This window comes from Arenicella xantha (assembly GCF_003315245.1).
Classification (GTDB): domain Bacteria; phylum Pseudomonadota; class Gammaproteobacteria; order Arenicellales; family Arenicellaceae; genus Arenicella; species Arenicella xantha.
Map to the genome: position 1 here is coordinate 696,287 of NZ_QNRT01000002.1, position 230,686 is coordinate 926,972.

Annotated in this window: 189 protein-coding genes, 1 other RNA gene and 1 pseudogene (2 of these 191 cut by a window edge); 71 read left to right on the forward strand and 120 right to left on the reverse strand. The window is 47.7% G+C overall.

What is annotated here, in order from left to right; all coding sequences use genetic code 11:
- Together DFR28_RS08835 and DFR28_RS08840 are read right to left on the reverse strand one after the other, a co-directional pair.
- On the reverse strand, positions 1-725 hold the 5' portion of the coding sequence (locus DFR28_RS08835) for an NADP-dependent oxidoreductase (RefSeq protein WP_113953968.1). The gene continues 268 nt to the left of window position 1, outside the view; 725 of the gene's 993 nt are visible here — the first part of the coding sequence; it begins with the start codon at positions 723-725; its stop codon lies beyond the left edge, outside the window.
- A gap of 115 nt (positions 726-840) precedes the next feature.
- Entirely contained in the window at positions 841-1,332 is a 492-nt protein-coding gene (locus tag DFR28_RS08840) for a c-type cytochrome (protein WP_170132036.1), read from the reverse strand.
- Positions 1,333-1,731: 399 nt separating this feature from the next.
- Between DFR28_RS08840 and DFR28_RS08845 the strand changes: the two genes are divergently transcribed.
- The gene (locus DFR28_RS08845; RefSeq protein ID WP_170132037.1) at positions 1,732-3,072 is read left to right on the forward strand and encodes a DUF3300 domain-containing protein; all 1,341 of its coding nucleotides are present in this window, start codon (positions 1,732-1,734) and stop codon (positions 3,070-3,072) included.
- A 150-nt stretch (positions 3,073-3,222) separates the two neighbouring features.
- On the opposite strand, the gene DFR28_RS08850 is transcribed toward DFR28_RS08845, so the two are convergent.
- The 5 genes from DFR28_RS08850 to DFR28_RS08870 all read right to left on the reverse strand — a co-directional run bounded on the left by DFR28_RS08850 (position 3,223) and on the right by DFR28_RS08870 (position 8,240).
- A complete protein-coding gene (locus DFR28_RS08850) occupies positions 3,223-3,600 on the reverse strand; it encodes a glutaredoxin family protein (RefSeq protein ID WP_113953971.1) in 378 nt (125 codons plus the stop codon).
- A gap of 154 nt (positions 3,601-3,754) precedes the next feature.
- A complete protein-coding gene (locus DFR28_RS08855) occupies positions 3,755-4,735 on the reverse strand; it encodes a glycosyl hydrolase (protein ID WP_113953972.1) in 981 nt (326 codons plus the stop codon).
- Entirely contained in the window at positions 4,732-6,405 is a 1,674-nt protein-coding gene (locus DFR28_RS08860; RefSeq protein ID WP_113953973.1) for a glycosyltransferase family 2 protein, read from the reverse strand. The genes DFR28_RS08855 and DFR28_RS08860 overlap by 4 nt, the downstream gene beginning before the upstream one ends.
- Positions 6,405-7,607 carry an HlyD family secretion protein gene (locus DFR28_RS08865; protein ID WP_147250972.1) on the reverse strand — a complete coding sequence of 401 codons (1,203 nt, stop codon included), beginning with the start codon at positions 7,605-7,607 and terminating at the stop codon, positions 6,405-6,407. The genes DFR28_RS08860 and DFR28_RS08865 overlap by 1 nt, the downstream gene beginning before the upstream one ends.
- 105 nt (positions 7,608-7,712) lie before the next feature.
- Complete coding sequence (locus DFR28_RS08870; RefSeq protein ID WP_113953975.1) at positions 7,713-8,240, reverse strand: hypothetical protein; 528 nt, start codon at positions 8,238-8,240, stop codon at positions 7,713-7,715.
- Between the two features lie 549 nt (positions 8,241-8,789).
- Between DFR28_RS08870 and DFR28_RS08875 the strand changes: the two genes are divergently transcribed.
- The 5 genes and pseudogenes from DFR28_RS08875 to DFR28_RS20055 form a co-directional block, all read left to right on the forward strand.
- On the forward strand, positions 8,790-10,406 hold the full coding sequence (locus DFR28_RS08875) for an RNA-directed DNA polymerase (RefSeq protein ID WP_113953976.1): 1,617 nt from the start codon (positions 8,790-8,792) through the stop codon (positions 10,404-10,406).
- Positions 10,372-11,025 (forward strand): hypothetical protein, encoded by a 654-nt coding sequence (locus DFR28_RS08880; protein WP_147250973.1) that lies wholly within the window; start codon positions 10,372-10,374, stop codon positions 11,023-11,025. The genes DFR28_RS08875 and DFR28_RS08880 overlap by 35 nt, the downstream gene beginning before the upstream one ends.
- A 66-nt stretch (positions 11,026-11,091) precedes the next feature.
- Positions 11,092-11,505 (forward strand): hypothetical protein, encoded by a 414-nt coding sequence (locus DFR28_RS08885; protein ID WP_113953978.1) that lies wholly within the window; start codon positions 11,092-11,094, stop codon positions 11,503-11,505.
- A 338-nt stretch (positions 11,506-11,843) separates the two neighbouring features.
- The gene (locus tag DFR28_RS08890; protein ID WP_147250974.1) at positions 11,844-13,349 is read left to right on the forward strand and encodes a hypothetical protein; all 1,506 of its coding nucleotides are present in this window, start codon (positions 11,844-11,846) and stop codon (positions 13,347-13,349) included.
- 162 nt (positions 13,350-13,511) lie between these two features.
- Positions 13,512-13,704: pseudogene (locus DFR28_RS20055) on the forward strand (type II toxin-antitoxin system Phd/YefM family antitoxin); the annotation flags it as partial.
- Positions 13,705-13,831: 127 nt separating this feature from the next.
- Here the strand turns inward: DFR28_RS20055 and DFR28_RS08900 are convergent.
- Together DFR28_RS08900 and DFR28_RS08905 are read right to left on the reverse strand one after the other, a co-directional pair.
- Positions 13,832-15,082 carry an Hsp70 family protein gene (locus DFR28_RS08900; protein ID WP_147250975.1) on the reverse strand — a complete coding sequence of 417 codons (1,251 nt, stop codon included), beginning with the start codon at positions 15,080-15,082 and terminating at the stop codon, positions 13,832-13,834.
- 128 nt (positions 15,083-15,210) lie between these two features.
- Positions 15,211-16,701: a WS/DGAT/MGAT family O-acyltransferase gene (locus DFR28_RS08905; protein ID WP_113954548.1), complete on the reverse strand. Its 1,491-nt coding sequence runs from the start codon at positions 16,699-16,701 to the stop codon at positions 15,211-15,213.
- 443 nt (positions 16,702-17,144) lie between these two features.
- Between DFR28_RS08905 and DFR28_RS08910 the strand changes: the two genes are divergently transcribed.
- Positions 17,145-18,785 (forward strand): acetolactate synthase large subunit, encoded by a 1,641-nt coding sequence (locus tag DFR28_RS08910; protein WP_113953981.1) that lies wholly within the window; start codon positions 17,145-17,147, stop codon positions 18,783-18,785.
- A 55-nt stretch (positions 18,786-18,840) separates the two neighbouring features.
- Positions 18,841-20,247: an aldehyde dehydrogenase family protein gene (locus tag DFR28_RS08915; RefSeq protein WP_113953982.1), complete on the forward strand. Its 1,407-nt coding sequence runs from the start codon at positions 18,841-18,843 to the stop codon at positions 20,245-20,247.
- Between the two features lie 141 nt (positions 20,248-20,388).
- Here DFR28_RS08915 and DFR28_RS08920 read toward each other — a convergent pair whose 3' ends face one another.
- Positions 20,389-20,904, reverse strand: a complete 516-nt coding sequence (locus tag DFR28_RS08920) for a DUF4920 domain-containing protein (RefSeq protein WP_113953983.1) — start codon at positions 20,902-20,904, stop codon at positions 20,389-20,391.
- 174 nt (positions 20,905-21,078) lie between these two features.
- Here DFR28_RS08920 and DFR28_RS08925 point away from each other — a divergent pair, with 174 nt between their 5' ends.
- Together DFR28_RS08925 and DFR28_RS08930 are read left to right on the forward strand one after the other, a co-directional pair.
- Positions 21,079-21,756, forward strand: a complete 678-nt coding sequence (locus DFR28_RS08925; RefSeq protein ID WP_113953984.1) for an SDR family oxidoreductase — start codon at positions 21,079-21,081, stop codon at positions 21,754-21,756.
- Between the two features lie 138 nt (positions 21,757-21,894).
- The gene (locus DFR28_RS08930; RefSeq protein WP_113953985.1) at positions 21,895-22,620 is read left to right on the forward strand and encodes a cytochrome b/b6 domain-containing protein; all 726 of its coding nucleotides are present in this window, start codon (positions 21,895-21,897) and stop codon (positions 22,618-22,620) included.
- A gap of 56 nt (positions 22,621-22,676) precedes the next feature.
- Here the strand turns inward: DFR28_RS08930 and DFR28_RS08935 are convergent, their stop codons facing one another.
- On the reverse strand, positions 22,677-23,126 hold the full coding sequence (locus DFR28_RS08935) for a c-type cytochrome (RefSeq protein ID WP_113953986.1): 450 nt from the start codon (positions 23,124-23,126) through the stop codon (positions 22,677-22,679).
- Positions 23,127-23,641: 515 nt separating this feature from the next.
- On the reverse strand, positions 23,642-24,085 hold the full coding sequence (locus DFR28_RS08940) for a hypothetical protein (RefSeq protein WP_147250976.1): 444 nt from the start codon (positions 24,083-24,085) through the stop codon (positions 23,642-23,644).
- Between the two features lie 342 nt (positions 24,086-24,427).
- Here DFR28_RS08940 and DFR28_RS08945 point away from each other — a divergent pair, with 342 nt between their 5' ends.
- Positions 24,428-25,312 (forward strand): right-handed parallel beta-helix repeat-containing protein, encoded by an 885-nt coding sequence (locus DFR28_RS08945; protein WP_170132038.1) that lies wholly within the window; start codon positions 24,428-24,430, stop codon positions 25,310-25,312.
- Between the two features lie 142 nt (positions 25,313-25,454).
- On the opposite strand, the gene DFR28_RS08950 is transcribed toward DFR28_RS08945, so the two are convergent.
- From DFR28_RS08950 to DFR28_RS08975, 6 genes are all read right to left on the reverse strand, one after another.
- Complete coding sequence (locus tag DFR28_RS08950; protein WP_113953989.1) at positions 25,455-26,666, reverse strand: type III PLP-dependent enzyme domain-containing protein; 1,212 nt, start codon at positions 26,664-26,666, stop codon at positions 25,455-25,457.
- Positions 26,666-27,190 (reverse strand): SET domain-containing protein, encoded by a 525-nt coding sequence (locus DFR28_RS08955; protein ID WP_211316935.1) that lies wholly within the window; start codon positions 27,188-27,190, stop codon positions 26,666-26,668. The genes DFR28_RS08950 and DFR28_RS08955 overlap by 1 nt, the downstream gene beginning before the upstream one ends.
- Before the next feature lie 229 nt (positions 27,191-27,419).
- Positions 27,420-27,965 (reverse strand): Csu type fimbrial protein, encoded by a 546-nt coding sequence (locus DFR28_RS08960; protein ID WP_170132039.1) that lies wholly within the window; start codon positions 27,963-27,965, stop codon positions 27,420-27,422.
- On the reverse strand, positions 27,919-30,291 hold the full coding sequence (locus DFR28_RS08965) for a fimbria/pilus outer membrane usher protein (protein ID WP_113953991.1): 2,373 nt from the start codon (positions 30,289-30,291) through the stop codon (positions 27,919-27,921). The genes DFR28_RS08960 and DFR28_RS08965 overlap by 47 nt, the downstream gene beginning before the upstream one ends.
- Before the next feature lie 71 nt (positions 30,292-30,362).
- The gene (locus DFR28_RS08970) at positions 30,363-31,130 is read right to left on the reverse strand and encodes a fimbrial biogenesis chaperone (protein ID WP_113953992.1); all 768 of its coding nucleotides are present in this window, start codon (positions 31,128-31,130) and stop codon (positions 30,363-30,365) included.
- A 199-nt stretch (positions 31,131-31,329) separates the two neighbouring features.
- Positions 31,330-31,884: a Csu type fimbrial protein gene (locus DFR28_RS08975; RefSeq protein ID WP_113953993.1), complete on the reverse strand. Its 555-nt coding sequence runs from the start codon at positions 31,882-31,884 to the stop codon at positions 31,330-31,332.
- 840 nt (positions 31,885-32,724) lie between these two features.
- Here DFR28_RS08975 and DFR28_RS08980 point away from each other — a divergent pair.
- The gene (locus tag DFR28_RS08980) at positions 32,725-33,720 is read left to right on the forward strand and encodes a family 43 glycosylhydrolase (protein ID WP_113953994.1); all 996 of its coding nucleotides are present in this window, start codon (positions 32,725-32,727) and stop codon (positions 33,718-33,720) included.
- Between the two features lie 57 nt (positions 33,721-33,777).
- Here the strand turns inward: DFR28_RS08980 and DFR28_RS08985 are convergent, their stop codons facing one another.
- Positions 33,778-35,484 carry a glycoside hydrolase family 43 protein gene (locus DFR28_RS08985; RefSeq protein ID WP_113953995.1) on the reverse strand — a complete coding sequence of 569 codons (1,707 nt, stop codon included), beginning with the start codon at positions 35,482-35,484 and terminating at the stop codon, positions 33,778-33,780.
- A gap of 245 nt (positions 35,485-35,729) precedes the next feature.
- Between DFR28_RS08985 and DFR28_RS08990 the strand changes: the two genes are divergently transcribed.
- Positions 35,730-36,353, forward strand: coding sequence for a DUF6915 family protein (locus DFR28_RS08990; RefSeq protein ID WP_113953996.1), 624 nt, complete (start codon positions 35,730-35,732; stop codon positions 36,351-36,353).
- 3 nt (positions 36,354-36,356) lie between these two features.
- Positions 36,357-37,121 (forward strand): hypothetical protein, encoded by a 765-nt coding sequence (locus DFR28_RS08995; protein ID WP_113953997.1) that lies wholly within the window; start codon positions 36,357-36,359, stop codon positions 37,119-37,121.
- A 151-nt stretch (positions 37,122-37,272) separates the two neighbouring features.
- On the opposite strand, the gene DFR28_RS09000 is transcribed toward DFR28_RS08995, so the two are convergent.
- Positions 37,273-39,372, reverse strand: coding sequence for a fibronectin type III domain-containing protein (locus DFR28_RS09000; protein ID WP_113954550.1), 2,100 nt, complete (start codon positions 39,370-39,372; stop codon positions 37,273-37,275).
- A gap of 316 nt (positions 39,373-39,688) precedes the next feature.
- Here DFR28_RS09000 and DFR28_RS09005 point away from each other — a divergent pair, with 316 nt between their 5' ends.
- On the forward strand, positions 39,689-41,794 hold the full coding sequence (locus DFR28_RS09005; RefSeq protein ID WP_113953998.1) for a winged helix-turn-helix domain-containing protein: 2,106 nt from the start codon (positions 39,689-39,691) through the stop codon (positions 41,792-41,794).
- Between the two features lie 303 nt (positions 41,795-42,097).
- Here the strand turns inward: DFR28_RS09005 and DFR28_RS09010 are convergent, their stop codons facing one another.
- From DFR28_RS09010 to DFR28_RS09035, 6 genes are all read right to left on the reverse strand, one after another.
- On the reverse strand, positions 42,098-42,517 hold the full coding sequence (locus DFR28_RS09010; RefSeq protein ID WP_147250978.1) for a hypothetical protein: 420 nt from the start codon (positions 42,515-42,517) through the stop codon (positions 42,098-42,100).
- Positions 42,518-43,063: 546 nt separating this feature from the next.
- Positions 43,064-43,729: an OmpW/AlkL family protein gene (locus DFR28_RS09015; RefSeq protein WP_113954000.1), complete on the reverse strand. Its 666-nt coding sequence runs from the start codon at positions 43,727-43,729 to the stop codon at positions 43,064-43,066.
- Between the two features lie 191 nt (positions 43,730-43,920).
- Entirely contained in the window at positions 43,921-44,637 is a 717-nt protein-coding gene (locus DFR28_RS09020) for an RluA family pseudouridine synthase (protein ID WP_211316936.1), read from the reverse strand.
- A gap of 44 nt (positions 44,638-44,681) precedes the next feature.
- A complete protein-coding gene (locus DFR28_RS09025; protein WP_113954001.1) occupies positions 44,682-46,817 on the reverse strand; it encodes a DAHL domain-containing protein in 2,136 nt (711 codons plus the stop codon).
- Positions 46,814-47,872: a cytochrome-c peroxidase gene (locus DFR28_RS09030; RefSeq protein WP_211316937.1), complete on the reverse strand. Its 1,059-nt coding sequence runs from the start codon at positions 47,870-47,872 to the stop codon at positions 46,814-46,816. Before DFR28_RS09030 ends, DFR28_RS09025 begins: the two co-directional genes overlap by 4 nt.
- A 227-nt stretch (positions 47,873-48,099) precedes the next feature.
- Positions 48,100-48,870, reverse strand: a complete 771-nt coding sequence (locus DFR28_RS09035) for a lysophospholipid acyltransferase family protein (protein ID WP_113954002.1) — start codon at positions 48,868-48,870, stop codon at positions 48,100-48,102.
- A 342-nt stretch (positions 48,871-49,212) separates the two neighbouring features.
- Here DFR28_RS09035 and DFR28_RS09040 point away from each other — a divergent pair, with 342 nt between their 5' ends.
- Positions 49,213-50,982, forward strand: a complete 1,770-nt coding sequence (locus DFR28_RS09040; protein ID WP_113954003.1) for an ATP-binding response regulator — start codon at positions 49,213-49,215, stop codon at positions 50,980-50,982.
- 126 nt (positions 50,983-51,108) lie between these two features.
- On the opposite strand, the gene DFR28_RS09045 is transcribed toward DFR28_RS09040, so the two are convergent.
- From DFR28_RS09045 to DFR28_RS09055, 3 genes are read right to left on the reverse strand one after another with little or no spacing between them, the layout of a single operon-like run.
- A complete protein-coding gene (locus DFR28_RS09045) occupies positions 51,109-51,816 on the reverse strand; it encodes a response regulator transcription factor (protein ID WP_113954004.1) in 708 nt (235 codons plus the stop codon).
- Between the two features lie 27 nt (positions 51,817-51,843).
- A complete protein-coding gene (locus DFR28_RS09050; RefSeq protein WP_113954005.1) occupies positions 51,844-55,842 on the reverse strand; it encodes a GMC oxidoreductase in 3,999 nt (1,332 codons plus the stop codon).
- Entirely contained in the window at positions 55,832-57,337 is a 1,506-nt protein-coding gene (locus DFR28_RS09055) for a metallophosphoesterase (RefSeq protein ID WP_113954006.1), read from the reverse strand. Before DFR28_RS09055 ends, DFR28_RS09050 begins: the two co-directional genes overlap by 11 nt.
- 636 nt (positions 57,338-57,973) lie before the next feature.
- Between DFR28_RS09055 and DFR28_RS09060 the strand changes: the two genes are divergently transcribed.
- The 4 genes from DFR28_RS09060 (at position 57,974) to DFR28_RS09075 (ending at position 61,807) form a co-directional block, all read left to right on the forward strand.
- Positions 57,974-59,389, forward strand: a complete 1,416-nt coding sequence (locus DFR28_RS09060) for a beta strand repeat-containing protein (protein WP_113954007.1) — start codon at positions 57,974-57,976, stop codon at positions 59,387-59,389.
- 102 nt (positions 59,390-59,491) lie between these two features.
- The gene (locus tag DFR28_RS09065) at positions 59,492-59,923 is read left to right on the forward strand and encodes a hypothetical protein (protein ID WP_113954008.1); all 432 of its coding nucleotides are present in this window, start codon (positions 59,492-59,494) and stop codon (positions 59,921-59,923) included.
- A 25-nt stretch (positions 59,924-59,948) separates the two neighbouring features.
- Entirely contained in the window at positions 59,949-61,076 is a 1,128-nt protein-coding gene (locus DFR28_RS09070) for a hypothetical protein (protein WP_113954009.1), read from the forward strand.
- Between the two features lie 17 nt (positions 61,077-61,093).
- Positions 61,094-61,807, forward strand: a complete 714-nt coding sequence (locus DFR28_RS09075) for a hypothetical protein (protein WP_147250979.1) — start codon at positions 61,094-61,096, stop codon at positions 61,805-61,807.
- A gap of 41 nt (positions 61,808-61,848) precedes the next feature.
- Here DFR28_RS09075 and DFR28_RS09080 read toward each other — a convergent pair whose 3' ends face one another.
- Complete coding sequence (locus DFR28_RS09080; RefSeq protein ID WP_113954011.1) at positions 61,849-63,249, reverse strand: glycoside hydrolase family 140 protein; 1,401 nt, start codon at positions 63,247-63,249, stop codon at positions 61,849-61,851.
- Between the two features lie 686 nt (positions 63,250-63,935).
- Here DFR28_RS09080 and DFR28_RS09090 point away from each other — a divergent pair.
- The 10 genes from DFR28_RS09090 to DFR28_RS09135 are packed head-to-tail and all read left to right on the forward strand — an operon-like array spanning position 63,936 to position 71,880.
- Positions 63,936-64,412 (forward strand): Rap1a/Tai family immunity protein, encoded by a 477-nt coding sequence (locus DFR28_RS09090; RefSeq protein ID WP_113954013.1) that lies wholly within the window; start codon positions 63,936-63,938, stop codon positions 64,410-64,412.
- A gap of 2 nt (positions 64,413-64,414) precedes the next feature.
- Positions 64,415-64,927, forward strand: coding sequence for a Na+/H+ antiporter subunit E (locus DFR28_RS09095; RefSeq protein WP_113954014.1), 513 nt, complete (start codon positions 64,415-64,417; stop codon positions 64,925-64,927).
- Between the two features lie 2 nt (positions 64,928-64,929).
- Complete coding sequence (locus DFR28_RS09100; protein WP_211316938.1) at positions 64,930-65,211, forward strand: MrpF/PhaF family protein; 282 nt, start codon at positions 64,930-64,932, stop codon at positions 65,209-65,211.
- 4 nt (positions 65,212-65,215) lie between these two features.
- Complete coding sequence (gene mnhG, locus DFR28_RS09105) at positions 65,216-65,545, forward strand: monovalent cation/H(+) antiporter subunit G (protein WP_113954015.1); 330 nt, start codon at positions 65,216-65,218, stop codon at positions 65,543-65,545.
- The gene (locus DFR28_RS09110; RefSeq protein ID WP_113954016.1) at positions 65,542-66,588 is read left to right on the forward strand and encodes a DUF4040 domain-containing protein; all 1,047 of its coding nucleotides are present in this window, start codon (positions 65,542-65,544) and stop codon (positions 66,586-66,588) included. Before mnhG ends, DFR28_RS09110 begins: the two co-directional genes overlap by 4 nt.
- Positions 66,588-66,950 (forward strand): cation:proton antiporter subunit C, encoded by a 363-nt coding sequence (locus tag DFR28_RS09115; RefSeq protein ID WP_113954017.1) that lies wholly within the window; start codon positions 66,588-66,590, stop codon positions 66,948-66,950. Before DFR28_RS09110 ends, DFR28_RS09115 begins: the two co-directional genes overlap by 1 nt.
- Positions 66,947-68,455, forward strand: a complete 1,509-nt coding sequence (locus tag DFR28_RS09120; protein WP_211316939.1) for a monovalent cation/H+ antiporter subunit D family protein — start codon at positions 66,947-66,949, stop codon at positions 68,453-68,455. Before DFR28_RS09115 ends, DFR28_RS09120 begins: the two co-directional genes overlap by 4 nt.
- Positions 68,452-69,921 (forward strand): proton-conducting transporter transmembrane domain-containing protein, encoded by a 1,470-nt coding sequence (locus DFR28_RS09125; RefSeq protein ID WP_113954018.1) that lies wholly within the window; start codon positions 68,452-68,454, stop codon positions 69,919-69,921. Before DFR28_RS09120 ends, DFR28_RS09125 begins: the two co-directional genes overlap by 4 nt.
- Positions 69,918-70,187: a hypothetical protein gene (locus DFR28_RS09130; RefSeq protein WP_113954019.1), complete on the forward strand. Its 270-nt coding sequence runs from the start codon at positions 69,918-69,920 to the stop codon at positions 70,185-70,187. The genes DFR28_RS09125 and DFR28_RS09130 overlap by 4 nt, the downstream gene beginning before the upstream one ends.
- On the forward strand, positions 70,180-71,880 hold the full coding sequence (locus tag DFR28_RS09135) for a Na(+)/H(+) antiporter subunit D (RefSeq protein ID WP_113954020.1): 1,701 nt from the start codon (positions 70,180-70,182) through the stop codon (positions 71,878-71,880). The genes DFR28_RS09130 and DFR28_RS09135 overlap by 8 nt, the downstream gene beginning before the upstream one ends.
- Before the next feature lie 101 nt (positions 71,881-71,981).
- On the opposite strand, the gene DFR28_RS09140 is transcribed toward DFR28_RS09135, so the two are convergent.
- Positions 71,982-72,368, reverse strand: coding sequence for a YchJ family protein (locus DFR28_RS09140; protein WP_113954021.1), 387 nt, complete (start codon positions 72,366-72,368; stop codon positions 71,982-71,984).
- 290 nt (positions 72,369-72,658) lie between these two features.
- Between DFR28_RS09140 and katG the strand changes: the two genes are divergently transcribed.
- Positions 72,659-74,860, forward strand: coding sequence for a catalase/peroxidase HPI (gene katG, locus DFR28_RS09145; protein WP_113954022.1), 2,202 nt, complete (start codon positions 72,659-72,661; stop codon positions 74,858-74,860).
- A gap of 123 nt (positions 74,861-74,983) precedes the next feature.
- Here katG and DFR28_RS09150 read toward each other — a convergent pair whose 3' ends face one another.
- The 3 genes from DFR28_RS09150 to DFR28_RS09160 all read right to left on the reverse strand — a co-directional run bounded on the left by DFR28_RS09150 (position 74,984) and on the right by DFR28_RS09160 (position 77,476).
- Positions 74,984-76,144 carry an alpha/beta hydrolase family protein gene (locus tag DFR28_RS09150; protein WP_113954023.1) on the reverse strand — a complete coding sequence of 387 codons (1,161 nt, stop codon included), beginning with the start codon at positions 76,142-76,144 and terminating at the stop codon, positions 74,984-74,986.
- Positions 76,145-76,208: 64 nt separating this feature from the next.
- Positions 76,209-76,526 (reverse strand): chaperone modulator CbpM, encoded by a 318-nt coding sequence (locus DFR28_RS09155; protein WP_113954024.1) that lies wholly within the window; start codon positions 76,524-76,526, stop codon positions 76,209-76,211.
- Between the two features lie 2 nt (positions 76,527-76,528).
- On the reverse strand, positions 76,529-77,476 hold the full coding sequence (locus DFR28_RS09160) for a DnaJ C-terminal domain-containing protein (RefSeq protein ID WP_113954025.1): 948 nt from the start codon (positions 77,474-77,476) through the stop codon (positions 76,529-76,531).
- A 589-nt stretch (positions 77,477-78,065) separates the two neighbouring features.
- Here DFR28_RS09160 and DFR28_RS09165 point away from each other — a divergent pair.
- A complete protein-coding gene (locus tag DFR28_RS09165; protein WP_113954026.1) occupies positions 78,066-78,395 on the forward strand; it encodes a helix-turn-helix domain-containing protein in 330 nt (109 codons plus the stop codon).
- Positions 78,392-79,690 carry a type II toxin-antitoxin system HipA family toxin gene (locus DFR28_RS09170; protein WP_113954027.1) on the forward strand — a complete coding sequence of 433 codons (1,299 nt, stop codon included), beginning with the start codon at positions 78,392-78,394 and terminating at the stop codon, positions 79,688-79,690. Before DFR28_RS09165 ends, DFR28_RS09170 begins: the two co-directional genes overlap by 4 nt.
- A gap of 38 nt (positions 79,691-79,728) precedes the next feature.
- Here DFR28_RS09170 and DFR28_RS09175 read toward each other — a convergent pair whose 3' ends face one another.
- The 4 genes from DFR28_RS09175 to DFR28_RS09190 all read right to left on the reverse strand — a co-directional run bounded on the left by DFR28_RS09175 (position 79,729) and on the right by DFR28_RS09190 (position 84,700).
- Positions 79,729-82,266 carry a cation:proton antiporter gene (locus tag DFR28_RS09175; protein ID WP_170132043.1) on the reverse strand — a complete coding sequence of 846 codons (2,538 nt, stop codon included), beginning with the start codon at positions 82,264-82,266 and terminating at the stop codon, positions 79,729-79,731.
- Positions 82,267-82,540: 274 nt separating this feature from the next.
- Positions 82,541-83,023: a hypothetical protein gene (locus DFR28_RS09180; RefSeq protein ID WP_113954029.1), complete on the reverse strand. Its 483-nt coding sequence runs from the start codon at positions 83,021-83,023 to the stop codon at positions 82,541-82,543.
- A gap of 183 nt (positions 83,024-83,206) precedes the next feature.
- The gene (locus tag DFR28_RS09185; RefSeq protein ID WP_113954030.1) at positions 83,207-83,881 is read right to left on the reverse strand and encodes a glutathione S-transferase family protein; all 675 of its coding nucleotides are present in this window, start codon (positions 83,879-83,881) and stop codon (positions 83,207-83,209) included.
- Positions 83,882-84,013: 132 nt separating this feature from the next.
- A complete protein-coding gene (locus tag DFR28_RS09190) occupies positions 84,014-84,700 on the reverse strand; it encodes a spermine/spermidine synthase domain-containing protein (protein ID WP_113954031.1) in 687 nt (228 codons plus the stop codon).
- Positions 84,701-85,057: 357 nt separating this feature from the next.
- Here DFR28_RS09190 and DFR28_RS09195 point away from each other — a divergent pair, with 357 nt between their 5' ends.
- Positions 85,058-88,051: a M36 family metallopeptidase gene (locus tag DFR28_RS09195; RefSeq protein WP_113954032.1), complete on the forward strand. Its 2,994-nt coding sequence runs from the start codon at positions 85,058-85,060 to the stop codon at positions 88,049-88,051.
- An 87-nt stretch (positions 88,052-88,138) separates the two neighbouring features.
- Here the strand turns inward: DFR28_RS09195 and DFR28_RS09200 are convergent, their stop codons facing one another.
- Positions 88,139-89,053, reverse strand: coding sequence for a hypothetical protein (locus DFR28_RS09200; protein WP_147250980.1), 915 nt, complete (start codon positions 89,051-89,053; stop codon positions 88,139-88,141).
- Positions 89,054-89,307: 254 nt separating this feature from the next.
- The gene (locus tag DFR28_RS09205) at positions 89,308-89,778 is read right to left on the reverse strand and encodes a hypothetical protein (RefSeq protein WP_113954034.1); all 471 of its coding nucleotides are present in this window, start codon (positions 89,776-89,778) and stop codon (positions 89,308-89,310) included.
- A gap of 1,079 nt (positions 89,779-90,857) precedes the next feature.
- Between DFR28_RS09205 and DFR28_RS09210 the strand changes: the two genes are divergently transcribed.
- Entirely contained in the window at positions 90,858-95,144 is a 4,287-nt protein-coding gene (locus tag DFR28_RS09210; protein WP_113954035.1) for a polysaccharide lyase family 7 protein, read from the forward strand.
- Between the two features lie 135 nt (positions 95,145-95,279).
- On the opposite strand, the gene DFR28_RS09215 is transcribed toward DFR28_RS09210, so the two are convergent.
- The 3 genes from DFR28_RS09215 to DFR28_RS19695 form a co-directional block, all read right to left on the reverse strand.
- Positions 95,280-97,202: a DUF2207 domain-containing protein gene (locus DFR28_RS09215; protein ID WP_113954036.1), complete on the reverse strand. Its 1,923-nt coding sequence runs from the start codon at positions 97,200-97,202 to the stop codon at positions 95,280-95,282.
- A 12-nt stretch (positions 97,203-97,214) separates the two neighbouring features.
- Positions 97,215-97,760: a LemA family protein gene (locus DFR28_RS09220; protein ID WP_113954037.1), complete on the reverse strand. Its 546-nt coding sequence runs from the start codon at positions 97,758-97,760 to the stop codon at positions 97,215-97,217.
- A 125-nt stretch (positions 97,761-97,885) separates the two neighbouring features.
- Entirely contained in the window at positions 97,886-98,044 is a 159-nt protein-coding gene (locus tag DFR28_RS19695; RefSeq protein WP_170132044.1) for a hypothetical protein, read from the reverse strand.
- On the opposite strand from DFR28_RS19695, the gene DFR28_RS09225 reads away from it, so the two are divergent.
- Positions 98,039-98,968, forward strand: a complete 930-nt coding sequence (locus DFR28_RS09225; protein WP_113954038.1) for a DUF2608 domain-containing protein — start codon at positions 98,039-98,041, stop codon at positions 98,966-98,968. The genes DFR28_RS19695 and DFR28_RS09225 overlap by 6 nt on opposite strands.
- A gap of 135 nt (positions 98,969-99,103) precedes the next feature.
- On the opposite strand, the gene DFR28_RS09230 is transcribed toward DFR28_RS09225, so the two are convergent.
- Positions 99,104-100,930 (reverse strand): choice-of-anchor Q domain-containing protein, encoded by a 1,827-nt coding sequence (locus DFR28_RS09230; protein ID WP_113954039.1) that lies wholly within the window; start codon positions 100,928-100,930, stop codon positions 99,104-99,106.
- A gap of 479 nt (positions 100,931-101,409) precedes the next feature.
- Between DFR28_RS09230 and DFR28_RS09235 the strand changes: the two genes are divergently transcribed.
- The 5 genes from DFR28_RS09235 to DFR28_RS09255 all read left to right on the forward strand — a co-directional run bounded on the left by DFR28_RS09235 (position 101,410) and on the right by DFR28_RS09255 (position 104,206).
- On the forward strand, positions 101,410-101,763 hold the full coding sequence (locus DFR28_RS09235) for a DUF4870 family protein (protein WP_113954040.1): 354 nt from the start codon (positions 101,410-101,412) through the stop codon (positions 101,761-101,763).
- A gap of 240 nt (positions 101,764-102,003) precedes the next feature.
- Positions 102,004-102,516 carry an RNA polymerase sigma factor gene (locus tag DFR28_RS09240; protein ID WP_113954041.1) on the forward strand — a complete coding sequence of 171 codons (513 nt, stop codon included), beginning with the start codon at positions 102,004-102,006 and terminating at the stop codon, positions 102,514-102,516.
- Positions 102,513-103,043, forward strand: a complete 531-nt coding sequence (locus DFR28_RS09245; protein ID WP_113954042.1) for a hypothetical protein — start codon at positions 102,513-102,515, stop codon at positions 103,041-103,043. The genes DFR28_RS09240 and DFR28_RS09245 overlap by 4 nt, the downstream gene beginning before the upstream one ends.
- 33 nt (positions 103,044-103,076) lie before the next feature.
- The gene (locus tag DFR28_RS09250) at positions 103,077-103,607 is read left to right on the forward strand and encodes a DUF4252 domain-containing protein (RefSeq protein WP_113954043.1); all 531 of its coding nucleotides are present in this window, start codon (positions 103,077-103,079) and stop codon (positions 103,605-103,607) included.
- A 35-nt stretch (positions 103,608-103,642) separates the two neighbouring features.
- Positions 103,643-104,206, forward strand: a complete 564-nt coding sequence (locus DFR28_RS09255) for a DUF4252 domain-containing protein (protein WP_113954044.1) — start codon at positions 103,643-103,645, stop codon at positions 104,204-104,206.
- 110 nt (positions 104,207-104,316) lie between these two features.
- Here the strand turns inward: DFR28_RS09255 and rdgC are convergent, their stop codons facing one another.
- On the reverse strand, positions 104,317-105,225 hold the full coding sequence (rdgC, locus tag DFR28_RS09260) for a recombination-associated protein RdgC (RefSeq protein WP_113954045.1): 909 nt from the start codon (positions 105,223-105,225) through the stop codon (positions 104,317-104,319).
- A gap of 465 nt (positions 105,226-105,690) precedes the next feature.
- On the opposite strand from rdgC, the gene DFR28_RS09265 reads away from it, so the two are divergent.
- Together DFR28_RS09265 and DFR28_RS09270 are read left to right on the forward strand one after the other, a co-directional pair.
- Entirely contained in the window at positions 105,691-106,359 is a 669-nt protein-coding gene (locus tag DFR28_RS09265) for an HAD family hydrolase (RefSeq protein WP_113954046.1), read from the forward strand.
- Between the two features lie 77 nt (positions 106,360-106,436).
- Positions 106,437-106,703, forward strand: coding sequence for a DUF4404 family protein (locus tag DFR28_RS09270; protein WP_113954047.1), 267 nt, complete (start codon positions 106,437-106,439; stop codon positions 106,701-106,703).
- A 35-nt stretch (positions 106,704-106,738) separates the two neighbouring features.
- On the opposite strand, the gene DFR28_RS09275 is transcribed toward DFR28_RS09270, so the two are convergent.
- The 8 genes from DFR28_RS09275 to DFR28_RS09310 all read right to left on the reverse strand — a co-directional run bounded on the left by DFR28_RS09275 (position 106,739) and on the right by DFR28_RS09310 (position 117,919).
- The gene (locus DFR28_RS09275) at positions 106,739-107,617 is read right to left on the reverse strand and encodes a transglutaminase family protein (RefSeq protein WP_113954048.1); all 879 of its coding nucleotides are present in this window, start codon (positions 107,615-107,617) and stop codon (positions 106,739-106,741) included.
- Positions 107,617-110,151, reverse strand: coding sequence for a circularly permuted type 2 ATP-grasp protein (locus tag DFR28_RS09280; protein WP_113954049.1), 2,535 nt, complete (start codon positions 110,149-110,151; stop codon positions 107,617-107,619). Before DFR28_RS09280 ends, DFR28_RS09275 begins: the two co-directional genes overlap by 1 nt.
- 38 nt (positions 110,152-110,189) lie before the next feature.
- The gene (locus DFR28_RS09285; protein ID WP_113954050.1) at positions 110,190-113,588 is read right to left on the reverse strand and encodes a transglutaminase family protein; all 3,399 of its coding nucleotides are present in this window, start codon (positions 113,586-113,588) and stop codon (positions 110,190-110,192) included.
- Positions 113,589-113,841: 253 nt separating this feature from the next.
- Positions 113,842-114,642 carry a transglutaminase domain-containing protein gene (locus DFR28_RS09290; protein ID WP_113954051.1) on the reverse strand — a complete coding sequence of 267 codons (801 nt, stop codon included), beginning with the start codon at positions 114,640-114,642 and terminating at the stop codon, positions 113,842-113,844.
- Between the two features lie 255 nt (positions 114,643-114,897).
- Entirely contained in the window at positions 114,898-115,752 is an 855-nt protein-coding gene (locus DFR28_RS09295; protein ID WP_113954052.1) for a PA4780 family RIO1-like protein kinase, read from the reverse strand.
- A 33-nt stretch (positions 115,753-115,785) separates the two neighbouring features.
- The gene (locus tag DFR28_RS09300; RefSeq protein WP_211316940.1) at positions 115,786-116,790 is read right to left on the reverse strand and encodes an alpha/beta fold hydrolase; all 1,005 of its coding nucleotides are present in this window, start codon (positions 116,788-116,790) and stop codon (positions 115,786-115,788) included.
- 190 nt (positions 116,791-116,980) lie between these two features.
- Positions 116,981-117,487 carry a hypothetical protein gene (locus DFR28_RS09305; RefSeq protein WP_147250981.1) on the reverse strand — a complete coding sequence of 169 codons (507 nt, stop codon included), beginning with the start codon at positions 117,485-117,487 and terminating at the stop codon, positions 116,981-116,983.
- A 48-nt stretch (positions 117,488-117,535) separates the two neighbouring features.
- Complete coding sequence (locus tag DFR28_RS09310) at positions 117,536-117,919, reverse strand: MBL fold metallo-hydrolase (RefSeq protein ID WP_147250982.1); 384 nt, start codon at positions 117,917-117,919, stop codon at positions 117,536-117,538.
- Positions 117,920-118,228: 309 nt separating this feature from the next.
- On the opposite strand from DFR28_RS09310, the gene DFR28_RS09315 reads away from it, so the two are divergent.
- Entirely contained in the window at positions 118,229-119,149 is a 921-nt protein-coding gene (locus DFR28_RS09315) for a DUF3667 domain-containing protein (RefSeq protein WP_170132045.1), read from the forward strand.
- A gap of 55 nt (positions 119,150-119,204) precedes the next feature.
- On the opposite strand, the gene DFR28_RS09320 is transcribed toward DFR28_RS09315, so the two are convergent.
- A complete protein-coding gene (locus DFR28_RS09320) occupies positions 119,205-119,669 on the reverse strand; it encodes a VapA/VapB family virulence-associated protein (protein WP_113954056.1) in 465 nt (154 codons plus the stop codon).
- A 314-nt stretch (positions 119,670-119,983) separates the two neighbouring features.
- On the opposite strand from DFR28_RS09320, the gene DFR28_RS09325 reads away from it, so the two are divergent.
- On the forward strand, positions 119,984-120,943 hold the full coding sequence (locus DFR28_RS09325; protein WP_113954057.1) for an FHA domain-containing protein: 960 nt from the start codon (positions 119,984-119,986) through the stop codon (positions 120,941-120,943).
- 23 nt (positions 120,944-120,966) lie between these two features.
- A complete protein-coding gene (locus DFR28_RS09330; RefSeq protein ID WP_113954058.1) occupies positions 120,967-123,531 on the forward strand; it encodes a serine/threonine-protein kinase in 2,565 nt (854 codons plus the stop codon).
- Here the strand turns inward: DFR28_RS09330 and DFR28_RS09335 are convergent.
- On the reverse strand, positions 123,528-124,073 hold the full coding sequence (locus DFR28_RS09335; protein WP_113954059.1) for a hypothetical protein: 546 nt from the start codon (positions 124,071-124,073) through the stop codon (positions 123,528-123,530). The genes DFR28_RS09330 and DFR28_RS09335 overlap by 4 nt on opposite strands.
- Positions 124,074-124,675: 602 nt before the next feature.
- Between DFR28_RS09335 and DFR28_RS09340 the strand changes: the two genes are divergently transcribed.
- Genes DFR28_RS09340 through DFR28_RS09350 form a run of 3 tightly spaced genes read left to right on the forward strand, consistent with a single transcriptional unit; the run spans position 124,676 to position 128,001 of the window.
- Entirely contained in the window at positions 124,676-125,158 is a 483-nt protein-coding gene (locus DFR28_RS09340; protein WP_113954060.1) for a (2Fe-2S)-binding protein, read from the forward strand.
- Entirely contained in the window at positions 125,155-127,452 is a 2,298-nt protein-coding gene (locus DFR28_RS09345; protein WP_113954061.1) for a xanthine dehydrogenase family protein molybdopterin-binding subunit, read from the forward strand. Before DFR28_RS09340 ends, DFR28_RS09345 begins: the two co-directional genes overlap by 4 nt.
- 33 nt (positions 127,453-127,485) lie before the next feature.
- Entirely contained in the window at positions 127,486-128,001 is a 516-nt protein-coding gene (locus DFR28_RS09350) for a YaiI/YqxD family protein (protein WP_113954062.1), read from the forward strand.
- Positions 128,002-128,075: 74 nt separating this feature from the next.
- Here the strand turns inward: DFR28_RS09350 and DFR28_RS09355 are convergent, their stop codons facing one another.
- Positions 128,076-128,714, reverse strand: a complete 639-nt coding sequence (locus DFR28_RS09355) for a DsbA family oxidoreductase (RefSeq protein ID WP_113954063.1) — start codon at positions 128,712-128,714, stop codon at positions 128,076-128,078.
- 269 nt (positions 128,715-128,983) lie between these two features.
- Between DFR28_RS09355 and DFR28_RS09360 the strand changes: the two genes are divergently transcribed.
- Positions 128,984-130,177: a multidrug effflux MFS transporter gene (locus DFR28_RS09360; RefSeq protein ID WP_113954064.1), complete on the forward strand. Its 1,194-nt coding sequence runs from the start codon at positions 128,984-128,986 to the stop codon at positions 130,175-130,177.
- A 67-nt stretch (positions 130,178-130,244) separates the two neighbouring features.
- On the opposite strand, the gene DFR28_RS09365 is transcribed toward DFR28_RS09360, so the two are convergent.
- The 11 genes from DFR28_RS09365 to DFR28_RS09415 form a co-directional block, all read right to left on the reverse strand.
- Positions 130,245-132,695, reverse strand: coding sequence for a zinc-dependent metalloprotease (locus DFR28_RS09365; RefSeq protein WP_170132046.1), 2,451 nt, complete (start codon positions 132,693-132,695; stop codon positions 130,245-130,247).
- Positions 132,696-132,867: 172 nt separating this feature from the next.
- Positions 132,868-134,607: a BatD family protein gene (locus DFR28_RS09370; RefSeq protein ID WP_113954066.1), complete on the reverse strand. Its 1,740-nt coding sequence runs from the start codon at positions 134,605-134,607 to the stop codon at positions 132,868-132,870.
- The gene (locus DFR28_RS09375) at positions 134,608-136,620 is read right to left on the reverse strand and encodes a vWA domain-containing protein (RefSeq protein WP_113954067.1); all 2,013 of its coding nucleotides are present in this window, start codon (positions 136,618-136,620) and stop codon (positions 134,608-134,610) included. It abuts the gene before it with no gap.
- Positions 136,617-137,624: a vWA domain-containing protein gene (locus DFR28_RS09380; RefSeq protein ID WP_113954068.1), complete on the reverse strand. Its 1,008-nt coding sequence runs from the start codon at positions 137,622-137,624 to the stop codon at positions 136,617-136,619. The genes DFR28_RS09375 and DFR28_RS09380 overlap by 4 nt, the downstream gene beginning before the upstream one ends.
- Positions 137,617-138,153 carry a DUF4381 domain-containing protein gene (locus DFR28_RS09385; protein ID WP_113954069.1) on the reverse strand — a complete coding sequence of 179 codons (537 nt, stop codon included), beginning with the start codon at positions 138,151-138,153 and terminating at the stop codon, positions 137,617-137,619. The genes DFR28_RS09380 and DFR28_RS09385 overlap by 8 nt, the downstream gene beginning before the upstream one ends.
- 12 nt (positions 138,154-138,165) lie before the next feature.
- Positions 138,166-139,149 (reverse strand): DUF58 domain-containing protein, encoded by a 984-nt coding sequence (locus DFR28_RS09390; RefSeq protein WP_113954070.1) that lies wholly within the window; start codon positions 139,147-139,149, stop codon positions 138,166-138,168.
- Between the two features lie 34 nt (positions 139,150-139,183).
- Positions 139,184-140,143: an AAA family ATPase gene (locus DFR28_RS09395; RefSeq protein ID WP_113954071.1), complete on the reverse strand. Its 960-nt coding sequence runs from the start codon at positions 140,141-140,143 to the stop codon at positions 139,184-139,186.
- Between the two features lie 220 nt (positions 140,144-140,363).
- The gene (locus DFR28_RS09400) at positions 140,364-140,561 is read right to left on the reverse strand and encodes a hypothetical protein (protein WP_113954072.1); all 198 of its coding nucleotides are present in this window, start codon (positions 140,559-140,561) and stop codon (positions 140,364-140,366) included.
- 49 nt (positions 140,562-140,610) lie between these two features.
- On the reverse strand, positions 140,611-141,498 hold the full coding sequence (locus DFR28_RS09405; RefSeq protein WP_113954073.1) for an SPFH domain-containing protein: 888 nt from the start codon (positions 141,496-141,498) through the stop codon (positions 140,611-140,613).
- Positions 141,499-141,662: 164 nt separating this feature from the next.
- Positions 141,663-142,739: an AI-2E family transporter gene (locus DFR28_RS09410; protein WP_113954074.1), complete on the reverse strand. Its 1,077-nt coding sequence runs from the start codon at positions 142,737-142,739 to the stop codon at positions 141,663-141,665.
- 154 nt (positions 142,740-142,893) lie between these two features.
- Positions 142,894-143,187, reverse strand: a complete 294-nt coding sequence (locus DFR28_RS09415) for a DUF1330 domain-containing protein (RefSeq protein ID WP_113954075.1) — start codon at positions 143,185-143,187, stop codon at positions 142,894-142,896.
- A 154-nt stretch (positions 143,188-143,341) separates the two neighbouring features.
- On the opposite strand from DFR28_RS09415, the gene DFR28_RS09420 reads away from it, so the two are divergent.
- On the forward strand, positions 143,342-143,593 hold the full coding sequence (locus tag DFR28_RS09420) for a hypothetical protein (RefSeq protein WP_113954076.1): 252 nt from the start codon (positions 143,342-143,344) through the stop codon (positions 143,591-143,593).
- Here the strand turns inward: DFR28_RS09420 and DFR28_RS09425 are convergent.
- The gene (locus tag DFR28_RS09425) at positions 143,590-144,864 is read right to left on the reverse strand and encodes an NADH:flavin oxidoreductase/NADH oxidase family protein (RefSeq protein ID WP_211316941.1); all 1,275 of its coding nucleotides are present in this window, start codon (positions 144,862-144,864) and stop codon (positions 143,590-143,592) included. The genes DFR28_RS09420 and DFR28_RS09425 overlap by 4 nt on opposite strands.
- Entirely contained in the window at positions 144,861-145,997 is a 1,137-nt protein-coding gene (locus tag DFR28_RS09430; RefSeq protein ID WP_113954077.1) for an alkaline phosphatase, read from the reverse strand. The genes DFR28_RS09425 and DFR28_RS09430 overlap by 4 nt, the downstream gene beginning before the upstream one ends.
- A gap of 134 nt (positions 145,998-146,131) precedes the next feature.
- Between DFR28_RS09430 and DFR28_RS09435 the strand changes: the two genes are divergently transcribed.
- Positions 146,132-147,475 carry a M20/M25/M40 family metallo-hydrolase gene (locus tag DFR28_RS09435; protein ID WP_113954556.1) on the forward strand — a complete coding sequence of 448 codons (1,344 nt, stop codon included), beginning with the start codon at positions 146,132-146,134 and terminating at the stop codon, positions 147,473-147,475.
- Positions 147,476-147,525: 50 nt separating this feature from the next.
- Complete coding sequence (locus DFR28_RS09440; protein ID WP_113954078.1) at positions 147,526-147,918, forward strand: DoxX family protein; 393 nt, start codon at positions 147,526-147,528, stop codon at positions 147,916-147,918.
- A gap of 97 nt (positions 147,919-148,015) precedes the next feature.
- Here DFR28_RS09440 and DFR28_RS09445 read toward each other — a convergent pair whose 3' ends face one another.
- The 6 genes from DFR28_RS09445 to DFR28_RS09470 all read right to left on the reverse strand — a co-directional run bounded on the left by DFR28_RS09445 (position 148,016) and on the right by DFR28_RS09470 (position 152,789).
- On the reverse strand, positions 148,016-148,234 hold the full coding sequence (locus tag DFR28_RS09445) for a TIGR02450 family Trp-rich protein (protein WP_113954079.1): 219 nt from the start codon (positions 148,232-148,234) through the stop codon (positions 148,016-148,018).
- Between the two features lie 34 nt (positions 148,235-148,268).
- Positions 148,269-148,622: a TfoX/Sxy family protein gene (locus tag DFR28_RS09450; RefSeq protein WP_113954080.1), complete on the reverse strand. Its 354-nt coding sequence runs from the start codon at positions 148,620-148,622 to the stop codon at positions 148,269-148,271.
- 29 nt (positions 148,623-148,651) lie between these two features.
- Positions 148,652-149,608: an SDR family oxidoreductase gene (locus tag DFR28_RS09455; protein WP_211316943.1), complete on the reverse strand. Its 957-nt coding sequence runs from the start codon at positions 149,606-149,608 to the stop codon at positions 148,652-148,654.
- 134 nt (positions 149,609-149,742) lie between these two features.
- Positions 149,743-151,833 carry a M13 family metallopeptidase gene (locus tag DFR28_RS09460; protein WP_113954082.1) on the reverse strand — a complete coding sequence of 697 codons (2,091 nt, stop codon included), beginning with the start codon at positions 151,831-151,833 and terminating at the stop codon, positions 149,743-149,745.
- Between the two features lie 193 nt (positions 151,834-152,026).
- Complete coding sequence (locus DFR28_RS09465; RefSeq protein ID WP_113954083.1) at positions 152,027-152,347, reverse strand: MGMT family protein; 321 nt, start codon at positions 152,345-152,347, stop codon at positions 152,027-152,029.
- 28 nt (positions 152,348-152,375) lie between these two features.
- Positions 152,376-152,789, reverse strand: coding sequence for a DUF1761 domain-containing protein (locus tag DFR28_RS09470; RefSeq protein WP_113954084.1), 414 nt, complete (start codon positions 152,787-152,789; stop codon positions 152,376-152,378).
- 196 nt (positions 152,790-152,985) lie between these two features.
- On the opposite strand from DFR28_RS09470, the gene DFR28_RS09475 reads away from it, so the two are divergent.
- On the forward strand, positions 152,986-154,110 hold the full coding sequence (locus DFR28_RS09475; RefSeq protein ID WP_113954557.1) for a M14-type cytosolic carboxypeptidase: 1,125 nt from the start codon (positions 152,986-152,988) through the stop codon (positions 154,108-154,110).
- Between the two features lie 8 nt (positions 154,111-154,118).
- On the opposite strand, the gene trxC is transcribed toward DFR28_RS09475, so the two are convergent.
- The 10 genes from trxC to DFR28_RS09525 all read right to left on the reverse strand — a co-directional run bounded on the left by trxC (position 154,119) and on the right by DFR28_RS09525 (position 162,852).
- Entirely contained in the window at positions 154,119-154,565 is a 447-nt protein-coding gene (gene trxC, locus DFR28_RS09480) for a thioredoxin TrxC (protein WP_113954085.1), read from the reverse strand.
- A gap of 171 nt (positions 154,566-154,736) precedes the next feature.
- A complete protein-coding gene (locus tag DFR28_RS09485) occupies positions 154,737-155,021 on the reverse strand; it encodes a hypothetical protein (RefSeq protein ID WP_113954086.1) in 285 nt (94 codons plus the stop codon).
- Between the two features lie 243 nt (positions 155,022-155,264).
- Complete coding sequence (locus DFR28_RS09490) at positions 155,265-156,353, reverse strand: SMP-30/gluconolactonase/LRE family protein (protein ID WP_211316945.1); 1,089 nt, start codon at positions 156,351-156,353, stop codon at positions 155,265-155,267.
- An 8-nt stretch (positions 156,354-156,361) separates the two neighbouring features.
- Entirely contained in the window at positions 156,362-157,126 is a 765-nt protein-coding gene (locus DFR28_RS09495; protein ID WP_113954088.1) for an SDR family oxidoreductase, read from the reverse strand.
- Between the two features lie 107 nt (positions 157,127-157,233).
- Positions 157,234-157,755 carry a DUF1993 domain-containing protein gene (locus DFR28_RS09500; protein WP_113954089.1) on the reverse strand — a complete coding sequence of 174 codons (522 nt, stop codon included), beginning with the start codon at positions 157,753-157,755 and terminating at the stop codon, positions 157,234-157,236.
- Between the two features lie 60 nt (positions 157,756-157,815).
- Positions 157,816-158,157: a zinc ribbon domain-containing protein YjdM gene (locus DFR28_RS09505; protein ID WP_113954090.1), complete on the reverse strand. Its 342-nt coding sequence runs from the start codon at positions 158,155-158,157 to the stop codon at positions 157,816-157,818.
- A gap of 127 nt (positions 158,158-158,284) precedes the next feature.
- A complete protein-coding gene (acs, locus tag DFR28_RS09510; protein WP_113954091.1) occupies positions 158,285-160,213 on the reverse strand; it encodes an acetate--CoA ligase in 1,929 nt (642 codons plus the stop codon).
- 15 nt (positions 160,214-160,228) lie between these two features.
- Positions 160,229-160,807, reverse strand: a complete 579-nt coding sequence (locus DFR28_RS09515) for a hypothetical protein (RefSeq protein WP_147250983.1) — start codon at positions 160,805-160,807, stop codon at positions 160,229-160,231.
- A gap of 51 nt (positions 160,808-160,858) precedes the next feature.
- On the reverse strand, positions 160,859-162,595 hold the full coding sequence (locus DFR28_RS09520) for a sodium:solute symporter family protein (RefSeq protein ID WP_113954093.1): 1,737 nt from the start codon (positions 162,593-162,595) through the stop codon (positions 160,859-160,861).
- A 2-nt stretch (positions 162,596-162,597) separates the two neighbouring features.
- A complete protein-coding gene (locus DFR28_RS09525; RefSeq protein WP_113954558.1) occupies positions 162,598-162,852 on the reverse strand; it encodes a DUF4212 domain-containing protein in 255 nt (84 codons plus the stop codon).
- A 73-nt stretch (positions 162,853-162,925) separates the two neighbouring features.
- Here DFR28_RS09525 and DFR28_RS09530 point away from each other — a divergent pair, with 73 nt between their 5' ends.
- On the forward strand, positions 162,926-163,624 hold the full coding sequence (locus DFR28_RS09530) for a response regulator transcription factor (RefSeq protein WP_211316946.1): 699 nt from the start codon (positions 162,926-162,928) through the stop codon (positions 163,622-163,624).
- A gap of 40 nt (positions 163,625-163,664) precedes the next feature.
- On the opposite strand, the gene acuI is transcribed toward DFR28_RS09530, so the two are convergent.
- The 3 genes from acuI to DFR28_RS09545 form a co-directional block, all read right to left on the reverse strand.
- Positions 163,665-164,657, reverse strand: coding sequence for an acrylyl-CoA reductase (NADPH) (gene acuI / locus DFR28_RS09535; protein WP_113954095.1), 993 nt, complete (start codon positions 164,655-164,657; stop codon positions 163,665-163,667).
- A 36-nt stretch (positions 164,658-164,693) separates the two neighbouring features.
- Positions 164,694-168,203, reverse strand: coding sequence for a PAS domain-containing hybrid sensor histidine kinase/response regulator (locus DFR28_RS09540; protein ID WP_113954096.1), 3,510 nt, complete (start codon positions 168,201-168,203; stop codon positions 164,694-164,696).
- Between the two features lie 284 nt (positions 168,204-168,487).
- Positions 168,488-169,822: a DcaP family trimeric outer membrane transporter gene (locus DFR28_RS09545; protein WP_147250984.1), complete on the reverse strand. Its 1,335-nt coding sequence runs from the start codon at positions 169,820-169,822 to the stop codon at positions 168,488-168,490.
- Between the two features lie 166 nt (positions 169,823-169,988).
- Here DFR28_RS09545 and DFR28_RS09550 point away from each other — a divergent pair, with 166 nt between their 5' ends.
- The 6 genes from DFR28_RS09550 to DFR28_RS09580 all read left to right on the forward strand — a co-directional run bounded on the left by DFR28_RS09550 (position 169,989) and on the right by DFR28_RS09580 (position 175,974).
- Positions 169,989-171,857, forward strand: coding sequence for a DUF294 nucleotidyltransferase-like domain-containing protein (locus tag DFR28_RS09550; protein WP_113954098.1), 1,869 nt, complete (start codon positions 169,989-169,991; stop codon positions 171,855-171,857).
- 9 nt (positions 171,858-171,866) lie between these two features.
- The gene (locus DFR28_RS09555) at positions 171,867-172,571 is read left to right on the forward strand and encodes an exonuclease domain-containing protein (RefSeq protein ID WP_113954099.1); all 705 of its coding nucleotides are present in this window, start codon (positions 171,867-171,869) and stop codon (positions 172,569-172,571) included.
- Between the two features lie 61 nt (positions 172,572-172,632).
- A complete protein-coding gene (locus tag DFR28_RS09560) occupies positions 172,633-173,124 on the forward strand; it encodes a CAP domain-containing protein (RefSeq protein ID WP_113954100.1) in 492 nt (163 codons plus the stop codon).
- Positions 173,125-173,253: 129 nt separating this feature from the next.
- Positions 173,254-173,610, forward strand: a transfer-messenger RNA (tmRNA) gene (ssrA, locus tag DFR28_RS09565).
- A gap of 653 nt (positions 173,611-174,263) precedes the next feature.
- On the forward strand, positions 174,264-175,079 hold the full coding sequence (locus tag DFR28_RS09575) for a type IV toxin-antitoxin system AbiEi family antitoxin domain-containing protein (protein ID WP_113954102.1): 816 nt from the start codon (positions 174,264-174,266) through the stop codon (positions 175,077-175,079).
- Positions 175,069-175,974, forward strand: coding sequence for a nucleotidyl transferase AbiEii/AbiGii toxin family protein (locus tag DFR28_RS09580; RefSeq protein ID WP_113954103.1), 906 nt, complete (start codon positions 175,069-175,071; stop codon positions 175,972-175,974). The genes DFR28_RS09575 and DFR28_RS09580 overlap by 11 nt, the downstream gene beginning before the upstream one ends.
- A 213-nt stretch (positions 175,975-176,187) precedes the next feature.
- Here the strand turns inward: DFR28_RS09580 and DFR28_RS09585 are convergent, their stop codons facing one another.
- Both DFR28_RS09585 and DFR28_RS09590 read right to left on the reverse strand, forming a co-directional pair.
- Positions 176,188-177,465, reverse strand: a complete 1,278-nt coding sequence (locus DFR28_RS09585) for a type II toxin-antitoxin system HipA family toxin (protein ID WP_113954104.1) — start codon at positions 177,463-177,465, stop codon at positions 176,188-176,190.
- A complete protein-coding gene (locus DFR28_RS09590; protein ID WP_113954559.1) occupies positions 177,462-177,773 on the reverse strand; it encodes a helix-turn-helix transcriptional regulator in 312 nt (103 codons plus the stop codon). The genes DFR28_RS09585 and DFR28_RS09590 overlap by 4 nt, the downstream gene beginning before the upstream one ends.
- A gap of 615 nt (positions 177,774-178,388) precedes the next feature.
- On the opposite strand from DFR28_RS09590, the gene DFR28_RS09595 reads away from it, so the two are divergent.
- From DFR28_RS09595 to DFR28_RS09610, 4 genes are all read left to right on the forward strand, one after another.
- Positions 178,389-180,563, forward strand: a complete 2,175-nt coding sequence (locus DFR28_RS09595; RefSeq protein ID WP_113954105.1) for a GNAT family N-acetyltransferase — start codon at positions 178,389-178,391, stop codon at positions 180,561-180,563.
- A 2-nt stretch (positions 180,564-180,565) separates the two neighbouring features.
- Entirely contained in the window at positions 180,566-180,988 is a 423-nt protein-coding gene (locus DFR28_RS09600; RefSeq protein ID WP_113954106.1) for an ASCH domain-containing protein, read from the forward strand.
- A gap of 445 nt (positions 180,989-181,433) precedes the next feature.
- Positions 181,434-181,955 (forward strand): hypothetical protein, encoded by a 522-nt coding sequence (locus DFR28_RS09605; protein WP_211316947.1) that lies wholly within the window; start codon positions 181,434-181,436, stop codon positions 181,953-181,955.
- A 5-nt stretch (positions 181,956-181,960) separates the two neighbouring features.
- Positions 181,961-182,644, forward strand: a complete 684-nt coding sequence (locus DFR28_RS09610; protein WP_113954108.1) for a hypothetical protein — start codon at positions 181,961-181,963, stop codon at positions 182,642-182,644.
- A gap of 207 nt (positions 182,645-182,851) precedes the next feature.
- On the opposite strand, the gene DFR28_RS09615 is transcribed toward DFR28_RS09610, so the two are convergent.
- Together DFR28_RS09615 and DFR28_RS09620 are read right to left on the reverse strand one after the other, a co-directional pair.
- A complete protein-coding gene (locus DFR28_RS09615; protein ID WP_113954109.1) occupies positions 182,852-184,591 on the reverse strand; it encodes a hypothetical protein in 1,740 nt (579 codons plus the stop codon).
- A 12-nt stretch (positions 184,592-184,603) separates the two neighbouring features.
- Positions 184,604-186,916, reverse strand: a complete 2,313-nt coding sequence (locus DFR28_RS09620; protein WP_113954110.1) for a hypothetical protein — start codon at positions 186,914-186,916, stop codon at positions 184,604-184,606.
- A gap of 281 nt (positions 186,917-187,197) precedes the next feature.
- On the opposite strand from DFR28_RS09620, the gene DFR28_RS09625 reads away from it, so the two are divergent.
- Complete coding sequence (locus DFR28_RS09625) at positions 187,198-187,803, forward strand: hypothetical protein (RefSeq protein WP_113954111.1); 606 nt, start codon at positions 187,198-187,200, stop codon at positions 187,801-187,803.
- Between the two features lie 90 nt (positions 187,804-187,893).
- On the opposite strand, the gene DFR28_RS09630 is transcribed toward DFR28_RS09625, so the two are convergent.
- A complete protein-coding gene (locus DFR28_RS09630) occupies positions 187,894-188,484 on the reverse strand; it encodes an outer membrane beta-barrel protein (protein ID WP_113954112.1) in 591 nt (196 codons plus the stop codon).
- A 302-nt stretch (positions 188,485-188,786) separates the two neighbouring features.
- On the opposite strand from DFR28_RS09630, the gene DFR28_RS09635 reads away from it, so the two are divergent.
- The 3 genes from DFR28_RS09635 (at position 188,787) to DFR28_RS09645 (ending at position 192,188) form a co-directional block, all read left to right on the forward strand.
- Positions 188,787-190,118 carry an aminotransferase class V-fold PLP-dependent enzyme gene (locus DFR28_RS09635; RefSeq protein ID WP_113954113.1) on the forward strand — a complete coding sequence of 444 codons (1,332 nt, stop codon included), beginning with the start codon at positions 188,787-188,789 and terminating at the stop codon, positions 190,116-190,118.
- 345 nt (positions 190,119-190,463) lie between these two features.
- Positions 190,464-191,621, forward strand: coding sequence for an OmpA family protein (locus DFR28_RS09640; RefSeq protein WP_113954114.1), 1,158 nt, complete (start codon positions 190,464-190,466; stop codon positions 191,619-191,621).
- A gap of 24 nt (positions 191,622-191,645) precedes the next feature.
- Positions 191,646-192,188: a hypothetical protein gene (locus tag DFR28_RS09645; protein ID WP_113954115.1), complete on the forward strand. Its 543-nt coding sequence runs from the start codon at positions 191,646-191,648 to the stop codon at positions 192,186-192,188.
- A gap of 115 nt (positions 192,189-192,303) precedes the next feature.
- Here DFR28_RS09645 and DFR28_RS09650 read toward each other — a convergent pair whose 3' ends face one another.
- The 11 genes from DFR28_RS09650 to DFR28_RS09700 all read right to left on the reverse strand — a co-directional run bounded on the left by DFR28_RS09650 (position 192,304) and on the right by DFR28_RS09700 (position 207,303).
- Positions 192,304-194,046 carry an alkaline phosphatase D family protein gene (locus tag DFR28_RS09650; RefSeq protein ID WP_170132048.1) on the reverse strand — a complete coding sequence of 581 codons (1,743 nt, stop codon included), beginning with the start codon at positions 194,044-194,046 and terminating at the stop codon, positions 192,304-192,306.
- 129 nt (positions 194,047-194,175) lie between these two features.
- Positions 194,176-196,560 (reverse strand): TonB-dependent receptor domain-containing protein, encoded by a 2,385-nt coding sequence (locus tag DFR28_RS09655; protein WP_211316948.1) that lies wholly within the window; start codon positions 196,558-196,560, stop codon positions 194,176-194,178.
- Positions 196,561-196,866: 306 nt separating this feature from the next.
- Positions 196,867-197,898, reverse strand: coding sequence for a transporter family protein (locus DFR28_RS09660; RefSeq protein ID WP_113954118.1), 1,032 nt, complete (start codon positions 197,896-197,898; stop codon positions 196,867-196,869).
- A gap of 104 nt (positions 197,899-198,002) precedes the next feature.
- Positions 198,003-198,377: a hypothetical protein gene (locus DFR28_RS09665; RefSeq protein ID WP_147250985.1), complete on the reverse strand. Its 375-nt coding sequence runs from the start codon at positions 198,375-198,377 to the stop codon at positions 198,003-198,005.
- A gap of 170 nt (positions 198,378-198,547) precedes the next feature.
- Positions 198,548-200,638 carry an alpha/beta hydrolase family protein gene (locus DFR28_RS09670; RefSeq protein WP_113954120.1) on the reverse strand — a complete coding sequence of 697 codons (2,091 nt, stop codon included), beginning with the start codon at positions 200,636-200,638 and terminating at the stop codon, positions 198,548-198,550.
- A 148-nt stretch (positions 200,639-200,786) separates the two neighbouring features.
- Complete coding sequence (locus DFR28_RS09675) at positions 200,787-201,245, reverse strand: EVE domain-containing protein (RefSeq protein WP_113954121.1); 459 nt, start codon at positions 201,243-201,245, stop codon at positions 200,787-200,789.
- A gap of 39 nt (positions 201,246-201,284) precedes the next feature.
- Positions 201,285-202,286, reverse strand: a complete 1,002-nt coding sequence (ahr, locus tag DFR28_RS09680) for an NADPH-dependent aldehyde reductase Ahr (RefSeq protein WP_113954122.1) — start codon at positions 202,284-202,286, stop codon at positions 201,285-201,287.
- Between the two features lie 136 nt (positions 202,287-202,422).
- Entirely contained in the window at positions 202,423-202,986 is a 564-nt protein-coding gene (locus tag DFR28_RS09685; protein WP_113954560.1) for a Tll0287-like domain-containing protein, read from the reverse strand.
- A gap of 57 nt (positions 202,987-203,043) precedes the next feature.
- Complete coding sequence (locus DFR28_RS09690) at positions 203,044-204,477, reverse strand: ammonia-forming cytochrome c nitrite reductase subunit c552 (RefSeq protein ID WP_113954123.1); 1,434 nt, start codon at positions 204,475-204,477, stop codon at positions 203,044-203,046.
- A 27-nt stretch (positions 204,478-204,504) separates the two neighbouring features.
- Positions 204,505-206,427 (reverse strand): FAD-dependent oxidoreductase, encoded by a 1,923-nt coding sequence (locus tag DFR28_RS09695; RefSeq protein ID WP_113954124.1) that lies wholly within the window; start codon positions 206,425-206,427, stop codon positions 204,505-204,507.
- 333 nt (positions 206,428-206,760) lie between these two features.
- A complete protein-coding gene (locus tag DFR28_RS09700; RefSeq protein WP_113954125.1) occupies positions 206,761-207,303 on the reverse strand; it encodes a hemerythrin domain-containing protein in 543 nt (180 codons plus the stop codon).
- Positions 207,304-207,680: 377 nt separating this feature from the next.
- Between DFR28_RS09700 and DFR28_RS09705 the strand changes: the two genes are divergently transcribed.
- Positions 207,681-209,930, forward strand: a complete 2,250-nt coding sequence (locus tag DFR28_RS09705) for a TonB-dependent receptor (protein WP_113954126.1) — start codon at positions 207,681-207,683, stop codon at positions 209,928-209,930.
- Between the two features lie 154 nt (positions 209,931-210,084).
- On the opposite strand, the gene DFR28_RS09710 is transcribed toward DFR28_RS09705, so the two are convergent.
- From DFR28_RS09710 to DFR28_RS09730, 5 genes are all read right to left on the reverse strand, one after another.
- Positions 210,085-211,350, reverse strand: a complete 1,266-nt coding sequence (locus DFR28_RS09710) for an amidohydrolase family protein (protein ID WP_113954127.1) — start codon at positions 211,348-211,350, stop codon at positions 210,085-210,087.
- Positions 211,347-212,729 (reverse strand): amidohydrolase, encoded by a 1,383-nt coding sequence (locus DFR28_RS09715; RefSeq protein ID WP_113954561.1) that lies wholly within the window; start codon positions 212,727-212,729, stop codon positions 211,347-211,349. Before DFR28_RS09715 ends, DFR28_RS09710 begins: the two co-directional genes overlap by 4 nt.
- A gap of 100 nt (positions 212,730-212,829) precedes the next feature.
- The gene (locus DFR28_RS09720; protein ID WP_113954128.1) at positions 212,830-213,240 is read right to left on the reverse strand and encodes a hypothetical protein; all 411 of its coding nucleotides are present in this window, start codon (positions 213,238-213,240) and stop codon (positions 212,830-212,832) included.
- Positions 213,241-213,272: 32 nt separating this feature from the next.
- Complete coding sequence (locus tag DFR28_RS09725) at positions 213,273-214,631, reverse strand: DEAD/DEAH box helicase (protein WP_113954129.1); 1,359 nt, start codon at positions 214,629-214,631, stop codon at positions 213,273-213,275.
- 220 nt (positions 214,632-214,851) lie between these two features.
- Positions 214,852-216,927: a glycoside hydrolase family 97 protein gene (locus tag DFR28_RS09730; protein WP_425455479.1), complete on the reverse strand. Its 2,076-nt coding sequence runs from the start codon at positions 216,925-216,927 to the stop codon at positions 214,852-214,854.
- A 160-nt stretch (positions 216,928-217,087) separates the two neighbouring features.
- On the opposite strand from DFR28_RS09730, the gene mobA reads away from it, so the two are divergent.
- Positions 217,088-217,693 carry a molybdenum cofactor guanylyltransferase MobA gene (mobA, locus tag DFR28_RS09735; RefSeq protein ID WP_113954130.1) on the forward strand — a complete coding sequence of 202 codons (606 nt, stop codon included), beginning with the start codon at positions 217,088-217,090 and terminating at the stop codon, positions 217,691-217,693.
- 1 nt (position 217,694) lies between these two features.
- On the opposite strand, the gene gspG is transcribed toward mobA, so the two are convergent.
- The 11 genes from gspG to DFR28_RS09790 form a co-directional block, all read right to left on the reverse strand.
- Positions 217,695-218,147: a type II secretion system major pseudopilin GspG gene (gene gspG, locus DFR28_RS09740; RefSeq protein ID WP_245941748.1), complete on the reverse strand. Its 453-nt coding sequence runs from the start codon at positions 218,145-218,147 to the stop codon at positions 217,695-217,697.
- 34 nt (positions 218,148-218,181) lie between these two features.
- A complete protein-coding gene (gspF, locus tag DFR28_RS09745; protein ID WP_113954132.1) occupies positions 218,182-219,408 on the reverse strand; it encodes a type II secretion system inner membrane protein GspF in 1,227 nt (408 codons plus the stop codon).
- A gap of 12 nt (positions 219,409-219,420) precedes the next feature.
- The gene (gene gspE, locus DFR28_RS09750; RefSeq protein WP_113954133.1) at positions 219,421-220,950 is read right to left on the reverse strand and encodes a type II secretion system ATPase GspE; all 1,530 of its coding nucleotides are present in this window, start codon (positions 220,948-220,950) and stop codon (positions 219,421-219,423) included.
- A 12-nt stretch (positions 220,951-220,962) separates the two neighbouring features.
- Positions 220,963-223,272 (reverse strand): secretin N-terminal domain-containing protein, encoded by a 2,310-nt coding sequence (locus DFR28_RS09755; RefSeq protein ID WP_113954134.1) that lies wholly within the window; start codon positions 223,270-223,272, stop codon positions 220,963-220,965.
- 188 nt (positions 223,273-223,460) lie between these two features.
- Positions 223,461-224,873 carry a threonine synthase gene (gene thrC, locus DFR28_RS09760; protein WP_113954135.1) on the reverse strand — a complete coding sequence of 471 codons (1,413 nt, stop codon included), beginning with the start codon at positions 224,871-224,873 and terminating at the stop codon, positions 223,461-223,463.
- A gap of 6 nt (positions 224,874-224,879) precedes the next feature.
- A complete protein-coding gene (locus tag DFR28_RS09765) occupies positions 224,880-226,190 on the reverse strand; it encodes a homoserine dehydrogenase (RefSeq protein ID WP_113954136.1) in 1,311 nt (436 codons plus the stop codon).
- Between the two features lie 24 nt (positions 226,191-226,214).
- Positions 226,215-227,417 (reverse strand): alanine transaminase, encoded by a 1,203-nt coding sequence (alaC, locus tag DFR28_RS09770; protein ID WP_113954137.1) that lies wholly within the window; start codon positions 227,415-227,417, stop codon positions 226,215-226,217.
- A gap of 96 nt (positions 227,418-227,513) precedes the next feature.
- Complete coding sequence (locus DFR28_RS09775) at positions 227,514-228,494, reverse strand: sigma-70 family RNA polymerase sigma factor (protein WP_147250986.1); 981 nt, start codon at positions 228,492-228,494, stop codon at positions 227,514-227,516.
- 58 nt (positions 228,495-228,552) lie between these two features.
- On the reverse strand, positions 228,553-229,326 hold the full coding sequence (locus DFR28_RS09780; protein WP_211316950.1) for a peptidoglycan DD-metalloendopeptidase family protein: 774 nt from the start codon (positions 229,324-229,326) through the stop codon (positions 228,553-228,555).
- Between the two features lie 99 nt (positions 229,327-229,425).
- Complete coding sequence (locus tag DFR28_RS09785; protein ID WP_113954140.1) at positions 229,426-230,019, reverse strand: YqaA family protein; 594 nt, start codon at positions 230,017-230,019, stop codon at positions 229,426-229,428.
- A 2-nt stretch (positions 230,020-230,021) separates the two neighbouring features.
- Positions 230,022-230,686: the 3' portion of a protein-L-isoaspartate(D-aspartate) O-methyltransferase gene (locus DFR28_RS09790; RefSeq protein WP_113954141.1), read on the reverse strand. It continues 13 nt past the right edge of the window; only the last 665 of its 678 coding nucleotides appear in the window; its start codon lies off the right edge, out of view; it ends in the stop codon at positions 230,022-230,024.

Here is a 230,686-nt window from a genome sequence, read left to right on the forward strand (position 1 = left end):
CACACCATAATTCGACCATGTGCGTTCATCAAATTAAACACCGCATGTTGCACGGCGCCACCAGTGTTCTCAAAATAGAGATCAACACCATTCGGTGCCGCGGCCGCCAACTGCTTGGCTAAATCATCTGACTTGTAGTTAATAGCTGCGTCGAAGCCGAGCTCTTCGGTTAACCATTGGCACTTGTCGTCAGACCCTGCGGTTCCAATCACCGTTAGTCCTTCGGCTTTTGCAATTTGTCCAACCATTGAGCCAACCGACCCAGCCGCGCCGGACACCACCAAGGTTTCACCAGCTTTAGGTTTGCCAATATTCATCAAGCCCTGATACGCCGTCATACCCGGCAAAGCGAGTACACATAAGACCGCTTCGGTTGGAATGCCTTCTGGAAGAAGGTTCATGCCCTGCCCGTTGCTAACAATATACTCGGCCCAACCGGTCATACCTTGCACACGTGCTCCGACTGGGAATCGATCATTCTTAGACTCCACGATTTCGCCAACACCGCTGGAACGCATAACATCACCAAGTTCCACTGGCGGAATGTAGCTATCACGATCGGGCATCATCCAACCTTTCATAGCTGGGTCTAGAGACATATGTGTTTGCTTAATCAGAATTTGGCCATCTTGCAACTCAGGAGTCTGCAGGCGGACAACTTCGAACAAGTCCGGAGTAATAGCCAGTTCTGGGCGTTTAACTAATTTGATCGCGGTATATTCCATGGTTTTTCCTATATCTGGATTATCGATAGCAGCAAAGTCTACGCCCTTAATCTGAACTTTAGATGATTTTCACTCACGCTCCAAAATGAATGCAATTCAACTTAAGCGACTCGATTCACCAGCCAGGTTGCGAGTAATATCCTGAAACCGTGTTGTAGCGAGAATCTAAGAACGCAATTAAATCCACCAACTGGGTAACTGTCATGCCTTTAGTCATCGCATGCATCGGCGACTGTTGGCTAGCCGATTGCCGTACTTCGCGCCGCTGCTCAGACGTTAACTGATCTAAATAACGTTCTGACAGACGATGATCGGGGTTCATTATTGACGTAGCAAGGTCAGCGCGGGTCTTCGCATTTAGAATGACACCACCTAACTCAACGGTGAACGGCCGCTCTCCCGCATAACTAGGCAGAGGATAGTCGCGCACCGTATGACAGCGAATACACTGTAAATCAACAAAAGCTTGCTCACCATTTGCCACGCTTTGATCAGTGACCGGAAAACGAACTTCATAGCGGTTATAAGCAGGCGCAACACAGGCACCGAGTAGGACACTCAAAAATAACAATATTAGTGAGGTCGACCATTGGCGTTTAACATTCATTTTGTACAGACTCCAAGTCATTATTAATGTGCCATGATACCGCAGACCCGCAATCATGCATTGATTCACGTCAATTACTAAAAAATATCCACCACATCACCGAAATTCACCTTACGTTTAACGAAAACCCACCAAAATCAATGCGTAACTAGTCAACTAAAATTAAATTTACCGCGTTGATTCACACAACGACCACACGAAACAGTATGCTTGAAGGGCGCTATGTAACGGCACGCTGCTGATTGTTCGCCAACAAACGGACAATATAGGGTAATCGTTCAGCTTTGGTTCAGGTCTATTAATGAACAATAAACAGAGTAAAACAGTAAGACCGACATACACTTATTAAAGTAGGTATCGACCATGACTTTGCACAAGCTCTTCCAAAACTTTAGCCTCATGACAGCATTTATCTTGCTAATGTGTGGATCCGTCATGAGTCATGCGCAAGATTCCGAGCTCTCAGATGAGCTGCTAAGCGAAGCTGAAATGGAACAGTTATTAGCGCCAATTGCGCTTTATCCAGACACCATTTTGTCGCACATATTGATCGCGTCCACCTACCCACTCGAAGTGATACAGGCTGAACGGTGGACTAGCGCAAACCCCAATTTAGACGCCACCGCCGCGGTTAATGCAGTCGAAGATCAAGACTGGGACCCCAGCGTTCGAGCACTCGTGGCGTTTCCTCAAATTCTGCAACGTATGAGTCAAGACGTAGACTGGACTCAATCACTTGGAGAGGCCTTTCTGGCCGACGAATCACGTGTGCTTGCTAGTGTGCAAACCTTACGTAGATTGGCCCAAGAACATGGTTCTTTGGCAGAAATGGACAAGGTCACAGTGTCACAAGACGAAGACTCTATTGTGATCGAATCGAGAGAACGAGAAATAGTTTACGTGCCCTACTACGACACACGCTCGGTATATGGTGCGTGGCGCTGGGCCCATTACGACCCAGTCTTCTGGGATTACCCGTTCCATGACGCATACTACGCACGCCGACACCCGAGCTCATTTTATTGGGGCCCCCGCGTATCGGTATCATTCGGGTTCTTTTTTAACACACTGCATTGGCATAACCGCAACGTTGTGAGGATTCCAGATCGCTACTACCGAAATCGTCAGTATTATGGTTACCGAGAACTAGTTAACCATCGCAACGGCATACGCTGGACCCATAGCCCACAACATCGTCGCGGCGTGGTTTATCGCAATCGTCATCTGCGTGATGCCTACCGTGATGGCAATAAGCACAGACAGTATCGAGAGAACCGACCTCGCCAACAGCAAGTTCGAACTCGTTTGAATCAACATCAAGGCGATGGCTTGGAGCGTCATCGTGCGCAAACCCAAGCCGCACGAAATGCAGCGAACCGTCGTTCAGAACTAAACACTCAGCCTCAACAGCGGCGCAGCAACACGGTTAACCGACCTCGCCAACAAGTGATTTCAGAACGGGATCAACGACGCATACAAACTCCGAGTAACCGTAACTATCGTTCGATTCCGGACAAACAAACTCGCTCAGCTAGGCCCACGCCAACAGTGACCGCCTCTCCACGTTCAGTGGTAGTACCACAAAGAACCAACACTGCGCCGCGCAAGCCTCAGGCGCAACCACAAACCCAGTCAAAACCGCCCAGCAACACGGTTAAGCGACAAGTCCAGCAACGACGAACCTCAAGCCAGCATCGCCAGCGACAAGTCGACCGTTCGCAGCGCGCCAACCCCAGATAAATAAGCTAAAGAGAAAAGTGAGTAAGACAGCCTCAAGGCATATGAATACTCTATGGGGGCTGTACGAATTCATCAGCCCCTAAAACCGCCAGTGTAGCCAGAAGTCAACGATTCTAAATCGGCATTTAATATGCTTTTAGCAGCAGGCTTTTAGCCCGCTACTTGGCCTACGCGTTGCTCTAAATAGGCAATAATGTCATTCGATTCATACATCCAACGAACCTCTTCACCTTGCGCAATTCGTAAGCATGGCACTTTCACGCGCCCTCCTTCACTTTCCAGCTCAGCTCTAAACTGCGGTGTTTTATTGATGTCACGCAACTCAACGTCAACACCTAAGCGATGAATCGCGCGCCGAGTTTTCACACAAAACGGGCAGGCAAAGAATTGATACAGGGAATGCCCTTGCAAAGCGGCTTGCACGTTGGCCTGCTCTGCCTCTGACCGTTTAATCGGGCGTGGCCGAGACAGCCAATCAAAAAATACAATGATGAGCCCAAGCGCGTTACGAACAAATTTAACAATCATAAAAGTTGCGTCCCAGTAGAAGTTGGCAAGTAGAAGTTGGCAATCAGAAATAGCAGCGTGCCGCATCCTAGCCTTGAACCTTCGCAGTGTAAAGGCTTCAACTGTTAGCGTGCGATAAAACTCCAAGTCTGAGCTAATAAACGCCAAAGACGACTTAATCGCGGCTGAAATCCCAGTATTTCTCTCGCATTTTCGCGCGCCAGTTCATTAACACAATAGGGTCAGAATCAATCTGTGAATCGCCCCAGCTCAATATTGCGTGTTGTCGCTGAGAATCCCAATTCACATTAATGATAGAAGCAGCCTTAATTTCGTCGTGTGACTCAATTAGGTCAAAAAATGGTTTATACCAATAATCCCAATACGCCTGGCCACGCAAGGTTTTTTGTCGGGCCGTGTAACGAATCGCGCTGGCCTCGCCAATCATCACTGGCTTATTCTTCTGCCTCGCCACTTCCAACACACGCTCACGATTTGGCCCGGTATGAAAGCCCTCGTCGGTAACCTGAAAAAAACTCAACCCAATCCAATCAACATACTCATCACCAGGGTACCAAGCAAGAATGTCTTGCCCTTGAAAAGTGGGCAACATTGCATAGGAATGCCAAACCAAATGAACATTACTCTCTTGCCGCATACGCTTAGCAATTTCGATATACGCTTTGATAAACAATTCGGGTTGATAGTTATTATGCGGACCATCAAACTCATAGCCAACTCGAAGATAAATAGGTCGTTTTAACGCGCCAAGCTTGCTGGCCAGCAGATCGATCTTAGTGCGTGTTTGGCCGGCGCCGATCGCAGCAAGTTGATCTGCGCCTAACCATAGGCCTATTTGCACCGACAGCCCGTCTGCCACTTGCGTCAAAAACCACATATCTTGATGGTTATCACCTTGCGCATTAGCATGCGGAGAATCAAAGCCTTGCGCATCAAGCGATGTATAAAATGCCGCGCCAGCCGGAACCGGACATTCCGCGCCGTTAACACAGACCCGGAACAGATAATTAGCAAACTCTTCGCGACTTTGACCGGCAAACATCATCACCGAACCATCCTCACGTGCTTCGACGCGGTCGGCTAGCCACCCTGAAACAATCAATAAGCTAAGCAAGATTAAGCGACTAAATTTCATGCAAACATCCTCTTTATCAAGGTTTTGGCAGTTTTGCGGACGCTGCCGACATAGACCGCATCGTCAGAGCTGGTGATTTTTCGTTGCACACAAACCAAGCATGATAGATACAACAACCATAGAACGTAAATAGTTAGCGTAACCATCAGACCAAAATCTGTGCGCCATAAAATATCGTTATCCAGCAGATTCAAATACCGCGCGATCACGCCCAACACGGTAAGCAACGCAAGCCCCAACAGCGGCAACAGAATCTGCCAATAAATAATATTATCAGCACCTTCGGTATGCTTAATGGTAGATCGAAACGTCTGCTTATACGGGTTAAGCAGTGCTTTAATAATGGAACTGGTTAAATGAAACACCCCGACCACACGCCCGACCTCAGACACAATGGGTATAGTTTTCTTCTGACTCAACCAATAAAAACCAAAAGTAACCAGCAACATTCGCGGCGCGAGCACAATCAATAAATGCCCGAAATCAGAATGAAATGGCGCAATACCAAACCACCAATACATCATCGGAGACACCAACAACAGCAAGGTCCAGATAGTGCCAAAGTGATACACAATCGGATCAAGCAAAAACAAACGATCGACCAATGACAAAGACCGACTTCGCAGTAGACCACGGTCAGCAAACAAGCACTGAATGGTACCGATGCACCACCGGCCGCGCTGTCGAATGTATTCAGCAATATCCTGCGTGGCATTTCCTTTGCTCAGAGGCTCATTTAAAAATCGCGTCTTATACCCTGCCCCATGCAACACATACGACGTAAGCAAATCCTCGGTGACTGAGTCTTTAGCAAAACCACCGATAGCGTCTAAACACTCACGCTTGACCACAAAACTGGTGCCGTAGCAGAAAGCGTTGTCCCAGCGGTCGCGGCCAGATTGGATCACGTCGGAGAACGCACATTGCGACTCCGGCCAAGCGTGGCTGCCGCCCAAATTATGTTGAATCGCATCAGGGTTAGAGAACACTTGAGGGGTTTGCACCAAACCGATACCAGCGTCATTTAATAGCCCCACCGTGCGCCAAAGAAAGTTGGGCTCCAGCACGAAATCAGCGTCAACTACGCAGATAATCGGCGCTTGCGTGAGTGTTAAAGCATTATTGAGGTTACCCGCTTTGTAATGGATGTTTTCCTCACGCGCAATGTAATTCACGCCAATGCCGTTGCAGTAGTCTTTTAGAAACTCTCGATTTCCGTCATCCAAAACCCAAACGTTAACCTTCGGATAATCCAGATTTAACGCACCTTGTATGGTTTTTTCGAGCATAGCAAGTGGCTCGTTGACAGTTGGAATCATCACGTCAACCGCGTCTAAATTATCACTACTCTTAAGAATCTTCTCCCACTGATCGGCCTCAGGACTGCGATTAGTCGGCGCCACCATAATAAAGAAATGCCAATTCAAGGCAATTGCCGCGAGCGCTTCGGTAACAAAGAAAAACCACATCCACATGGACTGAAAACTCAGCTCATAGGCCGGCAATGTTTCGTCCAACCGCCATTGTAAGTACTTAACATTGACGAACGCGAAAAGACACGCAATCACCAGTTTGCTAGCTTTGGATTTTCCAATATCAGACGATGCCAATAACAATAGCCCGACCAACATTAAGAGGTTAGCTAGCACACCTGGGTATAGTTCTAGCATTAGTAGTTCGCTCTCAAGTTGACACTCAACCACACCATTATTTTTTCAGCGAACGATGGGTTAGCACTGGTAATAATGACTTTAGCGAGATGCCCAAGTTGACCGACGTCTACTTGATCACGGTCTAACCCTATAATTAATTTCAGGGATAACGGGCTCGGAGAAATTGACGGCACAGCAAACCCTGCAACACTACCCTGCTCTTGCGATTGAATTTCTCGCACGCGCCCAGTTAAAAAACGTTTGTCGTTATTAAGGTAAACACTGGCTTTATCACCGATTTCAATACTGTCCAAAAACTGGCGCGATATATAAGCCTCTACGAACATGGATTCAACATTAGCAACTTCGAACAAAACATCACCCTGTTCAACCGTCTGCCCCGCCAATATTCGCTTCTTCCAAATCAGCCCAGTTGCGGGGCTAAACACCGGATAAGCTTGACCATCTTCAACAAATTGCAAAGCATTCTGCATTTTTTGTTCGGTAGCCACCATCTCAGCTTGTAAGGTCACACTCTGCATTTCAAGAGACCGTATTTCTTGAGCCATGAGCGCACTATCCGTCAGTTGAAAGCCCGACCCGATATCAGCACCAGTAGAATTTTGATCATTCAATGAAGCTAGTTCAGTCTTTAGGCTTAGCACCTTACGCCGCGCAGCAAGTAACTCACGCTCGGTACTTATGGCAGCTAATTTGGTCTTTTGGAACTGCGCTTGAGTGATAATGCCCTCTTGATAAAGCTCGGCTATTTGATCTTTATCTTCAGAGCGCAAGCTGATTTCGGCTTCAAGCAATGCTACTTCTTTCTGCGCTTCGCGGTAGTCAGCGGTTAAAAACACCAGTTTGTCCTGCTTAGCACCATCAAACTTATTAAGTTGTTTAGTAAGCGCTGCAACCACCGCCTCATAGTTGGTCTTAGTCTTTTGCAAGAACACCTTGTCTTGATCAATTTCTTGGCGAATCTGTTCTTGATTTCGACGTATTTTGGCGACCGTAGTACCCGCTTTAACAAGTTGCTTCTCAGCAACGTTGTCGTCACTGACAACCCCAGCGATAGGCGCATTGACCTCGTAGGTAGTGGCATTTAGTAGCGCCCTAGTGCTCGACGGAAACAAGGGTGGCAAATACAAAGCCCAAATCGATATAATGATTAAGGTAACCGCGGTAGCAATACGAGAAAAACGAATCAACCTAGGCATAAATAACTCCTCGCGGGCTAACTCGCCACGCCGCACCACTAAATACAAAACAAACGATCTGCGATAATTGGCAGCTTTGAGATAATCGATAGCTAAGCAACATACTTAGGATTGCCTCCACGACTCGAACAACGCAACGGTATTGCGCGTAGGCCACTGCCCATCTTCTATTGCTTGTTCAGGCAGAGATAAAACAGCAGGCAAACTTACAAGCCCTATATCTGGACTCTTGCAAAGCGAAGCTACGGTGTGTTCTTGAAGGAAGAATTCAGGCTCATCCAATGACTGAATATTCGACTCAACACTAATGCTGTATTGTTGAGTTTTAGCAACCGCGGGTTTATCAGCCAACGCTGAGTCAAAACAAGACAGACTCGCATATAGCTCACTGCAACGCGCACCTAATCCGGCATCCATTGCCTGATGCAGCAACACCGAACTAGAGGTAGCGTCGCTATCTTTAGTTCGGACATAGTCATAAAACCCTAAAAGCTCACCTGCACAAGCATTGCTGTGTGCAAACAAACCACTACCCAACATCAACAAGCACACGCCAACGAAGCGTGTGCGAGTACCCACGTACTTAAATAAGACCACTTTTTCCCCACCCCACTTGAGTAATGCGCGAGACATCGTGCAAGTGTTTAACACAAATTCATTATCGACACACCAACCCTACTTGACCTGTCGAACTACGGCTAATCAAATCATAGCTCTAATGTTAAACAAAGATCACTCGACCTTAGTCTGAACCTAAGCAGTATATAGGGTCACTAATCGCTAAGCTACAAATCTAACAATGGCCATAAAATATCAATCGCGCAAGCGCAGTCGAGTAGTAAGTGGTAACACGCAAAACAATTTGCTGTGTAGCAACGGGAGTTAATCAATCCTTGAATTCTTGCGTGGTTAACGGTAGCTTGGCATATAGCAAATATCCATGCAGACTGGATATTTACTCTTTAAAGTTATATTTTTCAACAACTTAGATAAAATAGCGCAAATAAAATATCACGTCACAATGACTGGATATTTATTATTAAAAATTCTAACTCATTGATTTTAAAGGATTAACCGTGACCATAGAAAAAATATCCAGGCAAAAAATATCCAGTCATCGTGACGGATAATAAAACTGTTAGAAGGCCTGATCAGGTTAATCGCAAAGGATATAATTTATAAATGCTAAAAGAACTGCTCGAAAAAGGATATTTCCCAAGCGAATTACCTGCGCCATTTACCACGCGGGACTATGCTGCCGCCATATGTGCCCCATCGTTACCGTCGAGCCACCCATATACATTTGGAAAAAAAGGACCGAAGTACAATTCTAAGTGCGCCGTTTTCAATTTGGCTAGAAGGGGTAAACTTAGAAGGACACTATCAATTCCAAATCCGATAAATTATTACCATTCGGCTAAGTCCATTGCGGATAATTGGGTAGATATTGAAGCTCACTATTTGAAATCGAACCAATCCTTAAGCAGGCCTGTAGTTGATACGCATCGTGCATTGGGCTGGGAAAAGGGCTTTGCTAAGCTTTCTGACTCTAAGCTAAGAACTAGATCCGCATCGAAGTATATCCTCCAAGCCGATATTAGTAATTTTTACCCGTCAATTTATACGCATAGCATCCCTTGGGCGCTACATACAAAGTCTGTTGCCAAAAAGAATTTTGCTTTTTCAGCAAATATCGGTAATCAGATTGACGCACATATCAGAAATTGCCAAGAGATGCAGACCAAGGGTGTGCCAATTGGGCCAGATTCTTCATTCGCAATTGCAGAAATTGTGATGACATCAATTGATGAAATGTTGGTTCCAATTGTAGGTGACAAGTACCATCGCTATATAGATGACTTTGAGTTTGGTTGTAGCTCTTATCAGCAGGCTGAAACAACACTGGGTAGGCTACAAGAAATACTAGAACAGTTTGAATTAACACTTAATTCGTCAAAAACTAAAATCATTGACTCGCCATGTTCACTAGACCCTATTTGGCTACATGAGCTAAAGAACTACAGGTTTCGTAACGGGCAAACGCAACAGAGAAATGATTTCCTTCATTACTTCGATTTAGTAATGGACTATCTTGCAAAGTATCCAGACGATCCTATAGTAAAGTACGCCATCCTTAAGTCTTCCTCCCGATTAATTTATTCTGCGAACTGGCCTGCTTACCAAAGTATCATATTACAGTGGGCAATTGCTGAACCAGGAATTCTGCCAATCGCATTAGATTTCATTAAATTCTATGAAAATACCGGCTTTGCTATAGATAAAGATGAATTACAAGAAACTTTAGAATTCCTAATAACCGAGCACGCTCCGATGGGGCATACCAGCGAAGTCTCATATGCCATATTTGGCATGATCTTATTCGGAGTTAATTTTTCTACAAACATAGTTGGCATCATTGAATCAGTAGAGAATCCTATTGTTGCCTTACTTACACTGGATGCTCAGCAGCAGGGCCTTATTTCTAGTTCGCATACATTCGGCTTGTGGCAGTCCTTGATGAATCCGGCAGAGCTAAAAACCTCAAATTGGTTGCTCGCATATGAGGCGTTGATTAAAGGTTGGCTACCATCTGCAACTGGCTCTGATTACATCAAAACTGATGATGGCTTTAAGTACTTGCAAAGTAAAAACGTACAGTTTTACGACCATTTACTTATATCGTCTTATTTGCCTTCGGATAAATATTGGGCACTGAAAGATATTACACCTGAGCAGCTAAAGTACGTGCTAGAGCCTTCTAACAATGCGCTCCAGCCGACTTCGTACCTCGGCGGCTGAGCTTGGCGTTAGATTTACAATGATTCGCATACTCCAGTTTATTATTCTTACTTGTTTTAACACTTCAGTTTTTGGCCATGAAAATAAAAGCTTGTCTTCAGCTCTAGATGTCCATAATTATTGCTTTATCTCTATTTCTGAAATGGCAGATAAAAGCTATATAGATGCTCAGACTATTTTAGAGCGATGTATGACTGAAAAAGTCTTAGATGAATATATAGCTCTTTTAGCACTTCAATTTGTTTTCGCTACTAGCTTTAATGAGGAGATTTCGAAAGAATCTATAGATAGACATTTTAAAGAAATTTTTAGCCATCCGATTGAATCACTCTCCGATAAAAACACTGATAGATTTTCACCAGAAAACCTTGGAGAAATTTCTGTCAAGCTCGGCAAATTCTTAAGGAAAACCGAAAACGCAAAAAAGGGCGGTTCTAGTATTGATAGACTCAATAAAGAAAGTGAATCTAAACCCTACCTCCCTCCAGATTTAGATGATGTCATGATCATTGATCAAACTAAGACAATGATTAATTATGGCGGTTTCGTATATGAATATAAATCAATCAATAATCAATGGAAAATAAATGGGTTTGAACAAGAGAAATCTAACAAGTAACCAAAGTTCACTGCGCAGCAAGTTGCTCCGCCCCTTGGCTTGGCGTTATTGTGATCTCGGAGTAATATGAATAGGCTATTTTATCTTTTAATTCTCATGGTTTCTTTTAGTAATAACCTTCTTGCTGCTGGTGAAAGTGTTTTGGGGGAATGGGAAACGACTGATCAATATGGCTATGGGTATATGATAATTGAGTCTGAAAAAAAGGGGAAAATAGTCTTTTATGGTACTTTTTCGGCGAATGAATTTATTGAAGTTGAGCTAACTGACTTCGAGAAAACGGAGGACGGTTTTGATCTGAAAATGGAACTTAAAGACGACTTGTCGACTATTATTTCAGGAACAGGTTCATACAGTGATCATATGCTCTGTTTAAAGGTAAATCGTCCTGAAGAACCTAACCTTATGTGTTTTATGCGCCCAGAGAGAGTTAATTTATTAAGGGAGAAAGCAATTAATGAGCATGAAAAAACACAATAACAAGTTCCAAAACTACCGCTCCCTGCGGTCGCTCGGACGCGTTTACAACGCGCCCGTTTGAAAGGCGTTAGAAACCTGAGAGTAATAACCTACTAGCATTGGCCTTGAAAAACAGGCCATTAAACGCTTGCTGGTCCCGTTCTGTGGGCGTTAAAGCGCATTCAGGGATCTTATTTTACAGCACCTAAATAGATTAGGAATTCTAGAATTTCGGATTGAGCAGAAGTTGTTCAATTTTCGTGATTTGGTGACAATAAACAAGCCCATTGAACCTTTTGTTGAATCAGCGCAACTAATTCATGTACGACATATTTTTTTCTGCATGCGAGCATTGATCAATGATTAAAGTAAGAACCATTCAACTTCAGCACCTTCCCCATTCAAAGCTAAGGTCATTCTTGATTATTTTTGCCAGTGTCATGGCGATGGTATTCATTAGTAGCGTGAAGGCGCAAGATGCGGGCGTAAAGAACCGTGTGCTAACGACCACCCAAGGCAAGTTAAGCAGCCCGGTTATTACTCCCAATGGCCAGTCTGTTCTATTTCTGGATAGACCAGGCGGTGGCAGCACGACTGAACTATTTAGTATACCGATACGTGGTGGAACGCCGACCCTGTTGAACCCAAGTTTAGTTACTGGCGGTAACATTGAAAGATTTCTGCTTACGCCCGATGGTCAACAAATCGTGTATCTCGCCGACCAACTCGTCGACAATAAAATGGAACTTTTTATTATGCCGGTCACGGGGGGCGTGGCAACCCGTTTAAACGCGTTCACCGACAGCGATGACGTTAGCGATTTCGCTATTTCCCTCGATGGACATTACGTTATCTATGAGACCAATTTTGGTGCGGGAGATCTATTCAGCCTTGAACTGAGCACTGGAAACATTGTAAATCTGACGTCTGGGCTACCCAGTGCATTTCCAAGAATCTCCGACTTTAAAGTCGATCCAACCAGCCGGCGTGTAATTTTCATCACGTTCAGTGCCGGATTCAGTCGCAACGCTATTTTTAGTGTGGACCTGGATGGTCAAAATCGTGTTAGATTGAGTGTGGATACTTCTGACGATACTGCCATTTTTTCAGAATTTTTAGTGACCGGAGATGGTGGTCACGTAGTGTACGCTATCGCCGACAGGTTCACTGGCCAGGCAATCGAGCTTTTTAGCGTGCCGGTGGATGGTGGTCTGGCGTCTAAAAGTTTGACTCCGCGGGTCACACGAGATCAATCATATCGCAGATTAAGACTCACTCCAGATAACGCTTTTGTTATTCTACTGAGCAATTTGTTATCAGAGAATGGCTCCGTGGAGCTACTGAAGGTACCGGTGTTTACTAACCAACCGATCGAGCGGCTAAACCAAGTGTTTGACAACAACTTCTCGAGCGTAAACTATCTAGAGGTCAGCCCAGATGGACGCTTTGTGGTTTACATAGCAGACAGCCAAGTCCCGTTCCAGGAAAGTCTGTTTCAAGTCTCTGTGGACGGTGGAACACCAATCCAGCTTAACCAGCCTGGCACGGGGCATGAAGTGGCATTTAACTTTGCCGTATCCCCAGATAGTCAATGGGTCGTCTATGTGGAGGAAGTTGACAAGACGACAGATCAATTGCAACTCTTTGCTGCGCCAATGACCGGTGGTGAGATACTGACTCTTAGCGAACCAATCTCGGATGAGGATGAAAACGATTTTGAGTTTGTCTTCAGCAATGATTCTCAAAAAATTATTTCTCTCTCGCCAAATCTAGATCAATTGTTTTTGTCCGAGATTACGCTGGAACAATCATTGTGCGTGGTGATTCCAACACAGAACGAAAAAGTGGTGTCTTTTTGTTTGTAAGCACTCGGTAGTTGTAGATCGTGCGCAAACCAAGACGAGTAGATATGAACACCTACTTTAGAGCCCTAAAGCGCGCCTCTTCTTGAAGCGTTATAAGTATTAAGTACTCAAAAAGCTAGCTCATAGTTATGAATCGAATGATTTATGAAATAATTCTAAGCGATGGTGACAAGATTTTCTGAAGATGGTGTACCCCCTCAGATCTCAAAGTAAGTCTTGGCAAAGTAGTAAGCCATGCTAGTAATTCTCATCGCCCAGTTCTCTTAACCAGTCGGGGCGCGGGGTAGCCGTGGTGCAAGGTTTAGAGCAGTTCGAGAGAAACGGTGAAGAACTTGCCTTTGTAAAAGCTCTAACGTAGGGCTTAATGGAAATGGAAGAAGGTAAAACATAACAAGGCAAACACTTCCGCTTGGCTTATACGCGGTTCCCACGCCCGTGCTCGCGGCGTTAGGCATTATTTCACCAAATTAGCTAAATTAAGCTCAACCAAATTTCACTTTAGCATCTAAGGCCAAGCCACGCGCCACTGCGGTGGAGCGGTCACCTTCGACTATCTTTGAGTGCTCGAACTCGCTAGCAACCATCTGACTCAGATGGCGGATGCCCATACTGCCACCGGTTAAATAAACCGTATCAATATCAGGTTTTTTTAGACCAGCGTTTTCGATTGCTTGATTCGCGGTTGCTATTATTTGAATACATAATTCGTTAATGTGCGTATTCAGTTGGCTGACGCTCAACGGCAACGAGACGCTGTCTTCAACGAACGGCATCTCAACTTGCGTTGCATCGTCTGCGCCTAATTTCCGTTTTGCCTGCTCAACTGAAGTTAACACTTTGTGGGGCTGACGAGAGCGAATTAGCTGCGAAAATCGCGCGAACGTGTCGGGCTGCTCCATTTGTGGCTCTAGCTCAGCTAGCGTGGCTAGCACCTTTCGATCGTATAGCAGATCGATCTGATGCCACGATGAGGCATTCAAAAAATAAGAACGAGGCGCTTCCAATTCGGGGCGTCGTTTAAATCGTTGTCGATAACCAAACAACGGCATAACTCGTTCCAAAGCAATCACTTTGTCAAAATCATTGCCGCCGATGTGAATACCACAATTTGCAATGACCTCTGATTTAACACTATCAGCGGATCCTTTGGCTTGAAATTTCACCACCGAGAAATCGGAGGTGCCCGCGCCAATATCGATGACTAATACCACTTCTTCGCCAACGATGGTAACGCCATAATTTAGCGCCGCGGCAATCGGTTCTAGTTGAAATTCAATATTGCTAACACCAAGGTCGCTAACAATTTGTCGCAACGTGTCTTCCGCCTGTTGGTCGGCTAAGGGATTATCATCAATGAAGTTTACTGGCCGACCGACCACTAAACTGTCTATCGTTGTCCCAAGTTGCGCCTGAGCACGGCTTAATACTTCGCCAATATAGTGCCGTATGATGTCGCGAATTTGATAGGTGTCGTGCTTGATTCGAATCGTGTGATCGATGGTTCGCGTTCCCAGCGCACTCTTAAACGATCTTAGAAACCGGCCTTGGTCGCCAAAGTAATAACGGTCAAACGCCGCTTGGCCAATTTGAGTCGAGCCGTCTTCAAAGTCAAAAAACAAGGTACTGGGCAGCGATACACTTTGACGCTCCAACGGCAACACCGCGAGCTCTTCTCCGTCTAACACCGAGACAGAAGTATTCGCCGTCCCAAAATCTAATCCGATATGTTTCACTGCTGCCAAAATATTTGAACATAAAAAGTCGGCCGCAGTGTACCGAAATTGTAGCCAAATGACCTCTCGATCTTGGCAGTTATCGCAATTTTACTAACCTTAAAGGTAAAAGCCTGAATAACCACTCACTAGGTCTTGGCACTAACGCGGCGTTTTTTCTTAGTAGCCTTAGTTTTTTTTACTGAACGCGCACGACTTGGGCGTTGCTTGGGGCTAACAATGCCAACGGCTTGTTCTAACTCGCACAATGAACTCTCCATGTAATCAATCAGTCGTTGCACCTGCGGCATCGAGCGTCGGCAGGCGGTAATACCAAAATCCACATTACCGTCGTACGAGACCAGTGTGATATTCAACGCTAAGCCCTCAGTCACAATTGAGGCTGGGTATATGCCATCTAGGCGAGCGCCATCCCAATACATGGTCTGACGCGGACCTGGTACATTTGAGATCACGGTACTGAACGGTGGAAACCGGCTGATAAGACCTAACGGCATTAAAAGCAATCCAGGCATTTGCAACAGTTGTAACATCAGCGCTGCTTCCTTGGGCTTCAAGGCACTAAACAGGGCTTTACCAGCAATCATAGAAGCTTGTATTTTGGCGAAACGAGCTAACGGATCGCTAATATCCGTGGCTAGATCAGCGCTGATTGCGCCAACCGCATTAGACGAATCGATATCACCAGCTTGTCGCAACGACACCGGCACCATCGCCTTCAAAGACTTCTCTGGCAGTTCGCTGTGTTTTTGCATATACAGTCGCAGCCCGCCCGCACACATGGCTAGCACTGCGTCATTGAATGTGCCATCCAGCGCTTTACCGACCGCGCGAACCCGTTCGAATGACCATGACTGAGCAACGAATCTGCGCGAGCCGTCAATCGGAGTGTTAATCGAACTCTGCGGCACATGCCTCCACGGTAGAGCGAGCGCACCGCCCTTCCCCATCCAGCCACCGACAAAACTCTTCAGAGAGCTAAATACTTGCGTGCTGGTTTGGAAGGCTTCCTTAATAGCTTCGGATACGTTGCGTAATTCTTGCTCACTATAATTTTCAGCACGCAGTTGATCGAGCTTTAAACGATAGCGATTTTGCGATTCGAGCGAGAACGCTGACCCAAGGTTCCGCGCGTTAGGGTCTGGCGAGAACATGCTTTGCGTCAAATGCATTGACCGCGCGCCATCTACTGCCGCATGGTGGAACTTGGAATAAATCGCAAACTGCCGATTCTGCAAGCCTTCAATTAAATGCATCTCCCACAAAGGCCGATTACGATCCAATAGTGTGCCGTGTAAGCGAGATGCGAGAGCAAACAATTCACGATAACGACCCGGTTTTGGCAACGCCGAGTGGCGGATGTGATAGTCAAGATCGAGCTTGGTATCTTCCTCCCAATAGACAGGGCCAGCCAAGCCGAGTTTCGACATTTTCAAACGTTGTCCAAAAGGCGGTTGCAGCTCTTCGTCCGACCGTAAACTGGCGGCAAGACCATGCAAAAATTCTTGCTCATCGGCTCCAGGAGGTAGGGTAAAAAGATTGATGCCTCCGACGTGCATCGGTGTCTCACGACCCTCTGCCAATAGAAAGCCCATATCGACGATCCCTAATTTTTTCATTGCTTCACCTCTCCAACTTCGTAACCAAATTACCACTGCAATTTTACGCTGTGTTCGCTCGCTAGCTACAGCGCACAACGGGTTTCCTCAGATTAGTATAGACTAGATCAGATTCATCATTTTCATTTTTGCGATCGCTTCTGCGGTCAAAACTTCACGCTGAAAATACAAGCTCCACATTACGCGCGAACACTATTTCGAATACCGCGAATGCAGATCACTTTGATTACTTCCCAAGCAACTAGAGCCGTTAGCCATGGCTGACTCAAGTCAACCAGCCACAGTGTCTGTTGGCTATTTTCAACAACGGACAATTAATACCTAAGCCGACTAACGTGGTATAAACATTAAAGGGATTTATTTGCATTGGGTTCAATAGCCGGGATGGGGCTCTATTCAATGCCAAATAATTAATGAAATACACAAATTTTAAAGGGTAGAAAATGAAAGTATCAGACTTGTTAGTAAAGGCATTAGAAAACGAAGGCGTAGAATATATTTATGGTATTCCTGGTGAAGAAAATCTCGATTTCCTAGATTCACTGCAAGGTTCTTCGATCAAGTTAATACTCACTCGTCACGAGCAAGCCGCTGGGTTTATGGCCGCCACTTATGGCCGCCTAACCGGCAAACCCGGAGTTTGTTTGTCGACCTTAGGTCCTGGCGCGACCAACTTTGTGACCGCTGCCGCCTACGCGCAACTTGGCGCCATGCCGATGATTATGTTGGGCGGCCAAAAGCCGATTCGAAAGAGTAAACAGGGCCGTTTTCAAATTGTCGATGTGGTGAGTTTAATGAAGCCAATCACTAAATACTCGCAACAAATAGTTGATGGCAATAACGTTACCTCAATGGTTCGCGAAGCGTTTCGCCTGACCATGGAAGAACGACCTGGGGCGGCCTATTTAGAACTCCCCGAAGACATTGCCGAAGAAGAAAGCCAAGCAAGCTTATTCGACGTGGTCGGCCACCGACGACCGAGCGCAGACCATAAGTCTATTAGCGCCGCGGTCGAAATGATCCAACAGGCAAAGCTCCCATTACTGCTAATCGGCGCCGGGGCGAATCGCAAGCGTGCTGGCAATATGTTGCGCAAATTTATTGACGAGACCGGCATTTACTTCTTCAACACACAGCTCGGCAAAGGCGTTGTGGACGAGCGCCACCCTAAGTACTTGGGCACTGCCGCGCTGTCTTCAAACGATTTTTTGCATTGCGCCATTGAGCGTGCTGACTTGATTATCAATGTCGGGCATGACGTTATTGAGAAGCCGCCGTTTTTTATGGAAAAAGGCGGAAAAAAAGTGCTTCACATCAACTTTTTTCCAGCACAAATCGACGATGTTTATTTTCCTCAACTTAACGTTGTTGGTGATATCTCGTCGTCAATGTGGGAGATCTCTGAACAAATAAAGATTGCCGAAGACCGCGACTTTAGTTATTTCCAACGCGTGAAAGATGAGGTCAGTAGCCATATCACCAAGTACTTTAAAGACGAGCGCTTTCCAATGCTACCTCAGCGCTTAGTCAGCCTACTGCGCGAGTCATTGGATGCCGACGATATCGTAACGCTCGATAACGGCGTGTATAAAATATGGTTTGCGCGCAACTACGATTGTTACGAGCCAAATACATTATTGTTAGATAACGCTCTCGCCACGATGGGCGCCGGCTTACCTTCGGCCATGGCCGCTAAACAGCTGCATCCAAATCGTAAGGTCGTGTCAATCAACGGCGACGGTGGTTTTATGATGAACTCGCAGGAGATCGAAACTGCGGTACGAATGGGCCTCGACTTAGTGGTTATCATTCTCAATGACAGCGCTTACGGCATGATCAAATGGAAACAAGAAGGCGTAGGCTTTGACAACTTTGGGCTCGACTTCAAAAACCCAGACTTTGTTATGTACGCTAAGAGCTTTGGCGCACACGGATACCGGATTGAGTCGGATGAACACTTTCAAAGCGTATTAGATACCGCGCTGAATTCTGAAGGCGTGCACATCATTGATTTGCCGATAGATTATTCGCTTAATCACTCAATTCTAAACGTGCTGCTCAAAGAAAGCGCGTGCATTATTTAGCCCACTTAACTTACTCGCAAATTCTATTTACTGATCACATTAAGAGCCAAATTTTATGAGTACCATCGACGTTCATAACCCCTATGACCAGAAAGTAATTAAGAGTCTTACGATCAACTCATCGAGTGATGTAGAGGCAGCGATGAGTCGCGCGCACAAGCTGGTGAGTAATCGTGATAACTGGCTACCGGCCCATCAACGAGTCGAGATCTTCGAACGTGTTATCGAGATAATGTCGGAACAAATCGAGGAGCTAACACAGCTTGCTGCAAGTGAAGGTGGCAAACCTTACATGGACTCCAAGGTAGAAGTGTTACGCGCGATTAACGGCGTAAAACTTGCAATAGAACATATACCGCAAATCAAAGGCGAGCAAATTGCCATGGGCCATACCGCCTCATCGGCTAATCGAATTGCCTACACGCAACGCGAGCCGATTGGCGTTGTATGCTCAGTCAGCGCGTTTAATCACCCGTTGAACCTTATTGTGCATCAAACCATTCCGGCGCTGGCGGTGGGCTGCCCAGTGCTGATTAAACCCGCGGCACTAACCCCATTGTCTTGCTTTCGTTTTGTCGAGATTCTGCAGCAAGCAGGCTTACCTGAAGGCTGGTGTACCGCCCTGTTAACCAGCCGCGAAGACTCTGAAAAAATGGTTTGTGATGAACGCGTTAATTTTTTCTCGTTTATCGGTTCAGCTAAAGTCGGCTGGATGTTGCAATCAAAGTTATCAGCGGGAACACGCTCAGCGCTAGAGCACGGCGGTGCGGCTCCGGTAATTGTCGATCAAAGCATGATGCAAGATGAGTCTGACGCCGACGACATGCTCGAGAGTCTCGCCAAAGGCGGCTTCTATCATGCCGGTCAAGTCTGCGTATCAGTACAGCGCGTTTATGTGCAAGAATCGGTGGCGAGAGATTTCGCTCAACGTTTAGCCGAAAAAGCTAGCAAGCTGATTGTTGGTGATCAGCTCAACCCGAAGACGGAAGTCGGACCACTGATCACGCCCAAAGAAGTGGATCGTGTGGCAACTTGGGTTGAGGAGGCTAAACAATCAGGTGGAGAGATCTTATCTGGCGGTGAACGCATCTCCGATACTTGCTATGCACCAACCGTAATTTTGGACCCAGCCGAAGATGCCAAAGTGTCTCAGTTCGAAGTATTCGGCCCAGTGGTATGCGTATACTCCTACAGCGATAAAGCAGATGCGATTGCGCGTGCCAACGGTTTGCCGCTAGCGTTTCAAGCCTCGGTATTCACCAAGCTATTAGACGACGCCCTCGACACGAGCAACCGCCTCAATGCAACCGCAGTAATGATTAATGATCATACGGCGTTTAGGGTCGACTGGATGCCGTTCGGCGGCCGAGATGCGTCGGGCATTGGCATGGGAGGCATACCTTACTCAATGCATGAAATGACACGCGAGAAAATGTTAGTCATAAAGAGCAAGGTGTTGTGAGCTGAACTAACGAATGGCTCACTAACACTTAGCCAGCGCTGATTTAACTCGCCGCGCTGACTGAGCGCAAAGAACCTAAAGAAAAGGACCTAAAGAAAAGAACTTAAAGAAGAAGATTAGAGCAAAGGACTGCCTAAGACTCTATTGTTGTGGATCGCCCGCGGCATGAAATACTCTCGCTGATAGTGCAACAAATTCATAGGTCGGGCCACTCGCAACCGCGTTTGCAGTGCCTAGATCTTTAGACAAGTGTTTTGCCTGCTGCGGGGAAACGGTACGCGCAACTATGTGACCGACTAACTCTACCGTTCTACCGCCGATGTCAGACGGCACGAAGAATTCGTAGTCTTGAAATGATACGCGAATGTGTTGTCCATCTTGCTGGCCAATAAAAAAACAGCCCTTCTTCTGACATACCTTTGCAACTTCAAGCTGCAATGCTATTGGAGTATTTAAAAAAGCGTCTGGTGCGGCCAATACACTCGCTAGCCCAGTCGGCGCAAGTGACGTTGGCAATGACTCTATAGTCGACAAATCTTTAGCAAACGTTTCACTTTCGGCGTCAATTATTACCGGCTCCGATAGCCGAACCGCGGCCTCGCTCGATACAGAAAACACGCACAGCAGCAGTACCAACAACACAGTATATTTAGTCACAAATCACACTCACTAATGACAATTCGAATAGGCATAAGAGTTTAGCACACGCGTACTAGCCTCTCGTTGAGCCAACTCAATTGGCCTATTCAGCGGCTTGAATATGCCATTAATATACCCATCTTGTTCCATCTACATCAAACAACAGTTACGCACTATCAAGGATTCAATCACATGAAAAAAACCGTCGTTATTACTGGTGCAAACCGCGGCATAGGATTATCACTCGTACAGCTTTACCAAGCGGCCGGTTGGCAAGTAATTGCAGTTTGCCGAGCTAGCTCAACGGAGTTAGAAGCAAGTGGGGCACAAATTATCGAGCGCATCGACGTAGCTGATCCGACCTCGATTCAACAGCTCTCACAACAGCTAGCTCAAGACCTTTCTCACACTGGCATAGACCTATTGATAAATAATGCTGGCATTCTGCGTGACGAAGTATTGGGCGAAATTGACTATGCGTCCATTCAACTGCAGCTCGATATCAACGCGCTCGCACCGCTGAGAATCACCGAAGCTCTGCAGAGCAAGTTAACGCCAGGTGCTAAGGTTGTGATGATTACCAGTAGAATGGGTTCGCTCGCCGATAATACCAGTGGTGGTCGATATGGTTACCGTATGTCTAAGGCGGCCCTTAATATGGCAGCAGTATCGCTGGCGCATGATCTTCAGAATCAACAAATTGCAGTTGGCGTAATTCATCCGGGGCTGGTCGGAACTCGCATGATCGGTGGTCACGGCGACCTTACCCCTGATCAGGCCGCTCAGCAGATTAGTCAACGAATTGATGAACTAACACTCGAAAACAGTGGCTCATTTTGGCATTCTAACGGAGAAGCACTACCTTGGTAATTGACGCTAAAAGTTGAAGCAACGATGCCCTAATTAAGTGGCTAGTATTGATTTAGACCGCCAATACTAGCCGCATAAAATTACTGTTCAACTTGCAGCAATTACTCGAACTTCCTAACTATTGGAGACCCGCCGACCATGAGCAACACAACACTTGTTTGGGACCTGCCAACTCGCCTGTTTCATTGGCTGCTGGTGCTGGCCGTTAGCTATTCATGGATCAGTATTGAAATACTAGAAAATATGCAGCACCACTTTTATGCTGGCTATACGGTACTGACGCTTCTACTGTTTCGCGTAATATGGGGAATGATCGGTTCGTATTATTCGCGATTGAGTCGACTAGTGTTCCCAGTCTCGGAGATCACTCGCTATGCGAAACAGCTGTTTAGCCGCTCGAGCGATGTTGCAATAAACAACTCGGCGCTCAACGATTCCAGCAAAAAGAGCGCCTATCTGGGTCATAATCCACTCGGCAGCTTGTCGGTGATAGCAATTCTGTTAATACTGATAACCCAGGTAGGCTTGGGACTGTTCAGCACCGACGATTACGCCTTTGGACCTTTAGCCGGCTTGGTCAGTGCTGACATGCGCAGCACGTTAACTGAGTTGCATCATGACAATGTTACATTGATATACGCAATCCTTGCGCTACATATTCTGGCTATCGCTTTTTACCAGTTCTTCAAAAAAGAGTCGCTGACGCGCGCTATGGTGACTGGTAAAAAGTTAGGTGAACCGTCAAATATCAATAAAATACGTAGCACTTGGCTTGCGCTCGTAGTGTTGGCTATCAGTATCGGTGCGGTTTATTGGCTGACCACCGCCTTTATCGACCAATTACCTCAAGCCGATTACTACTAGCGATTGACCAGATTGCCAACTGACTGCGCTCCACCGCAGTCAGTTATAGCGATATGCTAGTCCTTTACTTTGTACTCGCGATGACAAGTGCCACAAGCTTTACTGCCAAAATCACGCGGATCAAAACCCGCCATCGCGTCTGCGTCGGTCAAACCTTGGCTGAGCGTGGTGAGGTTCGAGGCTTTGTCTTTAAAGTCAGCAAAATCTTCCCAAATTTCCGCTTTAGCGCTGCTTCCCTCTGGAATGCTGTTATCAATCGCAAAGCCCTCTTCAATCAAGGTCGAAAGGTAGGCTAAATCTTTAGCGTGCTGGGAGAAAGCTGGCTGATCATCTCGACCCTTTGCTTGTGCTAACTGCCCAAGTTTCCAAGCAAAAGTTTGAAACAAACTAGTTCTAAACTTGTACGCGCGTTCCTCAGGTGTCGGTTGCTTATCCTGTGCGAACCCTATGCTCGAGAACGAGAGAGTCAACGCGGTAACAACTAGCGAGCGAATCAAAACATGCATAACAACATTCCCATAATTAGTTAGTGTGTAGACGTCAAAATTACCACAAACCTGAGTCGGCGTGTAGCACTCTATTGCGGCGTTACACAATTAACCACAGTGGCAAGCAGTTGTGCTCGATTCATACGACAGCCGAAATACAAGAATGCTCAGCTAGCTGGTCAACCGCCGTCTCCATAAAATTGTCCAATTAGCAGTGAGAGCAACGGAGGCAGCAACAAGCAATGGACAATTTCATATTACATTTGGATGGGGATGGGGATGGGGATGGGGATGGGCACAATTTGGTGTTACCCGCTTTTTTCGTTGGCATACTTTTTCCCCCAGCCTGATCGGTGGCACTCGACACCATAGCAGCTCGTCCATGACGCTACTGGCTCACTCCGTGTAATCATGCGGTGTGCCACGGAACTAGCCGTGCACCACATCATAATCTATAAAAAATCATAAACACTGCAAGGAATAACACTTGCAGTGTTCACTTTCGCGCATACATTCAGCGGCGCTGGACTCAATTATTGTGTGCTGATTTGACGTCTCTGTAGTTCAAGTTCTTTTCTTTGTAAATCAATACGTTTCTGCTTGAGCGCAATCAACGCAGCTTCAATATCCATTTTCTCTTGCACCAAAGCGGGACGACTGGCAACGGCTTCGGCTTTGGCGGTTTCGACTTCGACGACTTCGGCCTGCTCTGAGCGCGCCCATTCACAGACAAGTCCGCCGAGCGTCAAACGATCGTCATCACAGATATCAGCATAGTCTCCAGAACACCACTGGTCCTTGCCCGCTCCACGTCGGATGGTTAGCGGCTCGTCAATACCGTCACATCTGGCCTCAGCGACCCAAGTACGGACGCCTGCGATCTGAACGACTTCTTTAGTACTCACAATATCTTTTGCAAAAACTGATGAGGTTGATGCCGCAAGAACGATTGCGGCAACTATTTGTGTTGCTTTCATTTTTAATAACATTTTGTCTGACCTGCCCCAAAATGGTGGCTTTACTGGCAATTTCTTGGTAAACCGGCTTATCGAGAGCCTCGTTGCCCATCTGCGCGCTATTCTATAACGGATGCAAGCCAATTCCCGACGAAAGAATGGCTGTCTTACAGCATAATCTACTTAGAATTGCTGAAATTTGGATGAATATTCTTGGATTCGTATTAACTTCTTTACAATGAGCAAGTTAGCTGTCAATTGAACAATATCAGAGGTGCTCTTGTCGAATCCTAGTTACGACTATACCTCACCCCAACAACCCATCGCCAACCGGTACCTAAGATGCTAAGAACATTCGTTGTCATGACCACTATCATAACTGCATTCACGGCAGGCCTTGAGGCCATAGCGGCGACCAATCAGGATAATGACTTTATCCTTTTCGCAATTCCACCGTTAGTCGCAAATACCGCAGCTTCGTCAAGCAAACCCGGCGCTGATAACACGGGCTTTAAGATGAATGCCAACGTGCAAACAATTAATCAGTCAGTCGTCATCAGCGAGCCGAACGCCGAACTGAAAGATCGGGACATCAATGGCTGCGTGTCGGTTGCTGCCGACAATGTGCGCATTCGCAATGTACGAATCAATTGCGCAGGATTTTATGGTATCAAAGCTAACTCCGGACACAGTAACCTGCTGATCGAAGATGTCGAGATATTTGGCATGCAGTCGGCCGGTATACTGGGTTCAGATTTCACTTTACGTCGTGCCAATATTCATGACTCAGGAGCGGATGCGATAAAGCCGGGGTCAAACGTAATCATTGAGGCGTCGTGGTTGCACCGACTGGGCAGTAAAGCGGGGTCTCATTCAGACGGCGTACAAATGGTATCGGGAAACAACGTTACCATTCGAGGCAACAACATTGATATGCCACATGATCTAAGCGGCTTCACTAATAGCCAATGCATGATCATTCAGACTAATAACGGCCCCATAGATTCAATTTTGATCGAAGACAACTGGTTGAACGGCGGCGGCTACTGCGTTCAGATCAACGACAAAGGAACTGGCTTTGGCCCGCCGACCAACGTGCAAATTATTGGCAATAAATTTGGCAAGGATTGTCAATTTGGGATTTTACGATTCGGTGGTAGCTCACCGGTATTGCGCGATAATATTTATGAGTTTAACAAGGCGCCAATTGGATCAGACTTTACACTCTGCGGTGATGAGCACAATTAGACTTGAACGACTTGCATGAACGACCTGCCGACACGCCAAGCCCCGAGGTTTAATTAGCCTTGGGGCTCGATATGTCAACTGAGTCTAGTAGCCAAATTGTCTCGTTTGACCAAAACAACGAAGTCAATCACGCGCCGACAAGCTACAGAATAATGAATTGGTTAAAGTCGCCCCGCATACAATGATTGGACGCCATCGACGCGCTGTAGGCGCCAGCATTAATCAACGCTAGAAAGGCTTGATCTTGCATATCTGGCAACATTGCGTCTTCGGCCCATAAGTCTAATGCCTCATTGATGTTACCCGTGACATGATGCGCTTGTAACGAACCACCATTCCACTGCAACGGAACAGGTTGAAACGGTAGCTGATAATATGCAGGCTCAGGGCAGATATTAAAGCCGGCATCCGTGCCCAGAAATAACGTCTGACGTTTGGTTTCAAGGTAGGTTTTACCCAATAGGAGAAGTCCAGCGTCCTTAACAATGTAATCGCCGGGTTCAACCTCGATATGCAAATTTTGATGCTGATAATGTTTTGCAATCAGCGTTGCCCAAGCGTTTAGGTCCAAGTGACCATCGGTCTGAACATGCGGTACGCCTAAGCCACCGCCTATATTCACGCGCTCAATGGTTTCGGCGGTATCGATAAACCATTGACTGGCACTAAGCACTTTATCCAGCAGAGGGAGCTGCTCAGTCAAATAGCCACACCCAGTATGAAAATGGATTTTAGTAACGCGTAGATTGTACTTTCGTGCCAGCGCCAAGGCGTCGTTAAACTGTTCTCGATACACTCCAAACTTACTGGTTTTATCACCGGCATAAAGCAACTTCTCGTTATCCCCTCGGCCTATTCCGACCGCAGGGTTAATACGAATTCCAATACTGCTGCCTGGTCTATGCTGCCCCCAACGTTCAATTGCGAAAAGCGAGTCACAATCCATACTCAGCCCGTCATAGCTGGCCAGCAATGTGACATCTCGCTCCGAAAGACTACCGGCCGTAAAGGAAATATCCTCAGGTCTAAAGCCACAACTAACTGCATGCACGACCTCTTGCGGCGAACACGCATCGATACCGCATAAACCACTTAACTTAAGCATGGTTAACAAGGGCGCAAAGCGATTCGCTTTCATGGCATAGCACAGAGTATGTTGACTCATGCCTGCTGATTCCAGGGCGCCATGTACTCGGCGTAAATTGGCCTTAATTCGTGCCGCCGAATACACATAAGACGGCGTGCCAAAACGCTTCGCTAAACGGGTAACATCATGCTCAGCAAAATGAAGTCGCCCATCAATATACTCAAGACCCGGACGTTGCCACCAACCGAGTGGATCAGCTTGGTTCACTACGAGCGATCTCCAAGCATTCCAGCGTAGCCAGCTTGCTCAGCGCTCAATTCCGCTTCTGGTTGTTGTAAGCGACCGTAGACCCATCCGCGACAACTTGGCGTTGCACAACCGCAGGGAAATGATTTAAACAAATAGTCTTCGGTTTCAGCGTAGTCCATATACAGCCAGCTATGCGACGGAATATCACTCAACGCAGTAACCAACATAGTGTTCATATCGAGCGAAATATTAGGTTCGCAGGAATGCAAAAAATACCCCGAAAAATACGGATCAAAATTATGCTGGTCTGGTGAAATCTGCAAGGTGTGCTGACGGACTTCATCAATCACATGGCCGCTCATGCGCGCCAATACCTCGCCTTGCTGCCAGGAGCGAAAGGTAAAAACACCGCTGCCAGCGGTTTCGTCTTTAGCACGGACTTCAAAATCTAAGGCGCTGGGAAACAGCGGATCACTGCCAAATAAGCTTGGATAAAGCACTAGAAAAACCTCCAAATAGATAAAACGTACCTCGGAGTCCATACTCTTTTGGAGATTCGCTCTTTGGAAGGGGCTGCACTTCACATTCCTTGAAATTCATCGAGGCTAACGCCGACCGATGCCCTCCACAGACTGCTGTGCAATTTTGTGTTTTATACATCCAATTTGGTTAGTTAGGCAACAACTATATGCATCCGCGATGCAAATAATTTTAGCTGCGACGCGAGGCAGTGTATGGGGCGGATGATCGAGCTCAAAGCGATGGCTTTTATCAAAACTCTATCGTAACCAGTATCGAATCCGTATAGACACCGGCAGGTACGTCTTGTCCTGCTGGAATTAACGCAAAACCAGTAAATAATTGGGTTTGATCTAGCAGGCTTACCGGAAATAGCCCCGCTAACAACGAGCCACTTCCTGCCTCTCCCCATGGAGTTGCAAGACTCGGTGAGTTGTAAATTTGATACGATAGTTCATACCCGTCTGATACTAGCTTTCGTTGAGTTGCTCCCGAAAGCGCACTGGATAGTCCGACCTGAAACGGCAAAGACAGCCCTAAAGAAAGACCGTCGGCAAGACAATCGACAGTCACCGACAATTGAGACTGAGTCGGTGCTCGGTCAAATGGGTTATAGCCTCCAAAGTCGAGATCATCAGCGGTCACTTCGACACTCAAGCAAGCATGTGAGACTGATGACGACAGCGAAATAAACAGCAAAAACAGCTTATACCAGCACATCTCAAATCGGCCTGCAGGCTGACTGTAAAGTCTACTTAAGGTCGCATTCAAGCGGCGCGATTGTTTGATTTTTTTCATCATCAAATTCTTCCAGAAAAACGTTTATGGAGCAGCTTAAATCACGATATTGCAAATCAAAGCGACGTGGTTTATCTAAGCCTTTTAGATACACTTGCCCACGTTGTGCAACCGTATACGATTGTCCGCTCATGCGTTCAACGGCGCGCGTTCCGATTGGCAAAGGGTCGCCATCAGGCGTGAGTAAAGTAATCAACGCGGCGTACTCCCGAGCAACGCCAAAATCAATTTCTACGCCGCCTCTGAAGTACGGTACGACCTTAGATTTATTAGTGCTTATTGTGGCACTCAAGGGCAAATCGGTGGGGTCGACGCTAACCTCGTTCGCACCATACGGCAGCAAGTCAGTTACGATTGCATAGCCGTCTCGATTACTCCGCGTAGCTAAGCGGTTACCGCGATAAATATCCACATCCGAGTAGCCAGCTAAATCCACCAGTGCAAACCCAGTTCTCAACGGGCGTTGTAAAAACACATTACGCTTCGCCACCACGAATGATCCCTGCGTACTCGCCGTTAACGTGGATTGAAACTCGTCTTCCACGGCACTAAAATTCCACAAACTAGTGCGGGTATTTACATCGAGCGTGGCGACGCCGCGGACCGCATCACTGTTATCAGAATGGTCAACCCTGAGTCGATAGCCGTAGCCCAAGTCACGTGGTGCCGAGCGTCGAAAACTAAGCGAACTACGCGCAACCTGCTCAGCATCAGGTCGAACACTTCGTTTAACGTCAACCTTTGCCGATCCACGATAGTCGGCTCCAAAAGCATGCGACAAAGCAATATTTACATTGTAATCTTTAAAGTCGTTTAAGCCGTCCGCAACACTGGCAAACTCCCGACCTTGAATCACACTGCCCGACAGCGTGAGATTAGTATTGCGTCCTAAACGCTGAGTGTAGGCCAGCGACACCACCTCAGAACTCGATGCATCGTCGAATTCACGATTGGAATACACCAGCGAGGCGGAACTGTTTGGCATCGGCGCAAACCGCACGCTGGCGGTCCAGTCAGATTCAATACGGTTGCGTCCATCGGCACTCCCTAATTGTCGAAAATCTGGACTAAATCGACGACCACGTACACCGAAGCCAAAGCGTTGCACTTGACGCTCAATTGATGCACTGAGCGACGTGCCAGCGCCTACCTCCGCGTCACTTGCCATCGCCGAAACCGAAACCACTCCGACCTGAGCCAATGCCGCCGAACCGGCCACTCCAATCAGACGATGATCTTGCGACCACTCACCGATCACATCACCGGTAAACCAATCACTTAAGCCGCGACGATATCGCCCTGCAGCAAACCGTGTGCCATAACGATTACTTTGTATCGAGTACTCTTCACGCAATGCCCCGAGATTGACTTCGTAGTCGCTAGTTCCGCGCGACAGCAAATTGGTGCTAACGTAAAATGGAGTGGTAAAAACTTGCTCACGACCGGTTAGATCTGTCACTACCACCTGAATTTCTCCAGCGCCATTACTGACCGGCGGCCGATCGATAACAAATGGCCCGGATGCTGATTCCGTACGATACCGAAGCGATTCATTGATAAACAAATCCACTGTCGATTGCGTTGCCGCTTCACCATATAGTTTTGGAACTGGGTATCGAATAAAACCAGGCTCAATCTCAAATCGAGTACCCCACTGGATTCCACCGAAACGATAAGCTGACCCGAGACTGCTACCACTTGCTGGTGTGGAAATCGCATCACCGAGAGTAAAACGCGATCGCATACTTGGAAAGTCTTTGATCCATGCAGTATCCAACCGAGTATTAACCGCGTCGTTGGTCACGTCGCGCATTAGAAACTGGCTAGCTATGGTCGAATTTTCAAGCGTAACACCGAGTTCGAAAAGCGCATTCGCTCGCTCTAATGAGCCGCTTCGAGTTGCCGTTATGTTGTAGTTACCAAACATAGAAAGCACGTTCGCCATCGGTTCCACATAACTTGAACGAGACCCACTCAAGAGCCGGCTGGCGAATGCTCGCGGATCGATTTCAAGACTCAGCAATTGCCTCTTTTGATCGATTTTTATGCTGACCGTAGGTAATTGAGTAAGCTCAATATAATCATCGCGCAGTAGTATTTTACGATCAGTAGGCACCACGAAGCGCCGCGTGGTAAGTAAAACCAGTGGCACCCAGAGTTGATCGTCCTCTCGGATAATCTTGCTGCCACTACTAACTAGTTCGCCATTCACTTCTACCGCCAATATATCGACCTGAGCGGCTTTTTGCGCGGCCTTTAGGGCTCGAGGGTTAGTATGCGAAATGGCATCATCGCTAGCCGCCTGAGCGGAACTAGAAAATAACACAAGGGTAAGACACAGGACTGCGCCTCGTCCAGCGTGTAAGAGTTGTTTGTCGCAAAGTAGCTTCACGCCTATCACTCAGATGTCGCTTGCGTACAAACCTGTCTTGATGAGGAAACCGTCTGTTCAATGCTTGTACCATTGAGCACGCTTGCCACCACGGCAAATCGATTAGGGAGATTCAACCCTTCAGAATCAATGTCCCACCATGTAGCCGCCCCGGCGAGTAAATATCTCGGTCGCGCGATAGAATGAACAGGATCAGCCTGGCTGGTCGCGGCTATTTTAATGCCGGTAATCATTGTGTGTTTGGTGCCAACATTGTCAGCGCTGAGTCTGAGCTTACCATCACAGGCTTGCTCTGCACTCCACTTCACTATCGGCTTAAAGTCATCAGAGGCAATAAAGATTGGCAGACTAAGTCGTAAATTGACTTGCACTCCGGTTCCCTTTGGAGCTTGGGAGCCTGGTACTTCAGACAGCATTAGACGATAGGTTTTTTCACTACCACTTGGTTGTTCAGCGACATAACCAATACGCACGGTCTGATCTTTACCCGGATCAATTTCAAAAATCGGCGGCGAAACAATAACATCGTCCGATGGCTCCAATACCGACTCACCATTAACCTGAGTCCACAGCATGACTTGAGACTGAACTAAAGCGACAGTGTCGCCACGATTTTTGACCGTCAAGCTAGATATTGGCTTTTCGCTGTCAAGGTAAAGCCTAATTGGCAGTACGCCCAGCGACGCGGCAACACTATTGGCTGAAACCAGCAACGCACTAATTAGAATACTAACCCTTAACAGCTGGCGCGTAATACGAATAGAAATGTTCATCCACTCTCCCCACTGAGTTGATGAAGCCTTGGCCGCAAGAGCTTATAGCGACGGCTAGACTCGACTGTAAGATAAGCTACTCTCGCTAATTATTATGCAATACCAGCACAATAATCTTGGTTACTCGTTCAGGCCATAAAATAGAACGATAAATTTGACCTGAACGCTTACGGATAAAAGAGCTAAGAAAACTAATTAGCTAAAACGTGACCGTTGCAGTCACTGGATTATCTCGATATGTTCCGGTAGGAACATCTTGCCCCAATGCTATGGTACCGCTCATAACAATCGGTAACGGGCCAACCAACGTACCTAGCCCTAGCCCGAAAAAGGTGTCTCCACCAACTCCAAGCACACCGGGTGAATTACCCCAATTGGTCGCACAATTAGTCAGAATCGCGCTCGCCACCGGCAATGACAAAACACAGCCAAGGGTATAATCAAGCGTCTCGGTACTACCATCCTTAATCATTTTACGATCCGCCACACCGGTACCATTTTGCCCAGCGTCAATACCAACATCGAAAGGCGTTAACAAAGTACACTCCACATCGATAGTTGAAATAGCACTCAGTAACGGAACAGCATCAAGCGGGTCATAGGTGCCAAAATCGAGATCATTAGCCACAATCTCACAGGAATCCGCCACCAGCACTCTGACCTCAAAGGTGTCTGAGTCAGTTGCGCTAAACGCCGCATTTGATAACAATAGACTTGCGCAGAAAGTCGCGCTAATTTTCGAAAAATGTTTCATTAAAATCCCCCTTTTAGTTTGCTTTTTAATAGCTGGCTCAACTCATATCGAATCGCCCCAACCTCTCGCACTAACTGTAGAAGAGTGGAAAATTTTTAAAGTTCGACGTGGCACTTATTTGCCGCCGTTGGCCACACATACGTTCATAGTTAAACCCTCAACATGAACTACCAACAAGTGCCACTTTGTCGAACCTGTAGACTTAAAAATGTTCCCCCGAAACTCATCCACAAAAATAGCTTGTGCCAAATTTTTTAATTTGTCAAACACATTTTTTTTCAATTATTTATAATATAAATGATTAATATATAAGACATATTTTAAGTTTGAGTGAAATCTTTAAGCAACACATTCAAATGCTTAGCTGAAAAATAATATGCGCTTCGTGGCCTCCGCATTCCAGCGCAAGCGATATCAACAACACTATTCAGCACACTGATACTCGCATTTCACGTACGATTAAACCGCCTCGATTAGCGCATAAAATACGGTGATCATTGGTTCATAAAATTAGCTTTTTTCTACACTCAAACATGGTGTTAATCGACCTTTAGAATGGGCAAATTCAGTATCGAAAATTAGCGACTATTGAACATGCCCAAACTACTCAAAAAAGTCCAACTTGATCAATGAGTCTAGCCGCCTCAAAACCCCGATAAATAAATGCCTTAAGCGTCATTTCTGAAACTTAGTCTGAATGACGAAGCGTTGCTTATCGCGAAATTTGCCACCGGTGGCTAGATAGCCCTATTTACTTTAAACTGGGTATGAAAAAACAGCGCAAATAATACGCGCTATCGGGTCGTAATTAATCCATCAATATCTCGAGTAAATCTAACTATGAACGCATCTTTACTTTCTTTATTTCTCCCCTTTATTTTATCTATCGGTTTGCACAGCGAGAACGCTGCGGCTAAAAACCCATTAGATTTCGGCAGTAATATTCGTACCGCCGACCCATCAGGACATGTTTGGAATGATGGACGAATGTATTTATACACATCACATGACCAAGAGTGCCAACCTGATTTTTATATGAAAAATTGGCATGCATTTTCTTCAAATAATTTGGTGGATTGGACTGATCACGGCCCAATTCTGTCGGTAGACGACCTCAGTTGGTCAGATAATTTCGCATGGGCACCAGACGCAGCGTACAAAAATGGCAAGTATTATCTGATTTTTCCAGCCGGCACTGGCTATAAGGACCGAGTTGAACCGGAAAAAAGTACTAAATGGATGGGAATTGGTGTTGCGGTCAGTGACTCACCGACCGGACCGTTTAAAGATGCGATTGGCAAACCATTATGGACCGAACCCTACGCTAACGACCCGAGCTTGTTTATTGATGACGACGGACAAGCCTATTTGTATTTTCATGCGCAAGGCACGGATTACCATGTAGCCGAGATGTCCGACGACCTACTCAGCATCAAAGGTGACTTTATTGAAATGGACATGGGGGGCTATGAACCAAAAATGGAAGGTCCTTGGGTATTCAAACGCAACGGGCTCTACTATTTCACTATGCCTGAAAATAACCGCTCACTTAGTTACTACACCAGCGAATCACCCAAAGGACCTTGGACTTACAAGGGTATTTTTATGCAATCAGAAGGTGGTAATAATCATCACTCAATCGTTGAGTACCACGGGCAGTGGATATTGTTTTATCACCGCTGGCTCGACATCAATTCAACTTGTCACCGCAAACAGCGACACACTGCGGCAGAATATCTCTACTTCAACGATGATGGCACGATTCAACCTGTAGAGCGTACCCTTGAGGGCGTCGGTGATTTTCCGTCAAAAATATCAGACACATCACAGCGCTAATCTATAAATCGCAATGCTCTTGGTTTATGTGCGGAGTCATCAACCAAGAGCTTAACCCTACTCGCCCTCGATCCGAGTGTGTAGACCGATGTAACTTCCGACAAATCCACCTGCCAGCTGTGTGCTCAAAATAGTCGCATCAGCGTCGTCCAAAACAGTTATCACTTGATCCGATGATTGATAAGAAAAGCTCGCGACCGCGCCTTGGATCTCCACTCGTAACCTTAGTTCAGTTGAGGCTTCACCGGGCTGAGCAGCCAGCAGAGCGACCTCCTTTAAGCGACTAATTACGCCGTTTTTGACTTGCTCAACAAATACGCTATAACCACTATCAACTCTCGCGACAGCGAAATAGAAGTGAAAGCCCTCACTTTGAAATGCCGCCATTCCGACCGAATAGCCCGATTCAACAGGTAAACTAAGCGCTGTTTCGGCGACGTAATTAGTGTGCTGTTGACGTCTACCTATAAATGCCGGCTGACCAAAATCACTCAAGCGAATTGGTAATGCTGACAAACGAATGCCCGGCCGCCCCTTATTTATTTGGTACCAATCATGTCGAACCGAGGTACGTAAAAAGTTCCAATGATGTGCGAGCTGAGGTGAATCAAAGTTGTCGCGCCAGGTGAAGTTTCCAGTTGTAGGCTCAGCCCCGCCCTGATTCTGACTCAAACCTAACGGCAGCGGCAAACGACTCGGCACCGGCGTGTTTGGCGGCAAAATGGTTGGCCAACCATCGCGCCACTGAATCGGAAGTAGGAACGTCTCTCGACCGGTACTAAAATGTACTTTGTGGTAATTTCGCACGCCGAGGAACACAGCCCACCAATCGCCATCTGGAGTCTCTACCAAGTCGGCGTGGCCAGTGGCATTTATAGGATTGGGACGGTCAGCCGGTAGATCACGTTGAGTTAAAATCGGATTTCCACCATAAGGCTCAAAGTCTGCGGTCAAAGACTTAGCACGAAACACAACTTGAGAGTGGCCGTCACCAGTGCCGCCTTCAGCCGCGGACAAGTAGTACCAATCACCTACTTTATAAAGGTGCGGCCCCTCAATCCAAACCGGTTGCTGCGATATATCAACGCCACCATCAACCAAGAGTCGCTTTGACTCTGGTTTAATCGAGTTGCGATCTAAGTCAAATTCCCATATCCACAGTGCACGATGCCCCTCATACTCCGGAGTGCTCGGCGGTGGGCCATTGTGCGCGATATACACTCGACCACCGTCAAAAAAGATATCGGGATCAATACCACCGTTCAGCTCGGGCAGCCATACTGGGTCAGACCAAGGACCATTGATGTCCTTAGCCGTGATCAAAAAGTTTTCCCCAGCGTCAATTGCAGTGGATACTAGGTAAAACACACCATCGTGAAAGCGCAATGTTGGAGCGAAAATCCCGCGAGACATTGTTACTTGTCGACGAAAATTGAGATCCCTCTGCGACTCTAGTGCGTGTGTGACAAACCGCCAGTTAACTAAGTCACGACTATGGTATATCGGCAATCCAGGCGAGTATGAAAACGATGAGTTGACTAGGTAATAATCATCCCCTACCCGACAAATACTCGGATCCGGATGGAACCCAGCAAGGATTGGGTTTTGATACATACCTTCCGGCAAGCGTGGAGAGAAGACGGAATCATTGCCTTGATACTCAAACCAATGAAACTCGCCTACCTTCTGGGAGCCTACCGCTAGCGGCCCTAGGAACGCATTACCCAAGGTTATAATTAGCAACAAGGCCAAGCGTAACTTCATGATATTGATACCTTCAATATTTTATTGTCAACAAGACTATAACAATAAACGTCAGAGCACCAGCGCTGTATAGAGGGAGAGCAACAGGTGCGGTATCTCGAAAATCAGCCGTCACGCGTTTATCAATGCGTTTTTCTGATCTGTCGCAATGGTTGCGATTACACAATAACCTGTTTCCTCACAAGAGTTTGGGGCATACTAATGCGCTAATGCCTCTCATCAAGCGCATCGCTTAGAAAACGGTTTTGAACGCCACTAAACACTGCAAAATTTCCGTTCGTCGTTGGGGCGGGCAGGAAGACGACTATCGCCCAATCCACGATTTTATCGACAGTACCAAAATCTTATGTGCTGATAGTCGGCACCGCGTGTTTCACACAATGTGGGCGGTCAATCTGATTGTGGTGCCGTTGTTCGGGCATACCATCGTCAATAGTGACGGTAACGAAGTCGACACCAAAGACTTATGTGAACGGGACCACCTGTTGGTCGATTATGCGAATAAATTCATTCCCACATTAAACGACTTTGTTGGCGCCATTGAGATAGACTCGGCGCCATTGAAAGTTACAATTAGGCAGCAGGTAGAAACCCTACACCAGCGCTACGCAACCAACAGTGAGCTAAGCAAACTATTGCTCTCGCCACTAGATATCACCGGCAAATTTGAATCTCTACTACTGACTCATAACAGCTGGTTCTTAAATAGCGTCGCCACACAGTTGTTTGAGCTTGATAGACGACTAACTGATTTCGACCTTTCACCTGACATCGCATTCACACATATGCGATTCGAATCTTGGATGGACAACGGCTTAACGTTTCCGCCCAGCGCTAAAAAACTACAAACTATAACCAGCAGGAGTTAGCTAATGGCTAAATATGTGATACGCCAGTATCAGTTTGGATACAACGATGAGTGCTACTATATAAGCGGCTCGAATATTCTTAAGGTTTACGATAACGAGGCTGAAGCTGAAGCCGCGTATCGTAAACTAGAAGTCGCACACATTCGCAGTGCCGAATTATCTGAGCAAAGCTCATTATGGGACGCAGGTGACGACGAACTCAAACCGCTGAACGACTTCGTGCAGTCAAAAACGGGCAAGCACTTGTTCGCCGGCGACCGACCTGAATACAACGACTCACTTCCTACAGAGTTAACAGACGACGAAGTGCTTGAATTCGGCAAACTGGCGGACATTCAAGGCTACAAGCTAGTCACGTTTGAAAACGAGCCACTGTTCTACGCTATTTGGATTTTCGGAGAAGACGAAGATTGGCACAAGGACTACGATGAATATTCAACCAGCCTGGTGTACTCAGAGTCACGTGAGGAGATTATCGAGAGCATCGGCGATGTCGCTTACGATCAATGGTACGACTACAAAATAAAGGGCACGCTCGAAGAATTGAGTGACAGCCCGGCTCTACTCGCCAGCCTCTTGGAAAACACCAAAAAGATGAAGTTCGTGGAAAAACCGAACAAGTCTTTCATTAAACTCAAATCTGAAGATGGTGCGGCGCTTACTGCTCTTAACGAACTACTCAAGGAACCGTTATTTGCGATAAAGGAATTGTCACTCGAGCAAGTGTTAGAGATAGAAGAAGAGCTGGCAGAGGAGTCAGAGTACTAAGTCTGCCTTAAACAAACTACCGACTAACTCTAATGCCCCGCACTCAGTAGTGCGGGGCAAGCTAATAGATAGCAAAAAGGGCAGACACATTGTTCTCTCGTTTAGAGGAAACTCCGAGCCTGCCCTTGTTGGCTAATTGGCTATATTAAGCTTATGGAATAACCAAAAAGTTTTCAGTGATTGGGCACAAGCCCTCAACTTCAACCGTGTAGTTCCAGTCTGCTGTAGTATCACCAAACGGTGGGTTGCCGGTCTTCAGATACACTTGCGTGCGCGCACAATGCTTAGGCGAAACCGTATAGCTGCGACCGCCGCCTTTAGGGTTATCATAATACCCCGTGTATACCGAGTAACCTTTGCCAATGCCTGGGCCACTGCCTCGGAATTTATTAGTAAAACACAGGCTGGATGCCAGACAGGTGCCGTCGTTGACTTGCAATGAGCCTCTATGCACATGATGGTTATAGCTCTGTGATTTAGTCGCTTCGTTCAGCTTTTTAACATTGCTAGATAACCAACCCAATAAGTATGTTCCAGGATTAGTAGTGGTTAAGCTTCCGGTGTAATACTGAAACGGATGCAGACAATTTGCCCACTCTCGGGTTTCACGACACAAATCCATGGCAATGCTTATCTCGGCTTCAGAAGTACCGCACTGAGTCGGCCGAGTTTGACCGTATTCAGCCCAAGGATCACAACGCTCTTTGTGCTGAACACTCAAGTCTAACCAACGCTTCATCTGCGCTAACGGTCCTTGATTACCAGTGTATTTTGCGAAGATTTGCTCATGCGTGTATGCATTATAAGTAGTCGGTCGTTGATACAGATTAGTGGTGTAGTCGACTGCAGCCCAGTTCGCTGGATTAGTGTCTTGAACAAATTGATTGTACTTGGTCATTACATTAGCCGGCGTAATACTGGCCGCTAGCCCCACAGGACCACCAACTTGATCGGCATTAATTTTCACCTCTAAGCGATCGAGCACTTCGGTTAGTGAGGACGACGAGCCGGCCGAACCATTAGCCGAGAACACATCACCGATTTTCAATCCTAGTTCAGCTTTAGCACTTTCGCGTTCTTCGTAGCTATATTTCTTAGCGTCAAAGGTAAAAACTAAGTACAGAGCCGAACCTAAATTAGCACTATTGATAAAATTATCGCCACAACGCTCACGGAAATCGGCCTTTGCTTCATCATCGTTCGGCGACAAAACTTGGCTGACTAACTCAGGATACAGCGCGTCAGTCGGCGTATTCAACTTCCAAAACTCACGACGATTATTCACTTTCACAACAAAGCGTACGTGGCTTTCGTCAGTCACCGATTTGACGTAACGTTCCTTTTCGCCAGACAGGCCCAAACTGAAATCATCACCGGTGAAGCCTATTTGAGCGGATTGCGAGACCTCAAGTAGTTCCGCTAATTGACGATTATCATTCACGTAGCTGATGTCAAATGTGCTCGGTTGTAACGGTGGTGTTTTAGTGATGACGAAACCAGGGTTGGTCACATCTAAACAGGTCTCTTTAAGCGTTCCACGTACTAAATCAAAACCATCGCCAAGGTAGAATCGGTCTTCGTTGTTGGTCATAGCACTGCTCTGACCGACCGCTTTAGCTCGTGCAAGCACTGTTTTAGCACCAACGGTTGATGCACGATATTGCAAGTTCTTTTGATCCATCGCTTGCATCGCTGTTGGATAGTCGGCGTACAGATTATCGTCTTGACGAGGGTTCACTACGGCGAGTCCACCGGTTTTATACGAGCTTTGATAGGCTGTGTTAGCGGCTCGAACTCGGTAGCTATACTTTCCTGCGCCACGATTAGTCAGGGTACGACTGCGGCTATAACCGTTATAGACTTGAGTCCATGCGCCATAGTTTTTGCGCTCATATAATTCATAACGCACTGAAAAACCATAGCCGTTACTTGCTGCCCAGCTAACCTTAACTGATTTACTATTTGTATAAGGCGCATAACTAATCGATGCTGGAATACTTGGTGCCCTATACGGTCCACCACCGCCGCCTCCTCCACCGCCATCGCAATCACCTATCGGTATTAGCTGCGTAGTTGGACTGGTGTCTTGGCTAGCAAGCTCTTCAATACAGGGTTCGATAATTTGCGGCGTCGCTTGGTTCCCGAGCTCGGACCGACTCGGCTGCAACTCGGCGGCGGATGCCATATGCATGCCAGCCATCCATATGGCAGGGATTACTGATGCGACACTTAGAATCTTTATTTTTCTCACGATGACCATTCCTCTTGGGTTAATTTGGCCGACTCAAGATCGCACAAGGCAATGTAATGATGGTTATGCTGAGTTAAGGTCTAACGAATTTCAGTCTAATGACAAAGTAATGACTCGTGGCAAATCAACGCGAACCTTAATCAAACAGTCGTGCCTAAACTTCTATGACTATCTATCGAACACAGTCCACCACTCAGGTCTATGGTCGATGACTTCGTAGCGTAAAAAAACACTCTGTCCAGGAATCGGTCACTGAATCCGCATATTGTTATGTTAAAGTCTTATAAACCGCCACCACGGATTAAGCTGTAAATTGATGAGCATGAACGTCACTATTGGTGCCTGGCATGTTACGCCGGACCAAAATAAACTCTCGCTCGATGCCAAAGACTACTTTGTCGAGCCTTTAGCTATGGCCGTACTGGTCTACTTTGCGCAAAACCCAAACAAAGTCATCAGCCTAGATGAGCTGGTTGAATCAGTGTGGAAAGGCAGAGTGGTTGGCGACCACGCAATTTATCGGATAATCAATCAAATTCGAAAAATCCTCAGCGCCGACGAGAATGCTTCGTATATCACGACGATTCGTAAAAAGGGTTACCAACTGAATCAATCGGTCACATGGATCGAGCCGAACCAAACTAAAGAAACTGCACCAGCCAAGACGACCACGTCTCCACCAGAGACCGAGACGCTCGTGCAACAGCCCGCTAGTTCAAACAAGCTTTGGATGCTGGTGTCGCTGATTCCACTCATCGCTTTTATACTTTGGTTTGGCTCAAAAAAATGGGTTGAAACATCGAGCTATAACGCCATGAAACCTTTCAATGTGGTTAAACCATTCAGCGTATTGATCGGCGAGGAAAAAGACCCGAGCTATTCTCCTGACGGAAAATATATTAGCTACAGTCATCATTCAAAATCAGGTCAAAACTTTAAGATCTTTGTGCAAGCCACCAGCGGTGAATCTCCCGTGCAAGTTACCTTTGATGCCGGCGAAGATTTCTCGCCATCATGGTCGCCAGATTCCACGGCTTTGGTGTTTCTCAGACACCTGAACGGCGTGTGTCAAATCATGCGAGTACAGATCGAGCCGCTTGCGCAACCGGAAAAAATACTCGACTGCAACGAGAGCGGGATTCCCAACGAAGTCATCTGGGGGCCTAAAGACAATATTTATTACACGGACTCAGTGTCTGCTGTGGATCCTTACAAAATCTACAAATATTCACTCAAAACTTCTAAAAAAGAACAACTGACTAATCCGGCAAGTGGAAAATCTAAGGGCGATATCCACATGGCGCTATCAAATAATGGCGAGCAACTGGCGTTCGCCCGCGACCTAAACTGGGGCAGTACCCAGATTAAATTGCTCAACCTAAAAAGCTCTAAACTAACGGATTTATTTAAACTAGCAGGCTGGCGTAAATCATTAGCTTGGTCATTTGATGATAAGCACCTTTATTTTGTCGACGAAAACGACAACATCAATGCCTACTCCATAAAATACGACTTCCGAAAAAAGGTGTTGGACAACACGCACACCTTACACTCGATTAGCGGCCATAAAAGTGAGGACAAACTGGCCATTATGACCGGCGAAACCGGCATCGATATTTGGGGGTCTCGACTGCAGGGTCCTCGTACTGAAACGGTCTACATCGAGTCAAGCGAAATCGATCTGTTTCCGGAGTTTGCTAACACCTCACAAGACATCGCATTTATGTCATTGCGTAGTGGTCAACCCCAAATATGGATCAAGTCTCCCGAGGGTCGGGAGTATCAACTGAGTCACTTTAATGACGACCGTATGGTTCAACGGATACGCTGGTCTCCAAGCGACCAATATATTTTGGGTTCCAGTAGCAACGAGATCTACGTAATTGATGTTCCCACTCAAAAATATCAGTTAGTTTGGCAAAGCCAAGCTTCATTCAGAATTGAAGCCGCCAATTGGTCTGTCGATGGCAGGTCGATTTACTTTTCATCTGATATGGATGGTGACTGGCAAATATATAGAAAGGAATTTGGCACAGACTCAGAACCAGTTAGAGTGACCGACCGAGGCGGATATAGCCCAGTACTTCTAGACAGTGGCGAGATGCTTTACTACAAGTACCATCAGAATGGCATATGGAAAATGCAATTGGATACCAAGTCTGAAACCAAGCTGGTCGAAGACACTAACGTGTTCGCCAACGACGCATTGTATGCGCGCAACAACGGCTTCTTCTATCTATCAATTCAAGATGACCTTAACTACCTAAGCTTCTACGACCTCGGTACGGGCAAATCATCAACTATTCAATCGATCGACAATCCTTTGCTGGATCTCAGCATTTCGAGTGATGCATCATTAATTTTGTCCCCGAAAGTATACAAAGAAGAAACTGAAATTCGAGTGCTTGAGAAACAATACTGAGGAAACAACAGATTGGAACAACACGCGACTGGACAAAATACAAGAAGCCTGACAGCCACACCAACTCCTAGCGCAGCCATCAGACTATACCTCACACAACTTTTCTACTGATCTTCTAAGATCCCCAATAAAACTGTTTCTGTATCAACTTCGACCTTACAGCAAGGCTTACAAATTAGGCACAAAGGACCTGGATCTGGAGTAGCTACGGTATCAGCCACCGAGACGCCAGAGATTGTTTCCGCGTTGCTCGTGCTCGCAACAGTAAATAAAGTAAACAGAAGCATCGATATAAAGGAGAGTCTATTCATGGTTTTGGGTCCGGTTAAAATTATGGTTACAAACGAGTTTTGAGTAGGGTTTTTCTGGCTGGCCTTTCATGTGGGTTATATTTGTAAAGACCAAGCCATTGGTTTTCAACTTAAATGTTCCAGAAACATAGACATATTGGTTATTACATTTACCAATCTCATCGATCTCCGCAGCAGATAAATTGTTGAAAATTATCGAGTGATAGTCGTTGTTATTAGCCGCATCTTCACGGCTAAGAAACAAGCGAACATTTTTTGATTTCCTAAGAAATCCATAGGTTGTCACATCGCGGTCATCGTATTCATTCGCATTGGCAACTAAAGCGACCATGGCCACTTCAGATTGCTGCGCAGGACCACAAGCCGCGACAGTGAGGGAAACTAGCAACAACGCGTTTTTATAATATGGCAACAATCCAACTACCTTTCAGTTTATTGGTCTCGCCCCGCCGCTGAAACCGTCACAACACTATGTACATCTCCCGATGTGCGAACTGTATTGAAAATAGGTAAATGCTTGTTAATGCCTGCTTAATGATTACTTAATGATTGAATAAGTCCTTTATTATCATAAACTTAAAATGCCAACAAGCGAGGCATTAACAGCCTTAGTAAAGCCATTAGCTTAACCTTAGTACGGGTATTCACCATACAGTTCGGGAAACTGCAGCACGCTAATCCATGAATTAATCCGCCAAATATAGCTATCATCCAGATGGATGACCTTAGTTCTATTCGACGTTGTCGACTGCACTCCATTTGTCGAGCAGGCAAGAGTCGCTCGGGACTCGCCAATATTTAAAGCAGCTCAAGCGGTTTCGCCGAAAGGTGTTCATCTCTGACATTCGATGAGGTGCGACACCACCACGCTTCTCGGTTATTTAAGCCCCCAGTAAACGTTCACTTAGGACGGCGCAAAGAATATGCCTTGCGCCTTCCCACGATGAGTCACACAAGCCTAGAACTTATAACCAAGGCCTAGCATGTAGACCCAAGGGTCGATTTCAACATCGACTGTCACCTGGGCTACCGGTGAATCAATTGTTGCTTCAGTATCTAAATCGAGACGCCATAACGACGCGTTCACAAGCCATTTATCATTGATTGCGTAATCCACGCCAGCCTCAAGTGCTAAACCAAAGGAATCATCCAAGCTAATTGAGCTATCGCCCAAAGCGCCATTCAGCTCTCCGGAGGTTTTCTCAGAGAAAAAAGTGGTGTAGTTAATACCAGCACCGATATAGGGTTGCCATGCTGAATCACTATCGAAAGGAAAATACTGTAGCGTCAAGGTTGGCGGTAAGTGTTTAACCGTGGCCACATCAGCTACGCCAATACCAATCGCACTGACGTCATGACTAAATGGTGTAGCCGCCAATAAACCGATGCCAAACGAGTCGCTCACCATATAAGTACCGGTAAGGCCCAGCTGAGTGTCATCATCAACATCGACAACAGAACCTGGCACTGCAACACCGGCTAATCGCACCTCACTACTGGATGCATCTGGACTGGCTGTTGCTGGCCCAGCTCGCAATACAACGTCGCCCGCCTCATAAGCCGATGCCGAGCCAAGCATCATTGATGTGGCAATAGTGCTTAGTAAAATGCTTGTTTTTTTCATGGTTACTTCCTCAAAAAATTAAAAATCTTTGCCTATGTAGAATTTTAATTTCTGAGTAAAAACCGTAATTGATCTAGGTCAATCTTTGCTACGACTGAGGGTAATCCGAAGCGCCAATGAATTAGTTATGCAAATAGGGAGTAGTAGGCAAACACACCGCGCATGACTGCATCGCAATCGAAACGACAAGCCTACACTGAATATCTGAGATTGAGGTTTGGGGCGACTATTTGAAGGCGTTGTTCGCTTACCGGATGGGTAAACTCAACACGACTTGCGTGCAACATAAGTCGTGGCGCTAGCGATTCGCTATTAATTCCGTCAATAGTGCTCCGGTATAAGTCGCAACCGATAATTGGATGACCAATGGCGAGGCTATGCACGCGCAACTGATGTGTGCGTCCGGTTGTCGGAGTAAATTCAACATGAGTGGTCGCTACCCCACTAAGTGAATCAGCGGTGCGCTGGACGACACGATAATGACTTTGGGCCGGTTTACCCGTTTCAGTACACACTTTCTGATAGGGGAATTCCGCCTTGGCAATTGGCGCATCGATGACTCCTTCGTCATCCGGCAGACTCCCAAGCAAAACCGCCTGGTAGACCTTTACTATTGAACGCGCCTGAAATTGTTTAGTGAGCTGCGCATTGACCTCTTTACTCAGCGCTAAGATCATCAGACCCGAAGTACCAAAATCCAGCCGGTGCGCTAAGGTCACTGAAGGGTAGTCTTGCACTAATCGATAATGCACGGAATCCCAATTTAGTGGATTTTTACCCGACAGGCTGAGCAGGCCACTGGGCTTATCGATGACCAGCAGATATGGATCTTCATAGAGGATCTGAATTTGCTGCGTGCAAACTGGCGCGACAAACGCGTCTGGCAATCGCTTACTAGCGTTACTCACACGTAACCGACAGTACTACCGCTCAACATCCGATTTATATCGACCTACGCCAATAGCGAGTGGATTGAGTAGGTTAACACGGCCTGATCACGGTTTTTCACTTGGATAGGCTCCATTTCGGTGGATTTGACGCGTAGTTTTACGTCTTCGTATGTCGACAAGCTAATCAGCACTTCACCGGGGTTACAAGCTTGCTCGATCCGCGCAGCGACATTCACATTATCACCAATTACGGTGTAATCCATACGCTGTTCCGAACCAACATTCCCCGATATAACGCGACCAGAGTTCATGCCTATACGTATTTCGACTTTCGCTAAATCCGCGGCAATGCTTCCCCATTTTTCACGCTCATTATCTACCGCTTCTTGCATTCTTACGCCCGCTCTTACCGCCGACATCGCATGCTCTGCTTCATTGTCAGTGAAAACCGCCATAATGCCATCGCCAATAAACTTATCAACGATACCGCCCTCTTGCTCAATAATATCGGACATAGCAGTCATGTATAAATTTAAGAAATCGACTACTTTCTCCGGCTCTAAGCGTTCCGACAAGCGGGTAAATCCAACAATGTCAGAGAACAAAATAGTGGCTCTAACCACCTTACCGCCCAATGCAATTTTCTCCTCGTGACTACGCGAGATTTGATCAACCACTTCTTTAGGTATATAGGCACCCATTTTTTGTTTCTGAACTCTGAGTGTGCGTTCATTGTCTAGCGACACTTTAAGTTCGTCAGCGTAATTTTTGATATCGGAATACAAGCGTGAATTCTCAATCGCAATGCCGGCTTGCACCGCAAATGATTCGATCAACAAAATATCGTTTTCATCAAAGCTATCGAGTTCTTGGCGATTGACCAACTGTAAGACCCCAATAATTTCATCTTTGTTGATCAGCGGCGTGGTGAGAATCGAGCGTGTGACAAAACCAGTTTCAATATCAACCTGTTTATTAAAGCGCGGATCGTTATAAGGGTCAGCAACCACCTCAGTTTTACCGGTTTGTGCAACATGGCCGGCTAACCCTTGACCGAGCGCAATGCGAATACCTTTGAGTGATTCAGAAACCGTGCCCTTGACGGCATGAAAATACAGATCATTGTGTTCTTTATCGAGCAACAATATTGAACTGGCTTCGGCGTGTACCACCTCTCGACTCTTCTGCAGTATTGTATCCAGCACGGTATCGACATTACCGACACTACTAACCGCCATTGCCACCTCAGACAACGCTTTGCGCTCATCCAGTTGCACAACCAACTGGTCTCGCTGCTCCTCGATCGATTTAGTCGCTTGCCGAATGCGAATATTGAGGCTTCGAATAATCAACCAAGATATGGTCAACACAATCAAAACCACCATAAAATACAAACACAAGCGATAAAACTTGGCACGATCTAACGCATAGCTATACCAACGGTGATATTCGTTCGCGAAGCTCTCTAGCTCAACGGTAATCGGAATCGACATCAACTCTCCGATTAACGAATCGACCCCTGGCTTGACGCGCAGAATAGTTTGTCCTTGGAGACTCAAGTCTTCAATGCCGCTGATTGAATGCAGGCTGGTCTCGTTGATATCAGTGAGATAGGTTTGTCCTGCTGCATCTAGCCGACCAATTTGATTTCTAATCGACAAGCCCAAGGCTGGATTGGTATCGAGATTGAACAATAAAATATCTCTTAACAAGACCTGAATTTTTTCAGTAATTGGTTTGCCTTGCTCAATTTCATTCAGGCTATCAATTAACTCTTGGCTCAATATTGGGTAATAAACGATTGACGTTTTAAGGTTGGCATTTTCGGCCATAAAACGTTCTATCAATAACTTCTTACGCTCCATTACCTCTCGATAATTGGCTAAGATATCCATCAGAATCGCGTGTCCTTTTGGTGCGATATACTCAGGTGGCCTAGCAATAATTGCATTCAATCGATTGATCGCGGCCAACTCCTGATTGACATTATCTACGCTAGTGGCAGAACCATTTCTTAGTCGTAGCAGGTGTTGGTCCAGAATGGCGTCACTCGCCTGTAAGTGTCGAATGCTCTCGATGTAACGCTGATGCTCACGCGTATCGTCAATCGCGCCGGACTTCCAAAAAAACAATGCCATCAACACCACGCTAACGCAAATGACTACACACGCTATATAGTACTCAGACCGACTACTCATAGTTTCTTGCCATTTTGTTCAATTGTGTCAGCGCCCAATTTGGCACCATTATATTCGCCGGTGAGGCTGGTTAGAAACGCCACCACCAGATGCACCTCTTCGTCGCTCAGTCTGCGACCCAGTTGATAAGTCACCATCGTTTGCACCGCATCCTCTAAGGTTGGCGCGCTGCTGTCATGAAAATACGGCGCAGTAAGCGCAATATTACGCAAGCTTGGTACTTTGAAGCGGTGTCGGTCAAACTCATCGCCCGTCACGTTAAAGCGCCCCATGTCGTTCACCGTTAAGTCGTCTCGATTAGCAAAGTAATCTTTCTTAGCCCCCATACGCTGAAACATATTGCCGCCGATGCCTTGACCTTGATGACATCGAATACAGCCTAATTGCTCAAATAATTGATATCCCGCCAATTGATCTGCCGTCAATGCGCTTTCATCACCTTTCAAATACTGATCGAAAGCGGAATTAGGCGTAACCAGAGATCGCTCAAATTCGGCAATCGCATGGCTAACGGTTTGTTGCGTAATCCCGTCTTCGTAGAGACTGCCAAATTGTTTTACATAATCGCTATTTGCTTTAAGGCGGCTAATCACACCAGGCCAGTTGGACCCCATCTCTAACGGGTTCTCGATTGGACCAGTCACCTGCTCCTCAAGCGTTTTTGCTCGACCATCCCAGAATTGCGCAAAATTCAAACTGGAGTTAAACACCGTTGGCACATTGATATGCTCGATGCCACCAGCGATACCGACCGACATAGGCAAACCGTTAGTGCCGCCCGCGTCTAGTCGATGGCATGAAGCACAAGCGATGGTGTTATCTTCGGAAAGGATCGGGTCGTCAAACAACGCGGCGCCAAGAGACACTTTATTTGCATCTAAACCGATCGCTGCTTCTATCGGTTGAATTGGCCCTAAATAGGTTTGAGTAGTTTGTGCCGGCGGAACACTACGATCCACTTCGGCTGGGGCTAACGGTGGCTCAGATGGGAAAAAAAATGTTGCTATTACTAAGGCCGCAACCACGACTACTATGAGTGAAACAATAAACTTCACACGTATCTCCTTGAATAACACTTATCGATTATGACAAGAATTATAGAGTAACTTGGACTTCTCATGTGGATAAACTGTGGTATGCGCAACATGCACTAATTCAAGCAATAATCCGATGAGAGTATTTACAAACTTCCACTACCGACTAGCCGGTAAAAACAAGCTTACGCGGCGTAGCAAACTGTTCTTACCTAGACACTCTTTACTTTGAGTTATCCAAATAGAAGTTAAGCAAACACATCCTCAGGAGCACAACCAAGATACGCTGCAAGATGCTTAGCGTAGAGCTGCTCACAATGCGTGATCAATTCTGGCAAATCATTTAGTGTCATTCCGACAGTACAGATCGATGGCAAAATTTTAATTTCATGTCGCCCGCCTTTAGCAATTTTGTTTGGAATATCCAGCACATAATGTAGCGGCTTCGAAATCATCGGTATGATAGGCACTTGCGCTTCAATCGCCATGATGAACGCACCGCGTTTGAACTGCCCTAGCCCTTCACCATGACTTCGCGTGCCTTCCGGAAAAATCCATACATAACAATCATCCGCTTGTAGCCGCGTGATCGCCTCGTCAACACCGGCACCATTCTTGCTCCCTTCGCCGTCGCCGCGCGCATTACGGTCAACCATAATATTATTGGTGGCGCGAAATAATCGACCCCAAAACGGAATCTTGAGTAGATCCTTTTTACCGATGATAATGGCATTTTTGGGAAACACCGGTCCTTGTAGCAAGGGATCAAAATTAGACTGGTGATTCATCGTAATCACGGCTGGCCCGGCTAACATATTGTCTCGTCCAACCACATCTACTTTGATACCCAATACAAAGCGCACACCAACATTCAAGGCTTTTGCGTATGCCCACGATAACCACTTTCGCTGATAGAAAGGATAAGACAGTAAGTAGAAAACGATCGACACCAAAGTGCACCAAATTCCAACTAGGCTCATTTTAAGATTGAATTGTATTTTTCTAAGAAGTTGGCGCATAACGTCACTATGAAAATGTGGCAATTTTGTCTAGGCGCATCTTACTCTGGCTTTGCCTCCAAAAGGTGAAAAAATATGCGTTAAATTTGATCTATTGCTGGAATTACTATAACCGCCCCGTCAGCTCCCGCCGCCAAGCAAGCCACGCGATCAACAACACCGATGCACGCTCATCAAGCACATATTGTTAATACAATACCGCCGAACCTAGCCGCCTAGTCCACATTGCCTAGCGCGCATATTCAACCCTGCGAGCATTGACACTATGACTTTGGTTTAGTGGTAAAGCTCAGGTTGCTGATGCACAATCATTGTCGTATTAATCGATAATAGGATGATCTGATGAGCGGTATTGAACTTCGCACTGAGCAACCCATGCCACGAAGTCTAGAACAGGAGTTCTTGATTTTGTCACGTAACAACGTGCGCCGAAATCCGGTTCCGGTGTTCATTGGGATGATCGTGATTGCGGTGGCAGCATTAGGTGCTTCGCCCGCTATATGGGTATTTACCTGGCTCGCGACATCAGTCTTGGCGCTCTTTGGGCGTGCTTGGTTCATTAACAAAATCCTGAGCTCCAATGCATACGACGACCCGCGGCGATTACGCTGGATCTATTGGTTAAGTTTCGGCAACACCTTTATTTTGTGCCTGTCTTTAGCCTTCTTTCCTGCCATGAGTGTCATCGATTCGGTGCTGGTAACCCTAGTGATGGGCTACCTAGTCATTGGCGTCGTTATCACCAATGCCGGATTCGCCAAAGCGACCGCGCCCTACGTCACTATTGTGCTGATCTCGCTGGCGATTATGTGGTCGCTATTTCCGCCGTTAGAGGGCACAGGCGTATGGAAAGTCTACGTGCTCAGCGCTTTTATCCTGTTTATGAACTATGCACTGCTTAGTATTTCTAAAGAGATCCACCAACTATTTAGAAGCTCAATAGAGATGCGGCAGAAATATGCGGATATCAACCACCGTTTATCTGAATCGCTAGGCGAATCGCAAGCCGCCAATGCCGCAAAAACTCGTTTTTTGGCAGCGGCCAGCCACGACTTACGTCAACCGGTACACACCCTGTCATTGCTAACCGCCGCCCTAATATCTAGAAATGCGGCCAGTGAGAATAAAGATGAGCGGATCACTGACATCACCAGCACTATGGATAAAGCACTGCATAGCCTAGCGGTGCAGCTGGACTCGCTCTTAGATATCTCTAAATTGGATGCAGGAATTGTCACGCCTAATTTTGGCAATACTGATGTAACTGCAATTCTGCGTCGGCTAAAAAATGAATTTTTGCCATTTGCCAATGAGAAACAACTCTCAATTCAACTCGATATTCCCGACTCAGCTCCGGCCTATACGGATGCTACTCTACTAGAAAGACTGCTACGTAACTTGCTAGCAAATTCAATCAAATATACTGAAACAGGAAGCATTCTGCTCAGTGTTAATTGCGACGATGACGTGTTGATTAGCGTCAAAGACACGGGCATTGGCATTGCTCAAGATCAACAAAAACTAGTGTTCGAAGAGTTTTATCAAATTGATAACCCGCATCGTGATCGAAGCAAAGGGCTAGGCTTAGGGCTGTCTATCGTGAGTCGCTTATGCACATTATTAGACATCCGATTAACACTCCAATCGTCGGTCGGGCAAGGTAGCGAATTCTCACTCCACCTTAGCCGAGGCACGGCCATGGTGTCGACAGAAACACACTCCAAACCCACTTATTCGTTTAATCGTTTACGCGTATTAGTGTTAGATGACGAAACCGATATATTGCTAGCGACGCAGGTATATTTGGAGGCACTCGATTGTGTGGTGATGTCGGCTGAGACAATCGAAGAAGCACTCGAATTCGCCAAGACCGACTCCCCCGAATTAGCCATTATTGACTTACGACTTCGCGACCACACCAGTGGCATCGATGCCTTGAAAGCGATTCGCGGCATCCATCCAAATATTCCAGCTCTACTAGTGACCGGTGATACCGCTCCAGACCGCCTGCAAGAAGCATCCAAGGCCAGTGCAAAATTGCTGCATAAACCAATCTACTCAGAACAATTACAAACAGCCATTCGAAATGCGATTCAGAATGGCACAACCTAAGCATCACCAAGTAGATCGAGTGTGACATTACTCTCAAAACTCCATCCATGGATGGTCTGAATCGTTGAGACCCGCACGCTAGCGATTAATTAGTCATCATCACCGATTAAATAATCGCTAATGGCATTACAAACCGAATTTCAATTTAGCAGCAACGTACACGGCTTCAGTGCGATTTTTAACGTCGATCACTTTGTAGGCCATAGACAAATGGGCTTTAACGGTACCTTCAGCAATATCCAATTCACGTGCAATCACTTTATTTGATTTACCTTTGATAGCACCAATCAACACCTCAAATTGGCGCTTCGACAACTTGGACACCTGCGCGTGATCCAGCGGCAGGTTATCGTCCATATCGAAAAATGGATTTTTGTTGACTTGCTCTACTCGTTCCACCGAGCGAGCTAAACGATCTGGGTCGGCGTTATTGTCTGAGTAGGCAATCGGTGGCAAATAAATACCGCCAGCTAAAATCAATTGCAACGCCGCTATCATAATGTTCGGCGTCGATGACTTAGGAATAAAGCCGGCCGCGCCGGCATCAATAGCGCCTCGGATAATGGCCGGATCGTCTTCACTCGACAACAGCACCACGGTGGTCGCCGGAAAGGTGGATTTTATCTCCTTGAGTGCATCAAACGTGCCATCACAATCCGGCAAATGAAAGTCTAGCAACACTAGCTCCGTGGTTTGCTCGCACACGGACATCGCCTGCCTACAGCTTTCTGCTTCTATTATTTCAAGCGCTTGATCCAAATCTTCTAGCAGAAAGCACAACCCACTACGAAACAAGGCATGATCATCAACGAGTAATATTTTAAGTCCAGTCATGATGATTTAGGGTCTAGGTGGCAAGCATTAATGATGTTTCTCCAGCCAAGTGTACAGCATTGGAAAAATATCGACACTAGCCCTATGTCCAACAAAGCAATCCATATGACCATAATTCTCAAACACATGTCGATGATACTTATGCGAGCTCTGGGGGTTGTGTGCACATAACCAGTGAAACGTACGTGCCGATGTTTGCGGTAAGAACTCGAGATTCATCCCTCCTGCCATAAAATCAATTGGCAAATCAAGTTGCTCGATAGTGTTCACGGCATGTGACCCTGACTGGGCGTGGGGGATCGCCCCTAAATAGGTGTTTTTACCATCGGCGTCCACAACATGACCGGCGCGAATAATGTGCGTAAGCTGTCTAAATGAATCGAGATTAATCGGACCGAACCAGTCAGCCATTTTGGTGTGCGTCGCTTGATTCAATTGCGCGTGTAAATATGATGGACCATAGACTGCCAATATTCGATGGCAGGCAGGATTAGTACACTCTTCGCCCAGCGGTGTCGGCACTTGATAAGTCATCACATCGAACATTCTATCGAAACCAGTGGTTCCCGCTCGCATACTGACCACATTATCCATTTTTTTGATCAGCGGAATGCTTTCAAGTTGAGTCACCACATCCAAATCAGCTTTCGCATTGTTTAGCCAGTTGGTCACCGGATGTAACGTTAGTTGTGAGGACACGACCGAACGAATCGAGCGCTTATCAACGTATTCTCGTAACAAGCTCATAAGTAAACTCATCGAGCCGACACAGTGCGCAACAATCTGCACCTGCTCGGCTGTTGAGTTCGATAACACAAAATCAAGCGCCGCTGGCCAATCGTATTGTGCAATTTGATCGATACTAAATGCGCTATGCGACGAGCCTGAATCAGCACTAGCACGGTAGTCAAACAACCATACGTCGTGGCCTCTCTTGCGCAGGAAATCAACCAAGTTGCATTCGACGGTTTGTGCCGCAAATGACGATGCAGTGACCCCCATACCTGGTGCAAGAATGATAGGTATTGCGGTGTCTTTCGCTTGCTTTGATGCTGCTGTTTGAGGTCGATAGCGAGTAAGCCTAATGGTCGCCCCATCGCCAACTCGTATCAACGGAAACACCTCCTTGTCGGTATCGACCACCGTGCCCTTTTTCGCTAAACCCTTCTTCGGATAATTATTTAACGTCGCTAGCAAACCACCATAAGCTCGAAACACCGTCTCGGCCAACGAAGCGCCCAGTTTAGCGACCTGAAATAAACCAATGCCGGCTTTAATCGTGTCGACTTTGCGGGCTGCCGCAATCGCAATAAACAATACCTCTCCTAATACGTTTCGTAAGTCACTGGTTTTTAGCGTTGTGTTAAAGGTGCTTACTTGCTGAATGAAATCTTGTAGATTCAAACGCACAATCCCGCTGGATATGCGCTGCACTGGAGAACCATCGGCTGTGAAGATATCGACATAAAGCGTGGTTAGATCAGTCCACCAATGTGACCCAGGCATGCCCTGCAGGTTTTTTCGGCCGACCAATTTAAGCGCCTTACCTGCCCCATCGACATAATTAATTTCGTAGATCATCAACCAACGTTCAGCGGCATCCACGTCTGGAACTAACAATTGAAACGTCCCAGCAATAATCGGATGCACCTGATTGTTGACCAGCACCTCACCTTGCGAAATCATGCACACCGTTTTGCGCTCTTGCGTGAGCTGATTGACCTCAGGAATACGAATGGTTAGGTTGAGCCTCAAGGACTGGCTATCAGACTCTCCGCAAGAAGCGGCTCGCATGTAGTCGTGCTTGCTCAGCACCGACGCGGACCGAGCATTGTTTACCCCATGAATAAAACCCGACATAGTTTCAGAAAACTCACAGGCCGTCTTCAATTGGTCCTTATTCAGATCGATAAATGACGTCGCCGCACTGGCTAGATCTTGTAACAAAACCTTTTCGGCATCGGATGAACTGGCGTAGGTCTCGTCATCAATAGCGTCGGAATCGTCATCAAGGCCGATTACCGCCGAGGCAACTGGGTCGCTCTCGCCGAACAGTAGCTCTTCAGCCCATGCTTCTGGTTCGGCGCTATCAGCCAAATCGCCAGCCGATTGGATGGCTGGTGGTGCTGACGCCGTTGATGCTTGGTGCGCTGCCACACGACTTGCTGCATGATCCGTGTAATCAATATGCCAACCATGTTCGTTAGCCAGCAGGTCACAACACCGCTCAGCCAGCGCACTAATAGTAAGCAACGGATTGACGCCAATAGCACCAGGCATAATCGAACCATCGCAAATATAGAGACCGGCATAGACCGAGCTGTCTGAGTCACAATCGAACACTTGGCAACGGTCATTCACCACGCCTTGCTGATGCGTGTCAGCCATGCCGCAACCACCGAGCGGATGCACGGTAATCAGTTTATTACCAAATGCATCTTTACTGATTGGGTTCTTGATCAACTGCCCTTGCACCGCGTCATTAACCCGAGCCAGTGTGTCGTGATTAGCCTTTACAATGCTACTTTTTCCGACATCAGGCCAATCAATCTTTAGTCTATTTTGATCCAATTCAAGTTTACCAGACGACTCATCCATGCCCATCACTAAGTATGTCTGAGTGCGGCTGATGGCGCCGGTATAGGCTAGATCACTAAGTGCCGAAGGGTCACTTTCCACCGCCGTCGCCACAGCTTGGACATCGCGCAATCTGGTTTCGGCTTGACCGGCTCCATAACGGAGAAAATTGGCATTGCCTGCGGCACCGAACATCAGCGTAGCTGAAATAACGCTAGCAAACGCACCAGGAACCACGCCTTCCTCGATCACTAGCTGCTGTTCCGCAGCTTGACCATCATCACGCAAATCGATAACACCGGTAATACATGGCCCAGGCATTTGATCGTCAGTCAGCTCATTCGTTCCCTGTCCAACACCGTAGACACTCTCGTAACGAGGTGCGCCGTCTTCACGCAACATTGGATCTGAGTGTTCATTATTGTCCTGCCAATAACTGTTGTAACCAAACGCCAGTAAATCGCCATTGCCGGAAAACTGCTGACCAAGTTGCTCCGAACACTTTAAGCCTGCCGCTTTTGAGCGCAACATAATCTCGGTCGAGCCTAAGGTGCCGCAAGCCAACACTAATACCTTGGCTTTAATTACCTTGTGCTTATAAGAACGCGAGCGACGTGCCGGACGTTCAGTCGGCTTAACATAGATTAACCATCCACCTTTAGTCTGCTCAATATAATCAACCGTGGTATTGCAGAACAGTTCCGCGCCATGCGCTTTAGCATCTGGCAGATAGTTCATCAGCGTAGTATTTTTTGCTCCAACATTGCAACCCGAACAACAATCACCGCATAGATTGCATTGTTCCTGCTGAAAGCCGAAGTGATTCGCGCGGCCTTGATCGAAGGTCACATTAATGTCAGGGCGAACCACCTCAACCCCAAGCGCGAGCGCGGATTTTTCAAGAGCTAATAGCTTGTTTAACGGCTTGTAGCCATGCTGATCTTGATCGTCCGACAATGGATATGGATTAGCGCCGAGACCCTCGCGAGCCAAGTCGTAGTAGCGCTTAAGCAAGTTTGGCTGTTCGCGAAACACGCTAGGCCACTGCAGGCCTTCGCGCGTGAAGACCGACTCCTTGAGTTCCAATGACACATTGGCGTTGATCAGCGAGGTACCGCCCAAACCGCAACCCACCAACGCGCTCATGTCTTCATTCACGCGCAAATCAAATAGTGCGGTCGGTTTACCGATCGGCGCGTTATCATGATTATCGGTGCGTATCTGAGTTTGTTGCTGAATTCCACCTAAGTCATTCGGGTACTGTCCTGGGCGCAACTCCTGGCCGCGTTCAAGCAAGCAAACATCTTGACCTGCGCGAGCCATTCGGGATGCCACAATACTACCGCCATAACCCGAACCGACCACTACCACAGAGGCCTGTTTATCCTTGGCGAGTTCGCCATAATCGTATGAAATTCTCGATTGCTCTGTTTGCGCTTTATTGTCCATGTTGCTTTACCCCATCACTTGAATTTCGGTCGAAAAATTGGTCTCGCACTTCCATCGCTCGTTGCTCCATTGCATTGCGCGCACTGTCTTGGAAAGCGCACCACTGCGTCTGATCTAACTGGGCCTGCATTCGCCGCAACAGATCGTTGTCGGCAACGCTCCCAAACTCTGCTCCTTCGACCGTAACCGGCGGCATCGCGCCATTCACCGGTGCTTGAAACAGTCGTAACGAAGCGGTATTGAGCTGAGCGTCAACAAAAATAACGGCGCCACCTTGCACTGAGCTGAAGTCGGGCTGGTCGACAACCCAACCGCCAGAGTTGAACACTTTCACCGGCAATTGAAAGCCATCAACACCTAGCGAATCTTGAAAAGGTTTATGCGTATGTCCAAATATGAAGGTGGTATCGGTAAGAACTAGCCGTGAGTCATGCGCGGCCGCCATCGCTGAATCTGGCGCATCGTCGAGTATCTGTTGGTGCAATGGCTTAGACAAATACCACTGCAACCCTTCCCAGCCCTCTTCTGACAATGCCGCATTATTATTGGCTCGCTCAGCCTGAAAACCACGTCCTAAAGTAGAGCTGATAATACCCGCCAATAGCTTTTCTAAGGTGAGGTTATTGATAATCGTATTGCTTGGCGACGTGCCCGATTTGCTACTCAAATACTCGCTTACTAAACTGGCCAAACGCTGTGAATAACGATACGTCGCAGCGGGGTTTTGCATTATGTCGAATAACAATACCGTATTGTCTCGCTGTGCCGGTGACGCGCCTAGACTGGACCAAAAAAAGTTAATCCAACTACCGTTTTGGCGTTCTAACTCTTCGATATCAGGGTCACCGATGTCGCTCATCAGCTGATTGATAGTGGTCATCATTCGATATAGCGGTTCGACATAATGACCATGATGAAACACCACTTGCTTATCGCTGTGGCCGTCGTCACCAGCATGCCATAAACCCCAATTTGGGTAACGCATCTCAAACGACAGTCCGGTGGCCTTAGCGTACGGCAGTTGATCTAACAGCTTAGAGGTCAACGATGTCGACCGAAATAGATCAGTAGTCTGATACGGAATGCGTTCATCAGACTGATATTGGTCTTGTTGAAAACGCTCCAGAAACAAATTGTCTTTCTCGCTTTGCCAAAAGTGGTGGTCATGATTACCGGGCACGAAAACAACTTCTTTTTGAAAGACGTCAGGCTCATCGTCATCGAACAAAGCTCGCAACAGCACATCGAGCGAACGCACAATATCAGTCATCGAAGCAAAATCGAAGTCGACCAAATCGCCCAATAAAACAAGCTTAGGCAAATCATCGCCGTACACTTTCGGAATGTACTGACGCAGCCCCTTGATCAGTTCAAGCAGACAGTCGGAAGGTTTATCCACGTCAAACAGATCGTGCTCATTGCGGCTCGAGAGAATGCTGTAACGCGCGCCTAAATGTAAGTCTGACAAACATACGTAATTGCAGTGGGGGTCCATAATAGCTTCCTGTTTTTCGCCTTAAGATCGACATCTGTCTAGTTGGATTATGATCTCGATCATAGGCCATTTTTAGACATTCCCCTAGCAAGTCAGGCTAAACCGTACTGCTATAACCATCGTTTAGTTAACGGTTTTTTGGACCAAAATAGCAGCCGCTATTAGGTGTATTCATCGCATTATCGATGCAATACACACCACTGAGATCAACCGCCAAAATCGCCTAGCCAGCGAGTAATGACACGGTTTTCGCGATGCCTATGGGCGCTAGTCGAAGTGTAAAGACGGCATAGAAATTAAGCATAAACGATCGTCTTACCGCCCAAGCGTGCGTCCTAAACGCGCTGCTTAGCCCTACTGGGATAGCTTTTATGTACTATTTTTTACGCCCTAAACACGGCCTATGCTGACTCAGTCGATTCAATTTGGCTTGGTCATTTTCAGGTAACTGCTCGCGGCCAACCAAAGCGATTCGTGCCAATCAAATGATTCGATTGGCAACACGAATTAACAACGTTTACTAAAGCTTCAGAAAACTTGCTTACGCTAAATATGCGCAATGTATTCGGGCTCCAACACTCGTTCTTAATGCAATGTATTCACACACTTAATCGAACACTCATGAGGATTATCCAAATGAACAAAATGACCAAAATAGCCGCGTTTATCGGCGTTGCACTTGTGGCAAGCGGTGCCAACGCAGCAGATTGGAACGTAACGCAAAGCGCCGATATTACTGTACCAGCACCGAGTATGACGCAAGGTGCAACCTCCAACGTCGCTAGCAGTAATCAAGCTCTCAACGGGATTGTTATTGACGCTGTCAATGATGATTTAGCGTCAGGCACACAAACCACAATCATCAGCTCATCGACCGGTGTGGACCTCACACAGGGGCCGTCAGTAGATGCGTCGAATCAAGCACTCAACCTGATCATTGGTAAGGATGTTGGATCAGTGAGTACGATCTCGCAAACGGTAAGTCAAACAGATTTTAGTACCACTGCGTTAACGCAAGCCGATACGTCTTCGGCCGGCGCTAACGTGCAAGCAGCGAACTTAACCGATGCCACCGGCGACATCGACCGGTTGGTGCAGAACTACGATGAAGTGGGGAACGTCAACTTAACGCAATCAACCATGACTACTAGCGGCAACGTGCAGGGCATTAACTATGCTAAAGGGGTCAATGTGGCGACCTCAAACCTAACGCAATCAGTTAATGTCAGTGGTGTAAGTAGCATGACTCAAGGCGCGGGGAACAGCGGTGGCAATAACACCCAGATTGGTAATGCGGCCATTGCAACTACTGGCTCTCTAGATCTGACAACCCAGACTTTTACTGCCGCGGCCGACTTAACTTTAACGCAAGCTGCGTCAGGCGCTAGCAACGTGCAAGCAACTAACCTAATGAAAACGGAGTCTGGCGGTAACATTGGTGATTCCATTGGTTCCACAACTCAGACCACCACGATTGCCTCGGGCCCAGCTGACTTTTCGCAAACCGTCAGTGCGTCCGGCAACGTGCAAGCGGGGAACTTCGCTAGCTCAGACGCTGATATTTCAGATTTGACTCAAACGTTTGAAGCCTCGGGCGCTTTAGAGGTGGATTTCGATCAAACACCAACCGCAGCGGCCAACACACAAGCGGGCAATATGGCGGTGTTAGCCACAGGAACTGGCGACTTCATCGACGAAATCTCTCAAGTGTTTAACAGCTCAACGACTTTGACTGATCTTAATCAAGTCAGCGCTAGCAGCACATTAACGCAAGCTGGCAACTTAATTGATATCACCACTGGCACCATTGATGACAGCGGAACTACGCAATTATTTACCGCGCTAGGCGGCGCCGTGACGATGAATCAGAGTGGTGCAGGCGCCGCATCAGGGAACTTGCAAGCACTTAATGCCATTGTTGATAACGCTGGAGCGGGTAGTGGCGGCACCGTCAATCAAGTGCTCACGATCGCGTCAACCTCGTTCAGCATGGTGCAGGACAACATCAGCGGTTCAGGGCAATACGGCAACTTCGTTGGCGTTAAGTATTAAGCAACAAAGCCAATGACTTAATTGGCCGAGTCGCGGTACTGAACTCGGCCAATTATCAACTCAAATTACTCCATTTAAACCTACCGAGAAAAGGCCTGCTTTATGAAAACCACAGCCAAAAACCTTAACATTCTGGTACTGCTATGCACGCTCTCATCGCCGACTCTATCGCAAACAATTAATGAGATTGGAGTACAAGAACTGCAGGAGTTTCGTCCTGGTTGGGCATCAATTCCGTCCTTGCAGCAACCGAGCTTTGCCTACGGCGAGGTCAACAACAGCAAGCTGCTAGCTGAAGCTGGGGAAAACCTAAACTACTTAACCAGCAATAACTTGATTGTCGGCAATACGCGCGGCTATCAGGTGGTTGGTCCGAATGGCGAGGTCTTCTATGTTGACAATATTGACAAACCCAAATGCGCGGTTGTTGCGCAATACATCGAAACAGCCGGCGACTCACTACAAATTAACCAATCAGCGTCCGTGGTCAGCAACGTGTACATCGAACAAGTTGACTTTCAAGACTGCTATTAAAGACACACACACTAGAGAACCCACTATGAAAACGCTACTTACAAAAATGATTATTTCCGGCTCTGTGGCCTTGCTAATGTCAGGTTGCTCGTCGGTATCACGCTACAGCTTAGACACCGAATTTGATTCAGCTCCGGTCAAAACGAAAACCAAAATGTCTGAGGCGTTACAGTGTTTACGTCGCGAGCTCGACAACAACTTAAGTAATCCCAGTGCTTATGTATTTATGGTACGCGACATCATTGACGGCACTATCAAACATAATAACTACTCAGATGGCCCACTATCAGACGCTGGGCGTATTCAAATGATCTCAACCTTGAGCGCCCACACCAACCCCAGCTATGGCATTGTGGTCGATCAATTCCCATTAATGTTTCAACCTATTATCAGCGAGCAAATTGGTCTGGATCGATTCGGATTTCCGTCGCAGTCGAACCTCGACAACTTTCTGCCGAAACTCACTACTGTGGCCAATACCAACCGTGCAGCAAGAGGTATGAGTGCAATACCATCGGTAACACCACTCATTATAGATGGCGCGTTCACACGGAACGATAGTTCACATCAGCGCTCGAAAGGCTATGGTCAAAATGGCGGGTATCGCGGCGACGTGGAGGAAGAAAAAAGTGGCGCACTCGACTTGGGCAAATCAGGTTCCGAGCGATCGGTTACCCTCGTAGTCAATATTATAGATCCACAAACCAACATGATAATCGGCACGGAAGGATTCGATCTTAAGTATTACAGTAACAGCAAAACAGCCCGCTTTAGAATTGCCATTGATAACTACTACTACGGTTTTTCCAATACCGATGTGCGGGTTGAAACCTTACATGCGGCACAACAAACCCTGCTCGATGGCGCTGCAGTTTGGATTCTCGATAACGCCTTTGGTAACAAAGTGGATTTCTCACCCTGTTTTGAGACAGCCGAAACTGTCGCATTAGGCCGTGACTCTCGTCAATTATACTCGAACGATAGTACAGCGGAACTCGCCAACTCTGAAACTCCAGCGCAGTCGCCGGATACTACTTTAGTCAGCAACAACGCAATCCAAAACGAATCGTCGCAGGCTCAGCTACGCGATGACCGAGCGCTGGCTGCAAACTGGAAAGTATGCACCAATGACTCCAACACTGACTGCGAATAAACCCAGAGGCAATAATCATGAAATCAACATTGAGTACAATTTCGATCATGCTGATCATCGCAGTCAATAGTCGTATGACATTCGCGGCGGATTGGAACGTTGATCAAACAACGTCAATCGCCGCCGAGTCGCCGAGCTTAATACAGCATGATACCAACGTGTCGTTTCAGGCGATTAATGGCATCGCACTCGATGTTGGCAACGATGATCTAAGCAACAGCAATCAGACGACCACATTAGCCGGCAATAATATTGCGATAAGCCAAACCGGCACCAACACTAGCTCGAGTGTGCAAGCACTAAATAGCATCACCGCACACTCGATGCGAGACATCTCACAGTCGGTAGCTGGGTTTAATACAGTTGCAATGACGCAAACTGGCGCGCTCAGTGGTGGCAATATTCAAGCATTTAATTACGCGCATGCATCAACAACTATCGAAAACTTATCTCAGTCGACGAGCGGTGCAGAATGGACGGTTAGCAATGGCAATATCGGTAGCACTCAGGCGGTCAATTATGCACAAGCCAATCGCTACACCGGTAGTCTCGAGCAGTCAACGATACTGACCACCGTTAACGCCGCCATTACTGGCGGCTTAACCACTCGCATCAACAGTGTGCAAGGATCAATTATCGGACTAAGCACGCCAATCATGCAGAGCGCAAGGATTGGCACGCTAAATATAGTGGGCCGTGGCACAGTCATTATAAATCACGTCGCACCTTAGCTAAAAAATAAAACACCATTACGACGAGCGGCGCGGTTAAATTAATTTTGCACCGCGGTTGCTTCGAACACGAGGACCCAATCCTGACCACGACCAGCGGTAGGCGGCGTGAATATCTGATACGTTTGGTTGTCGCGGTCGCGCGGCGATACGCGGAATTCATAGCTCACGCCATAGCGTGGATCAAACCAGTATTTCTTTGAACGCACCGCATTAAGCTGACTTTGGTCAAGGGTAAACGCTTCGCCCATCGGGGAGTAAACAATAATTCTGGAGCGGTCGACTGAGCGCATCGCACGAATTTTCGCCGGGCCACGTAAGGGACCATCCACCACCAAACTTTGGTCGGGGAGCAGCGTATGGAATCTATTGGCCTCCATAAAACGACGCATAAACCCAAGCTGCATCGCACCAGGATGATCAAGCGCCTCCCACCAAGGAATATTGGCACCGATCGCTGGCTCACGTCCAGCCTGCCACATTTGCCAAATATTATTATTCCCATAAGTATGACCACAGGCACCGGCCATCACCGACCACCATGCGGCCTGACGTACGTCGTCGTCATCAAAGCGTTCCAATCGATTATGGTCCTTCAAATAAAAACCAACGGGTATCCCTTCGTATCGAGGCTCACCATCAAGCGTCGGACGCAGCGGCTTGAGTGCTAAATCGCGCTCAGCATATAAACCTGTGTCCAAGTTACGGCCCGCATGTGAAGTCTGTGACATATGAAAATCAAGCCACTTTGCATCGTGCAACTGAGCAGACGATTGTCCCGGCCCCCGTGGATGAAAGGTAATCAGGTGGTTACCATCATCGCCATCACGAAGCCCGGCAGCCATCGCATCAATGATGCCACGTTCTTCTTTGGTGACCACGTTTTGGTCTCCGCCTAAAATCCAAATGATCGGCTTATCTTTATAACGCTGCCCGAGAAACTGACCATAGCTATAAGCATTGTCAACGGTGAAGACTTTATTCGCATCGCCAGTTTTCCAGTATTTTCCCCAAGTCGGTAATAAACCAACAAACATACCTAATGCTTCTGCACGATCCACCACATAATCTGCATGCTTAAAATAGTTTTGATTCGGCTTAGATGGGTCTAAATCAATCAGCGGTAATTCACCATAAGCGTTCGGTTCAATCAGTCCATTAAGCTCGGCTAATGCTACAGTTTGAATCACCGTGAAACCTTTCCTCGCTCGGTCATTAAGGTAACGATCCACTTCCTCACGATTCAAGCGGTGAATTAAACTCCACGCAGTGTCTCCCAAGTAAAAGAAAGGTGCTTGGTCGCGGTATTGCAAATACCGCCCATTTGATGAGACCTCTAGCCGAGGCAATACTGACTCACTTTGCGCTTGCGCTGTGGCGACTCGCCCGATCACAAGACTTAGACTTAATAGAAGCACTGGAATAATTGACTGAATTTTCATTGGCAAATCCTAATTGTCGGCATTGAAACCAGTTGATTCTAAGCTATAAGCAACTTACTTGCCTATAATCGCTGATATTCGATGTGGTCCAAGATCTATTTTTGCAATTTATATCGAAATTTAAACCGATGATTTCACATGCGCCTAACTCCGCCATCGGTAAAATAATGGGCATATTTATACCTGTTCTCTTGTACATTTAATTGTCAGCTTTTGAACATTCAGCATCAGCATTAGTAAAGAAGCTTTATGCAAGAAAGTTTTTAGGTTAAAATTTATATTCGTTATTACGGTCAATTTGTAGACTAACTTAGCAAACGTGCTCAAGGGGCTATTTAGCGTGTGATCTACCCTCAGTGGAGCTCTGATCTCATGATTGAACTGCGTGGTTTTTAAAAGTACAAAAACACCGGTAGCGCCCCTGCTTTTGACTTTATCGATTGTTTCGAATGCGCTATATTCCATTAACTATGAATGACCTTGCTCCACGAGCTAAGACGATCCAACACGGTAAGATTGTCAGTAACACTCTAATGAGTGACTCGTGCGATGCAGCAGCAATTTATGAGCCGTCATTAATGACCATGACATACAGCGATTGTTGCGCGCCATTCACCATTGGCACGCATCAAATCTAGCTGAATGTTCACTCAAGGTTCGGGGAATTTCCGAGCAGGAACAGGTATATGCTAAATAAAGGGCTCGCCGCCTCTCTGATTTGTCTAACCGCGTTACTCTCGACTGAACAGGTCGAAGCGGTAGAACCGTTGCTAGCTAAAGAACTGGCCGAGCACTGCGCTCATTATGCCGCCCAGCCGATTGGCGAAGACGCTACATTTTGCGTGCGATATGTACAAGGTTTTATTGACGGAGCGGTAGCCACCGACGAACGGGTAGCCGCCAACGTTGCCGCTGAAATGAACAAAGAAGAAACGTTTTCGGAGCGAGCCATTCGATTGCGCGGCTCATCAAGACTAGAGTCTCGTTATGGGCCAACTGTTTACGCCGAGTTTTGCTTAGGCGAGCCGGTCGAACTCAAAGAAGTCGTTGAGCACGTCATTAATGACTTGATGAATAGCCAAGTACTCGCAAGTACGCAGCTAGCACGCGATGCTGTTTACAAAGTGTTGCGACGAGACTTTCCATGTCAAACGGATCAATAATAATGAGCCAAAGCAATCAGGCGAGTAAATTGACGAGAAGATTAGGCAGAGCAGCAATATTGTTCGCACTGCTAATCGTGGCATGGGTTATTTGGTCGGGACACTACCAGCCTCTACTGTTGATACTTGGGCTCTTTTCTTGTTTGCTCACGGTGTATCTAACCCATCGCATGGGCTATTTCAAAAATAATGTGTTCGCGCTGCGCTTTGGTGTTCGTCTATTAGGTTACTGGGCGTGGCTGGCCAAAGAAGTGGTTCGCTCAAGTCTCGATGTCGCACGAATCGTGCTCAGCCCAAGTCTGCCGATTAGCCCGCAAGTGGTTGAGATTACCGCGACCGCTGACCACCCTGTTGATCAAGCAATGCTAGGCAATTCAATCACCTTAACGCCAGGCACCTTAGCCTTGGACGTATACGAAGGGCGAATCAAGGTTCACTGTCTGACTGCCGCTGGAGCTGATGATCTGCTCTCAGGTGGAATGGATCGACGCGTTGCGGCGCTACGGAAGAGATAAACATGTATTACGTTGTTACAATCGCGACCTTAGTCACCATGGCTCTCGCACTAGTACGAGCATTGCTCGGGCCCACGGTTTATGACCGCGTATTGGCCGCAAACATGTTCGGTACCAAAACAGTTTTGTTACTCTCAGTGGTCGCCTTCTTGTATGGACGTCCAGACTTTCTCGATTTAGCACTTGCTTATGCGCTAATAAATTTCATCGGCGTGCTCGCCGTTCTCGAATACATTCGACGCCGCGCGAGCAGCGATACTGCCGATAACGGCACCGGCCAATAATAGTATGGAACTTTTTCTAGACATCGCCAGTTGGGCGCTGCTTTCGGTTGGCGGTGTGTTTGTCTTCATCGGTGGAATTGGCGTGTTACGCATGCCCGATCTTTATACGCGCATCCATGCAGCGAGCTTAACTGACACCATGGGCGCAATAATGATTATTGTCGGCATTATGTTGCAGGCTGGCCTTTCACTTGCGGCCGTCAAGCTCGCCGCCACCTTACTGTTTTTACTCTTGACCAGTCCAACCGCGTCGAACGCGCTAGCAAGCGCCGCGCTACTCGCTGGTCAACGTGCTAACGACGCAGCCAAGCCGAACGAGGAACAACCAAAATGACTGTGCTTTTTGGCGTCTTTTTGCTGACACTTATGGTGATCACCGCACTCGCGATGGTACACACCAAACATCTTTTCGTAGCGGTAGTCCTCAGCGGTATTTTTAGCCTGTTGATGGCCGCCAATTTCTTTTTACTGGATGCCGCCGACGTCGCGCTAACCGAAGCCGCTATCGGAGCTGGTATTTCTACCGTACTGTTTCTCGGCGCGTTGGCACTCACTGGCGAGCATGAGCACTCTCGCTCATCCAATAGATTTGTGGCACTCGGCGTTGTGGTTGTCACCACATTGATTGTGATCTACGCCACTTTTGACAAACCGCGCTTTGGTGACCCCATGGCTCCGGTCCACCAACACGTCGCCCCTTGGTATTTCGATACTACGCGTGAGGCGATTGATATTCCCAATGTAGTAACCGCAGTTCTGGCTAGCTTTCGCGGCTACGATACATTGGGCGAAGTTTTCGTTGTGTTTACGGCAGGCATTGGGATCTTATTTCTGTTCAGTGTCTCGCCCCCGAGCCGAAAACCGATTCCGCAACCAGGCTCTAAAGGCATTCAACAAAACTTCAAACGGACTTTAGCTAAGGCGAAAGACACCGAAGTCGCCGAAGAAAGCGAAGGCCTACGACATTTTCTAATACCTCGAGTAGTCGGCCGATTACTAATTCCTTTTATTCTATTATTTGGACTCTATGTGCAGTTTCATGGCGACTACGGCCCTGGCGGTGGGTTTCAGGCTGGTGCAATTATCGCTGCAGCCATAATTCTCTATGCACTACTCGAAGGAGAGGCTCAGGCGTTACGCGTGATACCGCAATCGGTGCTCACCGGACTGATTGCCGGAGGTGCCCTGCTCTACGGCGCAGTTGGCATTGCCACCATACTACTTGGTGGCAATTTCCTTGACTACTCCGTGCTAGCTGCCGACCCTATTGCGGGGCAACACATCGGTATCATTGTAATAGAAGCTGGCGTCGGTATTACCGTCACCGGCGTGCTCCTCAGCATATTTCATGCCTTTGCTGGCCGTCGGAGAATTTAATGGACTTACTGGTACTTGACCTCTTTCACTACTGGGTCTTTGCGGTTCTTCTTATGATCGGCTTTTACGCGGTAATCGCAAAGTCCAATCTAATTAAGAAACTCATTGGCTTATCAATCTTCCAAGCGGCGGTTTTCTTGCTCTATATCACTATGGGCAAAGTCGAAGGTGGCACCGCGCCGATTATTCAAGCCGGCATCGACAATGCCGTGTTTTCCAACCCATTACCGCAGGTCCTGATTCTCACTGCTATTGTCGTTGGTATTTCTACCACTGCACTAGGTCTGGGCATCGTGGTTCGCATTAAAGAAGAATACGGCTCGATTGAAGAGCACGATATTCAGGAGATTGACCGACGGTGATTGACTGGAGTGTCCATCTACCTGCCTTGCAGGTTATCGTGCCTATGCTCACTGCCCCGCTGGCACTGCTGTTACGGCCGCGCGGCCTAGCTTGGGCCGCGGCGCTAGCTGCCAGCTTATTTGCATTCGCGATTGCCATTATGCTCACGCTGGGCGTACTCAACGGCCAAACGTTTACATACCAAATGGGGAATTGGCCTGCGCCCTATGGAATTGAACTCGGAGTCGATGCTTTTAGTGCATTACTATTGTTAGTAATTACTGGCGCTTCAGCGCTCGCCTTACTTGGTGGGCGTCGCAGCCTTGACGCCGACATCGAGGAAGAACGACAACCGTTGTTTTACGCAGCATGGTTGTTGGCGCTGGCCGGCCTGGTCGGAATTCCGGTCGCAGCGGACGCATTTAATGTCTTTGTGTTTATGGAAATTTCATCCCTAGCGAGTTACGTACTTATCGCCGGTGGCCGAGACCGTCGCGCACTACCCGCTGTGTTCAAGTACTTGATCATGGGCACCATTGGGGCAACCTTCTACCTCATCGGTGTCGGACTCATTTACTTAATGACCGGAACGCTAAACCTCGCCGATATGGCGTTGAGAATTCAGGAAGTCGCCGATCAAAAACCGATCTTAGTTGCGGCCGGCTTTATAACTATCGGCTTGGCTCTTAAAGCCGCGGTATTCCCATTGCACGTATGGCTACCGAATGCCTACACACACGCACCGAATGTCGTCACCGTGTTTCTCGGCGCCTGCGCAACAAAAGTATCGCTGTACCTACTGCTACGCTTTGACTTTTTCGTTTTCCAACCAAACTTGGTTGGCCATGAATTGCAGTTTTCGTACTTCCTGATGCCACTCGCCGTGTTAGCCATTTTAATTGGCTCTGGCGTAGCCCTATTCGAAACCAACCTCAAACGTCTTTTTGCCTACTCCTCAGTAGCACAGATTGGATACATTCTACTTGGCGCCAGCCTGATAAGCGCAGCGGGTTTAACCGCAAGTGTGGTACTGATGTTCAATCACGCGCTTGCTAAGGGCACTTTGTTTTTGGCAATAACCTGCTTGGCAATGCGTCACTCTGGCCTGCACTTGAACAATATTGCTGATGCAGCAAAACACATGCCTTGGACCATGGGCGCTTTTGTAGTGGCCGGATTTAGTCTGGTCGGCGTACCTGGCACCGCTGGTTTTATTAGCAAATGGTATCTAATTACCGCGGCTTTGGAGCAAGGCACGATTGGCATAGCGCTGATCGCCGTGATTGTTGCTAGCTCCTTGATGGCACTAGTCTACGTCTGGCGAGTGATCGAGCCGGCATACTTTGGTGATGCAAAACCCGATGCGCAAGATTTCGAAACCGCAACGACACGTGAAGCGCCATCAGTTTTACTCGCGGTAACTTGGGTCGCAGCACTAGCCAATATTTATTACGGCTTGGCGCCATCGCTTCCCGTTACATTATCGTCAAATGCTGCTGAGATCTTACTGAGGTACGTGCCATGAGTTCGAGTACGGCCATTCTATTGTCACTAGCGCTGCCACTAGCCGGCGCGCTCGGCATTGCGCTAGCATCACGCATCAACAATAATGTGCGTGAAGCCGTCACACTAATAACCGCCGGCACATTGGCATGGACCGTTTGGGGTTTACTGCCTGCGCTACTGGCTGGTGAGCGGCCATCAATCAGTGTCGCCGAAGTGTTGCCTGGCATTGATATTGCATTCACCGTCGAGCCACTCGGCATGCTGTTCGCGGCACTCGCCTCGATGCTATGGATTGTTAATTCCATCTATTCCATCGGCTATATGCGGGGTAACCAAGAGTTACATCAAACTCGTTTCTATATATTCTTTGCGATTGCGATCAGTGCGGTAATGGGCATCGCGTTTGCCGACAACTTATTTACCTTATTTCTGTTTTACGAGATCTTAACGCTCTCAACCTTTCCGCTGGTATCTCATAAAGGTGATGCCAAAACAGTACAGTCGGCACGCATTTACCTCAGTATCTTGCTCACCACGTCAATTGGCCTGCTGCTGCCTGCCATCATCTGGACCTATTTCATTGCAGGAACTGGCACCTTTACCGTCGGCGGTATTCTCGACGGCAAGTTAGAGGGTCCGGCGGTAGGCTTACTATTAGGCTTATTTGTGTTCGGCATCGGCAAGGCTGCGGTCATGCCTGTGCATCGATGGCTGCCCGCAGCAATGGTCGCCCCAACCCCCGTGAGCGCGCTATTGCATGCGGTTGCAGTGGTCAAAGCTGGCGTGTTTACGGTTACCAAAGTAATCGTTTATATATTTGGTATCGACTTTCTCTTCGCCGAACCTAGTGGTGGCTGGCTGCTGTATATCACCGCCTTCACCGTAATCGCCGCAAGCTTAGTTGCGTTGCGACAAACTAATCTCAAGCGCATGCTGGCGTATTCGACCATCGGTCAACTCTCTTTCGTGCTCATGGCTGCGGCAACGCTCAAACCGTTTGGTGAAGTTGGTGCAGCGATGCACATGGTGGCGCACGCTTTCGGCAAAATCACGTTATTTTTTGCAGCAGGAGCTATTTACACAGCGTCGAAGAAAACTGAAATTTTTCAGCTGCGCGGTATCGGCCACCGTATGCCATGGACTATGACCGCCTTTACTATTGGCGCACTTAGTATGATTGGCGTACCGCCGACTGGGGGATTCATTTCCAAGTGGTATATCCTAGCCGGCTCACTACAAGCCGAAAATTATGTGGCGATTGCGACCATCATATTAAGTACCGCACTTAACGCAGCTTACTTTTTGCCGATCATCTACCTAGCATGGTTTACTAAGGAAGATACCGCCCCACCGCGCGAGCATGGCGAAGCACCGTTTGCTGCCGTGTTAGCGTTGACCATTACGGCCGCCTTGACCTTACTATTATTCTTTTTTAACAGTCCACTTCTTATACTCGAGACGCAACTCGTGCAGGGTATGCCATGACCGATAACTCGAAGACTGATCATTGGTTAGTTAGAGCCTCCACTATTCGCTTGTTATGGCGTATTTTTATTGCCGTATTAGCCGCGACAGTACTCGCTCAACTAGCATTCCCAGCGAAGGGCTACTTTGGTGTCGACGGCTGGCTTGGCTTCGGTGCTATCTACGGTTTTTTTGCCTGCCTCGCGATGGTACTTGTTGCTAAAGCGCTCGGCTACGTACTGAAACGCGATCAAAACTACTATAGAGATCGAACATCTGATGATTGATTTCCTACCTCCAGCCCTCTTTCTGCTCGCCGGTGCACTACTCACACCACTAACCCGCGGACACCTGCGTACCGCCGTAATTCTGGCAGCACCGCTGGCCACGCTATGGGCAATCTGGCTGGTGCCAGACGGTGTGGTATCGACTTTTACCTTTATCGACTACCAAATTGAGCCAGTCGAGGGCAGCGCTGTGCGTCGCCTATTTGCGACGATCTTCGCCATTATGTCTTTCGGCGGCGGGCTGTATGCGTTTCGCCACGCTAAAACAGCCGAACTCGCGGCAGCGCAAGCCTATGCGGCGGGCGCCGTCGGTGTATGCTTTTCAGGAGACCTCATCTCAATGTTTGTCTGGTGGGAGCTGATGGCGATCTTCTCAACAGTGGTGGTTTGGTGCGGCGGCACCAGCGACTCTCAGGCCGCCGGCATCCGCTATGCCATCATGCATCTATTGGGCGGCATCATCCTTAAAGTTGGTATCGATGGTATCGCAGTGCAAACCGGCTCAGTGGATATGCAACCAATGTTGGCTACTAATTTCGCCACGTGGATGGTACTCATTGGCATTCTCATCAATGCAGCAGCACCACCGGTATCTGCATGGCTAGCGGATGCTTACCCAGAGGCCAGCCCAACCGGCTCAGTCTTTCTGTCAGCATTCACGACCAAAACCGCGGTTCTCGCTCTCATTCTATTGTTCCCCGGCGAGCCTGTATTGATTGGCGTCGGACTGTTTATGGTGATGTACGGAATTTTGTACGCACTACTGGAAAATGATGCGCGCCGGATCCTGGCTTACTCGATTGTCAATCAAGTCGGATTTATGGTGTGCGGTATTGGTATCGGTACTCAATTAGCATTGAATGGCGCTGCTGCTCACGCCTTTGCACATATAATCTATAAGGCTTTGCTGTTTATGAGTGCTGGTGTAGTGGTCTACCGCACCGGAAAATCTAAATGTACTGATCTTGGCGGCCTGTTCCGTACCATGCCACTAACTACCATTTGCGGCATCATTGGCGCGCTCGCTATCTCAGGATTTCCGCTGACCTCTGGCTTCACAACCAAGACGATGATTTCTCAAGCGGCGGCTTACGAGGGTTTAGCCGTAGTCTACATGCTACTTGCTGCTGCATCGGCTGGCGTATTTTTACATGCTGGCATTAAATTCCCGTGGTTTGTGTTCTTTCAAAAAGACTCCGGACTACGGCCCAAAGACGCCCCATGGAATATGGCCGCGGCGATGGTAATATTTTCGGCGATTTGCCTGCTAATAGGAATTTTCCCAAATACCTTCTATCAGTTACTACCGTATACCGTTAAATACACGGCTTACAGCGCGGCGAAGGTAGTGTTCTATTTACAACTATTGCTATTTTCAGGCCTCGCATTCTTCTTATTGCTGCCGCTAATGCAACGCACACTGACCATCAGTCTCGATACTGACTGGCTATGGCGGGTCTTATTCAATCGCGTGGCAAGATGGTGCACTGCGATAATCATAAGCGTCCAAACCAAGCTTGGGCAGTTAACTGACAAGCTACTCGCCGCCTTGAAGTTAGGTGCGCAAGCGCGCTTCAGCGACAACCCTCATAGCGCTAGAGCAGGTGTATTTGCACGGGCCTGGAGTATCGGAACAACCGCTTTATGGATAGCCATACTGCTAACAGCATACGTGCTGGTATATGTGCTCTAGACCAACTTTGTAGACTAATATCGCAGATAGACAGAGCGCGCACCCTGATTAATAGCCAGTAAGCTCACTCAACGTGCTGCGATTCTGAACACACAGGAACGCTAAGTCTCCGCCACACCGGCATAATACCAACGTCCGGCAATACGGCGAAATAGCGATTTTTCGTGATGCACAGACTGCTGCCCTTGGTGTTCCACAAAGCGTGCTTGAAACTCAACTTGCCCAACATCTCCTTGTTGGCTTTTGCGCAAAATCGTAAGCCCCTGCCAGTCAAACGATCGAACCGATAGGTCCACCGCGGTCAAATTGGACGCATCACTTGGCAACCAGGTTTCCAACAAGTATTCACCATAGCCTCCCAATGCATACGCGCTATAGCGTGAGCGCATCAGTTGTACCGGCGTCTTGGCTACACGCTGCTTAATTAACAGTGGCTGGCAGCACTCACTAAATAGTTTGTTAGGATTACACGGACAAGTCGTTGTCATAAGATTAAGAGAAAGTTAGCGCAATTTTGGGTTCCGGCGACTCTAGCATAAACGTATGCAACACTATGACTTTGCTGCCCCACTAAACGACCTGAACACAATCTCTGGGCCATCGTGACCGGCTATTGACGCTAACCAAACCTGCTTAGCGCCACGCAATCGGTTTTAACGATAACTGCTAGAGAAATTATCGATTTCACTTATCTAAACCGTTTAGGTATAAATATAAGTATAGTTACTACAGCACCTGCGCTGCTCTAACGCGCAACCATCATTTTACGGAGACACACATGAACGATCATACAACTGGAAAATGCCCAGTTATGCATGGCCCCAATAAACAGGCGGCAACCGGCAGCTCAGCCAATCAGCACTGGTGGCCGAATCAACTGAATCTGAAGATCTTAAGCCAGAACGCGCCTCAGATCAGCCCGCTAGATGCAGACTTCAACTATGCTGAAGCGTTCAAAAGCCTAGATCTAAAAGCGCTCAAAAAGGATCTTACTCACCTTATGACTGACTCCCAAGAATGGTGGCCAGCCGATTATGGGCATTACGGTGGCCTATTTGTGCGCATGGCGTGGCACAGCGCCGGCACCTACCGAACCTATGATGGACGCGGAGGCGCGGGTTCCGGCTCACAACGATTTGCACCGCTCAATAGCTGGCCAGACAATGGCAACCTCGATAAAGCACGACGCCTATTATGGCCGATCAAACAAAAATACGGCAACAGCATCTCGTGGGCTGATTTAATGGTCCTAACCGGCAATGTCGCAATGGAATCCATGGGCTTTAAAACTTTCGGTTTCGCAGGCGGTCGCGAGGACGTATTCGAACCAGAAGAAGATATATATTGGGGCCCCGAAACCGAATGGTTAGATGACAACCGCTATGGCGACGACCGCGCATTAGCAACCCCGTTAGCCGCGGTTCAGATGGGCTTAATCTACGTTAACCCTGAAGGCCCGAATGGTGAGCCCGATCCATTAAAATCAGCATTTGACGTGCGCGATACTTTTGCACGCATGGCCATGAATGACTATGAAACCGTCGCTTTAGTCGCCGGTGGTCATACCTTTGGCAAAGGCCATGGGGCTGGTCCTGAAGACTTGCTTGGTGCGGAACCTGAAGGCGCGAGCCTTGAAGCAATGGGAATGGGCTGGAAAAGCACATTTAAAACCGGCAAAGGTGATGACACAACAACGGCCGGCTTTGAAGGTGCATGGACAGTCAATCCGATACAATGGGATATGGGCTACTTTGATGCCCTACTCGGTTATGAGTGGGAGCAAACCACCAGTGCCGCAGGACACATCCAATGGACTCCTACGGCTGACTCGCATGCCGCACGTGCGCCCAAAGCGCATGATGCTAGCCAGACTCAAGCCTTGATGATGACCACCGCCGACATGGCGCTTAAGCTCGACCCTGACTACGCCAAAATCTCTAAACATTTCCATGAAAACCCCGACGAATTTGCCAATGCTTATGCTCGAGCTTGGTATAAGTTAACGCATCGCGACATGGGGCCAATCTCACGTTACCTGGGCGAAGAAGTGCCATCCGAGCAGCTATTGTGGCAAGACCCAATTCCAGCGCACCAAGGTGCCATGATTAACGATGCCGACATCCAAGAGCTGAAACAAAAAATATTGGCAACTGGGTTAAGTGTGTCACAACTGGTCAATACGGCGTGGGCCTCGGCGGCCACCTACCGCCACTCCGATAAACGTGGTGGAGCCAATGGCGCTCGCATCCGCCTAGCACCACATAAAGATTGGCACATTCACACCTCCAGCGGGGTTGCTAAAGTGATCGCTGAACTTGAAGCCGTACAAGCTGATTTCAACCAACACGGTACGCAAGTATCACTTGCCGACCTTATCGTGCTGGGCGGATCGGTCGGAATCGAGCAAGCGGCTAATAACCGAGTAAATGTGCCATTCAAGCCTGGTCGAACTGACACCACCGCAGAACTCACAGATGTAGACGCTTTTGATGTGATCGAGCCCAAGTATGACGGGTTTCGCAACTACAGAAACAGCGACGACCCACGCTCTACCGAAGCCTTATTGATCGACCGAGCATCGTTACTGAACTTGTCAGCACCAGAAATGACGGTGCTAGTTGGTGGCCTGCGCGTGCTTGGCGCCAATGCTGGCGATTCAAAACACGGCGTATTTACGCAGTCACCAGAAACACTCAGCAATGATTTCTTCGTCAACCTACTCGACATGAACACAGTATGGTCTGCTACCGATTCAACCGAGGAAGTCTTCGAAGGTACAGACGCGAACTCCGATGCTGAATCCAACAACGTAAAGTGGACCGGAACTCGGGCAGATCTCGTGTTTGGATCAAACTCGATCTTACGTTCGATCGCCGAAGTCTACGCATCGAGTGACTCTAGCGATAAGTTTGATCGTGACTTTGTTGCCGCTTGGAGCAAAGTAATGAACGCTGATAGATTTGACTTAGCGCAACACTAACTCAACGACAGATGGGATGATTTCCTAGACATAATTATTGTCTAGCATTAGAAGAACGGCGCTGCTTAATATAAGGAGCGCCGTTTTGTTTGAGCGATACAAGGCACCACAAGAAAATGACCGCTAGCGTTTAAACGGTACCGACAGGCTTATCTCCGGATTCTCGGCACTCATCGCTACCTTGAAAAATTTGGTCGCTGACTCCGCACGAGCGCCGTTCCTCAAATGCATATCAAAAAATGATCCAACGGCGATCCGAGTTAACCATTGCTGGGTTAAACCATTCATTGACTCACCAGGCAACTCAGGGCAAGGAGGGTTCACCACCACATCGCGCAGAACATTCCCAGTATTGGGAATCACCGCACTCCACCGTTCTGGCAAATCGAGCCGAGGCAACATCATTCCCATAAAAAAGCACCCGAATGTGTCGGGATTATCCATCCAACGTATCGGATTACTAATGTCGGCGAAGCCTAAGTGTGTACCTTTGTCCATGCTTAAAAACCATCCATTGGGATGCCGGTCTCTAACTTGTGTAGCATTCGCTGGCTCCGGCACAACTCGATCCATAGAGCCCGAGATTAAAAGCGAAGCCACCTCGACGTTGCGATTAAAAAACTGATCGCTAAAAGCCTCCAACGGCGGCGCCATCATGACAGCGGCTTTAATTCGCTTATCCATAAGGTCTGGATGAAATGCCGCTAATGCGGTAGTTAAACCGCCCAATGACAAACCCATCGCGCCAATATTGCTTGAATCAATCCGCTGATAAAGCTCGCTATTAGGGTCCTCATTCAACGCCAATACATGATCAATCACGGCACGAACATCGGCCGGCTGATTGACCACATCCAACAGTTGTGGAATACCGGCTGGAGAGCGCGTGTTACTCAACGGAAAATCGACCGCAGCGACCACATAGCCAATCCCAGCAAGATACTTAGTTACGTGACTACTCTCTTTTTGATTACCGCCAAAACCATGACTGTAAACGATTAACGGATGCCCAGATGACTCACCTTTTGGAAGCCAAACAGTGCCATTGAGTGTGCGCTTGTCATCGCCTTTGAACTTAGCCATCGCTGGTGTCGGGCGTCCAGCATCAATTATTTTCAAATCGAGCTGCTCAACAGCATAATCCACTTGATTGAGTCTCGCCTCTGATTGACTGTTCTCAGCGAAATTTTCCGGCGCATTCAGCCACCATATGCCCGCGACCACGACGCCCACCACAGTCCAAAATAACAGTGTCCACTTAGCAATAATTTTTAGTATTTTCATATCTCAATCTTAGCATGAGGCCGACATGATGAGCCTATACGTGGGAAACCGCAGGCTAACCTTGTTATAAACCTGATTCTACTCGCAATGCCGTTGCTTCCAGCTCTTCCATGCGATCAAGCAAGTCTAACGCGAGTGCGGCGCCCGCTAAGTTCACGCCTAGGTCTTCAATCAGACGCATCGCACGCTGAGCTCGTACCAAGGCTTCACCATGGAACTCCCAATCAGGAGCTGGGCCAGCCGCCTCAATTACACCTTCTTCAACCATGCGAATAACGATTGTTTGATCGGCACCACATGCGCGACAAAACTCATTAGTGGTAAACGAGATATGCTTGGTCAGCACAATTCCGCTTAAGCTATCTTTTGTTACATTAGTCATCGTTACACTCCCAAACTAGATCGTGGGTTAAACGTCTGTGTTCGCTCCAATTCTTCATAAAGCGATTTTGCTTTGTCATCTACCGTGGCCGGCATCACAATTTTTAGTTCAACGTATTCGTCACCAGGTGTCTTACCTGGTAGACCTCGACCTTTTAAACGCAGTTTCTTGCCAGCTTGAGAACCCGCAGGAATTTTCAAATCGACCGGACCAGCCAAGGTCGGCGCCTTAACAGTTCGACCTAAAGCAGCCTCCCACGGAGTAATTGGCAGCACCACATAAATATCACGTTCACGCGGCTCGTAAATCGGATGTGGCGCTAAATCAACTTGCAGGTACAGGTCACCAGATTGTGCACCAGCCCCCATACCCGCGCCACCTTGACTCTCCAAACGGATTCGCTGACCAGCAAGGATACCTTTGGGTATCTTGACATTAAGCTTACGACGTCGATTGACCATACGACCAGAACTATCCATCTCGGGCAGGTCGATCGAAATCTGTCTAGTCGCGCCTGAAAATGCATCTTCCAGAGAGACCGTAATGCGGGCATTCACATCTTGCCCGTCCATGCGCATATTACCGCGTGATTGGCCACCAAAATCAGCTCCTCCACGTGCGCCAAACAAGGAATCGAAAAAGTCGCTGTAACCTGCCGTTTGGTCAAAATCGCCCTGTGGTCGCCGTGTTTGCTGCGCCCAATCTGGTGGCGGTTGAAAGTCCTGCCCAGCTTTCCAGTCTTTACCAAACTTATCGTAAGCGGCACGATTATCAGCATCTTTAAGTACCTCGTAAGCTTCTTTCATCTCCTTAAACCGAGCTTCAGCATCGGCTTCTTTACTTACATCAGGATGGTACTTTCTAGCCAAACGTCGATACGCTGACTTAATTTGATCGCCCGTTGCCGAACGCTCGACCCCGAGTATTTGATAGTAGTCTTTATATTCCATCTTATGCCCACATAACGTTTCGTTCCGATTTGTGACCTTACTCCTAATATAAAGTCATTGTTGATAACTTTAAACAGAAGCCATTTTAAAGTGTGCGGCAGCTAGCCATTCGCAGCAACTATGTACAGTCACATTTAAGCCACGCTCATCTCAATAGCCAAGTCTGCCCGACGATCAACATGGCGCATTGAGCTAGATCAACTTTAAGTACAATTTTGCGCAATACTTAGACACAACAACTTAATAGCGTGGGCTTAGGTTGTATTGATCGTCTGTGGCAAGCGAGATAAACCGCATAGCGGAGAGCTCAGCATTAAAGCCCTCGATTTAAGTACATCCAATAGGAATCCACAGCAAGCTTGTCACACACATACTTTACTGAATTTCCGTCAATCAGTTCTAAATACTGTTAAATCGTTAAAAGTTTATATCGATCATTAATGATCGATATAAACCATATATTGGCAATTTTAAATCACATATGATATTAAAAACAATCTAATCTTGCATAAGCATTATCAATTACGATAAATATCATATATGATATTTTCATAAGCTTTATAAGCATAAATCAATCACATATGATCAAATGAAAATATCACACCTTTCACCAGACAAGCTTATCCAACAAGAATTAGGCGCGCGCTTGCAGAAAATTCGCAAACAATATGACTATACCCAAACCCAGCTTGCTGAAGCAGCGGGTATTGGCGTAGCAACCCTGCGCCGCATTGAAGACGGTAAAGACAGTCAATTAAGTTCATGGATCAAGCTGATGAAAGCGCTCGAAATGAGCAACGCTATTGACCAACTTCTGCCTGAATCCTTCAACTCACCGATGGCTGAAGCACTTAGTCGCAAACGTCGCTCACGGGCAAGCGATTCACCAAGCCCTATCTGGCGCGATGAACTGAAATGACCACAGCCACCGTTAAATTATGGGGCACAACAATTGGCTATGTGTCGATGGATCAAGGTGAACGTTTCGCTCGCTTCGAATACGACCCAGACTTTGTCAAAACCGGCATCGAACTAGCGCCACTAATGATGCCCGCTATCGAGCGACGCATCTATCAATTCAGCGACCTACATCCGCGCGCATTCCACGGCTTACCTGGCCTATTAGCCGATAGCCTGCCGGACAAATACGGCAACAAGCTCATCGACGTATGGTTGGCGCAAACTGGACGTGAAAGCCAGAGTTTTAATGCGGTTGACCGACTATGTTATACCGGCACACGCGGCATGGGCGCGTTAGAGTTTGAGCCCTCGATGGACACAGCAGCACCTCCCAGTCAGCAACTAGAAGTACAAGAACTGGTCGAACTCGCCTCCATGGCCTTCGCTAGTAAACAGAACCTGCAAGCCAAATTTAACGACCAGGCTAAGGACCAAGATCTATTCGATATACTAAGCCTTGGCACATCAGCTGGCGGTGCGCGCGCCAAGGCGGTGATTGCATTCGACCCAAGCACATCGATCGTACGATCTGGGCAACTTAATCTCCCGAGCGGATACCAACACTGGCTGATAAAATTTGATGGCGTTGAATACAATGGCGACTGGGGCGTCGCCGACCCAGCTGGCTATGGATTACTCGAATACAGTTACTACGAAATCGCCAAACGCTGCCAAGTGACGATGATGGAGAGTCGGCTGTTTAGCGAAAACGGGCGCAACCATTTTATGACTAAACGCTTTGACCGAGATGAAGCGGGCAACAAACAATTTGTCCAAACACTCGGCGCCCTCGCCCACTTTGACTATTGGGAAAGTGGCTATTACTCTTACGAGCAATTGTTCATGACACTCAAACAATTAGGGCTGCCACAAACTGACATAGAGCAACAATTTAGGCGTACTGTGTTTAATATTGTTGGCTGCAACCAAGACGATCACGTCAAAAACTTTGCGCTCATCATGAATCGTCAAGGCGACTGGCGTCTTAGTCCGGCGTACGATCTCTGCCATGCAGAAGGCAGTGACTTTACTAAAAACCACCAGCTCAGCATCAATGGCAAAACTAACAACTTCGAGCTGGCCGACTTAAAGCACCTAGCCGACTACGCTGGCCTACCGAGGGGCCGAGACAAACGGATACTCGAAGAAGTGGTGAGCGCCTTTGCACAGTGGCCACACTTAGCTAAGGAGCTAAACATACCGGCAAGATTACAACACCATGTAGAGAGTACATTGCGCCTAAAGTGGCACTGACCAGCTAGGCGAACGTCAGCGCGAAAACACTAATCGACTTAATTTGCGCCATATTGATTATCGATGGTGCGTTGCCGGTCGATTTTCTCTATCTGCTCGCGCAGCACATCATCCTTACTTAGCATCTCATTAAAATCCTTGGTATGGAGCACTAACAGCTCACTAAAACCATCGGACACTACGCCAGCCATTCGAGGTTTCTGATGTAACAGCGCCATTTCTCCGAAAAAATCACCACTACCGATTATCACTGTCTTGTTATCTAACTCAACTCTGACTGCGCCCGAAGAGATAAAATACATCGCATCCGGCGGACCATCCTTTTCAAAGATAACCTCATCAGGCAAGGCCAATCGAGGCTTTAGTAATTTAGCTATATCGTGCTGAACGCTTTGATCTAAGTTCTGAAAAAAATGCATTTTGGAAACCAACTCTTTGGCATCTAAGCCCAAATCAAGCTCCATATCTTCTTTTAACTCTTCATAGCGCATGCCCATATCCTCTTTTAATTTACTAGCAACTTCTTTGCTGATCAGTGAGTTTGCCATCATATCGTTGTATTGTCCTAGCTCCAAACGCATGGCGGTCTGCTGCAAAACTCTTTTTTCCAATGCCTTAGCATACTCTGGATAGCACACTCTAAGCACTTGTAACGCCTGCTCTGTTTCAAGGTCGCGGCCTTCCAACACGCGCTGCAACTTAGCGGCCGCCGCTAGGCCGATCATATCGGTAAGCTGCGTGACAACATTATCGCGTAAATTATGCAATACAGTGCACTTCGCCTCCAACACCTGAAAGCGATTAGCTAGATTTTTTGCCAATAAACCAGTAATTCCTAAATGGCGCTGTAACGCCATGGCCAACTTTGTATGCCAGTGAAAACCGAGCTTCTTACGATAATCTTTTAGATAAGCATCAAGCCCACCGTGTTTTATGCTATCCATACCATCAGCCGCGTGACCAAATAGACTACGTGCCGTATCAGATGAAATTTCGCCTTGGTCCAACATTTTGGCATACGCTTTATTCTCGTTCATGCAAACCATGCGCAAGCCAATCAGCAACCACTCCTCATCAGTCAAATTATTTTCACCGACTCTTTGTGCGCTAGCAGTAATTAATTGCTCATAAGGCTGCACCACCAAGCTTGTTTGCTCTTCACCAATATGCATGGCGCGAGCAGTTCCCTTGACGCGCTCACTAACACTAGCCATCGCTTTGGAGAATGCTCGGTCACGGATCGCTGTATCCGCAGGCCCGAGCTTGGCTAGGCCAAACGCGCGCATCACAAGAGACACCGTTGTGGCATTAACAGCCAAAGTGAATAACACAAACCCGGTCACCATGACGCCTAAGAACTCTTGAGTCTGCGGCGCAAAGCCATCATTTTCGATTACCGCAAGTGCCAACGCTAACGACACAGCACCACGCAGCCCGCCCCAAAACATTACGGCTCGATAGCCGGTGCTGACCTGTGCCGACCAGCCTAGACGGCCCATAGCTGGCACCAAACCAAATATTATGGCAAAGCGCGCAACAAATCCGGCTAGCAACAAAACCCCTAGCCAGCCAAACTGTTGACTAGTCATAGCCGCCATAATCGACGGCACTTTAAGTCCAACTAAAATAAAGATCACGGAATTGGCGACAAAACCGACCTGCTCCCAAACTTCTTCCAAGCCATGCCAAGCACTTTGAGTAATGACGCTACGGCCACGTGAACCTAGTACTAAAGCAGCAGTCACCACCGCCATAACCCCAGAGACATGCAAACTGTGCTCAGCGATAATGAAAGACAGATACGCCAAAGAAATAGTCAGGGTAACTCTGGGTAGATTAGAGTCGCCAATATGCACCAGCACAAAGCAGATCAGCCGAGCCGCAAGGTAGCCAACAATAATGCCGCCAAAGAACACCTTAATGAACGCGGCAATACCACTTAACAACGTGGGGTCAGACTGACCCAGCAACATCGCGGAGATAATGGTGAACACCACAATCGCGGTTGCATCATTGAACAAACTTTCGCCTTCGACCAAAATAGCCAAGCGCTGCGGCGCACCTAAGTCTTTGAATATAGCAACCACTGCCACTGGGTCAGTGGCGGACACAATAGCTCCCAAAAGCAAGCAGACGAGCAATGGAACATGGGTTAAGGCGGCCATAGAGAACCCAATTACCGCGGTTGAGATTAGCAAACCAACAATCGCCAACATTAAAATCGGCGAGAGGTCGTCGAACAAGCGCCGCACGTCGATCGACAGCGCAGACTCGAATACTAGCGCTGGTAGAAATACGAAAAATACCGCATCGGACGTGATCTGCAGAGAGTTAAGCGCGGTGACAAACTCGTGTAAAATGCCCAGCCCTGGCAGCATCAGAACAAACTCTGTGCCGAGACCAATTAACACGCCAACCGCCGCCAGCATTACGGTAAACGGAATTTTGAGCCTAGCGGCTAACGGCACAACCAAGACCGCTAAAGCGAGCAAACCGGTAATACCAAGCACCAACAGCATAGTGTGATGGTCGGCAACCTGCGTTACTTGTTGAACGGTGCTAGTGGCGGTATTCATTGTCATCTGATTCTATTTTTGATCAGTATAACAGGTCACATAACCGTGACTCAGCCAGCCACAGCGATGACTATTCATGCAAACACAACAGTCATACCCAGATGAGTTACGCAAGAACGTTAAGCACTTTCTACAAGTGCGGCTTGGCCTGGATCGAACCCACCAATTACAAAGAAATCGGCAACGCCGATAATCATCCTACCAATAGGCGCTTAACGCCACCATTAAGATGGCGCACTACGGAGAAGATCGAATCCGCAGCGCGCGCCCTAGATTATCGCGATATACGAAACACGTTAAATTGCTGCTGATCGATCACACCGGTCGATTTACTGCTCACGGTTATTTGGCTACAAACGAAAAAACCAGGAGACGATGGCTCAGGGGTAGACGGTGAACGGCATGCACCGAGCTCAATGGACAAGGAGTCGTCCCCAAGCGGCACAGCCACTAACTGCCCCGGCGCGATTTCGGTAACCGGTGCGGCAGTATCAAATCGAGAGTTGGTTTGACGAACATTAATGGGATAGCCACATACATTCTGCACTAAAGCCGTGCGATTAGTTCGCACTTGAACCTGCGCGAGACAGGCGATAGCGCCTTCACCGGCCTGAGTTGTCGGTGGCGCAGGGGTTGGTGTCGGTGCAGGCGTTGGCGTCACCGCATTGCCACCACCAGATGAGGTGCCACCATTGTCACAAGCTGAAATAAAAGTCAGGCATAGCGCCACCAACAGAATTTTTGAATAATAAAACATGAATAGATGTCCTGAAATTGTCCCTAATTTGCGTCGAGGCGGGATAATAACGAAACCATCTAGGCATATCCAGCGCTATAGAGACAAATCAATCTCGGTATTGCACAGCTGGATTTCTTCGACTTGCGCATCTCTTATAAAAGCGCCACCACACTGACCGAGCCTCAAAAAGGAGATTCACACCTACATCTCGAATACAGCGCTCGGCCGACCGTCTTTTTGTTTTGCTGACTGATAACTAGAAACTTGCTTGATACGCTGTACCCAAGCTCGACAATTCGGGTAATCGTTTTTGAGTAAACCTTTGCTATCAGCAGATTCCAATGGGTAACTCAACATCATATCTGCCGCACTTAACGCGTCTCCAGCAAACCAACCTGTAGCCGCCAAATCGGCTTCGGCCTTATCCAATAGAAGTTTCATTCTAGGTTTAACCATTGCCGATGACGCCTTACCAAGCACCGTTTTGATTAATGGCCGAATTAGTCTTGGCGAGCGTGTTTCCAACATCTGAAATACAATGCTCATCAACATCATTGGCATCATCGAACCTTGCGCGGCGTGAAACCAAAACAAATAGTCCGTGCGAGCAGCCGAGTGCGGCGCTGGCCTTAAAGGTGACTCGGGGTATTGATCTAGGATGTAATCAAAGATGGTACTAGTCTCGGCCAAATTAAGGTCGCCATCAGTGATTACCGGTGACGTACCTAGCGGCGAAACCGCTTTATAATCAGCTGGTGCAAGCCGAGTCTGCTTATCACGTTCATACACTTTGAGCTCATAGGTAGCGCCTAATTCTTCCAGCAGCCATAGCACCCGATATGATTGCGAATATTCCAAATGATGCAGAGTTAACATTGTTATATACCTAACTTGGGTTACTTAGTTTGAAGCTATTTACTCGCAATTATCGAGCCTGTTCCGAAATCCTATCACATGCCTTATTGCGTAAAGCCCATATAGTAAAAATTGACTATTCACAGACTACTCTTAGTTTACCTTGGCTAAATAAATAGTGTGTTTACTGCCTTTTCCTTTATGCGCCCTAACCGTTTTATAGCTGACGTCAAACCGCGCTTTTTTGAGCTTCTTAGTAAAACTGGGATCATGCCAAGCTGACCAGACCGCAAGCACACCTTTGGGGCGGAGCATCGCGCGAATTGTGTGCAAGCTATCGATTGAATAGAGCGCACTATTATCATCATGCGTAAACGCTTCAGGGCCATTATCAACATCTAATAAAATTGCATCGTAGGTGGCTTGCTGAGTTAAGAACAACTCAGCTACGTCACCTAAGTAAACCCGCGTTCGCGTATCGTCCAGAGGTCTGCCAGCACATTCTCCCAACGGACCTTTATTCCACTCAACAACTTCGGGCACTAATTCCGCCACCACCACCTCGGAGCTGATTGAGACCGCTTGCAGCGCAGCGCCAAGAGTAAAGCCCATCCCTAAGCCACCAACCAATACCTTGGCATTTTCAACGCCCTCTAGATGTGCACAACCTAATTCAGACAACGCCACCTCCGACGAATACATACGGCTCGACATTAACTCGCCATGCACACCGGTTAACGAAATAGCGAAATCACCATCTCGTTGAGTTAACGTCAACTCGCCGCCGTCATTCGGAATAATAGCCTTGCCTAATAAGACCGTAGGTATCGTTTTTTTCATGTAAAGTGATAGCCAGTAGATAGCTGGTAATGTTTATGGGTAGTCGTTGTCAGCGCTTGCTGTTACCAACTATCACGACCAATAAGAACCGCATATTAACACTGCTTGTTTAGGCATTTAGCAAAGCTCTGCAGAAAACCGTACTACCAATCGATTTATTTACTTCACACGCTAGTTTTATGGTTGTTATTGCGACGCTACAACCAATCAAAGTAAGCGCTCTACTCTCTGACAAAACCACATCGCCGCAAAAAATGTTAGGCTAAACGGGCCATACGGCCGCCCCAATCTCAGATTCCCTTGCGATCACTCCCGTACCATATTTCTCCAGCGACGAAATTATGTTATGACTTGGGAATGAACCTATCAATTCCAAATCCGCGCCTCGGTAGCAGCATCATTATTTCGGCTATTTGCGCTTTAATAATGAGCAGTAATAGTGCGATCGCAGCGATTACTGTTGAATCACTAGAAGGCCTGAAGTCGGCACCATCAATCTTGGTGCTATCTAAAGCAAGTGCTTCAGATTTAGCGATGCGTACCAGCTTAGAAGCGCAACTGCCAGGCGCGAATGCTAGCATCTCGCTGCAGCAAGTCGCCGCGGTATCCCTGCGCAATGGCGGCACTGTGCAAAAATACACGCGTCGATTCCATGACATTCCGATCATAAACGACTGGGCCGTAGTTCGCCTCTCGCCACAACAGCGAATAGAGACCATCAGCTATCATGTCAGTCGGCCAACCTCCAAACTCAACGTTGCATCACGGCTGTGGAGTTTGAACGAGCAAGCGGTATTAACAAAACTCGTTGAATATTCGACTATCCAACCCACAATCCAACCACAAGCCCATACACTTAAACGCGGCTGGTTTAAGCGTGACAACACCTTGTTGCCCGCCTACACCGTGTCGGCCAGCCAAATGCTAAATGGACAACCGGCGTTATTTAGCCTAGTCATCTCAGCAGACAATGCAGACTTGCTAGCTAAATATCCGTTGTCCCACGACCTGACAGCTTACACCTACAACATCTACGCTGATGGCGCCCCTGAACTTCCGCATCAAACGCCGCATGGTGACGTCTCACCACACGCAACGGGTGCGCCGAGCGCCACGCCACCGAGCATGTTCGTAGCTCAAAGTGAATTCAATATTACTGAGTTATCAAACACGTCGAATGACCCGTGGCTGCCCGACAATGCCACTGAGACGGTTGGCAATAATGCCGATGTGTTTTTCAACTTCACTCGCGACACTGATGGAGTTTTTGACTTCTTTGGCGATGGCTATGGCCCACAGTACCGAATTCGAGGAGATGCCTTCGATCAAGATTTTCGAGCACCGGTCACCGACAACAAATTAATCTTTGATTATTCACCAACGGACTATCAAAGCGACTACAACCAGCCGTTTGACAGCATTAGTAATCCCAGCGCACAACAGGTCGAAGCGATTAACGCCCAACAAGTCCAAGCATTTTATCTCGCCAACTTGATGCACGATGTATTTTACGATGCGGGCTTCACCGAGTTGGCCGGAAATGCGCAGTCTTCTAATTATGGTCGAGGCGGCATCGAAGGGGATCCGCTAATAGTGCACATAAACAGCTTCACCTTCATCACAACTACTGAAGACGGCACCTCACCCGTAATCCATTTAGGTCGATCACGCGGCGGCAGCACCGCCTTTGACACGTCGATCTTCGCTCATGAGTGGACTCATTACATGTATCGCCGACTGGTAAACCCTAACATACTAATCGCCGACAACCAGTCCAGCGCCATTAACGAAGGCTGGGCCGATGTCGTTGGTGTATTGATGTCAATGAAGCCAAACCACCTCGATAATAGTAACTCGCTTGGCTTCACTAGCTCCTATTCACTAGGCGGCTACTTCACCCAAGAGCGACGTAGCGAAACGTTTCCTGACCCTTATTTCTACGGTATTAGACGACTACCTTACGGTTCGGCCAACCCGTTCACCTTTGGTCATATTGCTCACAAAGCACCACTGCCTGCGAACATCGAGTATTCAGATTATAACGGCCGCGCCACCCAGAATTCGCAAATTCACACTGCCGGTGAGATATGGGCCAATGCCGTGCTCGCCTGCTTTCGCGACGTCTTACTGCAACGCCCTAACATTGATTTTGCAACCAAGCGCAACCTACTTGCGAGCTATGTGGTTGGTGCCATGGCCAACACACCACCCAACCCAACTTTTTTGGAAGCTCGCAATGCGTTGTTAAGCAGCATAAAACAAACCTCAACCAGCGACTTTGATGCCTGTCAAATTCGCTTCTCCAATAAAGGCATGGGCGCTGAAGCTATCGCTCCGCCGCGCAACTCAAAAACCTTTGCCGAGGTAGTCGAGAGCTTCTCATCCGCAAGTCTACATTTGAGCATTGTGAGTAGTACGCTGAAAGATAACATCGTCAGCCTAGACCAAGACGGTATTCTAGATCAAAACGAGACCGGACAGCTTGTGCTGAACCTACAAAACACCGGCTTTGAAACCATCAGTCAAGCAAGCTTAAGCTTGGTGTTGCCATCGAGCGACTACCAAGTAAGCTCCGCCACACCGGTGCAGCTCACCAACCTGGCTCCGGGGCAACAGGCTCAAATAAAATTACCACTACGTTTACTGCATAATCGTCATTTTGATCTAAGCAACTTTGCCATCGCAGTCAACCTTAGTGGCAGCAACCCAAACTGGGAACGCGACTATAACTTGGTCACGCAGCACCGCACCCATTACGATTTAGCCACTCAAACCTCAACTGACGCAATAGGTAATGAGTTCGACCTAACCATGCGTGATTGGTCTCTGTCGCGCCAATCACCGCAGACCTACGTCGACTCTAAATGGCAAGAGGTATACGGCGCCAACAATTCAGTTTTCGAACTACAAGAACCAGTATTAGGACAAGAAGGCTATGTAAGCCGAGCTTGGGAAAGCCCTTGGATGCAAGCCATTGGATCAGAAGTATCGCTTAATTTTGAGCATGCCTTCGAACTGACAAGCGGTGAAGCATTGATCGAAATCTCCGAGAATGGCATCGACTGGACTCCGTTCGATGTAACAAGCAATCCGTATGAAGATACGTCCTCAAGTTTTCCGAATCTGGAACCACAACATCTAACCAGTCTTACCATACCGAATGGCACTCAATTTAAAATTCGTTTTCGAATCGAGGCTTTAGCACCACTCCGCTGGCAACTAGACAACATCAGCATCAGCGGTGTGGCAAAACAGCCGTTCCAAGAAGTCCTGCCGGAAGATGGTAAAGACATTAGCGGATTTTGCTTGCCAATTAAAGTTGCCAATGGCGCCGTAGTGATTTGTTTGTAGTTAACGCGAACAATTAATTCTTGGATGCTTGACCTTAAGGCGCGTAACAAGAAAAGCACATCTAGGCCTGCACTATCCTACACGATATTACGCGCAATCCATTGCCGGCCAAGTTTCAGGCTGAGGCCACCAATCGCCTTCGCCCAAAAAATTGGCTACCATGTCGCCCAAGCTGATATCGAATACCGAGTCAATCGCCGCTTCGCCACCGTCATCCCTATTTGCTTGGTTAGCAAATTCAACAAAGGCGGAGTAATTCTCAGACAAATTAGTAACTAAAATTTGAGCAAGCTGATAGCTTAACGCTTGACCTTCATCAGGGCGAAAAAATGAATCCCCGCGCCAAAATTCTTGCATCTCGGCTTCGCCCCAGAACCGTTGATGTTTGTTAAACATCTCTCGGTCAAGCAGCACTGGCATTTGCCCGCAAATAGCGGCCTCCATATTCACCGCCATGCCCTCGTTTAACCATGCCGGAATCGGCAGGTGATCAACTAGCGCATGCGTCATCTCATGTGCTGCAATCAACTCTGCGTTATCCAAGTTATCGTGTTGAAATACAAAATGCCCATACCCATAGTTCAGATACATGCCAGAACTTAACCCGTATGTACCCTCTTGCGGCCCGTAAAAACTTACATAGTCATAGTAATGATCAATCTCGCCAAAGATAACGACCACATGCTTCCCGTAACCTGCATCGCTCGCTATACCACGTAAAGTGCTTAGCAGGCGCTTACGACAGCGCTCTAGAAAACCTAAAAAATTATTGTTGTAACGGATTGTCTCATTGCTAACCAAAATGAAGTTATCCGTCTCGGTCTGGGCATAGCCCGCCGGCAAGTGTGCAATCAACTCGCGCATCCAAGTCCGAGCGATATCACACCAAAGCGCGTTGTGATCTTGGCTCACTACGTTAGAGTCCACGTAACGATAGATGCCGTCCCAGTCAGGGCGGGGCAATTTTTCGTGAAGCGAGAAATGTGAATTTATCCAATCCATATGATGAAATATTGTAAACGTCTCAAACTTAATAATTCGAATTACCTTATAACAGAAACCATCATTTAGCAGGTCAAAACTAGAGAATAAAAACGCCCGAAATGCACATCCCGATTAGCCAATGAGATGATACTAGTTGACAAATAATTACTTCGAAGCAAGCAACGTAGATTCGGCAAGATATTACTTGTAGACCTAACCCCAACTTCTACAGCAAAAAGCCCCGCATCAAGCGAGGCTTTTTGCTTACTACATTATTGCTCGATAGTGCCGCCACCACCGCCGCCTGAACCGCCGCCAGTGCCGGTGCCTTCACGGCACTGATTAAACCATGGTGGTCTAGGCCCAATAAGCCCAACCTCTATTTTAAAATTTATATAATTAGACTTCGGGTTAGTCGGCGAACCCACTGCAACACGCTCTGCATGATAGGTTCCGCAATAGACAGGATCATTTGCAATAATTGCCTCAATGATCAAAGCTCCGCTACCGTCTGTGTATCCAATAATATCGCCGTTATAGCCAAGCGGGCCGGGATCACCATCAAATTTTACATGCGTACGCCACGAATAAACCGCCGAATAAGGCTGGGCCGGATGCGTTGTTATCGTATGCGAGGCATATTGGCCCAGTAGGTAAGCCGTCGAATTGCGCGATGAATAAGTAGTCGCGAATGCCGAGCTGCAAACACAAAATAGCAAAACTGTTGTTAATACTCTTTTCATAAAATTATCCTTTATTTATTAGTTAACAATGAATTCGATAACGGGCGCCCGGTCAGATGTTATGGAATCAACGGTCGCGGTGGCACTATTCACTGTAATTAAGAAGAGTCGAATATGTAATTAAGGACCGAGCCAGCAGGCAACGCTCTATAGGAATGCTCGCTTACAGCACGGCTATTCCAAAATTTCCATATTATTCCCCCCAAGAGAATGCGCCTAAAAGGCTAATCCAAGTTAGCCGTACGATCAAGCTATTTACGGTACTTTTGTCCATTAAAGTGAGCCGCCGAAAGTAAACGTTGCTCACTCCGCCAGCCGTCACAAATGAATGACATTTTGGTATTACCAATTATGTAAGTCAGGCAATACCTTGAGAGTAGTAAAACTATATATCATGAGCTTTTGACTATCATTCGCAGTAAAAACACAGCAACCACCGACAAACTCTCGCAGTTTTTTACAATTATTACTTTAGTCAAAATGGCCCAATTTATAGGCCAATTTCGTGCATTACATGTCAATAATCGACCAGTAATAAGAAATTCTGTATAACGCTGACGCCACGCAATTCAAAGTTAGTCAACCTTTGGTATTTCAACTAGCTCTAATATTGTATTACCAATAAAAGAAACATTGTTATACAGGATTGCTTGATGTTTCAATTTTATTAAGATTAAATGCAAGGGTTAAGAAAATTCTTAACATGTGTCATACAACTTTTTAGATCGACATTTTGCTCTAAACGGCTACTTATTGACGATGCGACTGTGACGACTCCAGGCCAATTATTTTCTCGGAAACAGTTTTGTGAACGCAGCCCTACTCACAAATCTTGACTAACAATTAGTGCGAATTATCCGAGTAAAACCTCGTGACTCCAGTCTACAAACTTGCAACTAACTCAAATTAAAAAATAAAGAGTTAGTGCAAACACACCACACAGAGGAACATCTTTAATGAAAATACTTATAAAAATAGTAATGGCGATGCGCTGATCAGTAGCACATCAACTTGTTGTAATTAGGGTGTAAAGCATTTCTCACACCTCGAAAAATTCTCCAACATTTAGGAATTTAATTATGAATTTCAAGTACCTAGCTATTATCTACACCTATTCATGCATAATCTTCTCGGCAGCTACACACGCCACGAATGTGGTCAATGACGACTTTGCGACTGACGGAACAATAACCACCGACGCGGCCTATTTCGCTTCTAGCAGTTCAGACGCCCTTGAGATAAACGCAAACTCAATCGGCTTAGTCAGCGGCTCGTCCGGCCGTCAGGTCCACGCCTTATTCAACACTCAATCTCTAGACAATGCCGGCGATATGCTTAAGGCATCGATCACCTTCACGACACCAGCAACCATCGCGTCTAGCAACGAAGACCTTCGGATCGGCCTGTTTGATCACCTAGAGAGGAATTCCGCCGCGCAACTGGCGCAAAACACCAGCTACGACTCATCAAACCCCAATCCAGATTTCTCGGGCTTACCTGGGTTTTACCTTGAATTAGATGTCGAAAGCGCCGATCCAACCACAGACCTACAGCTTCGCCGTTCTGACCCGTCGACAACAGGTCGTCTACTGTCAACATCAACGGGTTTCACAGCTCTTGGCGACAGCGCAGACCTAGGCTATTCAATAGCCGCCAACACTGAATACAGCGTCGAGTTAACAGTGCTAAGAACCAGTGCCGATACGCTGTCGATCACCGCTGATTTCGGCGAGTACACATTTACCACGACCGATCTATTACCCGCCTCCTTTAACTTTGGCATGTTAGCAATGGGATCTTCGTCTGGAGCTTTCGGTTCCACTAACGTGCCAGATGTAGACCCCGCAACGGTTAATGACAATGGCATCGACATCAATAACTTCACCGTTGAATTCATACCGACTACCGATGTTATTGTTGATGAGTCCAAGGTCGTCAATGACGATTTTGCAGCCGATGGAACCGCCGCTACCGACGCCGCCTACTTCGCCTCCAGTGGTAGCACGGCAATTGAAGTTAATACAAACTCCATCGGGTTGGTAAGCGGCTCGTCAGGCCGTCAGATTCACGCCTTATTCGACACTCAATCTCTAATCAATGCTGGCGACACACTCAAGGCTTCAATTACCTTTACAACACCGGTAACGGTGGCGGCCAGCAACGAAGATATTCGTATTGGCCTATTTGACCACTTAGACCGTGACAATGCGGCTCAATTGGCTCAGAACACCAGTTATGATTCGTCTAATCCTAATGCAGATTTCTCCGGCTTACCTGGTTTCTATGTCGAACTAGATGTCGAAAGTGTTGACCCGACTTCGGACTTACAAGTTCGCCGATCAGACCCATCGACAACCGGTAGCTTGCTGTCCACATCGACTGGTTTCACAGCGCTTGGAGATAGCGAAGATCTAGGGTATTCGATTGTCGCAAACACTGAGTACACTGTAGAGCTGTCCCTAATGCGCACCGAAACAGATTCGCTAGCGATAACGGTAGATTTCGGTGGCGACACTTTCACCGTTAGCGATACAACACCGGCGTCCTTTAACATTGGCATGTTAGCGCTCGGCTCATCATCTGGAGCCTTCGGTTCTTCGAATACGCCAGGAGCCGACCCAGTAACCGTTAATGACAACGGCATCGACATCAATAAATTCACCGTCGAGTTAATTCCGTTTGAACCAGGAGATGGTGGCGACACCGGCAATTCGAACACGGCAACCGTTGTTGATGACAATTTTCTTGCCGATGGCACTGCTGAGCTTGATGCGGATTACTACACCTCAAGCAATCTCAGCGCGCTTGAGTTCAATAATAATTCAATCGGCTTAGTAAGCGGATCCTCTGGCCGCGCAGCTCATGCCCTATTCGAAACTCAAACTCTCGAGAAGGCAGGAGACATATTAAGAACCGCTATTACGTTCATTACACCAGCAACCGTTGCATCAGGCGGAGAAGATTTTCGCATCGGCTTATTCGATCATTTAGGCCGCAATAATCAACAACAGCTTGCGCAAAACACCACCTACAGTTCGTCTAACCCCAATCCCGATTTTGTCGGCTTGCCAGGCTTTTACTTAGAATTAGATGTTGAACAATCCAGCCTACAATCAGACTTAGATATTCGTAAATCCAGCCCCACCACAACAGGCCGCTTGATCAATACCACTGGTGGTTTTACTGCGCTGGGAAATGGCCCAGATCTTGGCTACACCTTTCAGCCCAACACGGAATACACCGTGTATTTGGAAATTGTGCGTACTGCCAACGATGAGCTTGATGTCAGCGGAATTTTTCTAGGTAGAACATTCACCGTTACCGACACAGCTCCGTTGTCGTTTAATTTTGGCCTGTTAGCGTTAAACGCATCGTCAGAAGCATTTGGCTCAACTAACTCGCCGGGCACCGACCCCACTACCGTCAATGATAACGGCATCGACATCACCAGTGTCAAAGTCGACTTTATCCGCACGTCGGCAGTTAATGATGATTTTGCCAGCAATGGAACTACCGCAGCAAGTGACTCCTATTTTGCCTCCAGCAATTCGAGCGCAATCGAGTTTAACAACAACTCTGTCGGTCTAGTTAGCGGCACATCCGGGCGCCAAATTCACACGCTATTCGACACTCAAACACTAGTCAATGTCGGTGACACACTCGAAGTTTCCGTTGACTTCTCTACTCCAGCGACAGTCGCAGCGGGCAATGAAGACCTTCGCTTTGGAATCTTTGACCACTTAGGTCGCATCGCAGAGGATCGTCTGGGCCAAAACACCAGCTTTAGCTCGTCAACGCCAAACGCCGACTTCGCTGGCCTTCCGGGGTATTACCTTGAACTGGACATTGAAAGCGCAGACCCTGCAACCGACTTAGATATTCGACGGTCTAACCCGTCGACTACGGGTCGCTCATTAACAAGCTCTGATGGGTTCACATCCTTAGGCAATGGAGACGATATCGGTTATGTAATTGCTGCTGACACCAGTTATACAGTCAGTTTTACGATTGAACGCACTGGCACCGATGAGCTGGATATCACCGCTAGGTTCCTCGGTAATTTGTTAAGAGTTACCGACGTAGCACCCGAATCGTTTGATTTTGGTATGTTAGCTATCTACGCGAACTCTAACGCTGTTGGTTCATCGAGCACTCCCGGCACCGACCCCGCTATAGTCAACGATAATGGAATCGATATTACCGGTGTCACGATCAACTACAACCCATTTTTTGAGGTGGAAGAAGTGGAAATTCCGCCGATCAACCCACCAATCGGCGACCATCCAGACGTTGAGATCATTCCCGGACTTCCTCCCGGCGAAGAACTCCCATTTGAACCGCCTGTTGATCAACCTGGCGACGGCACTCCATCCGCCCCATCTGAGAACTTCATTGGCGCTCTACCGGCCATTACATTGCTCTTGCTGAACGACGATGTAGAACTGACTAACGCCGAAAAAGTCGCTAATTACTTTGGCTTGAACCCTAGTTTCGCTCCATGGGAAAACTTTGATTTAAGTGATTGGGCACTTGACGCACCTAACGTGGACCCATTGGGGTTAGATCCCAATAACGACGGTGTAATAGGCGATGGATTTTCCGCGCGGACTGACGATGCGGCATTCGCTCGCGGCGAACTTTTTCCCGGCTCAGAGCCTTTTTTCTTTACTGGCTCAGATGGTGCAATGGTATTTAAATCGACCGTAGGCGGCGCTAGAACATCGCAAAACACCAGTTATGTTCGATCAGAGTTACGAGAAATGTTGCGCGCCGGTGACACATCGATTAGCACGCAAGGAGTCAGTGCCAACAACTGGGCTTTAGGCTACCAGCCTGAGAACCCAGATATCGGCGCGCGCGGCGGTAGGTTAACCGCAACCCTAAGTATCGACCAAGTCACTACTACCGGAGTCAGCGGCCAAGTTGGCCGAGTGATCATAGGGCAAATCCACGCGGAAAATGATGAGCCGCTACGCCTCTATTATCGAAAGCTACCCGGCAATACTAAAGGTAGCATTTACGCCGTGAGTGAGATCCGTAATGGCGATGACCTACCGCACTTCAATCTCATTGGAGACTCGTCAAGTAGTGCAGTCGATCCGGTAAACGACGGAATTACGCTTGGTGAGCTATTCTCTTATGAGATCACTAATATTGCGGGAGAAATAGAAATCATCATCCGCAGAGGTGATCGCGATGGCGAAATTATTGCTACTGAAACAATTGACCTAATTGCTGAAAACAGCGGCTACGATGTTGTCGATGAGTGGATGTATTTCAAAGCCGGCGCTTACACGCAGGACAACACGGGCGTTAGTAATGACTTTGCGCAAGTACGCTTTTATCGTTTAGAGAATAGCCATTAGTCCGTAACGACCTGGGCGAACTAACGTAGATGTTAAATTGTCTAGCTGCTTGCCCAATTCGCTGCTTAGGAGCTCCTTATAAGGAGCTCCTTATAATTAGGCACACCTAAGCGGCATCTTGCTGCTACTGAACGACTACCAGCCACCGCCACCACCACCGCCTCCGCCGCCTCCGGAAAAGCCACCACCAGACGAAGACGAAGAACTCGGCGGAGTCGAAGCCGCGACCACACTGCTGGCTAAACCGGCCGCGATAGCAGGTGCAAACGACCCCATAGACGAGCCACTGCCACCGGCATACCAAGCTGAGCGCTGCGAGTGCTTATCTGAATCCCAATTCGCAGCGGCCAACACATCGGTAAACTGACCGGACCATTCTGTTTCTAAATCAAGCGCAATGGCAAACGGCAATAGCTCTTCATAAAGCTGTGGTGTTTTTTCAGGGAGGTCTAATCGCTTCAAGCTTTCGTGCTCAGCTTTTGATAAATACAAGCGAAAACCTTCGATTTGATCTAGCGTGCCAACTGCGGCCTGTTTCGGTGCTGGCATCAGATAACTAAACAGCCCAAGCAATACTCCAAAAACGACAAACCCCAGCGCCATCAATGTATTGGCGTAGTAAAAATTGATCGCAGCCACCGCTAAGCTAATGGTAGCGAGCGAATAACCAAACGGCCAATCTTTTCTACGCACCACCATGATTGAAATAAAGGCTACGACAATCGCAACTACCAGCATGATGCCGATTAAACTATCCTTACCAGTCAAGCCCACCGTCGCCATTAGCAACAGGCCGGCAAGACCGATTAGTCCGCCGATTACTAATGGCCATACGTGGTTCTGATGTGACTTGTCAGCAAATTCCGACATTAGAAACACATCGTAACGTTCCTTAAGCTTCTTTAAACGACTGTCGTACACGCCATCCAAAGTGACTGAATCGCGACCATCAAATAAGCCTTTAACCAATAGCTCTTCGCTTGGCGAAAGTGGCTTACGTTCGATTCTGTTAGTCGCGTCGGACTCAGAATCAGGCTTGTCAGTAGACGTTAATCTGAACGTATCTCTTCTTGGCTTGCTAATGGTAAGCCAGCCTTTGATAGCAGCACTTAATACCCCAACCGAAAACGACGTATCATCCACTCGATTCCGAAACACTGCGCGATGCGCAGCAGCGGATAACTCTTTCACCGGCCGATACTGCGCAATGATAATTCCGCGCCTAGGGTCTCGACCAATCAAATGCCAACAGCAAAGAAACATCACTCCCATCAGCACGAGCAAACTAGCACCCCAGAACCATAACTTATTATCACTATACAAAGCCGCCAACTCAGACGCTTGCGGAATGGCAATATTTGCCGCATCGAACCGCACTCTAATCGTCATGCCTTGGCCAGCTCTCAACTGACTGGTGGCGGCCACCTTCAAATCGCGATTATCAGCTAAAGCAAACTGCGCATCGCTAGCTGATGAACCTTGATAACCGGTATAAACTTCCTGTTGGTGAATGCTGGCGTTGTCGGGTAAAGTTACCTGTGCACTAGCCTGCTCGATTCGAAAACCCCAGCCGTTACCAGTTACATTCCAATACAATTGCGCAATACCGTCATTGACCGCGACTTGGCGTTCAGCCGTGTAACTCAAAGTATAGGTGTGTTCACCGTGTTCCAAATAGCGCTGCTTGCTTCCAAAGAAAATACGTATCCCGTTATTTAGCGCCTGCACATGGTACGGCTCGTGGTCACCATTGCGTAGCAAGCTATGTACCTCAATCGGCGCTTTAGACTTAAATCCAAACTTGCCGTATTTCGGATGATCGTAGGAAGTTGGCAAATCGCGATACACACCGCGTTTTATATTTAGACCCTCGGCGTTCACGGTAATTCGTTCGACCACATTAAAGCTGCCATCCCGGTTAACCGTGATATCACTGTGAAAATCGAGAATCGCCTCGTCGGCCTGCGCCACGGAAAGCGGCAATAACAACAAAGCAATAAGCAACATCCAGTTCTTAATGCTTCTTTTGGAATGACTAACCCAGCCAAATCGACTCATATAAAATCCTCCTTAAGATAGTTTGATCAACGGCGTCGCTCGCATCGCTGGTAACTCTAGCTCGAAAAACTTACGGCTCTCAAACGAGAACTGCCGAGCAATCAAATTTGATGGAAACGACTCAACTAACACATTTAGATCACGCACTGCGCCGTTGTAATAACGCCGCGCGCTCTCAATGTCCCCCTCTACCGCAACCAAGTTGTCCTGCAGGCGCTGAAAATTCTGATCGGCCTTAATCTCGGGGTAATCCTCAGCCAGCACCACAATTTGATTTAATTGCTTGCCAAATGACTGCTCACGCTGCTCGGTCTTTTGCGTATCGTCACTAATGTTTGGCGCACGCAGTTCGGTGGTCCTAACCAATAAATCGGTTTCATGCTTGGCATACGACTTGACTACATTAGCCAACAACGGAATAAGATCATGCCGCTTGGTAAGCTGAACTCCAATGCCACTCCATGCATCTAACGCATAGTTTCTAGCGCGCACCAAACGGTTGTACATCCATGTAATAAAACAAACTAAAACAACTACAAACCCCAACGCTATTTCCATTTACCCTCAGCAGTTTCAGTAACTTGTAACCTTGTATATAGGGGCATAATACATATTTTCAATTGAACAAGTAACCAGCGAGCGCCGACGCATAGTATGGGTTCATAACGAGGATACTTTCGACTTTAGCCCCAAGCCCGACCAAAAACAGCCAGCAAGTTTTGTATGAGTGCCAAACTGTCAGCCAATTCCGCTTCGACTCTAAACGTGGTTAGCCTTGCTTTGTTTCGGTATGCTAGCGCAATAATCGCACAGCGCTCTGCCGGTAAAAAAACAATATGCATAAACCATACTCAACTAGAATTTGGCTAGGACTCATCTGGATAGCTTTGTTATCGGGATGTGTTTCAAGCGGTCAAAAACTCAATCGATCAGTCGTAACACCGGTCAGAGTCATTAACTCAAATTCTTTTTCTGACATTGCTTCCGAGATTGCCAGCACCAACCAGAATCACCGAACCGATCGAGTACTGGTGGTACTCGATATTGACAATACGATACTGACTAGCAACATAGATCTCGGCAGTGACATTTGGTATCAGTGGCAAAGAAGCAGCCTGGAAATCATTCCTACCGAGACTCAAAAAGTCGACTGTTTGTTCGAAGATGCAATCGGCTTGCTGTATGAACTTAACCCATTAGTACTAACCGAAGACAACATACCTAACATAATTTCTACGTGGCAAAACAATGGCAACTATGTCATCGCATTAACGTCTCGAAGTCCAAGATATCGGGCGGCGACCGAGAGAGAGCTTCTCAACAAAGGTATTGATCTTTCAAAAACGGCGATAACCGAGCATGGAAAAACAACCGTCGTTTATAGAGAACAGCTTCAGCGCGAAATCAGTTACATGAACGGAATTATGATGACTTCCGGAATGGATAAAGGAAAAATGCTCAAGCATCTCATTTCAAAAGTGTCAAAACTATCGAATGAATCGCCAATGTTTGATGCAATTACCTTTGTCGATGATTCACTGATTAATATTCAGAATATGCATCAGGCGTACGAAAATACTAGCGGCGTTGAGTTGACCGCTATTCATTACACACACGTCGAAGAACAAAGAAAACAAAATTTTGGCGCGGTACTCACGCAAGAGCAAGCAAACAAAATGGATGAGGATTGGAAGTCGCTGACAACCTTTCTAAATCAGTTATTTCCACGCAGACAGGTTGGAGCTACTTGTATCGCTAACGAGTGAGAATTCAAAGCAACTACAACTACTTCACAACAATACAAGACGACTGATACATAGGAGTGACGCGCATGAAAAACGACATTTTTTATGTGCATCCATAATCGTGCTCTGCAACATGCCGCGCTAATTGGGAATAAGTTAGAGACAGAAGGTAACCAGCTTGGCGTTGGCCGTGGGCACGACAAAGCATGCATCGTCTTCGATAAAATATTCCACCGAGCCGATGTCGCAATGGCTGTCTTGCCGGTTGTTGGGTCCGCGTTGATCAGCGCCAGAAAAGTAAAGGTCACAGATAAACGCGTCTCCATTATCTATAGCAATACTACCTATGGGGAGCGCATGAGTTCGGGTAGGGCCACCGTTGTTACTAAGCGGCGATATTATTTGGTTAAGTATCTGCGGATTATTGCCATCGCTCGTCGCGAAGATATTGTCACCCGTAATCGGCACTCCTGAAAATGACTCTGCGGTAGTAAATTTAGCGCGGCCTAAGACATTGTGACCTACCTCCAGCGTAAAAATAGAACCACCATCTAAACGTATTTCCGAGCTCGAAAATTCAGAACGATTACCAGCCACAATGGTGTTGCTAAGCGAAACAAAAGAGTCGCTACCATTTGCGGAAATGCCACCGGCTCCAAACACACTGGTATTTTCACTTAGGGTGCTGCCATAGGAGATAATCTCACTTTCATTAATTTGGTGAACACCTCCGCCCAAATTCGCAGCACTATTATTTGAGATCGTTGAATTCAGTATATCGATTATAGTTTCTCCATTGCCTGCTTGCGGAGCATTCAAAATGCCCCCTCCATCATGGCCGCTAACGTTATTAGCTATGGTTGACCCATGCAGAGTAATCTGGCTATTAGCACTGGCGAACGACGAACTGCGCATAGTAATGTAGATGCCGCCGCCACCAATTGCGGTCGAGACTTCGCCAAGCGCCTGAGCCCTATTACTTGAAATTGAAGAATCTTGTACGCTAACATCACTGGCAATCGTATAAATACCACCACCGCTACCGGTTGCTGTATTAAGGCTAATCTGAGAACGGACAATACTGAGAGAAGATGAGCTTACTTCTAGGCCACCGCCTCTACCGCCAAAAAAGCTACCATCATCGCTAATACCCGCAAGATAGTTGTTGCTAACGCTAGAATTCGAAATCGACGCAGATGTCCCACTCAAACTCAATCCGCCCCCGCTAGTCTTCGCTGAATTACCTGAAATGGTAGCCCCAGTGATTGTCGCCGTGTCTGACCCAACAAAAATACCACCGGCGTCATACATGGTTGCTGTATTGGAGGTGACCTGCGAATCTGAAATAATTAAGTGATCACTCCGATCAGAGATACCGCCGCCCGAGACGGCCGTATTATTATGAATCTGAGAATCATTGATTGTCAGTAAATCCGCGCGTGCCGCGATAGCCCCTCCGCTACCATACACTGCAGTATTACCGTACAAAACAGTGTTCTGCAGTATTAAGTTTCCTCTATTAACGTAGATCGCACCACCATCATCATAGTCCTTAGGTAACCCACCATCCGAACCATCACCACCGGTAAGCGTTAGATGACTCAACGTAACCTTAGCATCAACAATATTGAAAATACGAGAAGTGTTAGCGGCGTCTATCGTTACATCATTAGCGGACGGATTGATGTATACATCATCAGTTATCGTGAGTTCGCCATTTGCCAACTTAACGCTACTCACCGAAAATTCGATCGTATCGACACCGGCCGCAGAACCAACACCACACCCATTATCAAGATTCATATTCGCATTCGCGGTTTGAACCGCCTCTCGGAGTGTGCAGCCAGCAGCACTATCGACGTCACTGTTAACCACGAATATTGCTGCATGCCCAGTCGACGCTGCAAATGGAATAGCCAATGCCAAAAGCGTCTTTTTAAAGCGTCTAATATTTCTTGTATTACCGTGTTTATCTAGATTCATGTATTACGCCTTCGGTTAACTGATAGTCACGAGCGTTGCCAACTTCAACTGATTCGACTCAGAGAAGCACTTCAGTCAACGAACGTCATTCATGCTAGCTGTATTGGGTATCGAATAGCTTGATGCCGATGATAGTTTAGAGCTGACTGCGTGAACTCTATCTCGGTGAATAACGCTCAAATCAGCATAGAAACTCCAGTGTAGCAGCGAGCACAGAAGTAAGTAAAAGGGCCAAATGGCCACTTAAGAGCGAAACAAGCTGGTCGAGTGCGGCGAGTCTGATGCCCATTTATATACCCTAGACTTCAGCGGCATGGATAACAATGCGTTGTGTTCGCCCGTGAAAATAACGTTGCTCACTGACGGATTCAACAACTCAAAAAACAACGCCCCTCCGAAAGTTGAATCCAAAACCGCAAATCTCGTATCTAAGTTAATAACAGGACTACTTAACTTTAACGCAAAGAGAGGGCAATTCCATGAGCGCACTAGCAACAACTACTTCTACCACTACCAGCAGCAGCGAGTATAAAGGCCATGCTTTGGTTGCCTATATTCTACTAGCGATCGGATTGTTTACGGCCATTCCACTCTTGTTTGGCGCAGTGTGGGCGATGATCCAAAAGAAAGGTGCCTACGGCACGATTTACCACAGTCATTTAGTTAACACCACACGGGTATTTTGGTGGAGTTTATTCTGGACCATCATCGGCGCCTTGTTAGCCGTGGTTGGCATCGGCTATCTAATCTGGTGTGTCACTTGGCTTTGGGTACTTTACCGAGTTGTTAATGGCTTGGTGAAAGTAATGTCCGACGAGCCCTACCCCGTTTAGTTCACTTAGTTCCATTGCGACCGGCTGGTCATATCAATCTAAGGGTTGGTAAATAAACCCGGATACCCAGCCGGCCCGCATTTTGACAACTCGCTATACAGTCTTAACGCTAGTCAGCTCAATCGTCCGGCCTCTTGTTTCACAAAAAACGATAAAGCAAACAATTTTTGTAACCTTTCCTCCGCTCGAACGTATTACTAACTGAACGGCAACAAAAACACTCATCGGACCACATTCTCAATGAAACGCTTGTTTCTAACAATGGTTGATCAGCACCAGCAATTAGTCTATTCGCAGGCGATGTTTATCTTGGCGAATAAAGCCGACGCTGAAGATGCCACGCAGGAAACTTATGAGCGCTTTTGGGCGGCACTAAATAAACCACGCCCAGGCAAAGAATTTACTTCCGAGTCAGCCAAAGCATGGTTACTGCACGTGGTACGTAATCTCTGCATCGACAAATTACGTCGACGCAAACCAACAACGACCCAAGAGCTTGATGAGTTTGAAAACCAAAGTTCACACAGCAAGCCGGTTACTGAGCTCATGAGCAAGCAAATGAATTCATGGCTAGGTCGAGCCATCAAAAAATTAAAAGAGCCGTATCGCTCACTAATCATCCTAGCTGACTTACAACAACGCTCAATTAAAGACGTGGCCCGAACCCTTAACCTCAATGAAAACCAAGCCAAAGTTTACATACACCGTGGCCGCAGGCAATTGCGTGGCTTTTTGCAAGGCATCGAACTATGAAACATCAGGAAACAGATTATTTAGACACGTTATTCACTGCTCGCGCTGATGCCACCCAAACGTCGGAGGAAGGGTTCCCTCTGATTGAGGTGCCAGACGGTCTGAGCGACAAACTTTATGCCATTGCTGACGCAGCACCAATGGAAACATATCGGGCAAACAGCAGAAGTTTTAAACCCAGCTTGTTGGTGAGCTGGCCCACGCTAGGCAGCATCGCCGCAACCTTGATGATTAGCATGCTGGGATTTCAGTTTTATCAACAACAACAGACACTAAAGCACCTTGAGCAAGCTCAGGCTGATTTAGCCACAGCCCTACACTACTTAGGCGAGGCCAACCGGATTGCCCGAGCTCAGGTGCTTGATTCTCTGAATGACACTATAACCAAGGAAGCCAGCACCAAGACTAGACAAATGGAGAGAGCTCAGCCCTGGGTAGAACCCGCGTTGAGCACCGAAACCAACACCCTCACGCCCTATTTGGAAGCGCGTGAGCCTAAAGCATTGACACCCAACCGCAGCTTGTAAGCGGCACGATTAACTTTAATTAGAGAGGACATTATGAAAACTTTAAAACGACACCTAGTACTAGGCTTTATTGCATTACTACTAAGCAACCCAGCTTATGCCATTGCACAAGGTCAAATCGATTTTGCTGATTTGTCTTCCTTTTACGGAGAGCCGAAGGTCGAAATCAATCTAAGCGCTAGTCTCATGAAAATCATCGGCAGCTTTGCTGACGAAGAAGAAGACCCAGAAGTGGCTAATATCTTGGCAAACCTCGAATCGATCAAAGTGCGTGTATACAACTTAAATGGTGAACTTGAAAAAGCCAACTCAACAATCGACCGAGTGAGCGGTGAACTCAAAACCGACAACTGGGAAACGCTAGTAACGGTGAATAACAATGAAGAGAACCAAAAGGTAAGAATCTTTAGTAAATCGACGCTCAACGTGATTGATGGCGTCGTGGTGATGGTGGTGTCTCCTGAAAAAGACGGTGGAGAAGCGGTGTTTATAAATATCGTTGGAGAGATCGACCCTGACAATATCGCCAAGGTTACCGAAAAACTCGACATTGAAATTAACTAAGCCAACGATTCACACAACCACTATCTATCAAGCCTATGAAAGCCTTAAAAATTAGTTTAATCGTGCTTGCTTCACTGTTGTTGATTAGCGGTGCAGGATACCTATATGCATCGAGTGGCGTTAAGTCCAAACCAGGTTATGCCAAGCTGGCGAGCCCACAAGGACACTCAGTTAACGCTTCAATCTCTCTCAATATTGGGCCTGGCGGCGTCGCGCCAGTTCGTTGGTTGGTGGAGAAATTCATTGCGAGTTCAGAGCAACAACATGAACTGCCAGAACGGATTTTCCAGCGCGTATTAAAAGACCTAGAAGGTGTGCAGCTGCGGGTTTATGAAATTGGTCATAACCGCCCAGCATTTGATCAAGCTATTGCTGAATCCGTCGCGGCATTGAAGCAAAAGAATTGGCAAACGCTGGCGACAATTCGAGATGAAGATGAGCATGTCGTGGTGATGCACACTGGGAACGATGAACAAATTGACGGTCTGTCGATTATGCTCAGCTCGCACGACAACGCTGTGTTTCTCAATTTAATCGGCCGGTTCAATACGCAAACCATTGCCGCTGCAGTAAATGAATTAAATCGAGATAAGCTGTAGTTACGCCGAACACTAAACACTTCGCTTCGTATTAATCCATGTAAAGCGAAGTGTTAAAGTCCACTGACCGCAAGCTAGCAAGCTTCGAGTGGATCAATCGAGTTTAGAAATTAAGCGTTATCGTCGACACCACCAAATGCTTCACTCATCGCGCTGATAAACGCAGACAATTCGAGAGCCATAACCGAGAACTCAATATCAAATTGATCTGCCGCTGAGCCACCGCTGTGATTGTCCGCTTGTTCGGTTATCTCGTTACCATAGCGAATACGCTTAAAGCAGAATTGATCATCAATAATGCACTCAATACTGTCTTTCCAGTTAACCACTAGCTTAGCTACCTGCAGGCCCGAATCGATATGTCGGCTGACTTCATCAATCCATAAGTCCTGATGTTTAAACTTAACGCTGCGGCCGTCCTCCAGTGAAGTAAGTTCACACTCTTCGCCCACTTCAATATCGGCTGGAATCTCACCACCGGTCAACCAGTCAGTAAGCACTGCACGAGGAGTGTTTACCGGCGTTAGCGGAACAGTCTTGAGCGTGCCGATTGCCTCACGCAATGCGCTAAGTAGTTCCTCTGCTCGATTTGCCGAACTGGTATCAACCACAAGCAACTGATTCTTGGTGTCGATATAAGCAAAATCATATGAAGACTTTACTAACGCAGCCGGCATCAATGAAAAGATAATCTCTTCTTTCAAAGATTGTTTTTCGGCGCGTCCGACAGAGCGCGCTTCACGTTCGGCGATCTCCGCAACTTTTTCGTCAAGTGTTTCTTTTACAATAGCCCCAGGCAATACCTTCTCCTGACGCTTCATACAAATCATTATGTAGCCGTTGGCGGCATGCACATATTCGCTACCATCACGGCCAAGTGGTTGGGTCCAACCATACTTAACAGGTTCTAGGTTGCCGCACGGTGTAAATTCAAATTGGGCAAGTGCTTCGTTAAGTTCTTCAGGTGTATGTTTGACACTATCATTAAGGCGGTATATGCGTAGATTTTTAAACCACATAGATTATTTTATCTCAGGTTAATGGGCGGATTTAGCTCCGCCGCTGTTTTTATATTTCAGACGTAATGCGTTTTCGAATTAGGAATAATTGTTAATATTTTCAATTAGTTAAAAATAAAAACCTTATTCACAACAAGGCACATCTCAGACAATCGACATTCCTAATTAGCCTAACAACTCCGGTTGTCACCGGTGAAAACGGTCGCGCAGTCTAGCACAGCGCGCTGCAAAAACCCGCTTACAAATTGATTAGATACAACACCATTTAACAAAGGCAATTAGACCGAGTACATGAGTCTTCAGTGAGCCGTTTTCTGCACAACTTAGAAGACTCAAATTAAGCGAGATATCCTTTGTCACGGCGAGTTGCAGCACAGCTGCTTCAGTTTTGATATTTGCCAAGCGTTACCAGGCTAAGTATTCTCTAACAACGTCAGTAAACAGCTAATTCACCACGCACGCACCATGAAAACCCCTGCGCTTATTTTTGATCACGATGGAACCCTGGTAGACAGCGAGCTGTTGCACTTTGAATGTTGGCGCGAGGTGATGGCTGAATATGATGTAATCGTCAGTGAACAAGAGTACATCCGTGATCACAATGGCATTCCCACGCTACGCAATGCGGAGGTGTTTATAGAGACATATTCATTGTCGCTCGAACCCGCTCAATTGTGCGCAATAAAGCAATCCCTATTTACTACTCGGTCATTAGCAACACCGAGCCCACTGATGCCGACGGTTCTCAAAACATTGCAAGCCGCCAGTGCCGCTGGTTACCCAATGGCCATCGCCACTGGTGCTGAACGTGCAGACATTGAACGCAGCATGAGCGCTCATCAATTGGCGCATTACTTTACAACAACCGCGACTCGCTCCGAGGTAACACTCGGCAAGCCTGCGCCAGATGTTTATCTACTTGCTTGTGAAAGACTTCAGGTCGAACCCGCACGCGGAGTAGCCTTTGAAGACACTGCCGCTGGTGTAATGTCAGCTAAAGCAGCGGGCCTTATTTGCATTGCTATACCCAATCGTTTCTCAATGCACCAAGACTTAAGCCAAGCAGATGCGCAGTGTGACTGTTTATATGCCGCGTATCAGTTAGCGCCCCAGTTAATGGATTCTTCACCGTAATATTGAAACCAAGGTTGCTTAGAACACGGTATAGTAACCATTCAAGATTGTCGAAATTTACAACTAGTGAGGTACCTATGAGTGGTAAACAACTGCATGATTTACTGGAACAACTAAAAGAACAGCACCGCGGCTCAGGCATGGTTGATTCTGAGTATCAACAACATTTAGATGAGATTATTGGCTCACTCGAAAAACAAGCGTTAAACCCAGAAGCATTTGATCAGTATTCCGATCTAAACGATCGAATTCGTAATTTGGTGGTAGAAATTGAAACCGACCATCCTACAGTTAAGACAGTTCTAGATAGCATTCGTGAGGTGCTACGGAATTTTAGAGTGTAAAATATTTTTAGCAAGCCGAGCGAGCAGTCTCAACTCTAAACGCGATTCACATCCACTGACACGCTAAGGCTATGGCCTCGACCACCACCGAACACCACACCTTTTAGCGGTGTCACGTCAGTGTAATCACGGCCCCAAGCAGTAACGATATGTTGTTCACCTGGAATCGAGTTATTGGTTGGGTCAAACTCGAACCAACCCTCGCCCGGCGAATACACTTCAAACCACGCATGCGTGGCATCAGAACCAACCAACTTGGTTTGCCCCGGCGGAGGTAGCGTTTCGAGATAGCCTGACACGTAGCGCGCGGGATAGCCCAAAGAACGTAAGCAGGCGATTGCCAAGTGGGCAAAGTCTTGACAGACCCCCTTGCGGTGTTTGAACACCTCACTCACCGGGGTACTGACGCCAGAGAATCCAGGGTCAAAGCTGAACTGATCGTATATGTGCGCACTTAGCTCTCGCACCGACGACAAGAATGGCCGGTCATCATCGAGGAATGGTGTCGCAAAATCTGCCAACTGTTGATCAAACGCAATCATCGGTGATGCTAGAACATATTCGCGTGCCAACAGTGTTTCAAGTTCTTTTGAGCTGGCTAGGCGGTCACGCACCTGTGCACAGGTGCTACCGATATTCAAACTTGGCCAGTCAGCTGCCGCGCGCACATCAACTTGGCTCGTGGCTACCACCTCGAGAGTCTGATGTGAGTTCTCCACGGTAAAGTGAAATGCTTGATTACCGAAATAATCCTCTCGCGTCATCGACGTAGCAACTTGCGGGCTCACGCTCACCTGGTTACTTAAACACTGCTGACGAGCGGTGGTACGCGGAATCAAATAACCCAGATTCATTGCTTGGGTTACCGCTACAGGATATTGGTAACGCGTGACATGTCTTATGCTATAACGCATTAGTTTAGGTTACCAACGTACTCGACCAACTGTTGCGGGCCGGCGGCTTGGGTAAAGTACTCAACGCTTAGCGCATTATATGCATCGCCTAACAGCTTATGTATCTGACCGCATAATTGATCTAATTCCATGCGTGATTCTGAGACCGCATCAGCGATGCTAAGTTGACTAATTTTGCTCAACTGAACTTTGCTCTGCGCTTCCATTACAAAACGTAGCTGCGCACTCAATTCGGTGGTACGTCGCTCTCGCGGCAACGCGTAGATTGTATTGACGATGCTCTTCAGTTGGTATTCGATTGAGCGCGGATTACTAGCGTCCATTAAGACCAATTCCAACATATAGTTGGTTTTCAGCGCACCGCCAAAACGCCTGCGATACGAAATTAGCGACTCAACGCTCATACCCAAAGTCTCAAGAGTGATCGATTCTTGAAAATCACCTAGGCGAGAAAACAACAAGGCACGCAGTAGACTCGCGGTTTGCGACGCACGCTCCATACGGCGACCTAACTCCACGAATAACCAACCGGTGTCACGTATCATACTTTCGTTTACAATACCCGCAAGCGCCAACAAATTTGATAGTAGTGGCCCTAACGGTTCTTCCGGAGCACTCAAAAAATCGCCACTTAAATCACTTGCTAGCATGTCAAGCTCGTCGGTGATTTGGTTAATAATACGTTGGCTATCAGATGACAATAGTCCCGGCAGTTGTTCCGCGCAGGCTATTAGCGCCGTTACACTGTGAGCGACACTACCAATTCGATTCTGGTCGAGCAAAATACTCAGCAACTCCGAATTAGGATTATTAAGCAGCTCCGAATTATTGACGAAACCTGGGTACGTTGAGGTAATGTGTGTAGCCGCTTTCAGCATTGTCGCTCGGCAGGTTTGTGGTAATGACTGCACACCATTGAGCTGGATAAATAGAGTTCTAACATAGCGCAAGCTAGTTTCAGCTCGCTCCATATATCTCCCCATCCAGAACAAATTCTCAACCACGCGGCTCGGCAACTCCGCGCCTTCTGTGTAGCCACTAACCACACCTAATTGTGCCGACAAAATTTCGTGTTTCTCGGGTTCCGATGCGGTAACCCAAGTATCCTTACTGAACGAACCGAGATGATTGGCAATAGTGGTCGCCGATTCAGTTGCCCCAACTCGAGTTAATCCACCGGGCAATACTCGGTAAGAGGCGTCTTCAGAAGCCACCGCGAAACTACGCAAAATAATGGGGCGACTCACCACTTCTTGCTGATCTAACGTGGGCACATGCGAGGGGGTTAATTTCTCCTGAGCCACGTAATTCTGCGGCTGCGATTTTATCAGGCCTGTTAGTTCGTTGACTTGCTGGTCACTCAACTCAGACACGACTTTACTATTTAGCCCAATACCACGTGCTACCGACTTGACCACCAAGTCGTCAAGATTGGCAAGCACAAACTGATAATCATCTTGGTCACCACACCACCACGTTTTAGCCGACTCAAGCCGTAATGGGCGGCCAAGAAAGTGTTTGCTTATGTCAGGTAGAAATCGATACAAAACTGGGTTTTCCATAAAACCTGAGCCAAGCGGGTTAGCAATAGCCACGTTGCCAGCGCGTGCAACCTGTAACAGTCCAGGCAAGCCAAGTTTGGAATCTGGGCGTAACTCAACAGGGTCACAATACAATTCATCAACACGACGCAAAATGACGTCCACGCGCGTCAGCCCCTTTAGGGTTCGCATCCACACATATCCGTTGCGTACTACTAGGTCGCCACTCTGAACGAGACTGAAGCCCAAATAATTAGCCAGAAACGCGTGTTCAAAATACGTTTCATTATAAGGCCCAGGCGTTAACACTACGATTCTAGGCGAGTCTACTTGCGGCGCTAGGCTGATTAGCTTTTGCCGCAACACCTGGAAAAAACTGGTGAGCCGATGCACTTGATTCTCGCGCAGCAAGCTAGGGAGTACGCGCCCCATAACATTGCGATTTTCCAGTGCATACCCTAAGCCACTTGGCGCTTGCAAACGGTCAGAACTAATGCACATACGACCATTGTCGCGGCGAATCATGTCAACGCCATGAACAATGATTTGGTTGTCACCAGGTAAGCTTAAGCCTTGGCAAGAACGCAAAAAGCTTTGGTGTCCGAACACTAATTCTGGCGGCAATAGGCTGCGCGAAATAATCTCACGCTTACCGTAAAGGTCGCTGAAAATAAGATTGAACAACTCAGCTCTCTCTTGCAAACCGGCTTCAATCTCAACCCATTCAGCGCTGGGAATCAGCAGCGGCAATAGATCGAGTCCCCATGCCTGATGTCGCGAACTCGATGCGTAAGTATTATAGCTAGCACCATCTTCTCGCAGTATTCGAGCGGCTTTATGCTGGCGTTCACGTATTTCACCGACACCAAGCGTTGCCATACTGTCGAGCAGATAGCGCCAATCGGCCTTCAAGTTGCCATCTGCCTGAAATGCTTCATCGATGCGCGCATCGGGCACTTTATAGTCAGTCAAACGCTGGGGTATCGTATTCATTTAATATACGTGTAAAAACAGTAAAGTCGCCAAGCTAATCAACTGCCGATGATTTGCTGCTTGCGCAAATCAAGCATATGGGGATACTCGTCGGGCGACTCCTCTAACGGCGGCGCCATTGGTTTAGGCTCGTAATAATGCTCAAAAAACTCGCGCAACAAACCCTGCGAGTCTGTGGCCGGCACACTACCAGGTGTATGTCCAAAATCCCAAAAACGATTGACTCGACGTGATTCCGCCTCCAATGCGTTTAGCGGATAAGTGTCGTAGCTACGACCACCAGGATGCGTGACATGATAAGAGCAACCACCAATCGCTTTGCCGTTCCATGTATCGATAATATCAAACACTAACGGCGCATGAACGCCAATTGTAGGATGCAAGGCCGAGGGCGGCTGCCATGCGCGGTAACGCACCGATGCCACATACTGACCCTGCCGACCTGTACTTTGCAATGGTAAACGTCGACCATTGCACACCACGATATGCCGGCCATCAGTGAGACCATCAACTTTGACTTGCAGTCGCTCTACTGATGAGTCCACATAGCGCGCCGTGCCAAAACTACCAATTTCCTCACCTAACACATGCCACGGTTCTACCGCCCAACGTAAACCAAGTTTGATGTCGCCTACTTGCAGACGTCCGTAATGCGGAAACCTAAACTCTTCAAACGGGGCTAGCCACTCCAGATCAAACGGATAGCCATGATCGTTTAAGTCCTGCACTACGTCTTTAATATCGCTCCAGACATAGTGCGGCATCAAGAAACGATCATGTAACTGAGTTCCCCAGCGCACTAACGGCTTTTTATAGGGTTGGTTCCAGAAGCGTGCAACTAACGCTCGTAACAATAAGGTTTGGACTAACGCCATACGTGAATGCGGAGGCATTTCAAAACCTCGAAACTCGAGAATGCCCTGGCGACCACTACTGGTGCCTGGCGCGTAGAGCTTATCGATGCAAAATTCGGCGCGATGGGTATTACCAGTGATATCAATCAACAAATTACGCAATAAACGGTCGACCAACCACGGTTGCTCGACATCGCCATCGGGCATCTGTTGAAACGCGATTTCTAGCTCATAAAGCATTTCATCACGCCCTTCATCAACGCGCGGCGATTGACTAGTTGGCCCAATAAACATGCCTGAAAACAAATACGACAAACCTGGATGATGCTGCCAATACGTCACCAAACTCCGAACTAAGTCGGGACGACGTAGTAGCGGCGAATCACTCGGGGAAGCCCCGCCTAGGGTAATGTGATTGCCACCACCGGTTCCAGTATGACGACCATCGTGCATGAATTTTTCAGTCGCTAGCCGAGTTAAACGCGCCTCTTCATACAGGACAGTAGTGTTCTCAACCAGTTCCTGCCAGTTATTTGCGGGGTTAATATTTACCTCGATCACGCCAGGATCAGGCGTAACCAACAACTTTTCAATCCGTGCATCTTTGGGCGGTTCATAGCCTTCAATAATTACCGGCACCGCAAGTTGATTCGCCGTGTGTTCAATTAAGTTAATTAACTCAAGGTAGTGCTCCAACTGCTCAAGTGGAGGCATAAAAACATAGACTTTGCCGTCACGCGGTTCGATGCACAAAGAAGTCCGAATTGGCGCGATGGTTTTTTGCTTGGGGCTGGTTTTTTGCTTGGGGCTGGTTTTTTGCTTATGACTCGTTGTCACGGGGTCTCGAGCTACAACACTTGATATCACATTATTACTGGAGCCATCACTTGGCGCGGTTAAATGCGCCAGTGGTTCACGCTGCTCAAACGGATCACGCTCAGGCTCTCGTTCATTATCATCGGGAGTTTGTAATGAATTGAGTGGTAAGCGCAACCCCATTGGCGAATCACCAGGAATCAGCACCACGCGCTCAGCGCGCAACTTCCATTTAGAACTAGTCCAGGTTGCCGCTTGCTCGTCCCACTTTATTGGCAACACATAGCCGGCTTCGGCATCAACGCCTTGACGCAGTATACGGGCGATACGAGCACGCTCTAAACCATCTTTAGCTTTCGCGCTGTACGGGTCAATACCGGCCGGCAAACTTTCTTCGCGCCAAATATAATACAACGCATCTTCAAACGCTGGGTTGACAAACTGTTCGCCGACTCCTGAGCGTTTTGCCAAGGCCGAAGCAAATTTTTGTGCGTGATCAATCGTGAAACCATAGTCTTTATCTATGCGCCCGAGCAATTCAGCATTATGCCAAATCGGCTGCTGATCCTTGCGCCAAAAGCAACCCAAGGCCCAACGCGGCACTTCTTCGCCAGGGTACCATTTGCCTTGCCCATAATGTAGCAAGCCATTCGGCGCAAAGCGGTCGCGCAGTCGCAACAGCAATTTTTTAGCCAGATCGAGCTTATCTTGGCCTAACGCCTCAGTGTTCCACTGACCTGACTCCATATCATCAATTGACACAAAAGTAGGCTCGCCGCCCATGGTCAGCCGTACGTCGTTGTCGACTAGGTCTTGTTCTACTAAATTACCCAAGGCCAATATGCTTTGCCATTGATCTTCGGTGTAAGGCTTGGTCACCCGAGGATCTTCCAAGATGCGCGTAACCACGTTGCTGTAGGAGAATTCAACCTCGCACTTACCGGTGGCGCCGGTAATCGGCGCAGCGGAAATGGGCTCTGGCGTGCACGCCAGCGGTATATGGCCCTCACTAGTGAACAAACCTGAGGTTGGATCAAGCCCAACCCAACCCGCGCCCGGAAGATAGACCTCACACCAAGCATGTAGGTCAGTAAAATCTTCTGCTGGACCGCTGGGACCTTCAAGCGATTCGATATCCGGCGCTAATTGCACTAAGTACCCTGAAGCGAAGCGCGCCGCTAAACCGAGGTTACGCAAAATTTGCACCAGCAACCAAGCCGTGTCGCGGCACGAGCCCACTTTACTCGTCAATGTTTCGTGAGGTGTTTGTACACCTGGCTCAAAGCGCAAGGAGTAGTCGATTTCGCTTTCTAAGCGTTGATTCAACATCACTAAAAAGTCGTTGATCGGCATCGGCTCTGTCGGCACCGTATCTAACCAAGATCGCATTGATTTGGTCATGCGGGCTTTTTTCAAATAGGCGTGTAGTTCTTTACGAGTCTGCGCATCGTATTCAAACGGAAAGGTCTGTGCATAATCCTCTACAAAAAAATCAAACGGATTGTAGGCCGTCATATCAGCAATTAACTCGACCTCAAACGACAACGTAGTAGCACGTTTTGGAAACATCAGTCGCGCTTGGAAATTACCAAAGGGGTCTTGCTGCCAGTTAATAAAATGTTCGTCTGGTAGCACCGTGAGCGAATAGGCCAAAATAGGGGTTCGCGAGTGCGGTGCCGGCCTGAGACGCAATATATGCGGTGCAATATCAACCGGACGGTCAAATTCATAAGTCGTTTTATGGTGTAGAGCAACACGTATGGTCATGAGAATTAGTAGGATGAGTTATCTAAATTAAAAATCGAGCTATCGTTGCGATAACAACAGGCTTGCGATCGTCGTTGACCGAAGCAGGTATAAGCTAACATTTAGGTTGTTGAATAAACGTCGGTTGCGCTTAAGACTTGGCAACTGCGCCTCACTTGAATTAGTCAGAGCACAATCAATACCTAGCAACACGAGTGGTTTAGCGCTTAAGCATAGCGCGAACCGATAAACGGTTAAAGCCGATGCAAGAGGGCTAGTCAAGAAAAGGGTCGTTCACAGCTTCCACGCGGATTTGCATGTCACGGAGGTCAACTGCGTTGCCGAATTGAGTAAAGATCGCCACATCAGCGGCGTCACGACCATAAGCGATGGCAATCCGACCACCCAAAGGGTCGAATTGAGTAGCATCAAATGTATACCAACGATCGCCTACGAATGCTTCGAACCACGCGTGTAAATCCATCGGCTGCAAGCCTTCGAGGTAGCCAACGACCATTCGCGCAGGAATCGATAGCGCTCGACACAAGGCGATGCCGAGGTGCGCCATATCTCGACAAACTCCATTCGGACGCTGGTTAACCTCAGCGGCACTAATAAGTTCCTGCCCCTGCCCTGGTGTGTAAGCAACCGTTTGCTGAATATAGCGAACGATAGCCACACACTGATCATACCCAGCAGACTGACCAGTAACAATATCCGCCGCGGCTTGCGAGAACCGATCAGATTCACAAAATCGACTCGGCAGTAAAAACGGTAACACTTCAATCGGCAAATTTTTGATCTCCACAAAGCGTGCACCGAAAGCCACATCAGCACAAGCCGCGACCTCTGCGGTAACTGACGTGCTGATTCTGAAGTGGCCAGCGGGCGAAACCAGGCGCTGACAAAAATTACCGAACGGATCCACAAATTCATTCGCCTCCACCTCAGGCGAGTAACTATATTGCTCGCAAGCGATTGCTTGCTGCTCGCCATTGCGCGGACGCAACATGAGTAAAAACGGTGTCGGGGTCGGTATATCTAAGTCGAGCTGGCAAGAAGCGTGTAACCACATAAAGGTAAAATTGCTCGGAGAGTAAGTTCTGTTGCTAGTGTGCGGACAGCGCGACCGTGATACAAGTGAATTCAGTGCAAGGCACATGCATTTCGTGAGTTCACGACTAAACTAGCGCCTCGAAATATGACATTAGTCTCTCAAAAGCCACCAATGTCAAGAGCTTGACTATAGCAATGCATACTTAGGAATGTGAATTGCAAGCGTCATGAGACTTACCGGAGCTAGCAAATGAGCATACTCAACCCAGATTACTCAACCCTCGCGAGCGGCACGCAGACGTTGCTCAAGTTCTTCTTGTTCTTCCAAGGCCGCTTTAATCTCGAGCATCACTGCATCCACATTCGCTGGCTGCGTATCTTCTTGCACTAGCCCCGTGAGCTGGGTATCAGGCGTTAAATCACCATTCTCAAACAACGTCCAGATCTCCTTGGCATACTGAACCTTCAACAATTCTGGTGCAAACTGACCGTAATACTGCGTCATATTTCGAACGTCTCGCTCGAGCATGGACTTAGCATTATTGTTAGCCGACGCGTCCACCGCCTGCGGTAAATCGATAATCACTGGACCGTGCTCATCTACCAGCACATTAAACTCCGACAGATCTCCGTGAATCACACCAGCACACAACATCCGAACCACGTCGCGCATAACAATGGCATGATCGCGTCGCGCTCGTTCGGGGCTTAGCTCTACGTCGTTCAAACGTGGTGCTACGTAGCCATCTTCATCGGTAATCAGTTCCATTAGCAACACGCCACTAAAGCAACCATAGGGCTCGGGTACACGAACGCCAGCTTGGGCGAGTTTATAAAGCGCATCGACTTCGGCACTTTGCCAAATCTCTTCTTGCTGGTCGCGCCCGAACTTCGAGCCTTTTTCCATAGCGCGAGCGCGTCGGCTATTACGAACCTTACGCCCTTCTTGGTATTGCACAGCTTTCTTAAAACTACGTTGCGCAGCTTCCTTGTAGACTTTTGCACAACGCACTTCAGTACCGCAGCGCACCATGTACACCGTGGCTTCTTTACCACTCATTAATTGACCGATTACGTCATCAATAAGCCCATCTTCGATCAACGGCAACAGCCGTTTAGGCGTTTTCATATTAAATCCATGCGATCAACAAACTGTCGGTGACTATTTCCACACCGCCAACACGGTTTTCAATGCAGTAAGCAATGCGATTGGTTGATCCAACATTAAATGGTGTCGAGCATCTGGAATGTCGATGATCGGAAACGGCATTTGCTCCAATTCATCGATCAACTCAGTCAAATAGGCTGCTGAATCATCATTAAATAAATAACTCTTTTTACCATATATCACCGCCTTACGGCCAGGAGCAGACACCACGCGCTCGCCGGTCTTGGCCCATTTAGTTTCAAAGCCTGGTTCACGTCGAAACACGCCCGGATCAAATTTCCATTGCCAGCCGCCATCTACCTCGCGCAATGAATGAAATGCCATAAAATCAAATAATTCAGGGACTTCTACTTTCTGCGGCGGCGCTAACACGAATCGACCTTTAGCCGTTGGGTAATCAGGGTAAACGCGATTCGGTCTACTAGCATTCTGATTGCCAGGCGGTTTAAACTTCTCGGCATTCGCTTCCAACACGCTCGGGCGCATAATCATCAAGTCGCAAATTATCATGCCCGCGAATTTATCTGGGTGTTCATGCACAGCCGATACCGCGACCTGTCCACCATAGGAGTGCGCGATAATGGTTGGCTTAGACTCGTGTCCAAACAAACCAGTTTGCTCGGTAACTCCAAGCAATTCGTCAATCCGAACCTCTATCGGATACGCGTCACGCTTACCCGAGTCGCCCATGCCAGACATATCGTAGGCCACCACATGATAGTGCTCGGCTAAAAACGGTGCAATAAACGCCCAGCAACGTGAATGCGCCAAGAACCCATGCAGCATAATGATGCTCGGTTTAGTACGGTCGCCCCATCGGAAATACCGGATATCACAGCCGTCAACCGTTACGAAACCTTCTTCGCGCGGCACCTGCATCGCCTCGTGCAACCATTTAGGAGGATTGTCGACGGCGGCAGTCAGATCAGCCATTCCAGAACCAGAAAATGACGATGACTTACGGGCTAATTGAGAGCTTTCACTATTTTGATTAATCATGGAACGAGTCATAGAAAACATTATTTTGATAGACGAAGTGTACGCTAGATAGACGGCTACTTACACATTGCCATCACAATTGAGTACCAAGTTGGTTCTATCGATGCGCGGCCAAGCAGTCACTCAGCACCTTGCAAAATCAGGTGTTTAGAAGAATTCAATCACAATAAGATTTCAGTTCTACCGAAGCCTAATGAAACAGCACCACGTTAGTCCACATCGGTAACAAATTAAATTGTATATTGTGCTTTTCTGCGCGAGACCGTGCGTACTGAATACCTCCAGCCGCCTCAGTTTTTAACACCTTAGAAACTAATAGATTGGGCATAATTGGCTTTTCTTCAAGAGCATCAGTCAGACTATCGAAGTGGATTGGAAAAACTTGCTTGGGCTGAGTCGCGGTAACAATGTGCTGCCAATACGCTTGCTGATACGGGTCAGTTTGACCGGCAACACCACCAACCCCGAGAAACAACACATCTGCCTGAATATTATCTAGTGCATTCGGCACGAATCCGGCGCTGCCTTGTACCAAAATATCGCCCTTATAATGCGAAATCAACACGGAGTAGGCACCACCCATTTTGTAGTCAAGCGCTTTAGCTGGCGGCACCAGAGGTTGCTCTATCAGCGTGTCGCTTAATGCGGCAGCGCGCAACTTGGCATTGGGAAACTGATAATGATCGCTCGGTATCAAGGTAACAGAGAATGCGCCAAATTGGTAAACAGTATTATTTTTAGCTACCTAAATTTGGGCTTCATCCAGCCCCCAACCGCGCGCGATATTAGCCGTTGACTCCGAGCCCAACAATACCGCGCCAGTGCGTTTTGCCACTTCTGGCGCATCCATTGCGTGATCAAAATGACTGTGCACCGGAATAATCACATCAAGTTGCCTCAGCTCGCTGCGTTGCAACGCATGACTAATTGCTTGCATATCCGGTTCGATTTCGCCAGCGAGGACTTGCATCGCCGTGGGCCGACTAAACCATGCATCAAGCATAATTGCGCTGCGGCCGTCTGAGATCAACAGGTTGGTATTCCCCATGTATTGCACCGTAACGTCGCCCCTCTCAACGACTGATGCCGACAACTCCAAAGCCGCAAACTGCTCATAGTCGTCACGCATAAGCACCAGTCCGCTAAGCACAATGCCAAGCAACACAACCAAGATCGCTAGCAGTTTAATCGTGAGTTATATAAATTTCATACTGCTTGCGCTCAATAAGATGTGAATGATTACCGCGCTATACCAGCGCTTACGGCTAAGGTATTTGATTCTTACTCGCAACTCAAGAATACTAGCTACCACTCCACCTAGCGACGCTTAAGCTCGATCATGCCAACTAATAACAAGTGCCCAAATTGCCAGCACACATTGCACGGACAATATTGCTCGAATTGTGGGCAAAATCAAAAGAGCACTGACCGGTACTTTTTGACGCTAATTAACGAAGCGTTTGAAGGCATTTTCAGCTTGGATTCAAAGGCTTGGCGGACCACTTTTTACCTTTTTTTCAAGCCTGGATTTCTTACCAACGAACATTTCGCGAATCGTCGCGCTCGTTATATTTCGCCGCTACGCCTGTATTTGATCACCAGTATCGGTTTCTTTTTAACACTGTCGATGCTTAACCTATTTAATCCTAACTTCAAAATCGACGTCAACCAGAATGAGCCCGTCGAGACCAACAACTCAGAGCACAGTGAGCCAGCCGCTGACAACGTCTTATCAAGCAATCAAGAATTTAGCGACGATCCCAAGGTAAGCGACACACCGACCACGCTGCCAGGTAATACTGAACAGCCAACCACTGAGCTGGTCCAACCGCTCTCAAATAGCATTGACGAATTTCCACAGATCACTATTGATATTCCAATGGCTGACGAAGAAATGCGTCAGCAGCTCAACAGCAAACTACAAGCAAAAATCGAGAATGCCGTCGAAATAGCCAAGAAAAGTCCGAAACGTTTGATCTCGAAAATAATCGATACCGCACCGCCGGTTGTGTTTATATTGTTGCCATTTTTCGCACTGATTCTGAAAGTTGTTTACATCACCAGCAAGCGTTACTACGCCGAACATCTCATTCTGGCGCTGCATAACCATTCATTTTTGTTTGCCGCCATCACATTGATGACCCTGAGTCCATTAGTGTTAAGCCACGACATTGACGTGTGGTTTTCCTTGATACTGACCGTTTGGATCGGACTCTATATGTTGCTGAGCTTAAAACGAGTATTTAGACAAAGTTGGACAGTCACAATCATCAAGACCATGCTACTTGGTCTCGTTTACGTTAACTTACTCTCATTGGGACTTGTTACCGTTACGTTGATTGGCATTTTGCTACTTTGATACAAAATACCCCGAAATCCTCGAGGTATTTTGTTCTAAACATGAACGACTTTAGTTAAGACCAACTACCTGATCCGCCACCAGTACCCGACACGGTCGACACTGAACCGGCTTGAAAATGGCCAAGCAACGTATTGTTAGAATCGAAAAAGTACATTGCGGTGTAAACCGGCGTAGCGGTAAACGTAAAACTGGTGGTTCTAGCATACAAATCATTAAGCGATGAAGCGTCTGCTAGGTATACGTCGCCGAATAGTGCGCCGCCACCCGGAAAGCTAACGCCCCAAGCTGACCCGTCGAAGGTCTTCCCACCATTCACGTTACATTGCGCTTTCACATAAAAAATGAGGCTCGCAAGTGACCCGTTCGCACCATAAGCTGATGATGCCTTTAACACCGGCTCGGTCACATTAGCCAAGCTTTTGGCTGTGCTCTCGACCACCTCATCGCTTAATTTTCCGGTAAAATGTTGCTTAAAATCGCTGGCCAAGTTCACTGGCTGAGTTTGATTATTGCTCATGATTACTCCATGTAAATTAGGTTGTTGCTCTAGACGATATTGTCTAGACGCGTCACCGAGTATTGAGCAAAACAACAAACAACGGAATTACACGCGATTACACAACACCGTCAAGATTTGCCATGTCGCAAATGACAAAGGATCAAAAATGCAAGAAAACAGAGTTTTGTAGCACTGTTTTCGGTCTAAGCACGACATAAGCCCGTGTATTTAAGCCGAAGGCTATTCGCTCGTCCAATCTATGGTTAATTTCGGTATATACTCACGGCTTGTTTACACTCGTCCTATTTCTACCTCTGGGGAAGAAGAGCAAGATGGCCTACCTTCGGATGCACGCTACCGACAATATTGACTACTTGCGTGAATACCACACCATTGGCCGGCGCAATCAAGAAATTGATACCTATCTCGACTTTCCGGAGGTGTCAAAATTGCATGCCGTCATCGAATGGAAACAACCCAATTGGGTTATTCGCGATATGTCATCCAACGGCACCTGGATCAATAATGACCGTCTGCCTCCGTACACCACGCATCTCCTAAAACAGCACGACCAAGTCAAAATTGCGGATAACCCGCAGCTGACCTTCGAGATAGCCGACATCACACCACCGGTTGACATGATATTTGCAAGTGATGATAAATTGCATTGCCAAACCTTAGCTGAAAATCGCTTATTGCCCGACCATGATTCCCCGAGTGTGGAAATATATAAGTGCCCAGAACGCCACCAATGGTTTGCCCAACATATTCAGGGCGCGAGAGATCAAGCGGTCGAATTAGGCCCTTTTGAACACGACAGCCAACTACGCGTCGACGACACTGACTGGACCTTTTTTATTGTCAACGACTCCGACGAAACCAAGCTATTGGACACTAATCAAAATCGCTTTGACGATGTAGAATTTCGCTTTGACCTTAGTCAAGACGAAGAAAATGCCACGTTGAAACTGATTCACGGCGCCCAACAAGTCGACCTACAAGAACGCTCTCACCATTACCTATTAGTCCATCTATTACGGCAAAAACAAGCGGCTTCAGGAGATCATAACTCAGCGCCTAAACTAGGCTGGATTGACTGCGAGTTGTTAATGCGGGACCTAGGCATTGATCATACCCATATGAACATCTTGGTTTACCGTGCGCGTCAACAAATTACCGCCGCGCTAGTCGGCTTTGCCGGTGCATCGAGATTATTTGAACGTCGACGTGGCGCAATTCGTACGGGAATTGAACGATTCTCAATCTATAAAGAAGGACAACGTGAAGTCTAATACCGCAAGCCTAAGCCGCCTATATGAGCACCACGATTGAACAGTTAAAAACGCTCGGCCGATATCAGATATCACGCCCATTAGGGCGTGGTGGCATGGGTATAGTGTATCTGGCACAAGACACCGAATTGGCTCGCGATGTCGCCATTAAATGTTTTTCCCTAGACGCCAATCAACGCGATCTAACTACGCGCCTTAAGCAAGAAGCGGTGTTGTTGGCTAAATTAAACCATCCGAACGTCATCCAACTTTATGATGTTGTCGAAGACAACGAGACTCTTGGCTTAGTGATGGAATTCGCCGACGGCACCACCTTAAGGCAAACCCTGAAAGAGCAACCACCAACCCTGCACACCGCTCTAAGTTACTTAGCGCAGATTGCCAACGGCCTACAGCAAGCTCACAAGGCGGGCATTATTCACTGTGATTTGAAGCTCGACAATATCTTGATGGCAGGACAAACCCCCAAGATTAGTGACTTTGGAATCGCTCAAGCTCGGCGTGACCACGCCGACCAACCGCGAACGAACTCGCAACAAGTAACTGGTAGTTCGTACTCTGCATCGCCGGAACAAGCACAAGGCTTGCCGCTCGATTTTCGCACCGACGTATTTTCATTTGGCGTTCTGGCGTATCAAGTGCTAAGCGGCCGACACCCGTTTGGCAAAACACTTGATCAACGTGAAATGCTCGAGCGAATCGTGAATCAGCGTTTCGAATTAAACACCGTAGATCGCCATAATTGGCCGATTGCACTGCAAGCACTAATCACCGAGCTACTGGAAAAGCAGCCGCAAAACCGACCCAGCAACATGGCTAAGGTTGCGCAGCAACTGCAAGAGATCCAGCGCAGCCTAGACGGCGAAAATGAAATAGATGATGCAACCGCTATTATCCAAGCGGTGTCGGCCAAACCAGCTAAAACCACGCGCCGCTGGCTCGCTGGAGGGATGATTGGGTCAATCATTTTAGCCGCCTCGATCGGACTTATTATGCTGCAGCCGTCAAATCAAAAGATGCTATCAGTAGCCGTTCTAGCGCCTAATTTCTCACATTCTAATAACAATTTTGATACCAGTCGACAGCGCCGAATTGTCGCCACCATTAAAACCAGTTTAGAAGAAAGCCTGCTACGCAGTGATACCTTACGACTCAACCCCAACTCAGACATCGATGTATTTGAGGGTAATTTCGTCAAATTCGCCAATGCGATCGCCGCCGATTACATTATTCGCCCTAGCGCTGATTGCCAGCAACAACGCTGCCAAATCGTATTGCAAAAGCTCTCTGGCGCAAGCGGGCTAGTAGAGCAGCAGTTAGACTGGCCGGTGGTCGCCACGTCAATGTCAGATATTCGCGAAACCATTGCGACCCAATTTCCCAGCCTATTTCCCAACCTCAAATCCGTATTTGAGCAACCGGCAGTCGGTGAGGAGTCGTATCAACGCTATCTGGATTTGTATCTCACGACGCCAAATGACTCCGATGATGCGCTTGCACAACTCAAAGAACTCGAAGATTTACAATTAGAAGCAGCTAAGTTCCTACCTCTGTACAAGCTGTATTCGCGGCGCGCACTCGATTTGTTTGATCGCACTGGCGACAATAAAATACTGAACCGCCTAAACGTATTCCTTAGCCGCGCGCCAACGCTATTACGCGAGCAACCGACTTTTAAGCAACTTGAGTTTCGACATTTACTTAAAACCCGCGATTTTCTCGGAGCCGAATCGGTGGTGGCATGGATGGGCGCAAAAAATGCTGACCGCGTACTGGTTAATGACTTACAAGCCTTGCTGGCTTGGGAAAAAGACAACTATGACGACGCACTCGCACTAGAGCGCGAAAGCGTTTTGCTGCAACCTTCGTACACACGCTTTTACAATCTCGCTGTATCGGAATACACACTGGGCAACCTCGAACAAGCACGAGAGGCCGCCAAACGCACGCTTGAGCTGGTGCCACAAGATATTGACGCGCTCAACTTAATAGCGGCGATTGAACTCACCAACGGTAACTTAGACGATGCGGCACGGCTTTACCGTGAGCTGGTAGTTCAAAGCCCAGACAGCTATGGCTACTTAAACCTTGGTGTAACGCTCATGTTGCAAGGTCAATTTGATGAGTCAATACATTACATTCAGATGGCAACGGACTTAAACCCTGGTAACCCCGAATATCAACTTAACTTAGCAGATGCCCACCTATTGGCCGGTCAACTACAAGCTGCGAATAAAGCTTATCAACGCGTGATTGATAATACCGCCACCTTAGATGGCGCCACTCAGTTTTATTTTAGGGCTCAAGCACAAGCTCACCTTGGCGACTTTAATCAAGCGATCAAAACCCTACGACTAGCAGAACAAACCTATTCGGCCACGCCAGAATCAGCGTATGCAGCGGCATTAGTGCATGCCTTAGCTGGCAATAACAGCGCCGCAATCGTTGAAACTGAAAACGCCATTAATGGCGGCATTGGTGCCGTTTGGTTTCACTTAAGCTGGTTTAATCGTCTATGTGATTCGGAATTATTCGTGACGTTAGTACAACACGGAGATAAAAACCCATGCCGAGGCGATCCAAACTAGTCCCCATTTTTCTTGCGTACGGCCACACTCGGGTCTTCGGTCACCAATATATTTGACAGGGTATCGGTTATATTGAATGTCAGGGCACCGGCTTCGACCTCCTCACACTTGAAACAAACGCGGAGTTCACGTCCACCAGGCAATACTTCGAGAATAGTTACACAAGAAGCGAGCGGACCCTTATGGTTCTCCAGTCCAGTCCAAGAAAGGTTGGCCGGATGTAACGCAACAAACGTATACGATGGGTCACCAAAAATTCGTATATTCGCGCGAAATATATTGTCTGGGTTCTCAAACTCAAGATCAATTTTTTCGATGCGACGTCCGGGTACACCACTACGAGATAAGCGAAGCGTAGCATTCGGCGCACAATCGCCAGAACTATCAGGTGCCACCAACAATAGCCAATCCCGCTCCACCAACGTCTGATCGACTAGCACATAGCCGGGCGCTGGAACCACATCAATTTTATGGCTATTTCTGCCATCTGCTGCCGAATCCGATGCGGATTGAGTTTCATTTTTCGCTGTGCGTTTAGTCATAGTAATTTCCTCTGTATATCTTGAGTGTGGGGGAATTGAGCATGGGGCTCAATCTCGGTGCCATAGCGTCTCACTGTTGACTGTCGTAGCCAAAATCGTGAGTCGCGCCTATGAGATAATACGTTATGAGACATTTGTATTGTTAAATATCGCTTATCATGGATTTTAAGCGCTGAGTCTTGCGCCAAGACTCACCTAGTGAGCCAATAATTTGGATACGTATTAATCATATAAGCGACGATCATGACACTCAAGAACTCTACTCTAGGACAGTTTGCCTAACAATTACAGGCTATTACGTCGCTCAAGGAATACGAGAGGATTGCCTTTTCGCGCTCATATCAACACAAACTAAGCAGCAATCTTTTGCTCCCGTCATATTGACACACTATACTATTGACAGACGTAAACAATATTTGATGTGGTAGCGACCATTATTCCTGAACCACGGACTAACACACCTCGATCAACGGTCAATGCCCGCCCTACTTTAACGTGTTCACATCATCACCTTAAAATAGCACTCAAGCGGTCAAAGCTAGTTGGCCCATAAATAGCGAACACATTAAATCAAACGACAAATCTTAAGACAGGAGATCAAGATGCTAGAAATCAAATTGAACGGCGAAGCCGTGACGCTGGATGCCGACCCAGCGATGCCGCTACTCTACGCGATTCGCGATCTCGCACAGCTCACCGGCACTAAATTCGGTTGCGGTATGGGCTTATGCGGCGCCTGCACCGTACACCTCGACGGTCAGCCTATTCGCTCATGTGTCACACCCGTGTCAGCGGCGGTAGGTAAGTCAATCACCACCATCGAAGGGTTAAAAGTAGAGCAAGCATTACATCCAGTGCAACAAGCATGGATCAATAATAAAGTGCCTCAGTGCGGATACTGCCAATCTGGGCAAATGATGAGTGCCGCCGCTCTTCTTGCCACGAACTCTTCACCAAGCGATGACGATATCGATGTCGCAATGCAAGGCAATATATGCCGTTGTGGCACCTACCCGAGAATTCGCGCAGCAATTAAAGAAGCGGCCTCGGCGATCAAAGCTGAATCGCAGGCGGTGAAGTCATGAGCACACATCAACAAGTAAACCGTCGTCAATTTTTGTCCTTAACCGGTCGAGCCGGCGGCGCACTTATTATCGGTGGCGGTCTCAGCACCTTCACTGGCAACGTACTGGCTGAATCGAGTAGCGCTGTATCAAGCGCGGCCGTAACCAATAGCGACACAACAAGCGAACTTGGTGTGTTTGTCAGCATCGCCAATAATGGTGACGTCGAGATCATTTGCCACCGCGCCGAAATGGGTCAAGGCATTCTAACCAGTGTGCCGCAACTAATTGCTGAAGAACTGTGTGCCGATTGGGATCGAGTCACAGCGGTGTTAGGTAAAGCCGACGTTCGTTATGGCGACCAAAGCACCGGTGGCTCAGCATCGATTCGACGCTTTATCAAACACACTCGAGAAATGGGCGCGGTAGCGCGAGACATGCTTGAACAAGCTGCCGCTAATCGATGGGCGGTAAACAAAAGCGAAGTTTCGGCTTCACAACATCACGTGCATCACAGCAAAACGGGACGCAGCTTTGGCTTTGGAGAGTTAGCGGCCGACGCCGCCAAACTACCCGTACCGGCGGTCGACTCGCTAAACTTAAAAGACGTCAAGGATTTCACTATTGTTGGTGCCGATGTCGCACTCCAAGGCCTTGAGAATATTGTCATCGGCCAAGCCACCTACGCCCAAGACATTCAATTACCAGGCATGCTGATTGCCAGTATTGAACGACCACCAGTGGTCGGGGGCAAAGTAAAATCGTTTGATGCGACTAATGCCAAAGCAGTCAAAGGAGTGGTAGACGTTGTGCAACTCAAAGACCGTTCTTTACCCGTAAATGTATTGCCGGTGTCTGGTGTCGCGGTGCTCGCCACCAATACCTGGGCGGCCATCGAAGGCCGTAAAAAGCTCAAAGTCGAATGGGAGCATGGCGCTAATGCCACGCATGATTCTGAAGCGTATAAGACTGACTTAGTAAAGAAAGTTAACGCCAAGGCCAAACCCGTTCGCGTGGAAGGTGAAGACATTTACGCCCACCAGTTTGATCCAGAGAAAACCATAGAGGCCACCTACACGGTTCCCTACCACCATCATATGTCGATGGAAACTCCTGCAGCGACCGCCGTAATCCATGACAACGGACACTGTACGGTATGGACAGGTACACAAACCCCACAATGGGGCAAAAATATGGTGCTCGCAGAACTGGGATTCGACCCAAAGACCGACAGCGATAAAGTCGAGCTGAACAATACTCTAATGGGCGGCGCTTTTGGTCGAAAAGGTAAAAATGACTTTACTATCGAAGCCGTTGAGCTAGCCAAAGCCACAGGCAAGCCAGTTAAGGTAGTGTGGAGCCGCGAAGACGACGTGAAGCATGGTTTTTACCATTCCATTGCTGCCAACTACTTTAAAGCCGAATTGAACCAGCAGAATAGCAGCGATTACTGGCTGCAACGTCTCGCTTCACCGCCAATCGCGTGGATCTTTAATGACAAGGCGACTTACTTAGACGACGGCGCTTTGTCACTAGGATTTGCTGACGTGCCGTTTGACGTTAAGAATATGGCCTTTGAAAACCAACAAGTCACAACACACGTTCGTACCGGTTGGGTTCGCTCGGTAGGCAATATTAATAATGCGTTTGGACTCGGATGTTTTGTCGATGAGTTAGCCGTCAAGGCCGGTATCGGAACTCGCGAAATGTGGATGAACCTGTTTGGTAAAGACCGTATCTTTGACCCGCGCAGAGAGGGTTTTAAAGGGTACTCCCAATATGGTCAAGAAACCGAAGATTACTTACTCGATATCGCCCGCTTTAAAGCCGTCCTCAATGAGGTAGTCGACAAAAGCAATGCCGAAGAAACACTGCCGGAAGGTCAAGGCTGGGGAATTTCAGTAGCCGCTAGCTTTAACTCGTATGCGGCGGCCGCCACCAAAGTCGCCGTTGTCGACGGACAAGTTGACGTGTTAGAGATGCATACTTCAATTGATTGCGGCTTAGTCGTAACGCCTGACCGCGTGGTATCACAAATGGAAGGCGCGATGATCATGGGGCTGTCAATGGCGTTAGAAAGCGAAATCACGGTAAAAGATGGCGCCATCGTACAAAATAATTTCTACGATTACCCCGTCTCACGTATCAACAAAGTACCGCCTTTACATGTACACATGGTGCGCTCAAATAAGGCGCCTGGTGGTGTCGGAGAACCTGGTTTACCGCCAGTTATGCCAAGCATAGTAAACGCAATTTTTCATGCATCCGGAGTACGCATACGCGACCTGCCGGTAAAGAAAACCATGAAAGTGTAATAGCCGTCGCTGAGCAAACAATCATTCAGTCACATGAAGCTCCTGATCGACGCTGATGCTTGCCCGGTGGTGATTAAAGAAATCATTTGCCGGGCCGCTCAACGAACACAAACACCAGCATGGTTTGTGGCAAATCAACTTATTTCGCTAGCGGAATCTCCTTGGCTTAGAGCCATACGAGTGGCTCAAGGCTTCGATGAAGCCGACAACGAAATTGTTAGCTTAGCGGAAACCGACGATTTGGTGATCACTAACGACATACCGCTCGCCGCCGATGTGTTGGCCAAAGGCGCATCGGCGATTAGTATGCGTGGTGAGAAATATTCTCCTGACTCCATCAAGGCCCAACTAACCATGCGCGACTTTATGGACACACTTAGGGGCAGTGGTTCGCATACTGGCGGCCCCGCGCCATTGAATCACTCAGACCGGCAGCAATTCGCTAATAAACTCGATACCTTTCTACAACTCACTCAGCAACAAACCACTAAACAACAACTTAGCAAACAACACTTTAGCAAACAACAACAGAGCAAGCGTAAAAGTTAGTGCCCAACCCTCAACCTAGCCAACAGCACGATATATTTCGCAGTGTTGCTGGTTCGATAGAGTAATTAGGCCGATTAAACAGCTTGTTGCAAGGTCTGCAACATTTCCACGAACGCTTCCTTGGGCTGACCACCAGATACCAAATATTTGTTGTCAAAGATAAATGCAGGCACCGCGCTGATGCCTTGTTGTTGTGATAACGCTTGGTCAGACCGCACTTGATCGACATATTGGTCAGAATCAAGTACTCGCTGAGCTTCAGTCACCGGCAAGCCGACAGCATCGACACAGGCCAGCAGCGCAGCATGCTTACTTGGATCGCCCGCTTGTTGAAAATACAAATCAAACAAGGCTAACTTTAGCTCAGTTTGCAACGAGTGCTCGGCAGCCCAGTGCAATAGACGGTGCGCATCGAATGTGTTGTAGATTCGTCCAGTGTCGGGGAAATTAAACTGATAACCGACTGACTCACCGCGCTCAATCAGGGTTTGTCGATTCGCCTGAGTTTGCGCCGGACTAAGTCCATACTTTTGTTGAATATGCTCAGCTCGGTCTTGCCCCTCAGGTGGCATGGTCGGGTTCAACTCAAATGGCCGCCAATGAATTGTGACATCTTCATTTAAGGTTAACTCATCCAGTGCCGCCTTCAAGGCGCGGTAGCCAATGATGCACCAAGGACAAGAAACATCAGAAACAATATCGATAGTGTGCATAACTTAAGGGCCTCGAACGGAGTGAATAAATTTAATTGCATAGTTTACTCGAAACACAGTACGCAACGTGTAATCGAATCACATTCAATACACGATACCCTCACAGCCGTCGATCTCCGTCAGCGATTTGATCGCTTATTCTAATTGCATTCAATTTGCGGTGAATTGTTGACCATCGATACGTAGAATCGGCGATAATGTATTCATCAAAACCGAACACCACTCGCCATGCTAGTTAAGCATTGGCGCAGTAAATCCCAATATTCCTCATGTCTGTAAAAGAATTTACCGCGTTTGTCGCAATACTCATGTCCATCGTTGCGATTTCGATTGACGCCCTATTACCGGCCTTCAGCTTTATTGCATCTGACTTAAATGTGTCAGATCCTAACAAAATCCAACTGGTGATTAGCGCTCTGTTCTTAGGCTTGGCTATGGGCCAACTGGTATGTGGTCCGCTGTCGGATGCTTTCGGCCGTAAACCGGTGCTGTACGTGGCATTGGCAATCTACTTTATCGGCACCGCCGTTTGCTACTTTTCAAACAGTATCGAAATGTTGTTAGCTGGCCGCTGGATACAAGGCCTTGGCGTCGCTGGCCCGAATATTGCAGCGGTCTCATTAGTGCGTGATAGCTACAAAGGCCGAGAAATGGCCAAGATCATGTCACTGGTGATGATGGTTTTCATTATGGTGCCAACTCTGGCTCCAGCCTTGGGTCAACTAATTTTACTGTTTGCCGACTGGCGCTCTATTTTTATTCTCTACGCGGTCTATGGCACCATTATTCTGACGTGGGTTTATTACCGATTAGATGAATCACTCCCAAAAGACAAGCGAATTCCGTTTAAAGCAAATCGCTTGGCCGCTGGATTTCGTGAAGTCCTATCGAATCGAAGCACCACAAGTTTGATGGTTTGCATGGGCTTAGTGTTCGGCTGCCTAATTGGCTATATCAATTCGTGCCAGCAGATTATTCAAGTGCAATTTGGCGCTGGCAAAATGTTCAGTGTCTACTTCGGCATGCTGGCGCTATTACTTGGCGTGTCATCATTATTCAACTCGCGATTTGTTGAGCGTCTTGGCATGCACTTCATTGCATCGCGGGCATTGCTCGTTATCGCTGGATCGTCATTGAGCTTTTTGGTAATACAACAATTTTTTGATGTTCGACTATGGATGTTCTTATTATATGCCGCCACTTTGTTTGGCAGCTTCGGACTTATCTTCGGCAACCTAAATGCCATGGCGATGGAGCCGATGGGTCACTTAGCTGGCATCGCCTCAGCCGTAATCGGTTCCACGTCTTCGTTAATGTCCATCACCATCGGCACCATCATTGGTCAACTCTATGATGGCACGGTCGCCCCAATCACCACCGGCGCCTTATTGATTGCTGCGGCCGCTTGGGCACTGCTGCAATACGCAAACCGGCAAAAGGATATGGCAACCGCCACAGTCTAATCAAGCCACCGCAGTCGAGCTATTAGGAGCGAGACTGCTGGTGACTGCGGGGTTGGCTACGGCTAAACTAAATTGGCGAACCCGGTGGCAGGCTTGGCAACTCAATCAACTTATCACTCGGCGACACACTCAGTGATTCTAAGCGTTTAAGCTGATAACGGATTGAAGCACGATATTCTGTACTCGCTTTCGGTAAGCGACGCTCGAGATAATTGCGTTCAGTATTGAGCGCCTCAAACATCGCCACTCTAACTTCTGGCGCTACCGTCGACGTCTGCAGGATATTAAGATAATTCGAGTAAATTAAATCAATCACCGCCTGATGAATCGCCGCGTTGATGCCAGATTTTTCAGTCGCAATCACTTGCGCATGCAGGGCGTTGGTTAACTGCGCTATCGACGGTATTGTCGGGTCAGCGGCACTCTGTTGATGCAAACGTGCTAACCGTTGTGGATGCAGTATCAACGATAAAGTATGTTGCGCTGATTTTGTCGCAAGCGCTACCTGATCAAACGCGATGCCAGTATTGCCGTGCAACGACTCTCGTGAGCGCGCGTATTCAGCCGCTTTCGGTACCATCATCGCTAGCGCTGAGTCGGGCAAGACTAGAAATTCAGCTTGCAGAGATTCAAGCAATACCATCATGGCACGAGTTTGATCATTCCCGCCTAACACCTGTACCGACGGCCCATTGCTTGCTTGCAGCTCACGATCTTTGCGATCATATTCATAGGTCATTCCGCCTACCCATTTGGCCGCTGCCTCAGTTTGGTAGCGATGCGAGTAAAACACCGGAAGTAGAATCTCTTCTAGCTCTGACCAAGGTTGGCCGGCCTTTAAATTTGCCGCACCAAAGTTTGCCAAGGCCACTTGTCTCAGTGCATACATACGTTTGAGCTCGGTAACCGCATCAGCACCGTTGTCCCATAAACTGGCATTCGCGTGAGGACTCCCGGCTCCGCGCGCATCTTGGTCGTTGATATACTTCAGACCATCAGCATCAGTTTGTCGTAAACGCGCATTAAGCTGGGCTAATACCGCTGGCTCATCGATTGCTTGACCTTGCTCATCAATGAACTCTTGGTAGCCATAGGCAATTGCTGCTTTGTCCCATTTACCAAGTCCCACGCCATAAGCATTCGGCGCCACAATCTGTTCACCATCCAACTCAAATTGTGGATGCGGGTAATCCATCACCGACTCACGACCATAATTGCTAGCGGCAAAATTATGCAGCAAGCCTAAGGTGTGCCCTACTTCATGTGCCGACAGCTGGCGAATTCGTGCGAGTGCCAGATCCATTAAAGTCTGATCATCTTCAGAGTCAGCAAATGGCGCCATCATGCCTTGTGCAATGAGATAGTCCTGACGCACACGCAGCGACCCTAGCGTGACATGACCTTTGATAATTTCACCATTACGTGGATCAATTACGCTCGAACCATAAGACCAACCTCGCGTGGACCGATGTACCCACTGAATCACGTTGTAACGAAGGTCCATCGGGTCGGCATCCTCGGGCAGTATTTTCACTTGATAACCATCGACATAGCCTAATGCTTCAAAAGCCTCGGCCCACCATTTTGCACCATCTATCAATGCCGAGCGCACAGGCTCTGGAACCCCAGGATCGATGTAATAGACGATCGGTGCAACGGCTTCGCTGCGTGCAGCAGCGGGGTCTTTCTTGTGTAACCGGTGTCGACCAATGTAGCGTTGAGTAATAGGCTTATTGATGGCTTGAGCATAATCTTGATATTGAATCGACCAATAGCCGCTTTTTGGGAGGTATGCCCGTGCCTGATACCCAGGTTCCGGTAGACGAATAAAACTATGTCGCATTTTAAGCGTCACGGCATAGGGGTTTGGTGCGGCTTCCGTCAAATATTCACCAGGCTCTTGGCCGACCAAAGTGATGGTAGCCTGCAATTCAGTATTGTCTGGAAACGCTTTGCTATGCTCGGCATCAAGTGCTGAGCGAGAAGCATCAACTTGGTAGCCCTTACCTTGGCCGCGCGCCGCTAAAGTTCGTCCAACCCCGTGGATGTCTTGCAATACGAAGTCGCTGGCATCAACTAAAACCCAGCCACTGCCTTGATCGACTACCTCAAAGCCCCATAACACCGACGCGGCAAATGCCTCATCGATAGCAGCCGCCTCAAGCTCATTATCAGTCACCGCACGGAACGCGGTTGGTAGCTGTTTAAGAAATAGTTTGTTACCGTGCTGCTCAAACTTGACCAAGCGTGTTTCGCCTAACTGCCCTCGATCTAGGCCAATATCGTTAGACCCCAACCCACTCGGCAAGCTCGTTTGATAGATGAATTGCTGGTCAAGATTATCAATACGTAGATACAACTTGCCGGATTGCTGATCGTCAACGATTCCAACAAAGCCACTTTGCAGCGAATTTTCACGTTCCAAGCTGCTAAGGGTTGGTTTGGCATACGCCGTGCTAATCAGCACGGCCGTCACTACAGTGAAGAGCGACAACAATAATGTGAAGCGTGTTTTCATAATAATTCTATCGGAGTTGACGGGTTTGAGTGCCAGCAAATTGATTTTGACCATCAAACCACCAGCACGCTTACGATTAAATACGCCACACTATAGCAGACGTTAAAGCACCGTTTGAGCGCAGAGTGTCGCTCTAGATAACTGCTCCTCCGCATCCTTGCGGTCCTGCGAACTAGCTCGGATACAGCGGCGGCAAAGCAGATTTAGTCGATCCCTTGTAGTCAGACTCAAACTTGTCTCGCACCGCCAACGCCGCTGTCGCTAACTGATCTGGATTGAAACCTTCGCCGTGTTGGTACAAAGTGCGATCTAAGCGCGCGACCTCGTGGCTCAATTGATCGTCGTTGAGTGTCGCGAGTAACACCGTTAACGGCGTATCGTTATCCGCTTGCAAGGCAATTCTCAACCAATGCGTCAACGCCAGACGCGTGCCCGACGGGTCTTCCTTTTTAAGTTGGTCAAGTACTACCGACCAAGCCTCTTCAGCCGATAAATCTTGCTCATCCAACACGCTCATTGGATGCTCTCGAATAGCGGTTAGTTGCTTATTCAGCCGTATTATCACAAAGAACTGCAGCGCAATAATCAGCGCTAATACAGACACCACGGCGATCCATACTAAGTTTGACAGAGCTTCAACAGATTCAGTTTGATCGGCCACAGCTTGTTGCGCGGCGCTCGTGTTTGATATCGAAACTCCTGGTTCGGAACCCGACGCCGTTAAGCCCACATCATCGGCTGCCACAACTAACACTTGCTCTGGCACCACAGCGTCTTCCCATTCACCAGTTTGCGTGTTCCACCAAGGAATACGGATTTCTGGCAAGCGCAGTTCGCCAGAAGTCGATGCGACAATCGCTTGCGACTCAATTCGAGTTCCAATAATGCCCTGCTCGGTCACCTCATCGCTCAACTGAGGCTGGTCTTGGTAGGACTTGTAGTAACTCGAATCCAACATGCTGGGCAATGGCGGAATGACCGAGCTGCGCTGATTTTGTGCGGTAATGGTAATGGTACGAGTCACTGGCTGACCAACCTTAAGCTGCGATATGTCACTAGACCAAGAAGAGTCCACTGCAACCTCAGAGGCCGGAAACCACGAGGCGTTAGCACGCTCTGATTTAGGCTTCACCGCAACGGTTATTGGTTGGCTACGGGCAATCACTTGCTCACCGCGCATACCAAAGCTATCAAAAATACTGCGTCGACCACCAAGCACGCCAGTGTATCGCAGTGACGGAATGGTCAAATCACCGGCCTTTTGTGGAAAGATCGCGTAGCGCAATTCGACGACCTGAGTTGCAATTCCGTTGTCGACCTGTTGATACGTTTGCTGCCCTAACGGCTGTATATCGCCGCCTTCAATCGATAATTGCGAGCCACCAAGATCACTCAAGTTCTGAGTTACAACTAACTGCACCTTGAGAATGAATTGTTGGTCTGCGTACACGGAATCTGGCTCTACTGAAACGCTCACTGCCAGCGGTTGATTGGCGGCGGTTGTGCTGCCGGTTGACGCGGTATCACTTACTGAGATCGAGATAGGTTGGCTTTTTGCTGAACCGATCGTAAACGACGGAATCTGCAACTTACCCTCTCGTTTTGGCGCAAGAGTAATGCTCCAACGGGTAGTGGAATTGTTTTCAGTGACGCCGTTGACAATCGTCATCGAGCTACTGGTTTGCGGGCTAACTCCCAGCACATCAAAATCACTGACTAGTGACGACACATCAATCGCCGAAGAATCCACCTGGTCATCGTAAATTACCGTCAACACCAAGGTTTGGTTGATCCCCAACTCATTTCGATTCACTGTACTGCTGAGCGTGGCGGCCTGCACACTGATGACACAACAACAGCTAAGCAGCAGACCGACGCCGAACAGTCGAAGATAACTATGCAATTGCTTCATTTAGTATCGCTCCTCACCTTGTGTTGTTGAGTCGTTTTCTTGTGCTCGCAGGCGAGACTGGTAGTCAAATTTACGCCGTAATAAGCCACTAGGGTCATCTTTAATAGTCCTTAACCATTGTTCGCTCGCTTCGCTTAAATCAGGCTCGACCGGCGGCAAAGGCGCTTCATCAGTCTCATCAGATGCTTCGAGCTCGTCATCTTGCGATTCGGTAGATGAGGTTTGTTGATCTTGGTTCTGTTGATCTTGGTTCTGTTGATCTTGGTTCTGTTGATCTTGGTTCTGTTGATCTTGGTTCTGTTGATCTTGGTTCTGTTGATCTTGGTTCTGTTGATCTTGGTTCTGTTGATCTTGCTTCTGTTGATCTTGGTTTTGCTGGTCTTGGTTTTGCTGGTCTTGGTTTTGTTGATCTTGATTCTGTTGATCTTGATTCTGTTGATCTTGGTTCTGTTGATCTTGGTTCTGTTGATCTTGGTTCTGTTGATCTTGATTCTGTTGATCTTGGTTCTGTTGATCTTGGTTCTGCTGATCTTGGTTCTGCTGATCTTGGTTTTGCTGATCTTGGTTTTGCTGATCTTGGTTTTGCTGATCTTGGTTTTGCTGATCTTGGTTTTGCTGATCTTGGTTTTGCTGATCTTGGTTTTGTTGCTGCAAGATGTCTTCGATCACCGCCTTATTGTGGAGCGCGTCACTGTGTTGCGGGGCCGCTTCCAGTACTCGCTTATAGGCGGCTAAAGCGCCCTTAAAATCGCCACTCATGGCCAGCGCATTCCCTTGGTTATATAAGGCTTCAAGCCCCAAACGATCTTGCAGAGCAGCGAACTGCTTGGCAGATTCGGTATAGTTACCGGCACGGTACTGCGACACAGCCTGCCAGTCCGGCCGCTCGAATGCATTAGCCGCTTGATCAAACTCTCCCTGCTCAAACAGTTGCGCAGCGCGTTGATCAGGTGTCTTCCAAAGTGTCTCAAACCAGGATTGCGCCGATGCATCTTGCGGCAACATAATCACCAGTGGTAACACGTAAATTAAACCCTTACGGAAACTATAAAGCGCAAATGGCAAGACCAACAGTACCAACCAATGCCCTAAATCATCCCAACTACTCCATTTACCTAAACCCTCGACCTCGACAACTTCATCGGGCTGCTCGAAGCGGTCTTTTAGGATCCTAGCAAGATCAGAGTCAGTGGTACTAATTCTTGCAAACTGCCCTCCCGCTTGGGAGGCCAACTTTCGCAAACCTACGGCATCGACGGCAGTCAAGACAATCTCACCGCGACTAGTTTGAACAAACCCACCACCGGCTTTGGGTATCGGCGCCGGCTCTATGCCACTCACACCGAGAATCGAAACGGTATTACCGACTTCCAGTCGATTCGCTATATAGCGAGCGGCATCTTGTGCAACGCCATCGGTTATCAACAAAATATCACCTTGTGACAATCCGGCATCACGCAAAAGATTTTGAGCCAAATCTAGTGCTGCCTCGGTATTACTACCAGCAATCGGCATAACATTCGGATGCAATGCTGGCAGCAATGCTTGAATCGTCTGCGGGTCATCGGTCAGCGGGCTAACCGTGTGGGCATCCCCAGCATAAGCGATTAACGCCACTTGCCCGTCTGCCTGAGCCCGTAAAATATCGATTAACTTAAATTTTGCGCGCTCTAAACGACTGGGGGTTAAATCCTCCGCTAACATCGATGGAGACAAATCCAGCGCGATCACTAACGCGCCAGCATTGCGCACGGTGGGTACCGCTTGTTGGCTCATGGTAGGCCCAGCGCTCGCAATAATTAACACACAGACTGCAAACAGACTTAGCCAAGGCCATACTTTACTACGAGCACTCATTGAGACCTGCAATGCGCTAAGCATTGCCGGCGGCAAGTATTCGCTCCATTGCCCCGCTTGTGAGCGGCGTTGCACCAAGCCAAACAACAAAACGGCAAGTGGTACAGCAAGCAACCAGAGCGGTCGAATAAAATGGAAGTCCTGTAATTCACTCATCCCAATTCACCTTTGGCGTTGCTAGCGCGCGACCAATGTGTCACCAGCAACAGCACTAATATAAGCAGCAACGCCGCTAAGATAGCCCAATGGCTCAAGCTAATGGTAGGGCGAAAGGTCTGATCTTCAGGAATCGGCTCTAGACGATCAAGCTCAGCATATATGTCGGCTAACTCGTCTGGATTACGTGCCCGAAAATACTGGCCACCGGTGCTGTTGGCAATGGCCTGCAAGGTAGGCTCGTCTAAATCTGTGGCTACGGGCATGACCCGAGAACCACCGAGCATGCCTCTTACCACGCGCGTATCAGCGCCAACACCGACGGTATAAATACGTATTCCAGCTTCGGCCGCGACCGCTGTTGCTTTAACTGGATCCGTGCCAGCGGTATTCGCGCCGTCGGTCAGCAGTATCAATACACGACTGTCAGCGGGTCGGTCGCGCAAATGCTTTACCGCGAGTCCAATGGCATCACCAATCGCTGTCGCGTTTCCAGCAAAGCCAAGTTGAGCCTCCTGCAGCTGTTGATTCACAGTGTTTGCATCAAAGGTGAGTGGCGTTTGCAAATACCCTTGTTCACCAAACAATATCAGGCCAAGTCGATCGCCTTTGCGTTGTTCTACAAAATTGCCAACGACGTATTTTACTGCTTGTACTCGCTGAACATATTGTCCCTGAACCGCCATATCGGCCTCTTTCATTGACAACGATATATCGACAGCGAGCATCAAATCGCGACGCTCCTGCGGCACCTGCACTGGATCACCATAAAAAGTGGGCCTTGCCACCGCGCACACCAAGGCAAGCCAAATTAACCAGCAAAGGATGGCACGCAACCAATGAGTTGATCGAACCGTAGTCGATGAATGGGAGAGCGTCTCCATGAGCCCAAAAAACGGTACTCGCAACGCTCCTTGTGCCGCGTCACGGGCCGGCATCAGCCAGCGCCACAGGATAGGCAACGGCAGCAGTAGAAAAGCATAAGGCCACAACCAATTAAGCATCGCTACCCTCGTCAGCTGATTCACCTGAGTTAGCCTGGTTGACGCTAGAATGCTGGTCTAACCAGTGCAACACTTCGCGATAGACTTCGTCCACATCAACGGTTGGATTGGCTTGATATAACTCAACCGTTAACGCTAGTTCCGACTCGGGCGACAACGATCCAGGACTCAAGCGACGCAACTCATTACACCAAGCCGCACCAAGATGACCCGCTGCCAACCAAGGTTGAAGATGTAAGCAACAGCGTTTTAGCAGACTATTTGCAACTCGGAGAAAAGCCACATCGTTACCAGACTCTTGCCATTGCTGATAGGCCGACTCTAGCTCACTCTGCGCCGACACGCGATACAGGTTAGCCGCTCGCCGACGTTGCCGGCGACGACGCCACCAAATAAAGAACGCTGTCAAACAAACTAACACGCCGAACAACAACCACCACGCGGGCGCTAGCGGCCAAGCGGCAACCTCAGGCGGAAGGTGCACATCGTGTAAGCGTTCGGCTAAATCGATAGGTGTGGAAGTCGACATTCATTCGCCTCGCTAACGCCGGTAAACAGCATTGAGAATGTCGCGCGCGGAGTCTTGCGTACTAGCACTCGTCATGCGCGCACGTGCTTGCCGCGCGGCAGATTGCAGCGCCTTATTTTGTAGTTCAAGCTCTTGCAGGTAAGCACGTTGAATTGCCGGGGTAATTGACACGTTGCGGTCAACTACGCCGTTACTGATAGCAAACCGACCCGCCAGCGGCATTTCTGCTTCCAACGGATCCGTGATTTGCAAAAGGGTGAGATCAGTGTGTTTGCCAAGTGTGCTCAAAGCGCGTGCTGCCGCATCGTCGAAATCATGGAAGTCACTGATAATGAAAATAGCCGTGCCAGGACGAGTAATACGACGACACTCCTCTAAACTGTGGGCTAAGGAACCGGCAGCAACTTGACTATCTCTCGAACTACTCACCGCTGGAAAATCGCTCGGTGGCGAAATCAGCCGGTGATTCAAATCGACAATATCGTGGATAAACTTCAGTACGGCTGACTTGTTCCGCCGCGCACGACTATCGCGCTCAGCTCCGACCGTAAGCACCTGCCCGCCGATTCGATCCCCACCTTTTAAAGCGGCCCAAGCGAGAGCCGCTGCTAGTTCTGCAGCCAATACTGATTTGAATTGCCGTGTTGAACCGAAGAACAAAGAAGGTCGTTGATCCACCATAATGTGGCACGGACGCTCACGTTCTTCACAAAACAATTTGGTGTAGGTTTCTCCGGTACGTGCCGAAACTTTCCAATCAATGCTGCGTATGTCATCGCCAGCTTGGTAATGACGAACCTCTTCAAACTCCATGCCGCGCCCGCGAAATCGTGAGCGCACAGCCCCCAACAACATACTCCGTGCGGCCTGCCGAGAGAACAATGACAGACTCTGCGCCCAATGACGGGACCTCAGTAACCGCGCTAAATCAACGGTTACGCCAGCCGACGTAAAACGCTCAATATCGTGTTTATCAATTATGTGATTGATGGCCATCAGCAATGTCGTTAGGCAACTAGACTATTCGACCTTAGGCAACCGGTACGCGTTTTAACAATGTCGACACCACATCATCTGCGGTCACGCCATCGGCTTCAGCTTCATAACGCAAAATCAAGCGATGACGCAGACAATCATGTGCCACGGCCTGAATATCATCGGGAGACACGTAGTCTCGACCTTGTAGCCACGCGTGTGAACGCGCGCATCGATCTAGCGCAATGGTGGCTCGTGGGCTAGCACCGTATTCCAGCCACGTGGCGATGTCATCACCGTAGTTTTGTGGCGAGCGTGTCGCTAACACCAATTGGACTAGGTATTCATCGACTGAGTCAGCAACGTGCATTTGCATAACTGACTTACGCGCTGCCAAAATAGTGGATTCTGAAATTTGTTGCTCGGGCGCGGCAACCCTGTCCGACAAGGCTTCGCCGCGTGATAGCGCAAGTATCTGTTTCTCAGCGTTACTATCAGGGTAGCCAATTCGCACATGCATCAAGAATCGATCGAGCTGCGCTTCAGGTAGCGGATAAGTGCCCTCTTGTTCGATCGGATTTTGTGTGGCCATCACCATAAACAGCTTCGGCAACGCTAGCGTCTCACGCCCGACGCTGACTTGGCGCTCAGCCATCGCTTCTAACAATGCTGACTGAACTTTCGCGGGAGCACGGTTAATTTCATCAGCCAACACCAAATTATGAAATATCGGCCCATGCTGGAAACTAAAACTTGCAGTTTCCGGCCGGTATATTTCGGTGCCCGTAATGTCAGAGGGAAGTAAATCTGGGGTAAATTGAATACGCTGAAACTGACCTTCGATACCTTCAGACAAACTCTGAATCGCCTTAGTCTTAGCCAGCCCCGGTGCGCCTTCTACTAATAAATGGCCGTCGGCTAACAGGGTTATTAGTAAGCGTTCGACAAGGCCAGGTTGCCCTAAAATCTGACTGTTTAACCAGTCACGTAACCGTTCAAATTCGTTTAACAAAATACAAGCCCTTGTTGGTCATCGAGATTCAAAAATGGCGGTGCGGTGCACCAAGCATTAGCACGCACCAGCAACGCCAGTGAGTGCGCTTTACATTAGCTATATGCGTTATACGGGTCGTGAGAAAAATTTCTATTACAATTTTGAAATCTTGCGCCAAGCATACCAAAGAATGACTCACTCACGAGCTCCCATACCCCACGTCTAGAGACGCTAGTGTAAGCTAATCATCATCTCCAATCTCTTTGATTTCGGTTACGGCCTTTTGCACTAGTTTGACACGCCCCGCTTTTACTAGGGCGTCGCGCAATACGTACTCTATTTGTTGATTCACACTGCGTAAATCATCGTCGGCCCAACGCTGCAGAGCTGCCAACACCTGCTCGTTAATACGCAATGGGTATGCTTTTTTAGCCACGATACTCCTAAATTAGATAATCAAGTCAGGTAGTCAAGATAAGCAGACGAGCCTAATAGATAGAGCCGGCGTTGACCACTGGATGAGTTTGCTGCTCACTACAAATTACCACCAGCAGGTTACTCACCATACTAGCCTTGCGCTCATCATCCAACTCAAAATCATGGTCGCGAGTCAGGGTATCGATGGCATCCGTCACCATCTCCACCGCACCTTGCACAATGATACGGCGCGCAGCCAATACCGCACCAGCTTGCTGCTTACGCAACATCGCCTGGGCAATTTCAGTAGAGTACGCAAGGTGTGAAATACGCGCCTCAATGACTTCGACGCCAGCTTTATTCAGTCGCGCTTGAATTTCTTCTTTAAGCTTATCGGCAACTTCAAGTGGATCGCTACGCAACGAGAGCTGACTTGCTTCGTTACTCTCGTAAGGGTATTGATTCGCCAAGTTGCGCAACGCCGACTCTGATTGAATAGTGACAAAACTCTCAAAGTCATCAACTTCGAAAAACGCCTCGGCGGAATCAACGACTCGCCACACTACTACGGCCGCAATCTCAATTGGACTGCCCGATGCATCGTTAACCTTCATTTTACTACTTTCAAAATTACGTATTTTGATGGAGATAGGCGTGTTGGTAAACAAGGGGTTGGCCCAGCGCAAGCCTGCATTATGTTCAGTACCTTTATATTTACCGAATAATTGCAAAATTTTTCCTTGATTAGGTGCCACATTAAACAGCCCAAACCAACACAAGGTCACTAATATAAATGCCAGCACACACAAAATTAAATGAATAAATTGCGGAGCTTGGTCGGCCAATACCGCGGTGCGAATCACTGATATAAAAAATGCGACAAGGCCAATCTGTAACCCCAAAATAACCACGGCTGATAGGTAGCCATTAAAAGTGAATGCTGATTTTTGCTGAATCATGGAACGCTCCTGCTTACGATAATTAACACATTGAGCAACTAGCACTCAATTCAAATAAATCAATGTGATATCACTTTGATATCAATCAAGCAAAGATAGCAATCGACATGACAATCGTCAAGCACTAATAATTCAATAGCCGACCAAGGGATGACGCGACACTTTTAATCTGGCGGCGTGGCAGTAGAAACATGCTCGTCATTGTATAAGTGGCTCTCTTTGTATTGCTTAACGACATACCTAAGAACCACAGCTAATACTGCAGACACCGGCAAGGCAAGAAGAATTCCAACAAAGCCGAACAATTGGCCACCGGCTAATACAGCAAAAATAACCGCAACCGGATGCAAGCCAATGCGGTCTCCAACCAACAAGGGCGTCAACAAATAACCTTCAATAGTTTGACCGACAGCGAATACCAGAGCCACCTTCCAGAGTGCTATCCAGTCCTGATATTGCGCGACAAATAATACCCCGGCCAAAATCAATCCAACCGCCGTACCAAGGTACGGAATAAAACTCATAACCCCGGCGATAAACCCAACCAGCAACGCAAATTGCAAACCAACAAACGATAAACCAACCGAATAAATAGTACCCAAACCGGTCATGACCAAAAATTGCCCACGCAAAAATGCACTGACCATTGAGTCAGACTCCTTGGCTAGGTTTGCTGCGGTGGCTTTCATTGATCGAGGTATAAGGTCATAGATTCGCTCGACCAAATCGTCCCAGTCACGCATTAAGTAGAACGTAATGACCGGTGTAAGCGTCACAAACACAATGCCACTTAGCAGCGCTCCGCCGGATTCAAACACGGCTTTTACAAAGTCCTTAGTAGCATTGCCAGCCTCAGGCAAATACTCTTTAGCTAAGGTCTTAAAGTTAATCGCATCGGCATTGACACCAAAATACTGACCCAGCTGCGTTGCGGTGGTATCTAACCAGTCGCCAATTTCTGGCGCGCGCTCTATCAAGCCATCTATCTGACTCTGCAGCATCGGCACCAATAATAATATGAGCAAACTAATAATCACCACCAGCACAATAAATACGCAAGCAACGGCAAAGCCACGCGATAGTTTCCAAGTCTCGAGCCGATCGATCAGTGGGTCACCAAGGTAAGCCAGCAAAGCACCAAAGATAAACGGTGCCAAAATCGGTGACAGTAGATTGATTAGCACTGCAAAAGCAATAACAAGTGCTAAATAAAACCAGAGCTTTGATTCTTTTAAGACCATAACGTCCTCAGATTTAGATGACTAACAGTCAGCCGCAAACACTTGTGCAGCCAACGAGTATTGACATTAAGGGATTAAGCCGTTGGTCATACAGTGCGCAATTCTCACACCGTGTGCTTACAGCTTGCGAAGCGAAATAGTTAGCGCATCAATACTAGAATTGCACGCCTTGAGCCAACAACACTGGGCCGGTAGCACCGGCAATTCGGTGCTTTGCAATCTCTCGGTATTGCGGCGACGTTACCCATTCCATAAATGCGGCTTCGTCGGGAAACGACATAACCACAATTTTATCCTTTGGCCACTCGCCTTCTAACACTTTAGGCGCCTCATCATTGACTAGTAGGGATCCTTTGAACTGTTTAAACACGTCCCAAAACTGAGCCGTGTACTTGTCGTAAGAGTCGCGGTTGTGAATTTCAAATTGAGCGATTGCGTAAACAGTCATAATCAGTGTCTCGGTAAACGAGTAATTAGTGGAAGTAAGACATCATTCTAGATCATTGACGCAATTTACGCAGCGAGGCTCTATAATTCGGTAATGAACGCACGAGGCCTAAATATCCACCGCCGTCCCGACCATCAACAGACCGGTCTTGATCATGGCGTTTGAACTCCACAACTCATCGGTTAAAGCATTTTTAGTGCCTAACCACAGCTGGGTTAACGTCAAACTACGTGGCGAAGAGCAGCTCCTCAGCGGCTGGCGCTATCGAGGCTTTGATGACAGCCAACTGTTTATATTGTTATCAAAACAAGACCGTTCGCGGTGGTTGCCAGTGACATCGATCTCATTTATTGAACACATTACAGAGCCTACTGACACCGAAAGCAATCCTAGCATCGCTGATTAGCGAGCGCGCTTACGCCGCAGGTTAAGACGAAAATCATTAACCATATGCTTCACAAAAGCCCTGAACACACCCAAATCAGTTTGCACTGACTGCCCCCTGGCTAAGCGTATTATTTGCCAGTAGTAGAACCCTACCTGACCAAAACTATTAATCGACTTGACCAGCGTTGAGCGACTGTTTTCGCCCCAAAATCCACGACCTAAAACCAGACCGCTTTCGTAGGTATCAACCTGCGCGATTGACTCGTTTTGAATTTGGTTAACCAAATCCGGTTGAGTGCAAAAGGGACGAGCTAGCCCAACAATATCAAGCTCACCATCAGCAAGAGCATCTTGCATCACCGACGAACTCCGAAACCCACCGGTGACCATTAATGGAATTTTTGCGGCCGATTTTATCGCTTTGGCATAATCAAGAAAGTATGCTTCGCGTTTGCGCGTACTGTCACGCACATCTTGTGGCTCAGCCCCGAGTAAACTCAACTGCTCATAATTGCCACCAGATATCTCTAACAAGTCTAAGCTATCCTCAGCCAGCCAGGTGGCGACCTGGATACACTCCTCAACGCTGAAGCCGCCCTTCTGGAAGTCAGCCGAATTCAATTTAGCCGCAACCGGAAAGTTAGGGCCAACTGCCGCACGTACTGCCTGTATGATACGACGTGCCAGACGGGCACGATTTTCCAAGCTACCGCCCCATTGGTCATTGCGTTTGTTTACCAGTGGGTTGAGGAATTGGCTAATCAAGTAACCGTGCGCGCAGTGCACTTGCACACCGGTAAAACCACCTTGCTGTGCAAGTTTCGCAGTCGTCGCAAAACGTTGTATTACGTCTTCAATGTCGTCCTCACTCATTGCTCGAGGACGAGAAAAATTACCCAATATCTGTAATTGCACTTCGGACGGCGCTAACGGTTGATTATTGACCATGCGCGGACACTGGCGACCGGGATGATTAATTTGCATCCAGAGCTGATTACCTTGCACGGTGCCGCAGCGGGCCCAGTCTTGTAATTCAGCCATCGCTCGATCATCGTCTAACACCACATTACCGGCGCGCTCAAGATAACGGCGATCGACCATGACGTTGCCACTGATCAACAAACCAGTTCCGCCCTGCGACCATGTTTTATACAATCGATTTAGCTCAGCAGTCGGATTATCATGCGGGTCGGCTAAACCCTCAGTCATGGCACTCTTACCAAACCGGTTAGCTAAGGTGACCCCGCATGGCAGGGTCAACTCAGAGTACAGACTATTTACCGCGCTCACTCAATACCCATCGCTTGCAGGATCTTCTTATGCACATCGGTATTTTCGTAAACCCCAGCAAATCGCTCAGAACCCGGCCCATAGGCAAATACCGGAACCATCGCCGACGTGTGACCTCGAGTGCTAAACTGATGACCGGCCTCGGTATAAGATGTTTCACCGTTTTCATCAGGATCAGCCGCTAGTGTCAGGCCACCGGTTTCGTGATCGGCCGTCACAATAACGAGCGTATTACCGTCGGCAATCGCGAAATCCAATGCTTTACCAATGGCTTCATCAAAGTCATACAGCTCGGAAATCACATACTCATGGTTGTTTTCGTGGCCGCCCCAATCAATTTGTGAGCCCTCAATCATCAAAAAGAAGCCATGCTCTGTGCGTGAACGCAGGTGACGAATAGACGTTGGCACCGAGCGCGACAAGATATCACCACGACCTTTCGCGACTGATTCAGCATGACCGTCAGCAATAAAATACCCGACCTTGCCTTTGGCCTTACCAAGAGCCGACAAGCTGTCAACAAAGGTAAAACCCGACGCGGTCATCTCATCAATAAGATTGCGGTCATCCACTTTGCCTCGATTCGGGTCAGTGCGATTTTCAAAGTGGCTACGCCCACCGCCAATAAACAGATCTAACGGCGCTTTTTTCATATGTGTCGCGATCTGATAGTAGTTTTCTCGACTATCTTCATGCGCGTAAAAACTTGCTGGCGTAGCATGCGTAATGGTTGATGTGGCGACCAAGCCAGTGGCATAACCTTTATTGCCTAATAGCTCGAGAATGGTTTCGGTTGAGCGATTATGCTTATCGACCGCAATCGCTCCATTATACGTTTTTATACCGGCGGAAAAAGCCGTGGCGCCAGCCGCGGAGTCGGTGATTTGCTCAGTCGCACTACTAGTTTTAATCAAGCCAACCGTTTCAAAACGCTCTAGCTCAAGGGCTTGGCGACGAGCTTGCATCGCCGCGGATATCTGTGTAACCCCCATTCCATCGCCAATCATCAGGATGACATTTTGCGTAGTTCCAGGCGCAACGTCGCTTGAAAGCTGAACTGGTTTATTTGAATCTGATCCACAACCAGCTAATAAAGCCAGCGAGATCACACTAAGAATGGGGATGAATTTCATAATGACCGTGCCAATAACGAGTGAAATAAAGGAGATAATAATATCTGATTTTAGTGCGAATTAGTCCGATGGTGGACATTAACCCGCAGGTTCAATATCTTACCGTAACGGATGATCATCACCAAACTGTGACAATGACTCAATTTTTTACTGGCTTAACTCTCTATTTTTGTTTAACCCTGCTGGCAATTGGTGGCGAATCAGCCCTCATTCCCGACAAAGACTCCACTAAACAGAAACTCGTCACGTTCATTGATCAAAACTTAACAGTTGCGACCGCACGCTTAGAGCAGGCCGTTAACATTAATAGTGGCACCCTTAATCTTGCCGGTGTAAAACAGGTCGGCCAATTTTATCAGTCTCAATTTAACGCAATCGGATTTCAGACTCACTGGGTAGATGGCCAATCATTTGGGCGCGCAGGTCATCTCGTCGCCGAACACCTATCCAAGCACACCAATGCGCCCAAGATTTTATTGATTGGCCATTTAGACACCGTATTCGCACCGGCTGACGCTTTTCAACAATATCGCCCAATCGACGAGCGTTATGTGGCGGGCCCAGGCATTACCGATATGAAAGGTGGCAATAGCATTATTTTGCTTGCATTAGGCGCACTTCAAGCCAGCGGCACACTCGACCAGTTGAGCATCAAAGTGGTGTTAACTGGTGACGAAGAACGCAGTGGAGAACCACTCAGCAAGTCCAAGGCCGCTCTAATCGACGCCGCTAAATGGGCTGACATCGCACTAGGTTTTGAGGACGGCGATAGCGATATAAAAACTGCGGTGATCGCGCGTCGCGGGTCAGTATCGTGGGAACTTAACGTCAGCGGTAAACCGGCACATTCATCACAGATATTTCAACCCGAGGTCGGCGCAGGTGCAATATTTGAAACGGCAAGAATTCTCAATGAATTTCGCGAAGGGCTTTCTGACTACGGTGAACTCACGTTTAATCCCGGACTAATGCTTGGCGGCACAGAAGTTGAATATGATGAGCAATCAGCCAGTGGCCGCGCGTTCGGCAAAAGCAATGTTATTGCGCAGACCACTAAAGTAACCGGTGGGTTAAGGGCACTAACTCCAGACGAACTCGCGCATGCGAAACAGGTAATGCAAAATATTGTTCAACAAAACCTGCCACATACTTCGGCCACTCTGGTGATCGATGATGGCTACCCGCCGATGGCGCCGACAGCTGGCAACCGCAACTTGCTTGCACTATATAGTGCCGCCAGCGAATCACTCGGATTCGGCCCTGTAATTGCCGTTAACCCCCGCAACGCCGGCGCCGCGGACATTTCATTTACTGCCGAATACGTCACCATGAGTTTAGATGGCTTAGGCCTAATGGGCAGTGGCGGGCATACCAAATATGAAATTGCGGACATGCAAAGCTTCGGCACTAATGCCAAGAAAGCCGCCGTGCTGCTGTATTACTTGTCACAGCACAAAACTGATCCAACTGAGTTATAGTCAATCAGCTACTCGTAACCACCAATTAACTCGCAACGCGGCGAATCACTATGAACCAATTATTAAAACGCTTCGACAACGTATATTTCATCATCGGCCACAAGTTGTTGGGCTTATATTTTTTCGTTCCAGGCGTTATGAAAATAGTCGACTACCAAAACACACTAACACTCATGGTGAGCAAAGGCGTGCCGCTAGCGAATGCGCTATTGCCGGTCACAATTTTGTTACAGGTAGGCTTAGGACTGTCGATTATTGTGGGCAAAAATCTACGCATTAGCGCGCTCATACTATTTGGGCTGACGATCCTAATTAATGTCTTTATTCACAACTTCTGGTCACTTAGTGGCGACCCAAGCCAGGCTCACGAAATGCAGAATTTCATTAAAAACTTGGCGATTGCAGCCGGATTATTGGTGCTGGCTTCGAAAGGCAAAGATTAGCTGTTAAGTTCGGCTTACTACTACCTGCAGCTAAGGACTTACTACTACCTGCAGCTAAGGGCTTACTATTACCCGCGGCGAAGGGCTTATGACTGGTTTAGCGGCTCCAACCGCTCTGCCATTGTGTGGAATCCGCTAAATCTCGCCACTTAATATGTGACTGACGTCGACTCAATACGGCCTCTATCACGCAATCGACTATCTGCTCTTCTTCATCACGGTCAATACGCACTACTAAAAAGTGTTTCTCTTTATTCTCCGGATTGAGTTTAGTCCATTTGCTGTTTAATAATTTCTTAGTGCTGAGAGTCGACATAGTGCAAAGCCCTATAGATTAATTTACCCAAAGCTCAGTTGCGCTTTTTGCGTCGCGACGGCTGTTTGGCTGCAGATCGCAACGCAGAGGAGTAACTTAGATTAGCCCAATATGACGCTCGCTCAGGGTCATCATAAATTTCCTCAGGTGCCAAATAATAAGGCATCTTCATCTTTTTCCCGTCTTTATCGAACTCAAATGGCACACAGCCAGCAGCGACAAATTCCGGCAATGAAGTGGGGTCGGTCTTCATAAATAACTGATCATCTGCGACTAATCCAAACATAAGATCATCATGGTAAATACCATGCCCACCAAACATTCGCCGACTTCGAATGGCACCGAACTCAGCGAACACCTCATGTAAAAATTCAACGAACTGGCTCATATATTAAGCGCACCGCGTGTCATCAAACTCTAATTGCTTTCAACGAGCTTTTGTTGTTCCTGCTGCAACATTTCGATCAATTTGGCGGAATCAAACTGATGCTTCTGCCCCTGATTAAGTTGCAGTGCTTTCTGAAGTGCTTTTCGAACAGTAGTTTCCGCCTGAGACGCTTGGTCAACCACCATATAGCGACGTTTCGGTTTGTCGCTCTGCATAATGTCTAACGCTGCCTCGGCAACAGCTAACGGATCAGCACCTTTGGTCACCATTTCCAAGCCCTGCAGCATACCCTCGCGCTCTTGTGTATAGCGCGTTTCGGCTGACCAGTAGTCGCGAGCTAACATGCGCTTCTTGGCCGTGTTGCCGATTTGCGATGCATAGTTACCCGGTTCAATAACGCTAACCGTTACACCAAAGCGCATCATCTCAACCGCTAGTGCATCGGTAAACGCCTCAATCGCGTGCTTACTCATGCTGTAGTGACCAAACATTGGGCCTGCCAGCGTACCAGCAATCGACCCCGTCGTGGCGATGCGACCTTTACTCTCAATAATTAGAGGAGAAAATGCTTGAGTAACACGATATGGACCCAACACATTTACGTTCAATTGATACTCCAATTCAGCCACGTCGACTTCGATAATCGGCCCAAACACCGCCACACCGGCGTTGTTGATCAAACCAAACAGGCCGCGCCCCTTTTGCTTAACGGTTTCGACCGCGGCATCTATCTCAGCAGGCACCAGCACATCAAGCTTGATAGCTTCAACATTTGGCATTGCTTCAAGTCGCTTTAAATCTTCAGGCTTACGCGCTCCAGCGTAAACTAGAAAACCGTTTTGAGATAACACCTCAGTCATTCTTAAACCAAGACCAGAACTGGCACCAGTGATTAGCACTGGCTTTAGCGGGGCTGAGGCTTGCGAATAGGCGGACGCGGAAAAGCTAAAGAGTAAGGCAATCAAACAGTATTTTAATATCGGCACGGGCGCCCTCATTGAGTTCGTTATTATTTTAATAGTATAGCGGGTCTTAAGTGCAACATGAGTGCACAAGGATTTGACCCGCCACAAGCAAGAAAGCCACTGTGACAGTGGCTTTCTTTAACTATTTCATCACGCTACCAGATCTTAACGCGCTGGGCTGGTGGCAAATACATGGCGTCGCCCTCTTTCACATCAAAAGCTTGATAGAATTCATCCATATTGGAGAGCGCTCCTAGTGCTCGGAACTCGCCTGGTGAATGAGGGTCAGTCGCCACGCGATTTCGCATAGCTTCTTCAACTATTTTTGAGCGCCAAATTTGAGCGAAGCCGATAAAGAACCGTTGATCGCCGGTTAATCCGTCAATAATTGGCGCTGGCTTACCCTGCAACGATGCGTGGTACGCTTTATAGGCAATCGTGACACCTGACAAATCTCCGATATTTTCACCAAGAGTAAGCTCGCCATTGACGTTAAGGTCATCAAACACTTTATAGCCGGCGTATTGCTCAACCAAATTAATTCCTCGCTTTTGGAACTCGGCTAAATCGTTTTCGGTCCACCAATTACGTAAATTTCCATCCGCATCGTATTTGCTACCTTGGTCGTCAAAACCATGGCCCATTTCATGTCCAATAACCGCGCCGATACCACCGTAGTTAACCGCATCGTCCGCCGCCATATTAAAGAACGGAGGCTGAAGAATAGCGGCCGGAAAAACAATCTCATTGCGGGTTGGGCTGTAATAAGCATTAACCGTTTGCGGCGTCATACCCCATTCCCACTTTTTAATTGGCCCACCTAATTTGTCGATTTCCTGTTGCTCGCTGAACTTCTTAGCGCGCATGATATTACCGACCAGATCATTGTCTCGAATTGTAAGTGCTGAATAATCTTGCCACTGATCTGGGTAGCCGATTTTTGGCGTAAACGCGGCAAGCTTCACCTGAGCGGCCTGCTTAGTCTCGCTCGACATCCAGTCCAACCGGTTGATACTTTGCGCATACGCGCTACGCAGATTTTCCACCAAGCCAGTCATTCGAGACTTTGCCTCAGGCTTGAAATGCGCATCTACATAGACCTTACCAATCACTTCCCCAAGATTACTGTTGACCACTGCCACGCCGCGCTTCCAACGCTCACGCTCCTCTTGCCGTCCGCTCAGCTGCTTTGAGAAAAAATCGAAATCTTCGGCATCGAGTGCCGCAGGCAAATAACTCGCAAACGCGCTTAAAGTATGGAACGTCAGGAATTGCTTCCAATCGTCAACACTTGATGCCGCGAACACCTTGCCAAAGCCTTCAATAAAGCTCGGTTGATTGATAATAATCGTCGCTTGATCTTCAATCCCTTGCGCTTGTAAGAACGTTTGCCAAGCAAACTTATCGCTGAGTTCAGTTAACTTTTCAGTGGCGTACTTGTTATAGCGTTTTTCGCTGTCACGGCTCTCGACACGAGTCCAATGATGCTTGGCTAAACTGGTCTCTAACGCCATTATCGCGGTTGCTGCTTCGGCGCCTCCGCTAAGCCCAGCCAACTCATACATTTTGGCGATATGTGCAACATAGCCATCACGCAATTTTGCAAAACGCTCACCATCATTCAGGTAGTAGTCCTGATCTGGCAAACCTAGCCCACCTTGCCATATATGCGCGGCGTAGCGAGTCGATTCTTTGGCATCAATGCCAATCCACACGCCCAATGGATTAGTGATTCCGAGGTAACCGTATTCACCAAAAAATTTAGCCAAACCATCTTTGTCTTCAATTTCGTTAATAATATCTAAGACCGGTTGAATTGGTTGCATACCCGCTGCTTCAATCAACTCAGTGTCCATAAATGAGCGATATAGGTCGGCAACCTTTTGCTCATCGGATCCAGCCTGCAAGTCTGTCTGTTTGGCTAGCGTGGCGATTAATTGCTTAACATCTTCGTCGGCGGCATCTCGCAGATCATAGAATGAACCAATCGACGTTTTATCAGCAGGTATCTCGTTATTTGCCAGCCAGGCGCCGTTTACATAGCGGTAAAAATTATCTTGTGGACGCACCGATGTATCAAAATTAGTCAGCTCAATGCCTGAAGCGATTGCCACCGGCGCCTCCTTGACAGACAAGGTTTCAGCAGCTGGATTAACTTGAGATGGCACACTATTGTCAGGTGCCTGATCGCATGCGCCCAGCAACAGCAACGGCATGCACATAGCGCCAGTAAAAAATGATTTCATGGTAGTTCCTATCGATAATTATTTAACGTGGTGTATTTTTCGTGGGCGTGCGAGTACTGCACGATTAGACGCCCGATTTTTATAAGATGCGAACTCGCCTTAAAACGTCGCAGCTTTTTCGTTCTTTTATACAAAACCATGGCATACCGATAAAAATCACGACTATTGAACAGCTGTCCCGCACACCATCCGTTCAATGATTTGCGTCGGGTACCCATTGATAGCTCTTCAGGTCAATCCGCCCATTCAATTCAAACTCAACGCCCTCGTCCTCTAACAATATTTGCTGGTAATCTTCATAATCGGAGACCGCACGTCGGCTAATTTCGCCGCGCGCGTTGACCACACGATGCCATGGAACATCGTGCCCGGCTGGCAGAGCTGCCAACGCATAGCCCACTTGACGTGCATACCGCGGCCGATCAATGAGCTTGGCTATCTGACCATAAGTAACCACCTTACCTTCGGGAATAGATCTGACCAGGTCGTATACCTGTTGATAATAACTGGTCATAGTTAGCTCATGCTAAATACTCTAGATACTATGCGCTCAACCACGCGTGCACTATTCCCATGGCCGTATAAAAAAGTAGCCAGTAACCTGCATCAATACAAAATAAGACTTTGGATTTTTGTGAAAACAAATAATTAGTGCCGATCGCTGGCAGAATAAAGCCCGCCGCTATGCCAGTTGCTGTAAGTACTTTCACGGTAAAAGACAAATCCACCGCATATGAGGTAAAGGTATGAGCCAAGGTCCAAGAAGCCAACAGACTAAACGCCAACGCGCCACCATAAATAGCGGCCATATTGCCGCTTTTGATTTGCTCTTCGGTAAGCCCTACCGCGCCCATCCATTTTTTACCCATTACCGGCCCGTACCAAATACCACCAACCACGAAGCCCATTACTGCAGCGGCAATCACCGCAACCCAATCTACTGAAAATATATTCATCCGAATGTCCTCTGCTAGATAAACCAGTGAATCACACAACGCAACGCATCGTTGCCCAATAAATACTATACAAGAAAATATTGCGCCACTAATCAAAAATACCCCATAACAAGGCGTCGCAATGACGAGTGCGAGCGATTACACTATCGTTTTTTGACTAAACTCATTTCACGAAAAGAGCTATATCATGAGCGTAATCCAAATCTCAGACCAATTCGATTCCGGCAGTATCGACGTCATTGACGCGACTGACGCCAATAACATCCAGCTCGCGATCCGCAAAGATAATGCTGCCGATTTCTTACAGTGGTTTCACTTTCGCATTGATGGTGAAGTCGGCCAAGTATGCAAAATCCATATTACTAACACGGGCGAATCGTCCTATGTTGGAGGCTGGCCTGAATACGACGTATGCACCTCTTGGAATCGACAAGACTGGTTCCGTACGCCTTGCACTTATGCCGACGGAGTTCTCAGTTTCGAAATCGAGTTGCATCAGAATAGCGTCTATTTTGCCTATTTTGCGCCGTACAGCTACGAGCGACACCTCGACCTATTAGCATGGGCTCAAAGTGACGAGCGCGTTGGCAATCAAACCTTAGGTTCAACCTTAGATGGCCGTTCAATGAGCTTACTGCGTATATCTGACTGCGCAACGCCTAAGCGAAAGGTATGGGTAATCGCTCGCCAACATCCTGGCGAAACGATGGCTGAATGGTTTGTCGAAGGATTTCTTCATGCACTATTAGATGTTGATAACCCACTGGCGAATAAACTACTGCAGGACACCGCATTCTATGTGGTACCGAATATGAACCCAGACGGTTCGGCACGCGGAAATTTGCGCACCAATGCGGCTGGCGCTAACTTAAATCGCGAATGGGAATCACCGTCGATGACAAGCAGTCCAGAAGTCTTCTTAGTTCGCGAAAGAATGCTTAAAGAAGGTGGCGACTTGTTCTTGGATATTCATGGCGACGAAGAATTACCTTACAATTTCGTAGCGGGATGTGAGGGGAATCTGGGTTACGATGCTCGGCACGCCGCACTGGAATCGACCTTTAAGAATGCTTATATGGCGATCTCTCCAGACTTTCAAGATACTCACGGATACCCGAAAGATGAGCCCGGCAAAGCGGATATGCGAATTGCTGCCAACTGGTTGGGCGAGCAGTTCAAAACCCTATCCTTTACGATCGAAATGCCATTTAAAGACAATGCCGACTTGCCCAATCCGTATACTGGCTGGTCGCCTGAAAGAAGTGCGCAACTAGGCCGTGATGTATTGTTTCCAGTGAACGCCGTATTGGCATCACTGTAAGCGGTCGTTCATTTACCAACCGGCTGGCCATTCTGGGCCAGCCATTGCTTAAGCTGCTTGAGCGATAGCGCACCGGACACACGAGCCACCTCACGACCACCTTTAAACAGAATAAGTGTTGGTATCGAGCGAATCTGCCACCGCGTAGCGACACTCTGATGCTCCTCTGTGTTGAGCTTAGCCAAGCGCAAATGGGGTTCAAACTCGCTCGCTGCTTGTTCAAAAATCGGCGCAAAATTACGACATGGGCCACACCAAGGAGCCCAACAATCGACTAGCACTGGCGTTTCATTATGTTGCATCAAGCTGCCGACATTAGCGGCAGTCAACACCATTGGCTTACCTTGGAACAGTCCAGTTTTGCACTTACCGCATTTAGGGTGATCGCCAAGTCGTTCAGTAGGCAAGCGATTGCTGGCCAAACACTTTGGGCACGTAATAGTTGTTGTATTCATGTTCTTGACTATGGGGCTGAATCTGCCTGAGTTCAAGAATCAATCCCAATAATACTTATCAAACCAGTCTCAGCGACGCACATTGCTCACACACAAAAAAGCCAGGATAACAAAGGTTACCCTGGCTAGGCTTCGCGGCTCCTGCGCGAGTATGATGGTTATCAGTATTGACTAATTGTTTTCGCCTGGCGCATTGAGCATTTTTTCGTGCTTTTTGAGTTTTTCCTCTAAGTCCTTGAGCGCCTTGTACTCTTCGTTACTCAACGCGGAGCGTTCAGCCTCGGTCATTTCAGAGAGTAGTTTATCCGCTTGCTTAACTTCACCTGTCAACGGATCGACGTAAGTCCGCTGCATTTTGTCCGACTGCTCGGCATAGACACTACCGCTGCCCACTGCCAGTAGCGTGGCCAAACAAGTAGCTAATAAAGGCTTGATAATCTTAGATGTGGTGTTCATGGGTATCCTCATATAGTTTTCTGTTAGAAAAAATGCTGATGTAGGGTCAGCGATAAGGAGTGTAGACGTTGAAAATAGGCCCTGCTCGAACTCTAAAAAGGACTTAACTTGACACTTGCATGGATTAAATTCAGGTTAGAAATGAAGCTCAATAGTTAATATTGTATTCGCCGTAAACACGCAACAAACCAGCACTTGGGATATCCAAGATTAAATATTAATGATTGATTTTATTGTGTTTATTTAATTTATCGGTAGATCTTTTTTCGCATAACGAGCGAGAAATGGCGCAGTAAGACTGGTAACAAACAAAAAGTCATCCGACTCAGCGACGCCGGTGGTGGTAAACACTTCACCATCGGGGGCATGTAAATTCTCCATTACCTGGCCGTCCGCATCAATTGCTATCACCATGCCATAAGCTCCCACCTGTGGACGCATCGAAGCCGGCAAACGTTGTACTATTTTCCGCACAAATGGCTTTTGTGAGAGATCATCTAAGATTGCCGACCTCGGTGCGGTGAGCCCAATCCAGTAACGGCCATTTAGGCCACGATGAATATTATCTGGAAAGCCGGGAATATTGTCGATAATCACCTCGGACTGACCCGCTTTAGCACCGTTAAGCCACAGTTTATGAACCCGATATTCGCCAGTCTCAACCACCAATAAGAACTCGCCTGTGGCATCCATTGCCACACCGTTGGCAAAAGTTAGCCCATCTAGTACAACAGAACTCACTCCAGACTTCGGGTCGTACATAATAATTCGACCGTTGTCACTATGCTCCATAATATCGAGTAAGCTAGCCTCTAAAGTGCCTAACGATGCCTTGGCACCAAAACGCGTTGAAGCATCACTAAAATAGACTTTGCCATCCGGTGCAACCACAACATCGTCGGCATAACGAACGGGCACGCCGTTAGTTTCAGTAACCAAGGTAGCGACTTGCCCCTGCGGCGAAATTTTCTGTAAGCCAAGGTAAGCATTGGCAACCCAAAGATTGCCATCGGCATCAAAATCTACGCCCAGTGGACGACCACCTAGATCAACCCAACGCTCAGGCTCAGACGCAGCAGCTGACCAACGAAGAATCCATCCCTCATGAGTCGTTGCATATAAGCGCCCCATTGCGTCAAAAGCGGCGGCTTCCGGCCCGTGCAGACCTGTTAACGGCAGCGCCGTGAAGTCGCGCAATTTTTGGTTTGGTTCAAATTTCCCGACATATCCAAGTGAACTGGGCGCGTCCCACGCTTGAGGTTCAACCGGTGTTGGCCACAACGTCAGATACAACGCACCGAGCACTAAGATCAGCGCGAGAAATTTGAACATGAGTTTCATTAGAGGGTAAACCCTCCGTCTACCACAATGCATTCACCGGTGGTGTAACTACTCGCATCAGACGCCAGATACAGCACCGTGCCAGCCATCTCATCAGGTTCAGCATGTCGTGCCATGGGAATCGTTGCCATCGCCATCTTATGCATCTTTTCATTTTCAAATAAAGCACCAGCAAACTTAGTCTTAGTCAATCCTGGCAACAATGCATTGACGCGAATATTGTGGCGAGCGCACTCTTTTGCAAACGCTTTGGTCATATTGATTACGGCGGCTTTGGTAATGGAGTAGATGCCTTGCTGATGCCCAGGTTGCAGACCATTGATTGACGCCGTATTAACGATACAACCACCACCAGCGTCCCGCATCATTTTGCCTGCCTCTACCGACATAAAGAAATAACCACGAATATTGACATCAACCGTTTTGTTAAACGCTCCGAGGTCCGTATCCAAAATATCACCAAAATAGGGGTTCGCTGCAGCATTGTTGACCAAAATATCTAACTTACCGTGCTTTGCCTTAATTGCCGCAAAGGTAGCGGTAATATTGTCCATATCGCCAATATGGCACGCCATGGCCTCAGCAGAACCACCGGTTGCTTTGATCGCAGCAACCACTTCTTCACAAGACTCGGCGCGGCGACTGGAGACAATCACATGTGCACCTTGCTCAGCAAACAGTTTAGCAATGGACTCGCCAATACCGCGGCTAGCGCCAGTAACTAAGGCAATTTTGCCGGTAAGATCGAATAGATTAGTGGACATACTTACTCCTGAATTTTATTTGAAAGGTCGAGTGCCATACACCGGCGGATAGGTGTATGGCATACCGTGGCATAAACGCGTAACGGTGATTGGCGAGATGTTTAAGGTTACGTTCCGATACGCATGCGGCCAAGATAATCGGCTTTGGCTAAAGGTACGCCATTGTGACGTAAGATGTCGTAAGCCGTGGTCGTATGGAAATACAAATTAGGCAATGAAAACGACATAACAAAATTTTCAGCGGTGAACGGAAGCTCGTAATCCTTGAATTTAAACAGCATGGACTTACCGCCCAATTCATTAACATCGGCTTTCGATAAATTAGTTAGCTCAGCTTTAGTTTCCAGTAGCAATGCCTGCAAGCCCGCATAATCGTGTGGCTCGGTAGTACTTGGCGGCGAGAATACACCTTCGCGAATGCCTTCCAACGCGCCCAATGTATGCAGCTCGACACAATTTACTTGAAACAGTAGCGGCAACATATCTTCGTGCAAACGCGCTTTTACGAAGTTATCAGCATCAAGGTTATGTTCAGAGGCATATTGCATGCCTTTATTCATAACCGTAATCATACCGTTAACTGCCTGCAGGTATGACCCGACACTTAAATCATAGAAAGATGTACTCATTTTACGGATCCGTTTTAAGATTAATCGATGATGCGGTGAGCAATACAGCTACTCAAGGCACTAATTCTTTTTGACCACGCTCGACTTAAGTTTCATAGAACCAAAGCCATCGATTTTGCAATCAATGTCATGACCATCAACAATAAATTCAGGATCCAATACGCGAATATTTTTAACTTTGGTGCCGACCTTAACGACTGACGAACTCCCTTTAACCTTTAAGTCTCGAATCACCGTGACAGCATCGCCGTCGTTCAGCACATTGCCATTTGAGCAACGGACTTCGTGTACTTCTTCGGCTGCATTTGCGTTCCATTCGTGGCCACATTCAGGACACACCAACATAGCTCTGTCTTCATAAGTGAACTCAGATTGGCATTTAGGACAAGGCGGGGTAGACATGGTTATTCTTAATCACATATTGGTTTTTAGAGGCGATAGTATCGCAGCTCTTAGGCAATCTGACAAAGTTTGTTCCGCCACCACTATGCCCCCACTGCTATAACGCAGTGGGGCACGGACTCCTATCCTATCGGGTTTTAGTCAAATCTTCGACCACTCCTGGGTCTGCAAGCGTGCTGATATCACCAAGATTAGAGAAATCGTCCTCAGCAATCTTGCGCAAAATTCGCCGCATAATCTTGCCCGAGCGGGTCTTTGGTAGACCGGGTGCCCAATGAATAATATCAGGGGTTGCGACCGGCCCAATCTCACTTCGCACGTGCTTAATCAACTCCGCTTTGAGGGCGTCGCTATACACTTGCCCCGACATTAGTGTGACGTAGGCATAAATACCTTGCCCCTTTATGTCGTGCGGGTACCCCACTACAGCGGCCTCGCTCACGGTCTCATGCAAAACTAAGGCACTCTCTACCTCGGCGGTTCCCATACGGTGGCCAGAAACATTAATAACATCGTCAACACGACCAGTAATCCAGTAATAGCCGTCCTCGTCTCGACGGCAACCATCGCCGGTGAAATAGTACCCTGGGTACATCGAGAAGTAGGCGTCGTAAAACCGCTTCGGATTATTGTAAACGCCGCGCATCTGACCCGGCCAAGATCGTGGTATCGCCAAGTTTCCAGACGCCGCGCCCTCTAATACCTGGCCTTCATCGTCCAATAATACTAACTCTACACCGAAGAACGGTAAGCCTGCGGAACCTGGTTTAGTTGCCGTAGCACCAGGCATCGATACCAACATGGTTCCACCGGTTTCAGTCTGCCACCAAGTATCAACAATCGGACATTTACCATGACCAACTTTGTGGAAATACCACTCCCACGCCTCAGGGTTAATTGGCTCACCAACAGTGCCGAGAATGCGAATACTGCTGCGCGATGTGTTCTCAAGAAACTCATCACCAGCGCCCATCAATGCACGCAAAGCGGTCGGCGCGGTATAGAAAATATTAACTTGATGCTTATCAACCACTTGCCAAAACCGGCTGGCATCGGGATACGTCGGCACACCTTCAAACACCAGCGTGGTCGCGCCATTACACAACGGACCGTAAGTGAGATAGGTATGGCCGGTTACCCAGCCAATATCCGCAGTGCACCAGTAGACTTCGCCTTCTTGATAATCAAATACGTATTTGAATGTCATTGCCGCGGTCAGTAAGTAGCCGCCGGTGGTGTGCAGTACGCCCTTTGGTGTGCCAGTTGACCCAGATGTGTACAAAATAAACATCGGATCCTCTGCATCCATCACTTCAGGTTCACATTGAGTCGCCTGTTTCGCCACGATAGTTTGGTAGTCGATATCTCGACCCTCTTGCCAGCCGACCTGATTACCCGTCACCTTGCATACCAACACATGTTCAATCGATGGTGTTTCTTCGCAGGCTTTATCGACATTGGCTTTTAACGGAATTGGTTTAGCACCACGTAAGCCTTCGTCGGCAGTAATCACCAACTTGCACTCGGAATCGTTAATCCGACCGCGTAACGCCTCTGGAGAGAAACCACCGAACACTACTGAGTGAACCGCGCCCACGCGTGTACAGGCCAGCATCGAGTAAATCGCTTCAGGAATCATCGGCATATACAAACACACTCGATCGCCTTTTTTGATTCCGAGCTCACGCAGCGCATTCGCCAACTGGCAAACATTGTCGTGTAATTCTTGATAGCTGATCCGCTCGCTTGCATTGGGATCATCTCCTTCCCAAATTATCGCTGTTTGATTAGCTCGTTCCGGTAGATGGCGGTCTATGCAATTGACCGACACATTCAGTTTTCCGCCGCTGAACCACTTAATATCAGCCTTATGGAAATCGAACTCGCTTACTTGGTCCCAGCGTTCAAACCAATCGAGATGCTCCTCGGCCTGTTCAGCCCAAAACCCATCGGAATCGTCTAACGAGCGCCGATACTTTTCTTGATATTGTTCTTGGGTCAAATGGGTCGTCGCTTTGATCGACTCAAATACGGGATAGATTTTTGCTTCACTCATGATTATCTCCGCTCGTTACTTTCTAAAATCTTTATTGAAGGATGTTTGGTACGTGCTGAACCCCATTGTGGTTTCAGCGTAGTAATGTGCTTGGTTGGCTAGTAATGCCAATCTAACGGTTGTTTCTGCATCGGCCGACACCGTCAACGGCAGAGACCACTCTAGACCAGCAGCGTCGTTTGGCTCGAACATCACCGGTTCGGTTTCATTTCCATCGGCGGTGAGAAAACCCGCGGTCACCTGCTGCAATGGATTATTGCTAACCAGAACTAAGCGCTGATCGTCTTCCAGCTGAGTCACCGATATGCTGGATATGAACTCCGCATTCACTAGGTCACATTTACCGCTAGTAAAACGACAATTTGATTTAGCAAGCAATGGATACGCTTGCCCTGGAACCGCGACTGACGGCGTCTCTTTTACCAATAAGTCAACTAAGTAATAGCTGCCCACCGCTAAAATCGGCGCAACTATCATGGCGGTAATGACGTGCTTGTTGCTGAAAAAACTCACCGAGTTGATAACCTCATTGCTTAAATACTCTGGTTTAAGGAACTTACCCTCCACCAATATGGGGAGGGTAAGTTTTGCCACTTTTGTTACGCCGTTGGCAAACTAACGATTGCCACTGGCGGCGCTCAACACTTAATGCGCGACCGCTGAACCTTCACCAACCGGTGAGCGGACATAGTCGACTAAGTCTTGAATCTCTTTAGGCGGTGGCGCTGTCATCTTACATACTACGACGGCCACAACTAAGTTCACAAGCGCACCGACAGCACCAAACGCATTCGGCTCAATACCGAAGAACCAATTCGGGCTCATATCACCTAAAAAGCTGGTGCTCTGAACGAACATGATGCCCTTATGCTGGAACACATAGAATAACGTCACACCGATGCCCGACAACATGCCAGAGATCGCACCAGCGGTATTCATACGCTTATAGAAGATACCTAACATCAAAGCTGGGAAAATCGACGACGCAGCCAAACCGAAAGCTAGCGCGACGGTTCCTGCCGCAAAATCCGGTGGATGGAAGCCTAGGTAACCGGCCGTCAGTACGGTAAACGCCATAGCCACACGTGACGCATTCAGCTCACTCTTCTCAGAAATATCAGGCTTAATGATGCCTTTGAGTAAGTCATGCGAGATCGCCGATGAAATTGCCAACAATAAGCCTGCCGCTGTAGACAAGGCCGCGGCCAATCCGCCCGCGGCCACCAAGGCAATCACCCAGTTTGGTAACTTAGCGATTTCAGGGTTAGCCAATACCAAGATGTCGTTATCAATCTTGACCATTTCATTGACTGACTTATCGGCGCTGTACTGAATAAGCCCATCGCCGTTTTTGTCTTCATACTCTAACAGCCCGGTCTTTTCCCAGTTTTTAAACCACTGAGGACGTTCATCATAAGCTAGGTAAGTACCTGGTGTCGGTTCAATTGTGCTCATCAGGTTTAGTCGAGCCATACCAGCAACAGCCGGAGCGGTGGTGTACAAAATCGCTATAAAGACCAATGCCCAACCCGCTGATTTACGCGCGTCCTTAACACTTGGCACAGTGAAAAATCGAATGATTACATGTGGTAGACCCGCCGTACCGATCATCAACGACATGGTGTACATGAACATATTGAGCGTACTACCCCTGGTCGAGGTCGTGTATTCCGCAAAGCCGAGTTCGGTCACCACTTGATTCAGTTTATCCAGCACGTATGTACCATCGGTCAGCAAGGTGCTGCCTAAACCAAGTTGTGGAATCGGATTGCCGGTCAATGACAAAGAGATAAAAATAGCCGGAATGGTATACGCAAAAATCAGCACCACATATTGTGCAATTTGCGTATAAGTGATTCCTTTCATGCCACCCATAACCGCATAGATGAAAACAATCACCATACCCGCTGTCAAGCCAGTCTCGTAAGTCGTTTCAAGGAATCGACTAAATGCCACACCAATGCCTTTCATTTGCCCGATTACATAGGTAACCGAGGCAATGATTAAGCAAATCACCGCGACCACACGAGCTGCCTTGGAATAGTAGCGATCGCCAATAAACTCAGGAACCGTAAACTTGCCAAACTTACGCAAATACGGAGCCAGGCACATGGCTAACAGAACATAGCCGCCAGTCCAGCCCAATAGGAACACCGAGCCGCCGTAGCCTTGATAGGAAAACCCGATCAAGCCAGCCATTGAGATAAACGAAGCCGCTGACATCCAATCTGCTGCGGTTGCCATACCGTTTGAAATCGGGTGAATACCACCGCCAGCAACGTAGAAATCTTTCGTCGACCCGGCTCGAGCCCAGAACGCGATGCCAACGTACAATGCAAACGTTAGGCCAACAACAATATAGGTTAAGGTTTGTAGTTCCATGATCAGTCACCTCCCGCGGAAAACTCATCATCCAAGTCACTCATTTTCTTCGCATAGTAGAAAATAAGCACCACGAACATATAAATCGCGCCTTGTTGGGCGATCCAAAATCCAAGCGGATAACCGCCCAGTCGAAATTGGTTTAGCACGTCGACGAAAACTATTCCGCCGAGGAACGGCACAACAAACCAAATCGCCAGCAGCTTCAAGATCAAACTTACGTTGGCTTTCCAATAAGCCTCAGCTTTGTCTTTCATGGCAGATTTCTCCATCACTATTATTATAAGAAGTTGCAGTGTACGCCTTCGACTAGGTCGCGAGTATTCGACTATGGTAGTACGACCCTTGCGTTGTACTAAGCCTGATCGCTATAGTGTGCACATGACCCTTACCGTGCTTATTGCTGATGATCATCCCCTGTTTCGAGAAGCGCTCGCAGGAATTGTGTTGATGGAATTACCAGGCGCCGACATCCAACACGCGGAGGACTATGCCGAAGCACGCGCAGCACTCGCAGCCAACTCTATCGACTTAGCCTTTGTGGATCTCAATATGCCCAATTCGCATGGCCTTACCGATTTGGCGTTGCTGGCTAAGATGCATCCTAATGTGCCAATTATTGTGGTGTCAGCACACGAGGAATCCGACGTTATTCGCGCCTGCATTCAACATAAGGCATCGGGCTACATTATAAAATCAGCCAGCCCCAGTGAAATAAAACAAGCGATTACCAGCGTGTTAAATGGCGACATTCACGTACCGCTCGATATTGACCTAAGCCAGACTCAAGAAGATCAACATTCGGATGCCGCGAATCGCATTAGCTCCCTGACCCCGTCGCAACTGAAAGTCTTGATCGAGGTCGGTAAAGGCAAACTAAACAAGCAAATCGCCTACGATTTATCTATCTCTGAAGCTACCGTAAAAGCGCACATCACCAGCGTGTTTAAAAAACTCGGCATTAACAATCGCACACAGGCAGTGTTATTCGCGCAACAACATCAGGCCAAGAACCCGAGAATCCGCTAGCTCTAACGCTTGATAATAACCGGCCAAAAGCGGTTAACGGTTAACGGTTAACATCAACCACGATTCGCCCAACCAGATTACCGGCCAGCAAATCGCTCGCTAGCTTGGGAATATCACTCATCGGCTCTACTTTATATACCGTCTGTAGCTGCTCCATATTGAGATAGCGCGCTAAATCATCCCAAGCTCGCTGCCGGCGCTCCAGGCTCGCCATCACTGAGTCAATACCGCGTAGGGTCACACCACGCAAAATAAATGGCATCACCGTGCTGGGTAAATCAACCCCACCGGCCAGCCCACACGCAGCCACAATACCTTCTCGATTGGTGCGCGCTAGCAAGGTCGCCAAAGTGCGACTACCAACTGAATCCACCGCCCCGGCCCATTGCTCTTTCTCTAGTGGTTTTGCCTTGGCGTCCAAATCGGCTCGATCAAGTATGCGTGAAGCCCCTAAAGATCGAAGGTAATCATGCGTCGATTCACGGCCTGATACCGCCACTACCTCAAAGCCAAAGGTTGATAATAATGATATCGCGACAGAACCAACCCCTCCCGACGCGCCAGTCACCACAATAGGACCATGACTGGGCGTTAAACCATGATCTTGTAAGGCGTGCACACACAGCATAGCCGTGTAGCCCGCGGTACCAATCGCCATAGCCTGCTCGGCACTGAATGCCTCAGGAATCTTCACCAGATAGTTTGACGACACCGATTGAAACTGTGTGTATCCGCCCCACTCCGTCTCAGACAGGCCAAAACCGTTCACCAACACTCGATCGCCGGACTGCCAAGCCGACGACTTGGATTCAACCACAATACCCGCCAAATCGATACCGCACACCATCGGGAGCCGCCGGCAAATTGGGCTGGCTCCGGTGACTGCCAAGGCATCTTTATAATTGAGCGTCGAGTAGTCTATTTTGACCAACACCTCGTTGTCTGGCAATTCTGACCGACTCAACTGCTCTAGCGCGACTCGGTAACCCGCGTCATCAGAGCGTGCGACAATGGCGTTAAAAGTTGATTGCATAATATTTCTCCAGATTATCGAAAGTTTGTCCGGCAATTAATGCCGGACTGATTGCATAAGTAATGACCGCAGTGCCGCTGGCTCAATCGGTTTAGCTAAATACATAAACCCAAGCGCGGCGGCTTTGGAGCTCAATGAGTCATCTTGCTCAGCGGTTACTAAGATACCAACAGCTTGCTCCGCGTCGTCGATGGCGGTGGCCATGCAGAGAAAATCCAAGCCAGTTTCGGAGTAATCTAAACGGTAATCGGCCAACAAAATATCAAACGGCTGCTGACTAATGGCTCGGAGGCCTTCTTTATAGCCTGACACCGATGTCACCTCACAGCCCCAGCCTCGCAATAATGTCTGCATTGCGGTTAGCACACTGTCGTCGTTATCTAAACACAACACCTTAGCACCACGTAAGATGTCGGATTCGACGAGCGCAGGCGCTACCGATGATGTGCTGCTGACCACAGCTTGATCAACCAACGGTAATTCAAGAGTAAAGCGGCTACCCTCACCAAACACGGATTCCACGCGAATATTGAGATCGAGCAAACGACTGATCCGCTTAACAATCGACAACCCCAAGCCCAAGCCACGCGAGTGCTGTTTTTCACCGGATTTAATCTGATAAAACTCATTGAATATTTGCGAGAGGTGCTCCTCAGCTATGCCAACTCCAGTATCAATTACTGAAATTCTCACGCTTTTGCGCTCTAGATTCTGCTCTAAAACCTCAGTTTCAATAGTCACCATGCCGCCAGCACGCGTGTAACGTAATGCGTTCGAGACCAAATTTTGCAGCACTGAGTGCAATAATTGTTTGTCGGTAGACACATTTACATCGTCGACGCTGGAGCGCAAATTAACATTCTTATCGTTGGCGCTCGCTTGCATATCGCGCAGCAAAGAGTCGATCATTGGGCCTAGTGCAAAGCGCACGCGGTTAGGCTGTATTCCGCCGGCGTCCAGCTTTGAGATGTCGAGCAAGGCGCGCAACAACTCATTGGCGGTAACCAGAGATTGGTCAAGACTGTGAACCAACTGCTGCACAGCATCTGGTTCGCTGCGACGCTCGGCAATACTATGCGCGAATAAACGAGCAGCGTTAATCGGCTGCAACAGGTCATGACTGGCCGCTGCTAAGAAATGCGTCTTACTCCGCGTATTACGTCGTAGCTCCTCAGTAAGCACTTCAAGCTCTTGAGTCCGCGCCTGAACACGATCTTCCAATTCTTCATTGGCTCGCCGCAACAACTCCGACGCATGAACGCTGTCGGTAATGTCTTCGTACGTGGTCACGAAACCACCATTCGGCATCGGCTCACCAGTCGATTTGATAGTCTTACCATTTTGCCGCCGACGAACAATCGAGTACGACGTCCGTTTTTGCAAGTGCTTGAGTCGCTTGGCGATAGCGCCTTGTCGGTCCTTGTCGCCAAAATCGCCTCGATCTGCATTGTATTGCAACAGATCTCTAAGCGGCTTTCCAACATAGATTAAGTCCTCTGGGTAATCGAACAGACTGAGATAGCGGTCATTCCAGATCACCAAATTCAAGTCGCCGTCCACCACCGAAATACCGTGCGTAATGTTCTGCAATGTTGTTTGCAATAAGTTCCGGTTAAATTGCAAAACGCTGGATGTTTCATCGACAAAATTGGTTACTTCCTCCAGATGGTTATCATCGCCCAATAAGGTGTCTGAAATAACTTTCTGCGCCGACGTAGTCCCAATAACCCCAGCGATGGCAGTCTGAATCAATCCAATTAATTGCGGGTCCGCTTGTTTTTGCCGAGTCAGATCAATCCCATGCTGCGATTGATATTCACGAAACACAGCATCGGTATTACGCGCCCCAATAATTGGCTCAGCCAAAATCCGCAAAGCATCTGGGTGTACCCAACCAGACTGCCCTCCCAGCATATTAGCGTGATCTGAGGATTGCATTCCTGCATTGAAGAAACGACTTGCTTGAATTCGCTCAATTACCGACTGTGGCTCACGCAGCGAAAACCAAATGATCATTACTATATTGACAGACAAGCTCCACACAACACCATGTGTCAGCGGATTTCCAAGCTCGAACCCTAGGAGTTTCTGCGGATGTAATAAGGCATTTCTTGCGAACAAATCAGCGACCACGGCATCGCTTAAAATGGTCGGCAACATTAAGGTATAAGCCCACAATCCAGCACCACCAATCAAACCCCAATAGACACCTTTACGGTTTGCGCGCTGCCAATACAAAGCACATAACACCGCTGGTAGGAATTGAACAATGGCAGCAAACGATACCAAACCAATATTCGCCAGCTGGGTATTATTATCCATTAACGCAAAATACCCGTACGCACCGGCGATAAGCCCGACTATCGCGACGCGGCGAATCATCAGCACGATTTCATTCAGGTTGTCACGCCGTAAAATCTGCCAACGTTTAACGCTAATTAAATACGGCATTACCAGCTCATTGCACACCATGGTACTCAAGCTAATCGCAGCCACGATGACCATGCCAGTTGCCGCCGACAAACCGCCTAAAAATGCCACCATCGCAATGGTCGGGTTATTGGCGTTCAACGGCAGTGACAACACATATAAATCCGGCGCGCCATTTGGCATCAAGGCCATTCCGCTAATCGCAATCGGTATCACGATCACGCTGGTTAGAATCAAATACAGCGGCATCACCCACATAGCAGTTTTAAACTGATGGTGATCCCTCGCCTCGACCATTGCTACTTGGAACTGTCGAGGCAACAAGAAAATAGCGCTAGTACTCAACAATAGTTTTGTCAGAAAGCTTGACCAGGTGCTGGTATTACCGCCGAACGCATTGGACATGGATTCCAAGCTAAACAGCTGCGGCAGAGTTAGGTTCCGGTCCGCTTCAAGCAACAGATAAATGGCGTAATACCCCACCGTGAGAATCGCCAAGAGTTTAACCACACTCTCAAACGCAATGGCCAAGATCATGCCTTTATGATGCTCACTGGCATCCAGATGCCGCGTGCCAAACAGAATCGTAAACAGCGCCAACACGGCGCCAACGACTAAAGAAATATTTTCAGAAAAATATCGCTCGAACCCCGCGTCAGCGCGCGCGGCCGGCCCAACTAATACCAAAAATGAGCTCGATAAAGCTTTGAGTTGCAAAGCAATGTAGGGCAGCGAACCAACAACCGCAATGACCGTTACTAGAATACCGATGCGACGATCTTTACCATAGCGGCTCGAAATAAAATCAGATACTGAGGTGATTCGGTTTTGTTTACAAATTAAGATAATGCGCCGAATCAGTGGGTAGCCAAACACAAAAACCAGCAGTGGGCCTAAATAAATAGCCAAGTAGTCTAGCCCATCAACTACCGCGGTTCCCACCGCCCCATAGAATGTCCAAGACGAGCAATACACTGCCAGTGACAGTGCATAAACAAGATTCCCGTTGTAGTTTCGTTCGCGGTTATATACCGGCGAATCGCCATAATAGGCGATTAGAAACAGCACAAAAATATAGGCAAAGCCAATAATCGCGACGAATTCTACGTTAAACATTTACCCTCGTTGGTAATAAAGCTGGTAATAGAGCTGGTAATAAAGCCGATAAGAATTTTGGGATGAAAATTAAAACAACTTAGCGTGACACTTATACAGAATACACCAGCGCCGAAGCCGACACCAAACCGAAACAGTCGTTGCGCCAATTCCGCCAACCATCAGCATTGGCACCATCTAAGCCTTAAACCAAAAAAACGAGGCAAGCAGAACTTGCCTCGACAAAAATACCCAATCGCCAGAGTCTAAATTAAACAGCGCTGTAATAGCCCGTTTAGGTACAACTAGAATGCGAACTTGGCCGTCACTTGTAGACGATTCAGCTCTCCTTTCGCACCATTTTCCAGCTCACGGCTGGCTTTGATCAATGCACCGCCAAAGGTGAGTTTAGGCGTTGGCGAATACATTAAGTTGACGTTGAAATTGTCCACTCGCTCGGTGTTGCTGGACGCAATACCCGGTGCCAGATCAGCCGTCGCCAGTGCGTATTGAATCGTGCTACGCAACTTATCGTTCCAGTTATGTCGATACGCCACATAACCGCCGGTCACATCAGTAAGCTCTAAGTTACCCGCGGCATCGATACCACCGTCGCGAAAGGCATTCAAGGCAATGTAACGCCCGAGGTTGCCATGACTGAACGAGTAGCGAATATCATCGCCATTGCCGAGGCTAAACTTGCCCGACAAATTTAGCGCAAAGCCAAAGTCACTTTCGTCCAATAAGCCATCGTCATAAGCTATTTCACGACCCAGTGCTGCAATCGTATAGGCGTGATTACCGGCTTTACCGTTAAATCGCGCTACAATATCTGGCACGCTATTATCGTCATAATTGCTCGCTGCAATACCCGAACCGGCATCGGTTAAACTGGTCGAAGGGTTTTCCGCAGCCAACATGAATGAACCGCTGCCAAGACTCTTAGTCCAACGCAATTGAGTCTGACGATTGAAAATCGTGCCGGAAGTCGGGCCGATGAATTCAACCGATTCAGGCAATGCTCCGACGTTAAAGAACGTACTCCAAGTTTGCCCTACCAATAACGAAGCATCGCTCGAGTATTTCCAATCGAAATAAGCATGGCGAATTCGCGAGTTGGTTGAGTTGGACACGCGCTCATCGCCGCCGCCGCTGAGCAGGTCCATCTCGAAATGAGAATTCAGCAAACCGGCGCTGGTCTGGGTCGAGGTTTTGAAGAAGAAGCGCGATGTTTTAACATCGGAGTCGAATTGCGCGCCCTCACCTACGCCGCCAACTGGAATCGTGCTTGGCACTAAAATTTCGTCACCAATATTACCTGGACGTGGGCCATCGTCGTAATCACTGTACAGACCATTTACCTTGATAAAGCCACCGTAAGTTAGCGTAGTGTTATCACCTAACTTCAAATTCGCTTTAGGTGCGGTCTTTGCCACCTCGGCCACCTGTGTATTAATCGCGGCGACTTCGGTTTCTCGCTGCTGCCCTTCTTGCTTGAGCAACGCCTTTAATTCTTGTAACTCTTTCTCCATTTGCATGACGCGTTGTTCTAAGTCAACGGCATCAGCAAACGCGACTCCAGGCGCTGCGGTTGCCGCCAGCAAACTCAGGCAAACGCAGGCTATTTTTGTTCTTCTCATCGTGGGATCCTCGCAGTATTGGTATTGTTGTCCCACTATTGCAAAGCAAGCCCACTCTCGCTATTAGCCAATAGTCTAACTACGACTAAAGTCGTAGATGCCCGCGCTAGCATCGCTCCCCGCGTTGTGTTAACAAGGGTTATCGCATTCCTTTGAGAGCACCAAAATGACATCCTGCCCGCCCGAACTCACTGAGGTTGTTGGCTTTTTAAGCCAGCTGCGACCATTCGACCAACTCGAGAACGACACCTTGCTTCACGCCGCTCGGCAACTCAAAACCACCTACCACCAAGCCAATAGCCAAGAACAAATACTCGACTACAACAACCCAACATTGTTTATTGTGCGCACCGGCGTCTTCGATGTGCGAAACGCAGACGGCGATTTGCTAGACCGCGTAACAGAAGGCGGCTTCTTTGGATTTTTGTCGCTGCTCACCGGCGACTCTGGTGGGCACACTCTACACGTGTTTGAAGACGGACTGCTGCATCGCTTAGACCAACAAAGCTTTAGATCACTACGTAAAGCCAGCGACGAATTTGATCAGTATTTTGTACACGCATTTGAGCAGCGCCTGCGGGTCGGTCTTAGCAAGCGCGAGGAAAATAGCGCTTGGGCTACGCGAATTGATGCCATTATGTCACCACGGTTAGTCAGCGCGACACCAGAAATGACGATCCAACACGCGGCACAAATCATGACCACCGAAAACGTCGCGTCACTTGCCATACTCAATGAGCAGAGCGACCTGGTTGGCATTTTCACCGACAAAGACTGCCGTAAACGCGTTATCGCGCAGAATGTAGATACTCAACAAGCTATCGAGTCGGTCATGACCGGCGACCCAATCACCATCGATCATATGGCGATGGTGCATGAAGCTAATATTTTGATGATTCGGCATCAGATTAAGCACCTTCCAGTAACGGTAAACGGGCAAGTACAGTCTATGGTCACGCTTAGTGACTTAATTCGCTTGCAACGCTCCGACCCAGTACTAATTATCGGCGAAATTCACCGCGCTAAGCAGGTTGATGAACTTAAAAAAATCTCTGAAAAAATTCCCGAGCTACTACTGCATCTAATTAAACTTGATGTACGAGCCGACGACCTAGGACGCATTTTAACGTCAGTTACCAGCGCCCTTACGCGTCACCTCATCACCTTAGCTCAACAACAATTTGGACCGCCACCATTGCCATTTGTGTGGTTGGCGTTTGGGTCGCAGGGCCGACAAGACCAGTCAGCCAAGTCTGACCAAGACAACGGCTTACTCTTGGCTCAAGAACCAAGCCCGGAACAAGACCACTACTTCAAACAACTTGCTGAGTTCGTCAACTTTGGCTTAGATGCTTGCGGTTATGTGTATTGCCCTGGCGGAATCATGGCGCAGACCGACGAATGGCGGCTCTCGCTTAGTGCATGGCAGCACAAATTTCATAATTGGATCAACGAACCCAGCAGCGACGCTTTAATGCGCGTTAGTATCTTTTTCGATATGCGACCGATTGTCGTCAGTGCTGGTGCGGAAAACTTGTTTGCCGACCTGCAGAACCCAATCCTAGACCTAGCGCGCGATAACAGTATCTTTTTGTCACTATTGACCCAAAATGCGAATGACATTCGCCCCCCGCTGGGCGTGTTTAGCCAACTGATGGTGGAACGCGGCGGAGAACATAAACATACGCTCGACGTTAAAAAGCGCGGCATTATGCCGATTAACGATATTGCAAGAATCCATGCGCTGGCAAATGGCGTAAGTGCCGTTAATACCCGCGACCGGCTTGAAGAAGTAATTCGTTTAGGCGCATTGAACGAACATGATGGGCGCAACTTGCTTGATGCGCATGAATACATTGCCCACCAACGCCTACTGCATCAAGGTGAACAACTAAAGCGCAGCCAAGCCCCAGACAACCACCTGAATCCCAAAGACTTTAGTGCCCTAACCAATCGCCACCTAAAAGACGCATTTAAAGTAGTCAGCGATGCGCAAACGGGGTTAAAACAAGCGTACGGTGGCGGCATCAGCTAGCCCATCGATATGCTCAAATTCTTCAAAAACCAGTGGCAACAGCGTGACCGTCAGCGCGCCAAAGCTAAAACCCAGCATCCAGATATGCTGCAATTTCTAGGTGCGCATCCACCATCATCCTCTACCAGTGCTTTGGCGAGTCGCTATTTAGTACTCGACCTAGAAATGACGGGACTCGACGCTAAAGTCGATTCGATTCTGAGTGCCGGTTGGGTCCTGATCGAACAAGGGCAAGTCTTACTCTCAACCGCGCAACACCATTACGTGCAACAACAGCAAGCATCGGTAAATCTTGATCAATCAGCGCCAATCCACAATATTCACCATAAACACCTAGCTAGCGGTATTGCCTTAGAAGCAGTACTCGGCGCGCTACTGCGCGACCTACAAGACCATATTTTAGTGGTGCACCACGCCCCGTTAGACCGCGCCTTTCTCGACAAAGCATGTCTCTCAGAGTATGGCGTTCGCCTATACACGCCAGTGATTGACACGCTGCAAGTAGAACGTAAAAAACTCCTAATTCATGGCACGCTTGAAGGTCAGTCATTACGCCTGAACGATTGTCGGCAACGTTACAATCTGCCTAATTACAAAGCTCACAATGCGGTTATTGATGCCATTGCCACCGCCGAATTATGGTTAGCTCAACTGGCAAGCACCCAAACTCAACCTCACACCAAACCCGTTCCCGTGTCTTATTTTCTAAGCTAGTTTTAAGCATAAAGTTGCAACCTCGCCATGCAGTTCACCACAATCGGCTTATACTTAAACGATGACGACTACCCGATGGATGGTTGCCTGCGTATGCCTGTGTCTTTACTCACAAATGGCCGCAACTCAATCAGCCGACCTAGAACTTCAGACACACGCTGACGAAGCGGCCGAGCTGCTTGCACTGCACAATCAAGCACGCGTGGATGGCGTCAAATGCGGTTGGTTTATTCGCCAGCATGCCGCGCCACTGAGCTGGAATCAGCAGCTCGCGGCCGCTGCGCAACAACAGGTGCGAGCCATGGCGAAGCAGCAAACGTTAACGCATTCCGCTGGTGGCAATACCAAGCAACGATTAGCGCAAGTTGGTTATCGCTGGAGTCGTTATGCCGAGAATATCGGCTTTGCTTATCGCGACGCTAACGCGGCGTTTGATGGCTGGATTAACAGCAAAGCACACTGCCAAAACATAATGGATGAAGCGCAACGCGAGTTTGGGGCAGCCCACTATCAAGGCTACTGGTCGGTGATCATCGCTGCACCAAAAGCATAAATACCACCGAATCTATTTGATTCCGCCAGAATGCCCCCATATACTGCGTAACCCGAAAAGGAAATCCCAGATTTTGACAAAATTTTCGGCCTAGCACGTTATTTATCCGCTAGGCCGTAGACAGAAAATGGGGGCGACATGGCTTCGACATGGGTCGCGAAACCTTCGGTGCATGTAGAGCATTGTGGCTTGACTCTTAAAACCAGCTACAAAAGTTATAGTTGCAAACGACGATAACTACGCACTAGCAGCTTAGGCAGCTAGGGTCTCACCGGAGTTGTTCATGGCTTTGGATTCGAGATCTCATCTAACATGAAATCGCTAGTTGTTTGTGTCGATTAAACAACGGTTAAAACGCAAGTCGACTCACCCGATACCGAGTGCGTTTGTCCAGTTGGTAAGGGCTAAATTAAAGACAAACTAAACATGTAGATCCGATGAGCGGAGGACTTGTGGACGCGGGTTCGATCCCCGCCGCCTCCACCACTTTAAAAGCCACCAGTGAAAGCTGGTGGCTTTTTTATTGCTAGCGGTGGTCGAGATACCCGCAATCCGGGCGACGTTCAAGTACGTGCTCGTGTCGTGGCAGCGCAGGATACGCGTGAACGACCGACGCGCGGAGCGCTAGTGCAGCCGCAGGCTAGAGGTAGTCAAATTAACTCGATGCACCTAATACCCTTGGGTGTTTCTTTTATTTGATTAAGATAACTCATGATGACGACACACCAATTTATTAATAAGAGGATGAGCAATTTCCAGTCGAATCGGCAAGCCAAATGTTGGCGACGGGGCGTTCTTAGCGTTCAATGGCAACATTCAATTTGGCTTTGTAAACGACCAATATGAAGACATGCTATTACCGCTCCTTGGAACAATAAACAATGAATCTATGGATGGCACCTTCAAATTATACCGATGTCAGAATGACGATTCTTGACTTCAAAGCTATGCACTCATGCTCGTCATGGATAATAAAACCGGCTTAGCTTTACAAAGTCACACTCAAAAAATACTAGAAGCGTGTGACGCTCACTAAAATCAGAATCAGTTTAACAAATCATCTATTTGCATAAAATTATTTATGCAAAACCAATATATCTTAAACATAGAGCTTGAAGTAAGTTTAATTTTGCCGCTTAATGCATAAATATAACTATGCAAAACTAAGATTACTTAAACCAAGCATGATCAATCTAGAGAAATTATTGAAGCCTGGCTACTTTGTGAACCGTAAGGTCTTGTATTCATATGGGCTGACCAGGCCAGATGTGGACTATTACGTGCGCTCTGGATTTTTGTCTTCTTTTGCTCGAGGTGTTTATCACCGAAAAAGTGACTACAACCTAACCTGGCAAGAAGTCGTCGCTTCTCTTACGGATTTGGGCTATCACGCACATGTAGGTGGAGCTTCAGTCGTTCGAGAGGCAGGGCTAGATCACTTCGTTAGCGTTAGTGATTCAGCAACTTCAATATCTTTGTATTCAGCAGAACCGCTGCCCAAATGGCTCAGCGGAACACCAGTTACGGAAACACTAACAGGCACAAAACAAAGTTGGCTGAAGAAACTACCAAACTCGGCTTATAGAACCCAAACATTCGGCCAATGGGATCGAGAAATAAAATACGCCACATTGGAACTCGCTCTATTAGAGCAACTCGTTGATGCAAAATTAGAAATCGAGTTAGTCGCTATCGATAGGCAACTAGAAGGCATGGCAAATTTAAGTCCAACAAGGCTTAACGAATTGCTAAGGCTCTGCCCTAACATAAAAGCAAAACGTTTATGCGGCTGGTTATTACAACGCCACGATCATGCCTGGATAAAACGTATACAGTGGGAAACTGTCGATTTAGGTAAAGGCAAGCGGTCAATAATCAGAGGTGGCCGTTACAACAATCAATGGCAAATAACAGTGCCAAGAAAAATGGAGGATCAAACAATCCATGGACACTAACAGTATCTATTACAAACAGGTTCAATTACTAATGAGCGTGTTGCCGACTGTGGCGAAACAAACTTGTTTTGCCCTAAAAGGCGGTACAGCAATCAATCTGTTTGTGCGCGACCTACCACGGCTTTCTGTCGATATCGATCTCACCTATATTGAAAAAGGAAATCGTGATGAGAGCTTAAGCAAGATCAAACAGGCAATGCAAAGTATTCAGTCTGACTTGCACAAACGAGGCTTTGCAGTATCGGAGTCTCAGAAAAAAGGCGTTCTAACGCGCATTCTTGTGAGTAATAAACAAACGCAAATAAAGATTGAAACAACCCCGGTTATGCGCGAGACGGTACACTTACCGTCGATGCAAACCGTTACCCCTAGCGTGGAAGAGCAATTTGGTTTCGCTGAAATCAATATGCTTGATTTTAATGACCTTTACGCTGGCAAGCTATGCGCGGCACTCGATAGGCAACACCCGCGCGATCTATATGACGTGAAACTCCTGTTGGAAAATGAAGGTATCAGCGAAGAACTCAAAAATACGTTTTTGGTGTACCTGATAAGCAGCCCTAGGCCCATGGTCGAACTAGTAAAACCTAACCGAAAACCACTGGAGGAAGTTTACGAGAAAGAATTTGAAACAATGACCAACTCACAGGTTTCCGTAGAACAACTAGAAGAGACTAGGGAGCAGCTCATAAGTAATCTACACAATATGTTGACTGACTTCGACAAAGAATTTTTGCTGGACATTAAACGTGGCACCGCTGATTGGGCCAATTTCTACTACCCCCATGTTGAACAATTGCCCGCCGTTGCCTGGAAACTTATTAACCTAGATAAAATGAGCACTGAAGCAAGAAACTCTTCACGCAAAAAGCTAGAGCAAGCTCTGTATGCCTGAGCAATGAAACAGACTTGCTCCTAATTCCTGAGAATAAATTTTATAACAACCAAATCTCACAAAACGACAATAAGATAATGGCCTAGACGAAGCATCCAGGGCCAAGGACGAACAAGAAAATCACTACCCAGTTTCGCCTAAAAGATGGTAAAGGGCTTTGACCCCTTAACTTATTAATTTATTGACCCCTTAATTTATCCGGACAATGGATATTTAGTTTATTTTAAAATCAGGGTGCAACTTACTCCAATGTTCTTTTAACTGTTTTTTGTGTTCTTCATTCATTGGTAAATCTTGAATTTTCTCCGGCCAAAGGGTTCTGGCTTTGTCCATGGTATCTTCAAGATGAAGCTTAACAACATTCCAGGGAATATCGGCTTTTCGAGCCCATGCTTCAAAATGCAAAAAATTAACTTTATACCAATTTTTACCTTTGTTTAGATTTAGAGCAAACTCTTTTTCGCCTTCAATGTATACGCTTGTGGTGACAACATCATAAGCTGGTGACAACCTTGGGGTTCTCATATCGGAATATAGTAAGCTCCAGTTTTTCAAGTGAGCATCACCATTGGCCAGTAATATATTGACCAACAACCGCCTTGCAAATTGTTGCACATCAGCCAATCGATCGCCTGAGTATTGATAGAGCACCTTGCCTATATTTTCATAATTAGATGCACCATATTTTTGACTAGGCTGCTTCACTAATACTTGTGCAAAATCTTCCATATGAATTCTTTGACCACCTTTTCTATCAAAACGCTTGATCGCAAAAGCGTATGGCTCGTCGGGCAGCTTGATCGGTGGCAGGTTATCTAATTTATTCAACTCGACCAATTTCATATCAGGAACGTTAACACCTGCTACAGAAGCTAATGTCATAGCCGTAAATTCATTTTGCGGCACATCCTTATGCTGGGTAGATGGTGTTTTGATAATCCAATCTCCTAAAGCACCTTCTTTCGATAAATTATACCGCCCATCTTTCGCTTTCATCGAAAATTTCATTTGAACGCCGGCCAGTGAAAATTTATTTTCTCGCGCTTTTCTCTCATAAAAATTTTCATCAAATTCAACGGCCTTACCTTCCCCAAGTTTCAACAATATATGATTGGGCACCTCGTCAGGGTCTAGCGCAGTTGCGACGAGAGCTCCAGGTAAATCTTCCCCCAGATATGACAATATTTGAAAGTCATTATCGACATGCACTTTTAGAGCTTGTGCTACTAGCTCTCGCAGTGCCCCCTCAGGCAATAGATTCGATAAAGACGGATGAAGTCGATGGTTGTTTTCCCATATCTTTGAGATCAACGCTTGTGACTTGGGAAAACTGGGGTGTGTTATCAAACTAAAAGTAGGCCGATTACTATCGTGCTGAAATTCCTCAGAAAAAATCAGGCTATTTTTCCCATTCCGAAAACCCGCCAGGTGACCGACTAATACGCCATGCAAACTTAAACCTAGGAAGTTCACATCAATATTCGTACTCATGAATCACTCTCTAAAATGTCATTCCAAGGATCGTCTTCTGGGTTTTCGGTTTTTATAGCAGATTCTAGTTGATTAACTCCAGAGCTCTCCAACAACGCCCTTACGGCCGCTACCTTATCTAATGGAATCAACATTAGTTCACTATTCAAACCCGTTGCCACCAACTCCAACGTTGTAAGACGTGGATTTCCTTTTGACTCTAAACGTTGATAAACCTGGCGCATAATACCAACTCGCTCTTGCATATCGGTTTGTTTAAAACCCAGAGCTAAACGCCTTTTTTTAATCTGCTTTAATAATGAATTCATTATTACTACATCCCACTCAAACAATGAAAGAAGCATATTAGCTTCCTAAACAGCCAAATGCAACTTATATGATTCTTCTTGAGAGGATTTATCAGAATAAGAAGCTTATTAGCTTCTATTAGTGCATTGCAAAGCAAAAAGAAGCTCTTATGCTTCTTTTGGGGGGCAAGTTTGAATATGTATTTATTTTGGTATCCAGAGTACCGATTTATTAGACTTTTTAAACCAAAATTTAAGGGGTCAAAGCCCTTTTCGAAGATCAGCTGAGCTGTGTAAACGGCTCTGACCCCTTAGATCAATTCCTGAGAATAAATTTTATAACCACCAAATCTCACAAAACGACAATAAGATAATGGCCTAGACGAAGCACCCAGGGCCAAGGGCGAACAAGAAAATCACGACCCAGCTTCGCCTAAAAGATGGTAAAGGGCTTTGCCCCCTTAATTTGATGAGTTCATAGAAAAGCCTACGAATCTAAACCTAGTTATAGCCGCTACCTCCAAATGAGTGAACTTTGAGAGCGAGTATGTGAGTTGATTTAGTCCACAGTCAGCTCCATACTTGGAGCGGTAATATAAACATCATTTCCGATCTGTCTAGGAGGACTTAATTTATATGGAGCTTAATGAAATAGACGTAGATGCGTCGGACATCAAAATACTAAAACAATATTCTAATTCGGATCATTACGAACGATACATTAGTCAGGTGGCGGATTTTGCCGATCAAAATAAAAACTCGTTTGGTTTTAATCCAGTAGCCGCCTACAGACAGATGAGTCTCAAAGGGCAATTGTGGTTAGCTACTGGGAAGGAACATGAAATATGTGGCTATATTATGTTCGGGGGCGTTTACCCCAATTTAAGAGTATTTCAGTTATTCGTTAACCCTCTGTCGAGGGGCAGAAGAATTGGCACAAAACTTTTAGACGAACTAATTAAACATGGAAATCTAAACAAATACTCATTTATTCACGCGAAAGTAGCCGCCGAACTTCCAGCAAATCAGTTTTGGGAAAAAAGCGGCTTTTCTATCACTCAAACATCTCAAGGGGGGTCTGCCAAGAGTAAAAATAGAAGACGAATAAACCATCGGTTACTTCAACTGGACACTCCAGACCTACTAACTCCGATTACGCAGACCACGAAAAAATCATTCGAGTATCTAAACAGGCCCACCCTATCCCCACCAATTTACGCTTTAGACCTTAATGTACTTTTTGACCTTGTTAAGGACCGTGAAAATGCGGCAGTCGCAAGAGACTTTATTACAAAATCAATGAACGGCGCTATAAAGATTGTTGTCACACAGGAGTTTATTACAGAGCTAGAACGAACGAAAACCAACAGCCAAGACCCCCTTTTAGCATTGGCACGAGCACTGCCAACATTACCCAAGTTCGATGAGATAGATATAGCTGCTCTTGCAGATGAACTCAGAGAGATTATTTTCCCTCAAAGGTCAAAAACAGGGAGGAAAGCAAAAAACGATTTATCAGATTTACGTCATTTAGCTTACTCAATATTGGCGAGTGTTGACGGGTTTGTGACGGGCGAACACTCCATGTTAGCCCGATCAGCTGAGCTGTATTCGAAATACGGAGTAGAAGTGATCTCTCCATCTGAATTTGTTTTTCGACCTGATGATATCACTCAGGTCCCAACCCAAATTGACGGCGAGCCAATCGAGATTGAATCGTGTAGAGATGTTTTAAACCTATCAGAAATACCATTGATTGCTAAGTTAAGAACACCCGATAATTTAATAGCACTCATTGAAAGCCATCTAAAAACAAACAAAGAATTTGAGGCTAACTGTCTAAAAATAGCCGGAATAACAATAGCTTATTGCGGGATAAATTTTTCCAATACTTTGAACGGTGTAGACATATTTCTATTTGTGGATGAGTCCCATCCGCAAGCTACCCTCGCAGTCGATCATTTTATAGAAAGATCGCTTCGACAATTACCCCAAGGGAAAGTATGCAGGACCAACCTTTACATAAGCTTATCGCAAATCATAACCAGAGAGACAGCCATAACGAAAGGTTTTATAAAAGCACCCAAAAGTAACAATCTCATTAAACTCGCCTACAATGGCGTTTTAGATAGTACGAATTGGAAGAGTTTCGTTGATCAGTATTACGACGAATCAGGCTATCGGATTAGCGAGACAATCCCATCTAGCGATGATATCGTTCATACAGGTATCACGCTTAAAAAAGACTCAGAAATTTATGCTCATTCGTTAAGCCTCTTTGATTTTGAATCATTGATTTCACCAGGCGTCCTAAACCATGATTCAAGATCATGTGTCTTAATCCCAATACGAGAATCATTTGCTATTGATTTATTGGGCAACACTGGTCCCCAGGCAAGTCTTTTTTGCACTAAAGCAAATTTACTTATGCTGGAGAAAGCCTATTTCAGGTCACCTACGCGGGCTAGATATATTGAAAAGGGTACTTTAATTGCATTTTATGTGTCGGGGAAAAGTAGTCCTCAAGAAGTTATCGGCACTGCCCGAGTAACATACTCCGAAATTAAGCACATCAACGATATTGGACCTTCCTTATCCCGACAAGGCGTCATTGACCATGGTGAGCTTGTTAAGGTTTCGAATAAAAATGGCAATATCCACGTATTCACATTTGATAATTTTAAAAAGTTACCACGACCGATTGGTTTTAAAATAGCTAAAGAACTTGGCCTAATAAGCGCAGCAAATTTGGCGACAATAGAAAAATTAATGAATGATAAACTGTCGCTTCTTTTTGAGGCAGGATATTGAAAATGACAGCGGCTCTAATTTCCATTCACCCCAGACACGTGAAAAACATTATTGATGGCTGCAAGACCATAGAACTTAGGTCAAGGACCGTAAGGCTTAACGAAGGCGATACGTTGTGGATCTACAGCACTAAACCTACCGGAGCGATAGTTGCAGTCGCAACAATAGATTTTGTATTTGCTCAGAATAGTGAATCAATTTGGAAAAATTACTCTGATAACTTATGTATTAGTAGAAGTGAGTATCTTGACTATTGTGATGACCGGTCTGTTATGACCCTCATAGGTTTAAAAAATGTGCGCAAGATACAAAGCTTGCTGACTCTAGAGCAAATTAGAGATTTAGATAGCGAGTTTACGCCTCCACAGTTTTATAGCAAAATCACCCCGGATAAGAAGATATATCACACTTTAGAAAACCTCTGAACGCAAAGGAATTATGGCGCGTAGCCCTAACCGGACTCAAATATTAAAAATCACGGTCACTAGATTTGATATGAAAGTTGGCCTTCTCCTAACCATCTCATCAAAAAACGTGCGATGACAAGGGTAAGATAATTTAAGGGGTCAAAGCCCTTTTCGAAGATCAGCTGAGCTGTGTAAACGGCTCTGACCCCTTAGATCCTATTGACGAAGAAGGAATTTGCGGGCCAGTCAAATTTTACAAATGTAAAAACGGAGACTTCAGGCTGCAAAGCTACATACTGATGTTAGTGTTAGATAATGAAACAGGTGTTGCTCTAAAAGAGCATTCGAGAAGGATTCTTGATTGTTTATCCCATATCCAGATATAGGATAAATTGTGGTATTTTCTATTGATCACGAATGCCCTTAGTGCCATTATCCTATATCCAGATATAGGATAATGAGTATGAGCAAAGAAAATTCAACTATGAAACCACAAGATATTTTGGTTCTTTTGAAAATCATCGCATGCGGTGAAGAACCATGGTTCCAAATACCAATGGCTAGGGATCTAGGCCTTGCTCAATCAGAAATGAGTCGCTCTATTGCCAGATCAAAATATGCAGGTCTACTAGATGCTTCTGGCCGGAAAGTCCGTAGACTCGCGTTAATGGACTTCATTGAGTACGGATTAACGTATGTTTTCCCTCAACGCCCAGGGTCAATGGTTCGTGGTGTGCCAACATCACATAGCGCTTCGCCTCTAAAAGAACAAATACACAGCGATGATAACTTTGTGTGGCCATACGCCAGCGGTACCGTCAAAGGACAGGCAGTGACTCCACTTTATAAGTCTGTACCTGAAGCGATACAGAATGATCCTTTGCTGCATGAGCTTTTAGCCTTGGTCGACGCAATTCGGCTTGGCAGCTCAAGAGAGAAGGCCATTGCAGTAACAGAGCTTAAGAAACGTGTACTTGGTGACTAAGTATTATGAAAAATAGAACAATAAACCTTGGGGTTGTTGCTGAAATTGCAAATGCACTTGGGGAGCTAAACGAGTCTGTTGTATTTGTTGGTGGCGCCGTCGTAAGCGTATACGCCGACGATACGGCAGCAGACGAAGTTCGGCCTACTCAGGATGTGGATTTAACTCTGACTTTAGTGGATATCGATCAACATAGATTAGACAACAGGTTGGCTGAGCTTGGCTTTCACCCAGACTTACACGGCCATGCAATCTGCTCTTACCGCTATAAGGATATTGCTGTAGACATAATGGCTGCAACGGACACAATGCGCGGCCCAACAAACCGCTGGTATCAAGTTGGGTTCGAATCAATACAAAAAATAGAAGTTCAAGATACCCCAATCCAAATACTGCCAGCACCATGCTATCTGGCAACTAAATTTGAAGCTTTTAATCATCGCGGCCAGGGCGATTACAGAACTAGTCATGATTTTGAAGATATTATCTATGTAATCGACAATCGAACGACGATTGTCGAGGAGATCAAAAATTCAGGTGAATCAATTCAAGGTTTTTTAAAGTCTGAAATACAGAAAATTTTGAGTAATAAATATGTTGATGAGATTTTATCGGCACACCTACACCCTTTGATTGAAGAGCAACGATATCCACTATTATTGGATAAGCTGAAACGGATAGTAGTGTAATTCGCATCTGACTCTATTAATTCGGTTAATTGCCGTGCCTCCGTGCAAAGCGAAACAGGTATCTATAGTACGGATTCATGCACTTTTATAAACAAACGAGTGAAAATAAATCACAAGGTTTCATCGATAACAGCGCTTCTAACTCAAGTTTTTGATCATGCCTCTACATTTAGGATAGGTAGAGCACCCATACACCTAATCATATTTCTAAAACAACCCAAGATACAATAAGCGCGCCTGCTGTGGGCTGATTTTAAGATATCCATCTTCATCGTAATCTACGCTTAGATGCTGTCGGTAAAACTCAAGAATTGAGCCATATGCCTCGCTGTATTTGCCTTTTGCGCCAGTCCGCGCGTACTTGAATTCGTATCGATACCGATTAAAGCCGCCTTTAACCTTGATACCAATCGGTACTTCGTGAATTGGGTACTTGGCCCGCAAGCCAGTTAGTTTTGGCTTTACCCGCTCCTCTTGATACAAGCCTTCACCGCCGATAGGTGCCATGCGCACGTTTATGCCAAACGCTACAGCAACGGCTAAACCATACTGGCTGCGATCCAAGGTCACGCATTGAATACCAAAGGCTGATACATACGCAGTTAATTTTCCGGACTTGCGCTTGAGCTTACGGTACACCTCAGGCGCCAAGGTCACCATGGGAATGTCAGACGGTTTGGCCCAGGCTGATTTTTCTTTGTTGCTCGCGTTTGCATAGAGCTCATGTCTAATCGACTCGACAATGCCGCGCGTTAATATTGCGAGAATCCCCGCGCCAACAACGCTCGATAAAGAGTCCGCCCACTTCTGGTAATCTTGCTCGGTTACTTTTTTGCCGCTAACCGGCTTGTTCGGAAAGGACTTAATTAACGCAGCCAGCTCCGACTTCGCATTCATCTTCTTCCATAAAAACTCAGATGAAAAATCAAGCTTACGGTATGCCCTTAAGTCTGACTTCTCCGAACTCAGGCCTTGCTTTATTTTTAGCGAATCGTACCCGTAATCGGGCTTATGTTTTGACCTAAGCCATAGCTCAATCACGCGCCGATAAGACTTTGCGACATTGCAGCCCCATATTCGAAATGTGGATTCAGGAGAAAACGGTTGCCAATAGGAACTATTGATTAAACTCGGGTCGCCCTCTACGGTGCCCGTGCCACGCAGTCGCCGATGGTTAGTGAATACGGTCTCGACCTTGTCATACTTGTTGGTCGATGGCCAACCACGACTACTAAACGCACCTAAGACCAAATCACTGAATAGCTGCCCTTCTTTCTCTGCCGACACCATGTCTAAGCCCGACCTCGCATCCAAGTCTTTAGGGTCACGAGAGTCCGCGTCTTTATATTTTTCTCGAATGCTGGTGTTGGTTAACACTGGGCCGATACTGTAACTGTGAGAAAAAATCGACACTTCGAAAATAACCGGCTTGCTGCTGGAATTAACCCACTCAAGACGTTGCTGGTGAATCACCCAATACAAATGTAAAACAGAAATTCGCGACGAGTGGATACTCTCGGTAGCCGCTACTGTGCGGTCGAAACAATTAGACGCACTCTTCGAATCGCTGGTCCAGTCGTAATCGTCGGCAATCATGCCCGTAATATTGACCGCTCCAGGGTAAGCATTCCAAGAATCGTCGGTGACTTTAGGAACCGATGTGGTGGTAGAGACAGTAAACTCTTGACGCACAATCTGCCGCCCCGTTTTTTCCAACGTAGTATCGACACTCGTGAACCTTAATACGATCGCCGTGACCTTGCTGCCCATTTTGAGCCCCGCATACCCGTACTCTTTGGGGTAGCGAATAATCGCTTCGAGTCTTCGCTGACAAAGATCCTCATAGCGCGTTGTACCAGCTAAAACGCCATTACGTTTCTGCGCTCGATGACAGTGATTATTGTAATCATGACCCGCGACCATGATTAGAAATTGCTGTTCACTCATGCTATGTCTGCGCTATTTTTTGGACTTTGCCATTTTGTCTTTAACCGGCTTCTCGGGTTTAGTCGGCGGCTCGGGCTTCTCAGGGTCTGGCTCGGACAGCTTCGCACAACCTGTGCGGCCGAGCAGCAGGTCGTTGATGTCTGGGTTGTCATCATCCAATACCACCAAGTTAGTCGGCACCAGCTCTTCGAAGCAATCGACTAGCACTTCATCTTGTCGGTCTTTATCTAACTCGAGAATCTCTAATAAGTCTCGGTTTTCGGTAACATCGAACTCGTCAAAGCTTTCACCACCTAGGATTTGTTCAGCCACCTGCTGCGAATACCCGGGCCTAACTGGAACAAACACGCGCGCAGCACCAGCGGTTAGAAAATGCTCAAACGTGGCATCCATGCTCGATGCGGAACGAATCTCCAACCAGTTTTCCTTGTCGGCCCAAAAATATGGGTAGAAAATATACGTCATATTCTCCCACTCAAACGCCGTTTCAAACGCTCGAACACGAGTTGAGAAATTATTTAAGGTAGCAGTATCTGCAAAATTGACATCGCCTTCGCTGTCGATCATTGTTGATCCAGCAGGGTCGTCCAAGCGAGCACTTTGCATTAGCATCGACAAACATGCTCGTTTTAATTCTCGACGTTCAGTATCGCGATTTTTCAGACTGTTGACTCGCTGCCTCGGTTCCTCACTATCGAGCTCAAGCCTGTCTAGTTCATTTTGGTAGTCGGCCATTTGCGCTTGATAAGCCTCGAGTATCTCAGAGTAACTTTGATACGCCCATTGCCGCATTGCGCTTTTAGTCGGCTCAAAGTACACGGTTACCGTGGCAGAAATAGCATGGCGCGAAAATGCAGTGGCGGCAATCGGGATTGCCGTTGTCATATTGCCAATTTGCGTAGCATTTAGTTTGCGGATTTTGGAGTCTACCGTTGGCGCCACTGGGTTTTGATTCGCATCGAGGTCTGCCGGCACTTCTAAGCCCGCTACGTAAAAACGCCCGTTTCGCTCTTCAACCGTACGCTGACCATTGTTATCGATGAACTTCTTTTTATTGGAGAGAGAAACGCGAGCTTCGCCAATGTTTATCCAAAAGTTGTAACGCTTCTCATTGTCACCACCATCGTTTTCATCAATATCCGGAAACAACACAGTGAGTTGCGCATGACTCGGTTGATACCCCTCTGGCACTTCGATTAACAGCTCACCACTCTCATCGCCAAGCACCAGTGGCTCGCGACTGCCAGCCTGACTGTCCTCGGGTTTGAGAATAAATGTATTAGACTGTGAGACACCCGATTGCGGCGGTGCGACTACGTCGGTAGCGCTTACCTTGCTCGCCTCAATGGTATATCGCCTAGCCCATTCAGCGATTGACGTTTCGCTCTTCAACACATCTTCCAAGGACAACGAAATAGCTTCCGGTTTGGTAATTCCGGGGCTCTCCACGCGCTTACGAATTAGACTCGCTGCGGGTTGCGGCACAACAAACTCCAACATCATCCGCTGGCCAACCTCCATCACCTCAACTTTAACTTTGCGCATCAACGAACGATATACGCCCGCTATATTCTTAGCCCCAGACGCAGCGTTCTTAAAACTGTGAAGTGACAATTCATCAAGTTCAGTAACAGACTTCACGACCTTAGTTTCTGATCGAGATTCCTGCATTTTGTTCACCGCCTTGGTCACCACCGATTTGGAAAACCGAGAAGCCACGGTTTGGCTTGCTTGAGTAGAAATACCAGCACTGCCTGACGTCATGGCATCCACCTTTGTGGTGCCATAGTCCGCCGACACTTTAACACCAGCTTGGAGAGCCGCTTCTTTCTCAACTTGTTCTGAGGTCTCCCTAGCAAGCTCAGCCGCTTGATGAGTTTGCAAGTCACGAGATTGTGACGTTTCAATCGTTGAGGAAGTAGACTCGATCACTTCTGTTCGGTCAGTGCGGCGATGCGACCGAACCTTCTCTTCACCGCGCAATACGTTTTCAATAAACGCGTATTCCTCTTTCTCATAACCGAGCAGTGTCTCACGCGTAACGTAAGCTTTGCCGACGCCAAAGATTGACACCAAACTCTGTTGGCTCGAACTCGGGTCGGTGGGCGTGGCGATTGGTTCGAGCAAGTCTCGACGCACCTCAGCTTCTACGGTAGCGCCACCTAAAGACATCACCATGGTTACGAAATCGCGAGGTGCAATATTATGCCGGTCACCGATCGCTTCAATTTGATCTTCAACGACGTCGGGTTTATCGCTACCAGGTTTTTTGGGTTTAAGGGTTCGAGCTTCGACCAGCATAAATCGAAATAATTCGTTTGCCATTGATTTTTTCTCCGTGTGGAATGGGTTTGGGAGGTGAGCCCAATCAGTGTTATGCAAACCAATGCTAGTTAAGATACCGCATCTAAACTATCCCCTAAATGAGTGATAATTCAGCCCCCAAAAAAGTAAATCCACAGACTATTCAGACTCAACTTTTTGTAAACCTCATTAGTTATTTTGACGCTGACATCGTAGTATCAGGGTATTCGCTCAGCCACACCGACCGCTGGTCGAAATAGGGATTTTAATCATTTCAATTTATCTACAAGGAGTCGCGCGATATGTCACTGATCAACATTGTTAACAACTCTGAAGACCACCTCCAGCTCGGTATTTACACAACACGACCCACAGAGAATGTAGAGCAATCGGCATGGATTACCCAATCACTGAACAGCCATACATCCGCTTCATTCTCTGCACGACAAAAATTTACTGTGCACGCCAACTACGGCAATAAACTCGCCCCTGACGGCGGTCAGAAAACCAATAGCATGCAGTTTTTGGAGGGCGCGGCGAAATTTCAGGTGGTCAATGCTGGCGCTGAAGGAGAGCAAAACACGAAGCTCAAAATTGAGCAGCTTTTTGAAGACTTGGTGCCCAATAAAGTGTCTCTCCACAACATGTCTAATCAGGGCATATGGGCACATATTGAGCGCGCAGAAGGCGGTTCATTTGCCCCAGTCATGATGTCACCGGGGGCTGTTTTAATAGAAGATGTCAGCGCCATGCCTTTTTATTTAGCTATTATTAAGCACTTAGTCACCAGCAGTGATGAACCCATTGGAGAGCTAATTCATTTACCGGCGACAGCCATAACGTCGGGGCAAACGGCCACCATCACCGGTTCAAATTGGCGCGGCTATACAATCGCGTTGAGCGAGTAACTAAAATAACTGACACAACTGAAACGCCAACAAAAAAGGCTGCCAGTTGGCAGCCTTTCAATTTTTAATACGCAAACTATATACAAGGTATTAGAAGCGAAATTGCACTCCGGCAGCAATAAGCTTGATTTCGTCGAAAGCGTCATAGCGAACTTGTAACGCCAACTTGTCGGTAACGCGAAAATCGACCGATGCGCCTGCGTAGAATTCTGCATCGCCATCGATTTCAACTGCGTCAAATGCGGAAACAACGCCTACTTCACCACGAGCCTCATACACACCAGCACGGCCAGACAATGAGAAACGTTGGCTGAGTGGTACTGTCCCTACACCAGCTAAATACAATGATTCTGCGCTTAGCGTAATGTCGGCGCTTTCCCGTAACACTGACAAGCGTGTTACGTATTCACCTAAGTCCACATAGCCTGCCTCTATCGCCCAAGAATCGTTAAAGTGAAACGCTGCATTAATGCCTAGCGCGCTGTCACTGTCATCGGGGTTAGTACAACGAACGACAAAATATTCTGGACCTTGCTGTCGAACGTCATTACAAATTGTATTGATTTCATCGAATGTCGCTTGCCCAGCCATCAGGCCGATACTAAATTCACCAGCGCGCGCGAATTGTGCTGTCGCGCCGCCAACCGAGATAAGCACGAGTAGTGCAATGATTGCCTTCATGATAATTCCTATATTTAAATACGATTAGTGCCTGCGAACTCAAATTATTTTCCTTAATGGGAAAATTCCGTTTTCCAAGCAGTGGATATGACACCTCGTTGCCAGAAGCGCGATTATGCACACCTAGTGACAAGTTCCAAGTAGCAAAGCTAATCAGCCATCAATATTGATGAGTTAAATTGCAAATGAAACAGCTATCTATTATGTCGAATCAAATTCGCTTGGTTTCAGCCTGGCTTTACCGATTCGGATTATTAGTCTATTGTCAATTATACCGACAATAGTGTTGAAAGGAGAAAGGTATGTTACGACGTGATTTTCTGAGTATTTCGAGCATCGCTCTAGGTGCAGGTTTAACCGCTAACACAACGCGCGCCGCAGAGACTGCATTCACGGCAAAACCCAAGGACGTAGCCATGACTTCGGCGGCTCCAGTCTCCCAAGGCGATTGGAGCGCACTGCGCGATTTGTTTCCGCTAACGCGCAATTACATTCAACTCTCAACTTTTCTATTGGCATCACACCCAAAGCCAGTATCCGACGAAATCGATCGTCATCGGCGTGCGCTTGATGAAAATCCATCGGATTATTGGCATGAACACGGCTTAACGATTGACGCCGATATCTCTAACGCTGCCGCGGACTATATGGGCGGCAATGGCTCACAGATCGCGTTAACCGACAGCACAACTATGGGTTTAGCATTAGTCTACAGCGGCTTACAACTCCAGCCTGGGCAGGAAATATTACAAACCACGCACGACCACTACTCCACTGATTTGTCGTTGGCGCATCGCGCTAAACGCACCGGCGCAAGCGTTCGACAGGTGCCTCTCTATGAAGACCCAGCTACAGTAAGTACTGAATCATTAGTTAAAAATCTACTTAACGGAATTACAGCCAAAACAAGTGTGGTGGCGGTAACCTGGGTTCATTCGTCTACGGGCGTTAAATTACCGATTCGCGCCATGGCTGATGCAATTCAGACGATCAACGCCAAACGCGATGACGCCGACCAAATTCTGTTCTGTGTTGACGGTGTACATGGGTTCGGCATTGAAGACCAAGACATCAGCCAACTCGGTTGTGACTTCTTTATCGCTGGCACGCACAAATGGATTTTCGGCCCGCGCGGCACTGGGGTAATTTGGGGAAATGACCGAGCGTGGAGTCGGTGCGAAGCAGTTATTCCTAGTTTTAGTCGATCTTACGACGTGTGGCTCGGCAACTCTCGCCAAGACCAAGTTCCAATCGGCGAACATATGACACCCGGTGGATTCCACTCATTTGAGCATCGCTGGGCTTTGCCTGCCGCGTTTCAATTGCACCAACAACTGGGCAAAGAAAATGTGCAACAACGGATTCATCAATTAAACACTCACACCAAAGTTGGGCTGGCTAAGATGTCGCACGTTAAGCTCTACACGCCGATGTCCAGTAGCCTCTCTTCTGGCCTAGTATGCTTCGATGTAGCCGGTGTAACGCCCGATGACGTGGTTAAGCGTATGCATAATAAGGGAATTATTATGAGTAGCACACCGTATCGCCAGAGCTACGCTCGCTTTGCGCCGAGCCTACTTAACGATGAGGATGAAATCGATTATGCATTGTCAGAAATTGCCGCAATGTCGTAGCTATACCCTGAGCCCGATGTAAGCGTAGCCGGTACCGGACGAGTCACGGCGCTAGTATCACGGCTAGGCCGAGACTCGCTTCGAATCTAGGAAATATGCGGCATAGACGCCTGTTTACGCGCGCGCCATTGTTAACACTTGATGACATTTGCTGGATAGGCAAGCGCCAGCAAACTTGCCATACTGTATTTGGTTAGTCTTCTCTAACTATCCAAGCAGTACTCGGTGATCACTGTTGACCACCTTATAAGTTAAGGACACGAACACGCCTGTTTTGAGTTTTGTCGCGTTATTCACCGCCCTTTTTTGTTTGTCTATTAACGCTATCGGAGGATTGGAAGAACGATGCGAGAATCTAAATTTTTATGTATAGGTTGGATCCCAATCTTGCTTTGCTCACTGTTGCTGTTAGCGCTCACATTGGCATTTAAGTGGCGCCACATTGAACAGGAAGTCGCCGCTTCTGCACAAGTTAGTTTGGCGGATTCAACTAACAGTTGGGCGACCATTGAAACTTTTAATCAAGGACGTAACGTGCTGTTGAAAGGCGAAGCGCCGAGCGCCGCAGCGGCTGCTCGAGCCGAACAACTAGCCAGCAGTGCCTATGGCGTTCGCAGTGCTAAACACATTGGTAGCGTGGCAGCCATAGCAGAGTTAGGCGATTCAAGCACACAAGCTAGCAATGCTCAGCAAGCTAACGATGCAACGCAAACAGCCAGTAACACAAGCGCTGCGAAAAACAGCAACAATGTGCCGCCGGCGCTGGCAATGACACATGCTCAACTACTTGTTTCATCGAGTGGCGATGCAATAACGTTAAGCGGTGAATTAGCCAACCAAGCGGAAATTGATCAATTAGTCGCTGATGCTACACGTTTATTTGGTGCTGAGAATATTAAAGACAATCTCAGTGTTGGTAGATCCGTCGAGCCGCTGCAGGCAAGCAATTTTTTGTCTGCCTTGAAGTTGCAAGCAGCTAGCGACGCCGAGATTAACCTAGTGATATATGGCAGCGATTTGCGTTTAACGGGTAACGTACCCAGCGATGCTTTACGCAGCGAATTGGAACAATCACTGAGTAGCCAATTCTCGGGCAATATTGACAATCAGCTAACTGTGCCAAAAACAATTGTGACCCGCGATGTTTGCGAAGAGTTGGTAACGCAGCTCCTGGCTAGCAGCAAGGTCAATTTTGAAACGGGCAAGGCAGATATTTCAAGTGATAGCTTTGCGCTACTAACGCGCATCGTGAGCACCGCTAAACGCTGCCCAGACGCCACTTTTGAAGTCGCTGGCCATACAGACAACACCGGCAATGCAAACTACAACATGACGCTGAGTGCACAACGCGCTCAAGCTGTGGTGACGTATTTGCTAAACCAAGGCTTGCCTACCACGCAGTTTAGTGCAAAGGGATACGGTCCGAACCGCCCCATCGCCACTAATTCAACAGATCAGGGGCGAGCACAGAATCGTCGCATCGAATTCAAACTCAATAACTAATAGGTTTGAGTAAGGAGATTAATTATGAAATATTTGTTTTTGGAAATTTGGGTGTTTTTACTTTTAGCGTTTCTACTTGGGATGTTTGTGCAATGGTTTTTCTGTTGCCGCAACAAAAAGTCAGAGTTAACCGTTGAAGAAATCACATCAACCTCTAAAACCACCAGTGCGCCCATCATATCTAGCACCGAGACTTTAGGCGCTGATACATCGGTTCCAGTAGAAGCGACACCAGTAGAAGTGGCTCCGGTTGCCGCCGCACTGTCTGCAGCAGACTTAGCACGCCCCTTCGGATTTGACACGGCGCCGAGCGATGCCGATGACATTAAGCGAATTAAAGGTATTGGCTCAGTTATTGAAAAGACCTTGAACGAGTTGGGAATCTACCAATTCAAGCAAATCGCTGCGTGGAACGACGACAACGTAAGTTGGGTAGAAAGCTCATTAGCATTCCCTGGCAGAATCACGCGTGAGAACTGGATTGAACAAGCAAAAACCTTATCTCAAGGCGGCACCACCGAGTTCGCTAAACGTGTAGACAAGGGCTCGGTTGACTACAAAAGTTAATCACTATTATCGATGATTTGTAGCGCTACATTGACGCTAACACAAAAAGCGGTCTCTCCTAGTTACTCAAAAGGGAGGCCGCTTTTTTGTTGCTCAGTAAAACACAGAATGTCGACTAGGTAGCAAACTGTAGCGCATTGTCATTGCGTTGAATCACACTGCGTTTAATCACTCGGCTGGTATAGTTTGGCTCCAGCACGGTGCTAACCGCAACAAAGCTAGCTTCGGCCTGTTCACGACCAAGGTCTAAACGAACATAGCCCTGGTTAAGATTATCGGTCCAAATCACTTCATCAAGTTGTGACTCGAACAGTCTATCTAGCTTCTCCGCTACCGGCCGACTCCAGCCACTCTCGACAAAATCACCTGGTGATGAAATTCCAGCGGTACCTAACTCAACGCCCATTGCAACGCCACTATCATCGCTGATCTTGTTGATCCAAAAGCTATGACTATCGCCAGTGAGAAACACCAGATCAGTGGCAGACACAGATTGGCAGGCCTCATAAAAACGCTGACGTGCCCACGGATAACCATCCCAAGTGTCAGTATAAAACGGCATATTGTACTTACCTTTCCAAACCAAGGCTTGCGCTGCAAAGCTTTCCATTTGTTCCGGTGGTTCGCCGTCTAAAACACCCATGCTAAGTACGTCGGGAACTAACATTCGGGCAATCGGACTTGCACTGCCAAGCAAGTGCCAAGGCTGCATTGTGCCCTCGGTTGGAGCAAACTCTTGTTGCACCAACGCTTCGGTTTCACTTGAAAGCATCCGCCGCCCCGGCTCGGCGATCACGTCTTGCGTAAAGCGCTCAGCATCGGCCATGGATTGGATCCCTTCAAAATATTTGAGGTAATCAATTTGTTCTGCACGTGCGGTATGACGAGTTTCAAGCGTCACCAGATTTGCGAGATCACCGATCCGATAAGCACGCGAAAATGCCAAGCGTTCATCTAGTGTGTGCGGGTCGCGAATAGGCATCCATTCATAGTACGCGCGCACCGATGCCGAGCGTCTGTCAGCCCACTCACCTTCAGTGTCAGCTTGATGGTTTTGCGCGCCGCCGATCCATGGGTTATTAGCCGTTTCATGGTCGTCCCAACAACACACCATGGGATGCGTAGCGTGCATCGCAAGGCTACCCTGATCTGTTTTGTATTGCGCATGTCGAGCGCGGTAATCTGCCAGACTTACAATTTCATGCGCAGGCTCATGCACTCTGCCGATTTGCTGCGCTGTTTCAGCACCCCAACCGTCAGCCCCGTACTCGTAAATATAGTCTCCAGTATGTAATACCAGATCAACTTTGGAATCGTTAGCAATGGCATCATAGGCATTAAAAAAGCCAAAAGCGTAATTAGAACAAGATGCCAGCGCGATGCCATATTGGTTAAGACTACCGACCGGCAGAGTCTTAGTTCGCCCCACTGGCGATAGCGTATTCGCGAACTTAAAACGGTAATAATAAGCCGTGCCTGATTTAAGGTTTGCGGGAATCGCCTTTACGGTGAAATCCTGTTCCGCATCGGTGGTGACTTGGCCGTGTGACACGAGCTCTTTGAAATCAGGGCTAAGTGACACCTCCCAATCAACCAGTGCCGGCGCATTGGCATTAACATGCGTCCAAATCACGACGCTATCAGCAGCTGGATCGCCGCTGGCAATTCCATACTGAAACATCGACGAGGTAAGTTGCTTGGCTGCCCGCCAATGGTTAGTCAGCGATGACTCAGCTTGCTTCACCGATGCGTCTGTTGAGGCATTGCCACTCGGCTTAGTGCTTGATGGTTTGCAGGCGGCCAGCACGCTACTGGCGATAAGTCCGAGTACGGCACGGCGTTGTAAAAATGATTTCATAAGGTCTCTTCTGTCGGCATTTGGCCACATCGTTTTATTGGCTAGTTTAGCCTGCAATGAGACCAGGGCAAAAAAAAGAACCGACAGCCTCCGTGCCGTCGATTCCCAAGGGCAAAGTGTTTGGCAGCGTTAGAAATCTGCCGAGATCGACAACACAGCAGTTCGCGGGGCACCAATCCAAGCACCGAAACCGGAAATTCCGCCAAGATAGGATTCGTCGAACAAGTTGTTTACCACCACGCTGAAGTCCATTGCGTCGAGCGACTCACTAAACACAGCTCCGGTCACGCCAAAGTAAAAATCGCTAGTCGTGTAAGACTCGGCTACCGAGCTGTTAGCACGATCTATAAAGCGGTCGTCTACGTATTTAATGCTTAACCCAGTGCGGTAAATATCATTATTCCAGTCAGCTGACACCACCAATGAATTTTCAGGCGTGTTCACTACCGTGTTTGCTGGAAAAATACCAAGCGCGGCATCTGCTGCCGCCCCTAAGCCAGTACCGACATACGTCGCATTGATGCGAGTAAACGCCGAGTAGAGTGATAAAGAGTCGCTGATCGAATAGGTTCCAGACACTTCAAAGCCATCGGTCTCAATACCACCAACGTTGTCATAGCGGCCATCGGTGCCAATTGCGTAATTAGGAATATTGCCGGCCGTTTGCGCACCAAAAAACTCTAAGCGATTTTCAAATGTGCTGTTGAAATACGTTACCGTCGCTGACGCTTGGTCACCGACGAAGCGTAAACCCAGTTCGACATTTTCCGAGGTTTCAGGATCAATGTCCGAGGTATCGACTGCGTCCTGCTCCAGCACTAGATCACCCAATGCTTTGTAGTTTTCAGAATAGCTGGCAAACAGCTCTAGTCCGTCTACCGGGGTATCCCAACGCACTCCGCCGGAGAACAGAACATCAGAATCCGAGTTCAAGCTTGTGCGATTACCCGCATCGAAGTTGTCAACGCGTTCAACATCAACAAAGAATTGGCGAATGCCGACGGTGGCGGTTAGCGAACCAATCGAAAGACTGTCTTCGAGATAATAATTGAGCACTTCACGGGGGTACTCACGATCATATTGAACGTAGTATGGCTGTGGATCAAAGTCTGGCCCAACGCTTGTATCAATAATTCGGTGCCAGTCTCGAGATTCATTGCGGGTTTGATCTTCGTACCACACCCCTAGGCGAACTTCGTTGTCATGCCCGCCAAGTTCCATTTGATACGCTAGATCCGCAGTCAAACCGAGCCGATCTTTCTGATAATGAGTATGCCGATAAGACTGTACCGCGATCGCGCCATCTTGATAACAAGCCGGATCATATTCAGGTCCAGCGCCGCCGTATGGAAACGTAATAGACGAAGCACAGCCATCGCGAGCAGTTAACGCATTGCCAGCCGCATCGACGAAATAGAACGCGCCGGTAATCGGCTCACCATAAACTGTATTGCCGCCCAACACTTCGGATTCAGGCCCACCATTGTCATTAGCCACATCAACGATCTGCGGCGGAACCCAATCACCCCGCCCCTCGTTATCATGCATATACACGCCAGCACTTAAGCTAAGGCCACTATCCAGTTCGTGATCTAGCTTAAGATACCCAAAGGTATTTTCGCGCAAGGTTGACCAACCCCGACGATGCACCTGATCAACATAAGGAATGCCGGTCCAGTCGCCCAATAGCCGATCAGAATTTGGATCGGCTTGAAACTCACTTAAGGTAATCCGTTGATAGTTATCCTCTTGAACTTCGTCGTAAGCCAAATAGGCAGTGATAGTCGTTTGGCCCAATTCCGAAATCAGCTTTGCGGCTAAATGATCGCGATCATTCTCGGCGGCATTATTAACCCAGTCTGTGGCCTCCTGATGCGATGCCGAAACAAACAACCTTGTCGATTCTTCGAGCACGGTTCCAGTATCGTAACTTACCGCATAACGTAAGGCGTCGTGATCACCGAAAGAGACCTGTGCGTTGGCGCCAGCAGTGTGACGCGGATCACGGGTCAGGAAATTCAACGTACCGCCAAGGGCTTCGAGAGACCGTGAACCAATATCAGCGGTGCCTTGTGATACGTCAACACCTTGCAAATTAGACGAGTCGACAAAACGATTCGCCTTAGAGCCTCCACCGTAATTGGATTCACCATTCGGGAAACCATCAATGGTTATACCCACCTGCTGATCTGACAAGCTATTTTGAAAACCACGCAGGTTGATTGTGGTCGACCAATCGTCAAAACCAAACGCATCGCCTTCAGTAATATTGACGCCAGGTAAGGTATTAATCGTAGCTAAAACCGAGGTAATTGGATTTTGCTGATGTTGCATACTCTCAGTGGTTGACTGGTTTGCAAATATTTTTTGTTTACTCACAACAATAATTTCTTCCAGTGCGCCCTCTTCGGCATAGCTAACTGACACTGACAAACCACTCATAAGAGTTGTTGCAAGAAGAATTGATTGCGCCAATCGCGTGCGCGTAGCATGCATGGTGACTGATGACTTCATTAAGGTGACCCAAGACAAAATAGTTAAATTCAAGCGCCTTAGTGTCGTGACTCATCATGACAATTTGGTATCAATCACGTTACCAAAATATGAATTTTTTGTGACATGACTGACACATAGTGTTTGATGCGGAGGGTCCATTAGCAAGTCTCGTGGACACTTATTAGTGGAACAAAGTTCAACCGAGTCGCGCGTCTAATTTATGCCGAAAAAATGTGTAGCATGACAATTCCCTGTCATGCATAAGTCGGCCTCGTAAGAGACCGACTTATCAAGCAATTGGGTTAGCCACCCATGCACCTAGTTTTAGAACGCTTTTTGCCAACCTATGGTGTAGGTTGCATCCGTTTCCAATTGTGGGCCGTCTAGGTCTTGATCAATTGGCCTAGCATATTCAAACGCCAAGCGGTGACCATTGCTAAACGCATAGTTCAAACCTAACGACAGATCTAGGCGAGTACCTGCCTGCAAATCTGTGTTGGCGGTTTGCACCATCATCGGGTTTAGTTGGTCGTTGCTGCCACTAATGTTGTCCCAATCCAGCAGATTTAATCGAGCCGAGACACTTAGCTGGTCACTCAAATCGCGCGCAACCCAAGACGTCAAACCAAGGCGATCACCCAGCGTATAGCCTTCATCGTTTTCATCGAGGCGGATAGTGGCAGTGACTTGCGCGCCCATGCTAGTGCGCTGACCGATACGAGCAACATAGGTGATGCCAGGCAATAAGTCATATGTGCCAGAACCAAGTTGCATTGGGTACGGTAACAAGGCATCGAGCTGAGCTGGCGTATCATCTCGTTCAGTGGTCGAGCCGGTCGGCAGACTGACGCCAACGTTCAGATGCAGTTTATGCGCGCCACGATCTAATATACCAATCAATGCCCCTAGTTTTACGTCACCAACACCAGAAGACTCAGTGCGAAATGTATTCCCATTTCGCATCACGTGGTCCATGTCACTTTCAACAAAACTACCCATGGCACTCAGCGTAACTCGATCACTAACGCCGTACATCATGCCGACCATATGCATGGTCATTGGCATCCGCGTCGGCGCCACCATAAATTGGCCTGGGGCCATCATGCTACCAACAATATCACTGGTCGACACACGCTCATCGCCCACTCGATTGCCTTCCATATCCATACGCATCGCACGATACGAGAACATAATTTCGCCTTGGGAGTGGCGATGATCACCCATAACGCCGATAGGCGCGTGACCCGATGCTAGATTCGCACCATGATTAACATTGTTATCGGCCCATACCGATACAGAAGCTGAAGCAGCAATAAACGCCGAGCAAACGCTGGCAATTCGTAAAGAGTTTTTCATCTAACAATCCTGAGCAAACATTGCTCATTAGTTGTGCTCTAGCTAAAACGCCAGACACAATAAAAGAAGCAGCGGCGACGTGCCCTGCAGGTAAAGTTGGGTTGTTAAAGACGAAAAGGTGGGGAACGAGCACTCGCCTCACTGGGCAATAAAAATGTCTTGGCATCATTCGTCGCTAGTGACGGACGATCTACCCTAAAATAGTTAAAGTCATCACTGACTAAATCAAGCACTACATAAGGCGTGTCATCATTAGACAGAACGCAATAAATACAATGCTGACTGCTGTCCTCGCTAGACGGCACCTGAGCCGATTCCAACTCAACCCATTGGTAGCCTTGTGAGGTGCAGAGCAGTACTCGAGTCGGTGTTTCGCTCAGCGACTCATTTGCCGCAACCAAGCTAGGCAGCAACAAATTACCAATCAAACAGATTAGCAGCCAATAATGCGTAATAGTTAACTTGGTAGGCCGGTGCATGGCACAATCGTAGTGCGAACCTAGCACGACATCAAGCCAAAATTAAGAGAGTCTTCGGTATTAATTTGTAGCAGCAAACGAACGACATAACTTAAAATTATCGTGGTTCGCCTACTGCTACGATCGCCGGTCTTACCCCGAACGATTTACTCTTTATTGCTTACTTCTTGTTACTTACTTGTTGTTACTTGCTCGCTTGAGCCAGCGTCTTCAGGCTTGAGATCGTATTTGGCAAACCATGCCATTATGTTATCGACCTTCGCAATTAATTGACTAGGGCGAGCCGCAATCAAATGTGATGCACCGGGCACGCGGACCAATGCGGTGTCGACTTTTTGAACTTTCAACGCCGTGTAAAACTGTTCGGCTTCCCATGCTGGGGTTCGCCAATCAGCTTCGCCCACCATCACCAAAGTCGGCGTCTTAACGTTGCCGACCAATGACAGTGGTGACAAGCGCCAATATAATTCGGGATCTTCCCAAGGCTGGGCGCGTAACCAATGCCGGCTAACAAAGCGTGCAATATCAGCCGACAAAGCCATCGATGTCCAATTGATTACCGGCTTAACGGTGGCGGCCGCCGCAAAGCGTTGAGTTTTACCAACGGCCCAAGCGGTCAAGACACCACCACCGGAACCACCAGTGATAAACAGCCGTTTATCGCTAACGTATTGCTTGCTGATCAATTCATCAACCACGCTCATTAAATCGTCATGGTCATTACCTGGGTAGGCTAAATCAATCAGTTGAGCAAACTCTTCACCGTAGCCGGTTGAACCACGCGGATTAACGTAAACAGTGACGTAGCCTTGTGCCGCATAACGTTGGATTTCAGCGCCAAAAAATGGCCCGTACATCGCAAATGGCCCACCATGAATCTCCAGAATCATCGGGTAAGTGCCGTCAGCTTTGAACCCTGGCGGCAGAGCGACCCAAGCTTCGATATCGCGCTGATCATGTCGTGACTTAACGGAGATCTCCTCAATTTTTGCCATATCAAGATAGTCCAAGACATCGCTATTGAGGTCGGTCATGGTCTTACTTTGTTTCGCCCCAGTGGTCATCGCAACTTCAGCCGGGCGCTCAGTACTGGCTTTGGTATACGCAATTTTGGGTTGCGACCCACCATTCGACGCAACCGAAAAGCTACCTGAACCATACGGCCGGCCAAACGATGTGCCGCCGACGTCAGTGGCTAGAGTCGACCGATTGCCCGCAAGGTCAATCGAGATTAGATGAATTTCGCCATCCACACCGACTTGCGCGAGTATGCCCTTACCATCTGGCCGCCACGCGATCGAACTAATCGAACGATCAAAGTCTTGCGTTAAATTCTTAGGTTCTGAACCATCCGCCGGCATCACATACAGGTCAGTTTGTTGATACGCTTTGAGTTTGTCGTCATACCCCAAATAAGCGATGCTCCGACCATTCGGCGACACCGCGGGACTCCGGTCTGGACCGTCCCGTTGGGTTAATGCCGTGAGTGCCAAAGTACCTAAATCGATTTGATAAATTTCGCTCTCAATCGGATCCAACTCAGCATCTTCTACTTCGTTGCCCGCCACCACCACTTGGTCATTCCCCAGCCATTGAACACCTGATAAGCCATTATCACTAGTGGTGATACGACGTGGCGTTCCTCCTTGAGCACTGACCGTAAACACTTCACTGTGCCCCTTTTTTAGATAACCTGCCCCGTCAAACCGAAAGGTCAGGTCATCGATCACCTTAACCGGCTCGGCCCATTCAGCCTGCTCCGGTGCTTTCGGCGCTGTGGCTAATGCTAGACCTTGCGATGGTACAAACATCGTAAATGCGATTGATTTTGCATCGGGCGACCACACCGGTCGGCTTGGCGAATGCTCTAATTGCGCTACAGAGAAACTCTCACCGGTATCCATGAAGCGTACCCGCAAATCAGGTTTGCCGTCGGTGCTCGTCACATACAATAAACGATCTCCGTTAGGTGACCAGCGCGCCGAGGAACTTGAGCCTTGACCGCTGATTAATGGTCGCTGCGTGCCGTTCTTGGTATCAATGATCCATAGATCACTGACAACTCGATCCTTGAGCTTACTCATTGATTTGCGCGCATAGACAATGAAGCGCCCATCCGGTGATATCTGAGGGTCGTCAGCATACTCAAGGTCAAACACGCGCTCAGACGTGAATAAACGTGACGTATCTGCCTCTTCCGCCAAAACAGAATCGATATTAACTAGGGTTAGGAGACTTAAAGTGAGTAAAATCGATCTCATGACCAGCCGTATAATTTGATTGATAGGAACGCAAAATATATCACGCCTAACGGCCATTCGGCTTCACCTCACTCAGGAAACCCTAATTAGCTGTGCAGAGTTATGCTTCGAAGTAAGTCATTAGCCGAGCATTGTTCAATAAACTAAATCAAGCTCGCATTGCCAAAACCGCCTGCCATTCTATTGGCGTGACGGGCTGAATAGAAAGGCGACTTTGATTGACTAGCGCCATGTTCACAAGCGCTGGGTTTCGCTTAATGTCCTTGAGCAAAATCAGATCGTCGAACTTTTCTTTGAACGCAACGTCGACACTAAACCAACGCGGCGAATCAAGGCTGGCTTTAACATCGTAATATCGACTGGTTTCATCGAACTGAGCGGGATCAGGATACCCCGCTCTAACCACGGTCATAATGCCGGCAATACCGACCTGCTTACAACTGCTGTGGTAGAAGAACACTTGATCACCGCTAGCAACCTGGTCGCGCAGGATATTGCGAGCTTGGTAATTTCGGATGCCGTCCCATATTTCCCAACCTCGCGCTTCATTTTTCAGGTCATCAATGCTGTATTCGTCGGGCTCGGATTTAAACAACCAATAGTTCATATCTTAATCACCCGACAAATACGCTGCTGGTATTCGCTGCTATCGCTCGAGCACCACACGATAACGAGCCTTGCCACTACGTAGTCGTTCGACTGCAGCATTTACATCATCGAACTTATAAGTCTCGATAATCGGCTTAATATTGTGTAGGTTTGCGAATTCAAGCATTTGCTTAATTGTAGCTGGGCTGCCAATTGTCGATGCTGACACACTTAATTGCTTACCCATCATATTAAATACACCGATGTCTAGCGGATCCAGCGCAGCACCAACAAAGTGCAAGCGACCGCGAGGTGCTAATGTACCTAAATAACTATTCCAATCGAGTTTTACGTTCACGGTGGAAATAATCATGTCAAACGAACCCGATGCCTGCTTGAGTTGCTCTGCGTCCCGCGAGTTAAGCACATGATGCGCGCCCATTGACAGCAACTCATCGCGTTTGTCTTCGCTAGACGTAAACGCCGTGACATCACAGCCCCAGGCATTTAGGAACTGCAATGCCATGTGTCCGAGCCCGCCGATACCAATAACCGCTACGCGATCAGTAGGCTTTACATCAAATTGAACCAAAGGGTTGAATACGGTGATGCCTCCACAAAATAATGGCCCAGCCGACTGCGCATCCATCCCCTCAGGGAGTTTAATCACACTATTACCCGCCGCTCGAACTCTGTCAGCAAAACCGCCATGACGCCCCATAATAGTCGGCTGACTTTGCGAACATAAATTATGATCGCCGGTGTCACACATGTCACAATGGTCGCAAGAGCCTGCATGCCAGCCTAGCCCTACGCGATCGCCAATCGCCAAGCCGTTAACCTGATCACCAATAGCGGCAATCTTGCCAACCACTTCATGACCCGGCACCATTGGGTAGTTAGTTCTGCCCCACTCACTATCGAGCACACTAAGATCACTGTGGCAGATGCCACAATACTCTACGTCTATCTCAACATCATGAGCGTTCAAATCACCTGGGTCATACTCAAATGGAGTTAACTCGCCTTTAGGTTCGCGTGCGGCATAAGCATTTATCATAGTGTGGCATTCAGAGTCTGTTAGTATTTTCGCAAGGCTATCATGTGTGACATGGGGGCTCCGTCATGAAAGCCCCAGATGCTGGTTATTTTTACACAAAACTAGGCACTGCGGAATCCGTGCAATCAAGCAGCGACTAATCAAGCTTGATGCGCAGCACTACGCCACCCATAACATCGCCGACCTTGAAGTCATCACGCGGGCTGTCTTGATGGTCGTTATGACACTGTACACAAGCTTCAGACACAGCAATATCCTGATACACCGCGGTAAAATAATTGACGCCGCCCAAGGTTTCTTCCGAGTAAAAACGCTTTGTAGGATTAGCCATAATGTACTCCATACCCGCTTTCTCGACTTCGGTTACCGCTTCATTCTGCTTATTGATTGGCCAAGTACTCATCAATGCATAAGTAACACCCAGGTCTTTTTCAGCGACTTCTTCAGCTCCCATGCGTAACATTTGAGCGGGCAATGGCAGCGCTTGTTCATCCTCCCAGTGCTCATCAGCGGTAATAACTTCCTCTTCGTTTTGCAAGCGATTTACCACGTGCTTGGTGTAGATCGCTCGATCAGATTCAATCACAGCAAAAATTGCATCGGCCATGCGTTGTGGTGAAATCTCGGCGTGCACATTGAGGCTATAAGAAATCGCTGCAAGCGTGGTGACGGCGGCTAGTTTGGTAGTGAATGTAGTCATAATGTAGGTCATCTCCTGGTGTGGTCTAAAAAATCTAGCGGTTGCGTATACTCAAAATTAGTCAGCGGAAGGCTTTTTCTTGCCCGCCCGTTTAGCCGCTTGTCGCGCTTTCACAAGATCGAAGCTTTGATGCCTTGGCTCAAAATCACGCGTAAAGTTACTGTTAATCAAGTTGCGATCTGCCAACGCGGCAATTGAAAATTCAAGACCATGACACTGTTGACAAACAGGTCTAATCATCTTGCTATTGGGTTCTAAGGTTAGGCTTTGATTGTGTTCTACGTGCACTCGCTTACCCTTTTTGATGCGAGGCATATGACACGTCGCACAACTGACACCTGACCCCGCAGCGCCCTGCCCCGATTGCTCGGCAAGCCACGCTTGGTAATGCTTAGATTTATCGAAATTATTACTGTGCTCGTCATTGTGGCAAGTAAGGCACGATGTAACAGCAGCCTCAACCAAATCAGGCTTATGTGGGTCATGGCAACTGCTACAGTTTAGCTCTCGATGTGACGCATTTTTCTGCATCGGTAACCGCGCTTGCGCCACCTGCATGGCCGGCAGATCAATCGCTTGACGCATTCCATGCAGACCCGATTTGAACCCTAGTGTTTGTTTTTCATGGCAGCTTTTGCACGTTGCTAACCCATTTAAATTGCCAGTATGAGCCAATTCAGTATGAGTAACTAACGGAGCCTCATTTTTGGTGCGGCTGGTATCTGTCTCCGCATGGCAATCTGAACAGTTCACCTGTGCCGTGGCATGAGCGCTCGTAGCCCACTGCTGCACCACCTTAGCGCTTGAATCAGGAGCTTGAATTGCGGTACCTAGCAAACCCTTAATCGTGTGGCCATCATTTTGATGTTGCGCAAGTGGTTGTGAATCACTATTTGATTTTAGCCACAATGAAATCGCATTGGGTATTCTGACTTTTGCATCGTTCAGTAAGCTAGGTTGGCCGACATGTTTGGCTAAATACTGTTCATACAAAGCCTTGTTATCGTGATAGTTATGACATCCTGAATTGCTGCAGCTATCAAATGCAAACTCACTGTGACTAGGTCGCTCCTCGGCGATGTCTCGATGACAATAGAAACAAAAATCTTCCGGCAACGTTAAACCGAAATCTCCGGTGACTTCGGGCGAATGTTCGATATGACAAGTCACACATTGCGTGGCATCTAGATTTGCCAGCAGATCAGCATTGCGTGGATCGGTGAACTTCTTTTTAGGATGTGTGTCTCTAGCCTTATCCAGCGCGTCACCATGGCAAGCAACACAAGCATTCTGCATTGGCTCGCTGCCGGTAAATGCCTTCACGTGGCACGTTGAACACGCCATTTCAATCTGATGATGACCGTGTGTCGTTTCACCCGGAACAAACAACTGACGATCTCCAAGCAGTAAGTTATAGGCAAGAATGCCACCTAACAAGACGGTGACGAGGACACCATAGTGTATAAATCCGACACTCTTAAAAATTCGCATGTTAGCTGTTGTTAGTCTCGACGTTGTTCAGGAAAAATAATATGACGACACAATATGAAAACTCAGTAGCGCGGGTAATAACCACAGCAATCCATAATGCACACGCGACCACCAAGCTCGGTATTGGGTTAATTTAAGGTCTGTCCAATGATGATTCCTGGACATAAAAACGCCGACCAGCGAGCCGGTTAAAGTGGCTAGTAGAAACACCACCATCAAGACAAAGCTCAGGTTTTCTCCCAACCTAAACCCAGTGTGTACGATCAATGCAACAAGTGCGACAAGGCCCAGTATGGTGTGTGCAAAACGCCAATTATCTAGATTTCCCAAGGTTAGTATTTTCCAACGCTTGCGCAATGATAAAGCACCACTTAGGGCAATCAGTGCCAGTAAAATATAGCCAGTGGTTTGTTTATAGATGCTGCCGTACCAGATCTTCTCAAACTGAAACGCAAATTGAACTGACCGTTCAAATGGTAACTTCGGTGCAAAGAAGGTAATCGCAATCACCAACACCGAGAACACCGATGCCCAGAAAATCGCTCGATAGTGACGCATTATCAAATTGGGCCGTGGCTCTTTTAGCATGGCACTCAACAGCGGCTGACACGAGCCACAAGTTATCCCCGCCTCAAGTTCTTGACCGAGCGCCGGTAACGTCCTAAATCCTTTTTTCATGCACTCAGACACTTCACCGCGAGTAACATTTTTGCACAAGCACACAATGTACTCTTCGGGCTGTTCGAGAATCGAAAGTTGTTCGTCGTTCCAAAGCTTGCCACGTTCTAAGAATAATCGAGTTGCGCTACGCGATAGCTTTTTGCGTTTGGCTATACAGCTCGCGACACGTCCCGCTTCATCCCATTCTCCAATAATGACTGCACCAACAAGACATCGCCCATCCAATACCAGTTTACGATAAACGTTTTTCAAGGTGTTCTTGTAGACTAAAACTTGACGATTTTGCTCGTTTGTATCGCCAAGCAAATGGCTTGAAAAATCTCTGAACTTGAATTGCAACTCACCTTTACGACCGGAATAAGTGGTCGGAGCTGCGACAATGTGATTGACGCAAACCTCTGCTTGCTCATAGCCGGGGCTAATAAGTCCATGTGTTACGCCGTTATGTTCGGCGCACTCGCCAACCGCATAAACACCATCACAATTAGTACGCATAAAATCATCAACTAAAATACCCCGAGCCACATCGATGCCCGCGTCGCTAGCAAGTTGTTTGAACGGTGAGACACCGGTACACATAATCACCGTATCAATAGCAAGTTCACGCCCATCAGTAAGCAACACGCCGTTAACCCGACCGTTACCATGAATGCGTTGCACTGCCGCGTCATCTATAATTTCAACGCCGTTCGAGCGGATATAATCGGCCAAGACCCCCTTTGCATTAGCATCCAGATCCCGAGCAAACAGACTGTTCCTAACTTGCAAGAACACTCTATTCTTTAGTGTCTTCATGGCTAACGCCGTCTCAATGCCCAATGGACCTGAGCCGATAACAAACACGTTTTGACTGTCCTCGCGACGCTTTAAGAGCGCCTGCGCATCGCTTAACGACCGAAAACAGTAGACCCCAGATTTGTCGTTTCCGGCGATTGATGGCGGTGTCACTAACGACCCTGTAGCAATAATCAGCTTATCGTAGCCGTGCTCGTGACCGTATTGGTCAAGCACTATTTTAGCATCCGTATCGACATGTTCAATTCGACAGCAATCAAACTCGAACAAGCGATCACTCTGGGCTGGCAAATGATTATCCAGTTCGGCTAGTCCAACGTCTCCGGCCAGATAGTAAGAGAGCTGCGCTCGGTTGTAGGGCGCAGCGGGTTCACCATTAAATATCTTAACGATGAGTTCATCACTTTTCTTAAGCAGCTGATTCGCCGCCTTAACGCCGGTCGGGCCAGCGCCAATAATCACGATAGTATTCAACGTCTTATGTTCTGTGGTGTAGGGTTTATTTTGCCAAGGTCAACGCTTTTGTAGGGTTGCGTTGAATGACAGCTCAAACCAGGCCACTACCGGCGGCAACCCATAAAATTACGGGGCGCACACTAGGGCGTTACTGACCTCTGCCTAGGTTAGATTAGGTAGTATCTGATTCGCAAAGAGCCTCCTCAACTGCATATTGATTGAGTCTGGGCACCGTGAACCGCGCAGCGAGAAATCGCTAGATCAACTGTTGTGAACACATTCACCTTATAGGTCGTGCCAGCCGGTCATTGAGATAGCGCCGCGCGGGTTTACAGCCCCCACGTATGGTTACTAACTTGGCGCGTACAATGAATATAAGTCGCGCTCTTCGAGTTGCACTCGCCTGACGAGGGCTTGACCAATTCCTTGGTATTCTTTCTTGAACGACTCCTTAGCAACTTTAGTGTATTCCGGTCGTTCGTATTTTCTGCAAAAGCTAATAACCGCGTTTGCAATATCATTCATGTCACGGCGAAATTCCCGCACCACACTTAGTGAGTGGGGATCTTGTCGCATCGATTGCTCTAGGTAAGCATAGAATTTGACGTTTTCTTTCAACAGGTGGCTTTGAAATAGAGTTTTAAACTCACTGAGACTAGTTGTCAAAACCTCGAAATTTCCGGCCTCGAAACCATCTTTCCAAATTTTGCCAAAGATCTCAACCAACTGCTCGTGGTCTTTTTCTAAGTTATCAATTAATCCAGCGTCAAACCCGATTCCCCTAGATTGCTTGGCAGCTTTTTGCTTAAGCGCGGTCGCTCGCTGGTTGGCGGCGGCAATCTGTTGCTTTTTATCTGGTCGCCCCTTAAAAAACTTACCTACGAAATCAAACATAAATGTCCCCCTGTGTTGGTCTAATAATCAAACATTGTTCTAGTTTTGCAATCAGGCACACAACATTGACGGCCATGGGGACGAAGTCAACGCAGCACCACATTCTAATAGCCTGTCTCCAATTCTAGTGTTCCCAACACAGGTATTTCCTTGGACTATCAGAGACTTGAGCGTAATACAGAAACTGGACAAGTGCAAGCGATGCGTCAAGGCAAAGATTTCGCCTTAGTTATTCACTCCCTTTTTCAACCCAGCAACTACCCTAAAAAGTGTCTGCTTGCGCTTTGCAAAATGCGCCAGAATCAGACATGCTTGACACACTGGCAAGAATTAAAAAATAAAAGCCAGAACACGAAAACTAATCCAAAGGAGGATTTATGAAAAAACGTCATGTATGGGCGCCCTCATTGACGGCCCTGTCCGTTGCTATCACGGCTATGTTGGGCAGCACTAACGTCGTCGCACAAGAGACTAAGCCTCGCGCGTCATCGACTCTATTAGAGGAGATTGTGGTCACCGCACGAAAGCGTCAAGAGTCAATTTTGGACGTTCCAATCGCAGTTACTGCACTCAACTCCGAGCAACTCGATATACTCAAAGTTAGAGACATTCAAAGCCTATCCGTAGGCCTACCCAATGTCGCATTCGACGATGTCGGCACGTCACGCGGGGTTGCCAACTTTTCAATCCGTGGCTTAGGCATTAATAGTTCGATTCCGAGCATCGACCCAACCGTTGGGACCTTTGTCGATGGCGTCTACCTTGGTACTAACGCTGGTGTTGTCTTTGATGTCTTTGATTTAGAAAGCATCGAAGTTCTGCGCGGTCCGCAAGGCACATTATTTGGCCGAAACGTAACCGGTGGAGCCGTGCTACTTAATTCCGCACGTCCGAGTGACAGCTTGAGCGGAAAATTCAAAGCCTCCATCGAGGGCGGTGGTGAAAAACCAAGCACCTACGTTATGGGTTCTGTCGGCGGGCCAGTGAGCGATACCTTGGCTGCCAAAATATCTGTCTACACAAATCAAGACGACGGTTATTTTTTCAACCAATTTACGCAAGATGTACACGGCAAGAAAGACACCGTGTCAATACGCCCAATGGTGGTGTGGACGCCAACCGACAACTTATCGATCACCGCGATCTACGACTATTTCGAATCAGAAGGCGACGGCCCTGCATCACAGAACCATATTAATGGCAGCGGTATCTCAAACGAAGCGGCTAATTTTGATCGTGACTCGTTCGATTTATCAATTGATGAAACGGGCTTTTTGGACACTAAATCTGATTTTTTCCGCACCACTATCGAACTAGACACCGAGAATGGTCGAATTACCAATGTATTCGGCTATCGCGAATCTAGCTCGCAAGGCGCAGTCGATGTCGACGCCACACCGATCAGTCTATTTCACTCACCGAACGAGTTGGAGACTGAGCAGGTTAGTAATGAAATCCGTTACGCAGGCGAGTTAAATGACCGCACGCAAATCACCACCGGCGCCTACTACTTTAAGAACGAGCTGCAGTACACCGAACAGCGTCGCCTGTTGGGCGTGTTAGCGCCGCCTGGATTCTTCGCACTATCACAAGATGGCGGCGGTAATTACTCGGTAGAAACCTTAGGTCTATTTGCATCAGTCGATTACGATCTAACAGACCAGCTTATTTTTAACGCTGGACTGCGTTATACCGACGAAGAAAAATCTGTCGAGATCGCGTCCTTATCACGTAATGTCAATGCACCGTGTAGCGTCGTTGCCGGTACCTGTCCATTTGATTTTATAGATGAAAAAAGTTGGAGCAACTTATCACCGAAAGTGGGTTTAACCTACAACGTTAGCGATACCAGCATGGCTTACACGCACTGGACTCGCGGATTCCGCTCTGGTGGTTACAACTTACGAAACACCTCAATTGACACTGTTAATTTTGGGCCTGGTCCATTTGATGAGGAAACAGTCGATAATTTCGAAATTGGCTTCAAGACTAAGCTCAACAATGGTGGTCGTATCACCGGTGCGGTTTTTTATAACCAAATCGATGATATGCAACGCGAAATTAACTTAGCCGATCCGATCTCCGGTGTTGTTCAAGTAATTCGTAACACCGCTGATGCTACCATCTCTGGTCTTGAGATCGATGGACTATTTCCATTAAGTGATAATTTGATTTTGAATGCGTCACTCGGTTATATCGATCCCAGTTATGACGAAGTTCGGTTTGACCTAAATGGTGATGACGTAATTAATGATGCAGATAGAGATCTTGATCTGCCGCGCGCAGCCAAGTTAACCTACAGTATAGGTCTTACACTTGATAGCGAAGTCGGGTCATGGGGTAGTGCCGTATCTCGTATATCTTACTCATTCCGCGACGAATCAGCCTACACCGACAACAACCTAGGTGTTCTCGATGAACTAGCGATTCTAGATGCCGGTATCGACTTTATGTCAGCCGACGGTCGCTGGACGTTTGGTCTTTATGGTAAGAACCTAACTGATGAAGTCAAGCACGGTGGCGATACACAACTACCCACCTTGTTAGGCCCATTCCCATTAGGCGGAAGTTTCGCACCGTTGGCAAAGGGTCGAATTTACGGTATCGATGTATCGTATAACTTCTAACCATTAGGAGCTAACTGCAGCGGCGAATCAAGCTTCGTCGCTGCGGTAACGTAAGCACTAAGCAAAAAGGCCATCCGAATTGGATGGCCTTTTTATTTGCTTAGCTTGCTCAGCTGATCACTGAAAAATTATTGATCGGCCAAGAGCTAGGGGCTTACTGACGAGCTTTAAGCCGCTCGAAATAGCGATCACGCAAGCGTGTGGCTCGACTCTCAAGGGCATATTCTTGCCCATCAATCATAACCATAGTTGGGTTACTCATGACCTCTAATGGGTCGCCGGACCAAATAACTAAGCTCGCGCTGTTACCGACTTTGATCTGCCCATATTCAGGCACACCGAATATTTTAGCGGGGTTCGAGGTAATGGCTTGAATCGCCACATCATATGGCAGACCATTTGCTACAGCATTGCCCGCCGATTGTCGAACCAAATACGCGTTATGTGTGGTTTGCCAACCCATACCAGTAAACATGAGTGTCACGCCGGCATCATTTAGGATCTTAGCGTTATCTAAGCGAGCGCCTAAGGTCTCATAAGAACTCGGTAAATTATTGATAGGGTCAAAAATCACCGGCACTCCAGCCGCCGCGATTTTATCTGCCACTCGCCAACCTTCGCTTACGCCCGACAAAATCAAGGTTATTTTCTGCTTAGCAGCAAAAGCCAACACTCGTTCAATATCAGAGGCGCGCTCAATATGAACAAGCAATGGCATTCTGCGTTCAATAACCGGGATTAGCGCTTCTAGGTCATGCCGCGACAAACTATAACTTCGTCGATTTCCGGCATTATAACTAGACTTATTACGCGCATAATCTCGAGTATCCTCGATTGCCTCTCGCAGCTTTGCCATGGCTGCGGCCTTCGAACCACCAGCCAGTTCACTGCCCGCATTGGCTAGATCCACGATCATGGCAGCACGTGACTCAATAATCCCATTGGTATCGGTCAGTTTTACCACGGCAGCAGACCCAGCAAACAATCCCATGCCGTTGCTTGGCTGAATAATACTATGCGTAATTCCTAACATACGGTTATATGGAATTGCTGTAGAGCTTGCATTGTAAGCATCGGCAACCATCAACGACGCGGTCACGTCGTCCCGGGTCGTTGCGGAATCAACCGATGAACTCACCGCTCCAACTTCCTGCAGACCGATTTGTGTATCAACATTGAACAAGCCTGGCGTCACCGGTTTTCCAGCCGCGTCAATAACTCTAAAACCGTCAACTACCGGCAAATCTGTTCCAATCGAAACAATTTTGTCGCCTTTAACGATAATGTCTTGTATCGCTTCTGTGCGTTGTATGCCATCGACTAATTTAGCATTTTTGATCATTAAGTCGGCCGCCGGTGCGCTCAACGATACACACAGACCTACCGCTGCACTCATTAATTTTATAATTTGAGTTCTCATGGTCGATCCTCCGAAGGGGTAATAATGCCAAGGTTGAAGTCACTGGTATGGTTATCCGCAGGTCGAGACCGGTCATAGCGCAAAGCACCATCAATCCAAACTTTATCGGCCTTGGTATACACACTAAACGGGTCGCCACTCCATAGCACCACATCGGCATTCATACCGGTTCTTAAACTACCAATACGATCTTCTAAACCAATCGATTTGGCAGAATTAGAGGTTAACCATGCGATTGCTTGGCCGCGTGTAATATCGATGCCAATTTGCGCCCCAGCACTCATCACTTTACCGACTTCCTGCGGTAGCCGCTGAATTTGAATCTCATCGTCAGAGTGAATAATGGTGCATGCCTTTGCATAATGCAGCAACGCCGCATTCTCACGAATCATATCGAACGCCTCTTGCTTAAACCCCCACCAATCGGCCCAAACCACCGCACAAATATCGTTTTCAGCCAATAAAGGAGCAACTTTATACGCCTCTACAGCATGATGGAATGCGGTGATTTTATAACCAAACTCCTTAGATAGCTCAATCATGTTCGCCATTTCATCGGCTCGATAACAATGATTATGAATACGGATGTCGCCATCAAGCACACCTCGCAATGTTTCCATTTCGAGATTACGCTCCGGTGCTTCGGCCGTTTTATCGCCCTTAGCTACCTTTGCCTCATAACTGTCCCACGCTTTGTCATAGGTCTTAGCGGCAATCCACGACGAGCGATAACCCGCCATATTGCCCATTCGCGTACCTGGGCCACCTTTATCGCCATAAACACGCTTAGGGTTCTCACCACAGGCCATCTTTAACGAATGCGGCGCATCTGGGAACTTCATACCCATCATGGTGATCGACGGAACATTTTTAAGCGTCACGCCGCGACCGCCAAACAGATTAGCTGAACCAGGCAAAATTTGCGCAGTGGTTACGCCACCGGCTAGTGCTTTTTCGAAATTAGGGTCTTGCGGCCACACTGAGTGCTCAGCCCACACTTTGGCGGTCGCTGGTGCGACCATCTCGTTTCCGTCGCTGTGTGAGTCAATCGCTGGATTAGGATAAACCCCCATATGTGAATGCACATCAATAATGCCAGGCGTTACCCAAAGGCCAGTACCATCAATCACAACAGTGCCTTCAGGCGTATCGTCGGCTTCGCCAATACTGGTGATCTTGCCGTTAGCAAAGCTAATTGTGGCGTTATCGAGCTGTTCTCCATCACCAGTCAATATAGTTGCACCACGGATCACATAGGCTGGCGCAGCTGGAATTTGGTAGATAGAGTCAAAAGGTGTCGCCGCTTGCTTCGAAACGGCTACAGCCGCGTTGTCGGGCTTGGACGGTGTGCTCGCGCACGCCGTTAATGCTGCAGACATTAGCAAAAGACTGGCTGATTTTAATAGTTTCACAGGCATCTCTCGGAGGTTAAAAGGTGCGGTCAGGATACCAGAAAACAGACAATTGGCGAGCGCCAATCTATTCGTGTGCCCCCTTTGAAGCGCGCGCTAGGCCTCGCACATACACCGCACAATAAAAACCACCGACAACATATCCAAGAATGACGGTTTTAAATATTTCAGGTGTGCCAGCCATTACATTAACAATCCATGAGCCCGAAAAGACTAGCGCACAACCAGCCAATACGGTAGTCCAGTCTATCAGCCAACGCTGGTTAAAGAAGTGCGACATGAATTTAAAGATCGCCTCGAGAACCAATGTCATCGACAGCGTTAGCACGAAACTATAGCTTCCCTGCACAGCCGCCGCCTTGAGCGCGCTTGCCTGCCCATATGCAAAGTTAATCGCAAAAGCCCAAGCGCCATAGAATAAGAATCCGGCAAACGCAGCAACCAGACTCCGTTGCAATGCGCTTAAGCGGTCGAACATGGCAGAACTAAGCAGTCGCTAAACGAGACTATTTAACGGTTGCCCGACTCAGACTGTTTAGTCACTTTTTTACTCGCTTTGGAGCGACGGGCATTTCGACCAGGGCGTGCAGGACGCGGGCCAGCACTCGGGCCGCCGCCACGATTTGACCGACGCTTCTTACCGCCAGACGGTGCATTACCACCACCACGTTTCGGTGCCGACTTAGTTTGCTTACGTTCACTGAAATCACTGCTGGAATTAGGCAGATCGTTGAGTGGCTCGTAGCCATCTAATTGAACACGAGGTATTTGCTTTTTGATTAGACGTTCGATGTCTTTCAGCAGCTTGAATTCATCGTGACCGACTAATGATACGGCTTCGCCACTCGCGCCGGCCCGACCAGTACGACCGATGCGGTGCACGTAGTCTTCAGCCACTTGTGGCAAGTCAAAGTTAACCACGTGCGGTAATTGATCAATGTCGATGCCGCGCGCGGCGATATCGGTGGCAACCAGCACGCGTATTTTGCTGGCCTTAAACTCTGCCAATGCTTTAGTTCTGGCGCCTTGACTCTTATTGCCGTGAATAGCGGATGCTTCAATGCCCTTTGCTAACAACTGCTTCACTAATCGATTGGCACCATGCTTAGTGCGCGAGAATACCAGCACCTGAAACCAATCATTCTCTTTAATAAGCCGTGTAAGAACCATTGTCTTATCGGTCTTTTCCACCGCAATCAGGCTTTGCTCTACCAACTCGACGGTGCTATTCGGCGGGCTAACCGAGACTTCTACAGGTTCGTGAACAATAGATTGCGCTAACGCCCGTATATCAGCCGAGAACGTGGCCGAGAACAGTAAGGTTTGACGCTTCTTCGGCATCAACTTGATAATACGACGGATATCATGGATAAATCCCATATCCAGCATTCGGTCAGCTTCGTCAAGGATGAGAACTTCGAGGTTATCAAAACGAACGGCGTTTTGATTATGCAAATCGAGTAAGCGACCTGGTGTTGCAATTAGCACGTCGGCACCACCACGCAGGCGTTGCATCTGTGGGTTAATCTTCACACCACCAAATACCACAACGGCCTTGGTATTTAATTTTTCGCCATAAGTTTCAACACTTTGCGCGACTTGAGCCGCAAGTTCTCGCGTCGGCGTTAAGACCAACGCTCGAACTTGATTACCTTTCCCGCTAGGCTTAGTTGAGGCACTCAGACGCTGCAAAACTGGCAACGTGAATCCCGCCGTTTTACCGGTGCCAGTTTGAGCGGCGGCCATCACATCCTTGCCAGCTAAGACGTGCGGTATGGCTTTAGCTTGAATCGGAGATGGTGTGTCGTAGCCCAACGCTTCTAGCGTTTCTAGCAACGGTTTACAAAGGCCTAGGTCGGCAAAATTCATGAATTAACTCTCGAGCTGTTTAGTGCTGCGCAGAGTACAGGAAACACCGACTATTTACTACGCAGCACAAACAATAATCTAGCGACAAAACCACCTAAAAATCAAGCAACTACCGCAGAAAGTACTGTCTCATCATGAGAATTCGAGTCGGGTAAGCGCACTCGAATTCTGTTTTTGCATTGCACCGTGGCCAGACTAAGTAAAAGCGCCAGAATTAGGCTTATAACTTTTTGAACCGAACTGCTGCACCACCACTTCTTCCAAGCTTAAATGTAAGCGTATCAGCGGCCGTAACATCGCGCTGCTCAATGACGATATCATACGGATTAGTGTCGTAATCAGCTTGTGCACCATCGCGATATATCTGCGCTTGGTAGCGCCCCTGCCCCAAGAAGCTCAAATCGGCCGTTACCGTGCGCGCTGACTCATTGGTGTGAGCACTGAGATACCAATCATCAGAATGTCGGTCCTGACGAGCAATAACCAGAAATTCGCCGACTTCGCCAGACAAGGCAATTGATTGCTCCCAATCCGCCGGTACGTCTTTAATGAACTGAAAAGCATCGAGTCGGGCTGCATAATTTTCCGGTAGGTCCATAGCCATCTGAATCGGTGAGTAAATCGCCACATACAACGACAATTCTTTTGCCAGAGTATGCTCTATACGGGATCGTTTATCATGTCGCCCCATTTCCGCTGTAATTGGCGGACGTTCACTTGGCCGCAGATCGAACGCACCGGCGGTGTAATCCATTGGGCCAGAGAGCATTCGGGTAAACACAAGATTCGACACATGATTCGGCCCGTTTGGCGGCACGCCCCAAGCGTTAAATTCCTGACCTCGAGCGCCTTCACGACTGACCCAGTTTGGGTAGGTTCGACGCAGGCCAGTATCTTTTACCGGTTCATGCGGATTGATCGCAATTTGGTGTTCAGCGGCCTTCTCAATAACGCGCTGATGATGATTTACATTCGCTTGACTGTCATGAAACTCATAACGCGTGATGCCATTCTCATCAATACGTTTGAGCTTTCCGGCATCCGCCACATAACCGGTTTTGACGATTGCTACGTCATTCTTTTGGTAGAGGTCAAACGCTTCATCAATTTGCTTTTCGTAGTTTGTGGTATTACCTGAGGTCTCATGATGACCAATCAACCGAACCCCTACCTTGCGCCCATGTTCGGCGACTTTTTCAATATCGAAATCATCATAAGTTTCAGTAAAACTAAACACATCTCCGTTGTTATACCAATCACCGTCCCAACCGATATTCCAGCCCTCTACCAGCACACCATCAAATCCATGCTCGGCGGCAAAGTCCATATACTCGATGGTCGCCTCGGTAGTCGCGGCATGAATACCGTCGTTGCCCCAGGTGCGATCCATAATATGCTGTTGCCACCAGATACCGATGTATTTGCCGGGTTTGAACCAACTCACATCACCCATTTTATTAGGCTCATTCAAGTTCAAAATCAGGTCTGAGTTAACCAGCCCTACTGCGTCTGGCGCTATTTGAATGGTTCGCCAAGGAGAGTGGAATGGCAAGGTTCGCTTAACCAGTGCACCATCTGAGCGCGGCGCTAGGTTTGCAACCAAGTTCGGCCCACGCCGATGCTCAATAGACATTCCTGCATAGTCAACCAATGCTGCTTCATGCAAACTAACGTGTAGTCCATTACTCAAACGCATAGTAACCGGCGTATGTACCATCTCCATTTGATCCACCGTTGAAGTTTGATACAAATATTCATAACGGTTCCACTTACGTGCGGGAATCCACCAAGCCGTAGCGTTCTGATCCATATTGAATTCGGTGAACTCTTCGGTAATCGCCACCTCAGACAGACCCTCTTGTTGCGGTAGCTCATAACGAAAACCGATACCGTCATTAAACACTCGAGCACGCACATTAATTAGCTGTTTATGGTCGGTGCGTTCAACATTCAATAGTAACTCGTTGTGATGATCGCGAACTTCTCGCCGCTCGCCCCAAGGTTGCTCCCATAGCGTATTATTTGACGAGGAATGACTATCAGTGATCTTTAGATGCTCATCAAAACCATGGTGGTGGGCAAAGCGCATACCCAGCAAAGACGACTGAATTACCGTTTCGCCAGCACGCTCTACGTGGTAGCGAAGCAGTCCGTCGGCATCACTTAGGTACATGGTGATCTTGCCATCCGGAGACCTCACGGTATACGACTTGTCGGCACTAGCATGCCCTAGCGACGTTACGCTAACTTGTGAGCTAACGCACAGTAAGCAAATTAATATAAAACGGGCCATCATCATCCTCGAATTGTTATAGTTGTCTGCGCAGCACTATAAAATATTTCGATCAAACAAGCCGATGAATACGAATGCGTAGATTTATACTTAAACCTATAATTACCAGCTCCACTGAATTCTATAGTCATGAGGCGGACACCATTACGCGTTACCTCAAAGCATGAATTTGCATCAGGAGTCGGTAGCCGCGGTTATTCTCGCGGGAGGCGCGGGGACTCGTATGTCCGGTGCCGACAAAGGCTTAAAGACACATCAAGGTCGCTGCTTAGTGGAGTCAGTTTGCAACATTGTAGCCCCCCAAGTTAATGACCTAGTGGTATCGGCGAATCGCAACCTTGCGGCGTATCAAGCACTTGGCTTCGACGTAGTCACAGATAGTCAATCAAACCAATATCAAGGGCCGTTAGCCGGTGTGTTATCAGCCATTGAGCATTACCAAGCCTCGCCCGAAGTGCAAGCGCTATTAGTATGCCCCTGCGACACGCCCAATATACCGGTTGAGTTAGCACAGCGGCTGATTAAAACTATAAACAGCCTAGCGGCAGGAGCAGATTGTGCATCCGCCGTAGCGCACGATGGAACCCGACAACAATCGCTGCATTGTTTGATTAGTCGCCCAGATTGGCAGCAACTACGTGACTACCTTACCGCGAACGGCCGAGCGGTTCATCGCTGGCACAAAAAAGTCGGCACGATCGAGGTGGATTTCTCAGATATGGCCGACCAATTTATAAATATTAATCGTTTAGAAGAATTAGCTCCGTAGATTACTCTTCGTCCCAGTTGCCAATATCTTTACCGTTACCTTCGCCACCGGGTACACCATCGGCACCGAAGCTCCACAAATCGAAGCCATTCGGGTTATGCGTGCCTGGGTTCGCATATTGGTATTCATTCTTCCAAGGATCTTTAGGCAACTTATTCTTTTCCATATAAGGACCACTCCAAGTGCTCTTGCCAGGATTAGTTGCCAACGCCTGTAAACCTTCGGAAGTAGTCGGATACTGGAAGTTATCTAAACGGTACATACTCAACTGACTCGATATACTACTGATATCGTTCTTCGCTTTAATAACAAACGCTTTGTGTTGTTGACCGAACAAGTTTGGCACAATCATCGCCGACAATAGCCCAATAATAATAACCACCACCATGATTTCAATCAGCGTAAAACCAGATTGAGCTCGAGCGCCAGTTGCCCCTTGTTTAATTTTCATCATTGTAAGACTCACCTTGCGTGTCACTTTAAATCGTTTAAAAGTTAATCATTTCATTTAACTGAAACATCGGCATTAGTATCGCCAGAATAATCGTCAGCACCATCGAGCCCATCACCAGGATCATCATCGGCCCGAGTAAACTTACCATCATGGTAATGCGAGTTTGCATCTCATTTTCGGTGGCAGTGGCTGCTTTTTCCAACATGTGCCCCAAGCGACCACTATTCTCACCACTGGTAACCATGTGCACCAGTAACGGTGGAAAATTACCGCCACGGTCCAACGCCCGCCCAATAGACACACCTTGAGAGACTTCCTCAGTGGCTTTTTGCAAGTCGAGCTGCAATACACGATTGGTCATCACGCCTTCGCTTGCGCGCATGGATGACAAAATCGGCACTCCCGAACCCACCATAATCGACAAGGTTCGCGACATCCGTGCCGAATCGACATTCTGCACCATTTTGCGGATGCCGGCGGTTTTCAGATATAAACGATGCAGCCACAATCGCGGCTTTTCCTTACGAAACAAGGCCCGTAATCCGAAAATCAACAACACAATGCCAATACCAACCATAACACCGTAATTCACCATGAATTCTGACAACTTGATTACGATCTTAGTAAGGCCAGGTAATTCTTGATTGGTATCTTCATACACACCAACAATTTTGGGAACCACAACTACAATTAGCACCACCAAAATTGCCGAGCAAACAAAGAATAAAAAGATTGGGTACACAATCGCTTGGGTAACCTTTTGCTGCATCGCATGCGTGTCTTCGAGGTAGTCAGCTAAGCGTTCGAGAACGCTGTCCATCGTTCCAGACTGCTCTCCAGCTGAAATTGAAGCGCGATAAATTTCGGGGAAACTATTAGGGTAATGCGCGATCGCATCAGACAGCGAATAACCTTCAGTCACCATTGAGCGAATATCACTCATCACTGTTTTAATTTTATTGCCTTCAGACTGCTTTATCACCGCACTGAGCGTTTCTTCAACCGTCATACCAGATTCTAACAAAGTGGCCATCTGACGAGTCAGTATAGACAGATCATTAACGCTGATTTTTGTACGTCGCGACGGTTTTCCTTTTTTGTCTGACTTGCTGGCCGCGCTTTCGGAAATCGACTTAACGTCAAGTGGAATCAAACCCTGCGCGCGCAGCTCACTTCTAACCTGCTTGGCATGATCGCCCGAGGTTACCCCTTTAACCGTTTTTCCTTTCGCGTTTAACGCTTGGTATTCAAAGGTCGCCATACTAATAATCCGCTAGGATTGGGTTACTCGAAAAACTTCATCCACCGTCGTTTCACCTTGGAGGACGCGATCAAAACCGTTATGCATCAAACTCCGAGAGGTTTTCCGTGCGTGCTTGCTGAGAATATCTTCGGATGCTTGGTCGTGAATCAGACGCCGCATGCCTTCATTCATTTCCACCAACTCGTAAATACCCAAACGTCCACGATAACCAATTTGCTCACATTTTGGGCAACCTTGCGGTTTAAATAAAGTTACTCCTTGAGTCGAATCATCAATACCCAATAGCTCACATTCAGCCGAATCCGGTTCGTGCGGTTGCTTACAATCGGGGCAGAGGCGTCGGACTAAGCGCTGAGCTAAGACTCCAACCAGACTCGAGGCAATCAAAAATGGCTCAACGCCCATATCAACCAAACGCGTCACCGCACCAACCGCCGTATTCGTGTGCAAAGTCGAAAGCACCAAGTGACCGGTTAAACTAGCCTGCACGGAAATCTCAGCGGTTTCTAAGTCACGAATCTCACCGACCAGTACGACGTCAGGATCTTGTCGTAAGATCGAACGCAAACCACCAGCAAAGGTGAGGCCGATCTTGGAATTCATTTGGGTCTGACCGACCCCGTCGAGGTCATATTCAACCGGGTCTTCAACCGTTAATATATTTAAGCGCTTGCGATCTAACCGGTGTAGCCCAGAATAAAGAGTAGTCGTCTTACCCGAACCGGTTGGCCCAGTGACTAATAAAATTCCATTCGGCTTGCGAATTAGGTCTTCAAAGGTCAGTAAAATGTCCTTTGGCATGCCGAGTTTTTCAAGGTCTAATCGAGCACTTTGCTTATCCAAAAGCCGCAACACCACACGCTCACCATGTTGTGTCGGCAGGGTTGAAACCCGCACATCCACTGGATGTTCGGCTACGCGCAACGACATTCGACCGTCTTGTGGTAACCGCTTTTCGGCGATATCTAGCTTAGACATAACCTTGATTCGCGACACCAGAGCACTATGCATTTCACGTCTTGGACTCAAGATATCGCGTAACACACCATCGACTCGAAAACGCACTACCGATGATTCTTCAAATGCTTCCAAGTGAATATCCGACGCATTCTCTCGAATCGCCTGAGTTAATAGCGCATTAATTAATCGAATAATCGGCGCATCGTCATCGGCTTCAAGCAAATCGGTAGTCTGCGGCATTTCCTCCGCTAAGCGCTCTAAATCGAGATCATCGCCCATGTCATCCATAAGCTTGGTGGCGCGACTACCACCAGTGTCATAAATCGAGCGCAGTTGCACATCAAACTCTGACGCAATTACCTTGTTAAGTGTTAAACGCGCATTTAAACGACGTTTCAACTCAGACAACACCGCCAATTTCGGCGTCTGCACGCAGGTAACAAGTGCCACACCGTCGTCAGACATATTCACCAAAACGTTATGCTTTTTAGCATACGCATACGGAATTAGGGCGGCACTATTCTCAACTTCTTGCGCTTCTATGTCGCTCGCTTCGGGGCTCACCGCTGTGTCGTTCATAACCACTAACGCTTAATCCGATCCATTTATCGGTGCCTCAGACGAAGTGCTCTCTAGCTCGTCTACCATCTCATCAATCTTAATTTGTTCGAGCTCCGCGTCACTCGGTTGCGGATCAAAACCGGCATCATTCCCTCTGTATGGAGGATCAACTGGTTTCTTCTTACGACCAAAGATAATATTTTTTATTCGCGATTTCAGAGGTTTACGTATTTCACCACTTTGCAAACCTTCTAAGCGACTTTCCGTTGTAATCTGGCCATCACCTAAAGTGGTTTCATACTTAACCAATACTGGTGGTTCCGCTTCTGGAATCAGCAGATCAGATGAATTCAATCGAGATATTTGACCATCACGACGGACCTCGTCGTACTTTACCTTGCTGTAACTCGCTAACTCATGCGGCGAACGAATAATGCGAGGCTTTAAAAACACCATCAAGTTACGCTTCTCAACCTTCTTCTCTTTGCTACGGAACAGCACGCCAAGAATTGGAATATCCCCTAAGAACGGAACTTTGTTAACAGTGTCGACCACGTTTTCAGTAATCAGACCACCTAACACCACCACTTGACCGTCGTCCACCTGCACCACGGCTTCGATCGAACGTCGATTAGTAATCAAGTCAGACGAACCGGCTACCGCTTGCGTGACTAAGCTCGATGTTTCTTGCAACACTTCGAGCTGAATTGTGTCGCCATCATTGATTTGCGGCTTGATCTTGAGTTTGATACCGACATCTTTACGCTCGATTGTTTGAAACCCAGTGCCAAGCGACGAGTTTTGATTCTCACCTTGGTTGACCGAGCTATTGATACCGCTATTAAACGTGCCGGTAACGAACGGAACTTCTTGACCGATAACGATTTCCGCCTCTTCATTGTCGAGGGTTAAAATAGTTGGCGTGGAAAGTACATCACTGTTGGAGTCCGAGCGGATCGCGTTCAGCACAATATCTAACTGATACTTACTAAAATCGAGTAATGAGTAATTGTAACCAGCAGTACCTAGTGCAAAGTTTTGCCCCGTGGTCGCATTACCAATAGTTTGGCCAGGACGAGCCGGATCAATAATACCAATCGGGCTGGTCGACACCGATGAACTCGAGTTGCCATCGCCATCAACGGTCGTGCTGGTGGTCTCTTGCGACCCTAAGTTCCAGTTAATACCAAGCTTAGCCTGCTGATCAAGCGAAACTTCGGCAATAATTGTTTCGACGTAGACTTGCGCGCGACGTTTATCCAGCTCAGCCACTACTGACTGAACAGTCCTCAATTGAGTCCCGGACGCTTTAACGATCAATGAGTTAGACGCTTCATCGGCTTGCACGGTAAATTCGCTGACCGCACCATCCGCTTTAGTTGCTGTGACGTCCTTAAGAATAGACGCCAAGTCTTCAGCCTTTGCATGCTTCAAACGAATAACGTTAACATCGCCCTCAATTTCACGCTCGATGTCCAACTGGTCAATTAACGCCTGAACTTTAGCGAACTGATCATCTGGCGCGCTAATAATTAATGAGTTGATCGTATCAAATGGCTGAATACTCACTTTAGCCGAGCCTGCGGAGTCTTTAGGATCAGCGGTGGAAGTAATTAGCTGAGTCAACGTGGTTGCCAAGTTACTGGCTTTAGCATGATTAAGGTTGACTACTCTAATATTTGCTCGCTTATCTGGAATATCAATGCGATTGATAATCTTCAATACCCGCTGAATGTTAGCGGTAGTATCAGTAATCACCACACTATTAGATGGTACATGCGGCGCAAAATGGCTCGTCGGCGGAATCAGCGGTCGAATAATCGGCACCAAATCTTGCACGCTGGCGTATTCTAATTGGATTATTTGCGTTATCTGGGCGTCGTTAGTATCAGTGGTTGGTGTGAACAGCGTTGGTGTTGGCTGTTGCTTTATAACATTGCTCGGTAAGACTTTGATCACGCTGCCAGAATCGACAGTAGCGAAGTTGTGAACTTCAAGAATAGACAAAAATACATCGTACAGCTGGTCTGGTCCAAGTGGCGCTCCGGATATGACCGACACCTTACCTTTTACACGCGGATCAACAATAAAGTTCTTGCCACTCACCTCGGCCACTGTATTAATCAGCACCCGAATGTCTACGTCTTGTAAATTAAGTCGAACGCCCTGTTCACCTTGCTGTGCAGCCGGCACTACCGGATCAGTACGTTGCGCAGTGGCAACGCCGCTAGAAAAAGTCACTAATGAACAAACTAGCACCAATGTGGAGCGTAAGGTGACACGGGCGAGCTGAGGCGTCGCCGTTCGGAACAGCCTAGAAGGGTTTAAAACGGTGCTCATGAGTATTTAAATCGCTCTCTGTGATTTTATTTTTATATCCTGTACCGCCGACAAGTGGCTGCAATGAGAATCTTATTCTTATTTTGTCGACATCATACTCAAAAAGCCGCCGACTGACTACGCCTTAGCCAGCTCCTAACCGCGAGTTAATAGCATGTTAATGTCAGCCAAGTAGCTGACCTCAAACGTTAGTCCAACGCTTGGTTGATGAACTCATGAACACTGGCAATATCATTTTCAAGCACAGTGTAGCGCTCTTCACGCACAAATAAATCATGCATATGACTAGGTAATGCAGGCTCAACAGCGGTGGTTCCATCAACAGATTGTAGAGCCTGAGTGATAGCATCAGGAAACTTTGCCGGATGCGCGGTTGCCAAACACACCATCGGGGTATCATGCTGACGCCGGGTAGCACGTGCCGCGGCAACCCCAATGGCGGTGTGCGGATCTAAAAGATAACCAGACTCTTCATACACTTGACGAATTATCGCCAAAGTATCGGCATCGTCTAAACGATAGCTCGAAAATAAACTGCGGGCATGACTCAATACTTTCTCATCGAGGCGCATCGTGCCACTTTCGAATTCGCTCATCAATCGCTGAATTTCAGCTCCTTGTCGACCGTAGAGATCAAACAAAAGACGCTCGAAGTTGCTCGAAACCATGATATCCATACTTGGCGACAAAGACTGATGCAAAGCATGCTTGCTATGATCATTGGCAGAGATACACCGATGTAGAATATCATTGGCATTGGTCGCAATCACCAACTGCTCAATCGGCAAGCCCATTTGCTTAGCCAGATAACCCGCAAAAATATCACCAAAGTTACCGGTTGGCACCGCAAATGAAACAGGTCTATGAGGGCCGCCCAACGCCAGAGAGGCATAGAAATAGTAGACTATCTGCGCCATAATTCGCGCCCAATTGATCGAGTTAACCGCGACCAACTGTCTTCCATCAGGCAAAAATGACTGGTCACGAAAACTGGCCTTTACCATGTTCTGACAGTCATCGAAGTTGCCTTGCAGGGCAATATTAAAAACGTTATCGGCGAGCACTGTGGTCATTTGACGGCGCTGCACTTCTGACACGCGTTGATCTGGATGCAAGATGAAAATGTCGATATTGTCGCATCGACGACAGCCTTCGATCGCCGCTGAGCCAGTATCTCCGGAGGTCGCACCTAACACCGCCACCTTCTGTTGACGCTTGGCTAGAATAAAATCCAACAAATGACCGAGAAATTGCAGAGCAAAATCTTTAAACGCTAAGGTCGGCCCCTGGAACAGCTCTAATACCCATTCATTATGATCAGTTTGAACTAACGGCGCTATCGCCGGATGGCGAAACCCCTCGTAGGCTTTAGCAATAATGTCGGTTAAATCTGCATCACTAATTTCACCATCAACGAACGGCTGAATAACCTTAAACGCCAGATCTTGATAAGACAAGCCCGCCCAGCTGGCGATTTCAGTCTGACTAAACGATGGCAGCAATTCGGGCACATACAAGCCACCATCGGAAGCCAAGCCCGCCAAAACAACCTCTTCGAATGACAAAGCCGGCGCATCGCCACGTGTGCTAATAAATTTCATGATTAACTAATTTAAGTGTTCGACACGAATCTTGATGGCTTTTTTACGCACGTCGGCCATTGATTCAATTTGCTTAATAGCCCGGTTTACACGCCCTTCAGTGGTGCGCTGCGTAATGAAAATCACCGAAACGAAATCTTCGTCGACTTTGGGCTCTTTCTGCGTAATCGCTTCAATGCTGATGTTTTGATCAGCAAATTGCGCCGACAATTGCGACATCACACCGGCCACATCATTAACCTCAAACCGCAAATAAAAGGCACATTCAAATGCATCTTGAGATTTAACTGGTAAATCAATTAACGCATCAGGCTGAAATGCCAAGTGCGGTACTCGATTATGTGGGTCAGCGGTAATCGTGCGCGCCACATCAACAATATCGGCCACCACCGCTGAGGCGGTAGGTTCCGCGCCAGCACCAGCCCCGTAATGCAGAGTGTTACCGACGGCATCACCACGCACCATCACGGCATTCATCACGCCATCTACGTTGGCTATTAATCGTTTAGCGGGAATCAAGGTCGGATGCACACGCATCTCGATTCCGTCTTTGCTAGCCTTAGCTACACCAAGATGTTTGATGCGATAACCGAGTTGCTCAGCATAATCAACGTCGGTGAGGCTCAAGTCAGTAATACCTTCGGTATAGACCTTGTCGAACTGCAAAGGAATACCGAACGCTATGGACGCTAAAATAGTTAATTTGTGTGCTGCATCAATTCCTTCGACATCAAAGGTTGGGTCTGCTTCGGCATAGCCGAGTGCTTGAGCTTCGGCCAACACATCTTCGAATGGGCGTCCTTTGTCGCGCATTTCGGTCAAAATAAAGTTCCCAGTACCGTTAATAATACCAGCCACCAATTCAATACGATTGCCGGCTAAGCCCTCACGAATACTCTTGATAATGCTGATACCGCCCGCTACGGCGGACTCAAAAAGCACTGAGACACCTTGCTCTTGCGCTGCGGCAAATATTTCATTGCCGTGTAAAGCGATTAAGGCTTTATTGGCAGTCACCACGTGCTTGCCGTTGTCGATCGCGAGCAACATAAGTTCTTTGGCCAATGTTTCACCGCCAATCAGCTCCACAACAATGTCGACATCTGGGTTGTTAACCACTTCAAACGGGTCGGTGGTCAATGTCAGACTGCTACAGTCACATAAGCGAGGTCGCGCCAAATCTCGAACTGACGCCATTATCACCTCGATATTACGACCGGCTCGGCGAGAGATTTCATCCGCGTTGCGTTGAAGCACATTGGCAGTTCCACCGCCGACCGTGCCCAAACCTAATATTCCGACTTTTATCGATTTCATAATATGGTTTAACTTCGCGTTAACTTACGTTTTTACGCGTTCAGGATGTAGTAGTAAAGATTTGATATTGCGGATCGCTTGACGCGTCCGCTGTTCGTTTTCGATTAGCCCGAAACGCACGTAGTCATCACCATACTCACCAAAACCAATACCTGGTGATACCGCTACTTTCGCCTCTTTTAAGAGAATTTTGCAGAATTCCATCGAACCAAGCTCAAGAAAACGCTCGGGGATTTTAGCCCATACAAACATTGTGGCTTTCGGCTTATCGACCGGCCAACCCGCAGCGGTTAGTCCATCACAAAGCACGTCACGTCGGCGCTGATACATGTCGCGTATCTCACCAATCCATTGCGTTGCTTCCGGTGCTTCAAGCGCGTAAATAGATGCAATCTGGATCGGCGTAAACATACCGTAATCCAAATACGATTTCATTCGTGCCAACGCTGAGATTAAGGTGGGGTTGCCAACCAAAAAACCAACTCGCCAACCTGGCATATTATAGCTTTTGGATAAGCTGAATGATTCCACCGCAATATCTTTAGCGCCAGGAACTTGCATAATTGACGGAGCGACATAACCATCAAAAACAATGTCCGCGTAGGCTAAATCTTGAATCACCCAAAATTGATGCTCGATCGCCATTTCCACGATCCGCTCAAAAAAGTCCAACTCAACACATTGCGCAGTCGGGTTACCTGGAAAATTCAGCACCAGCATTTTAGGTTTCGGAAACATATTGCGAACAGCCGTTTCCAACTCTTCGAAAAAATCAATTCCCGGCCCTATTGGCACGTGACGGATGTCCGCACCAGCGATAATAAACCCATACGGATGTATAGGATACGCGGGATTCGGCACCAATACCGAGTCACCACGATCCATCGTCGCCATAGCTAGATGAGCTAAGCCTTCTTTGGAGCCAATGGTGACAATTGCTTCGGTTTCTGGATCAATATCGACATCAAAGCGTCGACCATACCAATCACAGATGGCACGTCGTAACCTCGGAATACCACGCGACACAGAATATCGATGCGTATCGCCACGTTGAGCAGCCTCACACAGCTTGTCAACGATTGGTTGTGGAGTGGGTTGATCTGGATTACCCATCCCGAAATCAATAATGTCTTCCCCTCGAGCACGCGCGTCGGCCTTGAGTTCGCCGACGATATTGAACACGTAATGAGGGAGGCGCTTAATGCGCGGAAAATCATCCTTTGCCATGCTGGACGGAAAGATTGGAGTTAAACGGCTGCTGGTATTGTAGCCAGCCTACGATTTAATGTCGCGGTTAATGTGGTTTAAATTGCCTTAAACTGACTATTTCTTGATTGCGGAGACATCGTCCCACGTATAACCATTGTTGATTAAGATAGCTCTCAGCTTCTCTAATGCTTGCATCTGAATTTGCCGCACACGCTCACGAGTCAAACCGACCGCCTCAGCCACCTGGTCCAAGGTTTGCGGCTCACCATAAACAACATCGTCACCATGCAAGCCAAGGCCTTGTAAACCATAGCCTTGTAAACCATAGCGGCGCTCGATGATATCGCGCGGTCGATCTGCCAAGAAGTCCAACCACTCAACCAAGTGATCATGCACTTCATGTTGCTGCACCACCGCCATAGGATTCTCTGAATCCTTATTTTGGTAGGCATCCAACAGCGTGAAATTATTAATGGCATTGCCACCCAGTGGTGCATCTACTGACTGCGAGGAGCGATTCAAGTTTATTAATCGCCCTAGATCACTCATTGTGTGGTCAGTATAGTCTGATATCTCTCTCAGGTTCGGTTCGTGCTGCAGGGTTTGAACTAGCTCATAACTCACGCGTTTATACTTATTCAGCGCGCGAACAATATGTATTGGTAGCCGTACCGTGCGTGACTGATTCATGATAAACCGTTCAATTTCATGACGGATCCACCATGCAGCATAAGTCGAAAAACGAAAGCCCTTTTCTGGATCATACTTTTCCACTGCGTGCATCAAGCCAATATTGCCCTCTTCGATTAGATCCATTAACGCAACATCCGTGGCAAAATATTTACGTGCAATCTTTACCACCAAACGCAAATTTGACTCAATCATTTGGTCGCGAGCAGCAGCATCGCCTTGCTGTACGCGTCGACCTAAGTCGAGCTCTTGAGCGGCAGTGAGCAGAGGTACGAACTCTATATCTCGCATATAAAGGAACTCGGCATCATGATTAATCCGACAACGAGACACAGCACGAGGTGTCGCCGAATTCTTATGCGGCGATAGTGGAACAGACGGAGATTTGCCGATATGTCGTACCAAGAGAATCCTGCATTAGGTGATTCGTCACCCTATACTACTCTCGTTTAGCGGTTAAACGCTAGCGTGGCGGCAGATGTTTAAGCGGGTCGACCGGCTGGCCTTCTCGACGTATTTGGAAGTGCAGCGCGGCTATGCGCTGATTATTAACACCAACAGTGGCTATCTTTTGTTGCGACCGAACGGTTTGCCCTTCACGCACATAAATGTCTTGATTGTGCGCATAGGCACTCAAAAACTCTTCATCGTGCTTAATAATAATAAGATTACCGTAGCCTTTAAGGCTGTTACCCACATACACAATCTCACCTGGCTTGGCCGCCGTCACCGACTGCCCTCGTGTCGCACGAATATCAATTCCTTGGTGTCCTCGACCCGCGGTAAATTTACCAACCACCGTGCCAATCGTTGGCCATCGCCAAGCTTGCCCACCACTCTTAACTACTGCTTTAGGTTGAGAGGTGGTTTTGATGCTAGGTTTGGGTTTGCTCGCTACAGTCTTACTTGCACTCGATGGAGGTGTAGCCACTGGTTTAACAGGCTTTTTTTGCGCCGGCTTATCAACCGCGCGCGCGGCTGACCGAGTTACCGGCTTAGCGCTTGCCTTAGGCTTGTTAGCCGCCGCCACCGGCCGCGAGGTAAAGCCAATTGGCTCGGTCAGACGAATGCGCTGACCAACCTGCAATTTACTGGTATCTCGGATGCCGTTCCATGCAGCCAATTTATTCACATTTAACCCGAGAGCAAATGAGATGCCATGCAGCGTGTCACCTGGCTGCACAATTCGTATCAATTGGCCACCAAGACGCTCGGTCTCTTGTCTCACGGTCGTCACTTTACGTTCTTCCACCGCCACTTTAGTTGGTGGTTTGCAGGCAGCTAACAGCGCAAATACGATACAGATAGTTAAACTACGGTAGCGCGGCACTGGGTTTTACGCTAAATGAGTTAAATAATAGACCAAACCACCGGCACCAACGACTAGCAAGGTTCCCCAGCCTAGCCACTCAACCTTCTGAAGCAGCGTCTCCTCGAGTCGGTCACCGCCCAATCGAACCAAACCAGCAACTAAGAAGAAGCGTGCCCCGCGACCAACCAACGAAAGCAATACAAACGGTAAAAATGCAATGCTCATGACGCCCGACGCGATGGTAAATATTTTATAGGGCACAGGCGTAAAACCCGCTAAAAGAATAATCAACACACCATATTGATTGTAATTATGTTTGATCAGCTCGAACGTTTCATGTGCATCGAAAAACAGCAGAAACTGCTCGCCATACGAATCAAACAAAAACCGCCCAATCATGTAACCCGCCATCCCGCCGAGCACCGACATGACCGTGGTTATAGCAGCCAAACGCCATGCTTTGGCACGATTCGCTAACACCATTGGTGCAAGCATTACGTCTACCGGTATTGGGAAAAATGAAGACTCTGCAAAGCTGACTCCGGCCAAGTATTGTTCAGCATGCGGATGCTTTGCCCATTGCAAAATTTTCGTGTAAATCGGTTCAAATAACTTCATGACTATCCTAGCCCAGCAAGGCGGGGAACAAAACGCACCGCCTCTATTTCTTGTTGCACCAAACCATTGCTGGTTTTGTCAATAACGATTAAATGCTGCCGCGCATCTCGGCCTACCGGCATTACCACTCGACCACCAATAGCCAATTGATCAATCAGTTCGGGCGGTACATCCTCGGATACAGCGGCAGCCAAAATGCCGTCGAAGGGAGCGTAATCGGTCATTCCAGCAAACCCATCGCCATGCCGAAAAACCACATTCCGAACGCCCAAATCATACAAACGATCACGTGCGGCGCGATGCAACTTAACGATCCGCTCAATACTTACCACTTGTGTACATAATGGTGCCAACACCGCGGTTTGATAGCCACAACCAGTGCCAATCTCCAGCACCTTTGCGCGCGGCTTATTCAATAAGGTTTGCGTCATTAGCGCAACGGTATAGGGCTGCGATATAGTTTGACCATGCCCGATCGGCAACGCAGTATTTTCGTACGCTCGACTCGCTAAGGCTTCGTCAACAAACACGTGGCGCGGTAAACTCTGCATCACGTCTAACACGTTAGTGTCGTTGATCCCCATGGTTCTAAGTTGATCAATCAAACGCTTGCGGGTACGGTCAGAAGTCATTCCGATACCAGCATATTGAGACTTATGTAATTGGT

Excerpts from the sequence above, each read along its gene's own strand:
- DFR28_RS08980 (WP_113953994.1), top strand. The coding sequence starts at position 32,725 with ATGAACGCATCTTTACTTTCTTTATTTCTCCCCTTTATTTTATCTATC.
- trxC (WP_113954085.1), bottom strand. The coding sequence starts at position 154,565 with ATGAATACAACAACTATTACGTGCCCAAAGTGTTTGGCCAGCAATCGC.
- DFR28_RS09110 (WP_113954016.1), top strand. The coding sequence starts at position 65,542 with ATGACTGTGCTTTTTGGCGTCTTTTTGCTGACACTTATGGTGATCACC.
- DFR28_RS09595 (WP_113954105.1), top strand. The coding sequence starts at position 178,389 with ATGGAGCTTAATGAAATAGACGTAGATGCGTCGGACATCAAAATACTA.
- gspF (WP_113954132.1), bottom strand. The coding sequence starts at position 219,408 with ATGGCGACCTTTGAATACCAAGCGTTAAACGCGAAAGGAAAAACGGTT.
- DFR28_RS09035 (WP_113954002.1), bottom strand. The coding sequence starts at position 48,870 with ATGCGCCAACTTCTTAGAAAAATACAATTCAATCTTAAAATGAGCCTA.
- DFR28_RS09405 (WP_113954073.1), bottom strand. The coding sequence starts at position 141,498 with ATGATTCAGCAAAAATCAGCATTCACTTTTAATGGCTACCTATCAGCC.
- DFR28_RS09545 (WP_147250984.1), bottom strand. The coding sequence starts at position 169,822 with ATGAGAAGAACAAAAATAGCCTGCGTTTGCCTGAGTTTGCTGGCGGCA.
- DFR28_RS09720 (WP_113954128.1), bottom strand. The coding sequence starts at position 213,240 with ATGTTCGACCGCTTAAGCGCATTGCAACGGAGTCTGGTTGCTGCGTTT.
- DFR28_RS09715 (WP_113954561.1), bottom strand. The coding sequence starts at position 212,729 with ATGTCTGCAGCATTAACGGCGTGCGCGAGCACACCGTCCAAGCCCGAC.
- DFR28_RS09355 (WP_113954063.1), bottom strand. The coding sequence starts at position 128,714 with ATGCACACTATCGATATTGTTTCTGATGTTTCTTGTCCTTGGTGCATC.
- DFR28_RS09585 (WP_113954104.1), bottom strand. The coding sequence starts at position 177,465 with ATGAGTACGAATATTGATGTGAACTTCCTAGGTTTAAGTTTGCATGGC.
- DFR28_RS09765 (WP_113954136.1), bottom strand. The coding sequence starts at position 226,190 with ATGAAATCGATAAAAGTCGGAATATTAGGTTTGGGCACGGTCGGCGGT.
- DFR28_RS09530 (WP_211316946.1), top strand. The coding sequence starts at position 162,926 with ATGGTAGTACGACCCTTGCGTTGTACTAAGCCTGATCGCTATAGTGTG.
- DFR28_RS09200 (WP_147250980.1), bottom strand. The coding sequence starts at position 89,053 with ATGGATTGGATAAATTCACATTTCTCGCTTCACGAAAAATTGCCCCGC.
- DFR28_RS08925 (WP_113953984.1), top strand. The coding sequence starts at position 21,079 with ATGAAAAAAACCGTCGTTATTACTGGTGCAAACCGCGGCATAGGATTA.
- DFR28_RS09040 (WP_113954003.1), top strand. The coding sequence starts at position 49,213 with ATGAGCGGTATTGAACTTCGCACTGAGCAACCCATGCCACGAAGTCTA.
- DFR28_RS09710 (WP_113954127.1), bottom strand. The coding sequence starts at position 211,350 with ATGAGAACTCAAATTATAAAATTAATGAGTGCAGCGGTAGGTCTGTGT.
- DFR28_RS08850 (WP_113953971.1), bottom strand. The coding sequence starts at position 3,600 with ATGATTGTTAAATTTGTTCGTAACGCGCTTGGGCTCATCATTGTATTT.
- alaC (WP_113954137.1), bottom strand. The coding sequence starts at position 227,417 with ATGGCAAAGGATGATTTTCCGCGCATTAAGCGCCTCCCTCATTACGTG.
- DFR28_RS09665 (WP_147250985.1), bottom strand. The coding sequence starts at position 198,377 with ATGCACCGGCCTACCAAGTTAACTATTACGCATTATTGGCTGCTAATC.
- DFR28_RS09075 (WP_147250979.1), top strand. The coding sequence starts at position 61,094 with ATGAAATCAACATTGAGTACAATTTCGATCATGCTGATCATCGCAGTC.
- DFR28_RS09150 (WP_113954023.1), bottom strand. The coding sequence starts at position 76,144 with ATGAAAATACTAAAAATTATTGCTAAGTGGACACTGTTATTTTGGACT.
- DFR28_RS09525 (WP_113954558.1), bottom strand. The coding sequence starts at position 162,852 with ATGAAAGACAAAGCTGAGGCTTATTGGAAAGCCAACGTAAGTTTGATC.
- DFR28_RS08860 (WP_113953973.1), bottom strand. The coding sequence starts at position 6,405 with ATGCTAGAACTATACCCAGGTGTGCTAGCTAACCTCTTAATGTTGGTC.
- DFR28_RS09615 (WP_113954109.1), bottom strand. The coding sequence starts at position 184,591 with ATGAGTGAACAGCAATTTCTAATCATGGTCGCGGGTCATGATTACAAT.
- DFR28_RS09785 (WP_113954140.1), bottom strand. The coding sequence starts at position 230,019 with ATGAAGTTATTTGAACCGATTTACACGAAAATTTTGCAATGGGCAAAG.
- DFR28_RS09195 (WP_113954032.1), top strand. The coding sequence starts at position 85,058 with ATGAACCTATCAATTCCAAATCCGCGCCTCGGTAGCAGCATCATTATT.
- DFR28_RS09700 (WP_113954125.1), bottom strand. The coding sequence starts at position 207,303 with ATGTTTGATTTCGTAGGTAAGTTTTTTAAGGGGCGACCAGATAAAAAG.
- rdgC (WP_113954045.1), bottom strand. The coding sequence starts at position 105,225 with ATGTGGTTTAAAAATCTACGCATATACCGCCTTAATGATAGTGTCAAA.
- DFR28_RS09320 (WP_113954056.1), bottom strand. The coding sequence starts at position 119,669 with ATGAGCAATAATCAAACTCAGCCAGTGAACTTGGCCAGCGATTTTAAG.
- DFR28_RS09025 (WP_113954001.1), bottom strand. The coding sequence starts at position 46,817 with ATGAGTAGTCGGTCTGAGTACTATATAGCGTGTGTAGTCATTTGCGTT.
- DFR28_RS09005 (WP_113953998.1), top strand. The coding sequence starts at position 39,689 with ATGAGCATGAACGTCACTATTGGTGCCTGGCATGTTACGCCGGACCAA.
- DFR28_RS09275 (WP_113954048.1), bottom strand. The coding sequence starts at position 107,617 with ATGCGTTATAGCATAAGACATGTCACGCGTTACCAATATCCTGTAGCG.
- ahr (WP_113954122.1), bottom strand. The coding sequence starts at position 202,286 with ATGATAAATGCTTATGCCGCACGCGAACCTAAAGGCGAGTTAACTCCA.
- DFR28_RS09555 (WP_113954099.1), top strand. The coding sequence starts at position 171,867 with ATGCTCAAATTCTTCAAAAACCAGTGGCAACAGCGTGACCGTCAGCGC.
- DFR28_RS09690 (WP_113954123.1), bottom strand. The coding sequence starts at position 204,477 with ATGCGAATTTTTAAGAGTGTCGGATTTATACACTATGGTGTCCTCGTC.
- DFR28_RS09350 (WP_113954062.1), top strand. The coding sequence starts at position 127,486 with ATGAAGCTCCTGATCGACGCTGATGCTTGCCCGGTGGTGATTAAAGAA.
- DFR28_RS08890 (WP_147250974.1), top strand. The coding sequence starts at position 11,844 with ATGATTAAAGTAAGAACCATTCAACTTCAGCACCTTCCCCATTCAAAG.
- DFR28_RS08940 (WP_147250976.1), bottom strand. The coding sequence starts at position 24,085 with ATGAAAGCAACACAAATAGTTGCCGCAATCGTTCTTGCGGCATCAACC.
- DFR28_RS09225 (WP_113954038.1), top strand. The coding sequence starts at position 98,039 with ATGCATAAACCATACTCAACTAGAATTTGGCTAGGACTCATCTGGATA.
- DFR28_RS08855 (WP_113953972.1), bottom strand. The coding sequence starts at position 4,735 with ATGAAATTTAGTCGCTTAATCTTGCTTAGCTTATTGATTGTTTCAGGG.
- DFR28_RS08845 (WP_170132037.1), top strand. The coding sequence starts at position 1,732 with ATGACAGCATTTATCTTGCTAATGTGTGGATCCGTCATGAGTCATGCG.
- DFR28_RS09625 (WP_113954111.1), top strand. The coding sequence starts at position 187,198 with ATGTCACTGATCAACATTGTTAACAACTCTGAAGACCACCTCCAGCTC.
- DFR28_RS09645 (WP_113954115.1), top strand. The coding sequence starts at position 191,646 with ATGAAATATTTGTTTTTGGAAATTTGGGTGTTTTTACTTTTAGCGTTT.
- DFR28_RS09190 (WP_113954031.1), bottom strand. The coding sequence starts at position 84,700 with ATGAAAAAAACGATACCTACGGTCTTATTAGGCAAGGCTATTATTCCG.
- DFR28_RS08945 (WP_170132038.1), top strand. The coding sequence starts at position 24,428 with ATGACCACTATCATAACTGCATTCACGGCAGGCCTTGAGGCCATAGCG.
- DFR28_RS09215 (WP_113954036.1), bottom strand. The coding sequence starts at position 97,202 with ATGAGTCGATTTGGCTGGGTTAGTCATTCCAAAAGAAGCATTAAGAAC.
- DFR28_RS09610 (WP_113954108.1), top strand. The coding sequence starts at position 181,961 with ATGAAAAATAGAACAATAAACCTTGGGGTTGTTGCTGAAATTGCAAAT.
- DFR28_RS09365 (WP_170132046.1), bottom strand. The coding sequence starts at position 132,695 with ATGAAAACACGCTTCACATTATTGTTGTCGCTCTTCACTGTAGTGACG.
- DFR28_RS08910 (WP_113953981.1), top strand. The coding sequence starts at position 17,145 with ATGAAAGTATCAGACTTGTTAGTAAAGGCATTAGAAAACGAAGGCGTA.
- DFR28_RS09280 (WP_113954049.1), bottom strand. The coding sequence starts at position 110,151 with ATGAATACGATACCCCAGCGTTTGACTGACTATAAAGTGCCCGATGCG.
- DFR28_RS09635 (WP_113954113.1), top strand. The coding sequence starts at position 188,787 with ATGTTACGACGTGATTTTCTGAGTATTTCGAGCATCGCTCTAGGTGCA.
- DFR28_RS09060 (WP_113954007.1), top strand. The coding sequence starts at position 57,974 with ATGAACAAAATGACCAAAATAGCCGCGTTTATCGGCGTTGCACTTGTG.
- DFR28_RS09360 (WP_113954064.1), top strand. The coding sequence starts at position 128,984 with ATGTCTGTAAAAGAATTTACCGCGTTTGTCGCAATACTCATGTCCATC.
- DFR28_RS09650 (WP_170132048.1), bottom strand. The coding sequence starts at position 194,046 with ATGAAATCATTTTTACAACGCCGTGCCGTACTCGGACTTATCGCCAGT.
- DFR28_RS09070 (WP_113954009.1), top strand. The coding sequence starts at position 59,949 with ATGAAAACGCTACTTACAAAAATGATTATTTCCGGCTCTGTGGCCTTG.
- DFR28_RS09725 (WP_113954129.1), bottom strand. The coding sequence starts at position 214,631 with ATGAATTTTGCCGACCTAGGCCTTTGTAAACCGTTGCTAGAAACGCTA.
- DFR28_RS09705 (WP_113954126.1), top strand. The coding sequence starts at position 207,681 with ATGAAAAAACGTCATGTATGGGCGCCCTCATTGACGGCCCTGTCCGTT.
- DFR28_RS09600 (WP_113954106.1), top strand. The coding sequence starts at position 180,566 with ATGACAGCGGCTCTAATTTCCATTCACCCCAGACACGTGAAAAACATT.
- DFR28_RS08930 (WP_113953985.1), top strand. The coding sequence starts at position 21,895 with ATGAGCAACACAACACTTGTTTGGGACCTGCCAACTCGCCTGTTTCAT.
- DFR28_RS09450 (WP_113954080.1), bottom strand. The coding sequence starts at position 148,622 with ATGAGCCAGTTCGTTGAATTTTTACATGAGGTGTTCGCTGAGTTCGGT.
- DFR28_RS08975 (WP_113953993.1), bottom strand. The coding sequence starts at position 31,884 with ATGAAACATTTTTCGAAAATTAGCGCGACTTTCTGCGCAAGTCTATTG.
- DFR28_RS09125 (WP_113954018.1), top strand. The coding sequence starts at position 68,452 with ATGAGTTCGAGTACGGCCATTCTATTGTCACTAGCGCTGCCACTAGCC.
- DFR28_RS09415 (WP_113954075.1), bottom strand. The coding sequence starts at position 143,187 with ATGACTGTTTACGCAATCGCTCAATTTGAAATTCACAACCGCGACTCT.
- DFR28_RS09255 (WP_113954044.1), top strand. The coding sequence starts at position 103,643 with ATGAAAGCCTTAAAAATTAGTTTAATCGTGCTTGCTTCACTGTTGTTG.
- DFR28_RS08865 (WP_147250972.1), bottom strand. The coding sequence starts at position 7,607 with ATGCCTAGGTTGATTCGTTTTTCTCGTATTGCTACCGCGGTTACCTTA.
- DFR28_RS09295 (WP_113954052.1), bottom strand. The coding sequence starts at position 115,752 with ATGAAAACGCCTAAACGGCTGTTGCCGTTGATCGAAGATGGGCTTATT.
- DFR28_RS09335 (WP_113954059.1), bottom strand. The coding sequence starts at position 124,073 with ATGACTAAACGCACAGCGAAAAATGAAACTCAATCCGCATCGGATTCG.
- DFR28_RS09240 (WP_113954041.1), top strand. The coding sequence starts at position 102,004 with ATGAAACGCTTGTTTCTAACAATGGTTGATCAGCACCAGCAATTAGTC.
- DFR28_RS08885 (WP_113953978.1), top strand. The coding sequence starts at position 11,092 with ATGAATAGGCTATTTTATCTTTTAATTCTCATGGTTTCTTTTAGTAAT.
- DFR28_RS09465 (WP_113954083.1), bottom strand. The coding sequence starts at position 152,347 with ATGACCAGTTATTATCAACAGGTATACGACCTGGTCAGATCTATTCCC.
- DFR28_RS09685 (WP_113954560.1), bottom strand. The coding sequence starts at position 202,986 with ATGACTACATTCACTACCAAACTAGCCGCCGTCACCACGCTTGCAGCG.
- DFR28_RS09575 (WP_113954102.1), top strand. The coding sequence starts at position 174,264 with ATGCATAAATATAACTATGCAAAACTAAGATTACTTAAACCAAGCATG.
- DFR28_RS09170 (WP_113954027.1), top strand. The coding sequence starts at position 78,392 with ATGACCACAGCCACCGTTAAATTATGGGGCACAACAATTGGCTATGTG.
- DFR28_RS09730 (WP_425455479.1), bottom strand. The coding sequence starts at position 216,927 with ATGATGGCCCGTTTTATATTAATTTGCTTACTGTGCGTTAGCTCACAA.
- DFR28_RS09605 (WP_211316947.1), top strand. The coding sequence starts at position 181,434 with ATGAGCAAAGAAAATTCAACTATGAAACCACAAGATATTTTGGTTCTT.
- DFR28_RS08880 (WP_147250973.1), top strand. The coding sequence starts at position 10,372 with ATGCGCTCCAGCCGACTTCGTACCTCGGCGGCTGAGCTTGGCGTTAGA.
- DFR28_RS08840 (WP_170132036.1), bottom strand. The coding sequence starts at position 1,332 with ATGAATGTTAAACGCCAATGGTCGACCTCACTAATATTGTTATTTTTG.
- DFR28_RS09080 (WP_113954011.1), bottom strand. The coding sequence starts at position 63,249 with ATGAAAATTCAGTCAATTATTCCAGTGCTTCTATTAAGTCTAAGTCTT.
- gspG (WP_245941748.1), bottom strand. The coding sequence starts at position 218,147 with ATGATGAAAATTAAACAAGGGGCAACTGGCGCTCGAGCTCAATCTGGT.
- DFR28_RS08875 (WP_113953976.1), top strand. The coding sequence starts at position 8,790 with ATGCTAAAAGAACTGCTCGAAAAAGGATATTTCCCAAGCGAATTACCT.
- DFR28_RS09065 (WP_113954008.1), top strand. The coding sequence starts at position 59,492 with ATGAAAACCACAGCCAAAAACCTTAACATTCTGGTACTGCTATGCACG.
- DFR28_RS09265 (WP_113954046.1), top strand. The coding sequence starts at position 105,691 with ATGAAAACCCCTGCGCTTATTTTTGATCACGATGGAACCCTGGTAGAC.
- DFR28_RS09410 (WP_113954074.1), bottom strand. The coding sequence starts at position 142,739 with ATGGTCTTAAAAGAATCAAAGCTCTGGTTTTATTTAGCACTTGTTATT.
- DFR28_RS08985 (WP_113953995.1), bottom strand. The coding sequence starts at position 35,484 with ATGAAGTTACGCTTGGCCTTGTTGCTAATTATAACCTTGGGTAATGCG.
- DFR28_RS08995 (WP_113953997.1), top strand. The coding sequence starts at position 36,357 with ATGGCTAAATATGTGATACGCCAGTATCAGTTTGGATACAACGATGAG.
- DFR28_RS09130 (WP_113954019.1), top strand. The coding sequence starts at position 69,918 with ATGACCGATAACTCGAAGACTGATCATTGGTTAGTTAGAGCCTCCACT.
- DFR28_RS09270 (WP_113954047.1), top strand. The coding sequence starts at position 106,437 with ATGAGTGGTAAACAACTGCATGATTTACTGGAACAACTAAAAGAACAG.
- DFR28_RS09670 (WP_113954120.1), bottom strand. The coding sequence starts at position 200,638 with ATGAGATCGATTTTACTCACTTTAAGTCTCCTAACCCTAGTTAATATC.
- DFR28_RS09210 (WP_113954035.1), top strand. The coding sequence starts at position 90,858 with ATGAATTTCAAGTACCTAGCTATTATCTACACCTATTCATGCATAATC.
- DFR28_RS09660 (WP_113954118.1), bottom strand. The coding sequence starts at position 197,898 with ATGAAAAACTCTTTACGAATTGCCAGCGTTTGCTCGGCGTTTATTGCT.
- DFR28_RS09640 (WP_113954114.1), top strand. The coding sequence starts at position 190,464 with ATGCGAGAATCTAAATTTTTATGTATAGGTTGGATCCCAATCTTGCTT.
- DFR28_RS09155 (WP_113954024.1), bottom strand. The coding sequence starts at position 76,526 with ATGACTAATGTAACAAAAGATAGCTTAAGCGGAATTGTGCTGACCAAG.
- DFR28_RS09500 (WP_113954089.1), bottom strand. The coding sequence starts at position 157,755 with ATGAGTACATCTTTCTATGATTTAAGTGTCGGGTCATACCTGCAGGCA.
- DFR28_RS09435 (WP_113954556.1), top strand. The coding sequence starts at position 146,132 with ATGACTCAATTTTTTACTGGCTTAACTCTCTATTTTTGTTTAACCCTG.
- mnhG (WP_113954015.1), top strand. The coding sequence starts at position 65,216 with ATGGAACTTTTTCTAGACATCGCCAGTTGGGCGCTGCTTTCGGTTGGC.
- DFR28_RS09490 (WP_211316945.1), bottom strand. The coding sequence starts at position 156,353 with ATGTTCAAATTTCTCGCGCTGATCTTAGTGCTCGGTGCGTTGTATCTG.
- DFR28_RS09370 (WP_113954066.1), bottom strand. The coding sequence starts at position 134,607 with ATGAAGCAATTGCATAGTTATCTTCGACTGTTCGGCGTCGGTCTGCTG.
- DFR28_RS09180 (WP_113954029.1), bottom strand. The coding sequence starts at position 83,023 with ATGTTTTATTATTCAAAAATTCTGTTGGTGGCGCTATGCCTGACTTTT.
- DFR28_RS09205 (WP_113954034.1), bottom strand. The coding sequence starts at position 89,778 with ATGAAAAGAGTATTAACAACAGTTTTGCTATTTTGTGTTTGCAGCTCG.
- DFR28_RS09390 (WP_113954070.1), bottom strand. The coding sequence starts at position 139,149 with ATGGCCATCAATCACATAATTGATAAACACGATATTGAGCGTTTTACG.
- DFR28_RS09245 (WP_113954042.1), top strand. The coding sequence starts at position 102,513 with ATGAAACATCAGGAAACAGATTATTTAGACACGTTATTCACTGCTCGC.
- DFR28_RS09655 (WP_211316948.1), bottom strand. The coding sequence starts at position 196,560 with ATGAAGTCATCAGTCACCATGCATGCTACGCGCACGCGATTGGCGCAA.
- DFR28_RS09175 (WP_170132043.1), bottom strand. The coding sequence starts at position 82,266 with ATGAATACCGCCACTAGCACCGTTCAACAAGTAACGCAGGTTGCCGAC.
- DFR28_RS09630 (WP_113954112.1), bottom strand. The coding sequence starts at position 188,484 with ATGAAGGCAATCATTGCACTACTCGTGCTTATCTCGGTTGGCGGCGCG.
- DFR28_RS09055 (WP_113954006.1), bottom strand. The coding sequence starts at position 57,337 with ATGGACCCCCACTGCAATTACGTATGTTTGTCAGACTTACATTTAGGC.
- DFR28_RS08905 (WP_113954548.1), bottom strand. The coding sequence starts at position 16,701 with ATGAAAAAATTAGGGATCGTCGATATGGGCTTTCTATTGGCAGAGGGT.
- DFR28_RS09550 (WP_113954098.1), top strand. The coding sequence starts at position 169,989 with ATGACATCCTGCCCGCCCGAACTCACTGAGGTTGTTGGCTTTTTAAGC.
- DFR28_RS09230 (WP_113954039.1), bottom strand. The coding sequence starts at position 100,930 with ATGAATCTAGATAAACACGGTAATACAAGAAATATTAGACGCTTTAAA.
- DFR28_RS09140 (WP_113954021.1), bottom strand. The coding sequence starts at position 72,368 with ATGACAACGACTTGTCCGTGTAATCCTAACAAACTATTTAGTGAGTGC.
- gspE (WP_113954133.1), bottom strand. The coding sequence starts at position 220,950 with ATGAACGACACAGCGGTGAGCCCCGAAGCGAGCGACATAGAAGCGCAA.
- katG (WP_113954022.1), top strand. The coding sequence starts at position 72,659 with ATGAACGATCATACAACTGGAAAATGCCCAGTTATGCATGGCCCCAAT.
- DFR28_RS09340 (WP_113954060.1), top strand. The coding sequence starts at position 124,676 with ATGCTAGAAATCAAATTGAACGGCGAAGCCGTGACGCTGGATGCCGAC.
- DFR28_RS09095 (WP_113954014.1), top strand. The coding sequence starts at position 64,415 with ATGAGCCAAAGCAATCAGGCGAGTAAATTGACGAGAAGATTAGGCAGA.
- DFR28_RS09135 (WP_113954020.1), top strand. The coding sequence starts at position 70,180 with ATGATTGATTTCCTACCTCCAGCCCTCTTTCTGCTCGCCGGTGCACTA.
- DFR28_RS09520 (WP_113954093.1), bottom strand. The coding sequence starts at position 162,595 with ATGGAACTACAAACCTTAACCTATATTGTTGTTGGCCTAACGTTTGCA.
- DFR28_RS09015 (WP_113954000.1), bottom strand. The coding sequence starts at position 43,729 with ATGAAAAAAACAAGCATTTTACTAAGCACTATTGCCACATCAATGATG.
- DFR28_RS09430 (WP_113954077.1), bottom strand. The coding sequence starts at position 145,997 with ATGAAATTCATCCCCATTCTTAGTGTGATCTCGCTGGCTTTATTAGCT.
- DFR28_RS08960 (WP_170132039.1), bottom strand. The coding sequence starts at position 27,965 with ATGAAAAAAATCAAACAATCGCGCCGCTTGAATGCGACCTTAAGTAGA.
- DFR28_RS09540 (WP_113954096.1), bottom strand. The coding sequence starts at position 168,203 with ATGTTTAACGTAGAATTCGTCGCGATTATTGGCTTTGCCTATATTTTT.
- DFR28_RS09050 (WP_113954005.1), bottom strand. The coding sequence starts at position 55,842 with ATGGACAATAAAGCGCAAACAGAGCAATCGAGAATTTCATACGATTAT.
- DFR28_RS09115 (WP_113954017.1), top strand. The coding sequence starts at position 66,588 with ATGGACTTACTGGTACTTGACCTCTTTCACTACTGGGTCTTTGCGGTT.
- DFR28_RS09285 (WP_113954050.1), bottom strand. The coding sequence starts at position 113,588 with ATGACCATACGTGTTGCTCTACACCATAAAACGACTTATGAATTTGAC.
- DFR28_RS09620 (WP_113954110.1), bottom strand. The coding sequence starts at position 186,916 with ATGGCAAACGAATTATTTCGATTTATGCTGGTCGAAGCTCGAACCCTT.
- DFR28_RS09590 (WP_113954559.1), bottom strand. The coding sequence starts at position 177,773 with ATGAATTCATTATTAAAGCAGATTAAAAAAAGGCGTTTAGCTCTGGGT.
- DFR28_RS09045 (WP_113954004.1), bottom strand. The coding sequence starts at position 51,816 with ATGACTGGACTTAAAATATTACTCGTTGATGATCATGCCTTGTTTCGT.
- DFR28_RS09290 (WP_113954051.1), bottom strand. The coding sequence starts at position 114,642 with ATGTGGTTACACGCTTCTTGCCAGCTCGACTTAGATATACCGACCCCG.
- DFR28_RS09310 (WP_147250982.1), bottom strand. The coding sequence starts at position 117,919 with ATGCGTGACGACTATGAGCAGTTTGCGGCTTTGGAGTTGTCGGCATCA.
- DFR28_RS09100 (WP_211316938.1), top strand. The coding sequence starts at position 64,930 with ATGTATTACGTTGTTACAATCGCGACCTTAGTCACCATGGCTCTCGCA.
- DFR28_RS09470 (WP_113954084.1), bottom strand. The coding sequence starts at position 152,789 with ATGAATATATTTTCAGTAGATTGGGTTGCGGTGATTGCCGCTGCAGTA.
- DFR28_RS09385 (WP_113954069.1), bottom strand. The coding sequence starts at position 138,153 with ATGTCGACTTCCACACCTATCGATTTAGCCGAACGCTTACACGATGTG.
- acuI (WP_113954095.1), bottom strand. The coding sequence starts at position 164,657 with ATGCAATCAACTTTTAACGCCATTGTCGCACGCTCTGATGACGCGGGT.
- DFR28_RS09330 (WP_113954058.1), top strand. The coding sequence starts at position 120,967 with ATGAGCACCACGATTGAACAGTTAAAAACGCTCGGCCGATATCAGATA.
- DFR28_RS09250 (WP_113954043.1), top strand. The coding sequence starts at position 103,077 with ATGAAAACTTTAAAACGACACCTAGTACTAGGCTTTATTGCATTACTA.
- DFR28_RS09755 (WP_113954134.1), bottom strand. The coding sequence starts at position 223,272 with ATGAGCACCGTTTTAAACCCTTCTAGGCTGTTCCGAACGGCGACGCCT.
- DFR28_RS09345 (WP_113954061.1), top strand. The coding sequence starts at position 125,155 with ATGAGCACACATCAACAAGTAAACCGTCGTCAATTTTTGTCCTTAACC.
- mobA (WP_113954130.1), top strand. The coding sequence starts at position 217,088 with ATGAATTTGCATCAGGAGTCGGTAGCCGCGGTTATTCTCGCGGGAGGC.
- DFR28_RS09485 (WP_113954086.1), bottom strand. The coding sequence starts at position 155,021 with ATGAACACCACATCTAAGATTATCAAGCCTTTATTAGCTACTTGTTTG.
- DFR28_RS09380 (WP_113954068.1), bottom strand. The coding sequence starts at position 137,624 with ATGCTTAATTGGTTGTGGCCTTATGCTTTTCTACTGCTGCCGTTGCCT.
- acs (WP_113954091.1), bottom strand. The coding sequence starts at position 160,213 with ATGAGTGAAGCAAAAATCTATCCCGTATTTGAGTCGATCAAAGCGACG.
- DFR28_RS08955 (WP_211316935.1), bottom strand. The coding sequence starts at position 27,190 with ATGGACTCCGAGGTACGTTTTATCTATTTGGAGGTTTTTCTAGTGCTT.
- DFR28_RS09160 (WP_113954025.1), bottom strand. The coding sequence starts at position 77,476 with ATGGAATATAAAGACTACTATCAAATACTCGGGGTCGAGCGTTCGGCA.
- DFR28_RS09505 (WP_113954090.1), bottom strand. The coding sequence starts at position 158,157 with ATGTCTACCCCGCCTTGTCCTAAATGCCAATCTGAGTTCACTTATGAA.
- DFR28_RS09090 (WP_113954013.1), top strand. The coding sequence starts at position 63,936 with ATGCTAAATAAAGGGCTCGCCGCCTCTCTGATTTGTCTAACCGCGTTA.
- DFR28_RS08935 (WP_113953986.1), bottom strand. The coding sequence starts at position 23,126 with ATGCATGTTTTGATTCGCTCGCTAGTTGTTACCGCGTTGACTCTCTCG.
- DFR28_RS09495 (WP_113954088.1), bottom strand. The coding sequence starts at position 157,126 with ATGTCCACTAATCTATTCGATCTTACCGGCAAAATTGCCTTAGTTACT.
- DFR28_RS09675 (WP_113954121.1), bottom strand. The coding sequence starts at position 201,245 with ATGAACTATTGGTTGTTTAAATCCGAGCCCGACGAATACAGCATTGAT.
- DFR28_RS09165 (WP_113954026.1), top strand. The coding sequence starts at position 78,066 with ATGAAAATATCACACCTTTCACCAGACAAGCTTATCCAACAAGAATTA.
- DFR28_RS09325 (WP_113954057.1), top strand. The coding sequence starts at position 119,984 with ATGGCCTACCTTCGGATGCACGCTACCGACAATATTGACTACTTGCGT.
- DFR28_RS19695 (WP_170132044.1), bottom strand. The coding sequence starts at position 98,044 with ATGCATATTGTTTTTTTACCGGCAGAGCGCTGTGCGATTATTGCGCTA.
- DFR28_RS09560 (WP_113954100.1), top strand. The coding sequence starts at position 172,633 with ATGACGACTACCCGATGGATGGTTGCCTGCGTATGCCTGTGTCTTTAC.
- DFR28_RS09580 (WP_113954103.1), top strand. The coding sequence starts at position 175,069 with ATGGACACTAACAGTATCTATTACAAACAGGTTCAATTACTAATGAGC.
- DFR28_RS09445 (WP_113954079.1), bottom strand. The coding sequence starts at position 148,234 with ATGTCGACTCTCAGCACTAAGAAATTATTAAACAGCAAATGGACTAAA.
- DFR28_RS09440 (WP_113954078.1), top strand. The coding sequence starts at position 147,526 with ATGAACCAATTATTAAAACGCTTCGACAACGTATATTTCATCATCGGC.
- DFR28_RS08870 (WP_113953975.1), bottom strand. The coding sequence starts at position 8,240 with ATGTCTCGCGCATTACTCAAGTGGGGTGGGGAAAAAGTGGTCTTATTT.
- DFR28_RS08915 (WP_113953982.1), top strand. The coding sequence starts at position 18,841 with ATGAGTACCATCGACGTTCATAACCCCTATGACCAGAAAGTAATTAAG.
- DFR28_RS09460 (WP_113954082.1), bottom strand. The coding sequence starts at position 151,833 with ATGAAATCATTTTTTACTGGCGCTATGTGCATGCCGTTGCTGTTGCTG.
- DFR28_RS08970 (WP_113953992.1), bottom strand. The coding sequence starts at position 31,130 with ATGAACATTTCTATTCGTATTACGCGCCAGCTGTTAAGGGTTAGTATT.
- DFR28_RS09185 (WP_113954030.1), bottom strand. The coding sequence starts at position 83,881 with ATGTTAACTCTGCATCATTTGGAATATTCGCAATCATATCGGGTGCTA.
- DFR28_RS09235 (WP_113954040.1), top strand. The coding sequence starts at position 101,410 with ATGAGCGCACTAGCAACAACTACTTCTACCACTACCAGCAGCAGCGAG.
- DFR28_RS09420 (WP_113954076.1), top strand. The coding sequence starts at position 143,342 with ATGGCGTTTGAACTCCACAACTCATCGGTTAAAGCATTTTTAGTGCCT.
- DFR28_RS09220 (WP_113954037.1), bottom strand. The coding sequence starts at position 97,760 with ATGGAAATAGCGTTGGGGTTTGTAGTTGTTTTAGTTTGTTTTATTACA.
- DFR28_RS09375 (WP_113954067.1), bottom strand. The coding sequence starts at position 136,620 with ATGAGTGAATTACAGGACTTCCATTTTATTCGACCGCTCTGGTTGCTT.
- thrC (WP_113954135.1), bottom strand. The coding sequence starts at position 224,873 with ATGAAATTTATTAGCACACGTGGCGATGCGCCGGCTTTGTCATTCGAA.
- DFR28_RS09300 (WP_211316940.1), bottom strand. The coding sequence starts at position 116,790 with ATGATTAATCAAAATAGTGAAAGCTCTCAATTAGCCCGTAAGTCATCG.